Raw genomic sequence first — 226797 nt, 5'->3', positions numbered from 1 at the left:
CGCTGCTGGCCGGCATGCTCGTGCATCAGCTCGTCCATATGATCGCGCCGGTGATCGAGCGGCATATGTCGAGCCACCTGGCACGCCTCGTCGCGGTCGTCATCCTCGCAACAGTCGTCGTCGGCGGATTGACGAGTCTCGCGATCGGCATGATCGAGCACTTCGAGCAAACCGTGCCGAACATCCAGAATCTGCTCGGGCAGGTCATGCAGATGATCGAGCAGGCGCGCTTGCGCACGCCCGACTGGATTTCGACGATGCTTCCCGTCGACGCCGAGCAGATGAAAGCGAAGGCCGGCATGCTCGTCCATTCTCACATGGACCAGCTGCAGCAAGGCGGCAAAAACGTCGCGCGCGCGTTCGGACACGTGCTCATCGGCATGATCCTCGGCGCCTTGATCGCGATCACGGCCGATCGGCACGCGCAGCGACTGCCGCTCGGTCGGGCACTGGCGACGCGAGTCGGGCGTTTCTCCGATGCGTTCAGACGCATCGTCTTCGCTCAGATCAAGATTTCGGCGATCAATGCGGTATTCACCGCGCTCTATCTGCTCGTCGCCCTGCCCATTTTCCACGAGCGGCTGCCGCTCTCGAAGACGCTCGTCCTCATTACTTTCATCGCGGGGCTCCTGCCCGTCATCGGCAACCTCGTCTCGAACACGCTCATCGTCGCGATATCGCTATCGGTCAGCCTGCCGACGGCCGTTGCCTCGCTCGGCTTTCTCATCGCGATTCACAAACTCGAATACTTTCTGAATGCGCGTATCGTCGGCGGCCAGATCGAGGCGCGCGTGTGGGAGCTGCTGCTCGCCATGCTCATCATGGAAGCGGCATTCGGCGTCGCCGGCATCATTGCCGCGCCTGTCTTTTACGCTTATATCAAGCGCGAGCTCATCTACCTGCGGCTCGTTTGAATGCCCGCGGCACCGCCGAACGTGCCACGGGATATTGCCTGGCGGCGCTTATCGGAAAACGACTGTCTTCGTCCCGTTGAGCACGATCCGATGCTCGGTGTGCCACTTGACGGCGCGCGCGAGCGTCACGCATTCGACGTCGCGCCCGATCGCCGTCAGCTGCTCCGGCGTCATGCTGTGATCGACGCGCTCGACCTCCTGCTCGATGATCGGACCTTCGTCCAGATCGGTCGTGACGTAGTGCGCCGTGGCGCCGATCAGCTTCACGCCGCGATCGAAGGCCTGGTAGTAAGGCTTCGCGCCCTTGAAGCTCGGCAGGAACGAATGGTGGATGTTGATCGCGCGGCCCGCCAGGCGCTCGCAAAGCGTCGGCGAGAGAATCTGCATGTAGCGCGCGAGCACGACGAGATCGGCCTGGCTTTGCTCGATGACCTCGTAGACGCGCGCTTCGTGCGCGGTCTTCGCATCGGCCGTCCCTTCCGTCAGCGGAAAGTGATGGAACGGAATATCGTAGCTCGCGGCGAGCTGATAGAAATCCTTGTGGTTCGAGATGATCGCCGGAATCTCGATCGGCAGCTGACCCGTGCGATAGCGGAACAGCAGATCGTTCAGGCAGTGGCCGAACTTCGACACGAGAATGACGACGCGCGGCTTCACCAAGGCGTCATACGCCTCCCAGCGCATCGAAAAACGCTCGGCGAGCGGCGTAAATGCCGCGCGCAGCGCGTCGAGCCCCGGGTCGCCGCCGACTTGCTGAAAATGCACGCGCATGAAGAACTCGCCGGTGCGGCTGTCGCCGAATTGGGCCGAGTCGAGAATGTTGCCGCCACGCTCGTAAAGAAAGCCCGAGACGGCGTGCACGATGCCGGGCCGGTCTGGGCACGACAGTTTCAGGATGAAGCTGTGTTCGGTCGACATGACCAGCGAAAACTCCTTTCGTTTCTTAGCGATTGCTGTCGGCGAGCCGCGCCGCCTTCAGATCGACGGCGGCACGCTCGGCGCGGGCGGCGCGAAGAGCGCCTCGATGCCGGCGCACGCCTCTTCGTCGATCCATCGATGCCGCAGCATGCAATCGAGCGTCGCGAGGCTCGCGTCGACCGTCAACGCGCCTTCCTCGATCCAACGCGCCACCTCGTCGATGCGCGCGAGCCGGTGCTCGCCGACTTCGCCGTCCTGGTTGTGAGGCGTGAAATCGTCAGGCAGCGGAAGATCGTAGACAAATATCTGCTCAGCTTGCGTCCCTTCGGGAATCGACTGCAGCACATGAACGGTCCGGCCACGTGCAGCGCGCTCGGCCAGATGCACACCGATGCCCGCCTCTTCCCAGCATTCCTTCGCGATCGTCGCCTCGATCCCGAGACCCCAGGCGATGCCGCCCGCGACGACGTTGTCGAGCATGCCGGGATCGGTCGCCTTCGTCTCGCTGCGCCGCGCAATCCATAGCTGCGGCGCGCGATCCGCGTATTTTACGATGCCGTTCAAGTGAACCGCATACGTCATCGTGCCGAAAAAGCGCGCCGCCGCGCGTTCGATGTAGGCGAGCGGCTCATCGTCGAACGCATTGCGGATCGCGTAGATTTCGTCGCGCCAGCCGACGATGCTGCCGGCGGCGGCCAGCGCGCCGATCACGGCGCCGAGCGCGGAGGACCGACTGTCGGGGGTTCCGTCAAAGCGCGAGGCGAGCACGACGCGGGCCGGCTCGATATCGAACACGTCGGGCCAGCGCTCGAGCTGCGGCAGATCGCTCTCGCGGATCCAGCCGACTTGGCGTCCGGCGAGCCAGAACGAACGGTGGGCGCGGGGATCGAACTGGCGCGCCGCGACGATGCAAGGCAGAGTCATCGGGGCCTCCCCGCGCGAGCGGGCAAGGGGCGAAGTGAGCATGGACTTCGCTTCATGTTCAGTGCCCGCCGAACTCGGTAACCGTAAACAGCGGCAGCCCGTTCTCGCGCAGCAGCTTCGAGCCGCCGAGATCGGGCAGATCGATGATCGCCGCGCCTTCGACGACGACGGCGCCAAGCCGTTCGAGGAGCCTCTTGCCGGCCATCATCGTGCCGCCCGTCGCGATCAGATCGTCGAGGATGACGACTCGATCGCCGGCGCCGCATGCGTCCTCGTGGATCTCGACCGTCGCCGTGCCGTACTCCAGCGCATACGATTCGGACACGGTCTTGTACGGCAGCTTGCCGATCTTGCGGATGGGAATGAAGCCGATATTGAGCTCGTAGGCGACGATTGGCGCGATGATGAAACCGCGTGCATCGAGCCCCGCCACATAGTCAAGCTTCGCTTCAACATAGCGCTCGATGAAAAGGTCGATGAGGATCCGCAGCGTCTTCGGCCGCTGCAAGAGCGGTGTGATGTCGCGAAACTGCACGCCGGCCATCGGCCAGTCGGGAATCGTGCGAACCTGGCTCTTGATGAACGCGGCGGCGTCGTGCGGCGTGTCCGCGGGCGCGTGGGGCATGGACTTCTCCGAACAAAGGCGGTCCGCCCTCGGTTTGGCGGACCTGATCGATCAAAAACGGTGAGTGGGCGACGGGCCCGAGCGCATGGCGAGCCCGGCGGCGTCCGGCGCCGCTCAAACGGCCGTGGCACCCGCGCGGCGGCTCCTCGTCAAGCGTTCCTCGGCCTGCGCGAGCGCTTCGGGCTGGCCGCGCAGCACGACGATGTCGGCGGCGCGCAGCTTCGTCTCGGGCCCCGGCTCGACACCGCGAATGCCGTGGCGTCTGATCGCGGTGACCTCGACCCCGAGTCCGGCGAGCCCGAGTTCCTCGAGCGTGCGTCCGACGGCTTCGGCATTGTCGTCGACAGGCACCGATTGTAGCCGCACCTGCTCGTGCCCGTCGTCGTCGCCGAGATCGTCGGCGCCGCGGAAATACCCGCGCAACAGGCTGTAGCGCTCATCGCGCATCTCCTCGACGCGGCGCACGACGCGCCGCATCGGCACGCCCATCACCACGAGCGTATGCGATGCGAGCATAAGGCTGCCTTCGACGATCTCGGGGATCACTTCCGTCGCGCCGGCGGCGAGCAATCTTTCGAGGTCGGCGTCGTCGACGGTGCGCACGATGACGGGCAGCGCGGGCTCGAGCTCATGCACGTTGTGCAGCACGCGCAGCGCGGACGGCGTATTGGCATAGGTGATCGCAAGCGCCGCGGCGCGATGAATGCCCGCGGCGACGAGCGATTCACGCCGGGCCGCATCGCCGAACACCACCGATTCGCCCGCTGCCGCAGCGGCCGAGACGCGATCGGGATCGAGGTCGAGCGCGACATAAGGAAGTCCCTCGTGCTCGAGCATGCGCGCGAGGTTCTGGCCCGCGCGACCATAGCCGCAAATGATCACGTGAGCCTGCTGACGCAGGCTCTGCGTCGCGATCCGCGTCATTTGCAGCGACTGCTGGAGCCATTCCGTCGACGATAGGCGCAGCACGATCCGATCGGCGTTCTGAATGATGAGCGGCGCCGCGAGCATCGAAAGCAGCATCGAGGCGAGAATCGCCTGCAGCAGCGTGGCATCGACGAGATGCTTGTCCTCGATCAGGTTCAAGAGCACGAATCCGAACTCGCCGGCTTGCGCGAGCCCGAGTCCCGTGCGCATCGCGACGCCGGGCATCGCGCCGAAAAGCCGCGCGAGAGTCGTGATCATGACGACCTTGAGCAGAACCGGCCCGATCAGGAATGCCAGCACCATCAACGGATGCGCGAGCAGCACGCGCGGGTCGAGCAGCATGCCCGTCGTGATGAAGAAAAGGCCGAGCAGCACGTCGCGAAACGGCTTGATGTCTTCTTCGACCTGATGCCGATACGGCGTCTCGGCGATGAGCATGCCCGCGATGAACGCGCCGAGCGCGAGCGAAAGTCCGAACTTGTCCGTGATGAAGGCCGCGCCGAGCGTGACGAGCAGCACGTTCAGCACGAAAAGCTCCTGCGAGCGCCGCCGCGCGACGACGTTGAACCAGCGCGTCATGAAGCGCTGCCCGACGAACAGCAGGAGCGAGAGCGCGACGACGATTTTCAGCGCCGCCACGGAAAGCGTCGCCGGCAGATCGTGCGTGTCGCCGCCCAACGCGGCGATGACGATGAGCAGGGGCACGACCGCGAGATCCTGGAACAACAGCACGCCGAAGATGTTGCGGCCGTGCTCGGTCTCGATCTCGAGGCGCTCGGCGAGCATCTTGCTGACGATGGCCGTCGACGACATCGCCAGCGCGCCGCCGAGCGCGACCGATCCCTGCCAGGTGACATGCACCCATCGCTCGAAGATCGCGCCCGTTAGGACCGCGACCCCGACTGTGCCGATCACCTGCAGCAGGCCCAGGCCGAACACGAGCCTTCTCATTGCGCGCAGCTTGGCGAGCGAGAATTCGAGGCCGATGGAAAACATCAGGAACACGACGCCGAACTCGGCAAGATGCTGCGCGCGCTCGGTATCCGGCGCGATGCCGAGCGCGTGGGGCCCGACGATGATGCCGACCGACAGGTAGCCGAGCATCGGCGGCAGGTTGAGAATCCGAAACAGCACGACGCCTGCCACCGAAGCGAGCAGCAGCAGCAGGGTCATCTCGAGCGGGGATATCACGTGCGAAGCGTCCTCGTTCGTCTCATCTGCGACAGCCGCGCCGCGCGTTGGAAGGAAAGCGCCGCCCCGGGCCGCCGCGCGCCTCTCTCGGCCCCGGCAGCGTCCGGCGCGGCAAACGCCTTTGTTATACTCGCCGAATGATAGCGAAAATCAATGGCGACCGGGCGGTGGCGCTCGCCCGGAACGTGCTCGACATCGAGGCCGATGCTGTGCGCGCCCTCGCCGAGCGCATCGACGGCGGCTTCGTCGCCGCCGTCGGTCTATTGCTAGGCTGCAGAGGACGCGTCGTCGTCTCGGGCATCGGCAAGTCGGGCCACGTCGCGCGCAAGCTCGCCGCGACGTTTGCAAGCACCGGCACTCCGGCCTTCTTCGTCCACCCGGCTGAAGCCAGTCACGGCGATCTCGGCATGGTTACGGCCGACGACGTCTTCGTTGCCGTGTCGAATTCCGGCGAATCCGAAGAGCTCATCGAGATCCTGCCGCTCGTCAAGCGCATCGGCGCCAAGCTGATCGCGATGACGGGCCGCCCGGAATCGACGCTCGCGAAGCTCGCGGACGTCCATCTGGACTCGGGCGTCGAGAAAGAGGCATGTCCGATGAATCTTGCGCCGACGGCCAGCACGACGGCGGCGCTCGCGCTCGGCGATGCGCTCGCCGTCGCGGTGCTCGACGCGCGGGGCTTCGGCCCCGACGATTTCGCACGCTCGCACCCGGGCGGCGCGCTGGGGCGGCGGCTGCTCACCTACGTGCGCGACGTGATGCGCACGGGCGACCAGCTTCCGAAGGTGCCGACCACGGCAACCGTCAGCGACGCCCTCTTCCAATTGACGGCGAAGCGCATGGGAATGACGGCGATCGTCGACGACGGCGATCGCGTGACGGGCATCTTCACCGACGGCGACCTGCGCCGCGTGCTCGAGCGCACAGGCGACTTTCGCGAACTGCCGATCGTCGAGGTGATGACGCGCGGGCCGCGCACGATCGTGGCCGATCACCTCGCCGTGGAGGCCGTCGAGTTGATGGAGCGCTACCGTATCAATCAGTTGCTCGTCGTCGACGACGCGGGCAAGCTGATTGGCGCGCTCAACATGCACGATCTGTTTTCGAAGAAGGTGATCTGATGGCCGCTGCGCCGCTCACGGCCGCCGAACGCGCGAGCCGCGTCAAGCTGATGATTTTCGACGTCGACGGAGTGCTGACCGACGGCAGCCTCATGTTCACGGCCGAAGGCGATTACATGAAACCGTTCAATTCCATGGACGGCTACGGCCTGAACCTGTTGCGCAAGGCCGGCATCGAAACCGCGATCATCACGGGCCGACACTCCGAGATCGTCGTGCGGCGCGCGCAGGAGCTGAAAATCTCGCATGTCCACCAAGGCGCCGCCAACAAGGCCGTTGTCTTCGCGGAACTGCTGCGCGCGACGGGCCACACGCCCGACGTATGCGGCTACATGGGCGACGACTGGCCCGACCTCGGGGTCATGGTGCAATGCGGCTTCGCGGCCGCGCCGGCCAATTCGCATCCCGAAGTCATCGCGCGCGCGCACTGGGTGTCGCAAGCACGCGGCGGCCACGGCGCCGCCCGCGAACTCTGCGACGTGATCCTGCGGGCCCAGCACCGCTACGACGAGATGCTTGCCGTTGCATTGGGAGCGCCCGGCGCATGAACGCTACGCGGCTCACTTCGCTGATCTCGTTAATCGCGATGACCGCCCTCGCGGGCGGGACCTACTGGTTGCTCCAGGCCACGCGGCCGCCCGCGAGCGAGGGCGCCGAGCGGGCGAAGACGCATTCGCCCGACTATTTCGCCGAAAACTTCTCGGTTTCGGAGCTCGATCAATCGGGCGCGACACAGTACCGGCTCACGGCGACGAAGATGATCCATTACGAGGACGACGACAACAGCGACCTCACGCACCCGGCCATCCGCGCATTCCAGCCCGGCAAGCCGATCGTGACGGCCACGGGCGAGCGCGGCACCGTGAATGCCGACGCGTCGATCGTCGATCTCTACGACCACGCGCGCATCCTGCGCGCGCCGGGCTACGGCGATCCCGAAATGCAGGCCGATTCCTCGCACTTTCGCGTGCTCGTGAACGACGACGTCATCGAGACCGAAAAGCCGGTTAAACTGCGGCGCGGCCTGTCGATCACGACGGCCAACGCAATGAACTACAACAATGTCGCCCGGGTCATGCAGCTATTCGGGAACGTCCGCGGAAACATTGCCGCATCGGACGCTTCCGGGGCCAAGGCGAAGTGACCCCGTCCTTACGTATGGACCGCATGAACGAAACGTCCTTTTTCCACGGGCCACATCGCACGCGCGCGTTTCTCGCGGCGATGCTCGCCGCGCTCGCCTGCGCGACGCTCTCGCCGCGCGCGCACGCCGAGCGGGCGGACCGCGACAAGCCGCTCAACATCGAAGCGGACAACATGACGTACGACGACCTGAAGCAGCTCACGATCTTTACGGGTCACGTCGTCGCGACGAAGGGCACGATCGTCATCAGAGCCGATCGCGTCGCGGTCCACCAGGATCCCGAGGGGTATCAATACGCGACGGGCACGATGAACAAGGGCAGTACCGATCTCGCCTATTTCCGGCAAAAACGCGACGGCGTCGACGAGTACATCGACGGCACCGCCGAGAAGATCGACTATGACGGCAAGCAGGACTTGACGACGCTCACGACGAATGCGACCGTGCGTCGATTGCAGGGCCTCTCGACGGTGATGGACACGGTCCACGGCAGCGTCATCACCTACGACGGGCAAACCGACTTCTATACGGCCAAGGCCGGCAAGGACGTGGCGAGCCCCGGCAACCCGACCGGCCGCGTGCGCGCCATGCTCGCACCGCGCAACGGCGCGCCGCCTCCGCTTGGCGGCGCTTCGGCGACGCTCGCGCCGGCCGCCGGAATTCAAGGAACACCGCAGCAGTGAACACGCTCTCCAGCACCGCCGCACAGGCTGTCGCCACTCCTCGGAGCGAGCCTGCCAAGGCGACGAGCTCGCTCGTCGTGCGCAATCTGAGGAAACGCTATGGCTCGCGCACCGTCGTCAAGGACGTGTCGCTCGACGTGAAGAGCGGCGAAGTCGTCGGCCTGCTCGGGCCGAACGGCGCGGGCAAGACGACGTCGTTCTACATGATCGTCGGGCTCGTGCCGCTCGACGCCGGCGAAATCGTGCTCGACGGCAATTCGATCAGCCTCATGCCGATTCACAAGCGCGCGGCGCTCGGGCTCTCCTACCTTCCCCAGGAGGCCTCGGTGTTCCGCAAACTGACGGTCGAGCAGAATATCCGTGCCGTGCTCGAGCTGCAAACCGATGAAAACGGCAAGCGGCTCTCGAAGTCTGCCATCGAGGCACGCACGGAAGCACTGCTCGACGAGCTGCAAATCGCGCATCTGCGCGAGAATCCGGCGCTTTCGCTGTCGGGCGGCGAGCGGCGCCGCGTCGAAATCGCGCGCGCGCTGGCGACGAATCCGAGCTTCATTCTGCTCGACGAGCCGTTCGCGGGTGTCGATCCCATCGCCGTGCTCGAAATCCAGAAAATCGTCAAATTCCTCAAGCAGCGCAATATCGGGGTGCTCATCACCGACCACAACGTGCGCGAAACGCTTGGCATCTGCGATCACGCCTACATCATCAGCGACGGCAGCGTACTCGCAGCGGGGGCCCCGCGCGAGATTATCGAGAACGAGAGCGTCCGGCGCGTCTACCTCGGCGAGCACTTCCGGATGTAACGGGACGCGCGGGGCCGACGCGAGGCGGCTCGGCCCTGACCCGACCTCCCCCCGCGCCGCGCCGCCGGCCGAGCCGCGCCAGCCTGCGGACCCGGGGCTTTCGGGGCCACATGGAGCCCGGCATTCCCCGTTCCGGGATAGTCGAGCACTGCGTCATCGAGGTTTCGCGCCGATGGCAAAGTCTCTACAATGAAAGCCAACCGCCATGAAAGCCAGCCTCCAACTCCGCCTATCGCAGCATCTTGCGCTCACGCCGCAGCTGCAGCAGTCTATCCGGCTGCTCCAGTTGTCGACGCTCGAACTCCAGCAGGAGGTCGCGACGGCGTGCGCGCAAAATCCGCTGCTCGAGACCGAGGACGAATGGATCGCGAGCCCGCTGCGGGTCGCCGCGGACGGCTCGGTCATCGCCCAGACCCCCGCGCCCGCCGCGGCTGAGCCGATGAGCGGCTCGGCGCCCGCGACCGAATCGGATCGCGCCGACGGCGCCGAGCCGGCCGCTACCGACGAATACAACGGACTGTCGTCATCCGACAACGCCGATGCGTCGCAGTGGAATCTCGACGATTACGGCCGCTCGGCCCCCTCGTCCGACGACGACGACTTGCCGCCGCTGCAGATCCACGAATCGACGACGACGCTGCGCGACCATCTGATGGCGCAACTGCGCGTCACGCAGGCGGGCCCCCGCGATCGGGCACTCGTCACCTTCCTCATCGAATCGCTCGACGACGACGGCTACCTGACGTCGTCGCTCGACGAAGTGCTCGCCGACATACCGGAAGAGCTGGAGGTGGATCTCGACGAGCTGTCCGCGGCGCTTGCGCTGCTGCAAAGCTTCGATCCGGCCGGCGTGGGCGCGCGCTCGGCCTCTGAATGCCTGAAGTTGCAGCTCTTGCGGCTGCCCGATAGCGCCACGCGCAAGCTTGCGCTCGAAATCGCCGCGCATCATCTCGAGCTGCTGGCCGCACGCGACTTCACGCGCCTGAAAAAGCAGCTGAAGGCAAGCGACGATGCATTGCGCGACGCGCACGCGCTGATCCGCTCGCTCGAGCCGTTCCCAGGGGCGGCCTATGGCAAGGCGGAAGCCGATTACGTGGTGCCCGACATCATCGTCAGAAGGACGACGCAGGGCTGGCAAGCCGAGTTGAATCCCGAGGTGGTGCCGCGCCTTCGAATCAACCATCTCTATGCGAACATCCTGCGCAACAACCGCGGCGATCCGGGCAGCGGCTCGTTGCGTCAGCAGTTGCAGGAGGCGCGCTGGCTCATCAAAAACATTCAACAGCGTTTCGAGACCATCCTGCGCGTCGCGCAGGCGATCGTCGAGCGCCAGAAGAACTTTTTCGCGCACGGCGAAATCGCCATGCGCCCCTTGGTTTTGCGGGAAATAGCTGATACGCTGGGCCTGCACGAGTCGACCGTCTCGCGTGTCACGACGGGGAAGTACATGCTTACCCCGTTCGGAACGCTCGAGTTCAAGTTCTTCTTTGGTTCACACGTGTCGACCGATACGGGGGGCGCGGCCTCGTCGACGGCCATTCGCGCGCTCATCAAGCAACTGATAGGAGCAGAAGACTCGAAGACGCCTCTTTCAGACAGCCGCATAGCCGAACTGCTGGCGGAACAGGGCTTCGTGGTGGCACGCCGGACAGTGGCGAAATACCGCGAAGCGCTCAAGATCCCGGCAGTGAATCTGCGTAAGTCTCTTTGAGCTCGCCGCACCGGATGTTCCGGGCGGATCGAGCGTTTCCGGCCGCGATGCTGTTGGCGCAAATGGCCGGCCGATACGACCCGCCGCTCGTCGATCACACGGGGTGATGATTCGAGCGGGCCGCTCCCGACCGGTTTTGCCGCACCAAAGGTGTCAGGCGGCCATTCGTTTGGAGAGCACTATGAATCTGAAGATCAGTGGACGCCATCTCGAAGTCACGCCCGCGCTGCGGGAATACGTGATCACCAAGCTCGACAAGGTGCTACGACACTTCGATCAGGTGATCGATGGCAATGTGGTCCTCTCGGTCGACAATCAGAAAGAAAAGGATAAGCGGCAAAAGGTTGAAATCAACCTCCACCTGAAGGGCAAGGACATCTTCATCGAAAGTGCCAACGGCGATCTCTACGCCGCCATCGATCTCATGGTCGATCGTCTCGATCGGCAGGTCGTCCGCCACAAGGGGCGCATTCAAGAGCACCAGCACGCGCCGATCAAGCATCAGGAGCTATCGGTCGGCGAGCAACCGCAGCAATAAGCCGGACGCGGCACGAGGCGCCCGCGTCGGCGCCCGCCGCTCTCCCGCGCAAAGCGCGGGTTTCCCGCGAAAACCGCCCGGATTCGGGCGGTTTTTTCGTTCCGGCCGCTGGAGCCGGCCGCCCCCGTGGCGGCCTCCCACCGATGCGCCGGCAGGGCCGATGCGCGCGGCATTGCGCGAAAAGCGCGCCACCCAGCATAATGCATGCAACATTGCGGTTGCCGCGATGCAACATCGAATGGGCCTGATCTATAATGTGACGGTAATTTTGATGGGGCAGCCGGCCGAGTTGCCATTCGCGAAGTCAGGGCCATGCGTCCATGATCCGCCGGGCAAGGCCGAAAATGGACAACCAGTCAGTTGCCGCGAGGAGCGCACAGGCGACGCATCAAGCCTGCCAACATGAATCGTTTAGCCAAATTCCTTCCCCTCGATAACGTCGTTATCGGACTTTCCGTCACCAGCAAGAAACGCGTCTTCGAGCAAGCAGGGCTTATCTTCGAAAACCAGAACGGCATCGCGCGCAGCGCGGTCACGGACAATCTGTTCGCGCGCGAGCGGCTCGGCTCGACAGGGCTCGGCGAAGGCGTCGCGATCCCGCACGGCCGGATCAAGGGGCTCAAGCATCCGCTCGCGGCCTTCGTGCGCCTCGAGCAGCCGATCCCGTTCGAATCGCCCGACGGACAACCGGTTTCGTTGCTGATTTTTCTGCTCGTGCCCGAACAGGCCACGCAGCAGCATCTCGAAATTCTTTCGGAAATCGCGCAACTGCTGTCCGATCGCGAAACACGCGAGCGGCTGCATAACGAAGCGAGCCGCGAGGAGTTGCATCGGCTGATCACTGAGTGGCACCCTTGACACTGTCACGGCCCGCGCGCCACGCACGCGGTGCAGGAGGCGCTTGCAGCCGGTGACTCGGCAAGGGCCCAGCCGCGCGCGTCCAGCGTGAGGCGGTCTCATGCGGCCCAACCAGGAGCCAGCGATACATGGATACATCCAGCATCAACGCCCAGAGCATCTTCGACGACAACGCCACCTCACTCAAGCTGAGCTGGCTGACCGGGCATGAGGGCTGGGAACGCGGTTTTTCGGCGGAGACGGTCGCGAATGCGACTTCGAGCGCCGACCTCGTCGGCCACCTGAACCTCATCCACCCAAACCGGATCCAGGTGCTCGGCGAAGCCGAAATCTACTACTACCAACGTCAGACCGACGAAGACCGCTCGCGCCACATGGCCGAGCTGATCGCGCTCGAGCCGCCGTTTCTCGTCGTGGCCGGGGGCGTGCCGGCACCGCCCGAGCTCGTGCTGCGATGTACGCGCTCGTCGACGCCGCTCTTCACGACGCCGATGTCAGCGGCGGCCGTCATCGACAATCTGCGGCTTTACATGTCGCGCATTCTCGCGCCGCGCGCGACGCTGCACGGCGTGTTCCTCGACATCCTGGGCATGGGCGTGCTGCTGACCGGCGATTCGGGCCTCGGCAAGAGCGAGCTCGGCCTCGAGCTGATCAGCCGCGGGCACGGGCTCGTCGCGGACGATGCCGTCGACTTCGTGCGCCTCGGCCCGGACTTCGTCGAGGGGCGCTGCCCGCCGCTTTTGCAAAACCTGCTGGAAGTTCGCGGCCTCGGCCTGCTCGACATCAAGACGATCTTCGGTGAGACCGCCGTGCGGCGGAAGATGAAGTTGAAGCTCATCGTCCAGCTCGTGCGTCGGCCCGATGGCGAGTTTCAGCGGCTGCCGCTCGAGAGCCAGACCGTCGACGTGCTCGGCCTGCCGATCAGCAAGGTCACGATCCAGGTGGCGGCGGGTCGCAACCTTGCCGTGCTCGTCGAGGCAGCCGTGCGCAACACGATTCTGCAGCTTCGCGGCATCGATACGCTGCGCGATTTCATGGACCGTCAGCGTCTCGCCATGCAGGATCCGGACAGTCAACTTCCCGGCAAGCTGATGTGACGCGCGCGAAGCGGCGGCGAGCGAAGCGGCGGCTCGCGATAGAGCCGGAACCAGGTGCTATGATGAAACGAACGGGTCATCCTCCATGCGCATTGTTCTGATCACCGGCATCTCCGGCTCCGGCAAATCCGTCGCATTGAACGCGCTCGCGGACGCGGGCTACTATTGCGTCGACAATCTGCCGCCGCGCTTTTTGCCCGAGCTCGCGCAATTCCTCGCGAACGGCGAGGAATGTCACGAACGGCTCGCCGTCGCCATCGACGCGCGCTCGAGCGCCTCACTCGACGAAATGCCCGGCATCATTCGCGATCTCGCGAGCGAGCACCATGTGCGCGTGCTGTTTCTCAACGCGAGCACTCAAGCACTGATTCAACGCTTCTCCGAAACGCGGCGGCGCCATCCTCTATCGGGACCTCCCGCGCGCGACGCCGACATCGGGCTCATGGCGTCGCTGGAGGAGGCGATCGAGCGTGAGCGCGAGCTCGTCGCGCCGCTTGCCGAGTTCGGCCACCAGATCGACACGAGCAACCTGCGCGCGAACGTGTTGCGCGCCTGGGTCAAGAGCTTCATCGAAGACGAGCGTGAAGGGCTGCTGCTGATGTTCGAATCGTTCGGCTTCAAGCGCGGCCTGCCGCTCGACGCCGATTTCGTCTTCGACGTGCGCGCGTTGCCGAATCCCTATTACGACCACCGGTTGCGTCCACTGACGGGGCGCGACGAGGCCGTCATCGAGTATCTCGATGCGTTGCCGATCGTGCATGAAATGATCGACGACATCCATTCGTTCGTCCTGAAATGGCTGCCGAGGTTTCGCGACGACAACCGCAGCTACCTGACGATCGCGATCGGTTGCACGGGGGGGCAGCACCGATCGGTATTCATCGCGGAGACGCTCGCCGCACGTCTCGCTCGCGAAGCAACGGTTATCGTGCGGCACCGTGACGCGCCGATGGAAGTCGGCGAATCGTCGAGATCAGTGGCCTCTGGCCACATGGCCTAACTTGCCGCGCACGCGCGGCCCCTCTGAAGCTCGCGCCATGTCCTCGAACCCAGCCGTCTGCGCCGATCTACCGCTCTTTCCGCTTCACTCCGTGCTCTTTCCCGATGGCCTCTTGCCACTCAAGATTTTCGAGGCACGGTACCTCGACATGACCCGGACCTGCCTGCGCGAAAGCAGCCCATTCGGCGTGTGCCTCATCAAGAGCGGCTCCGAGGTCGCGAATGCCGACGAGCCCTGCGTTCCCGAGCCAGTCGGATGCCTCGCCTCGATCGAGGAATGCGACGTCGACACGTTCGGCATGCTGCACGTGCGTGCGCGCGGAGGCAAGCGCTTTCGGCTGCGCTCGCATCGAGTGGAGCCGAGCGGCCTTCTCGTCGGCTCGGCCGAGCTGCTGCCCGACGACATTCCGCTCGAAGGCAGCGACGCGCTCGCCAAGTTCGGCGCCTGCGCCGAAGTGCTCGAGCGCATCATCGAGACGATCCGCGAGCGCGACGCCGACAGCCTGCCGTTCGCCGAGCCGTTCCGCTTCGACGATCCCGCCTGGGTGTCGAATCGGCTCGCGGAAGTGCTTCCGATTCCCCTGCGCACACGCCAGAAGCTCATGGAGATGACCGACGCGGGTGCGCGCATCGATTGCGTTCATCACTACATGCAGCACCGCCAGCTGCTTTGACGCCTCCGCCGTCTATCGAGCCCGCTAAAACCTGCGAAAGCCGGCTAAAGCAAGCTGCCCTGCAAGGCATCGAGCAGCTTACGAACGGGGGCCGGCACGCCGTAAGCCTCGATGTCGGCGAGCGGCACCCAGGCGCTGTCGTCGTCGCGCGCATCGAGACTCGCCCGCGTCGCGGCGACGTCGAGCCGGCCCACGCGCGGCTCGATATCGAGCCTGAAGTGCGTGAACGTATGCGTGAGCGGCGCGAGCGTATCTAGCGAGGCCGTCGCCCCCAGCGTGCGCGCGCGCTCGGCGAGCGACGATTCGTCGGCCGCTTCCGGCAAGCTCCAGAGCCCGCCCCAGATGCCCGCGGGCGGCCGCCGTTCGAGCAGCACGGAGCCGCCGTCGCGCAACACCAGCATCCATGTCCGGCGCGTCGGCACGGCTTTCTTCGGACGCGCCGCCGGCAATTCGCGCTGGCGGCCCGTCGTATGTGCGACGCAGTCCTCGGCGAACGGGCAGCGTGCGCAATCGGGCTTGCCGCGCACGCAGAGCGTTGCTCCGAGGTCCATCAAGCCTTGCGTGTAAGCCGAGAGATCGGCGTCGCTTGCATCGGCGGCCGGCATCAGCGTCTCCGCCAACGCCCACATGGCGTTTTCGACGCGCTTTTCTCCCGGAAAGCCGTCGACCCCGAACACGCGCGCGAGCACACGCTTCACGTTGCCATCGAGGATCGTTGCACGCGCACCGAATGCGAACGACGCGATGGCCGCAGCCGTCGAGCGGCCAATGCCGGGCAATTGCGCCAACGCATCGGGAGTCGCTGGAAAGGCGCCGCCAAACTGCTCGACGACGACTTGCGCGCAGCGATGCAGATTACGGGCTCGCGAGTAGTAGCCGAGACCAGCCCATGAGGCCATGACATCGTCGATCGGTGCCGCGGCGAGCGCGGCGACGTCGGGAAAGCGCGCAAGAAACTTCGCGTAATACGGGATGACCGTCGCAACCTGCGTCTGCTGGAGCATGATTTCCGAAAGCCAGATCCGGTATGGATCGCGCGTGTTCTGCCAGGGCAAGTCGTGGCGGCCGTGACGGCGCTGCCAGGCGATCAGGCGCTCGGCGAAAGCGAATTGCAGGGCGAAAGTGGGTGAAATCGAAGCGATCGCGGGTTCGGACATGGAAAGGTAAGGTATCGGCTTGAAGCCGCGGCCGGCTCAGCGCTGGCAGCGAGGGCAATGATAGGTCGACCGCTGCCCCTGCACGAGGTGGCGAATCGGTGTCCCGCATACGCGGCAGGGCTGTCCTGCTCGATCGTAGACGAAGCAGTCGAGTTGAAAGTAACCGCTCTCGCCGTCGCTGCCGACGAAGTCTTTCAATGTGCTGCCGCCACGCGCGATCGCGTCCGTTAGCGTCGCGCGGATCGCGTCGGCAAGCCTGTCGCAGCGCGCCGCCGAGAGGCGCCCCGCCGCCGTGGTCGGCCGCACCCCCGCGCGAAATAGGCTTTCGGAGGCGTAGATGTTGCCGACGCCCACGACGATTTCGCCGCCGAGCAGCGCCTGCTTGATCGACATCGTGCGTCCGCGCGTTCGCTCGTGGATCAGCCGGCCCGAGAACTCCGTCCCGAACGGCTCGACCCCGAGCCCCGCGAGCAACGGGTGCGTGTTCACGTCGCCCGCCGCGCGCGGGTGCCAGAGGACGGCGCCGAAACGGCGTGGGTCGCGGTAGCGCAGCACGAATTCGTCGAAGATCCAGTCGATATGATCGTGCTTGGCGGGCGCGGGCAGGCCGGCATGCGGAAGCACGCGCAGCGTGCCCGTCATGCCGAGGTGAACGATGAACCAGCCCTCGTCGACTTCGAAGAGCAGATACTTGCCGCGCCGCCCCACGCCGATGATCTTGCGGCGCGAGAGCGTCGCGCCGAGCTCGGGAGGCACGGGCCACCGCAAAGCGCCGGAGCGCACGTCGACGCGCTCGACAAGGCGGCCGCGGACGTACGGCTCGATGCCGCGCCGCGTCACCTCTACTTCTGGCAGTTCAGGCATGTCGGCGCGCCTCCCCGGGCAGCGAACGCGGTGAGCGTACGGGCGGTCTCATAAATGGCGGTTAATGGCGAGGAATGGGTGTGCAACTTGCATCGTCGAATCTGCGTGTATTGTAGCGAGCGCGTTACAATCGTCCGAAACCCTCGAACGGATCTCCATGATTTTGTCCCTGAAGCCGCAATCGCAGCGCGCAGGCAGCGTGCGCTCCGCCCGGTGCGCCGCGCCGCTCGGCCGCATCGCCGCCGCCGTCGTCTGTGCCTGGACGCTCGCCCTCGCCGCACCGGCGTTTGCGCAAGATCCCGCTCCTTCTGACGATTCGGCGTCGGCCGCGCCGGCGGACGCCTTCGCGCCGTCGCTCCCCGCCGAGACGCAGGACCTGCCGAACGTCGAGTTGTCGAGCCAAATCGTATTTCAGGTCCTCGCGGCCGAGATCGCGTTGCAGCGCAACGAACCGGCCCCGGCGTACCAAACCTATCTTTCGCTCGCGCGCGATACGCACGATCCGCGCATGGCTCAGCGCGCGGCCGAAATCGCGATTGCGGCGCAGAGCCCCGCCGACGCATTGACGGCCGCCCAGCTTTGGCGCCAGTACGCGCCCGATTCCGAGCGCGCCGCCCAACTCGACGCGTCGCTGCTCGTCCTGTCAGGCAAGCCCGAAGATGCCGAGCCGCTGCTCGCGGCCGAGCTCGCCAAGGTCCCGGAACAGGACCGCGGCAACGCGATCGTCGCGCTGCAGGTGCTGCTCGCGCGCGGACCGAATCACGTGGGCGGGCTGCAGGTTCTGAAAGATCTCGCCAAGAACGATCTCGGCCGGCCAGAGGCGCAGCTCGCGGTCGGCCGCCAGCAGCTGCTCGCCGACGACCAGCCGGGCGCGCGCTCGTCGTTCGAGCGCGCGCTGAAGCTGAAGCCCGATTACCTGCCTGCCGCGCTCTCGCTCGCGCAGATGGGTCCCGATGCGCGCAACGAGGCCATCTCGACGTTCGAGTCATACGTCAAGCAGAATCCGAAGTCGCACGACGCCAGGCTCGCGCTCGCGCAGCTCTACCTGTCGAGCGACCGCATCGACGATGCGCAAAAGCAGTTCGAGGCGATGCACAGCCTGGATTCGCACGATCCGACGCCGTTGATGGCGCTTGGCCTCATCAAGGTTCAGCAAAAGCAGTACGACAGCGCGCAGAAATACCTGCAGCAATATGCCGAGCTGACCGAGAAGACGCCGGGCGCGGACCCGGGGCAGGCTTACATCTTCCTCGCGCAGATCGCGCTCGAGCAGAAGAACGAGGGGGAGGCCGCGAAGTGGCTCGACAAGGTCTCGCCGGACAGCCCGCGCTATACCGCCGCGCGCGTGACGCGCGCGCAGTTGCTCGCGAAGGCGGGCAAGATCGATGAGGCGCGCAAGATGCTGGCCGATCTGCAGAGCCCGGACCCGCATGCGCAGGCGCTCATCGCGCGCACCGACGCGGCGATACTCTTCGATGCCAAGCGCTACCCCGAGGCGGAGAGCCGGCTCTCGGCCGCCGACGACGCGATGCCCAACGATCCCGAGATCATCTACGACTACGCAATGGCCGCGGAAAAGAACGGCCATTTCGATCTGATGGAGTCGAAGCTGCGCCAGCTCATCAAGGTTCAGCCCGACAATCCGCAGGGCTATAACGCGCTCGGCTACTCGCTCGCCGATCGCAACAAGAATCTCGACGAAGCCGAGAAGCTCATCGAGAAGGCCTCGGCCCTGGCGCCGAACGACGCCTTCATCATGGACAGTCTCGGCTGGGTCAAATACCGGCTCGGCGATACGACGGACGCGGCCAAGCTCTTGCGCCGCGCCTTCGATCTTCAGCCGAACGCCGAGATCGGTGCCCATCTCGGCGAAGTGCTCTGGAAGAGCGGAGACCAGGCCAAGGCGCTTGCCGCATGGCGCGACGCGCGCAAGCTCGAGCCCGACAACGATACGCTCGTGAAGACGCTCAAGCGCTTCCAGGTGAACAGCAACGATCTTTGATGCACGTGAACGTCAGCGATTTTCTGGCGCGCGTTGCGCGCTACTTCCGTTTTGCGCGTCCGATGCATGCCGCGCGGCTCATGGCTCTCGCGCCGCGCCGCACGCGTGGCATCGCTTTGCCGCTCGCGTCGGCGTCGGCAACGGCGATGGCCATCGCATTGCTCGCGGGCTGCTCGACCGCGCCAACGCGCGGACCGTCGACATCGAATGCCGCGACGGCGCTTTCGACACAAACGAGTCGCGCTTATCACGGCCGGTTCTCGGTGAGCTACACCGACCGCTACGGCCGGCCGCAAAACGCCTACGGCAATTTCGACTGGCAGGAACAAGGCGATACCGTCACGCTGCAGCTCTTGAACCCGTTCGGCCAGACACTGGCGATCGTCACGTCGTCGCCGTCCGCCGCGACGCTCGAGCTGCCCAATCGTCAACCGCTCACGGCCGACAATGTCGGCACGCTGATGCGTAATGCCCTCGGATTTGCATTGCCCGTCGAAGGCCTGCGGTACTGGCTGCAGCCGTCGCCGGCTCCGACCTCGCAAGCGAAAACGATCGTCGACCCGCAAGCCGGAACACGGCTCAAGGAGATCGATCAGGATGGCTGGACGATCCAGTATCTCGCCTACACGGATGCACCCGAGGTCGGCGTCAAGCGCGTCGATTTGACGCGCCGCGATCCGCCGCTCGCGATCAAGCTCGTGCTGGATCGCTGATCGCCGTGCCGGCCGACGAGAGCGCCGCGAACCAACCGGGCGGCGCACTGCCAGCAGCCACTGCTTTTCACGAAACGAAAGCATGATTGAAACGAAAGACTCGCTGCGGGATTGCCCCGCGCCCGCCAAGCTGAATCTCTTTTTGCACATCACGGGCCGCAGACCGGACGGCTATCACTCGCTGCAGACCGTATTTCAGCTGCTCGACTGGGGCGACAGGCTTCACTTCACGCTGCGCGCCGATGGAGAGATCCGAAGGCAGACCGAGGTGCCGGGCGTGCCCGAATCGGCGGATCTGGTCGTGCGCGCCGCATCGCTATTGAAAGGGCATACGGGCACGGGCTTCGGGGTCGACATCGAAATCGAGAAACGGGTGCCGATGGGCGGCGGCCTCGGCGGCGGGAGTTCCGACGCGGCAACGACGCTGCTCGCGCTCAATCGGCTCTGGAAGCTCGGATTGCCGCGGGACATCCTGCAGGCGCTCGGCCTCGAGCTGGGCGCCGACGTACCGTTTTTCGTGTACGGGAAAAATGCGTTCGCGCAGGGCGTCGGCGAGGCGTTGGCGGCCGTGTCGCTGCCGAGCCGCAGCTTTCTCGTCGTGACACCGAATGTGCACGTGCCGACCGCTGCGATTTTTTCCGACGAGTCGTTGACACGCGACTCGAAAGTCGTCACAATTACGGACTTTCTCGCACAGCAAAGTTGCGATGCACGATGGCCAGACAGCTTCGGCCGGAATGACATGCAACCCGTTGTCGTGGGAAAATACGCGGAAGTCGCGCAGGTGCTCGAATGGTTTGACGATACGTTCGGAGATAAGGCACCCGCGCGGATGACTGGTTCGGGTGCGAGCGTGTTCGCCGCCTTTTCCAGCATCGCCGAAGCGGAACAAGCGCAAGCCAAGCTGCTTGCGAGTGGTCGAGCGGATTGGAGGAGCGCTCTCGCGCCGAGTCTCGATACGCATCCGCTCTTCGCCTTCGCGGCGTGATAGTTTCGCATCGTCGGACTGCCTACAGGTCCGGCGAAGCGCTGAGTCAGTGTAGGGGAGTCGCCAAGTTGGTCAAGGCACCGGATTTTGATTCCGGCATGCGAGGGTTCGAGTCCTTCCTCCCCTGCCAAACATTCTCGTAGTTCCCGCCTCGAGCAGCAGGTGCATGATGAGCAGCCATGACGGCCTGATGGTGTTTACTGGCAACGCGAATCCAGCGCTTGCACAAGAAGTCGTCAAAATCCTCGGCATTCCCCTCGGCAAAGCGATGGTGAGCCGTTTCTCCGACGGCGAGATTCAGGTCGAGATTCAGGAAAACGTGCGCGGCAAGGACGTCTTCGTCCTGCAATCGACTTGCGCGCCGACGAACGACAACCTGATGGAGCTCATGATCATGGTCGATGCGCTGAAGCGCGCGTCGGCAGGGCGGATCACGGCGGCCATCCCCTACTTCGGCTACGCGCGTCAGGATCGCCGTCCGCGCTCGGCGCGCGTCGCGATTTCGGCGAAGGTCGTGGCGAACATGCTGGAGATTGCCGGCGTCGAGCGGATCATCACGATGGATCTGCACGCCGATCAAATCCAGGGCTTCTTCGATATCCCCGTGGATAACATCTACGCGACGCCCGTTTTGCTCGGCGATCTGCGCAAGCAGAACTACGAGGATCTGCTCGTCGTGTCGCCCGATGTCGGCGGCGTAGTGCGGGCGCGCGCGCTTGCCAAGCAGCTCAACTGCGATCTCGCCATCATCGACAAGCGCCGTCCGAAGGCGAACGTCGCCGAAGTGATGAACATCATCGGGGAAGTCGAGGGGCGCACGTGCGTGATCATGGACGATATGGTCGACACGGCGGGTACGCTCTGCAAGGCCGCGCAAGTGCTGAAGGAGCGCGCGGCGAAGCAGGTCGTCGCTTATGCCACGCACCCGGTGTTGTCGGGCGGCGCGGCCGAGCGCCTCGCGAACTCGGCGCTGGATGAGCTCGTCGTGACTGATACGATTCCGCTCAGCGACGAAGCGCGCGGATCGTCGAAGGTCCGGACGCTCTCGTGCGCGGGGCTGCTTGCCGAGACGTTCTCGCGGATCCGTCGCGGCGATTCGGTGATGTCGCTGTTCGCCGAGAGCTGAGCAAGCGGCAACAATGATAGTGCTTGCGGAGAAGGCGTTGCATGAAGCGGCGCCTTTTCCGTGTAATGGGCGCGGTGAGCCTCTGGTTGGTTGGGCAAGCGCGCCGTTTTCGCAGGGCGGTCATTTGGCGCCGTGTGCGATCGTTCGCATGCGAGCCGAAGCGCCCTTATTCACTGCCTGGTCGCGGGCAGTTCATGGAGATTGAACATGAAAGTCGTCGCTTTCGAGCGCAACCTGCAAGGTACGGGTGCGAGCCGCCGCCTGCGCAACTCCGGCAAGACGCCGGGGATCGTGTATGGCGCAGCAGAGCAACCGCAACTGATCGAGCTCGATCACAACGCCCTCTGGCACGCGCTGAAGAAGGAAGCCTTCCACTCGTCGATCCTCGACCTCGAAGTGGCCGGCAAGTCGCAGCAAGTGCTGCTGCGCGACGTGCAGTACCATCCGTTCCGTCAGCTGGTGCTGCACGTGGATTTTCAGCGCGTCGATGCGAAGAAGAAGCTGCACACGAAAGTGCCCGTGCACTTCATGAATCAGGAAACGAATCCGGCCGTGAAGCTCGGCGGCGCCGTGATCTCGCACGTCGTGACCGAGGTCGAAGTCGAGTGCCTGCCTGGTGATTTGCCCGAGTTCGTCGAGCTCGATCTCTCGAAGATCGAAGCCGGCCAATCGCTGCACGCCAAGGACATCACGCTGCCGAAGGGCGTTTCGCTCGCGGCTCGCGTCGAAGCCGAAAATCCCGTCGTCGCGGCTGCCGCCGTGCCGGCCGCCGCGGTTTCGAGCGAGGCTGCCGAGGGCGAAGCCGGCGAGACGCCTGCCGCCTAAGGATTTCGTCGATCGATATCCTCTCGATCCGTTTCGCTGAAACGGACGACGTGACCCGCCGCGGCTCGCCCCGGCGGGTTTTTTTTCGAGGGTAGCAAGAACGTCATGATCAAACTGATCGTCGGGCTCGGCAATCCGGGCGCCGAATACACGGCCACACGTCATAACGCGGGCTTTTGGTTCGTGGATCAACTCGCGCGCGAGGCCAGCGTCGCCTTGCGCGACGAGCGGCGCTTTCACGGCCTATACGCGAAGGCCAGGCTTTTCGGCGATGAAGTCCATCTGCTCGAGCCGCAGACGTTCATGAACCGATCGGGGCAATCAGTCGTTGCGCTCGCGCATTTCTTCAAGATCCTGCCGGATCAGATTCTCGTCGCACATGACGAACTGGACCTGCCGCCCGGCGCCGTCAAGCTCAAGCTCGGTGGCGGAAGCGGCGGCCATAATGGACTCAAGGATATTTCGGCGCATCTTTCGTCGCAGCAGTACTGGCGGTTGCGCATCGGCATCGGACATCCGCGCGATCTGATTCCCGAAGCCGCTCGTGCGGGTGCGAAGCCTGACGTCGCCAACTTCGTGCTGAAGCCGCCGCGCAAGGAAGAGCAAGAAGTGATCGACGCGGCTATCGAGCGGGCGCTCGCCGTCATGCCGCACTTCGTCAAAGGGGAAACCGAGCGCGCAGTGATGCAGCTGCATCGCGGCGCGTAGTGATAAGCGGGGCACGGTTGCGAGACGCAATGGCGTGCTGCGAATGGCGCCGCAGCCACCCAATTACAACATCAGCGTTTCGCCGCTGACGCTCCAGCGCTCAGCCAACCATCACCGGCTAGGCGTCCTCTCCCTTTTTAGCCTGCTGGAGCGAGCCATACTTCGCGAGTAGCTGCTCCCGCGTTTCGACATGCTCGGGGTTGATCGGGATGCAATCGACCGGGCACACCTGCCGGCATTGCGGTTCATCGAAGTGACCGACGCATTCGGTGCACTTCGAAGGGTCGATCACGTAGATATCCTGCCCCATCGAGATTGCGTCGTTCGGGCATTCGGGCTCACAGACGTCGCAGTTGATGCACTCGTCGGTAATCATCAGGGCCATGCTTTTCACCAAAAACTTCAACGGGCGAGCCGCCGGCCGCCCGCAGAGGCGGTATCGGCGCGAAGTCCTCGCCATTGCTCTTCCAGAGCCCACATTCTACGCCTTACGCGCAAACCGGCCCTGCAGGCGTCGACAACTCGCGCATGTCCTCCCGCGCCCCGCTGTGGCCGCCTGCCGGGGCTAATGGAACCTCGGAATGCCGGAAGAAAAGCGCGATTTTCGGAAGAAATCGCGCCGTCGCCCACGTATCCTGGCCTCACTCAATTTATCAGGAGCATTTACGCATGCGCGCATCTTCCATGCAGAACTCGCCTCCTACGGATCCTGGGCTCGGCAAACGCGAGGCAATTCAAGTAGGCATCTCTGCTCATCTCCACGACCGGTATGCAGCGCTCATCGAGGAGCACGGCAATCTCGCCGATGCCTTCGGCATTGCCGAACAAGAGATCCACGATTGCTACGAGGAAGCGCTACAAGCCTATCGCCGTGGCGACTACCTTCTCGCGTCCCAAGATTTTTCGCTGCTGACATTCGTGAACCCGAAAGAAGGTCAGCTGCATTTGGCGACGGGCAATGCACTCCAGCAGCTCGGCGAATATGCCGAAGCACTGCAGTACTTTTCGGCTGCGGTAAAGCTTATGCCCGCGGACCCTGGCGCATGGTTTCGCGTCGCTGAATGCCAAGCGGCACTATCGCAGCGGGGGGAGGCATGCGACACCCTGCGTCAATGCTTGAACTTGTGCACGGCTGGCAATGTGCGTCCGGACCTGTACCCGCACGCCAAGGCGTTACTCGATCAGTTGCTCTGAATCCAAACCACGTACAGCAGGAGGTAGTCATGCCCGACATTCCGATCGCTTCATTCCCGCGTGTTGATCTTACGCATATCGACACTACTGGTCCGATCGGACCGGCGTCGCACGCCGATGCTCCAACGCTAAGAGCGGATAGCAACACGGTATCGCCATCCGACACAATAACGCTGTATGCCGTCAAAGACAGGGCACACAAAAATCCGATTGCCCTGATCGAGGGACAAGGTGAATTAAAGAAGGGCGACTTCGCGAAGTTCGAAGATAAAAGCGGCGCTCGGTATCTTTATAAGGTGGATGGCCCCAACACGTTCATCGACAAGAAGGGCAGAAAAAACTATGTCATCGGCACTCCTCAGCACTGGGAGGCGAGCCAAAGGGTAAAAACCGAGACGGACATGAAAATCACCGATCTCAGGAATGCGCCATTACCCAAATACGTCGAAAGCGCAAGAAAATACGGTGGCTTGATCGGGGCAGGATTAGCGGGTTCGTCCGCGGCCGCCGCGGCGGGGGCAGGAACCGTGGTCGCCACGGCGAATCCGGCAGTCGCTGGGATGGCCGGGTTCGCCGCCGGAACGGCTGCGGGTATCGTCGGGAAGAGATTAGGAAGGACGTTCGCTGGAGCGGCCGCAACTTCCATTGCCAATGGTGTGATCGCGCTGGACCAGAGTGCGCTCAGGCGAAAATCCGAAACGCTCGTCAAGCAAGGCGTCGAGGTCCGAGCGGAGACTTGGCAGGACGCCGTAATCAATGGTCACCGTGGGACGACACAGTCGATCGTCGGTTGGGGGGTGAACACCATCGAAGATACCGGCAGGATTGTCGCAGACGAGATGGCTGCCGGGCTAGACGAGCTAGCCGAAAAGGGTACCGCTGCAGCCGCGTCCGTCCAACGCGAAACCGGCGTGCCGATCGGTGCCGCGGAAAGCGGCACCTCGGCCGGCTGAGTCGCGATCGTTGGCGATCATCGTGGGGCCGGCCTGGCGCCGGCGCCCGCCCGCCAATTCATCGGGTCAAGGTTGTACCCCGGAACCTTGCCCCATTGCAGCGACTTTATCCGTCAGCCACTTCTCGACCGACGGAAACACGAATTTGCTGACGTCGCCGCCGAGTTGAGCGATTTCGCGCACGATCGTGCCTGAAATGAATTGATACTGGTCCGACGGGGTCATGAACATCGTCTCGACATCGGGCAACAAATAGCGGTTCATGCCCGCCATCTGGAATTCGTACTCGAAGTCGGACACCGCACGAAGCCCTCGGACGATCACGCGCGCGTTATGGGCACGCACGAAATCCTTCAACAGCCCCTGGAAGCTCATCACATGCACGTTCGAGTAGTGGCCGAGCACTTCCTGTGCGATGTCGAGGCGTTCCTGCAACGTGAAGAACGGCTTCTTGGCGCGACTGTCGGCCACGCCGACCACGAGGGTGTCGAATATGCTCGCCGCACGGCGCACGAGGTCCTCGTGACCGCGTGTGAGCGGGTCGAATGTACCCGGGTACACGGCGACTACCATCGGCATCTCCTCTGATCGTTTATTCCCCGGCGGTCCGAAACCGCGAGCCGTCACGCGTCTCGCTGGCCGTCCCGCGCCTCTCGGCACCGGGCGGCGCTTTCGGAACGCGCATTATTCACCATTTTCGCGCTGCAGCAAATGGTAGTGGACCGCGCCCGCCTTATCGTGGCGGACGATGGTCCAGCCGGCCAAAAGCGGGGCGTCGTCATCGAGGGGCTCTCCGGACTCGATATACAAAAACCCGTCGGCGCTGACGAGCGGCATCGCCAGCTCGAGCGCGCGCTCGAGCATTCCGCTTTCGAACGGCGGGTCGAGAAAAACGACGTCGAACGAGCCGGGCGCAAGGCCTGCCGCGAGCCGCAGGCCGTCAGCCTCGACGACCTCGATCATGCGAGCGGAAAGCCGCGCTTGATTGTCGCGCAGTTGCCTTGCGGCGCGCGCGTTGCGCTCGACCATGACGACGCGTGCCGCGCCGCGCGAAGCGGCCTCGAAGCCGAGCGCCCCGCTGCCCGCGAAGAGATCGAGGCACCGTTGACCGTCGAGCCGTTGCCCGAGCCAGTTGAAGAGCGTCTCGCGCACGCGGTCGGGCGTCGGCCGCAGGCCCTCGAGGTCGAGCACCGGCAGCGGCGTGCGCTTCCAGTCGCCGCCGATGATGCGCACGGTGTGCGGCTTGCCGCTGCGGTCCGGCGTTACCGCCTTGCCCCGCGTTGCCGAGGAACGCCTTGCCTCGGAAGAAGACGGAGAAGGCGAAGAGGAAAAGGTAGACGAAGACCGGCGCATGCGAAAAGTCGAAAAATCCTTCAAGGGAAGCCGCTGCCTCACGCTCCAGTCATTCGACAAGGTGTTGAAGCGCAAAACCGACGGCCAACGTTACCACAGCGCACTGGCCCACGCCTCTCGGCGACGCCCCGCCTAAAGAGTCGCCCCTGATAAAATACCCCCCTTCCCGCGCATCGTGGAACGCTTGCCGCCGCTCGATGCCGCGGCATCCGGCCCTTGCGCGCCGGCGTGAAGCCGCGCGAGGCCCATGAAGGCCTCTGTACCGCCGCTGCGCGACATCCATTACTCATACCCATGTTCAGTTTTTTCAAACGCTTCAAGGGCTCGAAAACGCCCGAAAACGGCCAGGAGAGCGACGAGCGACCGGCCGAGCCCGCCGCCCCGGAGCCATCGTCGCCGGCTGCGGCGACGCCCGCGTCGAGCGCTGCGGCCCCGTCCGCGGCCCGTTCGGCTCAGGTCCCGTCCGCGGCGCCGTCGACGCCGACACCGTCGCCGCCGGCACCCCCGAGCAACGGAGCGGGCAAGTCGGGCGGCTCATCGGCCGGCCCGGCCGCGGACACGGCCACCGAAACAATCGAAATCGTGCCCCCGCCGCCCATCGAGCCGGCCGCCAGGCAGTCCTGGCTAGCCAAGCTCAGGTCGGGGCTCGCCAAAACGAGCGCCGGCCTCACGGGCATCTTCGTCGGCACGAAGATCGACGACGTGCTCTACGAAGAACTGGAAACGGCGCTGCTGATGTCCGATGCGGGCGTCGAAGCGACCAATTACCTGCTCGATGCATTGCACGAAAAGGTCCGAGCGGAACGATTGACCGATCCGCTGCAAGTGAAGGCGGCCCTGCGTACGCTGCTCGTCGATCTCCTGAAGCCGCTCGAAAAGTCTCTGGTGCTCGGCCGCGCCGAGCCGCTCGTCATGATGATCGCGGGCGTGAACGGCGCCGGCAAGACGACGACGATCGGCAAGCTCGCCAAGCATCTGCAGCGTTTCCAGCAGTCGGTGCTGCTCGCGGCCGGCGACACGTTCCGCGCCGCGGCGCGCGAGCAGCTCGCGATCTGGGGTCAGCGCAACAACGTGACTGTCGTCTCGCAGGAAAGCGGGGACCCGGCCGCCGTCATCTTCGACGCCGTGAGCGCCGCGCGTGCGCGCGGAATTGACGTCGTGATGGCCGATACGGCCGGCCGCCTGCCCACGCAGCTGCATCTGATGGAAGAGTTGCGCAAAGTGAAGCGCGTGATCGGCAAGGCGTACGAGGGCGCGCCGCACGAGGTGCTGCTCGTCATCGATGCAAACACGGGCCAGAACGCGCTCGCGCAGGTGAAGGCGTTCGACGATGCGCTCTCGCTGACGGGGCTCATCGTCACGAAGCTGGACGGCACGGCGAAGGGCGGCATTCTCGCCGCGATCGCACGCCAGCGGCCCGTGCCGGTCTATTTCATCGGCGTCGGCGAGAAAGTCGAAGACCTGCAGCCCTTCAGCGCCGAAGAGTTCACGGACGCGCTGCTCGGTTGATCGGGCCTCGTCGATTCGGCCTTCATTCGGCGTCGGGTTGCACGCCCGGCGCCGCGCGCGCAAACGCATCGAGCCCGCAGGCATAGTCGTAGATGCGCTGGATCGTCGGATAGCGCGCGGTATCCACCTTGAAGCGTTGCGCGTTGAAGACCTGCGGCACGAGGCAGAGATCGGCAACCGTCGGCTCGTCGCCGAACACGAGCTTGCCCACGCGGCGCTCGGTCGACAATCGCGATTCCAGCGTTTCGAATCCCGCCTCGATCCAATGCCGGTACCAGCCGTTTTTCGCCTCATCCGAAAGACCAAGCTCGTGGACGAGATATCTCAGCACGCGCAGGTTGTCGAGCGGATGAATCTCGCAGGCGATTTGCTGCGCCACGGCTCTCACGTAGGCGCGATCGACAGGATCGCGCGGCAATAGCGGCGGCTCGGGGCGCGTTTCCTCGAGATACTCGACGATCGCGAGCGACTGCTGCACCGTGACATCGCCGTCGACGAGCGTCGGCACGAGCCCGTCGGGATTGACCTTGCGGTATTGCGCCGTCAACTGCTCGCCGCCCGATCGCAGCAGATGCACGGGCACGTACTCGTAGGGCAGCCCCTTCAGGTTCAGCGCGATACGCACGCGGTACGACGCCGAGCTGCGGAAATAGCTGTAGAGCTTCATACGGACCTCCCTCGTCTCTCGTCGTCCCGTCTCGCCTCATGCGGGTGTTCAGACCACCCGCACGCTGAATTCGCCGAGTCCGTCGACGCCGCCCTTCATCAGATCGCCCTTCACCACCGCTCCCACGCCCTCGGGCGTGCCCGTGAAGATGAGATCGCCGGGCTGCAATTCAAAGAGCTTCGAGAGATGCGTAAGGGTTTCGGGAATCGACCAGATCAGCTGCGAAACATCCGAGCGTTGCTTCTCCACGCCGTTGACGCTGAGCCAGATCGCGCCGCGGTCGATATGGCCGACCTCGGCAACGGGATGGATCGGCCCGAGCGGCGCCGAATGGTCGAATCCTTTGGCGGGCTCCCAGGGCCGGCCGAGCTTCTTCGCTTCGGCCTGTAAATCGCGGCGTGTCATGTCGAGCCCTAGCGCATAGCCGTAGACATGATCGAGCGCGTGCTCGACAGCGATGTCTCGCCCGCCTTTGCCGATCGCGACGACGAGCTCCATCTCGAAATGGACGTTGCTCGACAGCGTGGGATACGGAAATTCGCCCGTCGCTCCCGGTGCCACGTAGAGCACCGCGTCGGCGGGCTTCGAGAAAAAGAACGGCGGTTCCCGGTCCGGGTCGTGCCCCATCTCGCGCGCATGCGCTTCGTAGTTGCGCCCCACGCAATAGATGCGGCGCACCGGAAAATGCCGGCGCGCGCCGGCGGATCCTGCGGTCTCGACGATCGGCACAGCAACCGCGGGCGCGGGGGCAAACGCGTAATCCATTCGATTCTCCATGTTGTTGGAACGCATCAGCGACGAGCGCCGCCGCGTTCGGCGAAGAATTCGAGTTTAGCGCGGCGGCTTAGGACGTGCCTCGAACCGGCAACGGCGCTCGCTACAGCCCACTACAGCCCCTGGTCCGCTTGCCGGATGCCGTCGCATGCGATACTGAGCATCGTTACACGCGTCCCAAAGGAAAGGCTCGCCCGCCGCTGCTTCGATGACAGAATCCGCTGCTACCGTCCCTGCCGCATCGTTTTCGTGCGCCCGCTTCATCAAGGAGATCGGGCGCGGTCCGAACGGCGCGCGAGCGCTGTCGCCCGAAGATACGCAGGCGCTATACAGCGCCATGCTCGACGGTCGCGTCTCCGACGTCGAGCTCGGCGCCGTGCTGCTCGCCTATCGGCTGAAGGGCGAGACAGCGCCCGAGCTGGCCGCCATGCTCACGGCTGCCCAGGCTTCGTTCGAGCCCATCCGGGTTGCCGCCGATGCCTACCGGCCCGTCTCGATTCCAAGCTACAACGGAGCGCGCAAGCAGCCCAATCTCGTGCCGCTGCTCGCGCTGCTGCTCGCCCGCGAAGGCGTGCCGACGCTCGTGCACGGGGTGACGTCCGATCCGGGCCGCGTGACGAGCGCCGAAATCTTCGTCGCACTGGGGATCGAGCCGTGCGAATCCAATACGTCGATCGGAGCGGCCCTCGCCGAGCGGCGTCTCGCGTTCGCCCCGATCGACGTGCTCGCGCCGAAGCTCGCGCGCCTGCTGGCGCTCCGTCGAATCATGGGCGTACGCAACTCCACGCACACGCTCGTCAAGGTTTTGCAGCCGTTCGCGCCGGCCGGCCTGCGGCTCGTCAACTACACACATCCTGACTATCGCGAGAGCCTCGCCGAGCTTTTTCTGTCTCACCCCGACGCCGCCGCGGGCGGAGTGCTACTCGCGCGCGGGACCGAAGGCGAAGCCGTCGCCGATACACGCCGGCAAGTCCGCATCGAGTGGCTTCACGACGGCGCCGCCGACATACTCGTCGAAGCCGAGCGCTCCTCTCCGGAAACAGAACCCGTGGAGTTGCCCGAGTCGCGCGACGCGGCGGACACCGCGACCTGGATCAGGTCGGTGCTCGCCGGCGATACGCCTGTTCCGCCCACACTCGCGCGTCAGGTCGAATCGATCGTCCGGCTCGTCAGCGTGGCGTGAATCGATCGAGGGCCGGCCGCGCGACCGTCTTCGTGCACGAGGCCCCTCGACGCGCACGCGTGCTGTTGACATGGCCCCGATCGCTGTCATAAAGTGCATGCCATGCGTTCCTTTCCGAACACCCTCCGAATTACTTCCGGCCGTCTAGCGCGGTCCCTATCGCTACGACTAGCGTAAGCAAGCCGTAGCGCCGCGAGCCGTTTGCGCGGTCCTCCAGCAGTTCGCAGCACTCCGTTTCACCCCAAACCGCAGTTCCTTTTACAACCCGTAGTCGTCAGCATTCGGCCGAATACCGTTCGGACGATTCGCGAAAGCCTCGGCCACCGTTGGACGTCGCAACGATCGGCACGACGACGAGCTGGCAGCTTGCACTGTGCGTAGCTTTCGCAGACGACCGAACGAACGAGGTTCACCATGCTCCGCAACCCTGCCGAGAAATACCGATCATTCGAGCCCGTGCGTCTTGCCGCCCGCAAATGGCCGAGCCGGACGATCGAGCGCGCGCCGATCTGGATGAGCACCGATCTCCGAGACGGCAATCAATCGCTGATCGAACCGATGACCATCGCGCAAAAACTGGAGTTCTTCGAGACGCTCGTCGCGATCGGCTTCAAGGAAATCGAGGTCGGTTTCCCCTCCGCCTCCCAGACCGATTTCGATTTCGTGCGCAAGCTCATCGTCGAAGGCAGGATTCCCGAAGACGTGACGATCGAGGTGCTCGTGCAGTCGCGTGCTGATCTCATCGCAAGAACGTTCGAAGCGCTCGAAGGGGTCCCGCGCGCCATCGTGCATCTTTACAACGCGATCTGCCCGTCGTTCAGGCGGATCGTATTCAATGCATCGAAGGCCGACGTGAAGGCGCTGGCCGTCGAAGGGACGCGACTCATCAAGGAAGAGGCCGAGCGCAGGCCCGGCACGCATTGGACCTACCAGTACTCGCCCGAGACGTTCAGCATGACCGAGCTCGCGTTCTCGCGCGAAGTGTGCGACGCGGTCGCGCAAGTCTGGCGCCCAACGCGCGATCACAAGATGATCGTGAATCTGCCGGCGACCGTCGAAGCCGCCACGCCGAATGTGTTCGCCGATCAGATCGAATGGATGGACCGCAATCTCGCCTATCGCGACAGCATCGTGCTGTCGGTGCATCCGCACAACGATCGCGGCACGGCCGTCGCCGCAGCCGAGTTGGCGCTGCTCGCGGGCGCGGACCGTATTGAGGGCTGCCTTTTCGGCAACGGTGAGCGCACCGGCAACGTCGATCTCGTCACGCTCGCGCTCAACCTCTACACGCAAGGCATCGACCCGAAGCTCGACTTCTCCGATATCGACGCGGTACGGCGCGTGGTGGAGCGCTGCAACGCGATTCCCGTACACCCGCGCCATCCTTACGCGGGCGACCTGGTCTTCACGGCGTTCTCGGGCTCGCACCAGGACGCCATTCGCAAGGGATTCGCGCAGCAGCAGAGCGACGCGCCGTGGGAAGTGCCCTATTTGCCGATCGATCCTGAAGACTTAGGCCGCAGCTACGACGCGGTAATTCGCGTCAACAGCCAGTCCGGCAAGGGCGGCGCGACCTATCTCATCGAACGCGGACTCGGTTTCGCGCCTCCGCGCAGGCTGCAGATCGAGTTCAGTCACGCGGTGCAGAAGATCGCCGACGAATCGGGAGCCGAGGTGACAGGTGAAGCGGTTTGCGAGCGCTTCAAGCATGAATACGTTGCTGTAGAGGGGCCTTGCTCGCGCATGGACGCGACGGTGCGTTGGCACCGGCGCGAGGTGGCACGGATCGCGCAAGGCGAGAACGATGTCCAAGCCACCGTCGAAGCGCTTGCGCGGGCGCTTGGGAGCGCTGCGCCGCGCGCGGTCGAGCTTTGCTCGTTCGAGGCGACGCCGAGGGCCGGCGGCGGCTGGGCCGCGTTTGTCGGCTGCAGGGTCGCGGGCGAGCCGTTGCGCCACGGCGTGGGCATCCACGCCGATGCGGCAACGGCCGCGGCCGACGCGCTCATCAGCGCCATGAATCGATTCGATTGGGATAGCGACGAGCGACAGGCAGCGGCATAAGGCTGACGCGCGACGAGCTCATGCAAGCGAGCCGGCAGGGAAGAGGAAGACGAAGACCGGAGGGACGATAGCGTAGGCGAGCCCGCCGGTCTCACTCGAGCGCGCAGCGTGTCGCGTGCCATGCGACAAGACGCCACTGGCCGCCTTCCTGAGTCTGGATGGCCGTATAGGCGATCGGATAGAGCAGCGCCCCGCTGTTCGCCTCCATCTCGAAGAGCGCGCGCCCCGTGACGACACAGGTCTCGCTGCCGACTGGCAGGACCTCCTGCGATTGAACTTCGATCTGCCGATAGCGGCGATGGCCGGCCGAGATTGCATCGATGAACTGCTGCTTCGTCTCGCGCTTGCCGTTCGTATGCACGAAGCTCGCATTATCCGAGAGCAACTCGTTCAACAACGGAACGTCGCCGTCGACCATCGCGCGAAAGCGGTCGCGCTCCAGCACGCGAATCGCCTCGATTACCTTTGCCGCCATCGCTCAGCCCCCATGCGCATGGACGCCCGCGGGGAGCATCCTTGTCGGGGCTCCGGGAGGAAGCCCCTTTGGAGGCGCCGCATGGGTATCCGCGTCAGAAGTTGTACTGCAAATATAGCTGGCTGAAATTTATACCAGGATTCGGCTCTTTGATACCGGCATTCGAGATATGTTGAAAACGCAGCCCGGCCTGGTATTGCTGATGGCTGCCGAACTGCGCGCCCACGCCGACGATCTCGGTGAACTGGAAGGCCGTCCCGAGTCGATAGTCGTCGTTGACGGTGGGATGCGTGAGCCCACGCACGCCCGCGCCCGCTTCGATGTATGGTCTGATGGCGCCCGAGTCCTTGATGAAGCGCACGAGCGGATTGACGCCCAGTTCATAGACGTCGTTGCGTGAAGTGCCTTCGCCCGAGTGCCAGTAGGCGACGTGTGCTTCGCCGATCAGCGCGAAATGCCAACCGCCGATGTACCACCAGCTGATGCCCGGGTCCCAGACCAACCCGAGATCCACTTTGTCGACTTTGTGCTCCCCCAGCCCTCCGGCTACCTGCACGCCGAACGAGTCGGCCCGGGCTGCCGCCGAGCAAAGGAAGAGGACCGCTGCCGCGCCGGCCAGCAGTGCGTGGGGGCGCGAGTACCGGTTCTTGTTGTCGAGCATGTGTCAGTCTCCGAAAGACTCCGTTGAAGGTCGCGGGGCCCCGGAAAAAGGATACGGGGACGAATCGCCACGCCGCGAAATATTACGGTACTTGAGATCTCGCAATCATTCAGCGCCACGCAAAACAGCATCTCGCAAAACGACGGTTGCCAGCCGGCGCCGCAACGCGATTGCGCCCTTTTTGCGTTCCTTTTGCGCGCTGCAGGGCCCCGAGGAGAAGAGTATCATCACTATTGAAACAGTAGATTTGATAGCTACAAGGGAACTTAGGCCGAATGAGCTACTCCAATACTTAGCAGTCGGCTCCCTGGAGTGCTAATATCCCCGAGGAGTCGCATTCGTGACTGAGCAGTCCGCAGTCTGATTTCAAGGAGTTTGCTACGTGAGCAATGCACTGACCCTTCCGAGCCCGCTCGCCCAGGCGTCCGCCACGGCCGCTTCGGCAGGTGCTCTGACGCTCGCGCCTTCTTCGATGCTGCCCGGCCAGCTTGGCAACATCGACGCCTACATTCAGGCGGTCAATCGGATTCCGATGCTGACGGCAGCGGAAGAGCGCCAGTACGCCAACGAGTACCGCGAGCACAACAACCTCGAGGCGGCGCGCCGCCTCGTGCTCTCGCACTTGCGTCTCGTCGTATCGATTGCGCGCAACTACCTCGGCTATGGTCTTCCGCATGCGGACCTGATCCAGGAAGGGAACATCGGCCTCATGAAGGCCGTGAAGCGCTTCGACCCGGAGCAAAACGTACGCCTGGTGTCGTATGCGATCCATTGGATCAAGGCAGAAATCCACGAGTACATCCTGCGCAACTGGCGCATGGTGAAGGTGGCCACGACCAAGGCGCAGCGCAAGCTCTTCTTCAACCTGCGCAGCCATAAGCAGGATCTGCACGCGTTCACGCCCGAGGAGATCGACGGCCTCGCCAAAGAGTTGAACGTGAAGCGCGAAGAGGTCAGCGAGATGGAAACGCGCCTCTCCGGCGGCGACGTCGCGCTCGAGAGCCAGGTCGAGGATGGCGAAGAAACGTATGCGCCGATCGCCTACCTGACGGATCCGCACAGCGAGCCGACGGCCGTCTTGGCTGCGCGTCAGCGCGACAAACTGCAGACGGACGGGATCGCGCAGGCGCTCGATTCGCTCGACGCGCGCAGCCGCCGCATCATCGAAGCGCGCTGGCTCAACGTCGAGGACGATGGGTCCGGCGGCTCGACGCTGCACGAACTCGCAGACGAGTTCGGCGTCTCCGCCGAGCGCATTCGCCAGATCGAGGCAAGCGCGATGAAGAAGATGCGCAATGCGCTGACCGCCTACAAGTAATCGAGCCATCGCGCGGATGCCGATCGCGATCGATCGGCATCGTGTTGCGGATCGCATCCCGCCGCCTTTCGAAGCGGCGGGATTTTTTTAGGCGGGCTGCGGCGCCGGTCCGCCCGGCGCAGCCAGGCGCGTCGACAATACCGAAGCGTAGCGTTGGGCCGCCGGCCCGCAAACGAGATGGAACGTGTCGCCCGAGACCCACGCGACGTCGAGCAAGCCTAGCCGCTGCCGGTCGACGGCGGATGCGTCGCGCACGACGACACGCAGCCGCGTTTGAGCGATCGCGTCGAGCGAAACGACGTTCGTCGCACCGCCGAACACGGCCAGCCAGCGCATCGGATCGGGATCGAGCGGACCCGCTGCGCCCGCGCCGGAGGCCGTAGCGGCTGCCGCCGCCGTCGCTTGCGCCCCCGCCACTGCACCGGCGGCCGAATCGCTGCCGAGCGCGGCCCGGATTTCGTCGGCGATGAGATCGGCTTCCGGTCCGATCACGACCTGCACGTTGTGCGCGTCGCGCTTGAGCACACCGCGCACGCCGATCTGCTTCAGCTGAGACTCGGAAATCTTTTCGGTGTCGACGACAGAAAGGCGCAGACGTGTGGTGCAGGCATCGACGAGCGTCAGGTTCGAGGAACCGCCGAGCGCCGCGATATAACGGGCCGCGCGCGGTGCGCTTGCACCGGCCGTCGGTGCGACGAAGCCGCCCGACGCATACGAGTCGACTTGCGCGTCCACGGTAGCCGGCTCTCGGCCCGGCGTCGCCATGTTGAACTTGCGGATAAAGAAGCGGAAGAGCCCGTAGTAGACGACACCGTACGCCAGGCCGATCGGGATCGCGAGCCAGCCTTTCGTCGACAGTCCGTAGTTGAGCACGTAGTCGATCGCGCCGGCCGAGAAGGTGAAGCCGAGATGAACGCCGAGCGCTTGGCAGATCGCAAGCGAGAGACCCGTCAGCACCGCGTGGATCACATAAAGCACGGGCGCGAGGAACATGAAGCTGAATTCGACCGGTTCCGTGACGCCGGTCAGGAACGATGTGAGCGCCATCGAAAACAGCAGCCCGCCGACCATCGCGCGGCGCTCCTTCGGCGCTTCGTGAAACATCGCGAGACACGCGGCCGGGAGCCCGAACATCATGATCGGAAAGAAGCCCGTCATGAAGCCGCCCGCGGTGGGATCGCCGGCGAAGAAGCGATGCAGATCGCCGGTGACGGGCGCGCCGCCGCCCGCAGGCGTGAACGTGCCGAACACGAACCATGCCAGCGAGTTGATGATGTGGTGCAGTCCCGTCACGAGCAGGAGCCGGTTCAACGTACCGTAGACGAACACGCCGATCGCGCCGGCCGTCGTGAGCCAGTGGCCCGTCGCATCGATGGCCGCCTGGACCGGTTGCCAGACGTAGCCGAAGACGACGCCGAGCACCACACAGGCAAGCCCCGTGACGATCGGCACGAACCGCTTGCCGCCGAAGAACGCCAGGTAATCGGGCAGCTTGATGTCCTTGTAGCGGTTATAGAGCATCCCCGCGACGATGCCGGCGATGATCCCCGACAACACGCCCATGTTGAGCTTGTCGTTGATGTCCTTCATCACCGCGATTTCGATGAGGTAGCCGATGCCGCCGGCGAGAGCGGCCACGCCGTTGTTGTCCTTCGCGAAACCCACGGCCACGCCGATGGCGAAAAGGAGCGGCAGGTTGTCGAAGATCGTGCCGCCCGCGTCGGCAATGAGCTTGATGTTGAGCACGTCGGCCTGACCGAGCCGAAGCAGGATGCCGGCCACCGGCAGCACCGCGATCGGCAGCATCAGCGCCCGCCCTAGGCGCTGTATTTTCAAGAATGGATTCCCGTCCATGTGATCCTCCTGGTGGTTTCTCGTCGTCGTGCTTGTGTCAATGTCGAGGGAAGCGACCTCCGGTCCCGCGGCGAGTCGGCAGCGGAGCGGCACCTGCGAGCCGCTCCGGCGACGTCACTCGAGCGGCCAGATTTCGCGGCTTGCTGCTCTTACCGCCTGCGCCGATTCGAGCGCCAAAAGATCCCCGGCGCGCTGGCGGCACAGTTGATAATCGAGGCGGCGCACACGCGCCTTGATGCCCGGCACGGCCACCGGGTCCACGGAAAGCTCGGTCACGCCGAGGCCGACGAGCAACGGCACGGCGAGCGGATCGCCCGCCAGCGCGCCGCAGACGCCCACCCACTTGCCGTATTTCGCCGCGCCGCGTGTCGTCGCTTCGATGAGCCGCAGCACGGCCGGATGGAGGCCGTCGGCCTGCGCCGCGAGGTCGGGCTGGCAGCGGTCCATCGCGAGCGTGTATTGCGTGAGATCGTTGGTGCCGATCGAAAGGAAATCGGCGTGGCGCGCGAGTTGATCGGCCAGCAACGCCGCCGAAGGCACTTCGATCATCACGCCTACCTCGATCGGGTCGTTTCGGCCCATCGCGCGCGCCAGGTCGTCGATTCGCTCGCGCAGCCGCGCGAGTTCGTTGGCGTCGGTCACCATCGGCAACAGAATGCGCACCGCGCCGTGCGGCGTCACGCCGATGAGACCGCGTAATTGATCGTCGAGCAGATCGGGGCGCACTTGCGCGAGCCGCACGCCGCGCAGACCGAGCGCCGGGTTCGCTTCGGGGGGCAGCGTCAGATAAGGCACTTCCTTGTCCGCGCCGACGTCGAGCGTCCGGATGATCGCCGTGCGGCCTTCGAGCGCGTCGACGATCGACTGATAGCTCGCGCGATGCTCGTCCGTGCTGGGCGCCGTCGCACGATGAATGAAAAGCAGCTCCGTGCGCAGCAGACCGACCGCATCGGCACCGTTCTCGACGGCCGTGTGCGCGTCGTCGAGCGTCGCGATGTTCGCGGCGACTTCGATCGCGCGGCCATCCGTCGTCACGGCCGCCTCCTGCGACAAGCGGCGGTTCGCCTCGCGCACGCCCGCGAGGCGCTGGCGCTCGACGCGCGCACGCTCGACGTCGAGCGCCGTCGGCGCGTACTCGAGACGGCCCGCGCTCGCGTCGACGACGACTTGCGTGCCCTCCGGGATCGCATGGAGCGCATCGCCAACGGCAACGAGCGCCGGAATGCCGAGCTGACGCGCAATGATCGCCGCATGCGACGTCGCGCCGCCGCCGGCCATGACGATCGCCGCCACGCGTGTCCGATCGAGCGACGACAAATCCGAAGGCGTGAATTCGGCCGCGGTCAGCACGGCGTCGGGGGGCAGCGTGCGAGCCGTCTGCCGCGCGTAGCCGAGCTCACGCAGCACGCGCTTTTCGATATCGCGCAAATCGGCGGCGCGCTCCGCGAGCAGCATATTTTCGACGTTGTCGAGAACCGCTATCTGCGCGCGGATCGCCTCGCGCCATGCGAAACCCGCGCTCTTGCCGAGGCTGATGAGATCGCGCGCCGTATCGATCAGCGTCGGATCCTCGAGCAGCACGCGATGCACCGCGAAGATGCCCGCCTCGCCGACGGCTCCGCGCTGCGACGCGTCGCGCACCGTCGAATCGAGCTCGGCATCGATGGCCGCGAGCGCACGATCGAGCTTGCGGCTTTCGGCAGCCGACGGTCCGCTCGCGGCCTCGGGCAGGTCCAGCTCCGCATCGTCCCAGCGCACGAGCGGGCCGACGGCGATACCGGGCGCGGCGCATACGCCCGCGAGCGTATTCGGATCGAGCGGCGTGGCGGACGCGCGCGGCGCCTGCCGAGGCGCGGGCGACGCAAAGCGCGCGGGCGTTTCCTCGAGCTCGCCATGCACTTCGCGCAGCAGCTCGTGTGCGACAGCCTCGACGGCCTTCGATGCATCGGGCCCGACGCCATGGATTTCGACTGTGGCGCCCTCCCCGGCCCCGAGGCCCATCAGCGCGACCACGCTCTCGACGTTAGCGACGCGCGCCTCGTGCCTCACTTCGACGCGCGCTTCGAGGCCGCGCACCGCTTCGCGCGCACGCGCCGCCGGCCGTGCGTGCAGACCACCCGCCACCGAGAGCGTAATGACGCGCGACGCGTGCGAGCCGGCGCTCGCGGTCTGCCCGCCGGCGGCAGAGGCAGAGGCAGAGGCAGCGGCAGCGGCCGTTGCGCCCTTGCGCCGCAAGACGAGCAGCTTGTCGCCGCTCTTCACCATCGCATGCCCCGCGCCGCCCGCGCGCTCGACGATCTCGAATGCATCCGAGTTCGCGACGGCCACGACGGACACCAGGCTCGGCGCCTTCGTCGCCACCGAATCCTGATCGAACTCGATCAGCAGATCTCCCGCTTTCACGTGTGCGCCTTGCTGCACCTTTGCCGTAAAGCCCTGCCCGTTCAGCTCCACCGTGTCGATGCCGATGTGAAGCAAAATCTCGGCGCCTTGCGGTGTTTGCAGCGTGAGCGCATGACCCGTGCGCGCGAGATGCGTGACGACACCGTCGCATGGCGCGACGAGCCGCCCGTCGAGCGGGTCGATGCCGATGCCGTCGCCGAACATGCCGCCCGCGAAGACGGGGTCGGGCACGTCGGCAAGCGGCACGACGGGACCGGTCAGTGGTGCGAGCAAGACGATTCGTTCCTCTGTCTGGCTCATCAATCGTGACTCCTCAGCTAGTTCCATCAGGATTTCTCGCTCAGTGTGTTTCGGTGATCTTATTCAGGTAGCGCGGCTGGTCGGGATCGCGCCCGCGCGCGGACGCCAGCTCGGCGGCCATGACGTAGAACGACTGGATCGCGGCGATCGGATCGAGTGCCGCGTGCTTCGTCGGCTCGAGCCGCAGCTCGGCGTCGCTCACGTCGTGAGGCGCCGCAAGCAGAACCCGCGCGCCGCGCGCTCGCATATCGGCCGCGAGGCGCACGAGCCCTGCCTGCTCGGGTCCGCGCGGCGCAAAGACAATGAGCGGGTAGTCGCGATCGATGAGCTCCATCGGCCCGTGCCGGACCTCCGCGCTCGAAAACGCTTCGGCCTGGATGCCGGACGTCTCCTTCAATTTCAACGCCGCTTCCTGCGCGATCGCGAGGCCGAGGCCTCGACCGATGACGAACATCCGCTCGACGCCGACGAGCGCCTCGACGGCCGGCGCCCAATCGAGCCGCGCCGCCGCGCCCAGCGCTTCCGGCAGCGCGCGCAACGCTTCGAGCAGCGGCTCGTCGTTCTGCCAGAACGCGACGAGCTGCGCCGAGAGCGAGAGCATCGCGATGTAGCTCTTCGTGGCCGCGACCGAGCGCTCGGGGCCCGCCTGCAACGGCAGCTCCCATTCGCAGGCACCTCCGAGGGGAGAATCAGGCGCATTGACGGCCGCGACAGTCAGCGCGCCGGCCTCGCGCAGGTTCGTCATGGTGTCGATGAGATCGGGGCTCCTGCCCGACTGGGAAAACGCGATCGCCAGCTCGCCGGCCACGCGCAAAGGCGCGGCCTGCAGCGTCGCGATCGACATCGGCAGCGAGGCGACGGGCACGCCGATACGGCTCATCGCGAGGCTCGCGAAGAAGCTCGCCGCATGATCCGAACTGCCGCGCGCGACGGTCAGCGCGACGTGGCAAGGCCTCGCGGCGAGCGCGGCCGCGAGCGCCGCGACGCGCGCGGTGTCGGCGCATTGCGCCGCGACGGCGGCACCCGCGGCGAGCGCCTCGTCAAGCATATTCGACAATCTCTTCTCCTTCGACGTAGGTCGCCGCAAGCGTGAGGTCCCGCTCGAATACGACGATGTCCGCCCAGGCGCCGCGCGAGAGCCTGCCTCTGTCCTCGATCCCGAGATAGTCGGCCGCATAGCGCGACATGCGGTTCGAGACGTCCGCAAGCGGAAGACCCAGCGAAACCAGATTGCGCAGCGCTTCATCCATCGTCAGCGTGCTGCCGGCCAGCGTGCCGTCGGCAAGACGCACCCCGCCGAGACACTTCGTGACTTGCTGGCTGCCAAGGCGATACTCGCCATCGGGCATGCCCGTCGCGGAGGTGCTGTCGGTGACGACGTAAAGGCGCGGAATCGCGCGCAGCGCGGCACGGATCGCACCCGGGTGTACGTGCAGCAGGTCCGGGATGATCTCGGCGAACTCGGCATGCGCGAAGGCGGCGCCGACCAGGCCAGGATTGCGGTGATGCATCGGCGACATCGCATTGAACAAATGCGTGAAACCGCAAGCGCCATGTTTGAGCGCGGCGACCGCATCGTCGTACGTGGCGAGCGAATGCCCGAGCTGCACACGCACGCCCCGCGCGGCCATCTCCGAAATGATGTCCATGTGGCCGGCAATTTCCGGCGCGAGCGTGACGACGCGAATCGGCGCGATCGACAGATACTTGAGCACCTCGTCGAGCGCGGCCGAGACAGCCGCGTCGGGCTGGGCGCCGAGCTTGCCGGGGTTGATGTAGGGTCCTTCGAGATGCACGCCGAGCACGCGCGACGCGCCAGTCGGACGGCGGCGCGAGGCATCGCCGAGACCGGCGACGACGGCCATCAGCTCGTCGCGCGGCGCGGTCATCGTCGTCGCGAGCAGGCTCGTCGTGCCGTGGCTCGCATGCGTGCGGGCGATCGTCTCGATCGCCGCGCCGCCCTCCATCACGTCGGCTCCACCGCCGCCGTGCACATGCAGATCGATGAAGCCCGGAAGGATGTAGGGGCTCTCGTTCGTCGAGGGGTCCGCGGGCGTGCCCTCGATCGAAGCGATACGTCCGTTTTCGAATTCGAGCGTGCCGTGGATCCAACCGTCGGGCGTCAGGATGTTTCCGTTGAGCATGGGTGTCCAGTCTCGGGTGATGCGGGGTGCCGCGGTCTTGCTGCGAGGAGCGTGCGAGTGGGCGAGCCACCGGCCTTCATGCGGCCGGCGATGCATCGGCCTCGTCGTGAGCCGGGCTGCAAATTGGAGCCCATTATATAACCAGCTTAGTACCAGTCAATCGCTGATCAAAAATAGGCGAATGCGCCGGAAATCCTTACTGGATAAGGCTTCTACCGTAAATCGGGCGGACCGACCGGTATTGAAGTGGAGTCAGTGATTACCCGTAGCGCATGGGAAGGCGGCGCAGGTTTCGTCAGCGGAAAACCCGCACCTGCCATCTGTCATTCGCTTGACCGCGCGAGCATATCGGCTCGAATGGGCGACGAATATGACGTGCCCACCGATAAAAAAAACGCGCCGCGGCAACATCGCCGCAGCGCGCTTTTTTATCAGCTCGAATTGAGCTGAGAACGATGGTCCGATCAGAACGACGGAACGACGGCGCCCTTGAATTGCGTGTCGATGAAGTGCCGCACGTCTTCCGATTGATAGGCGGCGACGAGCTTCTTGACCCAGGGCTTGTCCTTATCCTGCGCGCGCACGGCGATCAGGTTCGCATAAGGGCTATGCACGTCTTCGCGCGCGATCGCGTCCTTCGACGGTTGGAGCCCCGCTGCGAGCGCGTAGTTGGTATTGATCGCGGCGGCGTCGACGTCGCCCAGCGAGCGCGGCAGTTGCGCGGCGTCGAGCTCGACGAGCTTGACCTTCTTCGGATTCGATTCGATATCGAGCGGCGTCGCGTTGTTGCCGTTCGTACCGGCGCCAGCCTTCAGTTTGATCACGCCTTGTGCCTGCAGCAGGAGCAGCGCTCGGTTCTCGTTCGATGGATCGTTGGGCAGCGCGACCTTCGCGCCCTGCGGCAGCTCGTTCAGCGACTTTACTTTCTTCGAATAGATGCCGAGCGGCGAAATATAAGTGAGCCCGACACTGACGATCTTATAGCCGCGCTGCTTGATCTGACTGTCGAGATACGGCTTGTGCTGGAAGCTGTTGGCGTCGAGATCGCCGGCGTCGAGCGCCGCGTTCGGCTGAACATAGTCGTTGAATTCGACGACCTTCACATCGAGGCCTTCGCGCTTCGCAACCTTCGTGACGACGCTCCAGATTTGCGCATCGGGACCGGATATGACGCCCACCTTGATCGCTTTGTCGTCGGCGTGCGCGCCGGCGCTCATGACGAGTGCGGTCGTCGCGGCGGCTGCGAAGAGGACTTTGGAAACGGCTTGGGGAAGCGTTTTGAACAGCATGAATACTCGCTTTCTCATTGGAGATGACTTTGAAAGACGGCCATCGTCTCACAAGCAGGATCCGAGAGGAAATACAGTGATCGCATATCCATATGAGCATCGATCCCGGCCGCGATGAAGGGCGCGGCACAGCGGCTCGTGCTTCGAATAGCGGGCAATGAGCGATGCCGGATGCGTCAGCTCAGCAGCAGCTTCAGATCATGCACCCACGACTGCGCGCCCTGTCCATCGCGCGCGAAGAGCCGCAGCTTGCCCGACGGATCGAACACATAGCTCGCCGCCGTGTGGTCCATCGTGTAGCTATCAGGCGACTTGCCGGGCACCTTCGCGTAGTAGACGCGAAAATCCTTCGCGACTTTGGCGAGCTCGGCGTCGTCCGGACGCAGGCCGATGAAGGTTGGATTGAATGCCGACACATACTGCGAGAGCACGTTCGGGGTATCGCGAGCAGGATCGATCGTGACGAAGAGCACCTGCACGCGCGCCGCATTGGTCCCGAGCTGCTGCAGCGCCTGCGACAGCTCGGCCATCGTCGTCGGGCACACATCGGGGCAATGCGTGTAGCCGAAGAAGAGCACAACTGCCTTGCCCTTGAAATCGGCGAGCGTGCGCATCTTGCCGCTCGTATCGGGCAAGGCGAAGTTCGAGCCGAACTGCGTGTTGCCGGTGATGTCGAGATTCTGGAAAGCGGGAGCATCGTTGCCGCAGCCCGCCAGCAGCAGTGCGCCGCCGACGACGCAGGCGGCGAGCAGCGCGCGCATGCGCCGCGTGACCGAGGAGATGCGCACGCCGTTCATCACGCGCCGATCAGCCCGCGCGCATAGTGATCGACGAGCAGCGCGCCGAAGAGCAGCGAGAGATAGACGATCGAGTAACGGAAGGTCTTGCGCGCGAGCGCGTCGGAGTATTCGCGGTGGATCTTCCAGGCGTAAGCGAGAAAAACCGCGCCGAGCAGAACGGCCGATACGAGGTAGACGATGCCGCTCATCCGCGAAATGAACGGCATCAGCGACACCGCGAAAAGAATGATCGTGTAGAGCAGAATGTGGAGCCGCGTGTACTGCTCGCCGTGCGTGTTCGGCAGCATGGGCAGGCCGGCATTCTCGTAATCCTGACGCCGATAAAGCGCGAGCGCCCAAAAATGCGGCGGCGTCCAGACGAAGATGATGAGCACGAGAATCCAGGCATCGCCGGGCACATGACCCGTCACGGCCGCCCAGCCCAGTGCCGGCGGCATGGCGCCCGAGGCGCCGCCGATGACGATGTTCTGCGGCGTGGCCGGCTTCAGCAGCAGCGTATAGACGACGGCATAGCCGACGAACGTCGCGAGCGTGAGCCACATCGTCAGCGCATTCGTGAACATATAGAGCGTCCACATGCCGAGCCCGCCGAGCACGGCTGAGAACGCCAGAATTTGCGCCGTCGTGATTTCGCCGCGCGCGGACGGCCGCCATGCCGTGCGACGCATCATCGCGTCGACCTTTTGCTCGACGAGGCAGTTGATCGCGAACGCGGCGCCGGCGAGCAGCCAGATGCCGACCGTTCCACCGACGAGGACCGTCCACGGCACCATCCCCGGCGTCGACAGGAACATGCCGATCACGGAGCAAAAAACGGCAAGCTGCGTGACGCGCGGCTTCGTCAGCGCGAAGTACTGCGAGAACCGGGAGCCGAAGCTGTGGGGAAGTGTCGTGCTGTTGTTCATATCAGTCACGCTCAGTCATGCGGGAGCGGCGTCGCGCGTCGGGACGGCAGCGCGGCCGGGACGGCTGGAGGCGGTCCGAAAGTTTAGCATAACGACCAAAAGCAGCAGGACCGCGGCGCCGCCGTTGTGCGCGACCGCGATCGGCAACGGCCATTGCAGCACGATATTCGAAAGGCCGGTGGCAAATTGAATCGCCAGAACGAGCAGCACGCCGTTCGCCGGCCGCCGCAGCGACTCGAATCCGCGCAACCGGAGTGCCAGCGCGACGAGGTACGCGATGACCGCGAACGCGAACGTGCGATGCGTCCAGTGGATGGCGACGAGCGCATCCTGCGTGATGACGTCGCCATCGGCCGTCATGCCGAGCGCGCGCCAAAGATGAAAGCCGTGTGCGAAGTCCATCGGCGGAATCCACTGCCCGTTGCAGGTCGGAAAGTCGGTGCAGGCCAGCACAGCATAATTCGTGCTGACCCACCCGCCGAGCGCGATCTGGACGATCAGCAGCGCAAGGCCCACCGCCGCGGCGAAACGGTAACGCGCTATCTGGGGCTCGTAGACGGGGATCGGCGTCAGGCGGGCCGCGAGCCAGCCGAGCGTGCCGAGGAGCGCCAGGCCCAGCAAGAGGTGCGTGGTGACGATGATCGGCTGCAGCTTCATCGTCACCGTCCAGGCGCCGAATGCCCCTTGCACGCCGATCAGCATCAGCAGCGCCGTCGGCCACCACGGCGAAACGTGAAGCGGCAGGCGCTTGAAGCGAGCCCGCCAGGCAATCGCGGTCTGCGCGATGATGAGCACGCCGATCGCCATCGCGAAGTAGCGGTGGATCATTTCGATCCATGCCTTCGTCATGCTGACCGGGCCGCTCGGCAGCGCCGCGTGGGCAGCCGCGATCTGCGCATGCGCGACGAACGGCGACGCCGTGCCATAACAGCCAGGCCAATCGGGGCAGCCGAGCCCCGAATCGGTGAGGCGCGTGAAGCCGCCGAACATGACGAGGTCGAGGGTCAGGAACGTCGTCATCCAGACGAGCTTGCGAAATTTGTCGTCGCTCGCTTTCACCCAGACGTAGCTGAGCGGCAGCAAGGCAACGCAAAGTCCGATCAGCCCCAGTTCCAACACGAACATGTCATCTCTCTCAAGAAAGCGGCGAGCCGCTGCGAAACGCCGCAAAACGCCGCAACGACCGATACCACGCGGATTAACCGATGCTCGACCACTTCAACAGCTTCGTCACGTCGCCCTTGATCTTGCTCGGATTCGGATCCTTCGGAAAACGCATCATCAAATTCCCGTTGGGATCCACGAGATAGATGTGATCGGTATCGCGCGAGTCCGACTCGGCGGGCAGCCACGCGGCGATGGCGGCCGGATCCGCGACGAGCATCCGCGTGTCCGGATAAGCGCCCTTGATCACGTCGGGCACCGCGCCGGCATCGGTGCGCAACCAGACCATCGCGATCCGCTCGCGCTCGCCCGCCTGCGTCGCGCGCACCTGCCTCATGAAATAGAGCTTCCTCGCGCAGGCTTTGTCGCAGGCGCTCGCGTCGACGGCGATCATCAACCAGCGCCCGCGCAGCGTGGCAAGCTTCATCGGCTTGCCCGCCTCGTCGGTGACGACGAGCGTGTCGGGAATCGGCCGCTGCGGCTCGATCAACGCCCCATAATTCGTCGCACCGCCGCTCGGCTTGAACACGTAGTAGGCGAGATACGATGCGATCACGGGCGCAGCGGCCACTAGCGCGAGCAGGACGAGGACCCAGCGGCCGCGCCGCCCGGGGCCGCGTGTGGAAGCGGGCGCCTGAGACGATGCGCCCGGCGAGCGGCGCCCGCCGGCAGACGGCCGGGTACGGCTCGGACGATCAGAATCGGAAGATGGCATCAAAAAACCTTTTACCTCATGAAACGGTCTTTTTCGCGGCGCGGCGAGCCGCGTAAAGACCGAATGCGAGCGCCGCCGCGGCCATCGCCCACCATTGGACCATGTAGCCGTAATTGCGCTCGACGCCGGTCGTCGGCGCCGGCCAGTCGCGCACGAGTCCGTCGTCGAGATCGCTCGTTTGCTGAACCACGAACGGCTGCAACGGCAAGCCCGTCTCTGCGGCATAAGCCGAGACATCGACGTTTTGCCGAATCGCCTGATGTGGCGCCGATCCACCGTGACCCAGCTCGAACGCGCGCGATGCATCTGCGCGCGCAATGCCCTCTATCGTGACGTCGCCGGACGGCGTCTTGTAAGGCGCGATGGCCGTCCGCACGTCCGCGTTGCGCGGCAGCCAACCGCGGTTGACGAGCACGTAGCCGCCGTCGGCGAGCTGGAGCGGCATCACGACGTAGAAACCGGGCTCATCGTGATACGGGCGATTGTCGAGATAAACGACGTAGCGCGGCAGAAAGCGCCCCGTCGCCCGCATCCGATGGAACTCTACCGCCTTCAGAGAGACCGGTGCGGAACTCACCGTGGCGGGCGGTGCATGTTCGTAGCGAGCGATCCGTGCCGCGAGTGCTTCGCGCTGGTGGGCGCGATCGAGCTGCCAGAAACCGAGCCTGATCGTGATGGCCATCACCACGAGGACGGCCAGCGCGGGAATCAGACGAATCTTCACGCGGCCGTCCTTGGATACCTTGCGCCGCCGCATAGACGGCCGCGCGCCCGAAACACCACGGGTGCGATAATTGCGGCTATCGTTTTGCCTTTTCGATCATTCGTTGATTCCATGCACATCATTGTCGCTATCGCATTCGTCATCATCATCGGCAGCATGGCATCGGCACTCTACTTCATGATGCACGACCGGGGCAGAACGAAGCGGATGGTCTGGTCGCTCGCCACGCGCGTCGGCTTCTCCATTTCGCTCTTTCTCTTCCTTCTCGTCGCACATTGGCTGGGCTGGATTCACTACAGCCAGGTGCCGATCGGCCGCTGAGCGTCGCAGCGCTCGCCAACACCGACGATTCGCGCAGCGCGGGCCATCCACCTCGCTTCGGCCCGCGTCGTTTCGCCGCACTCCACCACGCAGAAAACGCAAACGCCGCCTCGACGAAATCGAAGGCGGCGCGTGGCCGATGCATTTTCCGTTCGAGCGCGCGCTCTTTCTCGAAGAGGCGCGCGGCCCGCCCGGCGACCGCATCCCGCAATCGCGGTCGCCGTACCGCTCGCTCGATCGTTACAGCCAGTAGACCACGACGTAGAGGCCGAGCCACACGACGTCGACAAAGTGCCAGTACCACGCGGCGCCTTCGAACGCGAAGTGATGATCAGGGTTGAAGTGGCCGCGAATCAGGCGGACGAGGACGACCGACAGCATCGTGCCGCCGAGGAACACGTGGAAACCGTGGAAGCCCGTCAGCAAGAAGAACGTCGAACCGTAAATGCCCGAAGCGAGCGTCAGGTTCAATTCGTTGTAGGCGTGGATGTATTCGAACGCCTGCATGCAGAGGAACGCGAACCCGAGCACGACCGTCGCGGCAAGCCAGGCAATCGCCTTGTTGCGGTGATCGTCGCGCAGCGCGTGGTGCGCGACCGTTAGCGTCGCACCGGAGCTCAGGAGCAATGCCGTGTTGATCGTTGGCACCGGGAACGGCACCATCGCCTTGAAGTGACCGGCCAGCGCCGCGGGCCCTTCGTTCGGCCAGACCGCCGAGAAATCCGGCCAGATCAGCTTGTAGTCGAGGCTGCCGAGTTGGTGCATCGCGATCTCGCGTGCATAGAACAACGCGCCGAAGAAAGCGCCGAAGAACATCACTTCGGAGAAGATGAACCAGCTCATGCTCCAGCGGAACGAGAGATCGACGCGCTTGCCGTACATCCCGCCTTCCGATTCGGAGATCGCATCGCCGAACCAGTGCCAGAGCACGAAGAGCAGCCAGAGCAGCCCGGCGAACATCGTATAGGGCGCCCACGGCGTATCGTTGAGCCAGAGCCCGAACGACCCGAGCATGATCAGGAGCCCGATGGACGCAGTGACCGGATGCCGGGACGGATTCGGCACGAAGTAATACGGGCTATCGTTTTGGCCACTCATCGTTGATTCTCCACTTCAGTCCAGTTTGTTTATTTGCCCACCACGAGGTGCACGATCGCGATCAAGACCGCAATGAAAAGCGCGGCCGTGATCACGGCGGCGATGATCACGTGCAGCGGGTTCAGCTGCGAGGCATCGGCCGCGTGATCGCGCCCCTTGCGCACGCCGAAGAACGACCAGAGCACGGCCTTCATCGTCCGAGCGAAGCTCCCCTTGCCGTCGGCCATACCGCCTCCCCGCCTTTTCTCGCCTGCCCGTCGAACTCAGCGGAACAACCACTGTTTGAGGACGGCACCCAAAAAGAAGACGGCGACGATCGACAGCAATATCAAGCCTAGTCGCAAATTGCCGGCTCGGATCTGCGCCGGGGTTCGTCTTTTTTCTGGATCCCGCGTCATGCTCAACATCTCTTTATAGCGAGGCGGCAACCATGCCGCCTCTTCGCATCTCGTCCGGGCCGGCTCCGCGAAAAGCTGGCTATCGCCACCAGCACGAACGCACAGCCCGGCTCGACTCTTTACTCGACCGTCGGCGGGGTCTCGAACGTATGGAACGGAGCCGGGCTCGGCACCGTCCACTCGAGGCCCGTCGCGCCGTCCCAGGGCTTGTCGCTGGCCTTCTGCTGCTCACCGCCGCCGCGATAGGCGGGCAGCACGACGGCGAACAGGAAGTAGACCTGCGCCAGGCCGAAGCCGAACGCACCGATCGTCGCGACCTGGTTCCAGTCCGTGAACTGGGCCGGGTAGTCCGCATAGCGGCGCGGCATGCCGGCGAGGCCGAGGAAGTGCATCGGGAAGAACGTCAGATTGAAGAAGATCTGCGACGCCCAAAAGTGAATTTTCCCGCGCGTTTCGTTGTAGACCCAGCCCGTCCACTTCGGCGACCAGTAGTACCAGCCCGAGAAGAGCGCGAACAGCGACCCGGCGACAAGCACATAGTGGAAGTGCGCGACGACGAAGTAGGTGCCGTGATACTGGATATCGAGCGGCGCCATCGCGAGCATCAAGCCGCTGAGGCCGCCGAACGTGAAGACGAGGAGGAATCCGATCGCGAACAGCATCGGCGTCTCGAACGACATCGAGCCGCGCCACATCGTCGCGACCCAGTTGAACACCTTCACGCCCGTCGGCACGGCGATCAGCATCGTCGCGTACATGAAGAAGAGCTGGCCCGTCACGGGCATGCCCGTCGCGAACATGTGGTGCGCCCAGACCATGAACGAAAGGATCGCGATCGAGGCCGTCGCATACACCATCGAGCTGTAGCCGAAGAGCGGCTTGCGCGCGAATGCCGGAATCACCTGCGAGACGATGCCGAACGCCGGCAGAATCATGATGTAGACCTCGGGGTGCCCGAAGAACCAGAAGATGTGCTGGTACATCACCGGGTCACCGCCGCCGGCCGCGTTGAAGAACGACGTGCCGAAGTGGCGATCGAACAGCACCATCGTGATCGCACCCGCGAGCACCGGCATCACCGCGATCAGCAGGTAAGCCGTGATGAGCCACGTCCAGACGAACATCGGCATCTTCATCAGCGTCATGCCCGGCGCGCGCATGTTGAGGATCGTCACGATGATGTTGATGCTGCCCATGATCGACGACGCGCCCATGATGTGCAGCGCGAAGATGGCGAAGTCCATCCCCGGGCCCATCTGCGTGGAGAGCGGCGTATAGAGCGTCCAGCCCGCGGCCGTCGCGCCGCCCGGCGCGAAGAAGGAGCCGACGAGCAGCACGGCCGCCGCCGGCAGCAGCCAGAACGAGAGGTTGTTCATCCGCGCGAAGGCCATGTCGGCCGCGCCGATCTGCAGCGGAATCATCCAGTTCGCGAAGCCGACGAAGGCCGGCATGATGGCGCCGAACACCATCGTGAGCCCGTGCATCGTCGTTAGCTGATTGAAGAACTCGGGGCGCATGATCTGCAGGCCCGGCTCGAACAGCTCACTGCGAAGCATCAGCGCTTCGACGCCGCCCACGAGGAACATGGTGAACGAAAACACCAGGTACATCGTTCCGATGTCCTTGTGGTTCGTGGCGAAGAGCCAACGGCGCCAGCCGTGCGGCGTCGCATGCGCATGATCATCGTGGCCGTGACCCGCGACTACATCGTGTCCGATGCTAGACATGAGAATCTCCTAAAGCGAATGGTGCAGCACCGACTGTGACGAACATGCGCACGTCAAGCGGCCGAACCGGTACGAGCGTGCGCGGCTTGGACTCGCGCGCGGCCCGTGCCCGGCTCCGACTGGTTCTTTTGAGCGGCATCGGCCGTCCGGACCGTTGCCGGCGCGGCGATCGACGCTTGCGGCCCGCTCGCGGCCGCGGCCCCGCTCGCGCCGCCGGCGGGCTCGCCGCCTCCTGCCGGAGCACCCGTCAGATGATCTCCGCCCTCGGGAAGCTTCCCGTTGCGGGCATCGGCCACCTGGCGCGGCTGCAGAATGTCGCCTGTATGGTTGCCCCACGAGTTGCGCTCGAACGTGATCACCGAAGCGATCTCGACATCGTTGAGCGTCTTGCCCCAGGTCGGCATCGCATTCTTGCCGTTCAGCACGATGCTGACGTGCTGCGCGATCGGGCCGTTCGCGATCTTGCTGCCGTCGAGCGCCGGGAAGGCGCCCGCACCTTTGCCGGTCGGCTGATGGCAGACCGCGCAGTTCGACGAGTAGACCTGCTGCCCGCGCTGCATCAGCTCGGCCATCGTATAGGTCTTGTTCGGGTCGTCGTTCGCGGACGACATTTTCTTCTTCTCGTCGTCGACCCACTTCGCGTAGTCGTCGTCGGACAGTACCTTCACGACGACGGGCATGTACGCGTGCTCCTTGCCGCAGAGCTCGGTACAGAAGCCGCGATAGACGCCGACTTTCTCTGCCTTGAACCAGGTGTCGCGCACGAAGCCGGGAATCGCATCCTGCTTCACGCCGAACGCGGGCACGTACCACGAATGAACGACGTCGGCGGCCGTCGTGATGATGCGGATCTTCTTGCCGACGGGCACGACGAGCGGATTGTCGACTTCCTGCAGATACGTATCGGTGATCGGCGCCTGCCCGTTCACTTCCGTGCGCGGCGTGGTCAGCGTCGAAAAGTAACTGATGCCTTCGCCGGGACCTTTGACGTAGTCGTAGCCCCACTTCCACTGGTAGCCCGTGACCTTGACCGTCACGTCCGCGTTGCTCGTGTCTTTCATCGCCACGACCGTACGCGTGGCCGGCAGCGCCATCAACACGACGATGATGAACGGCACGATCGTCCAGATGATTTCGACGGTCGTGCTTTCGTGGAAGTTGGCGGCCTTGTGGCCTTTGGACTTGCGGTGCGCGAAGACCGAATAGAACATGACCCCGAACACGCCGACGAAGATCACCGTGCAAAGGATGAGCATCATCGTGTGGAGGTGATAGAGCTCCTCGGCGAGGGCGGTGACGGGCGGCTGGAGGTTGATCTCGTTCACGGCCGGACCGCCGGGGCTGTCGCCGACTGCCCATGCGGCCGAGGCGCCGGCAAGCGCACTCGCCGCCAGCACGCCCGTGAGGGCTCGCTTGATTGTTTTCATAGCTTCCTTACCCAAAATTTCCATTCAAACCTCGCCCCCTTTTGCCGTCGCCCTTTGCTTTCGCCGCCGCCCGCATCCGCCGGGCGCATCGCTCAGCCGCATCGCCGCAGCGACACACGCAGCTCGTTGGCGAACTGCGCGCGCCGGTAGTGCGCGAGATGATGCCCGAGCGCAACCGTCTGGCCGCGCGATACGAGCTTGATCGGCTCGCGGGGCGTTGCCCCCGGCTCCACCCGCACCCAGCGCGGATTGAACTCGAACCGCACCACCCGGTCCGCACTCACCTGCTCGACGACGAGCCGGTTCGGATAGAGCCGGATGCGCTCGTAATCGACCGCGTGGCGCGCGTACATCACGAACGCGACGCCGACCACCAGAAGCTCGACGCCGGTGAACGGCGCGATCGGCCAGGCGCCCCGCGCGGTCAGCAGCACCGCAATCGCCGACGAGCACAACGCCAGCGACAGATAGAACAATACGAACTGCCGCGGCGACACGGAGCAGTTTCGCTTCATCAGCCAGTCCTCGAGGACCGGCTCCGCATCGGTCAGCAAGGTTGCCGTGTCCATCGCCACCTCCCGCGCATGCCGTCGCACACCGCGCCGCACTGCGCATTCGGCGCCGCGCCGCCTTGTATCGTGGGGTTCCCAAGGCGACAAACTGACGCATTATAGTCGTCACACCGCAAGCAGCCAATCGCCCGATGCAGCCCGCCGCGTCATGTCGGACGCCGCCGTCCGATGTCCTCGAGGCGGACGACGCCATACCCTTCGGCCGTTTTGCGCGGGACTGCCTTCCATGCGTGTCCGTAGATGACTTCGAACGTGAGGGCAATCGTGCCGTCCTCGCGTCGACGCGCCTCGAGCGCCGCGATCAGTGCCGCATGCAGCCTTCTCGCGAGCGCACCCGCGAGACCGCCGGCGCCTGCGGCTCGCGAGCCGCCGGCTGGCCCGGCCAGCGTTCGCGCAAACGGATACGCGCCCCAGCGGCGCACGTCGGCGAGCAGCGATTCGGGCGATTGATAAGTGATCGTCAACGTTTCCTGATCCATTACCGGGATCTCGAATCCGCTCTCGACGAGCATGTCGCCGAGGTCGTGCATATCGACGAAATCGATCACGTGCGGACGGCTTGCGACGCCATGCGCCGCCTCGACTTCCGCATAAGCGCCGCGCAGCTCGCGCAGCGTGTCGGGCCCGAGGGTGCTGAACATCAGCAGCCCGCCGACCTTCAGCGCGCGTTGCCACTCGGGAAAGACGAGGTCGGGGCGCGGATGCCATTGCAGCGCGAGATTCGACCAGATGAAATCGAATGCGCCCGCCGCGAACGGCAGCGCCGCGAAATCGGCTTGCGCGAGCCGCGGGCCGTGCGCGCCTAGCGCGCGCTGCAGCGCCGCCGGCAAGAGGCGCCGCCAGCTCGCGTCGCCGCCCGCTCGGGCAGTCGCGCGCACCAGCATCGCGTGAGAAAGGTCCGTGCCGAAGACCGGCGCCTCGGGAAAGCGCTCGCGCAGCGCGGAAAAATCGTCCCCAGCGCCGCAACCCGCATCCAGAATACGGGCGGGCTCGACCTTGATGAAGTCGAGCCGCTCGCGCATGCGCTGAGCAATCTCACGCGGAAGAAACGAGACTTCGCCGAATGCCGCCGCGCGGCGATCGAAGATTCGCCTCAAGAACCCGGCATCATAGGCCGGACGGCCGGATTTCGCGGAATTGGAGGACATGACGGTCGAACGGGCGAGGAGCCCGAAGTATACTCGCTCGCTCCGTTCCGTTCACTAAACGAAGCTCATGGAACCGCATCGCAACGCGCCTTCCACGATGTCCCCGAAATGGCGTGCGCGTTGGCTCGGCCGCAGCGACGCGAGCCGCGTGCAAGCCCTCACTGTCCGCGCGCTGACACGGATTGGCCGTCTGGCGCTCTCGCAGACCTGCGTGTTGTGCGGAGCATCATGCGGCGCGCATGGCCGCACGAATGCCGCTGCGTGCGTCAATATGTCGCAACGCCCGCTCTGCCCGGGGTGCGATGTCGCCTATTGGAACGAGCCGCGTTTGCGCTGCGTCCTCTGCGCATTGCCGCTTTCGTTGCGAAGCGGTGGGCCGCGCGGCGAGGCGCGCTATCTGTGCGGCACCTGCCGCGGCGCTCGGCCGCCGTTCGACAGGACGCTCGCGCTCGCCGATTATCGCGCGCCGCTCGAGCGCCTTGCGCTCGGGCTCAAGTTTCGCGCGCGGCTCGTCGTTGCGAGAGAATTCGCGCAGGGGCTCGCGCGCCTCGCCAGCGATAGCCTCCCCGCCGACGATTGGCCCGACGTCGTCGCGCCCGTGCCGCTCGCGCATGCTCGCCTCGTCGAGCGCGGTTTCAATCAGGCTTGGGAGATCGCGAGACCGTTCGCCCGGGCGATCGGCGTACCGGCCGATGCAACGCTCGTCACGCGCCTCGTGCATACGTCGCCGCAGTCGCGCCTCGATCTCGATACGAGACGGCGAAACGTCGGAGCCGCGTTCAGCGTCTCACGGCGCGTCGCCGGCTTGCATGTCGCGCTCGTCGACGACGTGATGACCTCGGGCGCGACGCTCGAAGCAATCGCGCGCGTGCTGAAGGCCGCGGGCGCGCGCAAAGTCACCAACTTCGTCGCGCTGCGCACGGCGAAAGATTGACCCAGGTTCAAGTCACCATGTTCAACGTCGTCCTCGTCGAACCCGAAATTCCGCCGAATACCGGCAACATCATCCGGCTTTGCGCCAACACGGGCGCGAGGCTCCACCTCATCGAGCCGCTCGGGTTTCCGCTCGACGACGCGAAGATGCGCCGCGCGGGTCTCGACTATCACGAGTATGCGCAAATGCGCGTGCATCGCGATTGGGATGCATTCATCGCCAGCGAAACGCCCGATCGCTCACGCATGTTCGCGTTCACGACGCGTGGCTCGAGCCGCTTTCACTCGCACGTCTTCGCCCCCGGCGATTGGTTCGTGTTCGGCGCCGAAACGCGCGGCCTGCCCGATGCGCTGCTCGCGCAGTTTTCGAACGAGCGCCGTGTGCGTCTGCCGATGCGCCCCGGCAACCGCAGCCTCAATCTCTCGAATACCGTGGCCGTCGTCGTATTCGAAGCCTGGCGTCAAGCCGGCTTCGAAGGTGGCGATTGAGATGGCGGGCAAAGCGGACGAACGTCTGATCGACGCCCGATGAGCGTCGCGGCCGCGAAGACCGCGAACCGTCAATCGAACCGTCAATGCTTGGACTCGGCGCGCGCATCGCGGCGCAGCAGCGCGCTCACCGCGTCGCGCGGCGCGACGCCTTCGAAGAGCACCGCACAGACCGCTTGCGTGATCGGCATGTCGACGCCATGCGCATGCGCAATCGCGAGCACGGCCTGGGCGCAGCGCACGCCCTCGGCCACATGCCCGAGCGCGGCGAGGATATCGTCGAGCGTGCGCCCCTCAGCCAGTCGAAGGCCGACGGTACGATTGCGGGAAAGGTCGCCCGTGGCCGTCAGAATGAGATCGCCGAGGCCCGTCAGTCCGGTAAATGTCCCGGGTTGTCCGCCGAGCGCCACGCCCAGGCGCGACATTTCGGCGAGCCCGCGCGTGATGAGCGCGGCGCGTGCATTGAGCCCCAGCGCGAGGCCATCCGCGATGCCGGTCGCGATGGCGAGCACGTTTTTCACGGCGCCGCCGACTTCGACGCCAACGACGTCATCGCCGGTATAGATCCGCATCGCGCCATGGTGAAACGCGCCGAGCGTCCGCTCGCGGCAAACGGAGGACGCGCTCGCGACAGTCAAGGCGACCGGCAGGCCGAGCGCCACCTCGCGCGCGAAGCTCGGCCCGGACAGCACGCCGTTGCTCGCATGGCCGGCCAGCTCCGCCGCGACGACTTGATGCGGCAGCAACTGCGTATCGGCCTCGAACCCTTTGCAGACCCAGACGATATGCGCGGGCACCCGCCGGGCATCGCGCATCGCCCCGAAAAGCGCGCGCAAACCCGCGACGGGCGTCGCCACCACGCAAAGCGCGTCGTCTTCGGCGCAGTGCGCGAGCGCCGCCGCGAGATCGGCTTCGCAGCGAAGCTCGGCCGGCAGCGTGACACCGCCGAGGTAGCGCTTGTTCTCGCGTGTCGCGCGCAGCTCGTCGACGAGCGAGCCGTCGCGCGCCCACAGCAGCGCGTCGTGACGCCGCGCCAGATGCGCGGCCAGCGCCGTGCCCCAGGCACCGGCGCCAAGAACGGCGACCTTCATCGTCGGCACCTCGATGCGCGTCTAAAGCCGCTCGGCTTCAATGCTGCGTCGGGGTTGACGACGCGTCGTTCTGCGCATTGAGTTGGGCGAGGCGCTGCTCGTAGAGCGCCTGGAAGTTGATTTCGGCGAGGTGAATCGGCGGAAAGCCCGCGCGCGTGATCGCATCGGCGATGTTCGAGCGCAGGTACGGGAAGATGATCGTCGGACACGCGATGCCGACGAGCGGATCCACCTGCTCAGCGGGAATGTTGCGAATGTCGAAGATACCGGCCTGCTTCGCCTCGATGAGAAAGGCGACTTTTTCCGAGATCTTCGCCGTGACGGTACCGGTGACGATCACTTCGAAGATACCCTCGGCGAGACGCTCCGCCTTCACGTCGACCTCCACTTCCACCGAAGGCATTTCCTGCTCGAGGAAGATCGCCGGCGAATTGGGCTGCTCGAGCGAGAGGTCCTTCAGATAAATGCGCTGAATGTTGAAGAACGGCTGGTTGTTCTGGTCCGACATGATGACTCCGGTGGATTGATTTTTGTGGACGGGTTCGACGGTGCACGCGCCGAACCCGCCGCCGACATGCGTTTCAGGCGCGGGCGCGGGGCGGCAAGGCACCCACGTCGCAAGCGCGCGGCCCTGGCTGCGCCGCGCGCGAAGAACTGACGGATCGGGCGTCAGACCGCCGTCGCGGCGTCAGGCCGCCTCGAGCAACGGCGTGAGACCGCCCGCGCGATCGAGCGCGGAAAGGTCGTCGTAGCCGCCCACGTGCGTCTCGCCGATGAAAACCTGCGGCACCGTGCGACGCCCCGTTCGGCTCATCATTTCCTGGCGACGCGACGGGTCTCTGTCGATCAGGATTTTCTCGATATGCTGCACGCCGCGCGACTTCAACAGGCGTTCGGCCATCTGGCAGTACGGGCAAACCTGCGTGCTGTACATGACGACGGTATTCACGCTTGCGACTCCTCTACTTGACGACCGGCATGCCGGCCTGCTGCCAGGCGTTCAGGCCGCCTTGCAGAACATGGACTTCGGTGTAGCCGGCCTCCCTGACGATACGCGAAGCCTTGTTCGACTGCAGACCGTTCTGACAGACGAGCAACACCGGGCTAGCCTTATTCTTCGCGATCTGGCCGATTTTTGCTTGGAGCTCCGAAAAATCCAGATGGCGTGCCGACGGCAGATGGCCGCTCGTGTAGTCGGCCGCGGGGCGCAGATCGACGACGACGGCGTTGCGCCGGTTGATGAGCTGCGTCGCCTCGGCCGCGGAAAGGCCGCCGCGCCCGCCGCCGGTCAACATCGGCCAGAGCAGAAACCCGCCCGAAACGAGGAGCGCGACGAGGAGCACGAGGTTCGTGTAATCGGTAAAGAACGTCACGGAAGATCCGCCAAGAAGGAAGAAAACCAAAAGGGCAATCCCGCCATTATAAAATAACCGTTCGACGCGATGGCGACGCCCCCTTTCTCGCGCGTCCTGCAGCCGGCGGCCGCGGACGGAACGCAGGCGGAACGCGGGCGCCGACGTCCGAGGCTTCCTTACTACCGACCGACACACCATGCACAAGCTCGTCCTCATCCGCCACGGCGAATCGACGTGGAACAAGGAAAACCGATTCACCGGCTGGGTCGACGTCGACCTCACCGAGCAAGGCATCCGTGAAGCCGAGCAGGCGGGCCGCCTGCTCAAGGACGCCGGCTACACTTTCGACATCGCCTACACCTCGGTCTTGAAGCGCGCGATCCGCACGCTTTGGCTCGTGCAGGACCAGATGGACCTCATGTACATCCCCGTCGTCCACTCCTGGCGGCTCAACGAGCGCCACTACGGCGCGCTCGCGGGCCTCGACAAGGGCGAGACGGCGGCCAAGTACGGCGACGAGCAGGTGCTGATCTGGCGCCGCAGCTACGATACGCCGCCGCCCGCGCTCGAGCCGTCCGATCCGCGCGCATCCTACGAAGATCCTCGCTACGCGAAGGTGCCGCGCGAGCAGCTGCCGCTCACCGAATGCCTGAAGGACACCGTCGCGCGAGTATTGCCGATCTGGAACGAATCGATCGGTCCGGCCATCAAAGCCGGTAAAAAAGTACTCATCGCCGCGCACGGGAATTCGATGCGCGCGCTCGTGAAGTATCTCGATCAGATCTCGGACGCCGATATCGTCGGCCTCAACATTCCGAACGGAGTACCGCTCGTGTACGAGCTCGACGAGGACTTGAAGCCGATTCGTCACTACTACCTCGGCGATCAGGAGGCGATCGCCAAGGCGCAGGCCGCCGTCGCCAACCAGGGCAAGGCGCGTTGACCGGCATGGCGCCGCTCTTGGGGCGGGCGCCATGTGACAACCATCCCGCACCATCAAGGTCGAACAGTTATACTTGACCGTCCTCCGCTTTTCGGCGCTCCCGCCGTTTCCAGACCGCACCAGACTCTATGCGCACGAAACTCAAGAACATCGGCCTGATCGCCGCGGGCCTCGCAACCGGCGTGTTCGCGACGCTGCAGTTTTCCGCCGCGGCGCAGCAACAGGTTGCCACTGCGCCATTGCCGCTCGATCAGCTCAGGCTTTTCGCCGAGGTGTTCGGCCAGATCAAGCACGACTATGTCGTGCCGGTCGACGACAAGAAGCTCCTGACGGAAGCGATCAAGGGCATGGTTTCGAGCCTCGATCCGCACTCGTCGTACCTCGACAAGACCGACTACGAAGAGCTGCAGGAACAGACGAAGGGGCGGTTCGCGGGTCTCGGCATCGAGATCTCGCAGGAGGACGGCCTGATCAAGGTCATCTCCCCGATCGAGGATACGCCCGCCTTCCGCGCCGGCATCCGGCCGGGAGACCTCATCACGCGCATCAACGACAAGCCCGTGCGTGGCATGACGCTCGACCAGGCCGTCAAGCAGATGCGCGGCGACCCGGGCACGAAGGTCACGCTGACGCTCTTCCGCAAGAGCGAGGACCGCACGTTCCCCGTCACGGTCACGCGCGCGATCATCCGCGTGCAGAGCGTGAAGACGAAGGTGCTGTCGCCCGGCTATGCCTACGTGCGGGTCACGAGCTTCCAGGAGCGCACGGTGCCGGATCTCGCGGCCAAGCTTGCGGACATCGCGCGCGAGCAGCCGAACCTGAAGGGGCTCGTGCTCGATTTGCGCAACAACGGCGGCGGCCTGCTGCAAAGCGCGGTCGGCGTGGCCGGCGCGTTCCTGCCGCCGGACTCGGTCGTCGTGTCGACGAACGGCCAGATCCCCGATTCGAAACAGGTTTATCGCGATACCTATTCGAACTACCGGCTCCCGTCGTTCGATTCGGACCCGCTCAAGAGCCTGCCGGCCATCTATCGAACGGTGCCGATGGTCGTGCTGACGAACGCTTATTCGGCGTCGGCATCGGAGATCGTGGCCGGTGCGCTGCAAGACCAGCACCGCGCGCTGATCCTCGGCAAGACGACCTTCGGCAAGGGCTCGGTGCAGACAGTGCGGCCGCTCACGGCCGATACGGCGCTGCGGTTGACGACGGCCTACTACTACACGCCGAGCGGCCGCTCGATTCAGAACAAGGGCATTCGGCCGGACATCCCGGTCGATCAGTACGCCGACGGCGATCCTGACGATGCCTTCGTGACGCGCGAGGTCGATTACACGAACCACCTCGCAAACACGCAGGATCCGAACGAGAAGAAAGAGCAGGAGCAGCGCGAGCAGGACCGCCTGCAGCAGCTGCAGCAGCTCGAGCAGCAAGAAGACAAGATGACGCCCGAGCAAAAGGCCAAGGAGCGCGATCGCAAGCCGGTGGATTTCGGCTCGCCCGACGATTTCATGCTGCAGCAGGCCGTGAACAAGCTCGAAGGCAAACCGGTGCAGGAATCCAAGTCGGTCGCCGAGCGCAAGCTTGCGCAGCGCAAGGTCGAGCAGTCCGCTTCCGCGCCTGTCGCCGTCAAGCCGCAGTCGTCGACACCGCTGCCTGCTTCGAGCCCCGCGCCGAGCAAGTAATCTGGCGTAATACTTGAACGACGATCAGCTTCTTCGCTACTCGCGGCACATCCTGGTCGACGAGCTCGGCATCGAGGCGCAGCAGCGGTTCCTTGATGCCCATGCGATCGTCGTCGGCGCGGGCGGGCTCGGCTCGCCCGCCGCCATGTATCTGGCCGCCGCGGGGATCGGCAAGCTGACGCTCGTCGACGCCGACACCGTCGATCTCACGAATCTTCAGCGGCAGATCCTGCACGTCACGGCCTCGATTGGCCGTAAGAAGGTCGAGTCGGGGCGCGATGCCATCGCCCGCTTGAATCCTGAGGTGATCGTCGAAGCCGTCGACGAGCGCGTGAGCGACGCGTGGCTCGAGGCCGCCGTGCCGCACGCGAGCGTCGTCCTCGATTGCACGGACAACTTTGCTACCCGGCATGCGATCAACCGCGCGTGCGTGGCGCACGGTGTGCCGCTCGTCTCCGGCGCGGCGTTGCGTTTCGACGGCCAGATCAGCACGTTCGATTTCCGCAACCCTGCTTCGCCCTGCTACGCATGCATCTTTCCCGAGGATCAACCGTTCGAGGAAGTGGCGTGTTCGCAGATGGGGGTGTTCGCGCCGACGGTCGGGATCATCGGCGCCATGCAGGCCGCCGAAGCCCTGCGCGTTATCGCGGGCATCGGGGAATCCCTGACGGGGCGGCTCATGATGCTCGATTCGCTGCGGATGGAATGGACGACGATGAGCATCGCGCGCCAGCCCGACTGCCCAGTGTGCCGCGGCAGAGCTTAGCGCTTCAGCGCTTACCTATGCCCATGCAAAGCTCTGCGGCAGAGGTTAGCGCTTAAGCGCCCTAAGCCTCCGCGACACACTTGAGCGCCGCCTGCACCTCCTCGGGCTCGAATGCCGCGAGCACGTCCGCGACAGGCTTCTCGAGCTTTCTGAGATCAGCGCGCAAGATTTCCTGCTTCACCACGAGGAGCTGGCTCGGATGCATCGAAAACTCGGTCAGCCCCATGCCGAGCAAAAGGCGCGTGAGCTGCGGATCGCCAGCCATTTCCCCACAGACAGACACAGGCATGCCGGCGCGCTTTGCTTCGCGCAGCGTAAAGGCGATCAAATGCAGGACGGCCGGATGAAGCGGGTCGTACAGATGCGCGACTGAGTTGTCGGCGCGATCGATCGCGAGCGTGTACTGGATCAAGTCGTTCGTGCCGATCGAAAGGAAATCGACGCGCTTCAAAAACAGCGGTAAGGCGATGGCCGCCGCCGGAATTTCGATCATCGCGCCGACCTGCACGCCAGGATCGTAAGCAAGGCCGGCGTCGTCCAACTGCCGTTTCGCTTCGCAGATGAGATCGAGCGTCTGATCGATCTCCTGCGCATGCGCGAGCATCGGAACCAGGATCTTCACCTTGCCGAACGCCGATGCGCGCAGGATCGCACGCAACTGCGTCAGGAACATCTGCGGCTCGGACAGGCTCCAGCGAATCGCTCGCAAGCCCAACGCCGGATTCTGCGCCGACTCGAAACCGTCGCCGCCCGCCAGCGTCTCGAGCGGCTTGTCGGCTCCCACATCGATCGTGCGGATCGTCACCGGCAACCCGCCCATCAGCTCGACCGCGCGCCGGTAGGCTTCGAATTGCTCCTCTTCCTCCGGAAGGCGATCCTTGTGGTTCATGAAGAGGAACTCGGTGCGAAAGAGCCCCACCCCGACGGCGCCTGCCTCGATCGCCGCGCGGGCGTCGTCCGGCAGCTCGATGTTGGCGCAAAGCGAAATCTTGTTGCCGCATAGCGTCTGCGTCGGCGAGAACTTGAGCCGCTGCAGCTTCTTCTGCTCGAGCGCTTTCTCGGTTTGCCGATAGGTGTACTCCTCGAGCACGATCGGCGCCGGATCGACGATCACGATACCGTGATCGCCGTCGACGATGATGAGATCGTCCTGTCGGATCAGCGCGCTCGCATGCTGCACGCCGACCGCGGCGGGGATGCCGAGGCTGCGCGCGACGATCGCCGTATGCGAAGTGCGTCCGCCGAGATCGGTGACGAAGCCTTGGAACGTTTGCGTCTTGAACTGCAGCATGTCCGCGGGGGAGATATCGTGCGCCACCACGATCATTTCCGCGCGCGCATCGCCGTTCGCTCCGTCCACGAGCGCCGCGGCCGAAGGCGCGCCCGCCAGCGCCTTCAAGATTCGCTCGACCACTTGCTGGATGTCGGCCTTGCGCTCGCGCAGATACTCGTCTTCGATGTCGTCGAAATGGCGTGAAAGGCGCTCGAGTTGCTCAGTCAACGCCCACTCGACGTTGTATTTGCGCGTGCGGATCAGATCGATCGTTTCCTGAACGAGCATCGCATCGTTCAGGATCATCGTATGGACGTGAATGAAGGCGCCGACTTCGCTCGGCGCGTCGGCCGCCAGATCCTCCGAGAGGCGCTCGAGTTCGTTCTGCACGGTTTTCAGCGCCGCGCGGAAGCGCTCGATCTCGCCCTCGATCCGCGGCGCATCGACCAGATAGTGGTCGACGTCGAGCGCAGCCGGCGCGATCAGGTAAGCCCGCCCGATCGCGATGCCGCGTGACACTGGGATTCCATGCAGCGAAAACGACACGCGCACCTCCTCGAGTTATGTGATGCCGCGGGAGTAATACCGCTGCAATGGGCGTTTGACCCTGATCGGCAATTATAGATTCCGTCGACGATGGCTGACAGCGTGCGGCGCAGCAATGCATGCTTCGACACGAGACGTCGCGGGGCAGCGCTCGCGTCGCCATTGCCATTGCGATTGCCCAACGGCCTTGAGCGGCCGCACGGCTTGCGTTTTAGCGCGCATAGAAAAAGCCGCGAAAAATCGCGGCTTTTGTCATTACCCGATGCGCCGGCCGGCGCCGCTCCTGACGTTCATTGTCCTTCACCGAATTTATCGGCGATGAGCTTCAAGAGTGCGTCCATTGCCTCCTTTTCATCGGGCCCCTCGGTCTCGATCGTGACGGTGCTTCCGATTCCGGCCGCGAGCATCATCACGCCCATGATGCTTTTCGCGTTGATGCGGCGCCCGTTTCGCGTCATCCAGATTTCCGCCTGGAAGTTGCCGGCCAGTTGGGTCAGCTTGGCCGATGCGCGCGCATGCAAGCCCAGTTTATTGACGATCGTCGTTTCTTGTTGGAGCATCGGTTGTCCTGGTGGGGCAAAGGATTGGAGAAAAGCGGAGCCGTTACGCCTGGGCCGGGCCTTCGTCCGCGCAAGGCGGCGCGCCGACCACGGAGGCGGCGGCGGGCATGGCGCCACCGGCCGCCGAAGCGTTGGACGGCAGACAAGTGGTGGCGTTGGCTGACTCGCACGGCGACATTTGCGGCCCCACCGCATGGACTCCCTTCGCGGCCCCCATCAACGCTTTTTCGACGAGCTGATCGAGTGGCGCGGCCCGGTAGCAGACGGCACGCACGAGCATCGGCAAATTGACTCCCGCGAGCACGCGCACGTCCGACGAACCGGCGAGCCGGCACGCGATGTTCGCCGGTGTCGCACCGTACATATCCGTCAGAACGAGCGCGCCGTTTTCTTCTCGCAGCCGATCGATTTCCGCTTCAGCATCGCGAATGACCTGGGCCGGATCGCAGTCGGGAAGGACATCGATTCCGCCGATGCGTGCCGGAAGCCCGCCGTAGATATGCGCGATGCACTCTTTGAGAGCCGTGGCGAGCGGCGCATGCGCGATGATCAGGATGCCTGCCATATCTGTCTTGCCAACCAAAAACGGCGCGGTGCGCGCGATAACGAGCGGCCGGCCGCGCCCTGTCCAGGCCCGCCACCGATGGTGGCGGACGCCGCCATGCCGTCCCGCACCCGCGAGACCGGCATTGTAGCAGGGTCATTTTCGCGCGATTCCTCGCGCCGCGCTGTCGGCCTGTGAACGATTCGACTGTCGGCGCAAACCGGCGGCGCGACCCTTTCGAGCGGTGCGCGTCTAGGCGGCCGCGCGCTCCAATGCGTCAATGAACATCGCCGCCACATCGAACCCCGTCTGGTCCATGATTTCGCGAAAGCATGTCGGGCTGGTGACGTTGACTTCCGTCAGCCAGTCCCCGATTACGTCGAGCCCGACGAGCAGCAGCCCGCGCGATGCGAGCACAGGTCCGAGCGTCTCCGCGATCTCGCGGTCGCGCGCCGAGAGCGGCTGCGCGACGCCAAGCCCACCCGCGGCCAGATTGCCGCGCACCTCGTTGCCCTGCGGAATGCGCGCAAGCGAATAGGGCACCGGCTCGCCGCCGATCAACAGAATGCGCTTGTCGCCCGCCGTGATTTCCGGGATGAACTTCTGCGCCATGACGGAACGCACGCCGTCGTGGCTCAGCATTTCGATGATCGAGCCGAGATTCATGCCGTCGCGCTTCACGCGAAAGACGCCCATGCCTCCCATTCCGTCGAGCGGCTTGAAGATGGCATCGCCGTGCTCGGCATGAAACGCCCGCAGCCGTGCGGCATCCCGCGTGACGATCGTCGGCGCGACGAACTGCGGAAATTCGCCGATCGCGAGCTTCTCGGAATGATCGCGGATCGCCTGCGGTTTATTGAAGACATGCGCGCCGGCGCGCTCGGCGAGCTCGAGCAGCCAGGTCGAAGTCACGTACTCCATATCGAACGGCGGGTCCTTGCGCATCAGCACCGCGCCGAACGACGCAAGCGATCGATTCTCATGCGGAGCGCTCTCGTGCCACGGTTGGCGATGCGGATCGGACTCGTCGCCGACAAGCGTCACGCGCCGCACAGTCGCTTCGACGTCACCGGACGCCCACGCGAGATGCTTCGGCTCGCAGGCGAAGAGCGTATGTCCGCGCCGGGCCGCTTCGGCCATCATCGTGTAGGTCGAGTCCTTGTAGATCTTGAACTTGGCGAGCGGGTCGGCGATGAAAAGAATGTCCATGAAGGGGCGGGCTCTGTCGTTGGTGGGATGCCGCGAAAGATCGAAGACGCCGCGCCGCGGCCACGCGGCCGCGCCCAGGCGCCGGCGTTCAAACCTGGATGGCCTCCGGGTCGGTTTTCTCGAGCTCGACCGAGGCCGCGAGCAGCCCGAGCCGCGCAACGACGCCGTACATATAGAACCGGTTCGGCGGCGCGGCGCCGGGCTTGGCATGCGCATCGGGCAACGCCGTATGCTCGAAGCCGAGCGGCACATAGTGCATTCCCGGCGCGTGCAGGTTCTGATCGCGCTCGCGGCTGCCGTGCACGCGGTAAAAGCCGCCGACGACATACCGGTCGATCATGTAGACGACGGGCTCGGCCACTTCGTCGCCGATGCGCTCGAATGTATAGACGCCTTCCTGCACGATCACGTCGTGCACTTGCAAGCCGCTCTTCGTCGTCGACATGCGCGCGCGCTCGCCCTTGGTCAGGCTCGTCACCTCGCTCGCGTCGTGCACCGTCATGACGCCGCGGCCGTCGGTTCCCGCATCGGACTTGATGACGACGTAAGGCTTTTCGCTGATGCCGTACTCGCGGTACTTGCGCGCGATCTTCTTCATGACCGCGTCGATGGCGCCGGCGAGCGCTTCGTCGCCCGCGCGCGCTTCGAAATCGACGCCTTCGACATGCGCGAAGTACGGATTCACCATCCACGGATCGATGTCGACAATCTTCGCGAACTTCTTCGCCACGTCGTCGTAGCAGGAGAAGTGCGTCGATTTACGCCGCACGGCCCAGCCTGCATGGATCGGCGGCAGCACGTACTGTTCGTGCAGATTCTCCAGCACGGGCGGCACACCGGCCGAGAGGTCGTTGTTGAGCAGGATGGAGCAGGGGTCGAAGTTCTTCAAGCCGAGTCGGCGCGGTGTGCGCTCGAGCGGCTCGAGGACGATCTTCTGCCCGTCGGCGAGGGAGATCGTGACCGGTCCCGCGATGGATTCGTCGAGCGTGCCGAAACGCACGTTGAGGCCCGCCTGCCGCATGATCGTCGCAAGTCGCGCCACGTTCTCGAGATAGAACGCGTTGCGCGTCTCGCGCTCGGGAATGATCAGAAGATTCTTCGCGTCCGGGCAAATCTTTTCGATGGACGCCATGGCGGCCTGGACGGCGAGCGGCAGCACTTCATTGGGTAGATTGTTGAAGGCGCCCGGAAAAAGGTTCGTGTCGACGGGCGCAAGCTTGAAGCCCGCATTGCGCAGGTCGACCGAGCAGTAAAACGCCGGCGTGTGTTCCTGCCACTCGAGGCGGAACCACCGCTCGATCGCCGGCGTGGCATCGAGGATCTTCCGCTCGAGATCGAGCAGCGGACCGTTTAACGCCGTAACTAGGTGCGGAACCATTGAGCACTCGCGGAACAGGGGAGAAAAAGATTGTAGAGCATGTGGAGCAATTGCCCTGCCGATTTGGGGGCGGCGCGTTCTTTCGCAAGGGCTCGGGCGCAATCGCTTTTTCTATTGACCCGATAGACGGTGGGGTGAAAGGCGGACTCCCAACAGATGCCCGCACATAAAAAAAGCCCGCCATGAAGGCGGGCTGAATCGCTGTGCTCAGTACCAGCGGTTTCTGGAGAGAGGAGTTGCTCGTTATTCGACGTGCTCGCCGTGCAGCACGACGTCGAGACCTTCACGCTCTTCTTCTTCGGCCACGCGCAGGCCGATGACGAGGTCGATGATCTTCAGCAGGACGAAGCTGATGACACCGCTGTAGACGACCGTGGTCAGCACGCCCTTCAGTTGCAGGATCACGCTGCCGTCGGCGCCGCCGATGTCCTTGACCGCGAAGACGCCGGTCAGAATCGCGCCGACGATCCCGCCGACACCATGCACGCCGAAGCAGTCGAGCGAATCGTCATAGCCGAGCTTGGACTTGAGCCAGGTAGCCGACCAGAAGCAGATCACGCCCGCCGCGATGCCGATGACGAACGCACCGGTCACCCCGACGTAGCCGGAAGCCGGCGTGATCGCCACGAGACCTGCCACGGCGCCCGATGCGATGCCGAGCGCGGACGGCTTGCCCTTGGCCACCCATTCGGCAAACATCCACGCGAGCGCCGCCAGGGCCGTCGCGACTTGCGTCGTTAGCATCGCAAAGCCCGCGCGACCGTCAGCCGCCACCGCCGAGCCCGCGTTGAAGCCGAACCAGCCCACCCACAGCATCGCCGCGCCCATCAGCGTCAGCACGAGGTTGTGCGGCGCCATCGCTTCGCGGCCATAGCCCACGCGCTTGCCCAGCACGAGGGCGCACACGAGACCCGCGATACCGGCGTTGATGTGCACGACGGTGCCGCCCGCGAAGTCGAGGATGCCCGCCGCCGAAAGCCAGCCGGTCGGCTCCCACACCATGTGCGCGATCGGCGAGTAGACGATGATCGACCAGAGGCTCATGAACACGATCATCGCCGAGAACTTCATGCGGTCCGCGAACGCGCCCGTGATCAGCGCCGGCGTGATGATCGCGAACGTCATCTGATAGACGAAGTAGACCGTTTCCGGAATCGTCGTCGCCAGATGGCTCACCGTCAGCGTCGTCGCCTTGTCGCCCTTGATGTAGTTCATGCCGGCAAGGAAGAAGCGCGACAAGCCGCCGATGAACGCGTTGCCGGGCGTGAACGCGAGGCTGTAGCCGATGACGGTCCAGAGGACGGTCACGATGCAGGTGATCGCAAAGCTCTGCATGACCGTCGCAAGCACGTTCTTCTTGCGGACCATGCCGCCGTAAAAGAGCGCGAGGCCCGGAATCGTCATGAACAGAACGAGTGCCGTCGAGGTCAACATCCAGGCCGTGTCGCCCGAATTGATCTTCGACGAATCGACCGAGATCGGAGCGGTCGGCGCGGCGGGGGCGGCGTCGGAAGCCGCGGCGGCCGACGCGGGCGCCGCGGCGGAAGCAGCCGCCGCACCCGACGCATCAGCGCTCGGTGCGGAGGCGGTCGCGGCGGGTGCCGACGCGGCGGCGGCACTTGCCGCATCGTCCGCCAAGGCGGCGCTGACGCCGCCCGCAAGCAGCGTGGCGGCCATCGCCACGGACATCAGGAATTTGCGCATCTTTCGGTTTCCTCTTATCGCTAACTTTTTCGACTTACAGGGCGTCCGCGCCCGTTTCCCCAGTACGGATCCGAATCACCTGCTCGATCGGCGTCACGAAGATCTTTCCGTCGCCGATCTTGCCCGTGCGGGCAGCCCGTTCGATGGCTTCGATTGCCTGGTCGACGATGTCGTCGGACACGGCCGCCTCGATCTTCACCTTGGGCAGGAAGTCGACGACGTATTCGGCGCCGCGATAAAGCTCGGTGTGCCCCTTCTGACGCCCGAACCCCTTCACTTCCGTCACGGTGATGCCCGAGACGCCGATCGCCGACAACGCTTCGCGCGCCTCATCCAGCTTGAACGGCTTGATGATTGCGGTAATGAGCTTCATGAAATCCTCTTTTCGTTGCGTGAACCCCGTTGCCATGCGGCGGAAAGTCTCGCAGGCGACGCCGTACGCCCGCCGACATCCGCGCGCCGCCGGTGCGGGCCGGATAGAGCAACTAGCGTGCCATCGGGCGCTACGGGCGACGGGACGCAGGTCTCGACAAGGCGGCCGCGGCGTCGGCCGAACGGCCAACGCCGGGCCGCCGCGCTGGCGCCGCCCATCGATCATTGCTAGAGTGTTCACACGGCCCGCGACATGAATCGCGCACCAGCAGCGCTCATGTTCGCGAAGACGGCGCGGCGCGCGCACCAAAACCGATCATCGGTGCGTTGGATCGCGCCCTTTGACGACTAAATGCACGTTTTTTGTGCAATCAAGAGGAACCATCATGAAGCAACCGAACGATTTCTTTCAGGACTTCCAGGCGCGCATGAGCGATCTGCTCAAGCATTCGCCCGCGAAAGACGTCGAGCGCAACGTGAAGGCGATGCTGTCGCAGGGTTTCTCGAAGCTCGATCTCGTCACGCGCGAGGAATTCGACACGCAGACTCAGGTGCTCTTGCGCACGCGCACGCGCCTCGAAGAACTCGAGCGGCGCGTCGCCGAGCTCGAGCAGAAGCTCGCCACGGCGCAGGAATCTTGAGGCTCGTCGAACCGGCATCTTTGCGAAGCGAACCCTAAAGCACGTAAAGCCAGACCCGCGCTCGGCAAGCGAGCCATACAGTCAGTTCCGCCAGGGCCGTCCCGGCCCTCGTCATCGAAAAGGGCGGCGCGTTCCGCTGCCGCCCTCCCCCAGGAGAATCCATGTCGCTTGCCGTGGTGCGTTCGCGCGCGCCGGCTGCCGGCCGTGCGCCTGAAGTGACCGTCGAAGTTCATCTCGCCAACGGGCTGCCGTCGTTTTCGATCGTCGGCTTGCCCGACCTCGAAGTGCGCGAGAGCCGCGAGCGCGTGCGAGCCGCGCTGCAGAACTGCGGCTTCGATTTCCCCGTGCGGCGCATCACCGTCAACCTGGCGCCCGCCGATCTCCCCAAGGAATCGGGGCGGTTCGACTTGCCGATCGCGCTCGGCATTCTTGCCGCGAGCGGGCAGATCCCCGAGTCGTCGCTCGGCGAGCGCGAGTTCGCGGGCGAGCTGTCGCTGACGGGTGCGCTGCGCCCGATGCGCGGCGCGTTCGCGATGGCTTGCGGAACGGCGCGCCGCCATGGCTCAGGGCAAGTATGGAGCGGTACGCGGGAGCGCGGCCATGACGGCGACGCGCAGCCCGACGAGCCGCCAAGCGATCATGCGCCGGAGCTCTACCTGCCGCTCGAGAGCGCCTACGAGGCCGCGCTGGTGCCCGGTGTCGACGTTTACGGCGCGGCCGATCTGCCGTCGCTTTGCGGGCACCTCGCGGGCGCATCCGATGGCAGGCTGAAACCGCTCGCCGTCCCGAAGATCGATCGATCGGCGATGGCCGTCGCACCGGACATGGCCGACGTCATCGGCCAGCCTGGCGCGCGACGGGCGCTGGAAGTGGCCGCTGCCGGCGGGCATCACATGCTGATGGTCGGTCCGCCCGGAGCCGGCAAATCGATGTTGGCGGCGCGTCTGCCGAGCTTGTTGCCGCCGATGAGCGACGAAGAGGCGTTGACTTCCGCGGCGCTGCTCTCAGCCAGCGTGCTCGGCTTTTCGCCCGCCCAATGGCGGCAACGGCCGTTTCGCGCGCCGCATCACTCGTCGAGCGCGGCGGCGCTCGTCGGCGGCCGAAATCCGCCGCAACCGGGCGAGATCACGCTCGCGCATCTCGGCGTGCTGTTTCTCGACGAATTGCCCGAATTCGACCGTCACGTGCTCGAAACGCTGCGCGAGCCGCTCGAAGCGGGTCGCATCACCATCTCGCGCGCGGCATTGCAGGCGGACTTTCCGGCGGCCTGTCAGCTCGTCGCCGCGATGAACCCGTGTCCGTGCGGCTGGCGCGGCGATCCTGCCGGCCGATGCCGCTGCACGCCCGAAATCGCCGCCCGCTATCTGCGCAAGCTCTCCGGTCCACTGCTCGATCGGATCGACATACAGATCGAGCTACCCGCCTTGACGGCAGCGGAGCTGTCGTCGCGCGCGACCGCGCAAGGCGAATCGAGCGCGACGGTAGCGCGCCGCGTCGCGGCCGCGCGCACGCGGCAACAGGCGCGGCAAGGCAAGATGAACCGCGAATTGAGCGGTCGCGAAGTCGATGAAGTCTGCCGCCCCGACGCCTCGGGCGAGTTGTTGCTGCGCGAAGCGAGCGAGCGGTTCGGCTGGTCGGCCCGCGCCTACTATCGCGTCCTCAAAGTGGCGCGATCGATCGCGGATCTGGCCGGCGACGAAGCGCCGAACGCGGCACACGTCGCCGAGGCGATTCAGTACCGGAGGGTGTTTGGCACGCCTTGATTAAAAAGCGCGCGGGAAGACTTATGCACAGCTCCGCGCTTGCGAATACCGGACAGTCGTTTGAAGACGTCGCGTTATCCGTCATGCTGCCCGGGGACGTCTGTGAACTTCAGTCGTACGCCGCCACGACAAGCGCCTCGCCTGCCGAAATGCGAATGACGCCTGCTTCCAATGTTTGACCGTCGCGATCCGCAAACGTCGATAGCAAGACCACGCCTGCCGGCGAAAGCACGGCGGCATTTTCGCTACCCATGTTCAGCGCGATGAAAAGCCGTTGATCGCGGTAGCACCGTTCATAAGTCAGCACATCGCCGTGCGCCGCGACGTTCTCGATCGTGCCCGCCAAGAGCGCGGCATTGCCGCGCCGCAACGCCAACAGCCGACGATAGAGCGACAGCATGCTGGATGCGTCACGCTCCTGTTCCCTCACGCTCCTGGTCGTGCCAATAGGTAACCAGGGCCGGCCAGTGGTAAAACCGCCATTGGGCAATGAGCTGTCCCATCGCATCGGAGTGCGCTCCGGATCACGCCCCTGGCCGAGGCCGGGTTGTCGAAGCTCCGCCGGGTCCCGAATCTCATCGGACGCGATATCCCCGTCTGTCATGCCGACTTCATCCCCGTAATACAGCGTCGGCGTACCGCGCAATGTCAGCAGCAGAACCGCGGCCACTCGCGCCTGCACCGTGCCGACGCGCGAAGCGACGCGCCGATTGTCGTGATTTCCCAGCACCCAGTTGGGCCACGCGTGCTCCGGTAAGGCGCGATCGTAATCCTTGATCACGCGAGCGATCTCGCTCGCCTTCCACGGCGTATTGAGCAGCTGAAAATTGAACGGCATGTCCGCGCCATCGCCGTTGATGCCGTAGTACTTCACGAGTTGCGGGACGGGCAGGTAGATTTCGCCGATCAGCACACGCTCGCCATACTCGCTAAGCGTGGCGCGCATCGAGCGTACGATGTCATGCACTTCCGGCTGATCCTCGGTGTAAGTCTGCAATTGCCGGTGATGCTGCGGCTCCCCGGGCCGATAGGCTGGGTTCGGCGGATTGTCGCGAAACTGCGCGTCTTTGATCAGCAACCAGAGCACATCCACGCGAAAACCGTCGACACCGCGATCCAGCCAGAAACGCAGCACGTCATCCATTGCGCGGCGCACTTCCTGGTTGCGCCAGTTCAGGTCCGGTTGTTCCCGTAAAAACGCATGGTAGTAGTACTGCCCCGTGAGCTTGTCCCGCTCCCACGCTGAGCCCCCCATCCTGCTCAGCCAGTTGTTTGGCGGCCCGCCATCGGGCGCCGGATCGCGCCACAGGTACCAGTCGCGCTTCGGATTGTCACGCGACGACCGGCTTTCCTCGAACCAAGGATGCCGATCCGATGTGTGATTCGGCACGAAGTCCAGCAGCACCTTGAGCCCAAGCCGGTGGGCGTGGTCCACCAATTGCTCGAACTCGGCAAGCGTGCCGAACATCGGATCGATGTCACAGTAATTCGCGACGTCGTAACCAAAGTCGGCCATCGGCGATGGATAGATGGGTGCAATCCAGACCGCAGTGACGCCCAGGGCGGCGACATATTCCAGGCGTGTGAGGATCCCCGTCAGGTCGCCGACGCCGTCGCCGTTGCTATCCTGAAACGAGCGGGGATAAATCTCATAGATGACGGCACTTTTCCACCAAGCTCGCTCAGACATCGTTATTCCTCTCCACGCTTGATTGTTTGGCACCCATGCTCAATGACCTTTGGTACAAGAACGCCATCATCTATTGCCTTTCGGTAGGTACGTTCCTGGACGCCAACGGTGACGGCGTCGGCGATTTCCAGGGGCTATTGCGCCGGCTCGACTACCTGCAGGGCCTGGGGGTGACGACGATCTGGCTGATGCCCTTCCAGCCGTCGCCCGGGCGCGACAACGGCTACGACATTTCGGACTATTACAACGTCGATCCGAAGTACGGCACGCTCGGCGACTTCACGGAATTCACGCACGCGTGCGACGAGCGTGGCTTGCGCGTGATCATCGATCTTGTGGTGAATCACACTTCAGACGAGCATCCATGGTTCAAGTCAGCACGTAGCGATCCCGGTTCGAAATACCGCGACTGGTACGTCTGGTCTGACAGGAAGCCGTCAAATGTGGATGACGGCGTGGTGTTTCCGGGTGTGCAGAAGTCGACCTGGACTTTCGACAAGCGCGCAAGGCGCTGGTACTTCCATCGCTTCTACGAGTTCCAACCGGACTTGGATACGGCCAATCCCTACGTTCATGCCGAGTTGCTGAAGATCATGGGCTTCTGGGTCCAGCTGGGCGTATCGGGGTTCCGCATGGATGCCGTGCCGTTCGTGATTGCGGCGAAGGGTGCGAAGGTGCGCGGGCATGTCGAGCAGTACACGATGCTGCGCGCGTTTCGCGAGTTTTTGCAATGGCGCGAGGGCAATGTGATCGTCCTCGGGGAAGCGAATGTGCTCCCCGATACAGACTTCGAATACTTCGGCGACGCAGGCGAGCGGTTGCCGATGATGTTCAACTTCCAGCTCAATCAGAATACGTTTTACACGCTAGCAACGGGCGACACCAAGCCGCTGAAGAAAGCGCTGCTGGCGACGAAGCCAAGGCCGGCAACGGCCCAATGGGGCGTGTTTCTGCGCAATCACGACGAGCTCGATCTAGGCCGCCTGACACCCGAAGCGCGCGAGGCAGTATTCGCCGCGTTCGCCCCGGAGCCGGACATGCAGCTATACGGGCGCGGCATTCGCCGCAGACTCGCGCCGATGCTGTCGGGCGACAGGCGCCGGCTCGAACTCGCCTACAGCCTAATGCTGACCTTGCCGGGCACGCCCGTCATCCGTTACGGCGATGAGATAGGCATGGGCGATGATCTTCGCCGCCCCGAGCGCGAAAGCACGCGCACGCCGATGCAGTGGTCGGCGGAGCCCCACGGCGGGTTCACCAAACATCCTAAGCCGCCCGTCCCCGCGATCTCCGGCGGTGCCTATGGTTTCGAGCGCGTCAACGTGGCTAACCAGCGGCGCGATCCGGATTCGTTTCTCAACTGGACGGAACGGGTCATCCGCATGCGCCGCGAAATGCCGGAAATCAGTTGGGGCGATTTCGAAGCGCTGCGCACATCGCGAAACGATGTGCTTGCACTGCGTTACGACTGGCGTAACAGCTCGGTTCTGTGCGTGCATAACTTTGGCGCCAAGACGTGCACAGTCAAATTCCACTCCGGCTGCAATGGGCCGGGCGACGAGCGGCTCATCAACGTTTTGTCGGACGACCACAGTCAGGCTGGCGGTGACGGCCGGCATACGGTCGTGCTCGAGCCTTACGGATACAGGTGGTACCGAGTCGGCGGTCTCGATTATCTGCTGAGGCGCGCTGAGATTTAGCGTTTTACCCATTCCCAACCGTGCCGCACTGCGGTCTGAAGCGTTCCCATGCTCGAAGCGGTCGCATCACCATCTCGCGCGCGGCATTGCAGGTGTTTGGCACGCCTTGATTAAAAAGCGCGCGGGAAGACTTATGCACAACTCCGCGCTTGCGAATACCGGACAGTCGTTTGAAGACGTCGCCTTAGAAAGACACAGCAAGTCATTGAATTTAGATATATTTTCCTGCCGAGAGAGAAATCGACGATCGAGCGCCAGCCACGTTGGGGGCCACCACCTGAGAAGATCCCCGATCTTTTCAACAAAGTTATCCACATCATCTGTGGATAGGCATGAAAAGCGCCAAAGAATCGCCGCGTTAGCGTTCCTTGTTACGAAGGAACTTTGAATTGGCAAAATTGTCTTCGCCGTTCGCCCTCCACCGGTGAGCATGGCCCGCATGCTTCGCGCGAGCCGCGCGAACCGCCGCTCAGAATACCTTGAACGATCCGAAAAACTGGTCCGACTGTTCCGGCGGCGGCGCCCTGTCGGCCGCAATGACAGCCTGATAGACGTGCCTGCCGCGCGCCACGAGCCACGCGTGCAGCATCTTGTGCTCATGCTCGTCGCCGGCCGTGCCGCTCAAAGCGATTTCGAGCGCCGGCACCTGCCCACCCGCGGCCAGCGGCACGCCAATGGCACGCGAGCTGGGCGCCGCGCCGAGATTGCGCGCAAGCCCAGTGCGAAGGTAGTCGAGCACCGTGCGCTGCAGCTGCGGATCGTCGCTCGGCAAGACGATTGTCCCCACGGCGAACACGGCCCCCTTCAAGTGCGCCGCTCGCATGTGCATCGGCAGCGATTGGCCCGCGATATCGACTGAGCGTTCATCTTCCGTCGGCTTAGCCGGAAGATCGATCGCGTAGCCGTCCGAGTTGTCGGTGATCGTCCGCCAATCGTAAGTGGGGGAGCAGCCCGCCAGCACGGCGGCAGTCAGCGCCGCGCCGGCGGCTAGACGCCACCATGGCAAGCCCGGCCCGCGCGCCGCGCTCGAGGATCGGGCGGATTCGTTGGATTCCAGTCGGAGCTGAATCGTTCGGCGCGGCGAGCGGGGCGCCGATCGGAGGGCGAAGCGCATGCGGAACATCGAAGCCAGAAGAAGAAGAAGAAGAAGCGGAGGGCGAGCCGGCGACGGATACCTATCGCCGTGCCGGATAAACTTCGATTATCCGCCATCGCGAGGCGCGGCCGGGCGGAACAGCCGATCCCCGAAGCGGTGCGCGGAACACCGGACGCAAAACCAAAGTCCTCGCATCGACCGCGGATCCGCGCGGCACCGGACATAACGGCATGATTCACGCCGGGCGCAGCACCCGCCCCGGCCCCACCGATTCCCGAATGGCGCTAAAATTGCAGCGCTGTTTTCGCACCGTCTGCCTTCGAGGTCGCCATGAGCCAGACCCCCGCTTCTCCCGCGCGCCGCGGGAGCCCGCTCCGCTCTCTCGCGCTGGCGCTCGGCGCATGCGCAATCGCCGTAGCCGGCTATTTCACGTTCGGTACGTCGCAGCACGTGCCCGACGCCACGTTCACGTTGTTGTCGGGCAAGAAGGTCTCGACGGCCGATTTGAAGGGCAAGGTCTACCTCGTCAACTTCTGGGCGACGAGTTGCACCACGTGCATGCACGAAATGCCGCAGATGGTCGAGACCTACAATCGATTCAAGGATAAAGGGCTGGAGTTCGTCGCGGTCGCCATGAACTACGATGCGCCGATGTACGTGGCGAACTACGCGCAGACGCGCCAGTTGCCATTCAAAGTCGCCATGGACGACGGCAGCGCGGCGAAGGAATTCGGCAATGTGCAGTTGACGCCCACGACGTTCGTCATCGACAAGAACGGCACGATCCTCAAGCGCTATGTCGGCGAGCCGCAGTTCGCCGAGCTCGACAAACTGTTGCAAAAGGCGCTCGGCGCCTGAGTTGGCGCGGCGCGCGACGCGCCAGCCGCAGAAATTCGGCGACGCCGCGCCGCCTCGCGCTTTCGCTGCGCGGCCGTGCTTGCCGGCCCTCCCCCCTCGTTTGCCGGCCACCGCGCCGAGCGAAGCCGCTTTATTCAGGTCTCCTTTCCGCCGCCGTCGCTGCGCTCAGCCAAGCCGTATCGCTTGATCTTCTCGTAGAGCGTCGCCTTGCCGATTTGCAGCCGGTCCGCGGCGATCGCCACGGCACCGCTCGTCTGCTCGAGCGCATCCGCAATCGCCGCGCGCTCGAATCGCTCGACGCGCTCTTTCAGCGACAGCGCCGCTCCCGCGTCTTCTTCTACGAGACTCCCGCCGATCGGCGCTTGCGGATCGGCAATGCCGAGCACGAATCGCTCGGCCGCATTACGCAGCTCCCGCACGTTGCCCGGCCAGTCGCGCTCCATGAGGCGTTGCCGCTGGCGTTCCGTCAGCACGGGCGCGGGCCTTTCATAGCGCACGGCGGCATCGAGCACGAAATGCTCGAAGAGCGGCACGATATCCTCTCGCCGTTCCGAGATCGGCGGCAGCGCGATCGTCACCACGTTGAGCCGATAGAGCAGGTCGCGCCGGAACGTGCCGGCGGCGACATGCTCGGCCATATCGCCCTTCGCGGCGGCCACGACGCGGCAGTCGACGCGGATCGGCTGATTGGAGCCGAGCCGTTCGAGCACGCCGTCTTGCAGCACACGCAGCAGCTTCACTTGAAGCGAGAGCGGCATGCTCTCGATTTCGTCGAGAAACAGTGTGCCGCCCGATGCGTACTCGAGCTTGCCGATGCGGCGTTTCGCCGCACCCGTGAATGCGCCCGGCTCGTAGCCGAACATCTCCGATTCGAACATCGGCTCGGGCAGCGCCGCGCAATTGACCGCGACGAACGGTTTTGCGCGGCGCAGCGAAAGCTCGTGCAGGCTGCGCGCGATCAACTCCTTCCCTGCCCCCGTATCGCCGTTGATGAGCACCGATGCGTCGGTCGGCGCGACTTTGGCGATGAGTCCGCGGACCTGCTCGATCGCGGCGCTGCGGCCGATGATGCGCGGCACGAGCGCATCGCGCTCGGCAAGCTCTCGCCGCAACGCGACGTTTTCGAGCACGAGGCGCCGCCGCTCGAGTGCGCGGCGCACCGTCTCGATGAGCCGCTCCGAGGCAAACGGTTTTTCGACGAAGTCGTACGCGCCGTCGCGCATCGCCTGAACGGCCATCGAAATGTCGCCGTGTCCCGTCACGAGAATGACCGGCACATCGGGCACGCGCTCGCGGCAAAACTCGAGCAGATCGAGGCCGCTCGCCCCGGGCAATCGGATGTCGCTGACGATCACGCCAGGCGGCGTCGCCGCCGCGTCGAGCGCGGGTCGAGCCGCCTCGACGGACGCGTAGCCCGCAACCTCGAAACCGGCAAGCTGCAGACTCTGGACGCTCGCGCGCCGAACGAGCTCGTCGTCCTCGATGAAGATCACTTGAAGGCTGTCGGTCGCCGTTGCTGAGGCTTTCATGGCCGGTTCCGCGTCGGGAAATGAGGGATATCGAATCGTCGAACGTGGCATGCGCTACTGCGACGAAGTCTCCGACGGCGCGCTCGCCACGATGGCGCGCCGCAACGTGAGCACGAACGCCGCGCCGCCTTCGGGCACATTGCGCGCGACGAGCGAGCCGCCGCAGTCGCGCGCAATCGACGATGCGATCGCCAGCCCCAGACCCAGGCCCTGCCCCATGCCCTTCGTCGTGAAGAAGGGCTCGAAGAGCCGCGGCAGGACATCGTCCGGAATGCCCGGCCCATTGTCGCGCACCGTGATCGAGAACGTCGCAAGCGTTGCGTCGACGTCGATCCCGATGCGCGGGTCGGCCGCGCCCGCGACCGCGTCGAGCGCATTGCCGATCAGGTTGATGAGCGCCTGCTCGAGACGCAGATCGTCGCAATAGGCGACGAGCGTAGGATAGTCGGAATCGAGTTCCAGCCGCTTGCGCGGCGCGTCGGCCGAGCCGTCGGCCTCACGCAGGGTGAGATCGAGCGCGACGCCCTGAAATCGCTTTTGCAGCAGGTTCAGCGCATTGCGAACCGCGCGCGCCACGGGCGCTTTCGCCGTGCGCGGCTGCGCGCGTCCGACGAAAAGCTTGAGCTGGTTCGTGATCTTGCCCATGCGCTCGGTGAGCGCCGAGATCGCCTCGAGGTTTTCGCGCGCCGCTGTCTGGTCGCCGCGCTCGAGCAGCACGCGCGTGTTGTCCGAGAACGCGCGCAGCGCGGCGAGCGGCTGGTTGAGCTCGTGTGTGATGCCGGCCGCCATCTGACCGAGCGCGGCGAGCTTACTCGTCTGCACGAGCTCGTCGTGCGCCGCGCGTAACTCGTTTTCGGCGCGCGTGCGCTCGCTGACTTCCGTTTGCAGACGCGCATTGGCCGCCGAAAGATCGGCGGTCCGCTCGGCCACGCGCTCGTTCAGCTCGGCATAGGCGGCCTGCAGCATGGCGCGGCTGCGCATCATTTCGCGCACGCGCGCACGCCGCGTCCGCCAGTAAAACGCGAGCAGGCAGAGCGAGACGAATCCGAAGCCCGCGGCGGCCGTCGCATTGCGTGCGTCGTCGAGGACAGGTGTGACCGAGGAAAGCGTGATCAGCTGCCAGTCCGGCGTGCCGAGCGTGCGCCGCGTCACCAAGTAGTGCGGCCCGAACCGCTCGTCGCCGATGCGGACGATCTGGGCGTCGTCGACCCGCCGCACGGTCGAGAATGGCAACTGGGTCATCGGCTGGCTCGCATACTGGCGCGTTTTCTCGATCGCCGCCGCAAGCGAAGCCGGCAGCGGCGCGAGGGCGCGATATTTCCAGGCCGGCACCGACGACAGGAAAACCACGCCGTGGTTGTCCGCGACGATGAGCGGCTCGCTCGCGTCGGTACCCGGAAACCATTCGAGGTTCAGCTTGATGACAGCCGCGCCGACTATCCGCCCATCGCGGTGGACCGGCTCCGACAGGTAGTAGCCGGGCTCGCGTGAAACGGTGCCGATACCGAAGAAACGGCCGACCTCGCCTTTCATCGCATCGACGAAATACGGCCGAAACAGATAGTTGGAGCCGACGAAGCTATCGCTCTGGTCCCAGTTGCTGGCGGCGACGCACAGACCGTCGGCGCGGATCACATAGGTGACGTTGGCCTGCGCGTGACGGTTGGCATCCTGGAGATAGCGGTTGGCGCGCGTGGCGTTGTCGGGCGTCGAGTGCTCGAGCGCGTCCTTCACGAGCGGATGATTCGCGAGCAGATAGGCCAGCGATTCGTAGCGATCGAGCGTGTCCTTGAGCGCGCTCGCCGTGCGGTCCGCGCGCACGGCCGCTTGCTGTCGCAGCGCGTCGACGCCGCGCTCCCAGGCGATGCGCCAGGTCAGCGCGCAAACCGCCGACAGCGCCACGGCGAGCAGGAAGACGACGGTGAAGCGACGCGTCACGGTGGCCGATTCCAGCAATGACAAAGGCTCATTGTGGCATAGCGGCGCGATGGCGCCGCCGTCCACGCCTGCCGAGCGTTGCCCGCCGACCTGCTCGTTCGATGCGGGCGTGGCGCCGCTGCCGCGAACGATCCGTGAAGGCAAGCGCCCCGGCAGCGACTCGGCAGCCAACGTCAGACGCGTGCCGCTTCCGTTTCCGCGACCGCCGCCTCGCCACGCAGCGTGCGCGTGAGCTTGGCGCGATCGAGCTCCTTCTCCCACGCCGAGACGACCACGGCGGCAACGCCGTTGCCGACGATGTTCGTGAGGGCGCGGCATTCGCTCATGAAGCGGTCGATACCCAGGATGAGGACCATGCCGGCGAGCGGGATCGTCGGCACGACGGCGAGCGTGGCGGCGAGCGTGATGAAACCCGCGCCCGTCACGCCGCTGGCGCCCTTCGAGGTCAGCATCGCCACGGCGATCAGCGTCAGCTGCTGCGTGAGCGTGAGGTCCGTGTTCGTCGCTTGCGCAATGAAGAGCACGGCCATCGTCATATAGATGTTGGTGCCGTCGAGGTTGAACGAGTAGCCGGTCGGCACGACGAGCCCGACGACCGAGCGCGAACAGCCGAGCTTCTCGAGCTTTTCCATCAGTTGCGGCAAAGCGGCCTCCGACGAGCTCGTGCCGAGCACGATCAACATCTCTTCCTTGATGTAGCCGACGAAGCGCACGATGTTGAAGCCGACGAGGCGGGCAATCGTGCCGAGCACGACCAGCACGAACACGATCGACGTCAGATAGAACGTGCCGATCAGCTTCAGCAGCGGCAGGAGCGAGCCGATGCCGTACTTGCCGATCGTGAACGCCATCGCGCCGAAGGCGCCGATCGGGGCGAGCTTCGTGACGATGCGCACGATGCCGAAGAGGACATGCGAGAGGCTCTCGATGAAGTTCGTCACGGGCTTGCCGCGCTCGCCGATCGTCGCGAGCACGCTGCCGAAGAGCAACGCGATGACGAGGATCTGCAGGATCTCGCCTTGAGCGAACGCGTCGACGAACGTCTTCGGTATCAGGTGCATGAAGAAGTCGACGACGCTTTGGCCGTGCGCCTTCTCCGCGTACGAGGCGACGGCTTTGCCGTCGAGCGACGCGACATCGACGTTGAAACCTGCGCCCGGCTTCAGCAAGTGCGTGGCGATGAGGCCAAGCAAGAGCGCGAACGTCGATACGATTTCGAAGTAAAGCAGCGCCTTGCCGCCCACCCGCCCTACCTTCTTCATGTCCTCCATGCCTGCGATGCCGGTGACCACGGTACAGAAGATGATCGGGCCGATCACCATCTTGACGAGGTTGATGAACGCGTCGCCGAGCGGCTTCATGTCGATCGCGAGATTCTTCGCGTAGTGACCGAGCACGACGCCGGCGATGATCGCGGCGATCACCTGCACATAAAGGATTCGATAGAACGGTTTCTTGAGGCGGGGCATTGGATGTCTCCTTGCTCTTGACTAATGGTCCGAGCGGAAGGGGAGCCGCTCGGCTGTGGGGTCGTCAATTGCAAGGTCGATGCCAAGGCGAGGCACGCCTCAAGCTGCTGATTATTAAGGAAAAGAAATCGCGGGCACAAGCGCGCCATCCGGTTTCCTGGATTTCACCGCAAAACAGAATCCGGCAATCCGGAAACCCTCGAGCCCACGAGCGCTATCAGACAACGCCTGCTTCGTGCGCCTGCACATCGGCGTGGTAGCTCGAACGCACCATCGCGCCGACGGCCGCGTGCGTGAAGCCCATCTTGTACGCTTCCGCCTCGTACATCTTGAACGTATCGGGGTGGACGTAGGCCCGCACCGGCAGGTGATGCTCGGACGGTTGCAGGTACTGGCCGATCGTCAGCATGTCGACATCGTGCGCGCGCAGATCGCGCATCACCTGCAAGATCTCTTCTTCGGTTTCGCCGAGGCCCACCATCAGCCCCGATTTCGTCGCCACCTCCGGATGCAGCGCTTTGAAGTCCTTCAAGAGCTTCAGCGAATGAGCGTAGTCCGAACCCGGCCGCGCTTCCTTGTAAAGGCGCGGCACGGTTTCGAGGTTGTGGTTCATCACGTCGGGCGGTGCACTCGTCAAAATCGACAGCGCGCGATCGAGCCGGCCGCGGAAGTCGGGCGTCAGGATTTCGATGCGCGTTGCGGGAGAAAGCTCGCGCACCTTGCGAATGCATTCGACGAAGTGCGCGGCACCGCCGTCGCGCAGATCGTCTCGATCGACGCTCGTGATCACCACGTACTTGAGCTTGAGCGCGGCAATCGTTCGCGCGAGGTTCAGCGGCTCTTCCTGATCGAGCGGATCGGGACGGCCGTGGCCCACGTCGCAAAACGGGCAGCGCCGGGTGCACTTGTCGCCCATGATCATGAACGTCGCGGTGCCCTTGCCGAAGCACTCGCCGATGTTCGGACAACTCGCCTCTTCGCAGACGGTATGCAGGTTGTGCTCGCGCAGAATCTGCTTGATTTCGGAGAAGCGCGAGCTGCCCGTCGCCGCCTTCACGCGAATCCACTCGGGCTTCTTGAGCTTCTCGATCGGCACGATCTTGATCGGAATCCGCGCCGTCTTGGCCTGTGACTTCTGCTTGGCCGTCGCGTCGTAGGCGGTCTGGGGCGCGTCGGCGCTCGAAGCGGCCGGGCCGTTCGGGTGGGCGGTAACGTCAGTCATTCCGTAGGTCCATTCTTTGGGCGATGCGCGACGGCGCTATCGAGGTTCGCGGCAAGACGCGCCGCCAGGGTTCGGGCCGCATCGTCCCAGCCGGCAGCGGCGCCGAGCGTCGCCATATCGACTGTTTCGAGCCCTGCATAGCCGCATGGATTGATCGCGAGAAACGGCTGCAAATCCATCTTCACGTTCAGACTCACGCCGTGGTAGCTGCATCCGTTGCGAATCTTGAGGCCGAGCGCCGCGATCTTCGCGCCCGCGTGCGCACCGGCCGTGGGCCCGGGCGCGACATAGATGCCGGGAGCGCCATCACGGCGCTCGCCGGCGAGATTATACGCCGCCAACGTCTCGATCACGGCCTCCTCGATCAGCGTAACGAGTTGGCGCACGAGCAGACCGCGCCGCCGCAGGCTCACGAGCAAATAGGCGACGACCTGACCGGGACCGTGATAGGTGATCTGGCCGCCCCGGTCGACTTTGACGAGCGGAATCGAGGAATCGGCCGCGAGCAGATGCGCGGGGTTGCCGGCCTGGCCGAGCGTGAAAACGGGCGGATGCTCGACGAGCCAGATCTCGTCCACGGTATCCGCGGTGCGCGCCTCGGTGAATTCGCGCATCGCGGCGAAGCTCACTTCGTACGATTCGACGCCGCGCCAGACCAGTTCGAGGTCCGGCGCGAGCCGCTCGCGCAAAGGGAGGGCGGAAAGCCCTGAGACGGGCACCTGCGCGTCGGACGGTGCGAGTGGCGCGGCGAGCGGTTCGGAGAGCGGAACGGCAGACATGGTGCCGGCAGTTTACCGGAATCGGACGCGCGGCGCCGATGCCGGGCGGGGCCGGCCCGCCGCTCCACTGCGCCGACTACCGACGGCAACACTCACTACCACCCGCCGCAACGCCTCGAACGGCGGGCCTGTCGAGCGTCCGTTAAACCGTCCGCCAGCCGCCGCGCCAGCGCATGCCGAACAGCTCCCCCAGCGCGGCAAGCGCGCTGCGCAGGCGCTCGCCGGCCATGAGCGGGCCGTGGAACGCAACACGCGCCGGCCCGTCGCCGTCGACGCTCAGCCAAAGCCGCTCGCCACGCCGCAAAGTCAGCGACGACCCCGGCAGTACCCAATAATCCTCGACATCGTTGCTGCGCGAGACCCAGACCGATGCGCCTTCGACATTGAGGCGTGTGCTGTGCGCAATCATCACAGGTATCGTCTCACCCCGTTCGATCTCGAACGTGACGCTTGAAGAAATCTCTCTCATGACCGCCTCCAACCAAAGTGTCTTCCATGGCTAGAATCCTAGGCGTGGTAACGTTTGGCGTAAAACGATCAATTCTCACGCGTATGTGAGGCGAATTCACAATGGATCTGAGGAAGCTGCCCGCGCTCAACGCCCTGCGCACGTTCGAGGCCGCCGCCCGGCACGAGAGCTTTTCGCGCGCCGCCGATGAGCTCTTCGTCACGCACGGCGCGGTCAGTCATCAAATGCGCGCGCTCGAGGAGGAGCTCGGCGTTGCGCTTTTCGTGCGTACTGGTAAGCGCGTCCGGCTGACGGACGCCGGCAACCGTTATGCGAAGTCGGTGCGCGCCGCGCTGATGACGCTCGCGGACGCGACGCGCGATGTCCGAAGCGGCGAGCGCACGCGGCGTCTCGTCGTCTCCTCGTCGCCGTCGTTTTCGGCCCGCTGGATCACGCCCCGCATCGGCAGCTTCATGGACCGCCATCCCGAGGTCGATCTCGATTTGCTCTCGACGAATGCGCTCGCCGATTTTTCGCGCGACGACGTCGACGTGGCGATCCGCTATGGCCGCGGCAACTATCCGGACCTGCATGTCGAGCTGTTGCTCGATGAAGTGGCGTTCCCCGTCTGCTCACCGACGTTCAACGGCGGCCAACTGCCGAAGACGCCCGCGGAGCTCCTGCATGTCCCGCTTTTGCGCTCCGACACCGATCTCTGGCGGCCCTGGTTCGAAGCCGCCGGGTTGCCCGATGCGACCGAACCGCGGCGCGGCGTGCTCTTCGACGATTCGTCGAATCTTTTGCTTGCGGCAGGAGACGGCCAGGGCGTCGCGCTCGCGCGTAGCTCGATCGTCATGCAGGAACTCGTGGCGGGACGCCTCGTGCGCCTGTTCGATGTCGAAGCGGCGTCCCCGTGGAGCTATTACTTCGTCTGCCCGCCACCGCTCTTGACGAGCGCGCGCGTGCAGGCGTTCCGCGCGTGGATCTTCGAAGAGGTGAAGCGCTTTCGCGCCGTCTACGAGCAAACGTGCGGCGGCGTGAGAAGCGGCGTGAACGAAAGCGGTCCGCTCGCGCCAGCCGCCGTCAAAGGACGACCTTGACCATCGGATGTCCGGTGAGCGCCCGATAGATGTCGTCGAGCTGCTCGCGACTGACGGCGCGCACGGTCACCGTCAGGCCGACATAGTTGCCGCCGCTCGACGGCCGCGTCTCGACCCGCGTCGCGTCGAAGCTCGCGTCGAACTGACGCACGACGGACGCGACCGTGTCGGCGAAATCCGGGTGCGCCTTGCCCATCACCTTGATCGGAAAGTCGCACGGAAATTCGAACAGCGATTCGTTGACCGGGCTCATCGGCTTCACTCCCACCCTTGCACCATCACTTCTTCTTGCTGAACATCAGCATCAGCGAGTCCCAGATCCGTCCGCCGATGCCGGCTTGCGGCACCGGCTGCAGCGCGACGATCGGAACCTGCGCAAGCGTCTTCCCATCCGCCGCGATCTGTACCGCCCCCACTTGCTGACCATCGGCGATCGGCGCGATCAGCGGCGAATTCAGCGTGACTTGCGGCTTCACTTTGTCGCCCATGCCGCGCGGCACGGTAACGTACTGGTCGCTCTTCACGCCGACGGGCACGCTGTCGGCCACGCCCTTGTAGACACGCGGAGTCTGCACCGGCTGATTCGCCTTGAAGAGGCGCACCGTGTCGTAGGCGCTGTAGCCGTAGTTCAGCAGCTTCATGCTGTCCTGTACGCGCTCGTGCTCTTTCTGCTCGCCCATGACCACGGCGACGATGCGGCGCGATGCATCGGCCACGCCCGGCAGCGGGCGCTTCGCCGTCGCGATCAGGCAGTAGCCGGCCGCCTCGGTATGCCCCGTCTTCAGGCCGTCGACGGTCGGATCGAGCCAGAGCAGGCGGTTGCGGTTCGGCTGCTTGATCTTGTTATAGGTGAATTCCTTGACCGAGAAGATGCTGTAGTACTCGGGGAAGTCGCGAATGAGGCGAGCCGAAAGCGTGGCGAGATCGCCCGCCGTCGTGTAGTGCTGCGCATCGGGCATGCCGTTCACGTCGGCATAGTGCGTCCCTTTCATGCCGAGCTTCTGGGCTTCGGCATTCATCATCTCGACGAAATGCGATTCACTGCCGCCCACGAGCTCCGCGAGCGCGATTGCCGCGTCGTTGCCCGACTGCACGATCATGCCGTAGACGAGATCGTGCACGGTCACGGGCTTCTCGGCCTCGATGAACATCCGCGATTCGTCGTTGCGCACGCGGCGCACGGCCAGGCTCGGCGTCACGACCTGATCCATCGAGATCTTCTTGGTCTGCAGCGCCTCGAAGACGAGATAGGCCGTCATCAGCTTCGTCAGCGAGGCGGGCTCCACGCGTTCGTCGGCATTGCCGGAAGCCAGCACCTGATTGGCCGTCGCGTCGATCAGCACCCACGAGCGCGCCGTTACGGCCGGTGGGGGCACCTGGGCCGACGCGCGCGGCGCGTACGCCGCGGCACCGGCCGCGAGCGTCGCGGCGACGAGAAGGCTCACGGGCGCGCCGCGCGCAATCGATTGCGGGATGAACGACGAAGCGAACGACGAGAACGACGAGATCGGCGGAATCGAAGGCACCGACGAAGGGCCGAAGAAGGAAGAGCGCATAGGGTCAGTTCGTGCGAAAGAGAGCATGCGCGCATGGCGCGCGGCGGAAAGAGGCGGCCGGGCCAACGCGAGCGGCGCCGCGACTCGCGGAAAACGATCGGAATGCGGTGGCGGCGAAGCAGCGATTGGACACAGGCGAATGCGACCGGTTCGCGCAAGCGGCCTCGATGGGACGACGCTCGCGCAAAAAAATTGCGCCCATTATACGCGGCGCGGTGCTTCGAAATCGCGTTTTATGAGGACCTGTATGCGCAAATCGATGCATCCGCGCGAGAGGAGCCGCCGCGATCGTGCGCTTTTTTCGCGCACGGCGCCGCGACTCACCTCCAGGCGTCGACGATGATGCGCTTCAACAGATGCAGCTTGCGATGCAGAAAATGCTCGGCGCCCGGAATAACGACGACGGGCAACTCCTGCGGCCGCGCCCACTCGAGGGCCGCCCCGAGCGGGACTGTGTCGTCGATTTCGCCATGAATGACGAGCGTATTGTCGGGCACGGGCGCCACGTCCCAGCGGCTCGCCGCCGTGCCCACGAAGACCATGCGCTCGATCTCCTCGCCCGCCTCGCGCAATGCCGCCGCGACGTGCGACAGCACGACGGTGCCGAACGAAAAGCCCGCGAGCACGAGCGGAGCATCGCTTTGCCCCGGCTGCGCGCGCATGTGAGCGATCACGGCGCGCAGGTCGTCGCGCTCGCCGATGCCGTTGTCGTGTTCGCCTTCGGTCTGCCCCACGCCGCGGAAGTTCGAGCGATACGTGACGTAGCCGAGCTGCACGAGCGTACGCGCGAGCGTGACCGCGACCTTGTTGTCCATCGTGCCGCCAAAGAGCGGATGCGGATGCGCGACGAGGGCGATGCCGCGCGGCGCGCCATCGGGCCGATCGAGCGCGACCTCGATCTTGCCGACGGGCCCGTCGATGAGGAATCGTTGCGTTTGGGCGTTCATGCCGGAGGATTTCTCTCGATGCTCGCGGTCGATCAGCGATCGATCAGCAGACGCTCGACGATTTTGCCGTTGGCAAGATGCGAATCGACGATTTCGTCGATGTCCGATTCGTCGATGTACGTGTACCACGTGCCTTCGGGATAGACGACGACGGTCGGGCCCTGCTCGCAGCGATCGAGGCAGCCGGACTTGTTGATGCGAACCTTGCCGGGACCGGCGAGACCGAGCTGCTTCACGCGTTTTTTCGCGTATTCCTGCATCGCCTCGGCGTTGCAGTTCGCGCAACTCGGACGATCGGCGCCGGGGGCGCGTTTGTTCAGGCAGAAAAAGACGTGGTATTTGAAGAAGGGATCCATGATCTCGTGGCAATGAAAGGGGCGCCGATGAGCCGGCCGATTATAGCGAGCGGCAGGCACTGGCGCTCGCGAGCCGCACAGGGCGCCCCGCCGTCGACAAGCTCGTTGAAGCGATGGACGCAACGCGCGCGCCCGCGCTCGGCCCCCGCCGTCAGCCGTCAGCCGTCAGCGGGACGCGACGGGCGCCTGCATGCCGAGCCAGGCGACGAGCTGTGCAACGAAGTCGTCGCTCGCCGCCGAGAGCGCGCCTACACCGGCCGCCGCGTTCGGCATCATGGCCGGCGCGCGCGCAATGAACGTGTGCTGGGCGAGGACTTGTCCATCGCGCATCAGCGTCGCGCGAGCCGTAATCGCACCGTGGCTCTCGCCCTCCGAATCGAATACCTGCTCGAACTGCTCGAGGTCGACCGTCAAGAGCGGCGCGGCGATATCGCCGCCCGCGAGCACGACGCCTTGCGCCGATAGCGCGGCACGCACACGCTGCGTCAGCAAAAGCGCCGGCGGCATCGTCCAGTGGCTGTGCGCGTAGACAGCCGTGCGGTGCGGATCGGCATAGCTCAACCGGTAGAGGATGTCGTCACTCTCGAGCGAGCGCGGCGCCCGCACGTCGAAGACCCTCACCGCCGGCAACGGCTGACTTTGGGTGGAAGCGCTCGGCGCCGGCCCGAGGTCGTAACGGAGGTCCGACACGGCGGCGGGCGTAGCGAGCGAGCAGCCGCTCACGATGAGCATCGCAACGAATCCGGGCAGCAGCGCTCGCGCGGCCGGCGAAAAAAGACGGTCGATCGAATATGGCATTTGTCGATTTCCCCTGCTTGGCTTGATCGTTCAGTTCATCCGGGCCCTCGGCCCGCGTGGTTCAGCGCGCGGCGGGCGGCGCCGCGGGCCATCGGAATCCGGCCTCGCCCGGGCCGGGCTCCGCGGGTGCGACGCCGAACAGCACGCTTCTCGGGCTCGAGCCGAACACGGCGGCGGCGTGGTCGATCGAGCGCGCCGCGCCGCCGACGTCGGCGGCCAACTCGTTCACGCGCGGCAGCGTGTCGTACTGGACACGCGTCGACATGTTCTCCAGCGAAGCGTCCATCTGCGTGATCGCGGCACTCGCGCGATCGGCCGCGGAGCCGAGCCTCTCGAGGTTCGAGTAGAGCGGCCCGCGCGGCGCGTTGAGATTCGTGACGAGCGCGTTGGCCGAAGCGAGCGTGCGCTGCAGTTGCGTCAGCGTGGCCGGCAGTTGCGTCGCCGCGGGGCCGGCCGCGTGCGCGAGTTCGGTCACGGCGTCGGCCGCGTGCTGAATGCTTGCCGCACTCGCGAGAAGCTGCGTCTGCACCTCGGGCGAAAGCATGGCATCGGCGCGCGTCGCGACGCTCTCGAGCTCGTGCAGCAATACATCGCCGCGTTCCTGCAATTGCTCGAGCAGGCCGGCGTGCATCGGCAGCTGCGCGACATGCTTCGGCGAAGAAGCGATCGGCCTCGGGTCGGCCCCCGTATCGTCGAGCTGCACGAACGCCAGGCCGGTCACGCCTTGCAACGCCAGCGTGCCGAACGTGGAGTGCGTCATCGGCGCGTGCTTGTCGACGAGAATGCGAATGATGATCTGCCCCGGATGCGCCGGATCGAAGCGCAGCGACTGCACCTTGCCGACGTCGAGCCCGCGATATCGGACCGCGGCATCGGTCGTGAGGCCGGTCACGGCCGAGCGCGAGACGAGGTCGTATGGCACACGCACCGTCCGATCCAGATTGAACCAGAAAACCGCGAGCCCGATCGCGACCGACAACCCGATCGCGAATAGCCCGGCCAAGAATGCATGCGACTTGTTTTCCATGCGCGGATTCCCCTGCTCTCCTGTCTGTCGTTACAGCGACACTTCCGCCGATGCGGATGCCAGCGCGGCCGGCGGCAGCTTCGCGCGACGCTCGGGCGGCAACGCCTGCAGGGCGCGCCTTCCGCGCCGCCCGAGAAAGAATTCGCGGATGAACGGATGCTCGACGCCGCAGGCCTCCTCGATCGGCGCCGCGACGAGCACTTTGCGGTCGGCGATGACCGCCACGCGCGTCGAGAGCGACGTCATGGTATCGAGATCGTGCGTCACCATGACGACGGTGAGGCCGAGCGCGCGATGCAGCGTCGCCACGAGCTCGACGAATTCTTCGGACGATTGCGGATCGAGCCCGGCCGTCGGCTCGTCGAGAAAGAGCAACTCGGGCTCGAGCGCGAGCGCGCGCGCGATGCCGACGCGTTTCACCATGCCGCCCGAGAGCGCGGCCGGCATCTTCGACGCATGCTTGCAGGGCAGCCCGACCATTTCGAGCTTGAGCATGACGATGTCGTGAAGCAGCGCGCGCGGCACGCGGCCGAGCTCGCGCAACGGCTGCGCGATATTGTCGAAGACGGACAGCGACGAAAAGAGCGCGCCCTGCTGGAACAGCATGCCGACACGGCTGCGCATGAGACGCGCGGCATGCGGATCGATCGTCGACATGTTCTCGCCGAAAAGCGAGATATCGCCCGAGGTCGGCTGCTCGAGGCCGAGGATCTGCCGCACGAGCGTCGTCTTGCCCGAGCCCGAGCCGCCGACGATCGAGACGATCTCGCCGCGCCGCACGTCGAAATCGAGATGCTCGTGCACGACATTGCCGCCGTAGCGCTTCGTGAGGTCGCGCACCTCGATCACCTTCTCGGCGATGGCGGGCGGCGGACGGTCGCGTACGGCGGCGGAAAGCGGTGCAGTCATGCGAACCTCAGAATCCGACGTTCTGGAACATGATGGCGAACACGGCGTCGGCCAGAATGACGACCGTGATCGAGGTCACCACCGACGACGTCGTGCCCGTGCCCAGGCTTTGCGAGTTCGGCTTGATCCTGAAGCCGAAGTGGCAGGCGACGAGCGCGATGAGGATGCCGAAGGCGGCCCCCTTGCCCAAGCCGATATAGAGGTTCGCGATCGGCACGACCGCGGGCAGCGCCCGCGCGAAGTACGCCACATCGATGCCGAGCACGAGCTGCGCGGCGAGCGCGCCGCCCACGAGCGCGACGATGTCGGTCCACATCACGAGCAGCGGCATGGCGACGGCGAGCGCGAGCACCCGCGGCAAGATGATGCGCAGCCCGTGCGGAATGCCCATGACGCGCATCGCATCGAGCTCCTCCGTCACGCGCATGACGCCGATCTGCGCCGTGATCGCCGAACCCGAGCGGCCCGCGACGAGAATTGCCGCGAGCACGGGCCCGAGCTCGCGGATGACCGCGAGCCCGAGAATGTTGACGATGAACTGGTTCGCCCCGAAGAGCCGCAGCTGCTGAGCCGACAGGTAGCTGAGCACGATGCCGATCAGGAACGCGACGAGTGCGGTGATCGGCAGCGCCTTCGTGCCGGCACTGTAGACGTTGGCCGAGATTTCCGTCCAGGGCGCGCTGGCCGGCCGGCGGACGATGGTGAGCGCGTCGAGCACCACGCGCCCGAACATGGCGACGCCGCCGTAGACGTGATCGGCGAAGCCGAACATCGCATAGCCGAGCCTCGTCACCGGACTGATCCGCTCGACGGGCTCGGGGTCTTCGCGATGCGTCTCCAGCAACGCGATGCGGGCGAAGATGTCGCGCTGCGTCTCGGTGAGCGTGATCCGCTCGGGCATTTGGCGTCCCCAGACACGCCAAAGCGCCTGGCCGCCGACATGGTCCATGCGCTCGACCGCTGAGAGATCCCACTGCGCGGCCGTGTTCCCGATCAGCGACGAGAGCCGCATCGTCGCGCCGGCGCGGGCGCGGTCGCGCGCGAGCGCGAGCGCCGTCCACTGCCCCGACAGCCGGACGAGCGGGCCCGGGCTGCCGGCGCCGATCTGCAGGCCGGGTGGCGTATCGAAGTCCAAGGGAGCGGTGCTCATCCGTTGTGAACAGCGGCCATTGTAGCCAGCGAAGCGTCGATCGTATGCGTCGTTGGCGGCACGTGTCGCCGACATCGCGTCCGAACCGGCGGCGGGGGTACGCGCAGCGCCACTACAATAGCGCCTATGACCGATACCACCCATCCCGCACGGCCTGTCGCGCCGGCGCCTGTCGCGCGCGGTGCGCTCGCGTCCGCCTGCGACGATTGGCGCATCGACCCGGCGCGCGTCCTCTCGGCCACTCGGGCTGCCATTCCCGCCGAGCGGCTCGAAATCGTCGACGAAACGGGCTCGACGAATACCGACCTCATGCAGCGCATGCGGAATCTGCCGCGCGATGCGGCCGAGCCCGGCGTGCACGCCGTTCGCGTCGCCTACCGGCAAACGGCGGGCCGAGGACGCCAGGGGCGCAGTTGGCATGCTGAACGCGGCCGCGCTTTGACGTTCTCGCTCGCCTGCGTGCTGCCGCGCCCGCTGGCGGGCCTGGCCGGTTTGAGCCTCGCGGTCGGCACGATGCTCGTCGAAGCATTGCGCGCCCTGCCGGCGCTCCCCCCCGGCGACGCCGCCCGCATCAGGCTCAAGTGGCCCAACGACATTCTGCTCGACGACGACAAGCTCGCCGGCATCCTTGTCGAGACGGCGTGGAGTACGCCAATCGCAACGGCCGCTGTCATCGGCGTCGGCATCAATGTGCGCGACGACGTCGCGCTCGCGGCCGAACAGGCTACCGCCGGCGCCGGAATGGAGCTGCAGGGAGCCGCGCTCACACGCGCGATGACGCCCGCGGCGCTCGCTCGCGTGTATCCGAACGCTAACCTGACCGAAACGCTCGCGGCCGCGCTCGACGCACTCCTCGGTACGATCGATCGCTTCGCGGCCGAAGGTTTCGCGCCGTTCCGGCCGCGCTGGAACGCCTTCCACGCCTATGCAGGCCGCGAGGTCGCGCTGATGGAGCAAGGCATGGAGGTGATGCGCGGCACGGCCATCGACGTCGATGAGTCGGGGCAACTGCTCGTCGCCACACAACACGGGGTCATGCCGATCGCAACGGGCGACGTGTCTTTGCGCCCCGTGCCCGTCCCGGGACAATCGAACCATCCATGAAGCGCGCGTCCTCTCCGCCCTTTTTGCTGATCGACGCGGGCAACAGCCGTATCAAGTGGGCGCTCGCCGACGCGCCCGGGCTGTTCTTGAGCGAAGGTGTCTTCTCGCACGGGAACGGGAACGGAAACGGAAACGGGAACGACAGCGTGCCCCCACCGGGCGCTGCGACGAGCCTGACCGCCGAGCCCGACTGGTCGTCGTTGCCGCCTCCGGGCGGCGCATGGATCTCGAACGTTGCGGGCGCCGAAGCGGCCGCTCGGATCGACGCGCTGATCGAGCGCCATTGGCCGGCGCTGCCGCGCACGACGATTCGCGCGCGTGACCGTCAATGTGGTGTGACGAACGGCTACGCGGAACCCGCGCGCCTCGGCAGCGATCGCTGGGCGGGGCTCGTCGGCGCTCACGCGGCGTTTCCGGGCGAAGATCTGCTCATCGCGACGCTCGGCACCGCGACGACGCTCGAGGCGCTCCACGCCAACGGCACGTTCGAAGGCGGGCTCATCGCACCGGGCTGGACGCTGATGATGCGCTCGCTCGGCGAGCATACGGCACAATTGCCGACACTCGCCGCCGATTCGGCGCGCGAGCTGGCCGGCGACGCGCTCGCGCGCCGCTGGCTCGCGACGGACACGCGGCAGGCCATTTCGGCGGGCTCGCTGCTGGCACAAGTCGGGCTCATCGAACAGGCGTGGCGCGAGTTTTCGCGGGCGCGCCAGGCGCCCACGCGGCTTGTGCTCGGAGGCGGGGCCGCCGAGGCGGTAGCGCGCGCCCTGAGCGTGCCGTGCACGCGTCACGACGGGCTCGTGATCTCGGGGCTTGCGCTCATCGCGGCCGACGACGCTCGATTGCTTTGAATCAAAGAGGGGGAAGTCAACGATGTTGCGCTGGCTGATCGCCATTCTCGTACTCGCCAACCTGGTCGCCTTCGGGCTCGCGAGCGGCGTGTTGGGGCCGCTGCCCGCATCGGGGCCGCGGGAGCCGAATCATTTGAATCGCCAGGTTCATCCGGAATGGCTGAAGACGCGCCCGATCTCGGCGGCGGAAGCCAACGATCAGGCGATCGTCGGTAAGGCTGCGCCCGAGCCGGCCGTAAAGGCTTCGGCGCTCACGCAATAGGGTCGGGCAACCGTACGGGTGCGCGAGAAGTCGCTCACGCGCCGTGCGCGCGCACCTTCTTCAAGAGCGCTGTCGTCGACCGTTCGTGCTCGAACGGAATCGCAAGCGCGCGCCCACCCCAGCCGCGCACGAGCGACGATTCCGGCAAGGCGTCCATATCGTAGTCGCCGCCCTTCACGAGGATGTCCGGCCGCAGTGCGGCGATCAGATCGATGGGCGTCTTCTCCTCGAAGCCAACGACCCAATCGACGCTTTCGAGGGCCGCAAGCAGCGCCATCCGGTCCTCGTCGCGGTTGATCGGGCGATCGTCGCCCTTACCAAGCATGCGCACCGATGTGTCGCTGTTGACGCCTACGATGAGGCACGCGCCGAGCGCGCGCGCCTCGGCAAGGTAACTGACATGCCCGCGGTGGAGAATGTCGAAGACACCGTTCGTGAAAACGAGGGGCGCGGGCAGCTCGGCACGGCGGGCAGCGAGGGCTTCGCGCGTGACGATCTTGCGTTCGAAGGGGCTCGGCACAGGCTTGTCTGATCCGAAGCGAATGCGTCAGGCAGGCTGATGCTGAGAATCGGACGAGCCCTGCGACTGCAGCCGCGTCGTGACTTCCTTCCGGTAGCGGTTGAGCTCCTGCGCCGTCGTGAAGGTCCGCTCGAAGAGCACCGACAGGTTATGCAGGATGCGCTCGACGACCTTCTTCTCCCAGCCGTCGTCAAAACGGATCTGCTCGTCGAGCCAGCGCTCGAGCCATTCGGGATCGGGCAGGCGCGATTGCACCGTGTCGCGCGGGAACAGCGCCTGGTTCACGTGCAGGTTCGTCGGATGCAGCGGCTTCTCGGTGCGCCGCGCCGACGCCATCAACACGCCGATCTTCGCGAACGCCGCGCGCGCCACGTCGCCGCAGTTCGTCAGCGCCTTCTTCATATAGCGCAGGTAGGCGCCGCCGTGTCGCGCCTCGTCGCGCGAAATCGTCTCGTAGATGTGCTTGATGACGGGTTCCGTGTGCCATTCGGCCGCACGGCGGTACCAGTGATTGAGGCGGATTTCGCCGCAAAAATGCAGCATCAGCGTCTCGAGCGGGGGCGCCGGATCGAACTCGAAGCGCACCGCGTGCAGCTCTTCCTCGCTCGGCACGAGCTCGGGCCGGAAACGACGCAAGTATTCCATGAGCACGAGCGAATGCTTCTGTTCCTCGAAGAACCAGACGCTCATGAAGGCCGAGAAATCGCTGTCGTGGTGGTTATCGCGCAGGAACATTTCCGTGGCGGGCAATGCCGACCATTCGGTAATCGCGTTCATTTTGATCGTCGTCGCCTGCTCGTCGGTGAGCAAGGAGCCGTCGAACTTGTCCCAGGGAATGTCCTTCTCCATGTCCCATCGAACGGACTCGAGCGATTTGTAAAGTTCCGGATAAAGCATGGTGTTCATCGTCCCACCCCTAGTCTGCCCATTGCGACTCGTGTGTCTTCAACTATTGCGGCAGCCGCACCAATAGGCGCACACGAAAAACCGAATTTGCAATTGTACGCGGTAACAGCCGCCGCAAATCGACCGAGCTCAACGGTGTCGGTCCGGCAATCTGCCCGCTCTAGCGGCACGTTTCGTCGCTGGCGATGTCGGTCGCAATGAGTTCGAGCGGGTTTCGCTCAAGGCAACCGAGCCTTTCCTTTCGTGTTCCGGCGGACGGCGGCGCGACGGACTGCCGCGATCTTGGTTTTTGATGTGCGCCCACAGATCGAAAGCTTCGAGATTATATCATGCGCAGGCTGTTCGCCGACGCGATCCAGCCCGCGAGCCGCTCAGGCGCCCGTCGGCGCAGGGCGGCGCCGACGGGCGGCATCATTTCTCGGTCGAAGACGCAGGCGACGAGCCCGCTGGCTTGTCTCCCGGCTTGCGCGCCGCGGAGCGCTTCGCCGCGGGTTTGTCCGTGCCGGCCGGATCCGCCGCGCGCTTGCCCGTCGATCCGCTCTTTGCCGCGTTGCCGCCTTTTTTCGCCGGCGGATCGTTCGTCGCTTCACCCGCGCCGGGGGATGCCGCCGCGCCTGACTGCGCCACGGCGAACGAGGCGAGCTGATTGAATTGCGACTGCAACAGATTCCACCAGGCCGCCGGGTCGAACGCCGCCCCCGCAGGCGCGGCGCCTTGCGGCCCGCTGGCGTTTTCGCCCGTCGATTCGCCCGACTCCGCTTCCTCTCGCGCCGCGCTTTCGCGCGGCTTGGCGCCCCACGCGGACGCGGCCGGAGCGTCTTGCGACTTGGCCGCGCCCTGCGCGGGCTCCGTCATCGATGCCTGCGCGAACGCGCCGAATGCGCGCAACGTGGAGAGGGTCGCGCGCTGCACTTCGAGCGCCTGCGTCGCCGATTGCAGCATGCTCAAATTGAGCTTCAGCCATTGCTCGACCGCTCGCATATCGGTGATGCGCTTATCGAGCTCCTCGACGCTCATGAGCGGCGTCATCATGTCCGACATCGCCGCGAGCGGCGAACCGAGCCCCTGCGCCGTGCCCGGCTGCATGCCTGGGAAGGCGGCACCAAACGGCGTGAGCCGCATCATGTCCCACATCTTGTCGAGCATCTCGGCGGGCGGAAAACCCGGGAAGCCGGGGAACGGCTTGTTATCGCCGGTGGTATCGGTCATCGTCTAGCCTCCGTTGCTGCGTTCGTGGGACATGCGTCGAGCCTTCCTTCAAGCGTGCGTCATTCTTCTGAAAAACCAGTGTAGGCCGGCGGGCGCGCCGAGGCATCGGGCGAAACCCGGCGCGCGAGCGGCGCTTCAGTCCACTTGCGCGAGTCGCGCGGCGGACTGGGCGGAGTCGTCGAGCGGTGCGACGGATTGCTCGATCGCTCCGAAGATCGACTTGCCGGCCTCGTCGAACATCTCGATCTTCACGGTGTCGCCATACTTCATGAATTCCGTCTTCGCCGCGCCGTCGGCTATCGTCTCGAGGCAGCGCTTCTCGGCGATGCAGCAATAACCGCGCGTGGCGTCCTTGTTCGAGACCGTTCCCGAGCCGACGATCGAGCCGGCTCGCAGGTTGCGCGTCTTCGCCGCATGCGCGATCAGTTGGCCGAAGTGAAACACCATGTCGACGCCCGCGTCCGGCTGGCCGACCTTACGGCCATTCCAATGCACCATCATCGGGCGATGCACGCGCCCTTCACGCCAATGATCGCCGAGCTCGTCGGGCGTGACCGCGACGGGCCCGAATGCCGTCGCCGGCTTACTTTGAAAAAAGCCGAAGCCCTTCGCGAGCTCGGCCGGAATCAGATTGCGCAGCGAGACGTCGTTGACCAGCATCACGAGCCGCACGCTGCGCAGCGCGGCGTCAGGCGTGACGCCCATCGGCACGTCGCCCGTCACGACGGCGACTTCGGCTTCGAAGTCGATGCCGAATGCCTCCGACGCGCAGACGATGTCGTCGCAAGGGCCGAGGAAATCGTCACTGCCGCCTTGATAGATGAGCGGATCGCTCCAGAACTCAGGCGGCATTTCGGCGCCGCGCGCGCGGCGTACGAGCTCGACGTGGTTCACGTATGCCGAGCCGTCCGCCCATTGGAACGCGCGCGGCAGCGGCGCCATGCAGTGCTTGGGCTCGAACGCGAATGTGTGGCGGGCCCGGCCCTGATTCAGCGTGTCGTAGAGCTCGTCGAGCTGCGGCCCGTAAAAAGCCCAATCGTCGAGCGCGCGCTGAAGTGTCGGTGCGATCGCGTTCGCGATGACGGCCGTCTGCAGATCGCGCGACACGACGATGAGCTGACCATCGCGCGAGCCGTCCTTGAGCGTGGCAAGTTTCATAGAAGATGGAGGCAGTGTGAGTGGCGTGACGATGAATGCGATCTATTTTACGATGGTGCGAGGCGGCGACCGTTCAGGCTGCCTTGGCTTGGCGCTTGCGCGCTTACGATTACCGCATACACGCCGCGATGCTCCGGCGCGTCCAGGTGACGACGGGCGTTGAGCACGTCGCTTTACTTTCGCTTCCCTTTCTCTTGACGCCGCATCCGCTGTCGCCATGCCACCCGCTTTCACCGCCGCCGACCCTCGCACCACACCCGTCGCTCGTTCAGCCGGTTCACGCGCGGCGCGCTGGTGCGTAGTCCTGGCGGTCGTGCTGATCGTGCACAGCGTAGTCGGTATCTGGTTTTCCCGCGAGCGCGAGACCGCGACGCCTTCCGCCGAAAAGCCGCCTGTCGAAATCGAGCTGCTGCGGCCGCAGCGAATCTCGCGCGAGCCCGCGCACGAAGCGGCGAATCCCTCGCGCCCGGCCGTACCGGCGGCGAAAAAACCGGCCAGCGCGTCTTCCGCCGAGCATGTCCTGCGGGCGATCGCGCCGCATGCGCCGCCCGCGCCGCCGTCGGCTCCCGCTGAAGCGTCCGCGCCGCCGGCCGCATCGGCCGCGCTTGCCGCGAACGGCACGGGGACCGCCGCGAGCGGCAGTGCAACGGCGGGCGAGGCCACATCGGCCGCCAGGAACGCGAACGGCGCGGCGGGTCAGGGCATCAAGTTTTCGACGCCGCCATCGGGCGAGCTGCGCTACGACACGTTCTACAACGGCGTGCGCAACGCGCCCGGCACGATTCATTGGGCGAGCGACGGCAGCGGCTATACGATGGTCGTCTCCGTGCCGTTGCCGTTCGTCGGCACCTACACCTATGCAAGCGAGGGGCGCATCGATGCGTTCGGCCTCGCCCCCCAGCGTTATATCGAGACGCGCGGCCGCCGCGGCCAGGACGTGACGACGTTCGATCGCGCAGCCGGACACATCGCCTTTACGCGAACGCCGTCGACGCTGCCGCTTGCGAACGGCGCCCAGGATCGGTTCAGCGTGATCATGCAACTCGCGAGTCTCGTGAAAGGCGATCCCGACGCTTACAAGCCCGGGGTCACGCGCGAGTTCTATGTGGCGGACAACGACAGCGGCGAACTCTGGCCGATCGAGATGATCGGCGACGAAACGGTGCGCACGCCGGCAGGCTTCGTCGAGGCGCGGCATTTCATGCGCTTGCCGCGGCGCGCGGGCGACGCGCGGCGCATCGACGTGTGGCTGGCCCCGGCGCTCGGCTGGTTGCCGGCGCGCATCATGCAAACGGAGCCGAACGGCGCGCAGATCGAGCTGGTCTGGGGCGGCGCCCTTGCTCCTCCGGGCGCGGAAAATGCGGCCTCTTCGGTGAGACCCGACAATTCGTCCGATAATGGCTTCACAACGCAGCCGTCACGCGTCGAGCCATAGGTCGAAGAGACCCTAAACCAACGGATCCGAGTGCCGTTATAAAAGGTGTCGAGGCGCACGGACGAGCCTCGATATCTGGCCGTCGCGCGCGAACGTTTGGCGCGGGCGAGGTCTAACTTTCAAGGACTCCGAAGTCGGAGGTTTGTTTTTTGCAACGGTCTGACGGGAGGTTTAAGCGTCGTTTAAGACCCACCCCTTGAAATTCCATGCATACGCTCCACCTTCAGGGCGGAAAACGGCCAAAGGCCATCGGAATAAGGAGTGTCGCCATGCAAATGATCTACAACAGCCCCAACTACTGTGTCGTCGAGTTTGCGCCCCAGGCCGGCCATCTTGCGATGAACGCCGGCGGCTATGAAATCGTGGACAAGAATACGCAGCGCGAAATCTTCATCGACGGCGCAATGGCGGCACGCTTTCGCGAACATGTTCGAAAGCTGATCGAGGAAGAGCCGACGCTCGATGAAGTCGACGAATTTCTCGGCCAGTTCGACAGCCTCATGAACCAGCCCGTCGTGCTCCACTGAGCCGGCGACCCGCGGCGACACTGCCCGCAGATAGACTCAACCCCGTCGATGCAAACGCGGCGGGGTTTTCCATTTTTCTCTCCTCTTTCCTCTTTTTACCGGCCCGGCGCACGGGAATAGCCCTTTGGGGAGAGTCCCCTTGCCGGGCGAGCCCGGGCCGCAACGGCTACAATGTGGGACTTCCCACTGTATCGAAGGCGTAGAGCCCGCTCGCCATGACTTCTTCTGCCGCCTTTTCCGCCGCGCCCCATTCCGATGCATCGGCTGCAACCGCCAAATCCTATACGCGCGGCGCAATGCTGCCCGAACTGCTCGCGTCGCGCATCCTGATCCTCGATGGCGCGATGGGCACGATGATTCAGCGCTACAAGCTCGATGAAGCGCGCTATCGCGGCGAGCGGTTCAAGGACTTCGCGCGCGACGTGAAGGGCAACAATGAGCTGCTCTCGCTCACGCAGCCGAGCATCATCAGCGAGATTCACGAGCAGTATCTGGCCGCCGGCGCCGACATCGTCGAGACGAATACCTTCGGCGCGACGGTCGTGGCCCAGGCCGATTACGGAATGGAAGCGCTCGCCGCGGAAATGAACCTCGAGTCGGCGAAGCTTGCGCGCGCCGCATGCGACAAGTATTCGACGCCCGAAAAGCCTCGCTTCGTCGCCGGCGCGATCGGGCCGACGCCGAAGACAGCGAGCATCTCGCCCGACGTGAACGACCCGGGTGCGCGCAACATCACGTTCGACGAGCTGCGCCAGGCGTATTACGAGCAGGCCAAGGCGCTGCTCGAAGGCGGCGTCGACCTTTTCCTCGTCGAAACGATCTTCGACACATTGAACGCGAAGGCGGCGCTCTTTGCGCTGGACGAGCTTTTCGAAGATACCGGTGAGCTGTTGCCGATCATGATCTCGGGCACCGTGACCGACGCGTCGGGACGCATTCTGTCGGGGCAAACGGTGGAAGCGTTCTGGAATTCGCTTCGCCACGCAAAGCCGCTCACGTTCGGCCTCAACTGCGCGCTCGGCGCCGCGCTCATGCGGCCGTATATCGCCGAGCTCGCGAAGCTTTGCGACACCTACGTTTCGTGCTATCCGAACGCGGGCCTGCCGAATCCGATGAGCGAAACGGGCTTCGACGAAACGCCCGCAGATACGTCAGGACTCCTGAAGGAATTCGCGCAGGCGGGCCTCGTCAACATCGCGGGCGGCTGCTGCGGGACGACGCCCGAGCATATCGGCGCGATCGCGCAAGCGCTGGCCGCGGTGAAGCCGCGGCGCTGGCCGGGCCAATACCGCGACGCGGCTTGATCACCCATCCCCAAGACTTTCCCATCGCATTCGCCATGACCGATCACACGATGCGCCTCGCCGGCCTCGAGCCGTTCAACGTCACGCCGGGCTCGCTTTTCATCAACGTCGGCGAACGCACGAACGTCACCGGTTCGAAAGCGTTCGCGCGCATGATCCTGAACGGGCAGTTCGACGAGGCGCTCGCCGTTGCGCGCCAGCAAGTCGAGAACGGCGCGCAGGTCATCGACGTGAACATGGACGAGGCGATGCTCGACTCGAAAGCCGCGATGGTGCGCTTTCTGAATCTCATCGCGTCCGAGCCCGATATCGCGCGCGTGCCGATCATGATCGACTCCTCGAAGTGGGAGGTGATCGAAGCGGGTCTGAAGTGCGTGCAAGGCAAGGCGATCGTGAACTCCATCTCGCTGAAGGAAGGCGAGGAGGCGTTCCGCCATCACGCGCGGCTCATTCGCCGTTACGGCGCGGCGGCCGTCGTCATGGCGTTCGACGAGCAAGGACAAGCCGACACGTTCGAGCGCAAGACCGAGATTTGCCGGCGCTCGTATCGGTTCCTCGTCGACGAAGTCGGATTCGCTCCCGAAGACATCATCTTCGATCCGAACATCTTCGCGATCGCGACCGGCATCGAGGAGCACAACAACTACGCGGTCGACTTCATCGAAGCGACGCGCTGGATCAAGCAGAACCTGCCGTATGCGAAGGTGAGCGGCGGCGTCTCGAACGTGTCGTTTTCGTTTCGCGGCAACGACCCGGTGCGCGAAGCCATTCATACGGTGTTCCTCTATCACGCGATTCAAGCCGGCATGGATATGGGCATCGTCAACGCCGGCCAGCTCGGCGTATACGCCGATCTCGACCCCGAGCTGCGCGAGCGCGTGGAAGACGTGATTCTCAACCGCCGGCCCGATGCGACCGATCGCCTGCTCGAGATCGCGGACAAGTTCAAGACCGGCGCTGCCAAGAAGGAAGAAAACCTCGAATGGCGCAACGGGCCCGTCGAGGCGCGGCTCGCGCATGCCCTCGTGCACGGCATCACGACGTTCATCGTCGAGGACACGGAGGAAGCGCGCCAGAAGATCGCGGCGGCGGGCGGGCGGCCCATCAACGTGATCGAAGGGCCGCTCATGGACGGCATGAACATCGTCGGCGACCTCTTCGGGCAGGGCAAGATGTTCCTGCCGCAGGTCGTCAAATCGGCCCGCGTCATGAAGCAGGCCGTCGCGCATCTGATTCCGTTCATCGAGGAAGAGAAGCGGCTGCTCGCCGAGGCCGGCGGCGACGTGCGCGCGAAAGGCAAGATCGTCATCGCGACCGTCAAGGGCGATGTGCACGACATCGGCAAGAACATCGTGTCGGTCGTGCTTCAGTGCAACAACTTCGAAGTCGTCAACATGGGCGTGATGGTCCCCTGCAACGAGATTCTCGCAAAGGCGAAGGTCGAGGGCGCGGACATCGTCGGCCTCTCGGGCCTCATCACGCCGAGCCTCGAGGAAATGGCCTACGTGGCCTCCGAAATGCAGCGCGACGACTACTTCCGCGTGAAGAAGATCCCGCTCCTGATCGGCGGGGCGACGACGTCGCGTGTGCATACCGCAGTCAAGATCGCGCCGAACTACGAAGGCCCCGTTGTCTATGTGCCGGACGCCTCGCGCTCGGTTTCGGTCGCATCGAGCCTGCTCTCCGACGAAGGCGCCGCGAAGTACCTCGACGACCTGAAAACCGAATACGCGCGCATCCGCGAGCAGCACGCGAAGAAGAAAGCGCTGCCGATGGTCACGCTCGAAGCCGCGCGCGCGAACAGGACGAAGATCGACTGGGCCGCGTACCGGCCCGTCAAGCCCAAGTTCGTCGGCCGCCGCGTCTTCAGCAACTACGACCTTGCCGAGCTCGCCCACTATATCGATTGGGGCCCGCTCTTCCAGACGTGGGATCTCGCCGGCGCCTATCCGGCGATCCTCAACGACGAGATCGTCGGCGAATCGGCGCGGCGCGTCTTCTCCGATGCCAAAGCGATGCTCGCGCGACTCATTCAGGGCCGCTGGCTGTCGGCCAATGGCGTCATCGCGCTTTTGCCGGCCAACACGGTCGGCGATGACGACATCGAGATCTACACCGACGAATCACGCTCGGAAGTGGCGCTGACGTGGCGCAATCTGCGGCAGCAAAGCGTGCGGCCTGTCGTCGACGGCGTCATGCGGCCGAATCGATCGCTCGCCGATTTCATCGCGCCGAAGGAATCGGGCGTCCCCGACTACATCGGGCTATTCGCGGTGACGGCCGGCCTCGGCGTGGAAGTGAAAGAAAAGCAGTTCCTCGCCGATTACGACGACTACAGCGCGATCATGCTCAAAGCGCTCGCCGATCGCCTCGCCGAAGCATTCGCCGAGGCAATGCATGCCCGTGTGCGGCGCGAGCTCTGGGGCTACGCCCCCGACGAGTCGCTCGACAACGACGCGCTCATCGCCGAGCGCTATGTCGGAATCCGGCCCGCGCCCGGCTATCCCGCGTGCCCCGACCATCTCGTGAAGCGCGACCTTTTCGCAACCCTCAAAGCCGACGAAGTCGGAATGAGCGTGACCGATTCGCTCGCGATGCTGCCGGCCGCCAGTGTGTCGGGCTTCTATATCGCTCACCCGGAAAGCCGCTATTTCTCGGTCGGCAAGATCGATCGCGATCAGCTCGAAGACTACGCGCGCCGCATGGGTCTCTCGATGTCCGATGCGCAGCGGGCACTGGCCCCGCAGCTTTGAGCGTCGAGGCTCGCGGCCTCTCTCGCGGGCCCCCGCGTGGCCTCGCGCGGAAGCACAAGAGCCCGCCTCAGCCGATCGGCTTTCGCGGGCTCTCGCGTTTTTGTCTTAGCAATGGAGTAGGCGGTTCAAACGCCCCAAAGCACGTCGGTGTTCTCGCGCTTGGCCGTGCGCAACATGTCGAGGAACGGATAGGCGCGCTGCGCAAGTCCGATCGGCAACTCGTGCGGCTCGTGTCCTTCCTCTCCTTCATGGAAGTGGCCGTCTTTCTCCGCGATCTCCTTCTTATCGAAGACGATCGCCTCTTCGAGCCGCCTGATGGCCTCGTCGAGTTCGTCATGCGTGATGACGCCGCGCTGACCCAGGTGCTTGCCGATGATTCCCACCAGATACTGGGCCAAGTTTTCCAGCATCATGACATCGGGCGTCGAGCGGCATTTGAAAGTGATGAGCATAACGCGTTCCCCACGTTTTTCTGTCGAATCCAGGAGGCTCCTCGCGCCGTGCCGAATGCGCGCCAGCCCTGAGCTGCCGCGACTCGCGACGGGAGCTGCTGATTGGACATATTAGCACCTGCTAAAATCCGTCTGGACTGCCGCGATGCGCCGCCGCGATGCAATAGCCCGCGGCCCGCGCCGGCTGCGCAATCGCCTTGATGGGTCGCGCCCGAGCGACAGATCGCTCGCCCACCCTCATCCGGCCGCGCCACCCCGCGGCCGCCCCCATTCGATCGCCTGAACCAGCATGCTGCCCGTACAAAAAGAGACTCTCGAAAAATTGCTCGCCGCGAGTGTCGAGCAAGTCGCCGCCAAGCTCGAAGGCGCGGCGCCGCCCGCGCTGCCCTCGATCACGCTCGAGCGGCCGAAGGTCGCCGCCCACGGCGACGTTGCCTGCAACGCCGCCATGCAGCTCGCGAAGCCGCTCAAGAAGAATCCGCGCGAGCTCGCGCAATCGATCGTCGATGCGCTGATGGCGCAGGCGCGCGCGCGCGGCCTCGTCGAGAGCGCCGAAATCGCCGGCCCGGGGTTCATCAACGTGCGCCTGACCACGGGCGCGAAACAAGCCGTCGTCGCCGCCGTGCTCGATGAAGGCGCGGCGTTCGGCCGCAGCGCGCGCGCGGCCAAGCACGTGATGATCGAGTTCGTCTCCGCCAACCCGACGGGCCCGCTGCACGTCGGGCATGGCCGTCAGGCGGCGCTCGGCGACGCGCTCTCGAACGTGCTCGCGAGCCAAGGATGCGACGTGCACCGCGAGTTCTACTACAACGACGCGGGCGTGCAGATCCAGAATTTGACCATCTCGACACAGGCCCGCGCGCGCGGCCTCGCGCCCGGCGACGCCGGGTGGCCCGAAGCGGCTTACAACGGCGAGTACATCGCCGAGATCGCGCAAAGCTATATGAAGCGCGAGACCGTCGCGGCGATGGACGGCGAGCCGGTCGTCGGCAAGGGCGACATCGACGATCTCGAAGCGATCCGCAAATTCGCGGTCGCCTACTTGCGCCACGAACAGGACATGGACCTGCAGGCGTTCGGCGTGAAGTTCGACCGGTACTACCTCGAATCGTCGCTCTACACCGAGGGACGCGTCGAGAAAACGGTCGAAGCGCTCGTCAAGGCGGGCAAGACATTCGAAGAGGACGGCGCGCTCTGGCTGCGCACGACGGAATACGGCGACGACAAGGACCGCGTCATGCGCAAGTCCGACGGCACCTACACGTACTTCGTGCCCGACGTCGCCTACCACGTCGCGAAATGGGAACGCGGTTTCACGAAGGTCATCAACGTGCAGGGCTCCGACCATCACGGCACGATCGCGCGCGTACGCGCCGGCCTTCAGGCGCTCGACATCGGCATTCCCGCGGGCTATCCCGATTACGTGCTGCACAAGATGGTCACGGTCATGCGCAACGGCCAGGAGGTCAAGATCTCGAAGCGGGCGGGCAGCTACGTCACCGTGCGCGATCTGATCGAGTGGTCGGGCGGCGCGGCGCCGGGCGCCGAGACCTCGCCCGAGCTGCTCGACGAGGAGACGATCCGGCGCGGGCGCGACGCGGTCCGCTTCTTCCTCATCTCGCGCAAGGCCGATACCGAATTCGTCTTCGATATCGACCTCGCGCTCAAGCAAAACGACGAGAACCCGGTCTACTACGTTCAATATGCGCACGCGCGGATTTCGTCGGTGCTCGGCGAATGGAAGACCCGATTCGGCGGCGATGAAATGACGCTGCGCGGCACCGACGTCACGCCGCTTTCGAGCACGCGCGCGATGGCACTCTGCGCCAAGCTCGCCGAGTACCCCGACGTGCTCGCGCACGCGGCCGCCGAGCTTGCGCCGCATGCGGTCGCCTTCTATCTGCGCGAGCTCGCGGGCGAATTCCACTCGTTCTACAATGCCGAGCGCGTCCTCGTCGACGAACGCGCCGAGCGCGAAGCGCGCATCGCGCTGATCGCGGCGACGCGCCAGGTGCTGGCCAACGGTCTCGCGATGCTCGGCGTATCGGCGCCAGCCAAAATGTAGCCGCCCATGGTGCCATGCCGTCCTCGGCCGTCGCTATAATCGATGGCCGCATCCATGACGTTCGCCGTGTTCGCGGTCCATTCGCCCCACCCGCGCGGCTTTCGCGCCGCGCCCCGCTCGTTTTTCGTGTTCCCGAGTTCTTTTGCAGGTAATTGAGACAATGGCAAAACCGAGCAGCAGTTCGCCACGCAACACCTCCCCCAAGGGGAGTTCCTCGCGCTCGCCGAAGCCGAGGAAGCAGTCGGGGGGCACGTTCCTCGGCGTCGTGCTGGGCCTGATTGTCGGGCTCGCGATCGCCGTGGTGGTAGCGCTCTACATCACGCGCTCGCCCACGCCGTTCGTCGAAAAAGTCGTGCCGCCGGCGGCCTCGGGAACCGGCGCGGTCGAGCAGCAATTCGATCCGAACCGCTCGCTGCAAGGCAAGTCGCCGGGTCAGCCGGTGCCGCAATCGGCGCAGAACGCGCCGCCGAACACGGCACCGGGGCAATCGAGCCCCGCGACGAACCAGAACGCGCCGACCGGAATGCTGCAGGAGCCGCAGATCGTCGAGGTGCCGCCAGGCGCATCGGCGCCGAACGGGGCCACGCAAGCGCCGCCGAACATGCCGGCAACCAAGCCGCCCATCATCGCGAACGTGCCGCAGCCCGGCAGCGCGCCGGCGCCGCACGCGAACAATGCGCCGGCGGCGCCAGCGTCGAACGGATCGAACGTGCAGGCGAACGCCGCTTACTTCCTCCAGGCGGGCTCGTACGGCAGCGCGTCGGCCGCCGAGCAGCAACGCGCGCGGCTCGCGTTTCAGGGCATCGAGTCGAAGGTGACGCAGCGCGCCGAGCGCGGCGCGTCGTACTACCGCGTCCGGATCGGCCCGTTCGCCAAGTTCGAGGACATGAACGGGGTCCGGCAGCGGCTTTCGGAAGCGGGCATCGACACGGTCGTGATCCCGCCTGCACCCAAGCAATAGTCGATGCGGGCACGGCGGGAGTTGGCGTTTCAGCGCCTCCCCCTGTGCAAAGCCATGGCCGGCGTTGGCGCGAGCGCTTACGCCCGGTTTTTGCGAAGCCACAGTAAGATTGAGCTTCCGCCGGCCGCTCGTCGCTTCGCCGGTTCGGACCTGAACCAACGAGCGGCCGCGGCAGTCTCAGGACGGCAGCCGTCTCTTTGCGCGGCACATCGTCCCGCGACGGCGCACGTTGATCGATCACCGAGACCAAGACCTTATGAATAAGCTGATCCGCACACTGTTCTTCTCCGTCGGCCTCGCCATGTTCGGCGTCGCTCAGGCCTCGCCATCCGCGCCCGTCGCGGGCACGGACTACACCGTGCTCGCGTCGCAGCAGCCTGTCGATGTGCCGGCCGGCAAGGTCGAGGTGATCGAATTCATGTGGTACGGCTGCCCGCACTGCAACGAGTTCGATCCGTACATCGAGAAGTGGAAGGCCAAGCAAGGGCCTGACGTCGTCTTCAAGCGCGTGCCCGTCGCGTTCCGCGACGACTTCATCCCGCACTCGAAGATGCTGCTTGCGCTCGACGCGCTCGGGCTCACCGACAAGCTGACGCCGACGATCTTCAACGAGATCCATAAAAACAAGGACTATCTGCTGACGCCCGAGGCCCAGGCCGACTTCCTCGCGAAGCAAGGCGTCGACAAGCAGAAATATCTCGCCGCCTATAACTCGTTCTCGGTGCAAAGCAATCTCAAGCGCGCACAGCAGTTGATCGCCGACTACAAGATCGACGGCGTGCCGACGCTCGCTGTGCAGGGCAAGTATGAGACCGGCCCCGCGCAAACCAACAGCCTCGACGGCACGCTGCAAGTGCTCGACTACCTCGTCGCGCAGGTGCGCGCGAAAAAAGGCTGAAGTCCGATTGCCGACCGGCGGCCCGAGCTGAGGCTGCCGGCCGGGCGCGAAGCGCCAGGGCGAGACCGCCATGCCGGCCGAAAACGTCGATGCGAACGGCACCGCTCACGCACCCGCCGGGCCCGATGCCCGCATCGTCTCCCTCGTGCCGAGCGTCACCGAGTTGCTCTTTGCGCTGGGGCTCGACAGGTTCGTCGTCGGCCGCACCGGTTTTTGCATCCATCCGCGCGAGCGCGTGCGCGCCGTGCCGAAAGTAGGGGGCACGAAAGCGGTCAAGCTCGACGCGGTCCGTGCACTGCGCCCCACCCACCTGATCGTCAATGTCGACGAAAACGAAAAGGCGACGATCGATGCGCTCGCCGAGTCCGTCCCGCACATCGTCGTCACCCATCCCCTTACGCCTCGCGACAACCTGGCACTCTATGCGCTGATCGGCGCGATCTTTGGCTGCGAAGACGCGGCTCGCCAGCTCGGTGAAGCCTTGCGCGCCCGCCTCGACGCACTGTCGGCCACGCAATGGCCCGAGCGGCGCGTGCTCTACGTCATCTGGCGCGATCCTTGGATGACCGTCGCGCGAGATACGTACATTTCCTCCATGTTGCGGCTTGTCAACTGGCAGACGTTACCGGCCGTGTCGGGCGGCCGCGCCGGGTCCGCACGATATCCGTCGTTCGAGCTCTCGGCCGCTTGGATGGCCGATGTCGACGATGTTCTGCTGTCGAGCGAGCCCTATCGGTTCACCGAGCGGCACCGCGAAGCACTCGCGGCCGATCCTCTGCTCACCGGCAAGACCGTGCGCCTCATCGATGGCGAAATGGTTTCGTGGTACGGCTCACGTGCGATCGACGGGCTCGACTACCTGCGGCGGCTCGCGCTCGAAGGATAACGCCCCCCCGCCATGCCGACGACCGCCAGCCCGAGCTCCTCTGCAGCGAAGCCTTCGACAACGTAATATTCGTCGAGCGATTCCCGCGCCGCTTGCCTGTGGGAACCCCAAAACCCACGCGCTTCAAGGAGAACCAGAACCTATGCGCCTCAAACTGCTTGCCGCCTTGTTCGCCATCGCGCCCGCCGTCCTGCCGGCGCTCGCCGCCGCCAAGCCGCTGACCGTCTGCACGGAATCGAGCCCGGACGGCTTCGACGTCGTCGAATACAACTCGCTCGTGACGACGAACGCGTCGGCCGACGTGATCTTCAACACGCTCGTGTCCTATGACGAGGCGGACAAGAAAGTCGCGCCCGCGCTCGCCGACAAATGGGAGGTGAGCAGCGACGGCCTGACTTACACGTTCCACTTGCGTCCGAACGTGCAGTTCCAGCAAACCGATTACTTCACGCCGACCCGCCCCCTCACGGCCGACGACGTCGTCTTCACGTTCTCACGCATGCTCGACGCCTCGAATCCGTGGCACAAGGTCAGCGGACCGAACGGGTTTCCGCACGCGCAGTCGATGGGGCTCGTGAAGCTGGTGAAAGCGGTGACCAAAGTCGACGACAGCACGGTGAAATTCGAGTTGAACGAGCCGAATGCAACCTTCCTGCCGATTCTGACGATGGGCTTCGCTTCGATCTATTCGGCCGAGTATGCGGACAAGCTCGAAAAAGCCGGCAAGGAGGCCGATCTCAACGCGAAGCCGATCGGCACGGGCCCGTTCGTGCTGAAGAGCTACACGAAGGACGCCGTGATCCGCTACGACGTCAATGCGCGGTACTGGGGGCCGAAACCGAAGATCGATCGGCTCATCTACGCGATCACGCCCGATGCGACGGTGCGCGCGCAGAAGGTGCGGGCCGGCGAATGCGACATTGCGCTCTCGCCGAAGCCGCAGGACGTTGCCGCCGCGAAAGGCGACAAGGCGTTGAAGGTCGTGGAGACGCCCGCGTTCATGACGGCGTTCGTTGCGCTCAATACGCAGCACAAACCGCTCGACAACGAGAAAGTGCGGCAGGCGCTGAACCTCGCGTTCGATCGGACGACGTATCTGAAGACCGTATTCGACAACACGGCGCAGCCGGCCACGAACCCGTATCCGCCGAACACCTGGAGCTACGACAAGTCGATCGCCGCGTATCCGCACGATATCGCGAAGGCGAAGCAACTGCTGGCCGAAGCCGGCCTGCCGAACGGCTTTGCAACGACGATCTGGGTGCGCCCGAGCGGCAGCGTCCTGAACCCGAACCCGAAGGCCGGCGCGGAGCTGCTGCAGGCCGATCTCGCGAAGATCGGGGTCAAGGCCGACGTCAAGGTCATCGAATGGGGCGAGCTCATCAAGGAAGCGAAGCAAGGGCAGCACGATCTGCTCTTCATGGGATGGGCGGGCGACAACGGCGACCCCGACAACTACCTCACGCCGCTTTTCAGCTGCAACGCCGTCAAATCGGGCATCAACTTCGCCCGGTACTGCGATCCGAAGCTCGACAAGCTCATCGCCGAGGGCAAGGAGACGGCCGATCAGACCAAGCGCGCACAGGCTTATGAAGCGGCGCAGAAGATCATCCACGACGAGGCGCTGTGGATCCCGCTCGGCTATCCGACCGCGGCCGCGCTCACGCGCGCGAACGTGAGCGGGTATCAGGTGAGCCCGTTCGGGCGACAGAACTTCGGCGCGGTCGCCGTGCAGTAACGCCCATCGGCAGAACCCGGCCCCGTCGGGCGGCCGCTCGTCCGCCGCTTGGCGGGCGCCCGTCCCTTCGCGAGGCAGGCCGCACGATGGCGCTCGTTACCGCTTGCTCCAGTCGAGACGAAAGCTGGCAGCGGTAACGGCGGTGCCTTATCCTTTGGATTCGCCGATTCAACATGCCGTCCATCGCCCCACCGAAGGAGCTGTCATGTCCTACCTGCTACTGATCGTCGAGCCGCTCGAACAGCGCCGCGCGCGCACGCCGGAAGAAGGACGCGCAGCCTACGACGTCATGCTTCGTTTCGCCGACGAGCTGCGTGCGCGCGGCCTGCTCGTCGCGGCGCAATCGCTTGCGTCGACGGACGAAGCCGTGCGCGTCGAGGTTCGCGGCGGCGAGCGCCGCATCGTCGACGGCCCGTTCGCCGAAGCAAAGGAAATGGTCGGCGGCTTCTACCTCCTCAATTGCGATCGCGAGGACGAGGCCGTCGCGATCGCGGCCGAATGCCCGGCCGCTGAGTGGTGCACCGTCGAGGTCCGCCGTCTCGCGCCTTGCTACGAATAGGGGTTTGTACCTACTCGACCCGCGCCCATGTCGATGAGGTCCCGGTTCGTTCGTCGTATCGACAGGAGCCCGTTAAAGATTCGGGCATTCCATCAATCCGCGCTGAACAAGGAGCGAACGATGCGATTCATGATCATGGTGCGAGCGAACGCGCAGACCGAAGCAGGTGTCTTGCCGGGCCCAGGCGACAAGATCCTCGCCGATATGACGGCCTACCACGAAGAGCTGGCGAAAGCCGGCGTGCTGCTCGATGCGACCGGGCTCAGGCCGAGCGCGCAGGGCTGGCGTATTCGCTATTCAGGCGGCAAGGGCACCGTCATCGATGGCCCGTTTGCCGACACCAAGGAGCTCATCGCGGGCTATACGCTGATTCAGGTGCGCTCGCGCGAAGAGGCGATGGAATGGGCGCGGCGCTTTCCCGCCCCGTTCGGCGAATCGGCCGATGGGGAGATCGAGGTTCGGCAGCTTTACGAGCTCGACGATTTCGAGCCGAGCGCCGATATCGAGCGCTTCCGCGAGCTGCAAACGTCGAAGCGATAACGGACCGTGAACGGCAACGATGCGGCTGACGCGGTGACAAACGCGACCCACCGGGCGATCGAAGCCGTCTGGCGGATCGAATCGGCGCGCGTCGTTGCGCATGCGGCGCGTTACGTGCGCGATATCGGCGTCGCCGAAGAACTCGCGCAAGACGCGCTCGTTGCCGCGCTCGAGCACTGGCCGCGACAAGGCGTGCCCGACAACCCCGGCGCATGGCTCATGGCCACCGTGAAAAACCGCGCGCTCGACAAGCTGCGGCTCGACGCGCTTCATGCGAAAAAGCACGAAGCGATGGGCCACGATCTCGACGCGCTCGAGGCGCACGTCGTGCCCGACTTCGTCGATTCGCTGGATGCGAAACGCGCCGACGACATCGGCGACGATCTCCTGCGGCTCGTCTTCACCGCCTGCCACCCCGTTTTGTCGACCGACGCGCGAGTGGCGCTGACGCTGCGTCTTCTCGGCGGCCTCACGACGCACGAGATCGCGCGCGCATTTCTCGTTTCCGAGCCGACGATCGCGCAGCGCATCGTGCGGGCGAAGCGCACGCTGAGCGCGGCAAAAGTGCCGTTCGAAGTGCCGAGCGCGCAAGAGCGCGGTTCCCGCATGGCATCCGTGCTGGAAGTCATCTATCTCGTCTTCAACGAGGGATACGCGGCGACAGCCGGCGACGACTGGATGCGTCCCGCGCTTTGCGACGAGGCGCTGCGTCTTGGGCGGATCCTCGCGGAGCTCGCGCGCGACGAAAGCGAGGTGCATGGGCTCGTCGCCCTGATGGAGCTCCAGGCGTCGCGGCTTCACGCTCGGACCGATGCGCGCGGCCGGCCCATTCTGCTTGCCGACCAGGACCGCTCGCGCTGGGATCCGCTCTTGATCCGACGCGGGCTCGCCGCGCTCGCGCGAGCCGAATCGCTCGGCGGCTCGCTCGGCCCGTACGCGCTGCAAGCGGCGCTCGCCGCCTGTCATGCGCGCGCGCATACAGCCGAAGAGACCGATTGGGAGCAGATCGTCGCGCTCTACGACGCGCTCGTGCAAATCAGCCCGTCGCCCGTCGTCGAGCTCAATCGCGCAGTCGCCGTCGGGATGGCATTCGGGCCCGAAGCCGGTTTCGCGCTCGTCGAGGCGCTGGCCGCCGAGCCCGCGCTCGCCCGCTATCACTGGCTGCCGAGCGTGCGCGGCGACCTGCTCGCAAAACTCGGCCGTTATGACGAAGCGCGCGCCGAATTCGAGCGGGCCGCGGCGATGACGCAAAACGGACGGGAACGGGAGTTGCTGCTCGAGCGCGTGCGCGAGATGTCACGGGCCGGTGGCGGTGCCGCGAGCTAGCGGGTGAGCGTCACGTCGCTCGTCAGCGTGCGTGCCGCGACTCGATCGTGAGCGATCCACCGGGCGAGATCGTCTCGTCGCCCGCTGGGCTTCGGACGCGCACGGCAGCGCGGTTGGCGCCGTCCGACGCGATGATGCAGTTTCGCGCCGACGTCTCGATCGAAAACCGATCGCAGCGATAGAGAAACGAAAAGTGGAGCGGCGGCAACGCTCGCGGCAGTGCGGGGAAGATTCGAATGGCGTCGAAGTCGAAGTCGAGTCCGACGTAGCGGCGCTGCAGCACGTCGAGCACGGCCGCGAACGCGCCGAGGTGCAGGCCCTCCTGCGGCGAGGATCCCGCTTGTGGATCCACGTCGACGCGCAACGCATCGACGAAGTACTGCCACGAGCGGTCGGAGTCGATGCGCGCCAGCGCGCCGGCGCAGCTTATCCGTGAAAGCGTCGATTCGTGCGTCATTCTGTCGATGTAGTAGCCGACCGTGCGGCGTGCCGCATCGTCGTCGAACGCGTAGCCGAGGCGCTGCAAAAGCGCCTGCAGCGTATCGTCGCCGAGCAGGTAGTTCAGCATCAGCACGTCAGGCTGCTTCGCAACCTGATAGCGGTTCGTGCTGTCGCCGCGCGCATCGAGCGCCCAGTCGAGACGCGTATCCGCTTGCCGCGCTTCGATCGCCTGCTCGTAGGGCAGCAGCCGATCGAAGCCTTCGAACTGCGCGATCACGTTTTCATGCGTAAACGGCACGAACATGCGGCGCGCAATGTCTTCCCATCGGGCGAGCTCGTCGTTCGTCAGCGCGAGTGTCACGCAGAGGGCATCGCGGCGACCGGCGGGCAGCCGTGCGAGCACCTCGAGCGCGCACAGCAACGACCATACGGCCATGACGTTCACGTAGGCGTTGTCGTCGAGCCCCGGCGTGTCTCGCCATGGATACCCATCGTGGTATTCGTCCGGGCCGACGACGCCGCCGATCGTGTAACGCTTACGCGTGTCGTCGAACGAGGCAAGCGAGGACCAGAAGCGCGCGATCTCCACGACGAGCGGTGCGCCATAGCGCGACAGAAACGCCCAATCGCCCGTCGCGCAGAAGTAGGTCCAGACATTCCAGCAAATCGCGGCGCCGACGTGCCGCTCAAGCCGCGTCTCGTCGCGCATCCATTGGCCGCTGACGAGGTTCATTTGATAGGGCGGCGTCTCTTCGTAGCCGGTCGTCGCGCTGCGCCATGGAAACATCGCGCCGGTCAGCCCGGCTTCTCTTGCCATCTGCCTCGCCGCGTCGAGACGCCGGAAGCGATAGAGCAGAGGTGTCTTGGCCGTCTCCGGTTGCCGCACGGCAAATATCGGCGCCGCGAAAATCTCGTCCCAGAAGATGTGCCCGTGATAGGCCTCCTGCCAGCCGCGAGCCGGTATGCCGGCATCTTGCAGCGCCGCGAACGGCGACAGCGCCTGCAGCAAATGGAAGAAGCGGATGTCGAGCTGATGCGTCAAATCACGATCGTCGGCGACGATTCGACATCTCGACCAGTCGGCGTGCCACGCACGCTGATGCGCGTCGATGAGCGCATCGACGTCCGCAACATGCTCGAGTGTCGCGAGCGCCGCGTTGGAGACGCCCATGACCGTATGGTCGCGCGATGTCTGCACCGCGATCAGCTTGTCGATCGTGAGTGTCCGACCCGCCTCGACCGACGCCTCATGCATTTCGGCGATCGCTTCGGCGGCGTGTTCGACGCGTCTCTCGGCGCTAGACCGAGCGCCGGCCGTTTCGATCTCGAGGCGCGTCGCCACGGCGATCTCGACGCTCGACCCGCTGAGGCGCGCGGTCAGCAAGAGACGATCGTCGCCGCACGCCTCGCATTCGATGCCGGCCACGTGCTGGCCGACATAGGCCGCATGACGCTTGACGTTGGTGTTGCGCACGCGACCTTCGATGCCCGCGCCGATTTCGAGCGTACCGGACCAATCGAGCGGCACCACCTGCCAGCGCACGAGCACGAAGTAAGGATGGGCCGCGCTGACGAGGCGCGTTTCGACGATGCGCGTCGTGCGGCCGCCCGCACTGAGCACCAAGGTCCGGTAGGCGAGCGCATGTTCGAGGTCGAGCTCGTGCCGGTATTCCAGCACCTTCGCGAAGTCAGGCGACAGCCATTGGCCGCCACGCGGGCGCACCGCCAGCGGCGTCGCGTCGGGCAGACGCGGCATGAAGCTCATTCGTACGGGGGTCGACTGCGCATCGATCTTGTTTTCCAGCTCGTTGTAGACGCCCGCGCGGTAAGTGCCCGCATAGTGGCGCGCCGCGTATTCCCGCGCGCCGGGCTGCGCCGCGACGGTCCCGTCTTCGGCGAGCAGAGAGAGCAGCCCGGCCTCCGGCGCGCTCGCGCGCACGAACAGCATGCCGTTGCCGAGCCCGAGCAACGATTCGCGCCGCCGCTCGTCGGCGCGGTCGTAACGACTGAAGCGGACGCCTTGTTCTGACACGTTCACGTTTCCGGCTTAACGATGGCCGCCCTGACCGCGCGGCACGCGACGCACTCCGCCACGCAGACGCTCGATCATCGGCTGCAGTTCGTCCGGGCCGGGGTAGGCCGCCTGCGAACCATAGCGCGTGACGCTCCAATGCGAGACGGCGGCGGCATACAACACCGCCTCTTCGGGCGGCGCGCCGCGCGCGAGTGCGATCGACAGCGCGCCTGTAAAGCCGTCGCCCGCACCGGTCGTATCGACGACCGCAACAGGGGTCGCCGCGACGAACAGCGTCGAATCGTCGAATGCGGCAACGCAGCCGCCATCGGCAAGCTTCACGCACGCGAGCGCAATGCCGCGCGCATGAAGCGCCTCGGCGGCGCGCGCCGCGCTTTCGTCGTCTTTGATCTCGATGTCGGTCAGTACGGTGGCCTCCTCATTGTTCGGGGTGATGGCATGAAGCTCAGGGAGCAGATCGGCAATCGGCGAAACCGATGTTCGCTCCGTTGGCGATGGATCGAGTACGACGCGTAAGCCTCGGCGCGTTGCGGTCCGGATCGCGAGCGCCGCAGCATCGGTCGCAATTTCCGCGTCGACCGCCACGACGGCCGAGCTCGGGGCCGCGTCGACCTCGCGCTCGAGCGCGGCGAGGGCCGCTTCGTCCCAGACGTCGTTCGCGTTGTAGACATGCACGATCCGCTTCTTGCCGTCGGGCGGAACGAGAATGACGGCGACGGACGTGGCGTGGCCAGTCGCGACGCGCACGCGCGAGACATCGACACCGGCCCGGCGCAATGGGTCGAGCGCCTGCGTAGCGAGATCGTCGTCGCCGACCATGCCGATGAGCCGGCTCTCGATGCCGAGCAGCCGCGCGAGATAAGCGACGTTCGCCGCCTTGCCGCCCGAGGGGCGGATGAGCTCGCGGCCGGCAAGCGTCTCTTTGCCGCCGGGCGGCTCATCCACGCGCATCTGGAAGTCTGCGTTGATGCTGCCGATGCTGATGACGGTTTCCATATCCACGGCGTGTGAGGATTTGTCTGATTGCGGCGCAAGACGCATGCCGTGCGCCGTCATGGAGCGCCGCATCGACGTTGCCCGAGCCGCAAAGGCCACCGCTTGCCGAGCCGTTCATCGGCCAAACGCGCGCTTCGCCTGCTTGCCCTTATTTTTTTTCGCGCGCAATAATGGCCTTCGATTGGTTCTAACGGCGCGGTAAAGCACGTCCAGCTCTTCCCTGTCCCTTGGCTTCACACGCGGGAGCATCTCCACCCCAAAAGGAGTATCCGGCGGTGTTTCCTTGATCCACCTATTCAAAGGAGATGACAGATGGAAATCCGCAATCCTTCGCCGGGCCTCTACAACGAAGACCTGGCGCCAGCGCGGGAGCGCAAGTGGGGGGCCTTCAGCATCTTCAACGTCTGGACTTCGGACGTACACAGCCTGTGGGGCTACTACCTCGCCGCGAGCCTCTTTCTGCTGTGCGGCAACTTCGTCAACTTCTTGCTCGCGATCGGGCTCAGCTCGCTCGTGATCTTCGCCCTCATGAACCTGATCGGCTACGCCGGAGAGAAGACGGGCGTTCCCTACCCGGTCTTGGCGCGCGCGTCGTTCGGCGTATGGGGCGCCAACCTCGCGGCGTTGGTGCGCGCCGTGGTCGCCTGCTTCTGGTACGGCGCGCAGACGGCGGCGGCTTCGGGTGCGGTCGTCGCGCTGCTCGTGCGCAACGACAGCCTGATGGTGTTCGAGAAGAGCTCGCAGCTGCTCGGCCACTCCACGCTGGAGGTGATTTGCTATGTGGTCATATGGGCGCTGCAGTTGCTCATCATCCAAAAGGGCATGGAGACGGTGCGCAGGTTCCAGGACTGGGCCGGACCGGCGGTGTGGGTCGCGATGCTGATCCTGGCGATCGGCCTCTGTATCAAGGCTGGCGGCTTCTCGTTCTCCCACGGCATTCCGATGAACGTGCTGCTCGATAAAACGAAGGATGCCGGCATCAGCGGCGAACCGGGTTCGTTCTGGGCGCTGATGGCGGTAGGGGCAACCTGGATCACCTACTTCGCGGCGCTATACCTGAACTTTTGCGATTTCTCGCGCTACGCGAAAGACCGCGATGCGGTGAAGAAAGGCAATCTGTGGGGGCTGCCCGTCAACCTGATTGCGTTCTCGCTGGTAGCGGGCATCACGACTATCGCCGCCTTCAAGGTCTACGGCGAAGCGCTGCTCCATCCCGAGCAGATCTCGGCCAAATTCGACAGCTGGGTGCTGGCGCTCATCGCGGCGTTGACGTTCGCCGTGGCCACGCTCGGCATCAACGTGGTGGCCAACTTCGTGTCCGCGGCGTTTGATATTTCGAACGTGTTCCCGAAACAGATCAGCTTCAAGAGGGGCGGCTACATCGCCGCGCTGATTGCGCTCGTGCTCTATCCGTTCGCGCCATGGGAAGGCAATGCGGCGCACTTCGTCAACGCGATCGGCGCGACGATGGGCCCGCTGTTGGGGGTCATTCTCGCGGATTACTACCTGGTGGCCAAAGGCAACATCAACGTCGGGGCGCTTTACGAGGAGCACGGCGAGTACCGCTATGAAGGCGGCTGGAACGTCAACGCGATCGTCTCCGCTGGCGTCGGCAGTGTGTTTTCGACTTTTTTGCCCAACCTGACCTCCCTGCTGCCCGCCTGGTGGAACACCTACGGATGGTTCTTCGGCGTACTGATCGGCGGTTGCATGTACCTGATCATGGCGGCGCTGCGGCCGCGCACCGCGATCGTGCCGACGGCCCGCGTTTGAGCTGGAGCGATCCGGGCGACCGAGCGGTACGCGTGTTCACGCGGCCGCTTTGTCGCGGCCCTGGGGGTGCTGCGGCAACCCGTCCGAAATCGGCAGCCAAGGGAGACGTTGCGACGCCCAAGTGTGGTCGTCAGGCGGGACTGCCTCGGGTGCATCTAGGCTGCAGGTCGTCACGTCGATTTCGTCGGGGAAATCGTCGTGTTGGTACGTTAGCGGAGTGCCGCAGTCCGCGCAAAACGTGCGCAAGACCGGCTTGCTCGACGCAAAGCGCGCGATCGTGCCCCGGACGACGCGAAACTCGGAGCGTTTCACGCTGAACCACGCAACCAAGGGAGCCGCCGCGCATCGGCGGCAGTCCACACAGTGGCAAATCGTCGAGTGAAATGGCGCGCCCGTTACCTCGTAACGAACCTTTCCGCATAAACAGCCGCCTGTCAGCATTTTGTCCGCCTCGTCGTTCAAGCAGAGGTCATCAATGCGCAAGCCGCATGCCTTGGCGTGTGGCAGTTCCAATCCGCCCCGGCCCACGCGGCGGCAGCTCGCCGCAATAGCGAGGTAATTCGGTCTGAGCCCCCGGTGCAGGCGCGTCATCGCCTGAAGTCTTCTTTAAAGTTTGCGGCCGTGACTAGATCAACGCATTTATGCCGCGCTTATCCACGGACCAAATAGCCACCACTCGGGATCGCGTCGCGCAAGCGTGCCGGCAGCTCAGTATCGCAATTGGAGACTACAACTGATGACTATCGAAAAGATGTTCGCGTTCGGCCTGACTTGCATCGGCTTCGGCTTTATCCCGGGCCCTGCCCTGTTGCAAACTGTATCGCTGACGCTGCAGCACGGCCGCCGGGCGGGGCTGTTATCGGCTTTGGGAATTCACGTTGGCGCGTTCTTCCAGATCTGTCTGGTCGCGTTCGGAGCGGTTGTCGTTTTGCAAACGACCCCGTGGCTATACCACGCCTTGAGGATATTCGGGGGGGCCTATCTGGTGTGGCTTGGAATTGAGCGCTTGCGGACCAAGCCTGCTGACAAAGTGCAGACGGGATTGCCGACCAGGATCGTCTTTTCAAGCGCATTCATCGAAGCATCGAACCCGAAGTCGGCGCTCTTTTACATGTCCTTTCTGCTCCAATTCGCCGACCCCGCCGCATCGATCAATGTAGGGTGGCAACTATTCCTCCTCGGCGCGGCAGCGAACGCTTTCTTTACGATTGCCGACCTGGTCTGCATCCTTCTCGCACATCCGCTTCGCCGTAACGTTAGCTCGGAAGGGACGGCGCTTACTGTCGGCCGGTATCTCTCGGGCGCGCTCTTCATAGCCCTCGGGGTCGTTGCGATCGTCGATAGATAACGCGCTACAGGCGGAATCGCATCACCCCGTCCGCGCCCTCGATGCGCACGAGCTCCCCCTCATGCCAGAGCAAATGCAAATGCGCGAGCGCTTCGCCCATCGCGAAGGTCATCTGGTGTATATCGAGCTGCCGGCGGAACATGATCGGCACGATGTCAGCCGCGCTTTGCGGGCTGCGAGCGCAAGCTTCCCGCACCTCGGCAAGCCGCGCGTCATGGTGCGCACGCAGTTGCGCGATGCGCGTATGCAAGCCGCGAAACGGCCGGCCATGGGAAGGCAGCACGAGCGTATCGGCGGGCATCGGTTCGTACCGGCCGAGCGATTCAAGGTAAAGCGCGAGCGGGTCGCCCTCGGGCTCGATGTCGAAGACGGAAACGTTCGTCGAGATACGTGGCAGCACCATGTCGCCGGAAATCAGCACACCGGCGCTTTGGCTGTAAAGCGCGCAGTGCTCCGGCGAATGTCCGTAGCCGGTGACGATGCGCCATTCGTGAGCGCCGATCGTCACCTTGTCGCCTTCACGCAGGCGCCGGTATTGCGAGGGCATCGACGGAACCAGATTCGAATAGTAGTCCTTACGATTGCGCAGCTTCTCGAGCGCCTCCGGATCGGTCACCCCGTGCCGCGCGAAATGGCGCGCCGCGCCCTCGCCGCCCGCGTTCGACCCGTCGCCGGCAGCCATCACGCGCCCCAGCATGTAATCGCCGAGCGAAATCCAAAGCCGCACGTTCCAGCGCTCGCGGGCGCCGCCGTTGCAGATCCAGTCCGCGAGCCCCAGGTGATCGGGATGGCAATGCGTAACCAGCGTGCGAAGGACCGGCAAGCCTTCGAGCCGGGTATCGAAGATCGATTCCCAATGTCCCTTGATGACGTCGCTCGCGATGCCGCAATCGATGACGGTCCACCCTTGGCGGCCATCGATCTCGTCGCGCAGCAACCAGAGATTGATATGGTCGAGCGCAAACGGCAGCGGCATGCGCACCCAGTAAATGCCCGGCGCCACCTCAAGCGTGGCGGCCGGCTCGACGAGCGTGTCGCCAAGCGGATAGTCGAGTTGATGTTCGAGCGGATTCATCGGACCTATCGGATTCGCGCAGTTGCGCTTTGTCGAAGTTGACGATAACGTAAACGTCGACCGATTCTACCCGATCCGGCCGGAAAGCCGCAGCCGCCCCGCGAGCGCCGCACGAATGCCCGAGCGCGTGAGCCGCGCGGGCACATGCCGGCCGAGCCGAAGCGAACACCATGAGCCAGCATTTCACGATCACCGAGCTCGCGCGCGAATTCGACGTCACGCCCCGAGCCATCCGCTTCTACGAAGACCAGGGACTGCTCGCGCCGAAGCGGGAGGGCTCGGGTGGCTTGCGGCGCGTCTACTCGAGCCGCGATCGCACGCGGCTCAAGCTGACGCTGCGCGGCAAGCGCCTCGGGTTTACGCTCTCGGAGATTCGCCGGCTGCTCGATCTGTATGACTCGCCGACCGACACGGTACCGCAGTTGCGGGCGTTTCTCGCCACGATCGCGCAGCATCGCGAGGTGCTCGAGCGCCAGCTCGACGATCTGAACGCGACGCTCGGAGACCTCGCGCGATACGAAGCCCAGTGCCGAGCCATGCTCGCCGAAAACGGGGCGGCCGAGGCCGTGCGCGCATGAAGCATTTTCCGAAGCTCCTCTCCTCCCAGATCGGCTTCGACATGGCGCAGTCGATCCTCGAAGGCTTCAACGGCCACTACGGCGCGTTTCGCGAGGCCGGCGCGCGCGCGAAGACGCTCTTCGAAACGGCCGATTGGCTCGGACTGCAAAAGCTCGCGCGCGACCGGATCGCGTCCTACGACAACCGCGTCCAAGCCTGCGTCGAGCTGCTTCAGGATGAATACGACGCCGAGAGAATCGATGACGATGTCTGGCAGCAGATCAGGCTCCATTACATAGGACTGCTGACGAACCACCTGCAGCCCGAGTGCGCCGAGACGTTCTTCAATTCAGTCTGCTGCAAGATTCTGCACCGGTCGTACTTCAACAACGACTTCATCTTCGTGCGCCCTGTCATCTCGACCGAATATCTCGAGAACGAAGAGCCTGCCGCGAAGCCTACGTATCGCGCCTACTACCCCGGTAAGGACGGCCTCGCGGCGACGCTCGAGCGAATCGTCACGAACTTTCAGCTCGAGGTGCCGTTCGAAAATCTTTCACGCGACGTCGCCTGCATCATCGACACCCTCCACGAGACCTACGGACCGTTCCAGGAAGCGTTCAACTTCCAGGTACACGTGCTCTCGTCGCTGTTCTATCGCAACAAGGCCGCGTACGTCATCGGCCGGATCATCAACGGCGAGCTGCTGTTGCCGTTCGCCGTGCCCATCCGCCATGTGCGCCCGAGTCTGCTCGCGCTCGATACCGTGCTGCTCAGACGCGAGCAGTTGCAGATCATCTTCAGCTTCTCGCACTCGTATTTCCTCGTCGACATGGCCGTGCCTTCCGCCTACGTCGACTTTCTCGAGACGATCATGCCGGGCAAGCCGAAGGCGGAAATCTACACGTCGGTCGGCCTGCAGAAGCAAGGCAAGAACCTCTTTTATCGCGACCTGCTGAAGCACCTCTCGCATTCGAGCGATCAGTTCATCATCGCGCCCGGCATCAAGGGACTCGTGATGATCGTCTTCACGCTGCCGTCGTTCCCTTACGTGTTCAAGCTGATCAAGGACAGCTTCCCGGCGCCGAAGGAAACGACGCGCGAGAAGATCCAGGAAAAATACCTGCTCGTGAAGCGACACGACCGCCTCGGCCGCATGGCCGATACGCTCGAATATTCGAGTGTCGCATTGCCGCTCGCGCGGCTCGACGATGCGCTCTTGCGCGAACTCGAAAGGGAAGCGCCTTCGATGATCGAATACGAAGGCGATTGCGTCATCATCCGGCACGTCTACATCGAGCGCCGCATGGTGCCGCTCAACATGTTCCTGCAAAATGGCACGGAAGCCGATATCGAGCATGCGGTCAAGGAGTACGGCGATGCGGTGAAGGAGCTCATCCAGGCGAACATCTTCCCTGGCGATTTGCTCTACAAGAACTTCGGCGTGACCCGCCACGGGCGCGTTGTCTTCTACGATTACGACGAGATCGAATACCTGACCGACTGCAATGTTCGCCACGTGCCGCAGGCGCAAAGCGAGGAAGACGAGCTATCGGCCGAGACCTGGTACGCCGTCGGCCCCAACGACATCTTTCCCGAAACCTACGGCACGTTCCTGCTCGGCGATCCGACCGTGCGCCGCTACTTCATGCGCCACCATGCGGATATTTTCGATCCCGCGCTTTGGCAAAGACACAAGGAGCAGCTACTCAAAGGCGAATTGCCGGACTTCTTTCCCTACGACAGGAACGCACGTTTTTGCAATCGCTATCCCGAGCGCTTTCACGAGACTTCGTCCGGCGCCGAACCGCAGGCGAAGGACAAGCCGAGCCACGGCAAGCGAGCGGCTTGAACGGCCGCCGTTTCGCTCGCGGCATTCATTCGAGGACGCCAGTGTCCGGATCCGTATCAATCAGAGCCACCGTCACGACGCATCATGAACGATCAAAACCATCCGCTCGCACACCTCTTCGTCAACAACCAGGCCTGGGTCAAGCGCAAGCTTGCCGAAGACCCGCACTACTTCTCGCGGCTCGCCGATCAGCAAACCCCTGAGTACCTCTGGATTGGCTGCTCCGACTCGCGCGTGCCCGCCAATCAGATCATCGGGCTGCCGCCCGGTGAAGTGTTCGTCCACCGCAACATCGCGAACGTCGTCGTCCATACGGACCTGAACTGCCTGTCCGTCATCCAGTTCGCCGTCGATTTGCTCAAGGTCAAGCACATCATGGTGGTCGGCCATTACGGCTGCTCGGGCGTCGGCGCCGCCCTGTTCGACAGGCGCGTGGGGCTCGCCGACAACTGGCTTCATCACATTCACGATGTGCGCGCGAAGCACGCGGCGCTGCTCGACGAGTGGCCGATGGGCGAGGCCCGGCATCGGCGTCTCGTCGAATTGAACACGATCGAGCAAGTGGTCAACGTCTGCCGCACGACGATCGTGAACGACGCGTGGGCGCGCAGCCAGCCGCTCATGGTGCACGGCTGGACCTACGGCGTGCACGACGGCCGCATGCGCAATCTCGGCATGACGATTTCGAGCGCCGAGATGCTCGGCAGTACTTACGAACGCTGCGTGGCCGCGCTTTCCGCCAAGCGGGCGAGCGCGGCCGATATCGACATCGTCGCTGCCGACGCCGCCGAGCTGACGAAGATCGAGGCGGTCGTCGAAGGCGTAATCAAGGAGATCAAGCATGAGTGATGCAAGAGAGAGGTCCAGCGATCCCGTCGTCATCGTCGCCGTGGCGCGCACGCCGATGGGCGGGTTCCAAGGCGAGCTCGCCGCGCTCGCGGCGCCGCGGCTCGGCGCCATTGCAATCGAAGCGGCGCTCGCGCGCTCGGGACTGAAGCCGGAGCAGGTCGACGAGGCACTGATGGGCTGCGTGCTGCCGGCCGGTCTGGGCCAGGCACCGGCGCGCCAGGCCGCGCTCGGTGCCGGCTTGCCGCTTTCCACGGGCTGCACGACCGTCAACAAGATGTGCGGCTCGGGCATGCGCGCCGCCATGTTCGCGCACGACATGCTCGCCGCGGGCTCGTCCGATGTGATCGTCGCGGGCGGAATGGAAAGCATGACGAATGCGCCGTACCTGCTGCCGAAGGCGCGCGCCGGTATGCGCATGGGGCACGGCCAGGTGATCGACCACATGTTCTACGACGGGCTCGAAGACGCCTACGAGAAAGGCCGCCTGATGGGCACGTTTGCCGAGGAATGCGCCGGCTCGTTCGGTTTCACGCGCGAAGCGCAGGACGCGTTCGCCGTCGAATCGCTCATGAGAGCACGGCGGGCAAACGAGGACGGTTCATTCTCGTGGGAAATCGCCCCCGCGAAGATCGAAGGCCGCAAGGGCGACGAGGTCCTGATCGCGCGCGACGAGCAGCCGTTCAAGGCGAACATCGAGAAAATCCCGACGCTCAAGCCCGCATTCAGCAAAACCGGAACGGTCACGGCGGCGAACTCGTCTTCGATTTCGGACGGCGCGGCGGCACTCGTGATGATGCGCGCGTCCACGGCCGAGCGGCTCGGCATCGTGCCGCTCGCACGCGTCGTCGGCCACTCCACGTTCGCCCAGGAACCGGCGAAGTTCACGACGGCACCCGTCGGCGCAATCCGCAAGCTCTTCGAGAAAAACGGCTGGCGTGCCAGCGACGTCGATCTGTATGAAATCAACGAGGCGTTCGCCGTCGTCACGATGGCGGCGATGAAGGAGCACGGCCTGCCGCACGAGATCGTCAACGTGAACGGCGGCGCCTGCGCACTTGGGCATCCGATCGGCGCCTCAGGCGCGCGCATTCTCGTCACGCTCATTGGCGCATTGAGGAAGCGCGGCGGCAAGCGCGGCGTGGCGAGCCTTTGCATCGGCGGCGGCGAAGCGACGGCCATGGGAATCGAGATCGTCTCGTGACCCGCATCGGGCGATCCGGCGCCCTGGGGCATCAGGCGGCGCTCGACCGGCTGAGGGCAAGATGCGGCGCGCCTGCCACGTAAATTCCGCGGTCCGTTGGGAGTCCGAAGGATGAAGACAGCACTGATCGTGGGCGCGTCGCGCGGCATCGGGCGCGAGTTCGTGCGGCAATACCGTGGCGCGGGCTGGCGCGTCATCGCGACCGCGCGGGACGGCGAGGCGCTCGACGCGATCGAGGCCGACTTTGAAGCGGAGCCGATTCTGCTCGACGTGACCGAGCCCGATGACATCGACGGGTTGGCCGCCGTGATCGCAGACGAAGAGCTCGATGTGGCCATCATCTGCGCGGGTGTCTACGGGCCGCAGACGGAAGGCGTCGAGTCGTTCTCAGCCGACGATTTCGACCACGTGATGTCCACCAACGTCCGCGGCCCGATGCTGTTGCTGCCCGTGTTGCTGCCGCTCGTCGAATCGGTGGATGGGGTCCTGGCCGTGCTGTCGAGCAGAATGGGCAGCATCAGCGAGGCGACGGGAACGACGGGCTGGCTTTACCGCGCGAGCAAGGCCGCGCTCAACAGTGCGCTGCGCGTGGCGTCGCTGCAAACGCGCCGGGCGACTTGCATCGCGCTCAATCCCGGTTGGGTGCGCACCGATATGGGCGGGGCCAACGCGGCGATCGATCCTGAGCGCAGCGTGTCCGGCATGCGTCAGGTCATTGCACAGGCGGGCGCCGCGCGGGCCGCTTTCAACGGCCGGTTCGTCCAGTATGACGGGACGCCGGTCGAGTGGTAGCACGAGACGGATCACACCTTCTCGCATCATGCGTTCGATCGCGGCTCTGATCAGCGACTCGAACGCAAGGCCTCACAAGGGCCGCCAATTCTGCAGACATAGCAATCCAAGGCAACCAGCCAGGAGACGAACGAATATGGTGCTCGACCAGGATCACACGATGATCCGCGATGCGGTGCGTACTTTCGTGCGCGATGCCGTCACGCCTTTCGCGGCGCAATGGGACCGGGAACGGACATTTCCTAAGCACGTCCATCGGCAGCTCGCCGAGCTTGGCGCATATGGCGTGCTCGTACCGCACGAATACGGCGGCGCGGGCCTCGACGCGCTAGCACTCGCATTGATTCTCGAGGAAGTCGCCGCGGGCGACGGTGGGACCTCGACGGCGATCTCCGTCAACAATTGCCCCGTGTGCAGCATCCTGCTCGCCTACGGCGACGACGCGCAAAAGCGCGACTGGCTCACGCCGCTCGCACGCGGCGAGATGCTCGGCGCGTTCTGCCTCACCGAGCCTCAGGCCGGCTCCGACGCCTCGGCGCTGCGGACCACGGCCGTGCGGGATGGGGACGCGTATGTCATCAACGGCGTCAAGCAGTTCATCACGAGCGGCAAGCATGGCGATGTCGCGATCGTCATGGCCGTGACGGATAAAACCGCCGGCAAGCGTGGCATCAGCGCCTTCATCGTGCCGACGAATACCCCCGGCTACGTCGTGGCGCGCGTCGAAGACAAGCTCGGGCAGCATTCGTCCGACACGGCGCAGATCGTGTTCGAAAATTGCCGCGTGCCGGCCGCCCAGCGCATCGGCGCCGAAGGCGAAGGTTATCGGATCGCGCTGTCGGGGCTCGAAGGCGGGCGCATCGGCATCGCCGCGCAAAGCGTCGGCATGGCGCGCGCGGCGTTCGAGGCCGCGCTCGCCTATGCCAAGGAGCGCGAAAGTTTCGGAGAACTGATTTTCGGCCACCAGGCCGTGCAGTTCCGGCTCGCCGAAATGGCGACGCAGCTCGAAGCCGCAAGGCAACTGGTCTGGCACGCGGCCTCACTGAAGGATGCCGGTCAGCCGTGCCTCAAGGAAGCGGCGATGGCGAAGCTTTTCGCGTCGGAGGCGGCCGAACGGATCTGCTCCGCGGCATTGCAGACGTTCGGCGGCTACGGATACGTCACCGACTTTCCGGTCGAGCGCATTTATCGCGACGTGCGCGTGTGCCAGATTTATGAGGGCACGAGCGATATTCAAAAGATCTTGATTGCAAGGCAGTTCGAGTAAGATTCGGCGTTTTCGTCCCCCCACAGCGCCGACGCCGGATGAACGCAAAGCAACCGACCGCGCCCGCCGCGGGCGCCTGCCCCTGCGGCGGCGCGGCACCGAACCGCCGGGCCGCGGCCGCCGCACCGCGCTTTGCCGAGTGCTGCGGCCGCTATCTGAGCGGCGCGGCCGTGCCGCCGACGGCGCTCGAGGTGATGCGCTCCCGCTATACGGCCTATGTGGTCGGCGACACAGACTACCTCCGCGCGACATGGGATCCTTCGACCTGCCCCGCCGATCTCGCGGCCGACGTCGACGCGCCCGATGCGCCGCGCTGGTTGGGGCTTCAGATCAAACGTTTCGAAGCGCTCGACGATAGACACGCCATCGTGGAATTCGTCGCTCGATTTAAAACGGGGGGTCGCGGACACCGGCTGCAAGAAGTCAGTCGTTTCACGCGCGGCGACGATGGACGCTGGCGCTACGTGGACGGCGACGTAAGCGAGCGCTAACCTCGCTTCTCTGCCGTCGGTCTTTCCATCGCTTTTCACCCGGTACGCCGGACGTCTATGTCCGGCAAGCCCGGGTTCTCCTTTATTGCGCAGGCGAATATCGGCGGGCTACGATGAGGCTCGCTTGTGACGTGCATCGTTCAGACGAATCGTTGCTGGCCGAAGGCGTTCGCCGCCGGCTGGAACTGCGCTTGGGCGATGGATAGGACTCCCTATCGATTTTTCGAGCGCAACGGGTGCGCGTCACATTCCCGCGCTTTTTCGCCACCGATTGCCGGCGACGCCTCGTCGCACGACCAATGGGACGAATTGTGACCATTGCCGGCCTTTTTTCGAGCAACGGCCCAGCGAAGTGAGCGCGGATACTGATCCGGGATGGACGAGAGAGGGACCATCGCCGTGACAACCGATTTTCTGAGCAGGCGCGCATGAGTTGGAAAAAAGTTTGGGTTGGATTGGCATGTGCGTGCGCATGGATGAGCGTCCATGCGGGCTCGAGCTCAACAAAGCAAGACGTCGCACTCGCCACTAGCCCCGGTGGGCCGCTTTCGGCCTCGAACGTGGCACGCCTGGAGTTCGGCGAGTCGGACATGCCGGTCCTCGCCGCCGATCTCAATGAGCGCGTCGTCCGCGTTCCGGTCGACAGCGCGGGCTCGATCACGCTCGAAACCACGATCTTCAAGCCCAACGGTCCAGGACCGTTTCCGATGATCGTCTTCAATCACGGCAAGATGGCGGGCGACCCCCGCGCGCAGGCGCGCAGCCGTCCGCTCGCGTTCGCGCGAGAGTTCGTGCGCCGCGGCTATGTCGTCGTCGCCCCCAATCGCGAAGGCTTCGGCAATTCCGGCGGCACCTACCGCCAGGAAGGTTGCGACGTCGAAAAGAACGGCGACGCGCAAGCCGACGACGTCGCCGCCACGATTGCCTATATGTCGAAGGAACCGTACGTCGATGCTTCGCGGATCGTCGTGGCCGGCACGTCGCACGGCGGGCTGACGGCGATCGCTTATGGCATGCGGGCGGCGCCGGGCGTGCGCGGCCTCATCAATTTCTCCGGCGGACTGCGGCAAGACGCCTGCTCGGGGTGGCAGGACAACCTCACGAACGCGTTCGAAGCCTACGGCGAGAAGGCTCGCGTGCCGTCGCTCTGGCTCTACGGCGACAACGACTCGATCTGGACGCACGAACTGACCGAGCGCATGTATGCCGCCTACGTCGGTCACGGCGCGAGCGCCAAGATGATCGACTTCGGATCGTACAAGAACGACGCTCACCGGCTCGTCGTCGATCGCGATGGCGTATCGATCTGGTGGCCCGCCGTCGACGCGTTCCTCGCGCGCATCGGCATGCCGACGCGGCCCGAATACCAAGTCGAAACGCGCCCGATGCCGCAAGCGACGGGTTACGCGGCCGTCGATTCGGTCAACGCCGTCCCCTACCTCGATTCGGCGGGCCGCGCGGCGTACGGCAAGTTCCTGCATCAATTCCCGAGCCGCGCCTTCGCGGTCGCGAGCTCCGGTGCCTGGTCGTGGGCGGAGGGCGGCGACGATCCGATGTCGGTGGCGCTCGCCAATTGCAGCAAGGAGAACCACGGCGAGCCATGCCAGCTCTATGCGGTCAACGACTCGGTGGTCTGGAACGACGGCACGCAAACAGCCTCGTCATCGCCATCCAGCGGCAACGACACGAGCGGCGTCGGCGGTACCGGCACCGTTGCCCATCCCTCGCTTGCCAGCCGCTGGTAAGTCTGCCATTGCGATTCGCTCACCGGCGCGCGGCTGACCGCCCGCGCCGCTCACGTTTTTCATGAATTTTTGCCGGCGCGCGGCGTCATTCTGCCGTCGTCAACGTCATCCAACGTTTGCGATCTGCTCCGAAGCGCCCTGAGCTGCGCCGAACGGCCGCCAAAACACGCCGTTCGCGGCGGCACGGAATGCGTGCATCGTCGAACGGAACGCGCTACTCTCACGTCCGCCTTGGCTCGCATGTCGCGACGAACGCGCGGCTGGCGAGCTCGCAAAGCGATGGACAGGTCCGCGTTTTCCTCGCGCGGACGCAACGGACGAGATTTCGAAGCGTATGAACGTCGACGCTCCCAAGCAAGTAACGACTACGAGTCCCACGACGCACGGACGCGCGAGCAGCCGGACGGACGAAAGGGGCGCACAGGAATGGGTTGCACGTAGCCTCGCGGCGGTCTGGCACCCCTGCACGCAGATGAAGCACCACGAGCGGCTGCCGCTCGTCGCCGTGGCGCGCGGCGAAGGTGCATGGCTCTTCGATCACGACGGGCGCCGATATCTCGACGCGATCAGCTCATGGTGGGTCAATCTGTTCGGTCACGCGAATCCGCGTATCAATGACGCGTTGAAGGCGCAGCTCGACACGCTCGAACACGCGATGCTCGCGGGCTGCACGCATACGGCCGCCGTCGAGCTCGCGGAGCGGCTCTCGCGGCTCACGCAGGGTACGCTCGGCCATGCGTTCTTCGCGTCGGACGGCGCATCGGCCGTCGAAATCGCGCTGAAAATGAGCTTCCACTATTGGCGCAACAGCGGCATGGATGAGAAGTGCGAATTCGTCTGCATCGCGAACGGCTATCACGGCGAAACGATCGGCGCGCTCGGCGTCACGGACGTCGCGTTGTTCAAGGACGCCTACGACCCGCTGATCCGTTGTGCGCACGTTGCGGCATCGCCCGATGCGCGCCTCGCGCAGCCCGGTGAGACAGCAGCCGATGTGGCCCGGCGCGCGCTCGAAGACGTCCGCGCACTTTTCGAATCTCGGGCAGAACGGATCGCGGCACTGATCGTCGAGCCGCTCGTGCAATGCGCGACCGGCATGGCGATGCACGACCCGTCTTATGTCGCCGGCCTGCGCGCCTTGTGCGACGAATATCGCGTGCATCTGATCGCCGACGAGATCGCCGTCGGCTGTGGACGCACCGGTACGTTTTTCGCCTGCGAGCAGGCTGGCGTCTGGCCCGATTTCCTCTGCTTGTCCAAGGGAATCAGCGGCGGCTATCTGCCCTTGTCGATCGTGCTGTCGCGCGACGAGGTGTTCGCCGCGTTCTACGACGACGATACGACACGCGGCTTCCTGCATTCGCATTCGTACACGGGCAATCCGCTCGCTTGCCGCGCGGCGCTCGCGACGCTCGATCTGTTCGAAGCCGACGACGTGCTGGCCACGAACGAGGCGAAATCGTCGGCACTGTTCGCGGCGCTTGGCTCGCTCGCCTCGCACGAGAAGGTGCGTCATCTGCGCCGTCGCGGAACGCTGATCGCTTTCGATGTCGCCCTCGAAGGCGATGCCGCGCGCACGTTCTCGCGACGCTTCTTCGCCAACGCGCTTGCGCGCGAGCTGCTGATGCGTCCGATCGGCACGACGGTCTACCTGATGCCGCCATATATTTTGGACAACGAACAAATCGCATGGCTTGCCGCGCGAACGCGCGAGACGTTCGACGCGACGCTTGCGGGCGAGGAGCGCTGATGCATTTGCTCGACTCGCTCCGAGAAGGCCTCGCCGATCTCGATGCACGCGGCCTGACACGCCGCCGGCGCACCGCCGGGACGCCCTGCGGCGCGCATATGAGCGTGGACGGACGCGAGATAGTAGGCTTCGCGAGCAACGACTACCTCGGCCTCGCCGCGCACCCGAAGTTGACGGCCGCGCTCGCCGAGGGCGCCAAATGCTACGGCGCGGGCAGCGGCGGCTCGCACCTGCTCGGCGGCCACTCGCAAGCGCACGCGCAACTGGAAGACGATCTCGCGGCGTTTTGCGGCGGCTTCGTCGATGCGCCGCGCGCTCTCTCGTTCAGCACCGGCTATATGGCGAATCTCGCGGCGCTGACGACGCTTGCCGGCCGCGACACGGCCCTTTTCTCGGACGCGCTCAACCATGCCTCGCTGATCGATGGCGCACGGCTCTCGCGCGCCAACGTGCAGATCTATCCGCACAGCGATACGGCTGCGCTCGCGGCCATGCTCGAGGCCTCCGATTCGAGCGCCAAGCTCATCGTGACGGACGGCGTGTTCAGCATGGACGGTGACATCGCACCGCTCGGCCGTTTGCTGGCGCTCGCCGAACGGTATGGCGCGTGGCTCGTCGTCGACGACGCGCACGGCTTCGGCGTGCTCGGGCCGCAAGGGCGCGGCGTGCTCGCCGAGCACGCGCTGCGCTCGCCGCATCTCGTCTACGTCTGCACGCTCGGCAAGGCGGCCGGTGTGGCGGGAGCGGCCATCGTCGCGCACGAGACCGTGATCGAATGGCTCATACAGCGCGCGCGGCCCTATATCTTCACGACGGCCGCGCCGCCCGCGGTCGCTCATGCCGTTTCCGCAAGCCTCGAACTGATCGCGGGCGACGAAGGCGACGCTCGCCGCGCGCATCTCGCGACGCTGATCGAGCGCACACGCGCCATGCTTCGCCGAACGCGCTGGCAGCCCGTCGATTCGCAAACGGCGATTCAGCCGCTCGTGATCGGCGACAACGAAGCCACGCTTGCGCTCGCCGCGCGCTTCGACGCCGAGGGGCTCTGGGTGCCGGCGATTCGGCCGCCGACGGTGCCAGCCGGTACGTCGCGGCTGCGCATTTCGCTTTCAGCCGCGCATTCGCTCGACGATCTGGCCAGGCTCGAAGCAGCGCTCTGTCGAATCGACGAGGGAGGCCAGGCATGAGCGCGCCGCTCTCGCTCTTCGTCACGGGTACCGATACCGAGATCGGCAAGACCTTCATCTCTTGCGCCCTGCTGCACGGCTTCAAGCGCGCGGGCCTACGCGCCGCGGCGATGAAACCGATCGCGGCCGGAGCCGTCGAGCGCGACGGGCAATGGCACAACGAGGACGCGGATCAGCTCGACGCCGCCGCCGGCGTTATGCTGCCGCCCGAACTGCGCACCCCGTATCTCTTGAAAGCGCCGGCGGCACCGCACATCGTCGCAGCGCACGAAGGCGTCGCGCTCGATATCGCCCACATCGTCCAGTGCCACGCGCAAGCCGCGAAGCTCGCCGATATCGTCGTCGTCGAAGGCGTCGGCGGTTTTCGCGTGCCGCTCGACGACGAACACGACACGGCCGACCTCGCCCGCGCATTGGCACTGCCCGTTGTGCTTGTCGTGGGCGTGCGCCTCGGCTGCATCAGCCATACGCTGCTGACGGCGCAAGCGATCGCCGCGCGAGGACTGCGCATCGCCGGCTGGGTGGCGAATGTCGTCGACCCCGCGATGCTCTACCGCGACGAAAATATCGATACGGTGCGCAAATGGCTCGCTCGCGAGCACGATGCACCGCTCCTCGGCATCGTGCCGCATCTGGCACCCGCTTCGCCCGAGCAAGCCGTGCAGGCGATCGATATCGCAGGACTCCTGAACATTTTGCGCACTCAGCCGCCGCCGAGTTAGCGCCAGTTCCTCCCAGCACCGCTTACGCGAATTTTGACGAATTCGGAACGACGACCCCACAGCGTTCCCAAGCCTCGAAGGATCGACGATATGACTCAAGCCCAAACCGAAAGCGCGTCGCCGATGGCCGCACCGCAAACACCGAATACCGTTCGCTGGCGCGTCGGCGACGTTGCGGCACTTTACGAGCTGCCGTTCAACGATCTCCTCTTTCGCGCGCAGCAAGTGCACCGCGAGCATTTCGACGCGAACGCCGTGCAGCTTTCGACATTGCTGTCGATCAAGACGGGCGGCTGCGAGGAGGACTGCAAATACTGCTCGCAGTCGTCGCACTATGAAACGGGCCTCAAAGCCGAGAAGCTCATGGACATCGGCGAGGTCCTCGCCGCGGCACGCACGGCGAAGGACAACGGCGCGACGCGCTTTTGCATGGGCGCCGCATGGCGCAGCCCGAAAGACCGCCACCTCGAGCCGATCAAGGAAATGATCCGCGGCGTGAAGGCGATGGGACTCGAAACCTGCGTGACGCTCGGCATGCTCGAGGACCATCAGGCGAAGGCGCTGCGCGAAGCGGGCCTCGACTACTACAACCACAACCTCGATACGTCGCCCGAGTTCTATGGGCAGATCATCTCGACACGCACTTACCAGGACCGGCTCGAGACGCTCGAACGCGTGCGCGACGCAGGCATCAACGTCTGCTGCGGCGGCATCGTCGGCATGGGCGAGTCGCGCCGCGAGCGCGCGGGGCTCATCGCGCAACTCGCGAACATGGACCCCTATCCCGAATCCGTGCCGATCAATCATCTCGTCGCGATCGAAGGCACGCCGCTCGGCGAAGTCGAGCCTCTCGATCCGTTCGAGTTCGTGCGCACGATCGCCGTGGCGCGCATCACGATGCCGCGAGCGATGGTGCGACTCTCGGCCGGCCGCCAGCAAATGAACGATGCCATTCAGGCACTTTGCTTCATGGCCGGAGCCAACTCGATCTTCTACGGCGACGCATTGTTGACGACGGGCAATCCGCAGGCGGACGCCGATCGGAAACTTTTCGACCGCCTCGGCATACGCGCGCAGAGCGCGGCGCATCTGCCGGCGGCGCAAGACGTATGCAAAGAGGCATGCCGCAACGACTAAGGTCCGTTGTGCGGGTTCGCGAGCGCGGGGGTGAGCAAGTAGAATGAGAGGGTTCGCCCCTTCGTTCAGAGACTCGTCGTCCTACCCTACGCAGCACGCATGAAGATTCTCTTCCACACGCCGCAGGCAAACGAGGCCGACCATTGGCTGCCGTCGCTCGCACGCGCGCTACCTGGGGCGCATGTACGCGCGTGGGAGCCCGGCGATGCGGCCGATGCCGACTACGCGCTCGTCTGGCGTCCCCCGCGCGAGCTGTTCGCGCGGCGCGCCGGGCTCAAAGCGATCTTCAATCTCGGTGCGGGCGTGGACGCTTTGCTGTCGCTCGAGCGCGAAGCGCCGGGAACGCTGCCGCATGGCGTGCCGATCATCCGGCTCGAAGATACGGGCATGGCGGCACAAATGGCCGAGTACACGACTTACGCGGTGTTACGCTACATGCGCCGCTTCGACGAATACGAACTCGCGCAGCGGCAAGCCGATCCGAGCTGGCGCGAACTCGCGCCGCATGCGCGCGACACCTTTACGGTCGGCGTGCTCGGGCTGGGCGCGCTCGGCGCGCATGTCGCGCAGGCCCTTGCATCGCTCGGCTTGCCCGTGCGCGGCTATAGCCGGAGCGAGAAAACATTGGAGGGTGTCGAAACGTTCTGGGGCAAAGCGAATTTCGACGCGTTTCTCGATGGCCTCAAAGTGCTCGTCAATTTACTGCCGAGCACGCCCGATACCGACGGTATCCTGAACCGTCGGACTTTCGCGAAGGTCGCGCGCGGCGCCTATCTCGTGAACCTCGCGCGCGGCGCCCATGTCGTCGAGGCGGACTTGCTGGATGCGCTTGCGCAGGGACAGATCGCCGCGGCCACGCTGGACGTGTTCGCGACGGAGCCGCTGCCGCCCGATCACCGCTTGTGGCGGGAGCCGCGCGTGACGGTCACACCGCATATCGCGGCCTTGACGCTGCGCGAGCCGGCCATCGCGCAGATCGCGCAAAAGATCGCCGCGCTCGAGCGCGGCGAGCCGATCGGCGGCATCGTCGATCCGGTGCGGGGGTACTGAGAGAACAACATCGCGAATATCGATCGGCAGTCCTTACGAATCGACTGGAGAATGACATGTCCTTGCCTCGCGCAGTGAAGATCGTCGAAGTCGGCCCGCGCGACGGGCTGCAGAACGAGAAGCAGCAGGTGCCGGCCGCGGTGAAGATCGAGCTCGTCGATCGGCTCTCGGCGGCAGGGTTTCGCAACGTCGAGTCGGCGTCGTTCGTGTCGCCGAAGTGGGTGCCCCAAATGGCCGACGCCGCCGAGGTGATGGCGGGCATCGCGCGCCGCCCCGGCACGATCTATTCGGTGCTCACGCCGAACCTCAAGGGCTTCGAAGGCGCGCTGGCTGCGCAGGCCGACGAAGTGGTCATCTTCGGGGCCGCGAGCGAGGCTTTCTCGCAGCGAAACATCAATTGCAGTATCGCGGAGAGCGTTGCGCGCTTCGAGCCCGTCGCGCGAGCCGCGAAAGACAATGGTCTGCGGCTGCGCGGCAGCATCTCGTGCGCGCTCGGATGCCCCTATCAGGGAGATGTGCCGGTGCCCGCGGTCGTCGACGTGGTGCAGCGTTTCGCCGAACTCGGCTGCGACGAAATAGACATCGCGGACACCATCGGAGTCGGCACGCCGAAGCGCACGCATGAGGTGTTCGCGGCCGTGACGAAGGTTTTTCCGCGCGAACGGCTCTCGGGGCACTTTCATGACACTTACGGTCAGGCGCTCGCCAACATCTACGCCTCGCTGCTCGAAGGCATCGAGATCTTTCACGCGTCGGTGGCGGGTCTCGGCGGTTGTCCCTACGCGAAGGGCGCGACAGGAAACGTCGCGACGGAGGATGTGCTCTATCTGATGAACGGCCTTGGAATCGAAACCGGCGTCGATCTCGATCAAGTCGTCGACATCGGCCACTTCATCTCTTCGGCGATCGGCCGACCCAACGCGTCGCGCGCCGGCCGTGCATTGCTCGCAAAGCGAAATGCGGCGCAATGCAGCGAAGCAAGCGAGCAGGCGTGACGCCACGCGGCCTGCGAGGATGTCAAAAGAATCGACAATAAGCGGACAACACCGATCAATATGGACAACGAACGATTGACCCCCACGAACGCGCCCGAAGTGGCGGATGCCTCGGAACCACTCGCCGCATTGCCCGAATCGGCGCGGCGCGTTGCTCTGCTGCTGCGCGAGCGTGGGCATGAGAAGCCTGTTGTGATGTTGCCTCAGACGGGCAAGACCTCGGCGGAAGCAGCGGCAGGGCTCGGCTGCACCGTCGCGCAAATCGCGAAGTCGATCCTCTTTCGACGCCGCGACGACGATATGCCCGTGCTCGTCATCGCAAGCGGCGCCAATCGCGTCGATGAGGAAAAGGTCGCCGCGCGAGTCGGTCCGGTCGCGCGAGCGGACGCGAAGTTCGTGCGCGAGAAGACGGGCTATGCGATAGGCGGCGTCTGCCCGATCGGGCACGTCACGCCGCCCGTTACGCTGATCGATGCGGACCTGTTGCAGTTGGACAGCCTCTGGGCGGCGGCCGGCCATCCTCACGCCGTCTTCAATCTGTCGCCGCAGGAACTGATCGGACTGACGGACGCCCCCGTGGCCGATGTGGCTTTGCGCGATTGAGAGGCCAAAAAAGAAAAGCCGCTCGTCAAGAATGGCGAACGGCGCAATGTACGACGTGATCAGCGTCACCGTCATCATACCGATGCGCCTTGATCGAGCGCATCGGTGATTTCCCTGCGAATACTCTACAACCCGCTTTCACTCAAATTTCACTTGCGTGCGAAGAGCCGCGCGCCAGCGATGCCCGGCGCGGCACCACACGCCAACCGAGATTGACGCCTGCGGCGGCGACCAGAATCAGCGCGGCACCGAGCAGTTGGACCCAGGCCAGCGTTTGCCCGAACGCGACATGGTCGACGACGATCGCGACTACCGGATAAATAAACGAGAGCGCGCCCGTCATCGCGGTCGGCAATCTTTGAATCGCGCCGTACAGCAGCACGTACATGAGACCTGTGTTGACGATGCCGAGCGTGAAGAGGTCCGCCCAGGGGCCCGCGCTTTTCGGCAACGCATGAAAATCGATGAACGGCGCGAGCGCGAGCGCACCGAGCGTCACCTGGATCAGCGCGATCAGATGCGGCGCCGTGCCCTTGAGCCGCTTCGTCACGATCGACGCGATGGCGTAAAAAAATGCCGCGCCGAGCGCATAGGCGATCCCTTCGAGATATTGACCGGGCACGGCAAGGACGGCCGGCTCCACCCGCACGACGAAGACGAGCCCGACGAAGGCGACGGCGAGCCAGACTGCGATCGACGCAGTGATGCGCTCGCGAAAGACGAGCGCGCCCAACGCAACGAGCATGAACGGCTGCGTATTGTAGGCGGCCGTCGCCATCGAGATCGACGCGCGCGAGTAGGCGGCGAAGAGCAGAATCCAGTTGGCGACGACGGCCGCGCCGCCGGCGACCGCCAGGCCCGCGATGCGCCATGACAAGGCGTCCCGCCGGAGAAGGCCCAGCCACGCGCAGATGAGCGCAAGCGTGATGGCGCCGAAGATGCAACGAACGAATACGACGGCGACAGGCGGCTCACCCGACTTCACGACGAGCCAGCCCACCGTGCCCGATATCAACATTGCGACGGTCATCTCCAACGCGCCACGTCGGATTTCCTGGTTAGCCACGGATGCCTCGACAAAAGATGCTTTCGATACGATGCAGTCTAGCGGTTACGTGAGGCGTAAGACATGGCTAAACTAAGGCGAAGAAAGCTTTATGTCTTTTTATCGAAGGCAAGACATGCCGAAACGCCTTTATGAAGCTGGCGCGGGATCGGGGCCCTCCGCCGGCGCCGCCACGCTCGACGAAATCGATCGCACGTTGCTGATGCTGCTGGCCGAAAACGGCCGTGCGGCCGTGGCCGATCTTGCGCGCGAGGTCGGCTTGTCGGCGCCGAGCACGGCCGAACGTCTGCGCCGCCTCGAAACGCAGGGCGTCATCGAGCGCTTCACAGTGCAAATCGACCCGCGCGCGTTGGGCTATACGATGCAGGCCATCGTGCGCGTACGGCCATTGCCTGGCCAACTGCATCTCGTGGAGGAGGCGATCCGGCGGATTCCGGAGTTCGTCGAATGCGACAAGGTGACGGGGGAGGATTGCTTCGTCTGCCGCCTTTACCTGCGTTCGATCGATGAGCTCGACGATATCCTCGCGAAGGTGACCGATCGCGCCGAGACCAACACGGCCATCATCAAATCGACACCGGTCGCGCGCCGCCTGCCGCCGCTCCAGGCGCCGGCGACCACGCCGCGGGCCGGCAAGCGCGGCATGCGTTAGCGTCGACGCAAGAGACGTCTTGGAAGCCGCTCTCGCACGGTTGGCGGCCGGCGGCACCATCGCGCGAGGCTCGGATCCCGTGAGCGCCTAATGCCTCATCCGAGTTTCGCCGGATTCACCGGACTCTCGCGCCTCGAAGAAGTCCAACATTTCAGCGACGAGCGCATCGGCCGCTTCCTCGGGAATGAGACTGCCGCAATCGAGCGCGTGACCGCTTGCGTCGCGTGCCATGCGCTGCCATGCGCCGATGGGATCGGCGCATTGACCGACGGCACTTCGGGCGCCCCACAGAACGCGCAGCGGACACGCCACGCGACGACCGCGCTCGACGTCCGCGCGATCGTGTTCGAGATCGATCGAATCAGCCGCCGCCAGCTCGGCCGCGCCGTCGTAGTCGGTCATCGAGGGGGCCGTACCCAGCAACATCAATCGATCGACTGCATCGGGATGATCGAGCGCCATCCGGTGCGCGACACCCGCGCCCCACTCGTGCGCGCAGACGAGGAAATGCTCGAAGCCGAGCCGGCGCATGACGTCCACCTGATCCTGCGCCAAGGCACGCTTCGATACGCGGCTCGCCGCACCTTCGCGCTCGGGGTCGATTGACGATCCGTAGCCGCGCAGGTCCGTCGCGATCACCGTGAAATGCTGCGCGAGCGGTTGCGCGCACCGATGCCAGATTTCGTGCGTTCGCGCATGCCCATGCAGCAGCAACAACGGCGCCCCCGAACCGCCCTTGAGACCGAATATCGCTGATCCCCCGGTGGCCACGCGAAACGGAGTAAAGTCGGCGAAAGTCATTGCGTCCGCTCCATTGTTCTGCAGGTAGCTTCGCATTCTACGGACGTCTAAGCTGCGCGCCCGTTCGCTGCGCCACGAAACGTAGAGCCTGAGTACTCCCTCCAATGACCGATGCCACGGCGAACTCACCCCTCCGTATAATCGAACGAACGTTCTCTTCATCGCCTACCTCTCCCCGCTCTTTCGAAGGAGACTCGCCTCATGGCCCTTCCCGCCGTCCTGCAAAACCTGACGCTGCCTGTCGTCGCATCGCCGATGTTCATCGTCAGCTATCCGGAACTCGTGCTCGCGCAATGCAAGGCCGGTATCGTCGGATCGTTTCCAGCGCTCAACGCGCGCCCGGCCGAGTTGCTCGACGAGTGGCTCACGCAGATCGGCGAGGCGCTTGCCGCCCACAAGGCGGCGAACCCAAACGCGAAGGTCGGGCCCGTCGCGGTCAACCAGATCGTCCATCAGTCGAATGCGCGTCTCGAGCACGACGTGCGCGTTTGCGTCGAGCACAAGGTGCCCATCTTCATTACGAGCCTGCGCGCGCCCGTCAAGGAGATGATCGATGCCGTGCATAGCTATGGCGGTATCGTGCTGCACGACGTCATCAATTTACGCCACGCGCAAAAGGCGCTCGAAGCCGGAGTCGATGGCTTGATTCTCGTGGCGGCGGGAGCCGGCGGACATGCGGGCACGATCTCGCCGTTCGCGCTCGTCGGCGAAGTACGGCGCATCTTCGATGGACCCATCGTGCTCTCGGGTGCGATCGCGAATGGCGGCTCGATCCTTGCCGCGCAGGCGATGGGCGCGGACCTCGCGTACATGGGCACGCGCTTCATCGCCACGCGGGAGGCGCATGCCGTCGATAGCTACAAGCATGCGATCGTGAACGCGAGCGCGGCCGACATCGTCTACACGAACCTCTTCACAGGCGTGCACGGGAACTACATACGCGAGAGCATCGTCAACGCTGGGCTCGATCCCGAGGACCTTCCCCTGTCGGACAAGTCGGCGATGAATTTCGCCGGCGACAAAGCAAAAGCGTGGAAGGATATCTGGGGCGCCGGCCAAGGCGTCGGCCTCATGGACGATATTCCGAGCGTCGCCGAACTCGTCGCGCGGCTCGAGCGCGAGTACGACGAAGCACGGGCAAAGCTATCGATACGATAACGCCGCCGCCTGGGGCTACGTCGTTCGACCGGGATGCAAACAGACGTTCGCAACCTCACATCGTTCGCCGATACTGACCTCCCACCTCGAATAGCGCGTGTGTGATCTGACCGAGCGAGCAGACGCGCACCGCATCCATCAATACGGCGAATACGTTCTCGTCGCCGATCGCTGCTTGCTGCAGGCGACGCAACATCGGCCCCGCTTCGTCGCGGTGCCGCTCGTGAAAAGCGGCGAGACGCGAGAGCTGGCTCTGCTTTTGCTCCCGCGTCGAGCGCGCGAGCGAAATCGGCGGCGCCTCGGACTCGTCGGCATCCTTTCCAACGAACGTATTCACCCCGACGATCGGATACGACCCGTCGTGTTTGCGGTGCTCGTAGCGCATGGACTCGTCCTGGATGCGGCCTCGCTGGTAGCCTGTCTCCATGGCGCCCAGCACTCCGCCTCGCTCGGTCAGTCGGTCGAACTCGGCGAGGACGGCAGCCTCGACGAGATCGGTGAGCTCCTCGATCGCGAAGCTGCCCTGGTTCGGATTCTGGTTCTTGGCGAGCCCCCACTCGCGATTGATGATGAGCTGAATCGCGACTGCCCGACGGACCGATTCTTCGGTAGGCGTCGTGATCGCTTCGTCGTAGGCGTTCGTATGCAGCGAGTTGCAGTTGTCGTAAATGGCGATTAACGCCTGCAGCGTCGTACGAATATCGTTGAACGCGATCTCCTGCGCATGCAGGCTGCGCCCAGAAGTCTGCACGTGGTATTTGAGCTTCTGGCTGCGCTCGTTCGCACCATAGCGATCGCGCAGCGCCACGGCCCAGATACGCCGCGCGACGCGGCCGAGCACCGTGTATTCCGGCTCCATGCCGTTCGAGAAGAAGAACGACAGATTGGGAGCGAAATCGTCGATCGCCATGCCGCGCGCCAGATAGGCTTCGACATAGGTGAACCCGTTCGCGAGCGTATAGGCCAGCTGCGTGATCGGATTCGCGCCTGCCTCGGCGATGTGATAGCCCGATATCGACGCCGAGTAAAAGTTGCGGACGTCGTGCTCGACGAAGTACTGCTGGATATCGCCCATCATCTTCAGACTGAACTCGGTCGAGAAGATGCAGGTGTTCTGCCCTTGATCCTCTTTGAGGATATCCGCCTGCACGGTCCCGCGAACGTTTTGCAGCGCGCTCGCACGCGCCACCTCCATCTCGTCGGCACGCGGCTGTCTGCCCTCTCGCGCACAGCGCGCGGCGAGCTTTTCGAGCTGCTGATCGATGGCCACGTTGAAGAACATCGCGAGGACGGTCGGGGCGGGTCCATTGATCGTCATCGACACTGAGGTGCTCGGCTCGCACAAATCGAAGCCGTCGTAGAGGACTTTCATATCGTCGAGCGTCGCCACGGAAACGCCCGAGTTGCCGATCTTGCCGTAGATGTCGGGCCGCTCGTCCGGGTCCTCGCCGTATAGCGTGACCGAATCGAACGCCGTCGAAAGTCGCGCGGCCGGCATGCCCTCCGACAATAGCTTGAAGCGGCGATTGGTCCGTGCCGGATCGCCTTCACCCGCGAACATGCGCGTCGGGTCCTCGTTTTCGCGCTTGAATGGGAAGACGCCAGCCGTATAAGGGAAGTAGCCCGGCAGGTTTTCGAGCGCGAGCCAGCGCAGCGTTTCGCCCGGATCCGCGAATTGTGGCAACGAGACCTTGCGCATCGTCGTGCCGGAAAGCGTCGTGATCGTCAGCGCCGTGTGGATCTCGCTACCGCGAACGGTGACGACGCGCTCGTCGCCCGAGTACGCCTCGACGGTTCTGGGCCACGCCTCGAGCATCGCCTTTTCCGCCGAGCCGAGTTGCGCGTCGCGCGCCGCGATAAGCGCATCGAGCCGCGCCAGAGGGATTTCGCTTGCGGCATCGTGCTCGCCGCTTGCGGCGTCCATCAGCATGCGCCTCGCCTCGACGAGCTGCCAGCGCTCGCGCGCAAGCCTTGCCTGCGCCTCCGCGCGCATCCGATAGCCGCGCACCGTCTCGGCGATTTCCGAAAGATAGCGCACGCGCCCCGGAGGAACGATCGCGCGGCGCGCGCTCGAAAATCGCACATCGGCGGGCGGCAGACGCGGGCCCTGCACCGGCCGCGACAACCCCATTTCATGGAGCGACGCCGCAATCCGCTGATAGAGCGCCGTCACGCCATCGTCGTTGAAATGCGAGGCGACGGTGCCGAAGACCGGCATCGCGTCGGCCGGCTCGCTCCACGCTTCGCGATTTCGCTGCACCTGCTTCGCCACGTCGCGCAGCGCATCGGCCGCACCGCTGCGGTCGAACTTGTTGATGGCGACGAAGTCGGCGAAATCGAGCATGTCGATTTTTTCGAGCTGCGTGGCGGCGCCGAACTCGGGTGTCATCACATAAAGCGAGCGATCGGCATGCCGAGCGATCGCCGCATCGCCCTGTCCAATGCCCGAAGTCTCGACGACGACGAGCTGAAAGCCCGCCGCCTTGCAGGCCGCAACGGCGTCAGGCAGGACATCGGGCAGCTCGTTGGCCGCCTCGCGCGTCGCGAGAGAGCGCATGAACACGCGTGGACCATGCCCCCAGTCGCCGATCGCGTTCATGCGGATGCGGTCGCCGAGCAGTGCACCGCCGGTCTTTCGCCGCGAAGGATCGACAGCGAGGACGGCGATGGTGAGGGAGTCGCCATAGTCGAGCCGAAAGCGCCGCACGAGCTCGTCGGTGAGCGACGACTTACCCGCGCCGCCCGTTCCGGTCACGCCGAGCACGGGGACCTGCCGCGCCTGCGCACGGGCCGCGAGCGCCGCACGCGTGGTCGCGTCGGCCTTGCCGTTTTCGAGCGCCGTGATCAGTTGCGCGAGCCCGCGCCAGCGCCGCGCGCCTGTGGCTTCGAGACCGGCGAGCGCTGCCTCGCCCGCCGACCCGCCGGGCGCGCCGGCCGGGTGAGCAGCCCGCGACGCCGCCGCGCAGCGCGCGATCATGTCGTCGATCATGCCCTGCAGCCCGAGCTGCTGACCGTCGTGCGGCGAATAGATTCGCTCGACGCCATAGCGCTGCAGCTCGTCGATCTCGTCGGCGACGATCACGCCGCCGCCGCCGCCGAACACCTTGATGCGCTCTCCCCCGCGCTCGCGCAGGCGGTCGACGAGGTACTTGAAATATTCGACGTGGCCGCCTTGATAACTCGATACGGCGACGCCATCCGCGTCCTCGTCGAGGGCGGCATCGGCCACTTCATCGACCGAGCGGTTGTGACCGAGGTGAATGACTTCCACGCCGCTCGATTGCAGAATGCGCCGCACGATGTTGATCGCGGCGTCATGGCCATCGAAAAGCGCGGCCGCGGTGACGAAGCGCAGCCGCGGTGAAGCACTCGGCTTGATCTCGCCAAGGGATTGCGGCGCCGACAGGTCGGTCATGTCTCCCCCATCTCGATCCGGGTCTCACCGTATTATCGCAACACGGCGGCTCTTGCGAGTATAGGCAACGGCGAAAAAGGGAGCTGACCGCAATCGAAAAGCATAGGGACGCGCGCGCATCAGCCAGCAGCCTCGCCATGTCCGGCGGAGCGCATGATCGCGCGAGCTGTGTCGATGCGACTTTCGAGCTGAAACACCTGGTAAGCACAGCGGACGGGGTGGTCTTTTTCGCCCGATCGCACGCGCTCGCCGCTCCCTACACTAGGTCCGCATTTCTTTCTTTAGCGGCGATGCGGGCTCCCGAGGTACCACGAGCGCGTCGCACTCCTCGGACCCATATCATGCGGCGATTCATCGCGATTATTCTTTTGCTTGTCGGCGTGCTGGATCTGCAAGGATGCGCGACGAGCACGGAGACGTTCGCGCTCGGCGGACTGTTCGGCTTTTTTGCGGGCGTCGGCGCTGTGACTTGCGCCGTTACGTGCCAGTAAGCGCCCGCGAACGGCAGGGCTCGCTCGCGCTGCTGCGAAATCGCGCTCAGGCCACGAGCGCGATCAGACCGCCGAGCGTGATGCCGGCCGCCAGCCACCGGCCGGCCGTGTAGTACCCGTTCGTTTCCTCTTCCGGCTTGTCAGGGCGCTCGAGGCCGAGCGTACCGTAGGTAAACGACTTCACCGGCGAAGCATCGGGCTGCGACGACGCATCCAGCGTCGCGTCGGACGTCGCAGCCCCATCGCGCGCGGCGGCCGCCGCTCCTTCGGCAGAGATGGAGACGGCCGCATCCTGTGTCGGCACGGCCGTTTCAGCGAGCTGCAGAATTTGCGGGTCCTGGCTCGCTCCGTTGGCGCCGCGGTTTTGCCAGCCAGAATCGGGGCTCGTTCCGTTTCCCTGCTGCGCGTAGGACGTGAGCGCGCTCCCGATTTGCATGATCGATCTCCCGTGGTATGCGAGAGCCCGCCCGACTGTGGCGTCTACAGGCTCCTTGCCGCGCCGGCATCGCGACTCTCATGCGATTTGGCACATCTAGACCGGGCTAACGACCGCGCCGTCGACAGGCTTGAGCATGCGTAAGCAACGGTAAGCCGATCCCGTTGCGAGCGAGGCGCCCAGCACCGGCAACGGGCAATGGGCGCCGTGCGCGGGGTGGCAAGTCCGACGGCGCTCAGAACTTCGCGCGTACGCCGGCGCCGACGGTCTGCCCCGTCGAAAGTCCGTTGAACTGGTCGTTCATATAGGCCGCGTAGACATCGGTGCGCTTCGAGAGCGGATAGTCGTAACCCACGGCCCACGTTCGGCGAGTCTGGTCGAGCCCGCCGCCATCACGCGAATAGGCGTACGAAGCCATGATGGTGCCGGGGCCGGCAGGCACCGTCACGCCGCCTTGCCCTGTGTTGACGTGCCAGCTCCCGCCGCCAATCTCGTCGTTCTTCGTGTACATGTACTGCCCGTAGAACTTGACGAACTTCATGTCGTAGCTGGCTCCGAGTTGCGCCACGCTTTGGCTCTTGAACGGCACGATCGAGCCGAACGCGGGCGGGGAGACGAGGTCGCCGGGGCTGTTGTTGAAGTTGACGTATTGGAATACGCCCGTCGCCGCGAACGGTCCGTGAAAATAGAGAAACTGCGCGCTCCACTTCTTGGCGCCGTTATTGCCGGCTTGATTGCCGAGCCCGTACATGACGCTGCCCGACAGACCGTGAAAATCGGGCGTCGAATACTGCACCGCGTTGTTCCAGCCGGAATCGCCGACGACGCCCGTGTCCGTCGTATAAGTCGCGCCGGTCGGAATCGCCGTGTTGCCGAGGAACACGTGATACACCATTGGCGAGAACGTGTACGAATCGATGAACGGATTGAAAAGAATCGTCGAGATGAAAAGCTGCGTCGTAAGCCGGCCAGCCGTGAACGTGCCGTATGGCGATTCGATACCGACGTAGGCGTTGCGCGAGAAGAACGAATCGCCGGTGAAGCGACCGTAATTGCCGTTTTGCGGCAGGAAGAAGTCTTCCAGCGTAAAGATCGCCTTGTAGCCGCCGCCGAGATCTTCGGCGCCCTTCAAGCCCCAGTACGACGTCGACATGCCGCCGCCCCCGACGACCCACGAGCGTTGCTCGCCCGGGAATTGCTGCATGCCGACCCAGCTGTCGACTTGCCCGTACAACTGGACGCTCGATTGCGCGTAGGCGGCCGAGCCGGCCGCCATGAGGCCCGCCGCGGCGGCCGTTCGGAAACTCTTCTTCAGCGCACGGCTGACGGTGCTTTTCATTGGATCTCCTGTCTTTGTCGAAAAAATCGAAGCTTGGCGAACCGCTCGCGCGCCCCGTTCGCGTTCTCCGGATCGCCGGCGCTGCTCGGACCGGGATCATCGTTGCGGACCATTTTTCCGAACAAAAAACGATTTGGTTATTGCCGGTATAGCGGCACCGATAATCGAGCGAACGCCGCATTCTTTTGGGGCACGGCGCACCGCCATTGCCATCGCGAGCGACGTTTGCGGACGCGCTTGAGGCAGCTTTGGGCCGCCGCGGGTCGCCAAGCCGCAATAGTGGCGCATCACAAATCTCATGACAAAATCATTTCGCGCGCGAGCGCGCTGCGAGGCGAGAACTAGGGCGGCTCAGGCGAAAAAGTGTGGCGCGTTTGCATCAGCAACCGGCTCGGCTGCCATGCAAGGACCAGGGAGGAGCGACGGAGCGCGCTGCGGCGCGAGTCAGATCAGTTGCGGTAAAGCCAGGGATCGGGCGCACGCGTCCCGGGGCTCGGGGGCCGCGGCGCGACGCGCCCGGATTCGCGCTCTTCGTTGTAGCGCGTGACCGCGTCGCGAATTGAACCGGCTCTTACATAGGCCGAATTATCGGGTGGGCGAGGCACGTTTCGGCCGTTCTCGCTGACAGGCCGGTACGGTATGCCTCCCGGGGCGGCGCGCGGCAACAAGCGTTCGTGACGTGAAGACGCGGGGGCCCGCGAGCGCGGTGAACGGTCCGTTTCCGGATAGGTGCTGCGCGCGATCTGTAGGTAGTCCGCGCCGGGCTGCCGGACGAATGCCGGATGCGTCGAGAACGCGCCGAAGCCGAAGCTCGCCGGTTGCCGGAAGCTGACCGCACCGGCATGCGCCGGCATAGGCGGCGCGGCTTGCGCGAGCGACATCGCAGCCGCGCAAATCGCGGCCGTCATCCAACGCCCGATGGTTTGAAAACCCGCATCCGCCATGATTGATCCACTCGCCCGCGGCTACGCCTCTTACTCTATTGCAGCAACATCGTCTTTACCGAAGCTTGATCGGAGGAAAGGCTGGAGGGGCGCGCCGCAAGGGTAATTTATGGGCCACCCTCGGGTGTGTCGAGGCAAAAAGTGTTATGCGCTCGACGCCGTTGTAACCTGGTGTTACCGACATCTCTTTTTTCCGCCAAGCGTGCCGCAAATGCAGTAATCGGCGTATTCGAGTTCGGTCCGTGAGATCATCGAGGGTCTGTTTTCGCCCTGGCTTGCCCTGGTTTTTATTCATCGCTTCTTTGCCGTTTTTCCGCTCGACGCCGACATGCCCCGTCTGCCGTTTTTGATTCCCGATCGTTTCACGCTTTCGCTCGTGGGCACTGTCGTCCTCGCGAGCGTCATGCCGTGCCGCGGAGAAGCGGCCGTTGCAGTCAACGCGTTGACGAACGTCGCCGTCGGTCTGCTCTTTTTCCTGCATGGCGCCAAGCTGTCGCGCGAGGCGGTGCTCGCGGGCGCCACGCATTGGCGTCTGCATGCGCTCGTGCTGGCCAGCACGTTCATTCTGTTTCCGTTGCTCGGCCTCGCGTTCAAGCCGCTATTCTCGCCCCTCGTGTCGCCCGCCCTTTACGCGGGCGTGCTCTTTCTTTGCACGCTGCCATCGACCGTTCAATCATCGATCGCCTTTACATCGATCGCCCGAGGCAACGTGCCGGCGGCCGTCTGCGCGGCGTCGGCGTCGAGCCTCATCGGCATATTCGTGACGCCGGCGCTCGTCGGCATCGTCGTCGACAGCCAGTCCGCCGCGGTGCGCTCGCCCTGGCACACAGTCGGCAACATCGTGGCCCAACTGCTCGTTCCGTTCGTCGCGGGACAACTGCTGCGACCGGTCGTCGCGCCGTGGCTCGATCGCCACCGTCGCGCACTGCGTTTCGTCGATCAAGGCTCCATCCTCCTCGTCGTGTACATGGCATTCAGCGAAGCGATCAACGAAGGGCTGTGGCAGCACCTGGGACTGAGGACGCTCGCCGGCCTGGTGGTCGCGGATGGCACATTGCTCGGCGCGGCACTCTTGATTACGGGATGGGTCGGCAAGCGGCTTAGCTTCGATCGCGCCGATCGCATCACGATCGTTTTTTGCGGATCCAAGAAGAGCCTCGCCTCGGGCATTCCGATGGCCAAGGTCATTTTCTCGTCCCAGGCAATCGGCATCGCGGTGCTGCCCCTGATGCTGTTTCATCAAATGCAGCTGATGGTCTGCGCCGCCCTCGCGCAGCGCTGGGGCGACCGCGCGGCGCGCGCCGAAACGCTGCCCGTCGACGCGCGCTGAACCGCGATCAAGGCTCTTGCAGCATTAATATGATGAATAGTCCGACACGCCCGGCAACCCATTAATCGAGGCGTTCTATAAAGGCGATAGTCTTGGCATCGCCGACATTCACAATTGCAATTAACGATCGGCTCGACTCGCAAACGTTTGCTATTTGATTCTTGCTCGGAATCTCACTACCTGTTTGAAACGAACGTCCGCCGCACACCGTCTTTCGAACAATAGAAGAACGTGGAAGAAACCGCTATAGACGATACTGCCCCGGCTATGGACCATAGGATTACTAAATATCGTTAAACGTATCCCAACCGGGAATCCGCACATTAGAATGGCGCGACGGAACGAGCTGTCGGTTCCGTAATGCTTAGTTGCGCATCCAAAAGAGAGAAAAATGAGCAGCGAGGACCGATCTGAAGAGGATCGTCTCGACGGGGGGAATCGGCTCCGTCGTAAGCGGCGCTGGCCGGGGCAGCGCGCCAAGACGATCGATACTCCGCAAGAAAGCCAGTCATTCGAGGATTACGCCGCCGAAAGGCTCTCGTCGTTCCTCAGCGCGCAGTTGCTGACCTTGCTCGTGGGCTATGTCGTGCTCGTCGCCGGCGATATCTGGTTCAGGCACGGCCTCGCCACCGTGGCAGCGGTCCTTGGCGCATTGCCCGCAATGCCGATGGGGGCGGCGCTCGTCGTCGCGTGGGCGCCGCGCAGCGGCTTGCGCGCGAGCCTCGCCGCGCTCGCGTTCATTGCGGCGCTTGAGGCCGGCATTGTCCTCCATGCCGTGCACTGGGGGGAGGACCCGGCGATCGTTCTGCCCGCCTTCGTCCTCGTTCCGCTCACGTTCAGCCCGGTCCTGCTGCGCGGCTGGGATTTCGCGGCGGCGGCGGCGTTTGCGGCGGCCGGACCGGTAGCGCTGCTCGCATTCAGCGCACCGCCGGCTCCCGAGCGGTTCGGCGTGGCGCTCTCGATCGTCGCCGCCATTTCGGCGAGTCTCGTGACGAACCTGTTCGCCCTGCGCTCGCAAAAGAAGAACTTTCGCCTCGAAGTGCAGCTGCGCGCTTTCGCGGATATCGACGAGCTCACTCAGCTGCCGCGCCGGCGCCGCGTGTTCGAGCTCGGCCGGCGCCTCATCCACCGCGCCGAGCGCACAGGTCAGCCGCTCTCGGCGCTTTACATCGACGCGGATTACTTCAAGTCGGTCAACGATCGGTTCGGCCACGACGCGGGCGACCGCGCGCTGCGGCTCATCGCGCGCGGAATTCAGGACAGTCTGCGTCCCACGGACGTCTGTGGCCGCTTCGGCGGCGAGGAGTTCGTCGCGCTGTTGCCGGGCAGCGATCAGATCGACGCCGCGCGCGCCGCCGAGAGGCTGCGCAAGCGGATCGAGGAGATGCGACAGTTCGAAGTGACGCTGACGATCAGCGTCGGCGTCGCTCAGCATGTGCGCGGCGAGCAGATCGATCGAGTGATTCGCCGCGCCGACGCCGCGCTCCTCGACGCCAAAGGGAGCGGCCGCAATCGCGTTGTGATCGCACCGCGTCCGCCCGAGCACGGGCTGCCCGCAACCGATGCGGGACCGCGCCCGGAGCCAGGCCCGAGCGCCCAGGGCGCCGCGCCGGGCTCCGCGACAAAGGAGTCCGCCACTCATGGCGACGCGCCGTGTTCGCGCGAGCCGATCACCGACTGAAGCATCGGAGGGCCGGCGGCAGGCATGGCGCGCACCAAAGCGGTGCAACGCTTCACGAAAAATTCATTCAACTCTCAAGCATTCCGGTCGTTAAGCCGAGAGTCGTACTGGTACGCCCAATTGCCCGCCATTGCCCTTCATGTCATCACATCTTTCGCCGCCGAATGAGCCGAAGATCGCCGAGCTCATCGAGGGGCGCGCGCTGTCCGCGGTCTTCCAGCCGATCGTCGACTTCGGCGGCGGCACGATTCTCGGCTATGAGGGCCTCATACGCGGGCCGGCCGGGACCTTCCTCGAATCGCCCGGGGCGCTCTTCGCGCAAGCGGCGCGCGAAGGCCTGTCCGTCGAACTCGAGCATGCGGCCGCCGCCGCTTGCGTCGCCGCATTCGCCGAACTCGGCTGCGAAGGCAAGCTGTTCCTGAATTTCAGCGCCGAAGCGATCGCCACGCTCGGCCGCACGCGTGAGCACGCCGCCGATTGGCTCGGTCGGCAAGGCATGCCGATCGAGCGCATCGTGCTCGAGCTCACCGAGCAATGTGCGATCGACAACGTGGCGGGCTTCGAACCGATCGTCGCCGCGTTGCGCGAAACGGGCGCGCAGTTCGCGCTCGACGACTACGGCACGGCCAACGCGAGCATGAACCTCTGGGTCAGGCTGCAGCCCGACGTCGTCAAAATCGACCGCTTTTTCATCGACGACATCGCGAAGGACCCGCTCAAGTTCGAGGCCGTGCGCGCGATGCAGCACTTCGCGGGAGCGAGCGGCGCGCGGCTCGTCGCGGAGGGGATCGAAAAGGAAGCGGACCTCATCGTCGTGCGCGACATGGGTATCTCGTTCGGACAGGGCTACTTCTTCGGGCGCCCGCAGGCGCGCGCGCCGCGGGCCGTCTCGGATGCGGCCAAGGAGGCGCTCGGCGCCGGACACATCGCCGTGTTTCCGGGCGCGCGGCGCAGCGCGATCCCCGGGTCGCCGTCCGGCGGCATGGCGGCGGCGAAAATGCTCGTGCAGGCGCCCGCGCTCGATCGCAGCGCGAGCAACAACGACGTGCTCGATCTCTTCAATCGCTTGCCGGCGCTGCATGCGCTCGCGGTCGTCGAACAGGGGGAGCCGGTCGCGCTCATCAACCGCCGCAGCTTCATGGACCGCTATGCCCTGCCCTATCATCGCGAACTGTTCGGCAAGCGTCCCTGCATGCTGTTCGCGAACGCATCGCCCGTCATCATCGAAAAATCGATGACGGTCGAGCAGATGGCGAAGCTGCTCGCGAGCGACGATCAACGCTACCTTGCCGACGGCTTCGTCATTACGGATCAGGGCAAGTACCTCGGCCTCGGCACGGGCGAAAGCCTCGTGCGCGCCGTCACGGAAGTGCGCATCGAAGCGGCCCGCTATGCGAACCCCCTCACGTTCCTGCCCGGCAACATCCCGATCAGCTCGCACATCGCGCGGCTCGTCGAGCATCACGTCGAGTTTCACGCATGCTACGTCGATCTCAACCATTTCAAGCCGTTCAACGACCGCTACGGCTATTGGCAGGGCGACGAAGTTCTCAAGTTCTCCGCGGCCGTGCTTGCGCAAGCCTGCGACCCGACGCGCGATTTCCTCGGGCACGTCGGCGGAGACGACTTCCTGATTCTTTTCCAGAGCGAGGATTGGAGAGAACGGGCCTCGTCGGCGATCGCGACGTTCAACTCCGGCGCGCTTCGCTTTTACGCCGACGAGGACCGTGAAGCGGGCGGCATTCATGGCGAGGATCGGCGCGGCAATCCGTCCTTCTTCGGCTTCGTGACGATGGCCATCGGCTGCGTGCGCGTGAAGCCAGCACCCGAGAGCCGCGCCCGCTACGGCAGCGAAGAAATCGCGTCGGTCGCGGCGCTCGCGAAGCACCGCGCCAAGCAAGAAGCGAGCGGTTTCTACCTGATCGACATCGATGAGGGCGCGACGGTCCTGCATCAGCACGACAACGCATCGCCGACACCGCGCGCCGCCTTGGCGCTCGACTAGTGCGGTCGAGGCGCTGCCCGCCTCTGCCCCGCCTCTGCCCCGCCTTCGCCCCGCCTTCGCCCCGCCTCTGCCCCGGCCCCGGCCCCTCTGACTAGATCGCCCCCGGCAAGAGCCGGGGCATGCCGCTTCTGGCGTGTTTAGTTCTATTTACTAAACAAGACAAAGTTCTATCTCACGCGCTACACCAAGGTTTCCAGGGAATTCCCCAACCGATCAGCGACTGTTTCCGGAAGTTTTTACTATACAATCGGCGCGATTCGCAGCGACGGACGAAAGATGCACGATGGCGACGACCATTCGCGACATTGCCCGCGCGGCTAACGTGTCGATCGGCACGGTATCTCGCGCGCTCAAGAACCAGCCGGGCCTCTCCGAGGCCACGCGCGTGCGCGTCGTCGAAACGGCTCGGCGCCTAGGCTACGACGCGGCGCAATTGCGCCCGCGCATCCGTCGTCTTACGTTCCTTTTGCACCGTCAGCACAACAACTTCGCCGCGAGCCCGTTCTTCTCGCACGTGCTGCACGGCGTCGAGAACGCGTGCCGCGCGCACGGCATCGTTCCCTCGCTGCTGACGGCGGGCCCGACCGAGGACATCGCCGAGCAGCTGCGCCTGCATGCGCCCGACGCGATCGCCGTCGCGGGCTTCGTCGAGCCGGAGACACTGGCCGCGCTCGTCGCCATGGGCCGGCCGCTCGTGCTCATCGATTTATGGGCGCCGAATCTGCGCTCCGTCAATCTCGACAACAGCGCCGGCGCCGCGCTCGCCATGCGGCATCTGTTCGCGCTGAACCGCACGCGCGTGGCGTTCATCGGTGGCTCTCTCGCGCACTACAGCATCGCGCAGCGCGCGCTCGGCTATCGGCGCGCGTTTTTCGAAGCGGGATTGCTTTTCGATCCCTCGCTCGAAACGACGATCGACGCCAATCTGCCGCCCGATGCCGGCGCCGCCCTCGCGATGCAGCGCCTGCTCGACGCGCGCGCGGGCGACGAGGCGCCGAACGCAGTCTTTGCTTACAACGACGTCGCGGCACTCGCCGCGATGCGCGTTTGCCTCGCACGTGGCTTGCGCGTGCCGGAGGACATTGCCATCGTCGGTTTCGACGACATACCCGCCGCCACGCAGGCCGCGCCGCCGCTCACGACGATCGCGGCCGACAAGGAAGCGCTCGGCTCGCGCGGCGTCGAACTATTGCTCGACGATTCGCCGGCCGAGTTCCAGGTACGCCTGCCGGTAAGACTCGTCGTGCGCGCGAGCTCGGCCCACGCCTCGTACACGGGAAGGGCGGGCACGCCCCGCGCGCTCGACATGACGAGCAGCCATTCGGAAACAACACCATGACGAAACTACCGAACGCCAACAAATCGATGAAAGCGACGACGTCAGCGATAGCGGAACCGGGCGTCATTCATACGAACACCACGGTGCCGCCGGTCGAGAACTTCCGCGATCGCGAATTCCTGCTCGGGCACGTGGCCGACACGCTCGCGTTCTACGGGCCGGCGGTGCACGACCAGACGGGCGGGTTCTTTCACTACTTCAAAGACGACGGGACGGTCTATGACCGGACCCGCCGCCACTTGGTCAGCAGCTGCCGCTTCGTCTTCAACTATGCGATGGCCTATCGCCATTTCGGCGATCCGCAATACCTCGAATACGCACGTCACGGCCTCGCATTCCTGCGCAGCGGGCATTGGGACGCCGAGCACCTCGGTTACGATTGGGAGATCGAATGGCGCAATCGTGAAAAGCGCGCGCTCGATGCGACGCGGCATTGCTACGGGCTCGCGTTCGTGCTGCTCGCGCAGTCCCATGCGGCGATGGCGGGCATCGACGAAGCGAAAATGCAGATCGCCGAGACTTTCGAGTTGATGGAGCACCGCTTCTGGGATCCCGCCGCGGGCCTCTATGCGGACGAGGCAACGCCCGACTGGCGCGTCTCGACCTACCGCGGTCAGAACGCGAACATGCACACGACGGAAGCGCTGCTCGCCGCTTACGAAGCCACCGGCCATCTCGTCTATCTCGATCGCGCCGAGCGAATCGCGACGAATATCACGCAACGGCAGGCCAAGCTCTCGCACGGCCTCGTCTGGGAGCATTTTCATGCCGACTGGTCCGTCGACTGGCATTACAACGAAGAGGACAGCTCGAACATTTTTCGCCCCTGGGGCTTTCAGCCGGGGCACCAGACGGAGTGGGCGAAGCTGCTGCTGATCCTCGAGCGGCACCGGCCGCTGCCATGGCTGTTGCCGCGCGCGATCGAGCTTTTCGACGCGGCGCTCACGCATGCCTGGGACGACGAGCATGGCGGGCTCTGCTACGGCTTCGCCCCAGACGGCACGGTTTGCGACCACGACAAGTACTTCTGGGTCCAAGCCGAGACGCTGGCCGCGGCCGCGCTGCTCGGACGGCGCACGGGCAGCGAACGGTTCTGGGACTGGTACGACGAAATCTGGCGCTATAGCTGGACGCATTTCGTCGATCATCGATACGGTGCCTGGTACCGCATCCTCACCTGCGACAACCGCAAGTACAGCGACGAGAAGAGCCCGGCCGGAAAGACCGACTATCACACGATGGGCGCTTGCTACGAAGTGCTCAATGCACTCGACGAAAGCGAAAGCGCCTGCGCGCCCACCCTGGAACCACGCTCATGAGCACGAAATTTTCCGCCGACTTCCCGCTCTTCGTGAGCGCGGGCGACATTCTCACCGACCTGGTACGCATGCGCGACGCGCAATGGGTCTCGCACGCGGGCGGCGCGGGATGGAACGTCGCGCGCGCCGTCGCGCGCCTCGGCGTGCCGAGCGCCTGCGCGGGTGCGCTCGGGCTCGATTGCTTTTCCGACGTGCTCTGGAACGCGAGCGCGGCAGCCGGGCTCGACATGCGGTTTTTGCAGCGCGTCGAGCGGGCGCCGCTGCTCGCGATCGTTCATGAAACGCAGCCGCCAGCCTATTTCTTCATCGGCGAAGCGAGCGCCGATCTGGCGTTCGATCCTGAGCTGCTGCCCGAAGGCTGGGAAAAAGCCGTGCAATGGGCGCATTTCGGCGGCATCAGCCTCGCCCGGCAGCCGCTCGGCGCCACGCTCGCGACGCTCGCGGCCGAGCTTCGCGCGCGCGGCGTGAAGATCAGCTTCGATCCCAACTACCGCAATCTGATGGAGCACGGCTATCGCCCGATGCTCGAAACGATGGCCGCGCTGGCCGACCTCATCAAGGTGTCCGACGAGGACCTGCGGTGTCTCTTCGGCACCGACGAGGCAAGCGCCATCGAAGCGCTGCGCGCGATGAACCCCGATGCGGCGCTCCTCGTCACGCGCGGCGCAAGCGCGGCGACGCTCTTCGTCGGCGGCGAAACGATCGAGGCCTCGCCGCCGCGCGTCGAAGTCGTCGATACGGTCGGCGCGGGCGATGCTTCGATCGGCGGACTGCTGTTCAGCCTCATGCGGCGCCCGCATGAGGGATGGCGTCAGCATCTGTCGTTCGCGCTCGCGGCCGGCGCCGCCGCGTGCCGCTACGCGGGCGCGCATTCGCCGACGGTCGACGAGGTAGCCGCGCTGTTGCTGGACGCCTGAGTCGTCCCGGCGGGCGGTGAGGCACGCCAGTCTGCCGACGTCGGGCGTTCGACATGTAGGCTTCTCGAACCGGTGCTACGATGCAATGCATCCACTCGATTGAGAGGAGCGGCATCATGGACGACGTCACCTACACCAAGGGAATCTATACGGCGACCGTGACGGTACGCCAGCTCGCCAACGGCCGATTCCAGGGCGTGGTGTCGCTCGCCCGGGACGACGCGACCGAACGCGAGACGACGGCCTACGAAGTCGAGGCGCCGAATACGACGGCAACGGAAGCTTTGGAGGAAGGCAAGGCGCTCGCTCACCGGATTCTCGGCGAGCTGGAGTTATAGGCGCATCGACCGGACGCCAGTCGCGAAAAGCCCTCCCTCCCCGCAACGGTTCCCGCCTGAATCCCGAACGCTCGCCGCGGCAAGCAAAGGAAGGTGCATATGGCCGAGCAACTTTATCTCTACGGTGTCTATTCGATTCACGTTCGTCCGATTCCGCTCGAGCGCGCGCATTGGGATGCCGAGTACGAAATCCGCCATCAGGACAAGCCGGTGCAAACGTGGACGACCGTCGGCGGCGACGTCGGCTACGAGCACGAGGCCGATGCTATCGAGGCGGCCCATCAGCAGGCGATCGCCGATATCGAGCGCGGCGCCGGCGTGCCAAAGCCGAGAGCGTTTCCCTGAAGCGCGCGTGGTTGCCGCTCGGGAAAACGAACGAAGCGAGAAGGCACGTGGTACGCTCAGGCCCGATCCGAACCCAGGGCCTGCGCCATGCGATCGAGTACGCAACAGCAAATTGAACGAGACGCCCCAACGGGTGCGAACATGAGCCGTGCGCGCGGCGAGCGGCGGCGCGCGCGCACGAGCCGCACATTGCGCACGCAGACCGGCAACGTCGTGACGCACAACATGCCGCAGCCGCTCTTCCTCGATGTCTATCACCGGGCGCTGACGGCCAGCTGGCCTCACTTCTTCGCGGCGCTCGCCGCGCTTTTTCTGCTGCTGAACACCGGGTTCGCGTTGCTTTATCTCTGCGGATCGGCATCGATCGCCAATCAATCGCCACCCGGCTTTCTCGGCGCGTTCTTCTTCAGCGTGGAGACGCTGGCGACCGTCGGCTACGGGGACATGCATCCGCAGACCGTCTACGCGCATATCGTCGCTACGCTCGAAATCTTCATAGGCATGTCGAGCATCGCTCTGGCGACCGGCCTGATCTTCGTGCGGTTCTCGCGTCCGCGCGCGCGCATCATTTTTTCGCGCTACGCCATCGTGCGTCCGCTCGACGGCCGCTCGACGCTGATGGTACGCGCCGCGAACGCGCGCCAGAACGTGATCGTCGAAGCGCAGGCGAAGCTGCGGCTCATGCGCCGCGAATCGACGCCGGAGGGCTATTCGCTTTGGCGCATCACCGACCTCACGCTCGTGCGCGATCGGCACCCGATCTTCCTGCTCGGATGGAATCTGATGCACGTCATCGACGAAACGAGCCCCCTCTATGGCGAAACTCCGGCGAGCCTCGCCGCCAGCAAAGCTTCACTGATGATCTATCTCGAAGGGGCGGACGAAACGACGACACAGCTCATGGAAGCGCGCTACACGTGGTCGCACGAGGCCATTCGCTGGCGGCATCGGTTCATCGACCTGCTCTATGACGACGAAGATGGCGTGCGGCATATTGACTACGAGCACTTCCACGACGTCGTCGCGCTTACGCCCGAGGAGGAAAATTCCTCTCCACAAGAGCTCGAATCGCGTACAAAGCACCACGACGCGACGGACAAGCAGTCGATATAGCAAAAAACCTCCGCTATTGGCGGGAAAGAATGAAGGTTTCCGGCGTTCGCGAGATCCGCAAGCGCACGAGATAAGGAGACCCGCCATGACAGCCCGCCTTCCGATCGACGGCATACCCGCCCTTTCGGACTACCAGCTCACCGATAATCTGGCCGCCACACGCGGACGCATCTTTCTGACGGGCACTCAGGCGCTCGTGCGCATCCTGCTGACGCAGCGGCGGCTCGACCGCGCGCGCGGGCTGAATACGGCCGGCTTCGTGAGCGGCTACCGCGGCTCCCCGCTCGGCATGGTCGACCAGCAACTCTGGAAAGCGAAGAAGCTGCTCGAGGCGCACGACATCCGCTTTCTGCCCGCGATCAACGAAGAGCTCGGCGGCACGGCGGTGCTCGGCACGCAGCGCGTGGAAGCCGACGAAGCGCGCACCGTCGACGGCGTATTCGCGATGTGGTACGGGAAAGGGCCGGGCGTCGACCGCGCGGGCGACGCGCTCAAGCACGGCAACGCCTACGGGTCGTCCCCGCACGGCGGCGTGCTCGTCGTGGCGGGCGACGATCACGGGTGTGTCTCTTCGTCGATGCCGCATCAAAGCGACTTCGCGATGATCGCCTGGCAGATGCCGGTCGTGAATCCGGCAAACGTCGCCGAGATGCTCGAGTTCGGCGCTTACGGTTACGCGCTCTCGCGGTTCTCGGGTGCCTGGGTCGGCTTCAAGGCGATTTCGGAAACGGTCGAATCGGGCTCGACGGTCGACCTCGATGCATTGACGACGGAGTGGACCGCGCCCGTCGAGTTGGCGCCGTTTGCCGGCGGCCTGCACAACCGCTGGCCTGATTTGCCGAGCCTCACGATCGAGGCGCGCCTTGCGGCCAAGCTCGATGCCGTGCGCGCCTTCGCCCGCGCGAACTCCATCGATAAATGGGTTGCGGCGAGCCCGAAGGCGAACGTCGGCATCGTCACCTGCGGCAAGGCGCACCTGGACCTGATGGAAGCGTTGCGCCGGCTCGATGTTTCCGTCGCCGACCTCGATGCCGCGGGAGTGCGGATCTACAAGGTCGGAATGTCGTTTCCGCTCGAAACGTCGCGTCTGGACGCGTTCGTCGAGGGCCTCGACGAAGTGCTCGTCATCGAGGAGAAAGGCCCGGTCGTCGAGCAGCAGATCAAGGATCATCTCTACAACCGTATCGCCGGCTCGCGCCCGCGCATCATTGGCAAGCACGATGCGAACGGCGCGCCGCTTCTCTCCGCGCTCGGTGAATTGCGCCCCTCGCGCGTGCTGCCCGTATTCGCCGAATGGCTCGCACGGCACAAGCCCTCGCTCGACAGGCGCGAGCGTGTGGTCGACCTCGTCGCGCCGGAAATCCTCTCGAATGCGGCCGACGCGGTGAAGCGTACGCCTTATTTTTGCTCGGGCTGCCCACACAATACCTCGACCAAGGTGCCCGAAGGCTCCATCGCGCAGGCCGGCATCGGCTGCCACTTCATGGCCTCGTGGATGGATCGCGGCACGACCGGGCTCATCCAGATGGGCGGCGAAGGCGTCGATTGGGTATCGCACTCCATGTTCACGAAGACACGCCACGTTTTTCAGAACCTCGGCGACGGAACGTACTTTCACTCGGGCATTCTCGCGATCCGCCAGGCCGTTGCGGCGCGCACCAACGTCACCTACAAGATTCTTTACAACGATGCGGTTGCGATGACGGGCGGACAACCCGTCGACGGCAGCATCTCCGTGCCGCAAATCGCCCGCCAGGTCGAGGCCGAAGGGGTCTCGCGCTTCGTCGTGGTGTCCGACGAGCCCGAGAAGTACGACGGCCATCACGGACTGTTTCCGAAGGGAACGACGTTCCATGATCGCAGCGAGCTCGATGCCGTGCAGCGCGAGTTGCGCGAGGTGGAGGGCGTGAGCGTGCTGATCTACGATCAGACGTGCGCGGCCGAAAAACGTCGCCGCCGCAAGAAGGGGCAGTTCCCCGATCCGGACAAGCGTCTTTTCATCAACGAGGAAGTCTGCGAAGGCTGCGGCGACTGCGGAGTGCAGTCGAATTGCCTCTCGGTCGAACCCGTGGAAACGCCGCTCGGGCGCAAGCGTCGCATCGACCAGTCATCGTGCAACAAGGATTTCTCGTGCGTGAACGGCTTTTGCCCGAGCTTCGTGACGATCGAGGGCGGCAAGCTGAAAAAGGCGGCGGGCGCGGCATTCGACGAAGCAGCCCTCGATGCGCGCGTCGAGGCACTGCCGTTGCCGACGATGTCGCTCGACGCCGCGCCCTACGACATTCTCGTGACCGGTGTCGGCGGCACGGGCGTGGTGACGGTGGGCGCGCTGATCAGCATGGCCGCTCATCTCGAAGGCAAGAGCGCTTCCGTGCTCGACTTCATGGGCTTCGCGCAAAAAGGCGGCTCGGTGCTGTCGTTCGTGCGTTTCGCCGCGCGCGACGAGTGGTTGAACCAGGTCCGCATCGATACGCAGCAAGCCGACCTGCTGCTTGCCTGCGATATGGTCGTCGGAGCAAGCGCGGACGCGTTGCAAACCGTGCGCCATGGTCGCTCGCGAATCGTCGTCAACACGCATGCGATTCCGAACGCAACCTTCGTGCGGAACCCGGACGCGAACCTGCATGCCGATGCGCTCATCGACAAAATGCGCCATGCGGCCGGCGCTGAATTCTTGTCGACCTGCGATGCACAGTCGCTCGCGTCGAAGTTCCTCGGCGATACGATCGGCGCGAATATTCTGATGCTCGGCTTCGCCTGGCAACTGGGCCTCGTTCCCGTGTCGCTGGCGGCGCTCTCACGCGCGATCGAGCTCAACGGCGTTGCCGTGGCGATGAACAAGCTCGCCTTCTCGATCGGCCGCCTCGCGGCGGGCGATCCGCGTGCACTCGACGCGCTGTGGGCCGAGCGGCACGGCGCCGCCCGAGCGGCCTCGGCGCCGGCCGGGGACGGCTCGACGGCGAGCATTGACTTCGGCGCGCTCGTGGCCGACCGCGAAGCACGGCTCGCCGCCTACGGCGGCCGACGCTACCTCCAACGCTATCGCGCGCTCGTCGAAGCGGCCCGTCTTGCCGGCAAACGGGTCTCGGCATCGGACGGCGATCGACTTGCCGCCGCCGTCGCGACGACGTTCTATCGACTGCTCGCGGTCAAGGACGAGTACGAGGTGGCGCGCCTGCACACCGCCTCCGCATTCCGCGCGGCACTCGAGGCGCAATTCGAAGGCACGGCCGGCAAAGACTTTCGCGTGAAGTTCAACCTCGCCCCGCCCGCGCTTGCCAAACCAGGGCCCGGCGGCATCCCGCGCAAGATGACGTTTGGGCAATGGCTGTGGCCCGTGCTCGGGCTGCTGGCGAAGTGCCGCGCGTTGCGCGCAACGGCACTCGATCCGTTCGGGCGCACGCTCGAACGCAGGATGGAGCGCGCGCTTGCAAATGACTACGAGCTGACGATGGCACGAGCATTCGACGCGCTCGATCCGTCGAACGCCGAGACGGTCGTGCAACTTGCTCAGTTGCCTGCGCGGGTGCGCGGCTATGGTCACGTCAAACTGGCGAACCTCGCGGCCGTCAAGCGTACCGAGCGCGCGCTGGCCGCGCAGTTGCCGCTCGAGGCGGCCACCAGTACCGCCGTGCAGCAAGCGCTCGATCAAGCGAAAGGCGTCGGGACGCTGCGGGGCATTCCAGTCGTCGCGGCGAAATAGAAGGTGACCAAGCAATCGACCATTGACGAGACCTGTAAAACTACCTAATATCAGGCCACCGTCCAGGTCATCTTCTGCTCGTTAGCCGATCGGTCTAATTGGCGGAAAGACCTGGGATGCCCATACTCGTCACCGTAGGCATCGGGGCGCCGCAACGAGCCCCGATGAAATGAACCATGGAAAGCATTCTTGCCCGCGCCTCGATTGGAATCAGCGAATTGAAGCTCAACCCGACAGCAGCCATCGAACGTGCCCACGGCCCGGTCGCCATTCTGAACCGCAACAAGCCGGTCGCTTATCTCGTTCCGGCCAGCGCTTGGGAGGCGATTTGCGAGCGGCTCGAAGACCTGGAACTGGCGGAAATCGTCAAGGCGCGCAGCGGCGAGACACCGGTGAGCGTCAAGTTTGAAGACCTATGACCTGAAATTTCTGCCGTCAGCGTTAAAGGAGTGGCATCGTCTCGACAAGACTGTTCGCGATCAGTTCAAGAACAAGCTTGCCGAGCGGCTGACGAGTCCGAGGATCGAATCCGCACGCCTTTGCGGCATGCCGCACTGCTACAAAATCAAGCTGGCAGCGCTGGGCTACCGGCTCGTGTATCAGGTGGACGACGGCACCGTCACCGTCGTAGTCGTTGCCGTCGGCAAGCGCGAGCGCAGCGTCGCTTATCGTGCCGCGCTCGTGCGAATTCACTGAGCCTTCAGGCTTCGACGGCTTCGATCCAGTCGATGTCTCCGCACAGCACACGAAGCTGCTCGCCGACGCGTATCGCCAACGATAGCGTGACGCAAGGCAGCGCCTCGTTGATCGACAAATAGGGCTTCGTCACTTGCACGCGCTCGGGCGCTTCCATTGCCGCCCGGAAATACGGCCTGCGCACCCAGTTGGCGCCCTGCGCGTCGGCCACGGGCATGAAGCGCGCCTCGTTGCCGGGACGATCGGCGCGCAGCACGATGTTGCGGCCCGCCTGCCGGCCTTGCGCGTCGAGCAGAAAGCAGCGCGCAGCATGATCGAGTGCAAGGAAATTCCAGCAAACCTCTTCGAGCGGCTCGCCGGCGGCCAGTCGTTCCCCGGCTCGCATGAGCGCGCGGATGTACGGCGCGAGGCGCGCCGCATTGCGCCGCTCGCGCGCCTCGCTCTCCGAGCGATGATGCTCGGCCAGCTCGCCGATGCGCGCGGCCGCGTAGCCGCTATCGGCCGGGCCCGGGCCCGGGCGTCCGAAATGGAAACCCTGCACGAAGTCGGCATCGCAGGCAAAAGCAAGCTGCGCCTCGTGCTCCGTCTCGACGCCTTCGATGAGGACCAGCTTGCCGGCCTCGTGCAACAAGGAGACGAAGCCGGGCAGGATGGCCGCGGCCTGCGTGCGATGCGCCGCATGGGACAGCATCATCCTATCGATTTTGACGATGTCGGGATCGAGCTGCCAGATGCGCTCGAGATTCGAGTCACCCGCGCCGAAATCGTCGAGCGCAATCAGGAATCCCTGCTCGCGAAAGATCCGCACCTCGTCGGCGATCCGATCGAGGTCATGGATGCGCGCCTCTTGCATTTCGAGCACGATCCGGCGCGGCGGCAAATCGAGTCGCGAGAGGCTCGCCGCGAATGCGGCGGCATGATATGAGTCGGTCAACGCGCCCGCATGCACGTTGAGAAAAAGCCACTCGCGCTCGGCGCCGAGCATCTTGAAGTTTTCGAGATGCAGCGTCAGCGCAAGGCGATCGACGTGAAGGAGCTCGCCGCGCCGCGCCGCATCGCCGAAAACGTCGAGCGGCGGGACGGGGCAATCGAACGCGTCATGCGCCCGGAGCAAGCCTTCATAGCCGACGGCCCGCATATGCGCGAGGCTGAAAACAGGCTGAAAGACACTTGTGAGCGTCAGATCGTGGTGACGAAGCGCGTAACGCCGCAGCCCCGAAACGACATCTTGCTCGAACCCGGCGGGCGGTGCGATCGCCGCGTCTTGCAACGACGTGGCCATGGCGATCGCTCGATCATTGCGTATTCCATCTTGAAGGGGGGGAATCAACGACTGCTCCTCGGACTCTCGTTTGATCGTTGAGGCCGTCTAAGCAAGCTCCGTGCAACCCCCACGCGGACGCCCTGTCCGCGCTCTCCTGGCATGTCGGGATGGACCTCGATGCACCGGCGATCGCACCGCTTCGCACCAGGGCGGTGCGCGCCGCTTCGTTCTCGGATGCACCTCTTCGAGGCATGGCTACAGTACCGGCCCACGCACCGCTTCGCGGCGCAAGAACGCGTAGAGCAAAATCGCACCGAACGTCGCGGTGCCGATCCCGCCGAGCGCAAACCCGCCGAACTTCAACGAGAAATCGCCCGCACCAAGAACGAGCGTGACCGCCGCAACGATCAGATTTCGATTGTCGGAAAAGTCGACGCCGTTCGTGACCCAGATCCTCGCGCCCGTCACGGCAATGAGGCCGAAGACGACGATCGATACGCCGCCCAGCACGGGCCCTGGAATCGTCTCGATGAGCGCGCCGAATTTCGGCGAGAAGCCGAGAACGATCGCGATCACCGCGGCGACGACGAACACCAGCGTCGAATAGATCTTGGTCACCGCCATCACGCCGATGTTTTCCGCATAGGTGGTGACGCCCGTGCCGCCGGCGAAGCCCGAGACGATCGTCGCGAGACCGTCGCCGACGAAGGCCCGGCCGATAAAGCGGTCGAGGTTTTGACCTGTCATGGCACTGACCGCCTTGATATGGCCGAGGTTCTCGGCGACGAGGATCACCGCGACAGGCGCGAGCATCGTCATCGCGTGGGGATCGAAGACGGGCGAGCGGAAATTCGGCAGTCCGAACCATGCTGCGTTGGCGACGATCGAAAAGTCGATCGGCCGGCCGAGGCCCATTCCGTTGGCAACGATCGCGTAGATCGCGTAAGCGATAAGGAGCCCCACGAGAATCAGCAACCGTTGAACCATGCCGCGCGCGAAGACGGCCACGGTGCCGACGCAAAGCACGGTCACGAGCGCCATCCATGCATCGAATGTCGAGGTGCTGACACCCTTGACGGCAATCGGCGCCAGATTGAGGCCGATCACCGCGACGATCGAGCCCGTAACGACGGGCGGCATCAACGTCTCTATCCAGCGTGTGCCGACTGCCGCGACGATGAATCCGATGATCGCGTAGACGATTCCGCAGGCGATGATGCCGCCGAGCGCGACGGCGACGTTGGGATTCGGGCCATGCCCGCTATAGGCGGTGACCGTAATGACGAGGCCGATGAACGAAAAGCTCGAGCCCAGATAGCTCGGTACGCGCCCGCCGACGAGCAAGAAAAAGAGCAGCGTGCCGATGCCCGACATGAAGATGCAGAGATTCGGATCGAAACCCATGAGCAACGGCGCGAGCACCGTCGAACCAAACATGGCCACGACGTGCTGAATGCCCATCGCGATCGTCTGCGGCCATGCGAGACGCTCTTCAGGACCGACGACACGGCCCTCGATGGCGCCGGGCGCGAGGCGCCAGCGCGGGAAATAGGAATCGGCCATGTTCGTTGCGCTCCTTTGTCGACGTGTTGCCTTCTTATCGTGGAGACGCGCCGCGACGGTGCGGCGCAGCGGTCAACGCGCGAGTGTACGGAGGGCAACTGGCGCTGGCAAGCGATCAGAATTGCGTCTTGAGCGGCGCATGCGTGGACCCGGGGTGCCGGGAGCCGACCCGGAAGACGGCGACAGCCGCCTTGAGCTCGCGCGCCTGATCGGCCATCGAGCCGGCCGCCGCCGCCGCTTGTTCGACGAGCGCCGCGTTTTGCTGCGTGACCTGGTCCATTTGCACGACCGCACGGTTGACCTGCTCGATGCCCGTGCTCTGCTCGGCCGAGGCGGCCGAGATTTCGCCCATGATGTCAGTCACACGCTGGACGGCCTGCATGACTTCGGCCATCGTTTTCCCCGCGCGCTCGGCGACTTGGGCACCGGAATCGACGCGCGACGTCGAGCCTTCGATCAGCTCCTTGATCTCTTTCGCCGAGACGGCGCTGCGCTGGGCGAGCGCGCGCACTTCGCCGGCGACGACCGCGAAGCCGCGGCCCTGCTCCCCCGCGCGCGCTGCTTCCACCGCGGCATTGAGCGCAAGAATGTTGGTCTGGAAGGCAATGCTTTCGATGACGGCGATGATGTCGGTCATGCGCTTGGAGCCGTCCGCAAGCTCGCGCATCGTCTCGACGACTTGCTTCACGTAACCGCTGCTCGTCTCAGCAACCTCCGATGCGCCGCCCGCGAGCCCGCTCGCCTGCCGCGCATTGTCGGCGTTGTTGCGCACGGTCGAGGTCAGTTCTTCCATGCTTGATGCCGTTTCCTCGAGAGACGCCGCCTGCTCTTCCGTGCGCTGGGACAAATCCGTGTTGCCGCGAGCCAGCTCCTGCGCCGCCGTCGCGATGGAATCGCTCGACGTGCCGATGCTCGAAACGATCTGCACGAGTCTTTCCCGCATATTCTTCAGGGCCCAAAGCAGGCTTTCGGTATCGCCGGCCCGGGTGTCGATCGGGACCGACAGGTCCCCCTGCGCGATTCGATTCGCGATTTCCACCGCATCGGCCGGCTCGCCGCCGAGCTGACGCGACAGCTGCCGCGCGATGAACCATGCGAGCAGCACGCCCATGGTGATCGAGGCGAAGATGAAGGCAAGCATCGTCAGCCGCACGGATTCATAGGTCGCTTGAGAGCCGCGCACCGCGGTCTGAGCGAGGTCGTACTTGCGCTTGATCAGCGCCTCGAATGTGTCGCGCAACGCGCTGCTCGCCGCGCTCGCGCGCGACAATTTTGCCTCGTCGCTCGCGCCCATTTCGGCGCGCAGCGCATCTTCCCACTCTTGTTCCTTTTTCATCGCGTCGGCGAACAGTACGCGCCCTTGCTCGGTATGGATCGTTTCGGGGAAGCGCTCCAACGATTCATGAAGTCGGGCGAGCGACTGTGTCAGCCGCTCCTTCAGCTGTTGCTTCACCGCTTCATCAGTCGCGTAGCGCAGTTGTGCCTCGGCAAGGTCCGCGTTGAGCCGCTGCCGGTTGCCTTCCTCGACGTAGTAAAGCCCGTTCATCTCCTTGGTACTGATCTGTTCGGCGACGTCGCGCATGGCGGACACGCCCCACAGGCCCGCCCCGCCGACGAGCGCCCCCAATCCCACGACGAATGAAAATGCCAGGAGAAGCTTGTTGAAGACGGTCATGCGGGCAAGCCAAATCATTTCGGAATCCTCAGTAAATTGCGCGGAAAGCACCCGAACGGATGCGGCGTTGGCGGGTGCACCGCCTCGCCTGTGTTACGGCTCCGACGCAATCTTCTTGAGATCCGGTCATGCCCGGGGTTGACTAATCTCCCGTCTGTCGAGGCTCGACCCTGCCGTACGATTAGTAGTACGAAACAGTAAACGCGCCGCGCTCGTCGATGTCGAGCGAGAGTGTGTCGAGATCAGCTGCGTCGCCCATCCGCGCCAGGATTTCTTGCGAGAGCATCGGCATCACCGCGCCGCGCAAAATGAAATCGATGTTGCGCGCCCCCGTCTCGACTTCGGTGCAACGTGCCGCGATGGTGTCGACGACAGCGTCGGAATAGGCTAGCCGAAGCTTGTTGCCGCGTGCGAGACGCTGCGCCAGCTTGTCGAGTTTCAGCCTGACGATCGCGGCCATTGCGTCGGCCGCCAACGCATGGAACGGGACGACGGTCATCCGCGCGAGCAGCGCGGGCTTGAAGTGAGCTGACAGGATCGGCCGCACGGCCGCCAGTATCGCGTCGGCGTCGGGCCGTGCGCCGTTCGCCGTCAGCTCGGTGATGACGTCGCTCGCCAGGTTGGACGTCAGAAAGACGACCGTATTGGAGAAGTCGATCGTCTTCCCCTCTCCGTCCGACAGTACGCCCTTGTCGAATACCTGATAGAAGAGGTTCATGACGTCGAGGTGGGCCTTTTCCACTTCATCGAGCAGGACGACGGAGTACGGCCGTTGGCGCACCGCTTCGGTCAGCAAGCCACCTTCGCCATAACCGACGTAACCGGGCGGCGATCCGATCAGGCGGCTCACGTTATGGCGTTCTTGAAACTCGCTCATGTTGACGGTGATCGTCGATTTCTCGTCGCCGAAAAGCATATCGGCGACGGTCAGCGCGGTCTCCGTCTTACCTACACCCGACGGCCCCACGAGCAGGAACACGCCCATCGGCTGCTGCGGGTCCTTCAGGCCGGCGGCCGATGACTTCAGGATCTCCGCAATCTGATCCATCGCAGAGTCCTGTCCGCGCACGCGCCGCTTGAGCGTCTCGGCCATGTGCAGGATCACCTGGGCCTGGTCGCGCTGGAGCTTGCCGAGCGGAATGCCGGTCCAATCGCTGACCACCTTGGCCACCACGTCCGGATCGACGTCGACGCGCACCAGCGGCGCTTCGCCCTGAGCGTCGCCGAGTGCCGCCTGCGCGTCGGCCACGGCCTGGCGCAGCCGTTCGAGCTCGGATTGCGGCTTGGCCGCGGCGCCCGCCTCGGCCAACGCCGCGCGTGCGGCGAGCAACGCCTGGGCCGTCGATTTCTGCGCAAGCCAGTGCGCGGACAACGATTCTCTGGTTGCGTCCAGCTCGGCCAATTCGGCGGCGATCTCGTCGAGTCGGCTCTCGTCGACGGCCTGCAGATTGTCGCGATCGCGTTCGAGCCCGGCCCGCTCGCGCTTGAGCGCCTGGATCGCGCGCTCCGCATCTTCGAGCACGTCGGGCTTTGCGCTTTGCAACACCTTGACGCGAGCGCACGCGGTATCGAGCAGGTCAATCGCCTTGTCCGGCAACTGTCGGCCCGTGATATAGCGGCTCGACAATTCCGCCGCGGCGACGATAGCGTCGTCGCGCATGACGACGCGATGCTCCGCTTCGTAGCGCTCCTTCAATCCGCGCAGAATCAGCACCGCGGTGCGAACGTCCGGCTCATCGAGCTTGACGAGCTGGAAGCGCCGCGCGAGCGCCGCATCTTTCTCGAAGTACTTCTTGTATTCGGACCACGTCGTCGCGGCGATCGTGCGCAGCTCGCCGCGAGCGAGCGCGGGCTTCAACAGATTGGCCGCGTCCGACGAGCCGGCCTGCCCCCCGGCGCCGATCAGCGTATGGGCTTCGTCGATGAAGAGGATGATCGGCTTCGCGGACGCCTTGATCTCGTTGATGATCCGCTTCAAGCGATTCTCGAACTCACCCTTGACGCTCGCACCTGCCTGCAGTAGGCCCATATCGAGCCCCAGAAGCGTTACGCCGCACAGCGACTCGGGGACATCGCCTTCGACGACGCGCAACGCAAGGCCCTCCACCACCGCCGTCTTGCCGACGCCGGGGTCGCCGACGCAAATCGGGTTGTTTTTGCGTCGGCGAGCGAGGATATCGACCATCTGCCGAATCTCGGGGTCGCGGCCGAACACAGGGTCGATCTGTCCTGCTCGAGCCTTCTCCGTGAAGTTTTCGCAGTACTTGGCGATAGCGCTGCCCTCGCCGCCCGCGCTTGCGCTTGGCCGTCCCCCCGCTGCCTGAGCCGGCTCATCGGCGCTCGTCGCCGTTTCGAGCGAGGTGGCGCAGACCCGGCCGAAGCTTTCGAGCAAGGCGTCGCGATTCACGCGTCGCAGCATGTCCGCGTAGCTTCCCGCTGCAAGAAACGTGGCGCGCGCAATCAGCGCGACGAGGATGGCGCCTGACCGTACACGCGTTTCGGCGAGATCGACGGATGCGATGAGCCACGCATCCTGCAACAGCTCGAGCAGCAACGGCGAAAACACTGGACGACCCGCATTGCCGGTCCGGAAATCTTCGGTGGCCCGGGTAAGTGAGCGCTTCAGCGCTGCTGCGTCGATGCCATGCTGACGCAGCAGCAGCGGGATGTCCGCCTGGTCGTCGTCGAAGAGCTCGAGCAGCAAGTGTTCGACAGTGACTTCGTAGTGCCCTTGCGATACGCAGCGCCCCGCGCTATCCGCCAGCGCTTGCCTGCAATAGTCATTGAGGCGGTCCACCAACGGCTTCATGTCGACTAACAGCATGGCCATGCTCTCCTTTGTTCGAGTCTTCGTTCGTTGCCCGCATCGGTGCGGCGGCGCGTCTCTCAGCGCGCCGTGCAATGTCATGCCGCCATCGCAAAGGCGAATTCTACGAAAAATCGAGCCGGCCAGAAAAAAAGCCGGCTGCGTGTTGCGGCAGCCGGCACGGGGCCACGCCGTCGATCACCGGACTCGAAGCTCGAACGGTGAAGCGACGGCGGATGGCGATAGGGTCAATAACGATGCGGCTCGTCTTCGCGAGGATGCGGACGGCGATCGTCATCGCGATGCCAAGGATCGCGATCGTGCGGGTGACGGTGCGCCCACTCGTCATGCTCCCAGTAGCGATGACCATCCCAATAGCGATCGCCGTGCATGCCGATGCTGACGTTGACGTCCACCGGTATCAGATGCGCCTCGCCATATGGGACACGCTGCGGGCGTTCTTGTGCGGATGCCGTTTCCGCGGCGATAAACGAACCGCCTACCAGCGCGACCGCGAGAGCCGTGCGAGCAAAAATCGAACGGACCTTCATACTTACCTCCTACATTCGGTTCATATTCGATGGCGGCAGGACCGATCGTGGAAGACGTTCCCGCCTCCGCCTGAGAACCAATGTATCGAGGACCGGCGCGCGAACGTGTGCCGACTTGTAAGCGCTCATTTCATCGGATGCAGGCATGGGCGGCCAAAGCCTGCGACGCCACGACCGCGCCGTCGCGGGGATGAGGGGCAGAATCGCGCCCGCGATGCAAGCGGCGGCGCCTGTCAGCGGCCGTTACATTTTCGCGTCGCCAGAGGCCGGCTCGATCATCGCCCATTCGGCGCTCGCGTCATCGTCGTCGGAGATGGCCGCCGTTTCCCTTTGGAGCGGATGGTCTCGTCAATCCTTCTGCAACGATATGTAAGCCCTATGGGTCGCGGTGACATCGCGTAACACGTGCTCACGCCGTCGTAATCGAAACCGCGATCGGCGCACCTACACTGGGCTTGCCTGCACGGTCAGGCCTTTCTTACCCACTCCAGCTCGGCCCTCCTCGCAACGCGCAAGGGGGGCGCTTTTTTGACGTTGGCGATTCGACGACGGAGAGAAAATCGTGATCAGGCTGCTCGCAGTCATTGTCCTGGCCGGCGGCCTAGCCGGCTGTGTCGTCGCGCCCCCGTACGGATACGCGCCGGCCTATCCCGCATACGGCTATTACGCCGCACCCGCTTACTACGCGCCGAGCGTTTCGGTAGGCGTCGGCTTCGGGGGCGGCTGGCACGGAAGGTAGCCCGATGCGTCGGCGCATCGGCAGGCGGCCTCGGTCACGCGATGCGCCGACACTTTCGCCTGAGGGAAAGCAAGGCGAAAGCAAATAGAAAGGTGGCTTGCCGAACCGCCGCCTATGACGCTACGTCGATCTCCTCCACGACTCTGATCTGCGGCGGCTCGGCGATCCAGTCTCCCATCTTCGCCTTCAACGCCTGAAAGTGCTCGCTCGCGAGATGCGCGTCGAACGCGGCCCGGTCGACGTAGATCTCATAGAGATGCAACGCCGGCCCTTTGCCCTCGCGCGTCTCGCGAAAGAGGTCATACCGACGGTTGCCGGGCTCTTTGCGCGTCACGGGTACCATTTGCCGCAGTGCAGCTTCGAGGTCCGCGGCATGCTCGGCTTTGGGAACGATCGTGGCGATTACGTAGGTGCTCATTCCAACTCCTCCTTTCCTGGAAGAAGACATCGCTTCGGGAACAACGGTAGTCGGGGAACGCGTATCATCGCTTCAGTGGTGTGCGAGGTAGCGATTCTGCCACCGAACACCGCGCCGCGCCCATCGCGGCGCGAGCGCCCCCGAACCCCATCAGTCGAGCCGCCGCGCTCGGACGACTCGCAACGTTGGAGTAGTCGTAACGATTCGTAATCGTTTCCCGCCCGACGATTCGTCATTGTGGCGGGGAGGAATTCACTTTTTTCACCGCGTTCGACTACATTCCACCTTCTCCTCTGCAACATTTCGGCGTGTTTTCGCATGTGGATCGTCAACGTTGCCCTCAAGCGGCCCTACACGTTCATCGTGATGGCCATCCTCATCGTGCTGGCGACCCCGTTCTCGTTGATGACGACGCCGATCGATATCCTGCCGAACATCGATATCCCGGTCATCAGCATCATCTGGAATTACCAGGGCCTTTCCGCTCAGGAGATGGCCAACCGCATGACGTCAGTGAACGAGCGCAGCCTCACCACCACCGTCAACGACATCGAGCATATCGAGTCGCAGTCGTTGGCCGGCATCGCAATCATCAAGCTGTTTCTGCAACCTGACGCGAGCATCCAGACGGCGATCGCGCAAACGGTCGCGGTCGAGCAGACGCAGTTGAGGCAAATGCCGCCGGGCGCGACGCCGCCGCTCATCATCAGCTACTCGGCCTCGTCGATTCCCGTGATCCAGCTCGGGCTTTCGAGCGACACGCTGTCCGAGCAGGATCTCAACGACACCGCGCTGAACTTCCTGCGCCCGCAGATCATCACGATTCCCGGGGCGCAGGTGCCGTATCCCTATGGAGGCAAGTCGCGGCTCGTTTCCGTCGATATCGATCCGCGCGCTCTGCTAGCGAAGGGGCTGACACCGCTCGACGTCGTCAACGCCGTCAATGCACAGAACCTGATTCTCCCGACGGGCACCGCAAAAATCGGCCCGCGCGAATACACGGTCGACATGAACGGCTCGCCGACGACGATCGCCGGGCTCAACGATCTGCCCGTGCGCACGGTCAACGGCGCAACGACGTACCTGCGCGAGGTGGCGCACGTGCGTGACGGCTACTCGCCGCAGACCAATATCGTGCGGCAGGATGGCCGGCGCGGCGTGCTGCTTTCGATTCTGAAAGCGGGCAATGCTTCCACGCTGTCGGTCGTCAACGCCGTTCACCGGCTGCTGCCCATCGCCGAGACGACGCTGCCGCGCGAGCTGACGATCAGGGCGTTGTTCGATCAGTCTCTCTACGTCAAAGCGGCGATCACGGGCGTCGCCCGCGAAGCGCTGATTGCGGCCGCGCTCACGGCCGCGATGATCCTGCTCTTTCTCGGCAATTGGCGCAGCACCTGCATCATCGCGATTTCGATTCCGTTGTCGATTCTTTCGTCGCTGCTTGCACTGCACGCGCTGGGCCAAACGATCAACATCATGACGCTCGGCGGCCTCGCGCTCGCCGTCGGGATTCTCGTCGACGACGCGACCGTGACGATCGAGAACATCGAGCGGCATTTGCGCCTGGGTACGAATCTGCATGACGCGATCCTCGACGGTGCCGGCGAGATCGCCGTGCCGGCGTTCGTCTCGACGCTCTGTATCTGTATCGTGTTCGTGCCGATGTTCTTCCTGACGGGCGTGGCGCGGTATCTGTTCGTCCCGCTGGCGGAGGCCGTCGTCTTCGCGATGCTCGCGTCGTACATTCTTTCGCGCACGCTCGTGCCGACGATGGCCATGCTGCTGATGGGTCACGCCCACAAGCCCAAGAGCGGCGCACGACCGAATCTGTTCATGCGATCGCATCACGCCTTCGAGGGCGCGTTCGAGCGCATGCGCGCCGCCTATATCGTCCTTCTGAGTACGTTGCTGGTGAGGCGGCGCCTGTTCGTCATATCGTTCCTCGCCTTTTGCGTGGCATCGCTCGGCCTTGCGTTCGTGCTCGGCGCCGATTTCTTCCCGAGTGTGGATGCGGGCGACATCCGGCTGCACATGCGCGCGCCGACCGGCACGCGGATCGAGGAAACGGCTCGGCTCGCCGACGATGTGGAAAAGGTGATTCGCACCGTCGTGCCGCCACGCGACCTTGGCACGATCCTCGACAACCTCGGCTTGCCTTATAGCGGCATCAACCTCTCCTATAGCAACGCAGGGACGATCGGGACGCTCGACGGCGATATTCAGATCGCGCTGAGGCCCGATCACGAGCGGACACAAACCTATATCGACAAGCTGCGCGCGGTCCTGCCGCAGCGCTTCCCAGGCGTCGAGTTCTATTTTCAGCCCGCCGACATCGTCACGCAGATTCTGAACTTCGGCTTGCCCGCGGCAATCGACGTCCAGATCGCCGGCGCCAACCAGACCGCGAACTTCGATGCCGCGAGCAAGCTGATGAAACAGATCCGCATGATTCGCGGCACGGTCGATACGCACATTCAGCAGAAGTTCGACGAGCCGACGATTCATTTGCAAATGGATCGCACGCGGCTGCAGCAACTGAATCTGAGCGCGAACGACGTTGCGCAGAATGTGCTCATCTCGCTGGCCGGCAGCACGCAGACGTCACCCGGTTTTTGGTTCAACCCGCGAAACGGCGTGGAGTACCAGCTTTCCGTGCGGACGCCGCAATACGACGTGACGTCCGTGGACGCGTTGCTGCGCACGCCCGTCGCCGCACGCGGAGCGTCGCCCGCCGCCTCCGGCACGCCGCAACTGCTCGGCAACCTCGTTCAGGTGCAGCCCGGCAATCAATTCGCCCTGGTCACGCACTACAACATCCGGCCCGTCGTCGATTTGCTCGTGAGCGTCGAGGGCCGCGATCTCGGCAGCGTCGCCAGGCAAATCGACACGCTCGTCGAGCAAGCGAGGGCCACGCTGCCGCGCGGAAGCCAGATCGTCGTGCGCGGCCAAGTCGAGACGATGCAGCGGTCCTACCTCGGGCTCGGCGTTGGCGTCGCGATGGCGATCGTGCTCGTTTATCTGCTGATCGTCGTCAATTTCCAGTCCTGGCTCGATCCGCTCATCATCGTGAGCGCGTTGCCGGCGGCGCTCGCGGGCATCGTCTGGATGCTGTTCCTGACGGGCACACATATGTCCGTACCCGCATTGACGGGCGCCATCATGACGATGGGGGTCGCCACGGCGAACAGTATCCTGATGGTCTCCTTCGCGCGCCAGCGACTCACGGCCGGTGCGCCGCCGCTCACCGCCGCGCTGGAGGCCGGAGCCAGCCGTATTCGTCCCGTGTTGATGACGGCCTGCGCGATGATCATCGGCATGGTGCCGATGGCGCTGGGTCTTGGCGAAGGCGCCGAGCAGAACGCGCCGCTCGGCCGCGCCGTCATCGGCGGCTTATTGTTCGCGACCGTTTCGACGCTCCTGTTCGTTCCGCTTCTCTTCGCGGGCATTCACGGCCGTCTCGCGCGGCGCCACGCACGACGGGCCGCGGCCGAAGAGGATGCCGATTGATCGATGAAATACGTGAAGCCCCCATCCAGGTCCAGCTGACATGACTGAAGAAACTCACGCCCCCTTGGCCATTCCGGCACGAGAAGACGGAAGCGGTCACATGCTGCCGCCGCGTGATCGCATCTGGCGGCGCGCAAAAATCGCGACCGTCGTCGTGCTGCTCCTGCTCGCCGTGGGTGCGCTGCGTACCGTCGTCGCCAACATCGTGAACGAGCGCGCCACGGCGAACGCCACCGCGCAGAATGCGAAGCAGTATGTCAACGTCGTCACGCCGAAAATCGCGGACGGTGCCGGCGACATGCTTTTGCCGGGCACGCTGCGCGGCTTTGTCGAATCGCCGATTTATGCGCGAGCGACGGGCTATTTGCTGCATTGGTATGTCGACATCGGCGCGCACGTCAAGCAAGGGCAGTTGCTCGCCGATCTCGACACGCCCGAGATCGATCAAGAACTGGCCCAGGCCATCGCGCAACGCCAGCAGGCGAGCGCGAGCCTCGCATTGGCGAAGACGTCGTTCGAGCGCTGGCAGCAATTGCGCCAACGCGATGCTGTCTCGCAGCAGGAGCTCGACGACCGGCAAGGCACCTACCACCAGGATCTCGCGAATCTGGCCGCCGCCGAGGCGAACGTGAAGCGCCTCCAACAGCTCGAATCGTTCAAGCGCATCGTGGCACCGTTCGACGGTGTCGTCACACAGCGCAATGTCGATGTCGGCGATCTCATCGATGCGGGCAGCGGCAGCAGTCGTGCCCTTTTCGCGCTTGCCCAATCCAAGACGCTGCGCGTGTACGTGCAGTTGCCGCAGGCCTACTCGCAAAACGTGAAGGTCGGCATGCCCGTCGCCGTCACGCAGGCCGAGTTGCCCGGCCAGTCGTTCCGCGGAACGATCACGCATATCTCGGGCGCCATCGACGTGCCGACGCGGTCGCTGCAACTCGAAGTCACGCTACCGAATGCCGACGACAAACTGCGGCCCGGCGCTTACGTGCAAGTTGCGTTACCCCAGGCACTGCATTCGCATCTGCTCGTGCCCGACAACGCACTGCTGTTTCGCGCGGAGGGGCCGCGTCTTGCCGTCGTCGACGCCAACGGCGTCGTCCATTTGCACGCGGTCACGATCGCGCAGGATCTCGGTCAGTCGCTCGAAATCGAAAGCGGCATCGAGCCGAACGACCGGATCATCGTCAATCCGAGCGATTCGATCGCCGACGGCGATCACGTGCAGGTCATGTCGAAGACCGCGGACAAGGGGCTCTCCTGATGCGCTCGCGCCGTCTCGCTTGCGCTTGGCCCGCGGCCGCCGTTGCTGTTTTATTGTCGGCCTGCACCGTGGGGCCTGATTACAGGCGCCCCGAAGTCGAAGCGCCCGCGGCGTGGCAAACCGATTCGAATTGGCGACTGGCGGTGCCCTCGCATGCGCCGCTCACGCTCGACTGGTGGAGACAGTTCGACGACGCGAAGCTCGACGCGCTCGAACAACAGGCGCTTGCGCAAAACCAGACGCTCGCCGCGGCGAGCGCGCACTACGAGCAGGCGAAGGCGACGCTTGCCTTCAACTCGGCGCAACGCCTGCCCGAGCTCGAGCTTTCCGGCGCGCTCGCTCGCCAGAAGGTGTCGAAGGACCGGCCCAGGCTCAGCTACACGACACCGAACCAGTCCACGGTGCAAAACGAAGTCCTCGTGCAGCCGACAGTCAGTTACGACACGGACCTCTTCGGCCGCATCCGCCGCGAAGTGGAAAGCGCGAAAGCCTCGGCGCAACAAGCGGCCGACGACCTGGCCAATGCACGCCTCGTTCTGACGACAGAGCTTGCCACCGACTACTACGCCTTGCGCGAGCTCGACGCCGAGATCGACGTATTGAACCAATCGGTCCGACTGCAAGCGAGGGCGCTCGATTTCGTGAAAGCCGAGCATGAGCTCGGCTCCGTGTCCGGACTCGATCTCTATCAGCAACAGGCGCAACTCGACGCGACACGGACGCAGGCAACGCTGCTGCTCAATCAACGCGCGCAGGACGAGCACGCGATCGCCGCGCTGATCGGTACGCCGGCGCCCGAGTTTTCGATCGCGCCCGAGGTCGTCGAAACGAAGGTGCCGTCGATTTCCGTCGGCGTTCCGAGCGAACTGTTGCAGCGGCGGCCCGACATCGCTTCGGCCGAACGCGCGATGGCCGCGGCCAATGCGCAAATCGGCGTCGCGAAGGCGGCGTTCTTTCCGAGCCTCGTTCTGTCGCCGAGCATCGGCTGGGAATCGACGGCGTTCGCGAGCCTCTTTACCGCGCCGAGTCTCATGTGGACGCTCGGTGCCTCGTTGAGTCAGGTCGTCTTCGACGGCGGCCGGCGCAGCGCGAATCTGAACTTCGCCAGCGAGGGGTATCGCGCGGCCGAAGCCACCTATCGACAGACGGTGCTCAACGCGTTCCAACAGGTCCAGGACGGCGTCACGGGTCTTTCGGTCCTCGATGTCGCGTCGAAGCAGGCCCATGCGGCCGTCGTCGATGCGCAAAGACTGCTGTCGCTCGCGAACGATCGCTACTCGGGCGGACTCGTCGCTTATCTCAACGTGATCGATGCACAGCAGTCTCTGCTGACGAGCCAGCGCCAGGAAGTGCAGATTCATGGCCAACAGATGGCGTTTTCGGTTGCGCTCGTGAAAGCGCTCGGCGGAGGGTGGGATGAGAAGCTGCCCGCCGACGCCGGCATGGCTTCGAGCGGGCAGCCCGGACGCGCAGCGGGCGGAACGTCGTCAGCGCAGGCTATTCATTAAAAGCGCTTCACCACCACCATCACGACCCAAGCGATTCCGTCGTCCGCTTGACGACGTGGTGATGATGCGCCTTGATGGCCTTGTGCGCGTGCGACTTCGTCGTCCCCGGCTCGGCATCATCGCGATCGGCCTGCTTCGTCGACCGGTCCTCGGCCCGCGCCAATCCCTTATCGCGATCGCCTGTTGCGCTCGAGAGCGAAAGCGCGCCACCGAGCAAAAGCACGGTGCCCCAGATCGTGCGCGCCTGCACCTCTTTCCAGCTGAAGCCGAGCAAGCCTGGCGCGAACAGCACAATCACGCCAATCAGAGCGACATTTTCGGAGGCGATGTGGTGCAGCGATTCGGTCGCCCACAAGGCGGCCACGCCTGCGAACACGGCGAGGATCGCCGCGTCATGGCGATTCAAGGATGTTTGCTCGCGACGCTGACGGATGATCGATTCGAGGCCGCCGGGAATTTCGACGTTGCGCGAGCGGAAATAGAACTGCACCCACAACTGCGTGATCGCGAACATACCGAGGTAGGGCCACTGGAGCTTGAACCATTCGGTGTACGAAATATGGATGCCGAGCTGCTTGCCGAGCAGACCGACGATGACCATATTCGGCAGATGCGCGGTCAGGATGCACATCCCGCTGATCATCGATCCGTAGACGATCGTCTGAATGACGATCGCCTTTCTCGCGTCGCGCTCGCGTTTGCTCTCGCCGAACAGATCGACGATGCCGTTCGTGACCGGCAGCAAAGCCGCCGCGCGTGCGTTGGCCGCCGGCACGACGAACGAGAGCGCGAAGTTCGCCAGGAACATGGCCCAGATGACGCCGTTGGCGGTCTTTGCGCGCAAACGATCGAGCAGCGCGAGAGCGATACGGCGATCGAGGCCGGCCGCCTGCATGACCGCCGAGAACAAGAATGCCGACAAGCAAAGGAAAACCACGGGCGTCGCGAAGCCGCCCGCCGCCTTGGCAAATTCAGGCGCGGAATGTGAGAGCACGAGCAGCAGCGGAATCGCGAGTCCGCTCACGCCGACCGGAATCGCTTCCGTCATCCAGACGATTGCCGCCCAGGCCACGACGGCGAGTGTCGCATGCGCGGGCGCCGAAACGCCTTGCGGCTTGGGAAAGATGAAGAGGATGCAGCCGAAGGCCAGCCATGCGGCCGCGAAGCCCAGTCGCCCGCGCCATAAGTGCCGGCGCTCGCGCTCGTCACGATTTGCCGCGGCCGTTTCGATCCGGCGTTTTCGCTCGCCATCGAGCTTCAACTGCTCCGATGGAACCGCCATCACCGTTACGCCTCCCCGAAAAAGCGATGGCCTCCACCTCGGAGGCCGTCCGGCGATGATACGGATCGGTATGCGCCGGCCAACCAATCGTTTGTTCTAACTAAATGACCATAGCGGGAAAGTGCAGTCGAGGCACCCGGCCAGCCTCGACGAACGAACCGCTGCTAGCTGTTGCGCAAGCGCGCGGCAAGCCGCGGCGGCGACAACGGCAACTCGCGAATCCGCTGCCCCGTCGCATCGGCCACGGCGTTGGCAAGCGCAGCCGCCATCGGCCCCTGCGACGCCTCGCCCACGCCGAGAAACGGTTGCCCTGGCCTGTCGATCAGATCGACTTCGATCGATTGCGGCACCGAATCGAAGCGCAGGATCGGGTAGGTGCTCCAGTCGTAGCTCGTGATCGTGCGCCGGTCGAACGTCGTCTCCTCGAACAACGTCCAACTCGCCGACTGAACGATCCCGCCTTCGACCTGATTGCGCACGCCGTCGGGATTGACGATCTGACCGCAATCGATGGCGCTCGCCACGCGGCCGATCTTCACCGCACCGGTATCGGGCTCGACCATCACCTCGAGCGCAATCGCACAGTAGGCCATCAGGTTCTTGTATTTCGCGAACGCGAACCCCCGCCCGTGCCATCGCTCGCGCGTCCCCACCCTCGACCAGCCGAAACGCTTCGCCGCTTCCCGGATCACGTCTTGCGCGCGCGCATCGTCGAGATGACGCAGCCTGAACTCGACGGGATCGACGCGGGCAGCCGCGGCGAGTTCATCGACGAAACTCTCGATCGAAAAAATGTTGTGATACGCGCCGAGCGAGCGCATCGCCGATACGCGGATCGGCATATCGGGCAGGAAGTGGTGCTGCACGTGTAGGTTCGGAATCCGGTAGAGCGGAATGCTGTTGCGATCGCCACCGCCCTCGGGCATCGGTATCGGCTTCGGCGGTGCCGGCACGAACGGCTTCTCGAGAAACCACGTCGGCATCAACCGTCCCGCGTTTTCGATGCGGTTGTTATGGCTGTTGCTCCAGATTTCGAAGCGCCAATCGACGATCTGCCCTGAAGCGTCGAGCGAAGCCGTCACGTCCGTCACCATCGCGGGCCCGAACGGCTCCCATGCATGCTCCTGCTCTCGCATCCATTGCACGCGCACGGGCCGTCCCGGCACGGCATGCGCGATCAACGCGGCGTCGGCCGCGACATCGTCGGCGCCGTTGTGGCCGTAACAGCCGGAGCCCTCGACATGCACGCAACGCACCTGTTCCCGCGGCATCGACAGCATCTCGGCGAGCCCGTTGCGCAACGGGAAAACGCCTTGCGTATGCGTCCATACGGTCAGCCGCGTCCCATCGAATTCAGCGATCGCGCAAGAGGGGCCGATCGAACCGTGCGTCATATAGGGCTTTCCGAAGCGTGCGTGCAACGTCTTCGCCGCGGGCGGCGTCTCGGCTTTCGTGTCCGCAACGGCGATCTCCTGCGCCGGCAGCTTCATCAGCGTCTCGTGGATCGTCGCCTGCTCAGGCAAGGCCGGCCCGTTGTTCCATTTCGCGCTCGCGGCGAGCTCGCGCATCGCGACGATTGCGCGCCATTCGTCGTCGGCAACCACGGCCAGATAGCTGCCGTTCCTGACGACGGCGATGACGCCCGGCATCTTGCCGACCAGCGCCGTATCGACCGAGGCGAGCGTCGCCCCGTACGACGGCGGTCGGACGACGCGCGCGTGCACCATCCCTGGCAGCCGCATGTCCTGCACATAGCTCGGCCCGCCCGTCACTTTGCCCGGAATGTCCACGCGCGGAAATGAACGTCCGATGACGGTGAATGCGCGAGGGTCCTTCGTCGCTTGCCCCGCCTCGGCGTTCCGATGCAGATTCACGCCGCTCACGGCGTCGCCGAACGAAATCCGTCGGCCGTCGGCGGAGACAATCTCGCCGCCCTTGACGTCGAGCGTTGCCGCATCGACCTGAAGCTTCGACGCAGCCGATTGCAACAGCAACGCGCGCACCTGCGCGGCGGCATTCTCGATCGCCGTGCCGCTATCGGCCATTGAATGACTCCCCGCGGTGTAGCCTTCGTTCGGCGTCGCGGCCGTATCGGCCGTGATCAGCGTAATGCGCTCGGGCGGGACGCCGAGCTCGTCGGCGGCGATCTGAATGAATGCGGTTCGGATTCCCGTGCCGAGCTCAGCCTTGCCCGTAAAGACGGTAATGCCGCTCTTCTCGTCGATTTTGATCCACGCATCGAGCGACGGCGTCGACTTCAAGCTGCCCGGCAATTGCGGCGCGCTCGCGGTGAACGTGCCGGCTTCCGTCGTCGTCTGCGCCAGCGCGCGGGCCAGCGGCAACAGCGCGAAGCCAACCGTCACGCCGCCCGCCACCAGAAAATCCCGGCGGCTCGCGTTCTCGAGCGAAGAGCGATTCGTCATGTCCCGCGCCCCGCTTCGCGTATCGCCGCGAGAATGCGCATATGCGTGCCGCAGCGACAAAGATTGGCCATCATGTGCTCACGGATCTGCTCGTCGGTAGGAGACGGCACGCGTTCGAGCAATGCCTGCGCGCGCATCACCATGCCCGCTATGCAATAGCCGCATTGCGCCGCTTGCTTGTCGATGAATGCCTTTTGCAGCTTGCTCGGACGGCTCGCGCTGCCGAGGCCTTCGATCGTCCGGACACGGCGATCGCCGACGGCCGCCACGGGCAGCAAGCATGAGAACACCGGCTCGTCGCCGACGATCACCGTACATGCGCCGCACTGGCCCAGGCCGCATCCGAACTTGGCGCCGTTCAAGCCGAGCGAATTGCGCAGCGCATAAAGCAGCGGCATCGAAGGGTCGACGTCGAGCGCGCGGCGTTCACCATTCACTGTCAGTTCGATCATGGTTTGGCGGTCTCCTTGCGAAGCTTGGCGACGTCCGCGCGATCGAGATCCCACGGCGACTCGGCGCTGAAACGCGAACGCATGTACATCGCGACATCGGCGATCTGAGCGTCGTCGAGCATCTTGGCGAACGCAGGCATGAATGGGCCCTGCGTTCCATTGCCGCCCGGAATGCCATCGAGGATCACGCGAATCGCGTTGCGCGGAGTCTGCGCATTGACAGCCGTACCGAGCGAGAGCGAGGGCCGGTCGCCGAGTGTCGACATCGGAGCGGCAGCGCCATGACACGATGCGCATGCGCCGTCGAAAAGCGTCGCGCCTTTTTCCAATCGAGCGCGATTGCCCGATGAGCTCGAGAAAGCCGATGCCGTTGACTGCGTGCGCGATAGCGTCGGGCTCTCGCCGGCTTGCAGCGTCATCAAATAGGCGACCATCGCGCGGATATCGTCCGCGGAAGCGGCGCCAAGCGAATCCGTCACGGGCCGCATTGGTCCCGCCGCCGCGCCGTGCTCGCTCGCAACGCCGGTGCGCAGATACGCTTCGAGCTGATCGACGGTCCACGGCTTCGGCCGCCGCAGCAGCGTCGTCAGCGCAGGCGCTTCCCAGCCCTCGATCACACCGCCTTCGAAGGCATATCCGGATTTCTCGGCGCCGAGCACATTCAGCGGCGTATGGCAGGCGGCGCAGTGACCCACGCTGTCGACGAGATACTTGCCGCGTCTCGCCAGCGCGTCGGCCGGAACGAGCGACGGCTCGGCGGCGCGATGGGCGAAGAGCCGATTCCAGCCCGCGAGCAATGGCCGGAACTCGAAAGGAAACGCGAGGTGGTTCTGCGGCGCGACAGCGTGAAGCGCCGGGCGTGACATGACGAAGCGATAGACCGATGCAATGTCGGCATCGGTCATGTGCATGAAATGCGGGTAGGGGAACGCCGGATAGAGCAAATGACCATCGGGTGCGACGCCCTCTCGCATTGCCCGTTCGAATTGGCCCAGCGACCAGCGGCCGATGCCAGTTTGCGCGTCCGGCGTGATGTTCGTCGAGTAGAGCGTGCCGAACGGCGTGGCGAAAGCGCGGCCTCCAGCGAAGGGCGCCCCTCCGGGCGCCGTATGACACGTCGCGCAATCGCCGAGCGCGGCCAGTTGGGCGCCGCGCCGGATCGAAGCGTCATCGGCGGCGCCGCGCGTCGGTTTCTGTTCCGATGCGAACGACGCGAGCCACGATGCGCGCAACGTGAAGACCGTTGCGGCCAGCGCAAGTAGAAAGACCGCCGCGGCGATGAATCTCCTCCTCATCGTCCCTCCGCGCGAAGCTCGACAGAGAAACGCTATCACGGATCGAGGTTTCGGTCTCCGCAGGACTCCTGATCATTCGATCTGCTTTCAAATTCCATGCAACGATGCCGCGATGAAGGCCGGATGTGAGCGTTTGCGCCAGCGCCGCCCATTCAGGCGCCACCATTCAGACACCGCTATTCGGGCGCGGCCGCTCGCTGCGTCGATCGCTGCAAAGTCTCGACCGCCGCGGGATTGAGCCCCGCGATCGATACCGTGAGGCCAAGCCCGTCTTCGTTGTTGCGCAGCGCGAGCGACGCGTGGTGACGCTGCACGATCCGCGCAACGATGGCAAGACCAAGACCACTGCCTTGCCCCTCGGCCCCTGGGCTCCGATAAAACCGATCGCAAACGCGCGGCAGCTCTTCTGCGGGAATGCCCGGCCCGTTATCGCGCACGGAAAGGCCGATACCGTTCGCGTCACGCTGCAACACGACATCGACCTTGCCGCCTGCCGGCGTATGGCGAATCGCATTGTCGAGCAGGTTGTTCAGCACCGCGGTCAGCGCGTGCGGCTCGCCCATCACGGCAAATTCGCCGTTGGCCGCCGCAGCATCGTCGACTTCGAGGCCGAGGTCGATCGATTTCGTCTCGGCAACGAGCGAGAGATCGCCGACGGCCTGCTCGGCGAGCCTGCGAAGATCGACTGGCTGCATCTGGGCCACGCCGAGCGCGTCTTCGCGCGCCAACGCCAGCAACTGCTGCACGAGCCGGATGAGGCGGTTGAGCCTCTCCTCGATTTGCGCAAGCGTCCGCCCTTCACCCTTCAACGAGCCGTCGCGCTCGGCGGCCTGAAGCTGAAGGCGCAGCGCGGTCAGCGGTGAGCGCAGTTCGTGCGCGGCATCGGCAACGAACGTGCGTTGCGCCTGTGATGCAGTGCCGAGGCGCGCCAACAAATCGTTGAGCGCGTGCACGAGCGGCCGGATCTCGACGGGCATGGCGGAGTCGAATCGCAGCGGCTCGAGCGCTTCGAACGAACGCGTCGACAACGCACGCGTCACTCCCCTGATCGGAGCGAGCGCCCGCCCGACGACGACGAGCACGAGTACGATCGTGGCCGGCAACAGCAACGCGAACGGCCAGAGCGTGCGCAACGCGAGCCGCGCGGCAAGCGCGTCGCGCACCGAGACCGGCTGAGCCACCTGAACAAACCGCTCGCCGACTTGGGCGCTGAACACACGCCAATGCTTTTCATCAACCTCTATCGTGCGAAAGCCCTCCGCTCCCCGCTCGAATGGCGGTGTGTCCTCCGACCGATAGACGACCCGGCCTTGCTGATTGCGGACCTCAATCGCGATGCGGTCTTCCGAGAGCCCTTCCAGTTGCGGACTCGGCCCGACCGCCACGCCTACCGTGGCGACGTCCGGCGGCAGCGAGAGTGCCACTGTCCGCAGCTCGTAGTCGAAGAGTTCGCCCGCTTCTCCGCGGGCCTTCAGATAGACGCCATAGCCGGCAATGGCAGACACGGCGACGAAGCCGAAGATGAGCCAGCCGAGCAGGCGGCCCTTGATCGAGCGCATCAGACTCGCCTCAAGCGATATCCGACCCCGCGCACGGTGACGATCTCCTCCGCGCCGATCTTCCTCCGCAAGCTGTGCACGTGGACTTCGACGGCATTGCTGCCGATCTCTTGTTGCCAACCGTAGATCTTCTCTTCGAGTTCGGATTTCGTATAGACGCGCGAGGGCATCTCGATCAGCGCCCGCAGCAACGCGAACTCGCGCGGCATGAGCGGAATGGACTCGCCGTCCTTCGTGACCTCGCGCGATGCGGGATCGAGTGTCAGCACGCCGTGCGTGTAGACAGGCTGCTTTTGCCCCGTGCGCCGGCGCAGCAGCGCGCGGATTCGCGCCGCGAGCTCATGCAGATCGAATGGCTTGACGAGATAATCGTCCGCGCCCGTATCGAGCCCGCGCACGCGCTCGTCGACGGCGTCACGTGCCGTGACGATGATCACGGGCGCGGCGCCTCCGGCCTTGCGATACGCATTCAGGACTTCGATCCCCTCAGTCTTCGGCAACCCGAGATCGAGCAGTACAAGGTCATACACGCCGTTTGCGAGCGACAGTTGCGCCTCCCGACCGTCGCGGGCCCAATCGATTGCATAGCCCTCGCGCCGCATCGCACCGAGCACGGGTTCCGCAATCATCTGATCGTCTTCGACCAAAAGCAGTCGCATGGCCTTCGCTTCCTCTCTTTTGTACGCCGCCAGCATAGCGCAGTGCGCTGGCGGCGATGCAGGCAAATATGGACCTGTAGTGGCTCGGCAGCGTGCACGAGCTTTGCTTAAGCGTCGCTTAAGGAAATGTTCGGGACAATGCACGCTCGCAGACACGAAGGATCGATCTTGTCCGTTTTTCACGCTGTCACGAGCGCGCTTGCGCGGGCTGCACGGCGTCTGATCGCGCCCGGCTTCACCCTCGCGCTCGCCGCTTGCACGTGGTACCACGGAGAGCCGTTGGGCCGACAGCAAACGCTGATGTCGCCTGACGCGCTTGGCCGAGTCCGCATCGATCCTTCGACGATGCCGCTGCCCGCGCTCGCCGCCCATCGGTTCGATCCCTCCGATGGACTCGACATCGAAGAAGTCGCGATGCTCGCCGTTGCCGACAATCCCGATCTGAAGCTCGCGCGAGACGACCTCGGCATCGCGCGCGCACAGGCCTTTTCGGCAGGCCTGCTGCCCGACCCGCAGCTAAGTGTCGCGAGCGACTATCCCGGTGCGGCCGGATACTCGCGCGCGTTCACGTACGGGCTGAGCATGGACGTGATGGCTATCGTCACGCGCGGTGCAAACAAGCGGTCGGAGCAAGCCAACGTCACGAAGATCGATCTGGGCCTGCTATGGCAGGAATGGCAAGTCGTTGCGCAAGCCAAGCAATTATTCCTGAAGGCGCGGCTGTCGGACGAGATTCTGCCTCTTCTTCGGAAACAACTTGATATCGCCAAGGCCCGCTATGAGAGCGCGGCCGCAGCCGAGCGCTCTCGCGCCGTCACCGAAGACATATCGACGGCGTCGCTCATTGCGTACACCGACGCTCGCAAGCAATACGGCGATGCCGAGCGCGAAGCCGAGCAAACGCATCACGACTTGAACGCGCTGCTCGGTCTTGCACCGGATATCCGGTTGCGGCTGACCGGCGACGACGATAGCGTCCCGGTATCCGACACGCAGATCGATACCGCTCTCGCCGACCTACCGAAGCGCCGCCCCGATCTGCTCGCACTGCAAGCGGGCTACGAGGCTCAGGAGCAGAAATACCGCGCCGCTATCCTCAATCAGTTTCCGAGCCTTTCGGTCGGCTTCGTGCGGGCGCGCGACACGTCAGAGATTTATACGAGCGGCTTTCAGATCAACCTGAGCCTGCCGATCTTCAATCGCAACCGCGGCAATGTCGCGATCGAGCAGGCAACGCGGCAGCGGCTGCATGACGAGTACCAGATCCGGCTGAATCAGGCCTATGCCGATGCAGCGCATCTGCGTGCCGATACCGCGATCTTGACGCAAGCCCTCGAGCGCGCCGACGCCGCGTTGCCGGGCGCGGAGCGCGCCGCCGACGATGCCGAGCGCGCCTATGACGCGCGGGATCTCGTGCTGGGCGCGTATTCCGACGCATTGAGCGCAGCCCTCACCAAACGAATCGAAGTCGCGCGACTGCGCGAATCGCTCGCCGAACAACGCATCGCGCTGCAGACGGTTCTCGGCAGCGCGATCCCCGATACGTTCTCTCACGACGAACACCTCATCAACGCCCATGCGAAATAACCTCATGTCGACGCGCACGGCCCGGGCCGCGATCAGCGTCGCCGCCGCGACAGCGCTGCTGACCGGTTTCGCTCGACACGCATGCGCCGACGAGGCGCAGGCCGGTGTCGTAGCCGTCCAGACCGTGCGTGCCGAACGCGGAACGATCTCCGAGCCTGTGCGCGCTTACGGCATCGTCGCCGCGTCTCAATCGAACGTCACGACGCTGTCGTTACCCTACGTGGTTCAGGTCGCACGGCTTCTCGTTCAGCCCGGGCAGACCGTCAAACGCGGAACGCCGCTCGTGCTCGTGAAAGCCGATGCCGCAGCGCTGCTCGCCGCCGACCAGGCGCAAACCGCACTCTCGTTCGCTCGCGGCGAGCTTGCCAGGACGCAGTCGCTTTACGATCAGCATCTCGCGACGGCCTCTCAAGTCGCGGCCGCGCAAAAGAGCGTGGAGGACGCACGGCAGGCGCTCGCGGCGCAGCGACAGATGGGCGTGGGAAGCGGCGCGCGCACCATCGCGGCACCCGCGGACGGAGTCGTCCTTCAAGTATCCGTCTCGCAAGGCGATCAAGTAGCGGCAGGTTCCGCGATCGCGCAGATCGCAACGACGAGCGGCGGCACGGGCGGCCGAGCGAATGTGATGCTCGGCGTGGAGCCCGACGATGCGGGCGCGGTCCACGAGGGCGATACCGTCACGCTGCATGGACTCTCCGCCTTGCTTTCGAAGCAAACCGTAACGGGCCGCATCACGACGGTCGGCGCCGCTATCGATGCGCAAAGCCATCTCGTCGACGTCGGCGCAAATGTGCCGCTCCGGAACTCCGCATTCATTCCGGGCACGCATGTCAGCGCGGATATTGCGACGCGCAGCGGTACTCACTGGATCGTTCCGCGGTCAGCGGTGCTGACTGACGGTCACGGCACTTATCTCTTTCAGGTGACGCAAGAACACAAGGCGCATCGTGTACCCGTCGCCGTCGCCATCGAAAACGGCGAGCGCTATGGCGTGGACGGCGCGCTGGATGCGACGCTGCCCGTAGTGACGGTCGGCAACTATGAGCTCGAAGACGGCGCGGCAGTCCGCGGCGCTGGAGAGTCGGCTCGATGAACTTCAGTCAATGGATGCAGACGCATCGGCGCTCGCTGCTTTTCGTGCTGGCGCTGCTCGCCGTTGCCGGTACACTCGCAGCCTTTCGCCTGCCGATTTCACTGTTTCCCAACGTCTCGTTTCCGCGCGTCGTGGTCTCGCTCGACGCCGGCGATCGACCGGCCGAACAGATGGCGACACTCGTCACCACGCCGGTCGAAGAGGCGCTGCGCCGCGTGCCGAACGTCATCGACGTCCAATCGAAAACGAGTCGGGGCTCCGCTGAGATCTCGATCAATTTCAACTGGGGCACCGACATGCCGCAGGCCACCCTGCAGGCACAGTCGGCAATCAGCGAAATCCTTGGCACCCTTCCGCCCGGCACCTCGATGCTCGTGCGACGCATGGATCCCACCGTCTTTCCGGTACTCGCGTACAGCCTGACCTCCGATCGGCAGACACTGTCGGCGCTACGCGATCTCGCGCAGTTTCAATTGCGTCCGCTGCTTTCATCGATCGACGGCGTCGCGCGCGTAGACGTGACCGGCGGCGCGCAGGACGAGCTCGAAGTCGAAATCGACCCGGCGCGCCTCGCCGCGTACAAGCTTTCGCTCGCCGACGTCTCGAAGGCGATCGGCGCGACCAACGTGCTGATGGCCACGGGCCGCATCGAAGACCACGACAAACTTTATCTCGTCATCGCGAATACTCCTGTCACACAGCTAACCGAGCTCAAGCGCGTGGTCGTCGCGGACAACGGCGCGATGCAGGTCCGCCTCGGCGACATCGCCAATGTCCATCTCGGCGTCATGCCGCAGTGGATCCGGGTCACCGCCGACGGTCACGACGCCGTTCTGGTCAACATCTATCAGCAACCCGGCGCAAACAGCGTCGCGATGGCCGCGGCCGTGCGTGCGCGACTTGCCTCGTTCAGTCGCCAGATGCCTTCCGGCGTGCATTTGGCGAACTGGTACGACCAGAGCCAATTGGTGGTTGCCTCGGCCAAGAGCGTACGCGATGCGATCATCATCGGCGTCGTGCTCGCGGCGATTACATTGTTCGTATTCCTGCGCAATGGGAAGATCACGGCGATTGCCGTCGCACTCGTGCCGGTCGTCATGGCGTCGACGATCTTGCTCCTCGACGTGTTCGGCATGGGATTCAACATCATGACGCTCGGCGGCATGGCCGCCGCGGTAGGCCTGGTCATCGACGACGCGATCGTCATGATCGAGCATATCGTGCGGCGCATTCGGGAGACAGGGGAGAAAGCATTCCACGGGCGCGTGATGTCGGCCGCGCTCGAGTTCACGCGACCGCTCTCGGGATCGTCGGCCGCCACGCTCATTATCTTCGTGCCGCTCGCGTTTCTTTCCGGCGTGACGGGCGCCTTTTTCAAGGCACTTTCGATCACGATGGCAAGCGCACTCTTCATTTCGTTTCTCGTCACATGGCTCGCCGTCCCGATCCTCTGTGATCACTGGCTCAAACCCGCCGATGCCGAAGAGCATCGCGAGTCGCGGCTCGGCGCCTGGCTCAATCAGCACTACACAGGACTCGTCGATCGGTTGATCGCGCGGCCGGCGCTGGTCCTGCTCGCCCTCGTGCCATTGGCGGTAGTCGCGGCCTTCGCCTTCACGCGGGTGGGCAGCGGTTTTATGCCCGCGATGGACGAAGGCGGTTTCGTGCTGGATTACCACACCGAACCGGGCACCTCGGTGACCGAAACCGACCGGCTGATGCGGCAGGTGGAGGCAATCTTGCGCGCGAACCCGAACGTCGAGACCTATTCCCGCCGCACGGGCGCCGGCCTAGGCGGCGACCTCAACGAGCCGAATCGCGGTGACTTCTTCGTGCGGCTGAAGTCCGCTAACCGCGAGCCGATCGAGACAGTGATGGAGGAAGTCCGGACGCAAATCGCCCATGACGTGCCCGGCGTCAGCGTGGAACTCGCGCAGCTGATGGAAGACCTCATCGGCGATCTGACGGCCGTTCCGCAGCCCGTGCAGATCAAGATTTACTCCGACGACCAGAACTTACTCGATGCCACCGCGCGCAACGTCGCGATGCGTATCGGCAAGATCTCCGGCGTCGTCGATATCGACGACGGCATCCACCCCGCCGGCGACGCGCTCGAACTCCATATCCGGCCCGGTGCCGCCGCGGCCGAAGGCATGGATCCCCAGTCGATCGCACAAGCTGTCGCTCAGATGGTCGACGGGGACGTCGCCACGCAGTTTCAGCGTGGACCCAAGACCATTGGCGTGCGTGTCCGCGTGGCCGATGCATTGAAGCTCACCGATACGGAACTGGGCCGCCTGCGCGTCCGTGCGCCGGACGGTCATCTATTCGCGCTCGATCGCGTCATGGACCGTGTGGTTATCTCGGGGCAGCCTGAAATCACCCGCGACAATCTGAAGCGGATGGTCGCCGTGACCGCTCGCATCGAAGGCCGCGATCTCGGTTCGACGATAGCCGACGTGCAACGCGTGCTCGGGCAGCCGGGGCTGCTTCCGGCCGGCATCTATTATGAGCTCGGAGGACTTTATCAGCAGCAGCAGATCGCATTCCGAGGTCTCCTCACGGTATTCGGCGCCGCCATCGCGCTCGTATTCGGGCTGCTGCTCTTTCTATACGAGCGCCTGCGCGTCGCATGCGCGGTCATGATCATGCCGCTAGTCGCGGCGGGCGCCGTATTCATCGGACTGTGGGTGACCGGTATCGAGCTCAACATCTCGGCGATGATGGGAATGACGATGATCATCGGCATCGTGACCGAAGTAGCGATCTTCTATGTTTCCGAGTTGCAGGGCCTCGTTCGCGACGAAGGGATGCCGTTGCGGCAGGCGTTGATCGAGGCGGGCCGCAACCGGATGCGACCGATCGCCATGACCACGATCGCGGCCATCCTGGCGCTTACGCCGCTCGCCCTCGCGCTCGGCCAGGGCTCCGCGATGCAGCAGCCGCTCGCGGTGGCGATCATCTCGGGACTGATCGCTCAACTGCCACTCGTTCTGTTGTTGCTGCCGATTCTGCTGCATCTGTTGCTGCGTAGGGATGTCGAAGGGGTCTAGAGCAGCCAGCCGGCTGCGGCCCCAGCGAAACCCGCCACGCAGACGATGGCGGCCAGCGCGCCGACGAGACCGAGATACCAACGGCTCGGCCGATGCGCGACGGGCAGCGCGACCGCGGCGAGCGCAATCAGCAGCCCGACGATGAGCGGCAGCATCAACGCATTGAGAACCTGCGCGCCGACGTTCAACGACACGAGATCGGGCTCGACCCCGACGATGAGCGCGCTGACGCCGACCGCCCCGGCATAGACGCCAAAAAACCATGGCGCGCGCGTCGGCCCGCCTTCGAGGCTTCTGCTGTAGCCGGACACTTCGCCGATTCCCCAAGCGAGCGCCAGCGAGCAGACGATAGCCGCGACGAGCGATGCGCCGAGCACGCCCGCGCCGAACAACAACCGCCCTGCTTCGGGACCGACGACGCTCGAGAGCGCCGCGCCGATTTCGCCGACGCTTTGCAGGCCGTGCGGATCTCCCGCGTTCGATAGTGTCGCGGCGGTCGCGACGAGAACGGCCCCAGTCAGCAACTGCGTGAGCACCGAACCGAGCGCGGTCTCGACTCTCGCGTTGTGATAATCGAGCGACGTGAACTTCTTGTCCGCAACGGCGGCCTGCTGATAGAAGATCATCCACGGATTGAAGGTCGCGCCTATCAGCGCCGCCGCCAGGTAGGAAAATTCGGCATGCCGGAACGGCATATCTTGCAGCTGCCTCGCCAACGTGCTGAAGTCGGGCCGCGCATGCCAGACGACCGCGAAGAACGAGAGTTCGAACATCCCGATCAGCATCGCGACGCGGTCGACGCGCTTATGCGAGCCGGTCGCGACGACGGCCAGCAGAACGCATACGGCAAGCGGCAACGTGACATACCGCGGCACCCCATACATCTCGCCCACGCCGGCGACACCGGTAAATTCGGTCACGAGGGAGCCCATCACCGCCACGAAGAGCCCGGCTGCGGCAAGGCCGGCCCACAGTGCGCCGAAACGTCGACGCACGAGTTCGCCGAATCCTCGGCCGTTGAAGATGCCGAGCCGCACACAGAGCTCCTGAATCATATAGAGCAGCGGAATCAGCGCGAGCAGCACGGGTAGCAGTCTCACGCCCCATCTCGCTCCGCTTTGAGCGGCGGTGACGACGTTGCCCGCATCGCAATCGGCAAGCATGACGAGCAGGCCCGGCCCCCAGCCGGCCGTCGCTCGCAAAGCGTCGCCGCTTCGCCTCATCAATGCTTGGAAGTCGGCCATGATCGCCGCGGGGCAAGTAGGTGTAGAGAGGTAAGGCTAAAACGATAGCCGAAATTCCGAGTCCCGGACACCCTGTACATCCGGTCATGCAGCGACGATGCTTGCATCCGATCCGTCACGAAAAGGAGAGAGAGAGCCCGAGCAGTGCGGCGATGAGCGCGGGGAGCATCACCACGGCGCCCACTTTCAGAAAATCCACGCCCCGCACGTCGAGCCCGCCCTTACGGAGCGCGGCGAGCCAGAGAATCGTCGCGAGGGAGCCGGTGATCGACAAGTTAGGGCCGAGATCCACGCCGACGAGTACGGCGCCGGCAACCGTTGCCGGCGCCTTCGTCGCAGCGATCGCCGTGCCCGCAAGCAAGCCGGCGGGCAGATTGTTGACGAGACTGCAAACGAGCGCGATCGTAAGCCCGGACAGCCAGGCCGTCAGCGTCACCGAATAGCGCGTGAGCGCATCGAGCAGATGAGCCAGCATGCGGATCGCGCCGGTCCGGTCCAACCCTTCCACGATCACGAAGAGCCCCGCGACGAGCGGCAGCACGGACCAAGACATCTGAGCAAGATGGGACCCGAGCAGTCGGCGCTTTTGCAGACAGACCGCCACGAAGACCGCTGCTCCGGCCGCGAAAGTCGGGAGTCCTAAGGAGATCCCTCTGGCGGAAGAGGCCATCATCACGGCAGCCATCATGACGATGCCGCAGCCCGTCGTCTTGCCGGAGGCGTCCAACGGCGGCACATCGACTTTTCGTTCGATGTGTCCGGAAAGTGCGCGGCGCTGAGCAAACCGCAGCGCGACATAGGTGACGACGATCGAAAGCGCCGACGGCGCCGCGAAGCGCGCGAGCCATGCGGCGAGACCCGGCAGCCGATCGTGGAAGACGACAAGATTTGCCGGATTCGAGATCGGAAGCACGAAGCTCGCCGCGTTCGCAACGAACGCGCAGATATAAAGAAAAGGCAGCGGCTTTTCGGCTTTGACGGCACGCGCAACGGCTACCACGGCGGGCGTCAGCACGACGGCCGTCGCATCGTTCGACATCGTGATCGTGACGACGGTACCCACGCCATACAACAGGAAGAAAAGACGCTTGGCCGACCCCGCCGCGCGCCTCGCCGCGAGTGCGGCCATGTAATCGAAGAGCCCCTCTCTGCCCGCCAATTCAGCCACGATCATCATGCCCGTGAGGAACAGATAGACGTCGGTTCCTTTGCCGGCCGCGCGCAGTGCATCGGCCCACGGCAATGCCCCCGATAAACAAAGCGTCAATGCGCCAAGGAGCGCCCAGATCGCCTCGGGCAATTTGAATGGCCGCATGACGACGCCGAACGTGGCCGCGACGGCGATAGCCCAGACGGAAAACGGGGAAGCGAAGAGTGCATTCATCGGCGGTGGCCCTCGCAGGCATCGGCAGCCGCAACCGCCGGTGAAATGGGGATGATCGTGGACGCACGCGAGGACCGGATGTTCCCAAGCGTTTCCGGCATCGCAACCGCAAACAGGAGGAGCGCGATCAGCGCCATGAAGGCGAGCAGGCAAAAAGCGGCCCCGAAGCCGAATCGGTCGACGATGAAGCCGCTCGTCAGATTGCTGAGCGCCGCGCCGATGCCCACCGCCAGCGCGATCGTCCCTTGGGCAAAGCTGAACCGCCCTGTCCCACGCATCAAATCCGACGCAATAATCGTCGCCACGACGCCAAAAATGCCGGCGGATATTCCGTCCAGAATCTGAATGCCGATCACCGCATAGGCGTTGTCGGTCGCGGCGAAGAGCAGCCCTCGGATCGGCAGCACGACAAGCGCGACGAGGAAAATCTTCTTCCGTCCGATGCCGGCTCGCATGGCGCGGCCCACTGCCGATGCCGTCACCATCATCACGAGCTGGGCGGCGATCACGCATGCGCTGAGGCCGATCAAGTCCTGACCCGGGTGGGTTTTGGCGATCATCTGCCCCGCGAGCGGCAGCATCGCCGCATTCCCGAAATGGAAGAAAACGACCGTGGCGAGGAACACCCAGACGTCGCGGCGCGTGACGATACGGGCTAGCGGCAACGGCTGCGCCTTGCCATCCCGGACGGTCTCTCCGCCACGCGCCAGTTCGTGATCGATCTCCGAAGGGCGGATGAGCATCACGGCGAGCGAACTCGCGAATGCGAAGAAGCAGACGAGGTAGAACAACCAGATCGCACCTTGGTACTGCCCGACAAGGCCGGCCATCGCCGCGGCCGTGAAGTTGCCAGCATGATTGAGGCTTTCATTGCGGCTCACGCGCGCCGGCAACGCGCCATGGCCGACGATGCCGAGACTGAGCGCGGCAAGACACGGCGGAATGACGGCCGCAACGAGCGCGAGCATGACCTGTATCGCGAGCACGACGAGCAACGTCGAACTGTGTGCGATCGCCAGACATCCGAGCCCGATCGTCAATGACGAGACCGCGATGACGGCTCGCTTGGCCCGCGCCGCGTCCACGAGCATTCCCGCGGGGATCTGGCTCAGCGCGGCCGCGATGCCGCTTGCGCCCATGACGAGTCCGATGTCGCCCGAGGACCAATGCTGCGATCCCTTGAGGAACACCGCGAGAAACGGGCCGATGCCGTCGCGCACATCGGCCATGAGAAACGTCAGCGCATCGAGCGCGCCGAGGCTTCGCCTCGACGGCGAGCGGGATGCCGCCGCGCCATCATCGGTCTCGTCGACAGACCGCTTCGCCGCCGCGCCCATGGCCTCAGGCGTCCGTTTCGGCGCCGGCCACATGCGCGATCTCGTCGACATCGAGCGTGCGCCCGATACCGGTCTCGACGAGTTCGCCCCAAGCCTCGACGCAGGCGCCTGGCGTCAGGTGCGAAGCCAGCTCGGCGGCGGATTCGCGGGACATCCGCAACGATGTGCCATCATCGAGCAGCGCGCCGCGCAGCTCGCCTTTCGGCCCATGCAGCGACAGCACGACGGCACCCGACACCTTCTGCGCGCATCGCGCCGGGCCGGGATCTCCTTCGTCCAGGTCAGCTGCGTGCTTCTTACGCTTCTTCTCGCCGCCATGCGGTCCATCGTCGATGACGACGTCGCCATCCGAAGTAACGATCGATACGGCCGAAACCATGTTGACGCCACGCGGCTTGACTCCTCGCACGCTCACGATATCGCCGGGCGCGACGCGCTCGACGAGCGTCGACGAGAGATGCGGCGGCAGATGAACCTGCAGATGTCCGTCGAGAATCAAACCGTCCGCATCGCCATGTGGGTCGAGCAATAGGCGCGTGACGGTACCTTTCGTTTCGGGCAGGCTTTCGGGATCTATCCAATGCATGTTGAGTTCTCCTTGGCGATTGAGATACGCATCGACGGTTGGCCGTCGTGCGCGGAGGAGAACAAGGCAATGAGCATGCCATCGGCGCGACCGCCTGACGACAAGGGAAAGACCAACGATGAGCCGCAACCGGGCATCGATAAGTGTCCGGTTGTCGGACAGGGGGTGTCCGATTCATTGACAGCATCGGCGCCAACCGGCGCGCCGCACTCGAGGCGCAGCGCGACTTTATTCGAGCCCGAGACTGGCCATCTTCGTATAAAGCGACTGGCGACTGATGCCCAGTCTGCGCGCGGCATCGGCGCGATTGCCTCCTGCGAGCTCGAGCGCGCGCGCAATCAGCGCGCGCTCGACCCGCTCGATCGCCTCCGCGAGCGGCAGCTCGGCGAGCGCGGCCAACACCGCGTCGTCGGCCGCCCCCGCTCGCGCGCCGAGAAACGAAAGGTCGTCGCCGGTGATCGCCGGGCCCGGCGCAAGCGAGGCGACACGTTCGATCGCATTCTTGAGCTCGCGCACGTTGCCGGGCCACGCGTGTTCGACGAGGCGCCGCTCGGCCTCGGGCGAAAAATGCATGGCGCGCCCCGTCGATATCCGGGCGGACGAGAGGAAGTGCTCCGCGAGCGGAAGGATGTCGGCGATCCGTTCGCGCAGCGGCGGCAAGTGCAGCGGCACGACATTGAGCCGGTAGAGGAGGTCCTGACGGAAATCGCCGGCCGCCACCATCGAGTCGAGGTCGCGATGCGTCGCCGCCACGACGCGAACGTTCACGGAAATCGGCTTGCTCGTTCCGAGCGGCATCACCTGCCGCTCTTGCAGCACGCGCAGCAGCTTCGCCTGCATGGCGGCCGGCATGTCGCCGATCTCGTCGAGAAAGAGCGTGCCGCCGTCGGCCTCGGCGATCCGGCCGACACGCTCGGCCGCCGCACCGGTAAAGGCCCCCTTCGCGTGACCGAACATCTCGCTTTCGAGCAGCTCATGCGGGATCGCCGCGCAGTTGATGGCGACGAACGCCGCACCGCGCCGCATCGACGATTCATGCAGCACGCGCGCGGCCACCTCTTTGCCCGTTCCGGTTTCGCCCGTGATCAGGACGCTTGCGTCCGTGGAGGCGGCGCGTCCCAGTTGTTTCTGGACACGGCGCATGGCCTCGCTGATGCCCAACAGCCTCGCCTCGCTGCCCGACGGAGGCTCGTGCTCGAACGGCGCATCGGCTTGCACTGCGTTTGGTGGCGGCTCGTTGGCGGTAAAGACGCGCAGCAATAGCGACGCGATGTCGTCGCGACCGACCGGCTTCGTCAAGTGCTCGAACGCGCCGAGCCTCATTGCGCCGATGGTGTTGTCGCTCGTTGCGTACGCCGTCAGCATGACGACCGGTACTGCCTTGAACCTGCTGTCGTTACGCAGCTTCTCGAGCATGGCGAGCCCGTCCATGTCGGGCAGACGGAAATCGAGAAAGATGCAGTCCGCTGGCTCGCCGCCGTGCAATCGGTCGAGCGCGGCGGCGGCCGAGTCGGCTTCGACGACGCGATGACCGAGGTCTTCCAGCGTTTCCGCGAGACCCTCGCGAAACGCGTCGTCATCATCGATTACGAGGATGGTTGCCACGGTATCTCCATGACGAAACGCGCGCCCGCCTCGGCATCGTCGAGCCGGACGAGTCCGCCGTGCGCGGACGCGACTTCGCGCACCACGGCGAGGCCCAACCCTGTGCCGTCCGGGCGGCCGGTCACGAATGGCTCGAAAATTCGCTGCCGTTGATCGGGCGGCACGCCGGGGCCATCGTCGGCCACTTCGATCGCGAGCAACGATTCGCCGCCGCGGCACAAGCGTCGAGCCGATACGATAACGGTCCCTTCCTCGCCGACATGGCGCAGCGCATTGATGAGCAGATTGTCGAGCGCGCGGCGCAGTTGCTCGGGGTCGAGCCGCAAGACCGGAGAAGCCGCGCCCGCCGATGCGTCGGCATCGATTCGCAGTTCGAGAGCGAGCGTCACGCGCCGCTTCTCCGCACGCTCTCGATAGGCCTCGACGATCGCCTGGAGCCAGCGGGCGATATCCACTTCGACGGGCCGAACGACGATCGGTTGCGTCAACGCGAGCAAGCTCGCGAGCTGCGTCTCGATGCGCCCGATCTGCTCGAGGATCACACGCAGCGCATCGCGTTGCCGCGCACTGTCCGCCGCCAGCGCGTTCTCCGCCTTGAGCCGCATCGCGCCCGCCGGGTTTCGAATTTCGTGGGCGATCTCGGCCGCGAGCCTGCCCAGCACGCCGAATCGCTCCGCCTCGCCGAGCCTTTTGGCGAGATCGGCAGCTTGCTGCTGTAAGGCCGCGGTGCGTTCGACGTAACGATTCAGCGCCGCCACGATCTTGTCGAGATCGGGCTCGCCCAGAGGCTCGAAGCGCGTCGTCCCCGGATGTTCGCTCCCCGGCGAAAGCGCGGCCTCGAGCGCGACGAGGTTGCGCTTCCAGCGGCGCAATGCCAGCGCGAGCACGACGGCGATGACGAGTATGACGGCGAGCACGATGGCGAGGCTCGCGCTCAGCGCCTCGCCGTGCGGGCCGAGCGGCGGGCGCGCACGCGTAAGCATCCACGCGAGCAGCGTGCCTTCGCCGCGCACGGGGCACGCCGCCGCGACGACGGCATCCTGTCCGCTCTCGATGACGGATTGCGCACTTGCGTGCTGCGCGGCGGCCGCTTGCAACGTACGCAAAATCAATGGCGTCTCGGCTTCCGGGATGTCGCGCTTGACGCCGCTGCCCTGATAGGTCGGAAATGCGTAGGCGAGGAAACCGCTTCGGGCAGCACCGTCTTGCGCGGTGCCAGTCGGTGACGGCGTGTTCGTCCAGAAGCCACCCTCGACACCGTCGAACCTGAGCAGCACGACATCGAGGACGGCCCGCATCAGATCACGATTGGACGTTGCACGCGAGGAAGCGTCCGAGAGGCTGTAGCGCGAAGCCACGGCCTCACAGGCCGCGGCCGCCCGCTCTTTGGCACCCGCGACCTGCTCGCTTCCCACCGAGCTTGCGATGAACGCGATGACCGCGGCCAGCATCGCGCAGATCGCGGCGACGAGACCCCACGAGATCATGAGTTGCGTCGAGAACGATGGCCGCTTCATCGATATGACGGGCGAGTGAGATGGCGCAAGGATAGCGCAAAGCGAACGTGGGCCGGCTCATGAGCCGCGACGAGGCGCTCGCGGCGACCAGAATGGATCAGAATCGATAGCCGACGCCCGCGAGGTAGATGTCGCTGTCTTTATCGTATCCGGTCAATACACGGTTCCACGAAGCACGCACGAGCCAGTGCCGCGTCATCTGATAGCTCGCGCTCATCGTCACTAGCACCGAAACCTTGTCGCCCGTTTGCGTCGCGCCTTGCACACGGTAAGTATCGACGGCCACGTACGGCCCGGCGCCGACGGCAAGCCTCAGCGTGTTGCCGAAGAAAGAGCGGCCGAGCCAAGCCTGGACGGCCGCGCCGTTACGGCGCGTGAGAACGGTCCTGCCTTCGTCGAGCCAGCTCACCGTCGCGTCCACGTAGGGGCCAAAGCCGTGCCGATACTCGACACCTCTGGCCCAACTGCCCGGCGACGTGAGGCTGTTGACTTCCGTCCTGCCGTAAAAGACCGTCAACTCGTCGCCGCTACCGGGGCCCGGGCGTGTGCCGTCAAACGACGTATGCGTAGCCGGTAGCGCGTCGAGCCGATAGCCGATGCCGGCGAGCGCCGTCGTCGTGTTGATGCTGTTCCGTGAGTAAGTTCGATTGACGGAGAGCTGATAAAACCAGCGCGGATTCGGATAATAGGTGGCCGACACGCTGTAGATGAGCGCGATACCGTGGACATCCGAATAGCGTCGTGGCGCGTCCGCCGCCGTCGTGTCGAAAAAGAAATAGCCGCCAATGCCAGCCCCGAGCGCGAGCTTGCGATCGAAGAACCACGCGCGCCGCCAATACTGGAGCGCGAAGCCATCGCGATGGTGGCCCGGAAAATGCCCTTCGTTGAGCCACGAATACGAAAGCGAGTTATAGGCGTCGAGCGACTGGAGATAAGAAAAGCCCCAGGCGTAACTCGATTCGCTCGGGCCGTTGAAACGCGAACCTCCGGCAAGCGCCGAAAACTCCTGCGCGCATGCAGCGCCGCTGGCCACTGAAAGAATGATTGCGAATGCTTGTGACGCCCGTTGACGTCTGCCGCCGACTGCCATACTCGTGCGCCTCTTCGGATCCACGGTTGCGTCGCCCGGCGGCAGGCCGGCTCGCGCCGGCTCCGACACCCGGGGCCAGATCGGCTTAGTTTAACGGTCGCGAACCGAAACGTCGCGCAAGGACGAGGAAGCGACGATTACATTTGTTTAAACAGTGCGCCGGCTGCGCGACTGACTGGCAGCACGTCGCCGTGCCGAGGCGGCTCGATCGCCATCCTTCGTTCGACCTTTATTCGACGACCGGCGGCGTTTCGAACGTGTGATACGGCGCCGGGCTCGGCACAGTCCATTCGAGGCCTTGCGCGCCGTCCCATGGCGATGCACCCGCGGGCTCGCGATGCGCGTGCTTGCCGAAGTAAAGCGGCAGCGCGACGGCGAACAAGAAATAAACCTGTGCGAGCCCGAACACGAATGCGCCAACGGTTGCGACGCGGTTCCAGTCCGTGAACTGCGCGGCGTAGTCCGCATAGCGACGCGGCATGCCGGCGAGCCCCAGAAAGTGCATCGGGAAGAAGGTGACGTTGAACGAAATCATCGTCAGCCAGAAGTGGATCTTCCCTCTCAACTCGTCGTACTTCCAACCGGTCCACTTCGGCGACCAGTAGTACCAACCCGAAAAGAGCCCGAATAGCGACCCCGCGACGAGCACGTAGTGGAAGTGCGCGACGACGAAATAAGTACCGTGATACTGAATGTCCGTCGGCGCCATCGCAAGCATGAGCCCCGTCAGGCCGCCCATCGTGAAGACGAAGATGAAGCCGATCGCGAACAGCATCGGCGTTTCGAACGTGAGCGAGCCGCGCCACATCGTGGCGAGCCAGTTGAAGACCTTCACCCCCGTCGGCACCGCGATCAGCATCGTCGCGTACATGAAGAAGAGCTGGCTCGTGACGGGCATGCCGACCGTAAACATATGATGCGCCCAGACGAGAAACGAGAGGATCGCGATCGAGGCGCCCGCGTAGACCATGGAACTGTAGCCGAAGAGCGGCTTGCGCGAGAAGGCCGGGACGACCTGCGAAATGATTCCGAATGCGGGCAATATCATCACGTAGACCTCGGGGTGGCCGAAGAACCAGAACACGTGCTGATACATGACCGGGTCACCGCCGCCGGCCGCGCTGAAAAAGCTCGTGCCGAAATGGCGATCGAACAGCAGCATCGTGACGGCGCCCGCCAGCACCGGCATGATCGCGATGAGCAAATAAGCCGTGATCAGCCACATCCAGACGAAGAGCGGCAGCTTCATCAGCGTCATCCCCGGCGCGCGCAGGTTGATGATCGTCACGATGATATTGATGGCGCCCATGATCGACGACGCCCCCATGATGTGCACGGCGAAAATCGTGAAGTCCATGCCGGGGCCCATCTGCGTCGAGAGCGGCGCATACATCGTCCAGCCGGCCGCCTGCGCGCCGGCGGGCGCGAAGAACGACCCGATCAGCAGCACGCCGCCCGCGGGCAGCAACCAGAAAGACAAATTGTTGAGCCGCGCGAACGCCATGTCGGGTGCGCCGATTTGCAGCGGGATCATCCAGTTCGCGAAACCGACGAACGCCGGCATGATCGCCCCGAAGATCATGACGAGGCCGTGAAGGCCTGTGAGCTGATTGAAAAACTCTGGGCGAAAAAACTGCAGCCCCGGCGAGAAAAGCTCGGCACGTATCGCGAGCGCGAATACCCCGCCGACGATAAACATCGTGAACGAAAAAATCAGGTAGAGCGTGCCGATGTCCTTGTGGTTCGTCGTGCGCAGCCAGCGCATGAGGCCCGCCGGGGGGGCCGCGTGACCGTGCTCATGTTCATGGTGGCGATCGGCCGGTGTCGTCGCGGTTGTCATGCGGAGCCCTCCTACCCTCGATCAGCGGTGAAGCGCGCAACGAGCGTGCCGCGCCGCGATCGCGCGCCCGTCGCCCAATCTACCGATATGGAACTTCGGCTAGCACGCGCGCATGGCCGGCGGCACCGCGGCACGGAGGTTGCATGTCAGTCGGCGCTTCCACCAGTCGGACATCGGCGATGTACGCATCCTTTCGGCAGACAGTGGGGCCATTCGGCTCGTCCGGGGGCGAAGAAGGCCCCCCGATTTGCGAATGGCGCATCAAGCGCAATTGCTCGCTGACGCCGCGCCAGTCGCTCGCCGCGACCACGTTTCTGATCGCGCTGGTCGCCCTGATTGGCCTCGGTTCCGCCGTGTCGTTCGGGGTATGGCTGGCGCTGCCGTTCTCGTTCCTCTACGTGCTCGCCATCGGTATCGCCTTCGTCGCCTATTCGAGGCACGCAACGGACGGCGAGACACTTCGGCTCGTTCCGCCTTTCATGATCGTCGAAGTGGACGAAGGCGGCCGGCGCACCGTCCATCGCATGAATGCAGCCCGGCTGACCGTGCTCCTCGACAGCGGCGACCAAGCGCAGGTCTATCTTTCCGACGGCTGGCAGCGCATCAACGTCGGGCGGCAATTGCCCCTCGCGGCGCGCGAGGAATTCGTCCGACAGTTGCGACGGTTCATCGTCGTTGGCCGTTGAGATCCACGAGGCTGCCGCGGCCGCTCAAACATCGAAGTAAAGATGAAACTCCCACGGATGCGGGCGTAGCTTGACCGCATCGATCTCGCGCTTGCGCTTGTAATCGAGCCAGGTCGTGATGACGTCGTCGGTAAAGACGCCGCCTTTGCAAAGAAACGCATGATCGCTTTCGAGCGCCGCCAGCGCGGCATCGAGCGAAGCCGGCACCTGGCGCACCGCCGCCGCCTCCTCCGGGGGCAGGTCGTAGATGTTGCGATCGAGCGGTTCGCCCGGATCGAGCTTTTGCTCGATGCCGTCGAGCCCGGCCATCAGCATGGCCGCGAAGGCGAGGTAGGCGTTCGCCGACGGATCGGGGCAGCGGAACTCCACCCGGCGTGCGCTCGGCGAATCGGAATACATCGGAATGCGCGCCGCCGCCGACCGGTTGCGCTGCGACATCGCGAGATTGACGGGCGCTTCGTAGCCCGGCACGAGACGCTTGTATGAATTCGTCGATGGCGCGCAAAACGCCATCAACGCGCCCGCGTGGTGAAGCAGCCCGCCGATGTACCAGCGACAGACATCGGAGGTGAGCGCCCATCCGCTCGCGTCGTAAAAGAGATTGCGCTCTTCTTGCCAGAGACTTTGGTGGCAGTGCATCCCGCTCGCGTTGTCGGCGAAGAGCGGCTTCGGCATGAACGTCGCCACCTTGCCGTGCTTGCGGGCGACGTTCTTGCAGATGTACTTGTAGAGCATCACGTTGTCGGCCATGCGCGTGAGCGTCGAGAACCGCATGTCGATTTCGTTCTGGCCGCCGGTCGCCACTTCGTGATGATGGACCTCCACCTGCACGCCGATGCTCTGGAGCGTGAGTACGATTTCCGAGCGGATGTCTTGCAGCGTGTCGTGCGGGGGAACGGGAAAATACCCTTCCTTGTAGCGCATCTGATAGCCGAGATTGCCGCCGCCGTAAGCGCCTTCGTCGCTGCCGGTGTTCCATTCCCCTTCCGACGAATCGACGAAGTAGTAACCGCTATGCGCGTCCTGGCCGAACCGGACCGAGTCGAAGATGAAGAATTCGACCTCCGGTCCGAAGTAGCAGGTCGTGGCGAGGCCCGTCTCGCGCAGATATCTTTCGGCCTTCTTCGCGATGTAGCGCGGATCGCGCGAGTACGGCTCATGCGTGACGGGATCGACCACGTCGCAGATGATCGCGAGCGTCGGCGTTGCGCAGACGGGATCGACGAAGGCCGTCGTCGCGTCGGGCACGAGCAGCATGTCCGATTCGTGGATTTCCTGGAAGCCGCGGATCGACGAACCGTCGAAGCCGATTCCGTTCTGAAAGAGGCTCTCGCTGACTTCGGGCAGCGTAATCGAGAAGTGCTGCCAGAGCCCGGGCAGATCCGTGAATTTCAAGTCGACGATCTGAACGCCATGCCGGTTGATGAGATCGACCACTCCCTCGGCATTCGTCGGACGCACGACGCGGTAGCTGCCCGGCTCGGCGAAGACTTCGAACCGCGATGCCCCCGTAGATAACGTTGACGACATGGCTCGCCTCCTTCGCTTCGCTGCTCATGTTCGACCTTAGTACGTCCTGCCACAAAAACAAGGGCCGCAAGCGAAGGAGAACGAACCTCGGATCGATCAAGCGTCGGCAGCCATTCCTTTCAGGCACGCCTCGCCGGCGTCTTGCGCCGCTGCCCGCGTCGTATAGTTTTCATCCGAAACCAGCGAACGCTTCACTTGCCTCGCGGCAAAATCGACGAGCGAAATGACCCACACATAGCCGCCCGCACGTTCAGCCGTTTGAACGAAAGCCTGAACATCGCCTCTTTGCTCCGTATTCATCTGACCTCCTTTTCTTGCTGGGATCGATGCGGCGCGCGGCGGTCGAAAGCCGTTGATGCGTCTACCGAGGATTGCGTCGGCAAGCCGCGGCCGCCACTAAACCGCAGACGCGAAATCATCTTGATTGTAGGCCGCGCGCTCCAGATTGCGAGCCGGACCGAGCGGCCGTTCACGTGCCATGGGGTACGTGCCGCAGTTCCGTAAAATTACCGCGGGCAAGCCACCGTGGAGAAACCTTAAATGAAGATTGCAGTGATGGGAGCAGGTGCTGTCGGGTGCTACTACGGCGGCATGCTGGCGCGCGCCGGGCACGACGTCGTGCTGATCGGCCGCGCGCAACATGTCGAAGCGATCAACCGCGACGGGCTGCGCTTCACGAAGCATGACGTCGAAGAGCGGATCGAGCTTGCCGCGAGCACCGAGGCGAGTGCGGCACAAGACGCCAAGCTCGTGCTCTTCTGCGTGAAATCCACCGATACCGAGCGCGCGGCCGCGGAACTGCAGCCCCATCTGCTCGCCGACGCCGTGCTGCTGACGTTGCAGAACGGCGTCGACAACGCGGACCGGCTGCGCGCACGATTGCCGCACGAAATCGCGGCGGCGGTCGTCTACGTCGCGACCGAGATGGCCGGTCCGGGACACGTCCGCCATCACGGACGCGGCGAGCTCGTCATCGAGCCGTTCCCGTCCGCCGCGGAAATGGCGCAAACGTTGATCGACGCCGGCATTCCGACCGAAATCTCGGACAACGTCCGTGGCGCCCTTTGGGCGAAGCTGATTCTCAACTGCGCGTACAACGCGATGTCGGCGATCGCGCAACTGCCCTACGGCGAGCTCGTGAAATGCGAGGGCGTGAACGAAGTCATGCGCGACGTCGTCGCCGAGTGCCTGGCTGTCGCGCAGGCGGATGGCGTCACCGTTCCGGGCGACATCGATGCCGCCGTGCGAAGGATCGCCGAGACGATGCCGAATCAGTATTCGTCGACCGCGCAGGATGTCGCGCGCCGCAAGCGCAGCGAAATCGATCATCTGAACGGGTACGTGACGCGGCGCGGCGAGGCACGCAGCATCGCGACGCCGGCCAATCGTGTTCTGCATACGCTCGTCAAGGCGATCCAGCTAAGGCAGTCGACATAGCGAGCGGAGTCGTCGGCGCCGAAATGCCTGTTCTTTTGCAGTTTCGTTGCCATCGGTGCCGGCTCATTGCGATCTTGAGTTCGCGCGGCCACGAACGATACTAATAAGCGTGCGCAGAATCGATCGGGAGGAGTGCCATGCCGACCTACCAATACCGTTGCGAAAAGTGCGGCGAGACGTTCGAGCACGTCGAGCACCTTGCCGAGCATGAAAAAGCGCAACCGCAGTGCCCCAAGTGCGGAAGCGACGCGGTGCAGCACGTTCCGACGCCGTTCGTCGCGAAGACGGCGAGAAAGAGCTGAGCTGGCGGGCGATCGGTTCTCGATAGCTGCCTCGTGGCAAGGATGGCCGCCAAACCCCAAATCGAACTAAGTAACCGGCGAAATAATTCGAACGATGAGCCCGCGTCCCGCTCCGTCAACGAAGCAGCGACCGCTTCGCCGCGCGGAGCACATGGCGCGTCATGAGCCAGCATTCGTTCGCTCGCGCTTCGCGGCGCTGTGGGGCTCGTGCGTCATTGCTGGGGTGATCGCCGCCTGCGGGCAGCGCAGCGCCGATATCGCGACGTATCAAGGCTACGTCGAAGGCGAGTTCGTTTATCTGTCATCGTCGCAATCGGGCACGCTCGCTCAGCTCTCCGTGCAACGCGGCCAGAGCGTCGCGGCCGGCGCGCCACTTTTCGCGCTCGAGTCCACCGACGAAACGGCCGCGCTCCAGCAGGCCCAGCACCAGCTCGCCGCGGCCCGGGCCCAGCTGGCGGACCTGCAGACGGGCAAGCGGCCGCCCGAGGTCGATGTGACGAAAGCGCAGCTCGCACAAGCGATCGCGCAAGCGCGGATGGCCGCGCAGCAATTGGCACGCGACGAAGCGCAGTTTCGCGCGGGCGGCATTTCCCGACAGCAGCTCGACAACTCGCGCACATCGGCCGCCACGACCGCCGCGCAGGTCCGCGAAGTGCGAAGCCAGTTGACCGTCGCGCGCTTGCCGAGCCGCGGAAGCCAAGTCCACGCGCAGAGCGAACAGGTGGAAGCGGCGCAAGCCGCGCTTGCCCAGGCGCAATGGCGCCTCGATCAGAAGCGCGTAGCGGCGCCGCGCGCGGGTCTCGTCTACGACACCCTCTATCGCATTGGCGAATGGGTGCAAGCGGGAAGCCCCGTCATTCAGCTGCTGCCGCCGCCGAACATCAAAGTGCGCTTCTTCGTGCCTGAGACCGTCGTCGGAATGCTCGCCGTGGGGCGTCATGTCGTTATTCACTGCGACGGCTGTGCGGCGGATATTCCCGCCACTGTCACCTACATCGCGACCGAGGCCGAATACACGCCCCCCGTCATCTACAGCAACGAAACACGCTCGAAGCTGGTATTCATGATCGAGGCCCATCCCTCGGCCGCTGACGCACCGAAACTGCATCCGGGCCAACCCGTTACCGTGAGGCTGCAATGAACGGCCCGGCCGAGCGTTCAGATGCCGCCGCCGACTATGCGATCGACGTGCGGCAGCTCAACAAGCACTTCGGCTCGAAGCACGTCGTGAAGAACCTCTCTCTGCGCGTGGCTCGGGGCGAGATTTTTGGCTTTCTCGGGCCGAACGGCAGCGGCAAGACGACGTCGATCCGCATGATGTGCGGACTCCTCACGCCCGACTCCGGCAGCGGCGCATGCCTCGGCTACGACATCGTGCGTGAGAGTGCTCAGATCAAACGCCGCGTCGGCTACATGACGCAACGCTTCTCCTACTGGGAAGACCTCTCGATCCGCGAGAACCTCGATTTCGTCGCGCGCATGTACCAGATGCCGCGCCGCAAGCAGGTGGTCGAGCAGGCGCTCGAATCGCTCGGACTCGTTAGTCGTGCGAATCAATTGGCGGGCTCGCTTTCGGGCGGCTGGAAGCAGCGTCTCGCGCTCGCCGCCTGCATGCTGCACGAGCCGCAATTGTTGCTGCTCGACGAGCCGACGGCCGGCGTCGATCCCGCCGCGCGCCGCGACTTCTGGGAAGAGTTGCACCGGCTCGCCGCGCGAGGCATCTCCGTGCTCGTCAGCACCCACTATATGGATGAAGCGGAGCGCTGCCACAAGCTAGCGTACATCGCATACGGCGAACTGCTCGCCGAAGGCACGGCGCAAGAGGTCGTCGCCGCGCAAGGCCTCTCGACATGGACGATATCGGGTGCCCGTCTCACCGAGCTATCCGATCGCCTGCTCGCGATGCCGGGCGTCGAGCAGACCGTCGTGTTCGGCCCATTGCTGCATGTGAGCGGCCGGGACCGCGCAACGCTCGCCGCGACGGTCGCTGAACTCGGCAAAGAGCCATCGCTGGAAATCCGAGAAATCGCGACCGGACTCGAGGATGTGTTCGTTTATCTGATGAGCCGGACGCCCGACAGCTACGTCGACAAGGGGTGATCATGAGCACGCGAGCCTCCTTCCCGTCGCGGCGCTTCCCGTTCTCGCTCTCGCGCTGGTGGAGCATCGTGCTCAAGGAGTTCTTGCAGTTGCGCCGCGACACAGTCACGTTCGCGATGATCGTCGGGGTGCCGATCATTCAGCTCGCTTTGTTCGGATTCGCCATCAACACCGATCCGAAGCACTTGCCTTCCGGTGTCATCGTCGCCGACGACAGCGTGTTTTCGCGCAGCTTTATCGCCGCCATGCGGAACTCGACGTACTTCGATGTCGTGCGGATACTGCCGAACGAGGAGGCCGGCCGCCGTGCGCTCGCGCGCGGCGATGTCCAGTTCGTGCTCACCGTCCCCGCCGATTTTTCGCGGCGACTGCTGCGCGGCGAGCGGCCGTCCCTGCTCGTCGAAGCGGACGCGACCGATCCGCTCGCGACGAGCACCGCGCTCAATGCGCTGCCAGCGCTCGTGCAGCCCGTCGTCGCCAAGGACATCACTGGACCGCTCGCCCGTCTGAACGGACGCGCGGCCGCATTCGACGTCGAAGTCCATCGCCTCTACAACCCCGAGGGAATCACACAGTACAACGTCGTACCCGGATTGATGGGCGTGATTCTGACGATGACGATGGTGATGATGACAGGCCTCGCGATCACACGCGAGCGCGAGCGCGGAACGATGGAGAATTTGCTGGCGACGCCGGTGCTGCCGATCGAAGTCATTACCGGAAAGATCGTGCCCTATGTCTTCATCGGATTCATCCAGGTTTCGATCATCCTCGCGGCCGCGCGCTGGGTTTTTCATGTGCCTTTCGTCGGGGGCGTGCTTGCCATTTATGGCGCGTCGCTGCTCTTCATCGCCGCGAACCTGACCGTCGGTATCACGCTCTCGTCCCTTGCACAAAACCAGCTGCAAGGCATGCAATTGACCGTGTTCTATTTCTTGCCGAACATTCTCCTCTCGGGATTCATGTTTCCGTTCGCGGGCATGCCGGCTTGGGCGCAGATCATCGGCAACGTGCTGCCGCTCACTTACTTCAACCGGCTCGTGCGCGGGATTCTTCTCAAGGGCAACGGCTGGGCCGACCTTTGGCCTTCCGTGTGGCCGATTGCCGTCTTTACACTGGTCTTGATGGCGGTGGCCGTGCGGTTCTATCGGCGTACCCTCGATTAGCCAGGTTCACGTATGAACGCGCTGCTTCGTCGACAGCTTGGCTGCTTCGGGCTCATACCGGTGGTGCCGATACTCTGCGCGTGCACGGTCGGCCCCGACTTCCATGCTCCGCCGATGCCGACGACACAACGCTACATGCGCGAGGAAACGCCGGCGACGACCGCAGCCGCAAGCGGCACTCTCGGCGCCGCGCAGGCCTTCGTCCCCGCGGCGCATGCTCCGCGGCAATGGTGGACACAGTTCGGATCGGGCGAGCTCGATCGACTGATCGACACCGCTTTCCGTCAGAGTCCAACACTCGACAGTGCGCGCGCGAAGCTCATCGAAGCACGGGAAAACTACATCGCCGAAGCCGGTGGGACCGAGTGGCCGAAAATCGACGCGAATCTGTCCGCTACGCGAGAGAAGATCGATATCGCGGCGTTCGGCATCACGGCGTTTCCGCCGCCCTCGCCGTTTTCGCTCTACAACGCGTCGGTCGGCGTGTCTTATATGCTCGACTTCTTCGGCGCGAATCGCCGCGCGCTCGAAGCGTTGCGGGCGCGGATCGATTACGAGGCCTACGAACTCGAGGCGGCAAGGCTCACGCTGGCAGGCAACATCGTTGCGGCGGCTATCCGGCGAGCCTCGCTTCAACGACAGATCGGGCTGACCCGTGCGCTCGTCGACGACGAGGCGCAACAGCTTTCAGTGATCGAATCGCGATACGCCGCTGGCGGTATCGCGCTGGCTGACGTGCACAGTCAACGCACGCTGCTTGCTCAAACGCGCGCGACGCTGCCGCCCCTTTCGACCCAGCTCGCGCAGATCGATCATCAACTGGCGATTCTGGTCGGCGTGCCGCCATCCGATGTGGATGGCGCAAATATCACGCTCGATTCTCTGCATCTGCCCGAAACGCTGCCGGTGACACTACCGTCGACGCTCGCTCGCGAACGTCCCGATATTCGGGCGGCACTGGCATTGCTGCATGAAGCGAGCGCTAATGTCGGCGTTGCAACGGCTAACCTCTTTCCGAAGTTTTCGATTTCCGCGAGCGCGGGCTCCGAACGCACGCATCTTGCTGAGGAGCTGAACAGTATCAATGTCTGGAACCTGGGCCTGAACGTGACGCAGCCGATTTTTCATGGCGGCGAGCTGCGCGCAAGGAAGCGCGCGTCGGAGGCGGCCTACGAGGCCGCGCTCGGCGATTATCGTCAGACTGTCCTGATGGCGCTCGGGCAGGTGGCCGATGCGCTGCAAGCCGTGCAGGACGATGCGCGCACGTTGCAGGGACGCGAGATAGCTGCGCGTGAAGCCGAGGCGACGAGCGCAATCACGCGCGAGCAATACGCAGCCGGCGGAGTCAGTCGATCCGCGCTGCTCGATGCCGAGCGCCAGGCACTGCAGACAGCGCTTGATCGGACGCGGGCACAGGCCGATCGGCTCGCCGATACAGCGGCTTTGTTTCAGGCGCTCGGGGGCGAGTGGACGACGACGGAGCCTTGAAGAGGGCACAACCACTTCACCCGACCCTCGCACGCTCGCGCAACGCTTCTGTCGTCTCGCCCGCGCCGTCATGGCGCCAACCCGGCGGCTGGAAAACATACTCGAGTGCCGTCCACCCATCAGGCGCCGACTTCATATCGCGTGCAAGACTCACCCAATGCTCGAGCTCAACGACGAGCGGGTTGCGCGAGCGCGTCGGCGTGGTCAACCCATAGCGGCAAGGCTCTTCATCCCGCTCTTCGACGTAGGTTCCAAAGAGCCGATCGAACACGATCAACACGCCGCCGTAGTTCGCGTCGAGGTAAGTCGCATTCGATGCGTGATGAACGCGATGCGCCGACGGCGTATTGAACACATATTCGAGCCATCCGAGTTTCGGGATCCAAGTGGTGTGCAGCCAGAACTGATAAAGAAGATTCAACGAGAGCGTAACGAGTACCACCTCCGGCCGCACGCCAAGCCATACGAGCGGGGCAAAAAACATCGCACTGCCCGTAATCTTGCCGGTCCAGCCGAGGCGATAGGCCGATGACAATGTCAATTGATTCGGCGAGTGATGGACCGCGTGCGTGGCCCAGAAAAAACGAATGCGGTGCGAGCAACGGTGATACCAGTAGTAGCAGAACTCCTGGCCGACAAATAACAGCATCACCATCAGTGCGCTGTCGAGCGTCACCGTGAAGATCCGGTGCTCCCACGCCAGCGCGAAGATCGGCGTCGCGAGCGACAGCGGCAAAAAGGCAAGCAGCTTGCGGCCAGCCAGATCGACAAGCGACAGCCAGACCTCATGCCACTGAAAGCGCGCATGGGTATTTCGGTTCTTCCAGGTCAGCCAGCACGCCTCGATCAGCGAAACGCCGACGACGAACGAAGACGCGATGAGCGAAATTAATGCGGTGGAGGTCATTTCGACTCCAGTGAATAAGGTTGAGAGGATTTCGTCGGCCGGCCCGCGATGCAATGACTTTAGCGAACGAGGTCCGAAAGCGCGATCGGAAAGATATGTCGAACAGTTTCAATCAACGTCGTGAGACCGGCGCTACCGGCCCGCTCGTCACCACAACACGCCGTTTTCCGGGGTTAGCGAAGACAAGCCGTGATCGCTGCCGAGGCCATCGAGCAAATCCATTTCGATCGCACGCGCGACAGCGGTCAACGGCACGTCGTGGACCGTGTTCGAGAACGGTTGCGCGATGTCGTCGCCGGTCCGCAGCAGCGCAAGTAGCAGAAAGCCGAGTCCCGTCGAGCCCAGAGGCGTGAAGACGCCGAGCGTCTGTACGAGCCCGAGCGGCAGCAACAGACAGAACGCATGGGTGAAGAGCGCGGGATACGTCGCATATTGCCGCGGAAACGGCGTGTTTCGTATCCGCTCCATCCCTCCCTGCGCATTCGACAGCTCGCGCATCGTTTGCGCGACGATTGCAAGCTGCATGCTGTCGAGCGACGCTTCCCGCCGAATCAGTCGCGCACTCTCGGAGAGGATCGCGTGGGGGACGTTGGCAACGCCGCGCAAACGCTCGACCTCCTCCGCGGGAAGGCGTCCATCCAATTCGTCCCACGGCGGCTCGCGGCGCAGGTGCAGCCGCAGCGCATGAACGTAGGCGATCTGGCGCACGATGAGCAGGTGCCGCAACGCACGCGCATGCTCGGGCAGCAGGATGCTCAGCTCGCGAGCGAAGCTGCGAGAGTAGTTGACCGTCGCGCCCAGAAGCGTTCGGGCCTCCCACCATCGCGCATACGCGGCGGAGTTGCGAAAGCTCAGGTAGACGACGATCGCCGAGCCGAACAGCGATAGCGGCAACGCCGGAAACGTGACACTTTCTGGCGCGTAAAGATAGGCAACCGTGACGACGATATCCCACAGGCACAGGAGCCCCAGCGGCCGCCCCACGTAGCGGATGATCTGGATCGCGCATGCACGCCCCGGTACGATCACGCCGCCACCCTGCGCGGGCGCTGCATGCGCTCGCGGGCCTCGTCTAGCGCTAAAAAGCGCCCGGTGTCCGCGTCGAGTACCGTGACCACTCCCGCGCCGATGTCGTAGAACCATCCCTGCAGCGCGATGCGTTGTTGCGCGAGCCGTGCGGCAACGGACGGATGGGTGCGCAGGTGCGAGACCTGCAGCCGAACGTTTTCTTCGGCGATTTCCTGAATCATCCGCGAGGGGCCCAAGCGGCGCGCCCGCACGACGCTGCGCGCAGCTTCGGCGTTGCGCAGCCACGCCTGAACGGTCGGCATCTGGCAGCAAGGCGCGGCCTCCACGGCCAAACTCTTCATCGCACCGCAGTCCGTATGACCGCAAACCACGATCTGCCGAACGCCGAGCAGCGTGACTGCGTATTCGATAATCGCCGAGACTCCGCCAAGCGTTTCCCCATAGGGCGGTACGATATTGCCGATGTTGCGGCAGACGAACAGCTCCCCGGGCTGGCTCTGCGTGATCGTTTGCGGACATACGCGCGAGTCGGCACAGGTGATGAATAACGTATGCGGCGCCTGTCCATGAGCAAGGTCCTCGAACAACGCCCGGCTGGACGGAAACACTTCACGACTAAATCGCTCCACGCCCGACAGCAGTCCGGCCAGATCGCGCCTGACGTGCCCGCCCAGCGCCAATGCAGTCAAATTCCCTTCCACTTTCATTTAGAACTCCTAACAAATCGAAGCAGTCTCATGATCGAATTGACAGTCACCACAGGTGCCCCTACATCAGACGCACGTCCGACTTTCCGTTAACCGCGCCCACGTACCGGCCAATTGTTGGCAGTGCCGGCCGCCTGCACCTGATCGGCAATCTTGTCGGCCAGCTTCTTGGCGTCGGTGTCCGTCGTGTGCCGACGCTCCGATGCCACATGCAGTGCAGCCCCCGCGGCAAGCGCGATCGGCAGATGGTGAGTGATCGCGCCCATTGCACCCGTTTCGGCCATGCCCGGTGCCTTGCCACTGTCCGCCTTTGCCGTGAAGCTTTGGACCGGCACCGCAGCGCCGGTCGCCGGCTGATACATGAGCCGCACTGCGGCCGCGAGCTCACGCTTTCCCGCGCCGAGGCCGACGACGACGCGACGGCGTGCGTTGCCGGCATCGACCGTTTCGAAGTTGCCCTCGACGAGCAGCGCCTTCGTGCCGGCCGGCACGGAAGAATCCGAGCGCATGGCGCGCCAGCCTTGGGACTGCAGGCGGCTGACGATTTGGTCCGCAACGCTGTCACGCAGTTCGGCCGCGCAGGCCGCTTGACTCACTCGCGCCGAACCGCCCGACATCAAGCGAAGGCCCTGACGTTGTCCTTGTCCGCTCGCGGGCAGGCACTGGTCCGGCGCAACGTCGAACGACCTGACATAAACGATATCGGGCGCTTCGCGAGCGTCTACCGGGTAATGCGCGACGCCCGTCACTGGCGCGGCGCAACCGGTCAGTAAAACGAAACTCGCTGACAGCGCCGCGACGGCGGCGCCTTTCCAATGACGTGCCGCAAGCTGGGATAGGTTCTGCATACTCATTCGGACCTCGATTCGCCTATGCGTTGGTTCGTTCGACCGGTCGACCAGGCGTCTTCCGGAACATGGAGGCAAGTATCGAGGGAGCACCGCGTAAACACTATCGATGAGTTATGTCGAGAAATGTCGTCCGCGCCTGATCACGCGTGAGGCGCTTTCAGCGGCAGCGCAACGCGCACCTCGAGGCCGCCCCCCTCACGCGCGTGAAAGCTGACGGAGCCGCAGTGAGATCGCGCAATTCTTTCGACAATGGCGAGCCCGAGCCCGGTGCCGCGCGCCTGTCGGCTCGCGTTCGCGCCGCGCGCGAACGGCGCCTTGAGACGTTCGATCTCGTCGGCGCTGATTCCTTTGCCTCGATCGCAAACCGCGGCGTAGGCATAGCCGCCTTCGCACCAGGTGCGGACGGCCAAGCCGGTGCGTCCGTAAGCCACCGCGTTCTGCATAAGGTTCATCAGCAAGCGCATCGTGTTCGTCGGACGAAACGGAAACGGCGGCACATCGCCGAGCGACAGCTCAAATTCGTGCCCAAGCCCCGCGAAATCGCCCGCGATCTGATCGACGAGGGCATTCAGCTCGCCGACTTTCGGTGCTTCGCGCTCGCCGCTGCCCGCGTAGTCCATGAATTGCTGAAGAATGGCATCGATCTGCTCGAGGTATCCCTCCGCCGATGCGGACAGCGCTGCGTCGCCGTTCGCCGGAATCGCGAGCGTGAGCGCGAGACGCAGCTTAGTGAGCGGCGTCCGAATGTCGTGCGAAATTCCGGCCAGCATCAGTGCGCGTGTCGCTTCGGCTTGGCGCAACGCATCCGTCATTTCGTTGAAGGCGCGGCTCACCTGCGCAATTTCGGTCGGGCCGTCGACAGGCAGCGCCTGTGGCGCATTGCCGGCGCTCACGTCACGCGCGGCATGCGCGAGCTGCCGTAACGGTCGATTGATGTAGCTTTGAATGACATAGCCCGTCAGGGCCGCGACGAGCACCAGACCGATCGATAGCGCGATCGCGGTCGTGACGGCATCGGTTTGCGCATCGGGTCCCATCGCCGGCGCGATCCAGTAAGGCGAGCCCGCGATATGAATGCGAATCCAGAGCCTTTCAGCCGCGGCGGGCTCCCAACGGATGAGCGTGTCGGGTGGAAGGCTACGATGCAGGGCCTGGGCGAACAGATCGCGTTGATACGTGCGAAAGAAGTGAATGAAACTCGGACGCGGCGCCTCCACAGCGTCGCGCGGCGGCTCCGGTTGTGCATCGAGTCGGGCGATCACCGCTCGGCCTTCGCCCGGCGGCAGCGAAGCGAGCGCGCGATCGAGCGTCCGCACGTATTGGGCGAAGGTAACCGCCGCTCGTTCTACGCGTGGGCGCTGGATGTAATAGACGATGACTGTCAGCGAGCACGCCTGCGTCAACACCACGAGCGTCACCAGCAGCGCGATGTTGCGCGCGAGCAGCGAGCGCGGCGGGCCGAAGCGCCTCATCGGTCGACATCCGCCACCAGCATGTAGCCCATGCCCCAGACCGTCTTGATGAATCTTGGCTTAGACGGATCGTCTTCGACGACTTGCCTGAGCCTCAGCACTTGCACATCGATGCTGCGATCGAGCGCTTCGTGCTCGCGCCCCCGCGCGCGGGCCAGAAGATTCTCGCGGCTGACCGGCCGGTTCGGCGACGAACCGAGCGCCTGCAAGAGCCGCATCTGCGCCGAGTTCAGCTCGACCGGCTGCCCGGCCCGCAGCAACGTCTGTTTCCTCAGATCGAAGTGGAACTCGCCGAACCGCACCTGCTCCGACGTAACCGTTGCTTCGCCCGATGCGATTTTCTGTCGGCGCAGCAACGCGCGGATTCTCGCAACGAGCTCGTTCGGCAGAAACGGCTTTGCCAGATAATCGTCCGCGCCCATTTCCAGCCCGACGACGCGGTCCACGGGATCGCCTTTGGCCGTCAGCATGAGGATCGGCAACGTGTGCCCCTCCGCGCGCAAGCGCCGGCAAACCGACAGCCCATCCTCGGGTTCCATCATCAGATCGAGCACGAGCAGGTCGAACGGCTCGCGCTGCAAATAGCGATCGAGCCGCCGGCTGTCGGCGACGCAACGCACGTGGAAACCCTGTCCCGTCAGGAAGCGCTGCTGCATGTTGCGCAGCTCCGCGTCGTCGTCGAGCACGATGATCTTGTCCGGCCGATCCATGACGTACCTCCGGCAATACCGCGTTGGCCCAATGCCGCGCGTCCACGCTGACATCATCATAGGCGGTATGGGCTCGTTCAACGTGACGCGCCGCTCGCGGCGCACGTCAGCGCGATCGCGCTCGTTGTGCGAAATACGCTTCGACCTGTGCGAGCGTGACATAACCCTGATGGCGCGTATCGATCTGAGCGAAGTGGCGTGCCACCATCGGCATTCCGGCAGCGGCCTGCTGCCGCGTCAGCTTGCCGTCGTGCGTAGTGTTGGCGTTGGCGAAGCGCTCGTGCAGCATCTCCAGCCCTTGCTCCATGCGCGCCGCGCCGCTCGCGGGCGGAGCGGCCGGTCCAGGTGAGAGCGTCTGCGCGGACGCAGCCGTCGAGGCGACACAGATGGCGATCGTGATAAGCATACGTTTCATTAAGTACTCCTCAAAGAATCATCACCGCCCGTCGGCGCACTGCGCTCCGACTCGAGCGACGGCAGGCGAATCTTAGAGGCGTACCTGGGAAGCAGGCGATCGAAAAACTGTGTCGCGGCATGTCATGCCGCCGAATGCGGACTCGGTCGCGGCAGGGCAAAAAGGCTTGAGCCGCGGCGCGCGAATCGGGCGCCCTGCGCCGGGTAATCGCTCGTTCGGCCGCGCACATTACGACGTGCGGCAGCGGGTTTCCAGGCGTACTATCGCTTCCATCATCCGATCGAGGATGACCTCACGGTAGAGATGCAAAGCGGGGGGAACCGGCCATGAGACGCCTCTATTTTCTCGTACCTGATACGGCGATGGCGAAGGCGATCGTCGACGACTTGCTCCGCGCGCGAATCACCTGGCGGCATATCCACGTTCTCGCTAACCACAACGTCGCGCTCGATCAGTTGCCCGAAGCATCCTTGCTCCAGAGCAGCGACCTTGTGCATGCGCTCGAGCGCGGGGTGGCGCTCGGGGGTGCGACGGGCGCGCTCGTCGGGCTCGCCGCACTTGTCTTTCCGCCCGCGGAACTCGTCATAGCGGGCGGCGCCGTGGTCGCATTGACGTTGGCGGGCGCGGGCTTCGGGGCGTGGACCGCCGCGATGATCGGCATCGCCGAACCGAACGCGCGACTCGAACGCTTTCAGGACGCCATCAAAGACGGCCAGATTCTGATCATGGCCGACGTGCCGGCGCTGAGAGAACAAGAAATCGAAGAGATGGTCGCCCAGCACTTCCCGACGGTGGACCGGGAAGGCGCCGAGCCTACGACGCCGATCTTCCCTTGAGGGACGACGCCCGTCTTCGCTGTGCGCTGCAATGCTCGCGTCGCCGAACGCGACATGATCGAACGCGGCAAGACCGAACGCGGCGGTCGGCCGCCGCATCGGCAAACTCCGGCCTCACTCGCGGTGCCTGGAGCAACTCATGTCAGTGATGCATGTCAGCCCCGTCGCGAACTATGAAGCCTGCCTGATCATCGGTGGCGAGCACGTCTTCGAAATCACCGTCGACGAAATGCCGCAACTGCGGGAGAAAGTCCGCAGTCCGGTGCGCATCCGGATCGCATTCGACGAACTGGAGGCCGAGGCGCCGCGGGGGACGTGGTCCGCTATTGCGAAGGACTTGTCGACCAGGGGCGCGGCGTTCTTCTATGAGCGCATCGACGAGAACGTCTTTCGCGTGACATGCGCTATCCCGCGTCAAGGTGCATGACGACGCCACGTTCAGCAATGGGGAACGCGTCACTAATAGCGCGGCGCAGCCGGCGCAGCTACCAATGCGGCGGCCGGATCGGCCAGCGCTGCTTCGCTCAACAGCGTTCGGACTTCCCTCATGAGCCGCGCGGCAGGCACCGGCTTCGTCAATAGCGTGTCCCACAGCTTCTCATCCACCGATGGCGGCGGGTAGAGCGCGGTAAGCATGACAATGGGTATTCGGACCGTCGCCAGATTGGACTTCAGACGCCGGCAAAGCTCGGCGCCGTCGATGCGCGGCATCATGTAATCCGTGACGATCACGTCCGGCCGATTGGCGATAGCCTTCGCGATCGCGGATTCGGCGTCGTTTGCAGTGACGACGCGATACCCTTCCTCCGCGAAAAGAGCCCCAAGGGCGCGCAGAAAGTTACGGTCGTCGTCGATGGCGAGGATTGTAACCAAGCGAAAATCCCGTATCAAAGAGCAAACAAGGGACAGCAATTGGCATGCCCAAGCGGGCTACTCGCTCCGACGGGGCAACGCCATAGCGGCTCTGAATGACATTGGTCGCAGCGGCAACCAGACCGCACTATCCAGCCACCTGTACTTTCTTCACTCGCTACGGGGTAAAAACGTCCGATTCGTCAGATCAGGCCCAGGCGGAAAACATGGGTTCGGAATCAATGTCCTAAATATCCGATATGAGCCGCCCCGTGTCGGCATGGTCTTCGGGACGCCGATCAAGCTGGGAGGCGTGGTCTCCCAGCGCGTCAGCCAAATTTCTTCGCATAGAGCTCGCCGACCCAGTCGACGAAAACGCGAACCCGCGGCGACAGATGTCGCCGATACGGATAGAGCGCCGACACGGGCATGTCAGGGCTTTGCCACTCGCTCAGCACTTCGACGAGGCGCCCCTCGCGCAATTCGTCCTCGATATGGTGGCGAGGGACCTGGATCAGCCCGCAGCCGCGCAGCGCACTGACGACATAGGTTTCGGCATCGTTGACGGCGATCCATCCCCCGAGCTCGTAAGTGCGTGCCAATCCGTCGACGATGAGCTCGAACGGATAGGCGATGTTCCCATTACTCGAAAAAAAACGCACGGCCTGGTGCGAAGGCAACTCATCGGGGTGATGGGGTGTGCCGAACGCAGCCAGATAATCGGGGCTCGCACAGATGACCTGCGGCATCATGGCGAGCCGCTTGGCCACCAGTGTCGAATCGCGCGGATGGCCGCCGCGAATGACGCAATCGACACCCTCCCTTACCAGATCGACCAGCCGGTCGCCACTACTGACGACGAGATCGATCGCCGGAAATCGACGACGAAATTCGTCGATCTTCGGCAATACGATGCGCGTCGCATGCGTGCCGTGCATGTCGATACGCAGCACGCCGCGCGGGTTCGCCGCAACGTGCCGCAGCGACGCCTCCGCGTCCTCGAGCTCGTTCAGCACCTGCACACAGCGCTCGTAGTAGGCCTGCCCATCGAGCGTCGGCCGCACCTGCCGCGTGGTCCGCTCGAGCAGCCGCGTGCTGAGGCTCGCTTCAAGCTGCTTGATCGCATGTGTCGCCGTCGCGCGTGGAATGTCGAGCATGTCGGCCGCGCGACTGAAGCTTCCCGTCTCCACGATGCGAGTAAAGAGCTGAAGCGTATCGAGCCGGTCCATCGTTATTTACCGTTCCCGAAATGGGGTCATGGATGATTGTTCAATTATAGGAGTCGCTTCGGCGGGATTGTTGAGCGCCATTGAATGCCGTTACCAACCTGCAGTCATTTATCGCTCGCATCGAAACGGCAAGAATGGGCTCCATCCAGACGGGCACATCGCCCCATCTCTCAAGGAGCGAACCATGAGCAATACAGTACGGAAGAGCGCCATCGTCACCGGTGGGTCGCGCGGAATTGGCCAGGCGATCTCACTGCGGCTGGCGGCGGACGGCTTCGCGGTCGCGGTGAACTATGCAGGCAATGCGGCGAAGGCCGAGGAAACGGTCGACGCGATCAAGGCCGCCGGCGGCACGGCTCTCGCGATCCAGGGCGACGTAAGCAGCCCTGACGATGTGGGGAAACTGTTTGCGTCCGCCAAGACGGCGTTCGGTGGCGTCGATGTCGTCGTGAACAGCGCCGGCGTGATGCCGATGGCAACGATCGACACGGCCCATCTCGAAGCGTTCGATCAAGTGATCGCGACGAATCTGCGCGGCGCTTTCCTCGTCATGGCTCAGGCAGCGAAGGACCTCGAGAAGGGCGGCCGGATCATTGCGCTGTCGACGAGCGTGATCGCAAAGTCCTTCCCGGGTTATGGCCCCTACATCGCGAGCAAGGCGGGTGTCGAAGGGCTCGTGCACGTGCTCGCGAACGAATTGCGCGGACGCGGCATCACGGTCAATGCGATCGCGCCCGGACCCGTCGCGACCGAACTCTTCCTGAAGGGCAAATCCGACGAGCTGATTGCTCAGATTGCCAAACAGGCGCCGTTGGAGCGCATCGGTCAGCCCGAAGATATTGCATCCGCTGTGTCGTTTCTCGCTGGCCCAGATGGCGCCTGGGTCAATTCGCAAGTCGTCCGCGTCAATGGCGGCTTCGCCTGATTATTCGCTCGATCGAACGCGAGCGGCCCGGCAACAACGGTCGCCGGGCCGCGTAACCACCCACGATGTTTGGTTCTCGAAAAACGAAGCGCTAACTCTTCAGCCTACGATCGATTACTGTGAACCGCTGCTCGGCTCCGGCTCACTCGCCGCCATGCCCTTGTTGTGCTTCATATGCCGCATGTGATGCTTATGCATGCCGCTCGACTTGTTCATGCCGTTTCCCATCGTGCTCGTCCCCGATGCGCCCGATGGTGACTCGGTCGTGCCTTCGGCATTCGGCGTCCCCATTCCTGTGCCGCCGCCACCAGCAGCGCCCCCGCCAGCTCCTCCGCCAGCGCCGGCCGCATACGCGGCACCAGATAACCCAAGCATCAAAGCGGAAACAACGATTCCCTTACCTGTAACTCGCATAACGGCCTCCCTCTTACGCAAAAGTGACGACTAACCCAAAAGGGCACAATGTCTAGCGTTCCTGCGCAAGGTACATGCCGCATTTGCACATCATCGACGGGCGCTTGCAGGCACATTCAATGCTGTCACCCTCGTCCATGAAACGAATCTTTAAAGTTACCGTCGTCCTTCTAGTCGCGGTGCTCGCGGGCAACCGTATCACCGACTTCCTGACCGCAGGCTCTCGGCGCCAGCGACCCCCTCTCTGAACCGAACGTCAAGTGCGGTTTTTGCCAATCTTTGCAATCGCCTGACCGTCTCTTATCCTACAGACGGCCAGATGCAAACAGCGGACCGAATTTTTGACTCTCTCGGTCACCACGCGACACGCTCCCAAAGGAGAATAGCGATGAGAAACGCGACACGGTGGGCCATTTTTTCGTACCGCGGTGCACAGGCTTCACATCGAAACGCAGCGGCATTTTGGCGATCTTGTCGACGTTTCTTAAGCGTTTGCCTCTATGGGCTCGGCGCACTCGCGCTGGCTGGCAGCTTTGCGCAGGCCGCGACGATCAAGAGCGGCGACATTCTCGTGGTCGATACCGGCAACGGCAAGCTCTTTCGCGTAGACCCGCAGACAGGTGTGCGCACCGTCATCACCGACTTTCGAAATTCTTCGCAAGGTCCCGTCGATCAATCGTTCCTCGGCGGCATCTCCATGGCAGGCGGGCGGATCTTCGTCACCGCCGCAACGACCGGCATCTACTCGGTCGATCCTGCCACCGGCACGCGCACGCTCGTCAGCAACTTCGCCCAGGGCACGTTTCAAGGGGACATCTTCGGCTCGGCCGTCGATTCATTCGGGCACGTCATCGTCAACTGGGCGAAACCGCAGTTCGGTGGCGCGCCGAGGGCCATCGTCAACGTCGATCCCCGCAGCGATGCACGTACTATCGTCACCGATTTGACGAACCCCGCTCAGGGAGATTCGTTCAACTGTTGTGTCGCATACTTTACGGACCTCGCGCTCGAACACTCCGGGTCGATCGTCGCGGGCGTGACATGGTTTGCGCCAGTCGGGCCCTCGCGAGATACAGGCGACCTCTATCGCGTCAATCCGGCATCGGGTCAACGAACGCTGCTTAGCGATTTCAGCAACGCGGCACAGGGTGTCACCCAGGTCGTGCCGTCAACGGGTATTGCGACCGACCCATCCGGTCAAATCCTGGTGAATACGCGAGGAACCTCGACCGCTTCTACAGCGCGGGATCTACTGGTACGGGTAGATCCCGCCACCGGAAGCCGTACCGTCGTCAGCGATTTCGACAATGCCGCGCAAGGGACTCCAGGACGGCGTCTTTCGGGCATCGCGTTGGAGCAGTCGGCGACCCATGTCGACTTCATCGTCGGCGCCAGCGTCGCGGCAAATGTCGCCGCGCAACCGTCGCTCCTCTTCCGAGTCAACCCGCAGACCGGACAGCGGACTTTGCTCAGCGATTCCAGTAATGCGCAGCAAGGGCCACCTTTCTCATGGATCGATGAGATTACCGTCGTGCCCTGACAGCCAGACTGCTTAGGTTCGATGCGCGTCCGGCACGCGCAGAGGTTCGGCGATCGATAGTGCGATGAGCGTTGGCGGCATTATTTGGTTCGATGCAATGTAAAAGGGGCGAAGATGTCTTCGCCCCTTTTACCATTCAGAGGAGCATCATCAGGCGGCTTTGAGCAACCCATGCGGGTCGATGACGAACTTGCGCGGCGCACCGCCGTCGAACTGCTTGTAGCCTTCCGGCGCTTCGTTGAGCGAAATCACCGTGACGTTGACGATGTCCGCGATGGGCAGCCGGTCGAACAGAATCGCCTGCATCAGGTTGCGGTTGTACTTCAACACGGGCGTCTGGCCCGTATGGAACGAGTGCGACTTCGCCCATCCGAGCCCGAAGCGAATGCTGAGGCTTCCGTGCTGCGCGGCGACGTCCTTCGCGCCCGGATCGTCAGTCACGTAGAGCCCGGGAATGCCGATCGCGCCGGCAGGCCGCGTGATTTCCATCAGCGAATTCAGCACCGTCGCGGGCGCTTCTTGCGAATGGCCCGACGCACCGTGCCCGTGCGCTTCGAAGCCGACACAGTCGACCGCGCAATCGATTTCCGGCTTACCGAGGATCTGCGCGATTTGCTCGCCGAGCGTCGCATCCTTCGACAGATCGACGACTTCGAAGCCCATCGCTTTCGCGTGTGCAAGACGCGCCGAGTTCATGTCGCCGACGATCGTACATGCCGCGCCCAGCAGGCGTGCCGATGCGGCCGCCGCCATGCCGACCGGTCCCGCGCCCGCGATGTAGACCGTCGAGCCGGGTTTCACGCCCGCTGTCACCGCGCCGTGATAGCCCGTGGGCAAAATGTCCGAAAGACACGTGAGATCGCGAATCTTCGCCATCGCCTGATCGCGGTCCGGGAACTTCAGCAGGTTGAAGTCCGCATACGGCACCAGGACGTACTCGGCTTGCCCTCCGATCCACCCACCCATATCGACGTAGCCATAGGCTCCGCCCGCCCGCGACGGGTTCACGTTCAAGCAAACCCCCGTATGCTGCTCCTTGCACATCGCACAACGTCCGCACGCAACGTTGAACGGGACGGACACGAGATCGCCGATCTTCAGCGTCTCGACGTCATGGCCGACCTCGACCACCTCGCCCGTGATCTCGTGCCCGAGCACGAGCCCGACCGGCGCGGTCGTGCGGCCGCGCACCATATGCTGGTCCGAGCCACAAATGTTCGTGCTGACCACCTTGAGAATCACACCATGGCCGATCGAGCGCCCGCTCGGGTCCACCATCTTCGGATAATCGATCTTTTGCACCTCGACCCTGCCCGGCCCGAGATACACGACACCTCGATTGCTACTCATCGCACTGTCTCCTTTCCGTTCTATGGCGCTGCCGCACGCCGGCTGCAAGCGTGGCTCGTCGAGAGTAGTCCGGAACGAAGGGGGAACGGGAGACAAAACCCGACAGACGTTTGAACGGTGCCGACATCGGGTTCGCGGCGCCGATGCATGCGCTTCAGGCATGCATTGCGAGGAACGAGGAACGAGGAACGTACCTCAGTGAAGTACAACTTCGCCGATTGCGGCCAGCGCGCAGAATGCGACGACGAGGAGCGGAGGGACTTTCCAGCGGGCCAGCAGGAAAAAGCCGATGACGGCGATGGCGAAATCGACTTTCGTGAGAATGGCGCTGGTCCAGACCGGTGTGTACAGTGCAGTCGCGAGCAAGCCGACGACGGCCGCGTTGATGCCGGCGAGCATGGCGGCCATCGAGGGGCGCGAACGCAACGCCTGCCAGTAGGGTAACGCCGCAATGACGAGCAGCAGCCCGGGCAGGAAGATGCCCGCAATGGCGATCAGCGCGCCCATGGCGTGGCTCGGCGTGCCTGCCAGCATCCAACCGAGGAAAGCGGCGAACGTAAAAAGAGGCCCAGGGGCGGCCTGTGCGGCACCGTAGCCAGCGAGAAAGACGTTCGGCGTCACCCAGCCCGTTGCGACGGTTTGCTGCTGCAACAGCGGCAGCACGACGTGCCCACCGCCGAAAACGAGCGCGCCGGAGCGGTAGAAAGCGTCGAAGACTTTGATCGCATGGCTTGCGTTTACCGTGGCTAAGGCAGGAAGCCCCGCGAGGAGCACGCAGAAGAGCATCAATGCAACGGCGCCGGTAGTGCGCGAGACCCGGAATTCGAGAGCGTGTTGTGGCGGCGTTGCGGCGATCCCCGATCCCGTCGTCTGACATAACGCAATCCCAAGCGCCGCGCCAATGACAATGACGATCAATTGAGAATAAACGGTCGTCATCACGCTGAGCAGTACCATGGCAATGAGCGCGATGGCCGCGCGGCGGTGGTCCGGACACAGACGTCGGGCCATGTCCCAGACAGCTTGCGCGACGACGGCGACAGCGACGATTTTCAGGCCGTGAATCAGGCCTGCGCCGAGCGGACCTGCGAGGCTCGGCGCAATCGCGGCGAAAGCGATCAGCAAGATGACCGAAGGCAGCGTGAACCCGCACCATGCGGCGAGTCCGCCGAGCCACCCGGCTCGCAACAGGCCTATCGAGAATCCGACCTGACTGCTGGCCGGACCCGGCAGGAATTGGCAAAGGCCGACGAGGTCCGTGAAAGTTTCGTCGTCGAGCCATCGGCGTCGCTCGACGAACTCGCGGCGGAAGTAGCCGATATGAGCAATCGGACCGCCAAAAGACGTCAGCCCCAACCTGAGAAACACTGCTAGAACCTCGGGCGCTGAGGCGACGCGAGTAGCGTGCGGTGATGTCGTAGGAGTTTCCATTTGCTCCGGCATAGTTAATGCATTTAATCCGCGAATCGGTATTGTCTACGAGAAGGGTCCTGCGCGCCGCCGCGCGCTCCCCTACGCCGCTCCGTCATGGCAACGCCGACTCATTCCATTCGAGACAGCAAGTGTCTATCGGGTAGTCGATATGCGAACCATCCTCAACCGGCTGCATCACTCGCGCTGGTGCGCCGCTCCTGTCATTGCAACGCTGCTTGCGGGAAGCGCCTACGCCGTGGGCGCTTGTCCGAAGTTTGTCGAGCTGAGCTCGGGCACCATATTCAGCGTGGCGGATCTCATTTCCGACACCGGCTCGCCCGAAGCCGCACTGCGTGAGGTGCGGGCAGCGCTTGCAGAGACGAACGCAGCCGGCGGTTGCCGTCGGGCTAACGATCGTAACGCCTGTGAGGAAACGCTGGCGGTCACGCGCAAGGCGATATCCGCGTTGGAGGAATGCACTGCACCGCATTTGCCCCGCCAAAAGGTCGAATAGCAGCGCTACGCCCGCGCGCAGATCGTCTTGAACGGCGACCATGCGTTAACCGTCCCTTAAGCTCGCGGTGCCATGCTCGTATCAACGGTTGCGGAGATCTCTCTTCGCAGCCGCAACTGATACGGAGGTACCTATCATGGACGGCAAGATCAAGGCCATCGCTATTGCGATCGCACTGGCCGTACCGGCCGTTTCATTCGGTCAGCCATCGAACGGGCCGCTGACGCGCGCGCAAGTGAGAGCTCAGTTGATCCAGCTCGAACGCGCCGGCTACAACCCGGCGGAGGGCAATAGAGGATCGCACTATCCACGAGATATCCAGGCGGCTGAAGCGCGCGTCGCGGCGCAGAACGGCACGAGCGGGACGAGCGGCATGGCAACGGGGATGGGTGGAACGACGACAAGCGCGTCGGAGTCGGGGCATCAAACCCACACCTCGAGTTGGATGGGTGGAACGACGACAAGCGCTTCGGAGTTGGGGCATCAAACCCACACCTCGAGTTGGAATCCAATGTACCGGCATCATTGAGGTCGTGGCGCCGGTGATCACACGCACTAATTTCTATCATCGGCGTCGCGCAAATCTCCGGGGGAGCGCACGGTTTGCACGCGCTCGCCCCGGTCGACGAAATCAAAGCAGCTACTGCCATCGGCGAGGCATGAGGGAATTTCCTGGCCATCGGCTCATTGGCCATTGCTCCTATTTATCTTTTCTTCCAATACCGGATTTGCCTGCTTCTCGCCGG

Annotated in this window: 210 protein-coding genes and 1 tRNA gene (1 of these 211 running past the window's edge); 105 read left to right on the top strand and 106 right to left on the bottom strand. The window is 64.6% G+C overall.

Translation table 11 applies throughout. The annotated features are described in order from the left end of the window. Window positions 1-914: the 3' portion of an AI-2E family transporter gene (locus tag AB4Y31_RS11300; RefSeq protein WP_368673983.1), read on the top strand. It extends 172 nt beyond the left edge of the window; the window shows 914 of its 1086 coding nt (coding positions 173-1086); the start codon falls outside the window, past its left edge; the stop codon is at window positions 912-914. A 48-nt stretch (window positions 915-962) separates the two neighbouring features. On the opposite strand, the gene purU is transcribed toward AB4Y31_RS11300, so the two are convergent. The 4 genes from purU to AB4Y31_RS11280 all read right to left on the bottom strand — a co-directional run bounded on the left by purU (window position 963) and on the right by AB4Y31_RS11280 (window position 5499). After that, window positions 963-1832: a formyltetrahydrofolate deformylase gene (gene purU / locus AB4Y31_RS11295; RefSeq protein WP_368673982.1), complete on the bottom strand. Its 870-nt coding sequence runs from the start codon at window positions 1830-1832 to the stop codon at window positions 963-965. A 57-nt stretch (window positions 1833-1889) separates the two neighbouring features. Beyond that, entirely contained in the window at window positions 1890-2756 is an 867-nt protein-coding gene (locus AB4Y31_RS11290) for a DUF4743 domain-containing protein (protein ID WP_368673981.1), read from the bottom strand. 58 nt (window positions 2757-2814) lie between these two features. Further along, window positions 2815-3381, bottom strand: a complete 567-nt coding sequence (locus AB4Y31_RS11285; RefSeq protein ID WP_368673980.1) for an adenine phosphoribosyltransferase — start codon at window positions 3379-3381, stop codon at window positions 2815-2817. Window positions 3382-3495: 114 nt separating this feature from the next. After that, window positions 3496-5499, bottom strand: coding sequence for a cation:proton antiporter (locus AB4Y31_RS11280; protein ID WP_368673979.1), 2004 nt, complete (start codon window positions 5497-5499; stop codon window positions 3496-3498). 137 nt (window positions 5500-5636) lie between these two features. On the opposite strand from AB4Y31_RS11280, the gene kdsD reads away from it, so the two are divergent. The 12 genes from kdsD (at window position 5637) to AB4Y31_RS11220 (ending at window position 15127) form a co-directional block, all read left to right on the top strand. Further along, window positions 5637-6620, top strand: a complete 984-nt coding sequence (gene kdsD / locus AB4Y31_RS11275; protein ID WP_368673978.1) for an arabinose 5-phosphate isomerase KdsD — start codon at window positions 5637-5639, stop codon at window positions 6618-6620. After that, the gene (locus tag AB4Y31_RS11270; RefSeq protein ID WP_368673977.1) at window positions 6620-7168 is read left to right on the top strand and encodes a KdsC family phosphatase; all 549 of its coding nucleotides are present in this window, start codon (window positions 6620-6622) and stop codon (window positions 7166-7168) included. The genes kdsD and AB4Y31_RS11270 overlap by 1 nt, the downstream gene beginning before the upstream one ends. Next, window positions 7165-7764, top strand: a complete 600-nt coding sequence (gene lptC, locus AB4Y31_RS11265) for an LPS export ABC transporter periplasmic protein LptC (RefSeq protein WP_368673976.1) — start codon at window positions 7165-7167, stop codon at window positions 7762-7764. Before AB4Y31_RS11270 ends, lptC begins: the two co-directional genes overlap by 4 nt. A gap of 23 nt (window positions 7765-7787) precedes the next feature. Next, window positions 7788-8447, top strand: coding sequence for a lipopolysaccharide transport periplasmic protein LptA (lptA, locus tag AB4Y31_RS11260; protein WP_026230226.1), 660 nt, complete (start codon window positions 7788-7790; stop codon window positions 8445-8447). Between the two features lie 77 nt (window positions 8448-8524). Further along, window positions 8525-9250 (top strand): LPS export ABC transporter ATP-binding protein, encoded by a 726-nt coding sequence (gene lptB, locus AB4Y31_RS11255; RefSeq protein WP_085952752.1) that lies wholly within the window; start codon window positions 8525-8527, stop codon window positions 9248-9250. Window positions 9251-9455: 205 nt separating this feature from the next. Beyond that, window positions 9456-10961, top strand: coding sequence for an RNA polymerase factor sigma-54 (locus tag AB4Y31_RS11250; RefSeq protein ID WP_018443659.1), 1506 nt, complete (start codon window positions 9456-9458; stop codon window positions 10959-10961). 181 nt (window positions 10962-11142) lie between these two features. Further along, window positions 11143-11499, top strand: coding sequence for a ribosome-associated translation inhibitor RaiA (gene raiA, locus AB4Y31_RS11245; RefSeq protein ID WP_018443657.1), 357 nt, complete (start codon window positions 11143-11145; stop codon window positions 11497-11499). Between the two features lie 160 nt (window positions 11500-11659). Then, entirely contained in the window at window positions 11660-11905 is a 246-nt protein-coding gene (locus AB4Y31_RS11240; RefSeq protein ID WP_368673975.1) for a hypothetical protein, read from the top strand. Continuing rightward, complete coding sequence (ptsN, locus tag AB4Y31_RS11235; RefSeq protein ID WP_018443656.1) at window positions 11902-12357, top strand: PTS IIA-like nitrogen regulatory protein PtsN; 456 nt, start codon at window positions 11902-11904, stop codon at window positions 12355-12357. The genes AB4Y31_RS11240 and ptsN overlap by 4 nt, the downstream gene beginning before the upstream one ends. A gap of 128 nt (window positions 12358-12485) precedes the next feature. Next, window positions 12486-13454: an HPr(Ser) kinase/phosphatase gene (gene hprK / locus AB4Y31_RS11230; protein WP_018443655.1), complete on the top strand. Its 969-nt coding sequence runs from the start codon at window positions 12486-12488 to the stop codon at window positions 13452-13454. An 85-nt stretch (window positions 13455-13539) separates the two neighbouring features. Beyond that, complete coding sequence (rapZ, locus tag AB4Y31_RS11225; protein ID WP_368673974.1) at window positions 13540-14454, top strand: RNase adapter RapZ; 915 nt, start codon at window positions 13540-13542, stop codon at window positions 14452-14454. A gap of 37 nt (window positions 14455-14491) precedes the next feature. Further along, window positions 14492-15127, top strand: coding sequence for an LON peptidase substrate-binding domain-containing protein (locus AB4Y31_RS11220; protein WP_368673973.1), 636 nt, complete (start codon window positions 14492-14494; stop codon window positions 15125-15127). Between the two features lie 44 nt (window positions 15128-15171). Here AB4Y31_RS11220 and mutY read toward each other — a convergent pair whose 3' ends face one another. Next, on the bottom strand, window positions 15172-16284 hold the full coding sequence (gene mutY, locus AB4Y31_RS11215; RefSeq protein ID WP_368673972.1) for an A/G-specific adenine glycosylase: 1113 nt from the start codon (window positions 16282-16284) through the stop codon (window positions 15172-15174). 36 nt (window positions 16285-16320) lie between these two features. Beyond that, window positions 16321-17148 (bottom strand): bifunctional DNA-formamidopyrimidine glycosylase/DNA-(apurinic or apyrimidinic site) lyase, encoded by an 828-nt coding sequence (gene mutM, locus AB4Y31_RS11210; protein ID WP_368673971.1) that lies wholly within the window; start codon window positions 17146-17148, stop codon window positions 16321-16323. 157 nt (window positions 17149-17305) lie between these two features. Here mutM and AB4Y31_RS11205 point away from each other — a divergent pair, with 157 nt between their 5' ends. From AB4Y31_RS11205 to pth, 7 genes are all read left to right on the top strand, one after another. Further along, complete coding sequence (locus AB4Y31_RS11205; protein WP_368673970.1) at window positions 17306-19150, top strand: tetratricopeptide repeat protein; 1845 nt, start codon at window positions 17306-17308, stop codon at window positions 19148-19150. 62 nt (window positions 19151-19212) lie between these two features. After that, window positions 19213-19863 carry a lipoprotein insertase outer membrane protein LolB gene (lolB, locus tag AB4Y31_RS11200; RefSeq protein ID WP_368674488.1) on the top strand — a complete coding sequence of 217 codons (651 nt, stop codon included), beginning with the start codon at window positions 19213-19215 and terminating at the stop codon, window positions 19861-19863. An 82-nt stretch (window positions 19864-19945) separates the two neighbouring features. Beyond that, complete coding sequence (ispE, locus tag AB4Y31_RS11195; RefSeq protein WP_368673969.1) at window positions 19946-20851, top strand: 4-(cytidine 5'-diphospho)-2-C-methyl-D-erythritol kinase; 906 nt, start codon at window positions 19946-19948, stop codon at window positions 20849-20851. 53 nt (window positions 20852-20904) lie between these two features. Next, window positions 20905-20981, top strand: a tRNA-Gln gene (locus AB4Y31_RS11190). A 39-nt stretch (window positions 20982-21020) separates the two neighbouring features. After that, entirely contained in the window at window positions 21021-21977 is a 957-nt protein-coding gene (locus AB4Y31_RS11185; RefSeq protein WP_026230222.1) for a ribose-phosphate pyrophosphokinase, read from the top strand. 207 nt (window positions 21978-22184) lie between these two features. Beyond that, complete coding sequence (locus AB4Y31_RS11180; RefSeq protein ID WP_368673968.1) at window positions 22185-22802, top strand: 50S ribosomal protein L25/general stress protein Ctc; 618 nt, start codon at window positions 22185-22187, stop codon at window positions 22800-22802. A gap of 105 nt (window positions 22803-22907) precedes the next feature. Continuing rightward, window positions 22908-23510 carry an aminoacyl-tRNA hydrolase gene (pth, locus tag AB4Y31_RS11175; RefSeq protein ID WP_368673967.1) on the top strand — a complete coding sequence of 201 codons (603 nt, stop codon included), beginning with the start codon at window positions 22908-22910 and terminating at the stop codon, window positions 23508-23510. Window positions 23511-23628: 118 nt separating this feature from the next. Here the strand turns inward: pth and AB4Y31_RS11170 are convergent, their stop codons facing one another. After that, the gene (locus tag AB4Y31_RS11170) at window positions 23629-23895 is read right to left on the bottom strand and encodes a YfhL family 4Fe-4S dicluster ferredoxin (protein ID WP_018443644.1); all 267 of its coding nucleotides are present in this window, start codon (window positions 23893-23895) and stop codon (window positions 23629-23631) included. 143 nt (window positions 23896-24038) lie between these two features. On the opposite strand from AB4Y31_RS11170, the gene AB4Y31_RS11165 reads away from it, so the two are divergent. Together AB4Y31_RS11165 and AB4Y31_RS11160 are read left to right on the top strand one after the other, a co-directional pair. After that, complete coding sequence (locus tag AB4Y31_RS11165) at window positions 24039-24704, top strand: tetratricopeptide repeat protein (protein ID WP_368673966.1); 666 nt, start codon at window positions 24039-24041, stop codon at window positions 24702-24704. A gap of 29 nt (window positions 24705-24733) precedes the next feature. After that, a complete protein-coding gene (locus AB4Y31_RS11160) occupies window positions 24734-25657 on the top strand; it encodes a hypothetical protein (RefSeq protein WP_368673965.1) in 924 nt (307 codons plus the stop codon). Between the two features lie 66 nt (window positions 25658-25723). On the opposite strand, the gene coaD is transcribed toward AB4Y31_RS11160, so the two are convergent. Together coaD and rsmD are read right to left on the bottom strand one after the other, a co-directional pair. After that, complete coding sequence (gene coaD, locus AB4Y31_RS11155; RefSeq protein WP_368674487.1) at window positions 25724-26230, bottom strand: pantetheine-phosphate adenylyltransferase; 507 nt, start codon at window positions 26228-26230, stop codon at window positions 25724-25726. 111 nt (window positions 26231-26341) lie between these two features. Continuing rightward, the gene (gene rsmD, locus AB4Y31_RS11150) at window positions 26342-26890 is read right to left on the bottom strand and encodes a 16S rRNA (guanine(966)-N(2))-methyltransferase RsmD (RefSeq protein ID WP_368673964.1); all 549 of its coding nucleotides are present in this window, start codon (window positions 26888-26890) and stop codon (window positions 26342-26344) included. Here rsmD and AB4Y31_RS11145 point away from each other — a divergent pair. Further along, complete coding sequence (locus tag AB4Y31_RS11145) at window positions 26880-27146, top strand: hypothetical protein (RefSeq protein ID WP_368673963.1); 267 nt, start codon at window positions 26880-26882, stop codon at window positions 27144-27146. The two genes, rsmD and AB4Y31_RS11145, sit on opposite strands and share 11 nt — an antisense overlap. A 158-nt stretch (window positions 27147-27304) precedes the next feature. After that, complete coding sequence (gene ftsY / locus AB4Y31_RS11140) at window positions 27305-28519, top strand: signal recognition particle-docking protein FtsY (protein ID WP_368673962.1); 1215 nt, start codon at window positions 27305-27307, stop codon at window positions 28517-28519. A 22-nt stretch (window positions 28520-28541) separates the two neighbouring features. On the opposite strand, the gene maiA is transcribed toward ftsY, so the two are convergent. Both maiA and AB4Y31_RS11130 read right to left on the bottom strand, forming a co-directional pair. Next, window positions 28542-29186 carry a maleylacetoacetate isomerase gene (gene maiA / locus AB4Y31_RS11135; protein ID WP_368673961.1) on the bottom strand — a complete coding sequence of 215 codons (645 nt, stop codon included), beginning with the start codon at window positions 29184-29186 and terminating at the stop codon, window positions 28542-28544. 48 nt (window positions 29187-29234) lie between these two features. Next, entirely contained in the window at window positions 29235-29951 is a 717-nt protein-coding gene (locus AB4Y31_RS11130) for a fumarylacetoacetate hydrolase family protein (RefSeq protein ID WP_368673960.1), read from the bottom strand. A gap of 217 nt (window positions 29952-30168) precedes the next feature. Here AB4Y31_RS11130 and ybiB point away from each other — a divergent pair, with 217 nt between their 5' ends. Both ybiB and leuA read left to right on the top strand, forming a co-directional pair. Beyond that, window positions 30169-31143 (top strand): DNA-binding protein YbiB, encoded by a 975-nt coding sequence (gene ybiB / locus AB4Y31_RS11125; protein WP_368673959.1) that lies wholly within the window; start codon window positions 30169-30171, stop codon window positions 31141-31143. 414 nt (window positions 31144-31557) lie between these two features. After that, complete coding sequence (gene leuA, locus AB4Y31_RS11120) at window positions 31558-33204, top strand: 2-isopropylmalate synthase (RefSeq protein WP_368673958.1); 1647 nt, start codon at window positions 31558-31560, stop codon at window positions 33202-33204. Window positions 33205-33295: 91 nt separating this feature from the next. Here the strand turns inward: leuA and AB4Y31_RS11115 are convergent, their stop codons facing one another. Together AB4Y31_RS11115 and AB4Y31_RS11110 are read right to left on the bottom strand one after the other, a co-directional pair. Beyond that, the gene (locus AB4Y31_RS11115) at window positions 33296-33679 is read right to left on the bottom strand and encodes a nuclear transport factor 2 family protein (RefSeq protein ID WP_018443634.1); all 384 of its coding nucleotides are present in this window, start codon (window positions 33677-33679) and stop codon (window positions 33296-33298) included. 94 nt (window positions 33680-33773) lie between these two features. Next, window positions 33774-34340 (bottom strand): acyloxyacyl hydrolase, encoded by a 567-nt coding sequence (locus AB4Y31_RS11110; RefSeq protein ID WP_368673957.1) that lies wholly within the window; start codon window positions 34338-34340, stop codon window positions 33774-33776. Window positions 34341-34722: 382 nt separating this feature from the next. Between AB4Y31_RS11110 and rpoH the strand changes: the two genes are divergently transcribed. Continuing rightward, window positions 34723-35658 (top strand): RNA polymerase sigma factor RpoH, encoded by a 936-nt coding sequence (gene rpoH / locus AB4Y31_RS11105; protein ID WP_368673956.1) that lies wholly within the window; start codon window positions 34723-34725, stop codon window positions 35656-35658. An 87-nt stretch (window positions 35659-35745) separates the two neighbouring features. Here the strand turns inward: rpoH and nagE are convergent, their stop codons facing one another. From nagE to AB4Y31_RS11055, 10 genes are all read right to left on the bottom strand, one after another. Then, window positions 35746-37512: an N-acetylglucosamine-specific PTS transporter subunit IIBC gene (nagE, locus tag AB4Y31_RS11100; protein WP_368673955.1), complete on the bottom strand. Its 1767-nt coding sequence runs from the start codon at window positions 37510-37512 to the stop codon at window positions 35746-35748. Between the two features lie 114 nt (window positions 37513-37626). Next, window positions 37627-40215, bottom strand: a complete 2589-nt coding sequence (ptsP, locus tag AB4Y31_RS11095) for a phosphoenolpyruvate--protein phosphotransferase (protein ID WP_368673954.1) — start codon at window positions 40213-40215, stop codon at window positions 37627-37629. Window positions 40216-40255: 40 nt separating this feature from the next. Next, a complete protein-coding gene (locus AB4Y31_RS11090; RefSeq protein ID WP_368674486.1) occupies window positions 40256-41263 on the bottom strand; it encodes an SIS domain-containing protein in 1008 nt (335 codons plus the stop codon). Continuing rightward, on the bottom strand, window positions 41256-42359 hold the full coding sequence (gene nagA / locus AB4Y31_RS11085) for an N-acetylglucosamine-6-phosphate deacetylase (RefSeq protein WP_368673953.1): 1104 nt from the start codon (window positions 42357-42359) through the stop codon (window positions 41256-41258). The genes AB4Y31_RS11090 and nagA overlap by 8 nt, the downstream gene beginning before the upstream one ends. A 464-nt stretch (window positions 42360-42823) precedes the next feature. Next, window positions 42824-43576: a MetQ/NlpA family ABC transporter substrate-binding protein gene (locus tag AB4Y31_RS11080; protein ID WP_368674485.1), complete on the bottom strand. Its 753-nt coding sequence runs from the start codon at window positions 43574-43576 to the stop codon at window positions 42824-42826. A 248-nt stretch (window positions 43577-43824) separates the two neighbouring features. Next, a complete protein-coding gene (locus tag AB4Y31_RS11075) occupies window positions 43825-44445 on the bottom strand; it encodes an SCO family protein (protein ID WP_368673952.1) in 621 nt (206 codons plus the stop codon). Continuing rightward, a complete protein-coding gene (cyoE, locus tag AB4Y31_RS11070; RefSeq protein ID WP_107149817.1) occupies window positions 44445-45353 on the bottom strand; it encodes a heme o synthase in 909 nt (302 codons plus the stop codon). Before cyoE ends, AB4Y31_RS11075 begins: the two co-directional genes overlap by 1 nt. Before the next feature lie 15 nt (window positions 45354-45368). Continuing rightward, window positions 45369-46478, bottom strand: a complete 1110-nt coding sequence (locus AB4Y31_RS11065; protein WP_368673951.1) for a heme A synthase — start codon at window positions 46476-46478, stop codon at window positions 45369-45371. Window positions 46479-46551: 73 nt separating this feature from the next. Continuing rightward, entirely contained in the window at window positions 46552-47232 is a 681-nt protein-coding gene (locus tag AB4Y31_RS11060) for an SCO family protein (protein WP_368673950.1), read from the bottom strand. A 16-nt stretch (window positions 47233-47248) separates the two neighbouring features. Continuing rightward, window positions 47249-47956 carry an SURF1 family protein gene (locus AB4Y31_RS11055; protein ID WP_368673949.1) on the bottom strand — a complete coding sequence of 236 codons (708 nt, stop codon included), beginning with the start codon at window positions 47954-47956 and terminating at the stop codon, window positions 47249-47251. A 111-nt stretch (window positions 47957-48067) separates the two neighbouring features. Here AB4Y31_RS11055 and AB4Y31_RS11050 point away from each other — a divergent pair, with 111 nt between their 5' ends. Further along, on the top strand, window positions 48068-48277 hold the full coding sequence (locus tag AB4Y31_RS11050; protein ID WP_018443620.1) for a twin transmembrane helix small protein: 210 nt from the start codon (window positions 48068-48070) through the stop codon (window positions 48275-48277). A gap of 240 nt (window positions 48278-48517) precedes the next feature. On the opposite strand, the gene AB4Y31_RS11045 is transcribed toward AB4Y31_RS11050, so the two are convergent. From AB4Y31_RS11045 to AB4Y31_RS11015, 7 genes are all read right to left on the bottom strand, one after another. After that, on the bottom strand, window positions 48518-49375 hold the full coding sequence (locus tag AB4Y31_RS11045; protein ID WP_018443618.1) for a cytochrome c oxidase subunit 3: 858 nt from the start codon (window positions 49373-49375) through the stop codon (window positions 48518-48520). A 29-nt stretch (window positions 49376-49404) separates the two neighbouring features. Beyond that, complete coding sequence (locus AB4Y31_RS11040) at window positions 49405-49602, bottom strand: DUF2970 domain-containing protein (protein WP_107149823.1); 198 nt, start codon at window positions 49600-49602, stop codon at window positions 49405-49407. A 36-nt stretch (window positions 49603-49638) separates the two neighbouring features. Further along, window positions 49639-49773, bottom strand: a complete 135-nt coding sequence (locus tag AB4Y31_RS11035; protein ID WP_107150159.1) for a cytochrome oxidase small assembly protein — start codon at window positions 49771-49773, stop codon at window positions 49639-49641. Window positions 49774-49892: 119 nt separating this feature from the next. Beyond that, the gene (ctaD, locus tag AB4Y31_RS11030) at window positions 49893-51500 is read right to left on the bottom strand and encodes a cytochrome c oxidase subunit I (protein ID WP_368673948.1); all 1608 of its coding nucleotides are present in this window, start codon (window positions 51498-51500) and stop codon (window positions 49893-49895) included. A 53-nt stretch (window positions 51501-51553) separates the two neighbouring features. Next, window positions 51554-52951, bottom strand: coding sequence for a cytochrome c oxidase subunit II (gene coxB, locus AB4Y31_RS11025; RefSeq protein ID WP_368673947.1), 1398 nt, complete (start codon window positions 52949-52951; stop codon window positions 51554-51556). A 68-nt stretch (window positions 52952-53019) separates the two neighbouring features. After that, window positions 53020-53496, bottom strand: coding sequence for a DUF2244 domain-containing protein (locus AB4Y31_RS11020; RefSeq protein WP_368674484.1), 477 nt, complete (start codon window positions 53494-53496; stop codon window positions 53020-53022). A gap of 149 nt (window positions 53497-53645) precedes the next feature. Beyond that, window positions 53646-54647 (bottom strand): methyltransferase domain-containing protein, encoded by a 1002-nt coding sequence (locus AB4Y31_RS11015; protein ID WP_368673946.1) that lies wholly within the window; start codon window positions 54645-54647, stop codon window positions 53646-53648. A gap of 97 nt (window positions 54648-54744) precedes the next feature. On the opposite strand from AB4Y31_RS11015, the gene AB4Y31_RS11010 reads away from it, so the two are divergent. Continuing rightward, entirely contained in the window at window positions 54745-55581 is an 837-nt protein-coding gene (locus AB4Y31_RS11010) for a ComF family protein (protein ID WP_368673945.1), read from the top strand. Between the two features lie 17 nt (window positions 55582-55598). Further along, window positions 55599-56069, top strand: coding sequence for a tRNA (uridine(34)/cytosine(34)/5-carboxymethylaminomethyluridine(34)-2'-O)-methyltransferase TrmL (gene trmL / locus AB4Y31_RS11005; protein ID WP_107149828.1), 471 nt, complete (start codon window positions 55599-55601; stop codon window positions 56067-56069). 83 nt (window positions 56070-56152) lie between these two features. On the opposite strand, the gene AB4Y31_RS11000 is transcribed toward trmL, so the two are convergent. The 4 genes from AB4Y31_RS11000 to AB4Y31_RS10985 form a co-directional block, all read right to left on the bottom strand. Continuing rightward, window positions 56153-57160 carry an NAD(P)H-dependent glycerol-3-phosphate dehydrogenase gene (locus AB4Y31_RS11000; protein WP_368673944.1) on the bottom strand — a complete coding sequence of 336 codons (1008 nt, stop codon included), beginning with the start codon at window positions 57158-57160 and terminating at the stop codon, window positions 56153-56155. 37 nt (window positions 57161-57197) lie between these two features. Continuing rightward, window positions 57198-57668 (bottom strand): protein-export chaperone SecB, encoded by a 471-nt coding sequence (gene secB / locus AB4Y31_RS10995; RefSeq protein WP_026230215.1) that lies wholly within the window; start codon window positions 57666-57668, stop codon window positions 57198-57200. Between the two features lie 180 nt (window positions 57669-57848). Beyond that, window positions 57849-58109, bottom strand: a complete 261-nt coding sequence (grxC, locus tag AB4Y31_RS10990) for a glutaredoxin 3 (RefSeq protein WP_026230214.1) — start codon at window positions 58107-58109, stop codon at window positions 57849-57851. Window positions 58110-58122: 13 nt separating this feature from the next. After that, window positions 58123-58533: a rhodanese-like domain-containing protein gene (locus AB4Y31_RS10985; protein WP_368673943.1), complete on the bottom strand. Its 411-nt coding sequence runs from the start codon at window positions 58531-58533 to the stop codon at window positions 58123-58125. 178 nt (window positions 58534-58711) lie between these two features. Here AB4Y31_RS10985 and gpmA point away from each other — a divergent pair, with 178 nt between their 5' ends. The 3 genes from gpmA (at window position 58712) to AB4Y31_RS10970 (ending at window position 61906) form a co-directional block, all read left to right on the top strand. After that, the gene (gpmA, locus tag AB4Y31_RS10980; protein WP_107149831.1) at window positions 58712-59458 is read left to right on the top strand and encodes a 2,3-diphosphoglycerate-dependent phosphoglycerate mutase; all 747 of its coding nucleotides are present in this window, start codon (window positions 58712-58714) and stop codon (window positions 59456-59458) included. Window positions 59459-59586: 128 nt separating this feature from the next. Further along, window positions 59587-61140 carry a S41 family peptidase gene (locus AB4Y31_RS10975; RefSeq protein WP_368673942.1) on the top strand — a complete coding sequence of 518 codons (1554 nt, stop codon included), beginning with the start codon at window positions 59587-59589 and terminating at the stop codon, window positions 61138-61140. Between the two features lie 13 nt (window positions 61141-61153). Further along, a complete protein-coding gene (locus tag AB4Y31_RS10970; RefSeq protein WP_368673941.1) occupies window positions 61154-61906 on the top strand; it encodes a ThiF family adenylyltransferase in 753 nt (250 codons plus the stop codon). Window positions 61907-61967: 61 nt separating this feature from the next. Here AB4Y31_RS10970 and ptsP (AB4Y31_RS10965) read toward each other — a convergent pair whose 3' ends face one another. From ptsP (AB4Y31_RS10965) to AB4Y31_RS10935, 7 genes are all read right to left on the bottom strand, one after another. Beyond that, on the bottom strand, window positions 61968-63725 hold the full coding sequence (gene ptsP / locus AB4Y31_RS10965) for a phosphoenolpyruvate--protein phosphotransferase (protein ID WP_368673940.1): 1758 nt from the start codon (window positions 63723-63725) through the stop codon (window positions 61968-61970). Between the two features lie 290 nt (window positions 63726-64015). Then, the gene (locus AB4Y31_RS10960) at window positions 64016-64285 is read right to left on the bottom strand and encodes an HPr family phosphocarrier protein (RefSeq protein WP_018443602.1); all 270 of its coding nucleotides are present in this window, start codon (window positions 64283-64285) and stop codon (window positions 64016-64018) included. A gap of 43 nt (window positions 64286-64328) precedes the next feature. Then, a complete protein-coding gene (locus tag AB4Y31_RS10955; protein ID WP_368673939.1) occupies window positions 64329-64850 on the bottom strand; it encodes a PTS sugar transporter subunit IIA in 522 nt (173 codons plus the stop codon). A 231-nt stretch (window positions 64851-65081) separates the two neighbouring features. Beyond that, a complete protein-coding gene (gshB, locus tag AB4Y31_RS10950; protein WP_368673938.1) occupies window positions 65082-66038 on the bottom strand; it encodes a glutathione synthase in 957 nt (318 codons plus the stop codon). 88 nt (window positions 66039-66126) lie between these two features. After that, the gene (gene gshA / locus AB4Y31_RS10945; protein ID WP_368673937.1) at window positions 66127-67416 is read right to left on the bottom strand and encodes a glutamate--cysteine ligase; all 1290 of its coding nucleotides are present in this window, start codon (window positions 67414-67416) and stop codon (window positions 66127-66129) included. Between the two features lie 243 nt (window positions 67417-67659). Then, window positions 67660-69120: an ammonium transporter gene (locus tag AB4Y31_RS10940; RefSeq protein ID WP_368673936.1), complete on the bottom strand. Its 1461-nt coding sequence runs from the start codon at window positions 69118-69120 to the stop codon at window positions 67660-67662. A gap of 34 nt (window positions 69121-69154) precedes the next feature. Further along, window positions 69155-69493, bottom strand: coding sequence for a P-II family nitrogen regulator (locus tag AB4Y31_RS10935; protein ID WP_020566534.1), 339 nt, complete (start codon window positions 69491-69493; stop codon window positions 69155-69157). A 385-nt stretch (window positions 69494-69878) separates the two neighbouring features. On the opposite strand from AB4Y31_RS10935, the gene AB4Y31_RS10930 reads away from it, so the two are divergent. Both AB4Y31_RS10930 and AB4Y31_RS10925 read left to right on the top strand, forming a co-directional pair. After that, entirely contained in the window at window positions 69879-70133 is a 255-nt protein-coding gene (locus tag AB4Y31_RS10930) for an accessory factor UbiK family protein (RefSeq protein ID WP_107149839.1), read from the top strand. Window positions 70134-70294: 161 nt separating this feature from the next. Next, entirely contained in the window at window positions 70295-71896 is a 1602-nt protein-coding gene (locus AB4Y31_RS10925; protein ID WP_368673935.1) for a YifB family Mg chelatase-like AAA ATPase, read from the top strand. A gap of 109 nt (window positions 71897-72005) precedes the next feature. On the opposite strand, the gene AB4Y31_RS10920 is transcribed toward AB4Y31_RS10925, so the two are convergent. Continuing rightward, entirely contained in the window at window positions 72006-73586 is a 1581-nt protein-coding gene (locus AB4Y31_RS10920; protein WP_368673934.1) for an alpha-amylase family glycosyl hydrolase, read from the bottom strand. Between the two features lie 35 nt (window positions 73587-73621). On the opposite strand from AB4Y31_RS10920, the gene AB4Y31_RS10915 reads away from it, so the two are divergent. Then, on the top strand, window positions 73622-75286 hold the full coding sequence (locus tag AB4Y31_RS10915; RefSeq protein ID WP_368673933.1) for an alpha-amylase family protein: 1665 nt from the start codon (window positions 73622-73624) through the stop codon (window positions 75284-75286). 469 nt (window positions 75287-75755) lie between these two features. On the opposite strand, the gene AB4Y31_RS10910 is transcribed toward AB4Y31_RS10915, so the two are convergent. Then, complete coding sequence (locus AB4Y31_RS10910) at window positions 75756-76400, bottom strand: hypothetical protein (RefSeq protein ID WP_368673932.1); 645 nt, start codon at window positions 76398-76400, stop codon at window positions 75756-75758. Between the two features lie 312 nt (window positions 76401-76712). On the opposite strand from AB4Y31_RS10910, the gene AB4Y31_RS10905 reads away from it, so the two are divergent. After that, the gene (locus AB4Y31_RS10905; protein ID WP_368673931.1) at window positions 76713-77240 is read left to right on the top strand and encodes a TlpA disulfide reductase family protein; all 528 of its coding nucleotides are present in this window, start codon (window positions 76713-76715) and stop codon (window positions 77238-77240) included. A 134-nt stretch (window positions 77241-77374) separates the two neighbouring features. Here AB4Y31_RS10905 and AB4Y31_RS10900 read toward each other — a convergent pair whose 3' ends face one another. The 6 genes from AB4Y31_RS10900 to AB4Y31_RS10875 form a co-directional block, all read right to left on the bottom strand. Beyond that, window positions 77375-78769: a sigma-54-dependent transcriptional regulator gene (locus AB4Y31_RS10900; protein WP_368673930.1), complete on the bottom strand. Its 1395-nt coding sequence runs from the start codon at window positions 78767-78769 to the stop codon at window positions 77375-77377. Window positions 78770-78823: 54 nt separating this feature from the next. Further along, window positions 78824-80773: an ATP-binding protein gene (locus AB4Y31_RS10895; protein ID WP_368674483.1), complete on the bottom strand. Its 1950-nt coding sequence runs from the start codon at window positions 80771-80773 to the stop codon at window positions 78824-78826. Between the two features lie 107 nt (window positions 80774-80880). Next, window positions 80881-82176, bottom strand: coding sequence for a dicarboxylate/amino acid:cation symporter (locus tag AB4Y31_RS10890; protein ID WP_368673929.1), 1296 nt, complete (start codon window positions 82174-82176; stop codon window positions 80881-80883). Between the two features lie 217 nt (window positions 82177-82393). Next, window positions 82394-83398, bottom strand: coding sequence for a lipoyl synthase (gene lipA / locus AB4Y31_RS10885; protein ID WP_368673928.1), 1005 nt, complete (start codon window positions 83396-83398; stop codon window positions 82394-82396). Further along, window positions 83395-84177, bottom strand: coding sequence for a lipoyl(octanoyl) transferase LipB (lipB, locus tag AB4Y31_RS10880; protein ID WP_368673927.1), 783 nt, complete (start codon window positions 84175-84177; stop codon window positions 83395-83397). The genes lipA and lipB overlap by 4 nt, the downstream gene beginning before the upstream one ends. Window positions 84178-84319: 142 nt before the next feature. After that, window positions 84320-84646 carry a DUF2917 domain-containing protein gene (locus AB4Y31_RS10875; RefSeq protein WP_368673926.1) on the bottom strand — a complete coding sequence of 109 codons (327 nt, stop codon included), beginning with the start codon at window positions 84644-84646 and terminating at the stop codon, window positions 84320-84322. Window positions 84647-84747: 101 nt separating this feature from the next. Here AB4Y31_RS10875 and AB4Y31_RS10870 point away from each other — a divergent pair, with 101 nt between their 5' ends. Beyond that, the gene (locus AB4Y31_RS10870; protein ID WP_368673925.1) at window positions 84748-85725 is read left to right on the top strand and encodes a transcriptional regulator GcvA; all 978 of its coding nucleotides are present in this window, start codon (window positions 84748-84750) and stop codon (window positions 85723-85725) included. Here the strand turns inward: AB4Y31_RS10870 and AB4Y31_RS10865 are convergent. The 8 genes from AB4Y31_RS10865 to AB4Y31_RS10830 all read right to left on the bottom strand — a co-directional run bounded on the left by AB4Y31_RS10865 (window position 85709) and on the right by AB4Y31_RS10830 (window position 92453). After that, complete coding sequence (locus tag AB4Y31_RS10865) at window positions 85709-85978, bottom strand: DUF493 family protein (RefSeq protein ID WP_107149851.1); 270 nt, start codon at window positions 85976-85978, stop codon at window positions 85709-85711. The two genes, AB4Y31_RS10870 and AB4Y31_RS10865, sit on opposite strands and share 17 nt — an antisense overlap. A 25-nt stretch (window positions 85979-86003) precedes the next feature. After that, window positions 86004-87281, bottom strand: coding sequence for a D-alanyl-D-alanine carboxypeptidase family protein (locus AB4Y31_RS10860; protein WP_368673924.1), 1278 nt, complete (start codon window positions 87279-87281; stop codon window positions 86004-86006). A 320-nt stretch (window positions 87282-87601) separates the two neighbouring features. Next, a complete protein-coding gene (locus AB4Y31_RS10855) occupies window positions 87602-88228 on the bottom strand; it encodes an alpha/beta hydrolase (protein ID WP_368673923.1) in 627 nt (208 codons plus the stop codon). A 32-nt stretch (window positions 88229-88260) separates the two neighbouring features. Beyond that, the gene (locus tag AB4Y31_RS10850) at window positions 88261-88584 is read right to left on the bottom strand and encodes a ferredoxin (RefSeq protein ID WP_018443249.1); all 324 of its coding nucleotides are present in this window, start codon (window positions 88582-88584) and stop codon (window positions 88261-88263) included. Between the two features lie 165 nt (window positions 88585-88749). Next, window positions 88750-89382: an ABC-type transport auxiliary lipoprotein family protein gene (locus tag AB4Y31_RS10845; RefSeq protein ID WP_018443250.1), complete on the bottom strand. Its 633-nt coding sequence runs from the start codon at window positions 89380-89382 to the stop codon at window positions 88750-88752. A gap of 61 nt (window positions 89383-89443) precedes the next feature. Next, the gene (locus AB4Y31_RS10840) at window positions 89444-90409 is read right to left on the bottom strand and encodes an MlaD family protein (RefSeq protein ID WP_368673922.1); all 966 of its coding nucleotides are present in this window, start codon (window positions 90407-90409) and stop codon (window positions 89444-89446) included. Window positions 90410-90439: 30 nt separating this feature from the next. Continuing rightward, window positions 90440-91318, bottom strand: a complete 879-nt coding sequence (locus AB4Y31_RS10835) for an ABC transporter ATP-binding protein (protein WP_018443252.1) — start codon at window positions 91316-91318, stop codon at window positions 90440-90442. 7 nt (window positions 91319-91325) lie between these two features. Then, window positions 91326-92453 (bottom strand): MlaE family ABC transporter permease, encoded by a 1128-nt coding sequence (locus AB4Y31_RS10830; RefSeq protein WP_368674482.1) that lies wholly within the window; start codon window positions 92451-92453, stop codon window positions 91326-91328. Window positions 92454-92594: 141 nt separating this feature from the next. Here AB4Y31_RS10830 and AB4Y31_RS10825 point away from each other — a divergent pair, with 141 nt between their 5' ends. Genes AB4Y31_RS10825 through AB4Y31_RS10815 form a run of 3 tightly spaced genes read left to right on the top strand, consistent with a single transcriptional unit; the run spans window position 92595 to window position 94688 of the window. Continuing rightward, the gene (locus AB4Y31_RS10825) at window positions 92595-93572 is read left to right on the top strand and encodes a biotin--[acetyl-CoA-carboxylase] ligase (protein WP_368673921.1); all 978 of its coding nucleotides are present in this window, start codon (window positions 92595-92597) and stop codon (window positions 93570-93572) included. Beyond that, on the top strand, window positions 93569-94426 hold the full coding sequence (locus AB4Y31_RS10820) for a type III pantothenate kinase (protein WP_368673920.1): 858 nt from the start codon (window positions 93569-93571) through the stop codon (window positions 94424-94426). Before AB4Y31_RS10825 ends, AB4Y31_RS10820 begins: the two co-directional genes overlap by 4 nt. Window positions 94427-94448: 22 nt before the next feature. Next, complete coding sequence (locus AB4Y31_RS10815; protein WP_368673919.1) at window positions 94449-94688, top strand: hypothetical protein; 240 nt, start codon at window positions 94449-94451, stop codon at window positions 94686-94688. A 34-nt stretch (window positions 94689-94722) separates the two neighbouring features. On the opposite strand, the gene rfaE2 is transcribed toward AB4Y31_RS10815, so the two are convergent. The 4 genes from rfaE2 to AB4Y31_RS10795 form a co-directional block, all read right to left on the bottom strand. Continuing rightward, on the bottom strand, window positions 94723-95208 hold the full coding sequence (gene rfaE2 / locus AB4Y31_RS10810; protein WP_368673918.1) for a D-glycero-beta-D-manno-heptose 1-phosphate adenylyltransferase: 486 nt from the start codon (window positions 95206-95208) through the stop codon (window positions 94723-94725). 27 nt (window positions 95209-95235) lie between these two features. After that, window positions 95236-96105 carry a ferritin-like domain-containing protein gene (locus AB4Y31_RS10805; RefSeq protein ID WP_368674481.1) on the bottom strand — a complete coding sequence of 290 codons (870 nt, stop codon included), beginning with the start codon at window positions 96103-96105 and terminating at the stop codon, window positions 95236-95238. 420 nt (window positions 96106-96525) lie between these two features. Then, on the bottom strand, window positions 96526-97323 hold the full coding sequence (locus AB4Y31_RS10800) for a PhaM family polyhydroxyalkanoate granule multifunctional regulatory protein (protein WP_368673917.1): 798 nt from the start codon (window positions 97321-97323) through the stop codon (window positions 96526-96528). Between the two features lie 135 nt (window positions 97324-97458). Further along, complete coding sequence (locus AB4Y31_RS10795) at window positions 97459-98481, bottom strand: fumarylacetoacetate hydrolase family protein (protein ID WP_368673916.1); 1023 nt, start codon at window positions 98479-98481, stop codon at window positions 97459-97461. Window positions 98482-98698: 217 nt separating this feature from the next. Here AB4Y31_RS10795 and AB4Y31_RS10790 point away from each other — a divergent pair, with 217 nt between their 5' ends. The 4 genes from AB4Y31_RS10790 to metH all read left to right on the top strand — a co-directional run bounded on the left by AB4Y31_RS10790 (window position 98699) and on the right by metH (window position 104500). Continuing rightward, window positions 98699-99916: a DUF3108 domain-containing protein gene (locus tag AB4Y31_RS10790; RefSeq protein ID WP_368673915.1), complete on the top strand. Its 1218-nt coding sequence runs from the start codon at window positions 98699-98701 to the stop codon at window positions 99914-99916. 269 nt (window positions 99917-100185) lie between these two features. Further along, a complete protein-coding gene (locus AB4Y31_RS10785) occupies window positions 100186-100443 on the top strand; it encodes a DUF3567 domain-containing protein (protein WP_018441084.1) in 258 nt (85 codons plus the stop codon). A gap of 296 nt (window positions 100444-100739) precedes the next feature. Beyond that, window positions 100740-101747: a homocysteine S-methyltransferase family protein gene (locus AB4Y31_RS10780; protein WP_368674480.1), complete on the top strand. Its 1008-nt coding sequence runs from the start codon at window positions 100740-100742 to the stop codon at window positions 101745-101747. A 35-nt stretch (window positions 101748-101782) separates the two neighbouring features. Then, complete coding sequence (gene metH / locus AB4Y31_RS10775) at window positions 101783-104500, top strand: methionine synthase (protein ID WP_368673914.1); 2718 nt, start codon at window positions 101783-101785, stop codon at window positions 104498-104500. 125 nt (window positions 104501-104625) lie between these two features. Here the strand turns inward: metH and AB4Y31_RS10770 are convergent, their stop codons facing one another. Then, complete coding sequence (locus AB4Y31_RS10770; RefSeq protein ID WP_018441087.1) at window positions 104626-104952, bottom strand: DUF1840 domain-containing protein; 327 nt, start codon at window positions 104950-104952, stop codon at window positions 104626-104628. 289 nt (window positions 104953-105241) lie between these two features. Between AB4Y31_RS10770 and argS the strand changes: the two genes are divergently transcribed. From argS to AB4Y31_RS10730, 8 genes are all read left to right on the top strand, one after another. Then, window positions 105242-107017 (top strand): arginine--tRNA ligase, encoded by a 1776-nt coding sequence (gene argS, locus AB4Y31_RS10765; protein WP_368673913.1) that lies wholly within the window; start codon window positions 105242-105244, stop codon window positions 107015-107017. A 160-nt stretch (window positions 107018-107177) separates the two neighbouring features. Beyond that, the gene (locus AB4Y31_RS10760; RefSeq protein ID WP_368673912.1) at window positions 107178-107978 is read left to right on the top strand and encodes an SPOR domain-containing protein; all 801 of its coding nucleotides are present in this window, start codon (window positions 107178-107180) and stop codon (window positions 107976-107978) included. A gap of 256 nt (window positions 107979-108234) precedes the next feature. Beyond that, a complete protein-coding gene (locus tag AB4Y31_RS10755; protein WP_368673911.1) occupies window positions 108235-108876 on the top strand; it encodes a thiol:disulfide interchange protein DsbA/DsbL in 642 nt (213 codons plus the stop codon). Between the two features lie 70 nt (window positions 108877-108946). After that, window positions 108947-109762: a helical backbone metal receptor gene (locus AB4Y31_RS10750; RefSeq protein WP_368673910.1), complete on the top strand. Its 816-nt coding sequence runs from the start codon at window positions 108947-108949 to the stop codon at window positions 109760-109762. A gap of 142 nt (window positions 109763-109904) precedes the next feature. Then, window positions 109905-111500, top strand: a complete 1596-nt coding sequence (locus tag AB4Y31_RS10745; RefSeq protein ID WP_368673909.1) for an ABC transporter substrate-binding protein — start codon at window positions 109905-109907, stop codon at window positions 111498-111500. Between the two features lie 205 nt (window positions 111501-111705). Continuing rightward, window positions 111706-112059, top strand: a complete 354-nt coding sequence (locus tag AB4Y31_RS10740; protein ID WP_368673908.1) for a YciI family protein — start codon at window positions 111706-111708, stop codon at window positions 112057-112059. A gap of 120 nt (window positions 112060-112179) precedes the next feature. Continuing rightward, window positions 112180-112599, top strand: a complete 420-nt coding sequence (locus AB4Y31_RS10735; RefSeq protein ID WP_107149874.1) for a YciI family protein — start codon at window positions 112180-112182, stop codon at window positions 112597-112599. 6 nt (window positions 112600-112605) lie between these two features. Next, on the top strand, window positions 112606-113925 hold the full coding sequence (locus AB4Y31_RS10730) for an RNA polymerase sigma factor (protein WP_368673907.1): 1320 nt from the start codon (window positions 112606-112608) through the stop codon (window positions 113923-113925). A gap of 22 nt (window positions 113926-113947) precedes the next feature. On the opposite strand, the gene AB4Y31_RS10725 is transcribed toward AB4Y31_RS10730, so the two are convergent. Beyond that, entirely contained in the window at window positions 113948-116398 is a 2451-nt protein-coding gene (locus tag AB4Y31_RS10725) for a glycoside hydrolase family 65 protein (protein ID WP_368673906.1), read from the bottom strand. 15 nt (window positions 116399-116413) lie between these two features. Beyond that, a complete protein-coding gene (locus AB4Y31_RS10720; RefSeq protein WP_368673905.1) occupies window positions 116414-117397 on the bottom strand; it encodes a PfkB family carbohydrate kinase in 984 nt (327 codons plus the stop codon). Window positions 117398-117709: 312 nt separating this feature from the next. On the opposite strand from AB4Y31_RS10720, the gene AB4Y31_RS10715 reads away from it, so the two are divergent. After that, on the top strand, window positions 117710-119170 hold the full coding sequence (locus AB4Y31_RS10715; protein WP_368673904.1) for an NCS1 family nucleobase:cation symporter-1: 1461 nt from the start codon (window positions 117710-117712) through the stop codon (window positions 119168-119170). 36 nt (window positions 119171-119206) lie between these two features. On the opposite strand, the gene AB4Y31_RS10710 is transcribed toward AB4Y31_RS10715, so the two are convergent. Then, entirely contained in the window at window positions 119207-119611 is a 405-nt protein-coding gene (locus AB4Y31_RS10710) for a GFA family protein (RefSeq protein ID WP_368674479.1), read from the bottom strand. Window positions 119612-119906: 295 nt separating this feature from the next. Between AB4Y31_RS10710 and AB4Y31_RS10705 the strand changes: the two genes are divergently transcribed. Next, on the top strand, window positions 119907-120518 hold the full coding sequence (locus AB4Y31_RS10705) for a LysE family translocator (protein WP_368674478.1): 612 nt from the start codon (window positions 119907-119909) through the stop codon (window positions 120516-120518). A 4-nt stretch (window positions 120519-120522) separates the two neighbouring features. On the opposite strand, the gene AB4Y31_RS10700 is transcribed toward AB4Y31_RS10705, so the two are convergent. Next, window positions 120523-121593 (bottom strand): MBL fold metallo-hydrolase, encoded by a 1071-nt coding sequence (locus AB4Y31_RS10700; protein ID WP_368673903.1) that lies wholly within the window; start codon window positions 121591-121593, stop codon window positions 120523-120525. A gap of 170 nt (window positions 121594-121763) precedes the next feature. On the opposite strand from AB4Y31_RS10700, the gene AB4Y31_RS10695 reads away from it, so the two are divergent. From AB4Y31_RS10695 to AB4Y31_RS10625, 15 genes are all read left to right on the top strand, one after another. Continuing rightward, window positions 121764-122171 (top strand): MerR family DNA-binding transcriptional regulator, encoded by a 408-nt coding sequence (locus AB4Y31_RS10695; protein WP_018441105.1) that lies wholly within the window; start codon window positions 121764-121766, stop codon window positions 122169-122171. Continuing rightward, entirely contained in the window at window positions 122168-124003 is a 1836-nt protein-coding gene (aceK, locus tag AB4Y31_RS10690; RefSeq protein WP_368673902.1) for a bifunctional isocitrate dehydrogenase kinase/phosphatase, read from the top strand. Before AB4Y31_RS10695 ends, aceK begins: the two co-directional genes overlap by 4 nt. 84 nt (window positions 124004-124087) lie before the next feature. Continuing rightward, on the top strand, window positions 124088-124852 hold the full coding sequence (can, locus tag AB4Y31_RS10685) for a carbonate dehydratase (protein WP_368673901.1): 765 nt from the start codon (window positions 124088-124090) through the stop codon (window positions 124850-124852). Continuing rightward, the gene (locus AB4Y31_RS10680) at window positions 124845-126053 is read left to right on the top strand and encodes an acetyl-CoA C-acetyltransferase (RefSeq protein WP_368673900.1); all 1209 of its coding nucleotides are present in this window, start codon (window positions 124845-124847) and stop codon (window positions 126051-126053) included. Before can ends, AB4Y31_RS10680 begins: the two co-directional genes overlap by 8 nt. Window positions 126054-126164: 111 nt before the next feature. After that, window positions 126165-126845 (top strand): SDR family oxidoreductase, encoded by a 681-nt coding sequence (locus tag AB4Y31_RS10675; protein ID WP_018441109.1) that lies wholly within the window; start codon window positions 126165-126167, stop codon window positions 126843-126845. A gap of 136 nt (window positions 126846-126981) precedes the next feature. Next, window positions 126982-128112 (top strand): acyl-CoA dehydrogenase family protein, encoded by a 1131-nt coding sequence (locus AB4Y31_RS10670; RefSeq protein ID WP_368673899.1) that lies wholly within the window; start codon window positions 126982-126984, stop codon window positions 128110-128112. A 38-nt stretch (window positions 128113-128150) separates the two neighbouring features. Next, complete coding sequence (locus tag AB4Y31_RS10665; RefSeq protein ID WP_368673898.1) at window positions 128151-128603, top strand: YchJ family protein; 453 nt, start codon at window positions 128151-128153, stop codon at window positions 128601-128603. A gap of 428 nt (window positions 128604-129031) precedes the next feature. After that, window positions 129032-130348, top strand: a complete 1317-nt coding sequence (locus tag AB4Y31_RS10660) for a dienelactone hydrolase family protein (protein WP_368673897.1) — start codon at window positions 129032-129034, stop codon at window positions 130346-130348. Window positions 130349-130682: 334 nt separating this feature from the next. Further along, window positions 130683-132098 (top strand): adenosylmethionine--8-amino-7-oxononanoate transaminase, encoded by a 1416-nt coding sequence (bioA, locus tag AB4Y31_RS10655; RefSeq protein WP_368673896.1) that lies wholly within the window; start codon window positions 130683-130685, stop codon window positions 132096-132098. Beyond that, complete coding sequence (gene bioF / locus AB4Y31_RS10650; protein WP_368673895.1) at window positions 132098-133285, top strand: 8-amino-7-oxononanoate synthase; 1188 nt, start codon at window positions 132098-132100, stop codon at window positions 133283-133285. Before bioA ends, bioF begins: the two co-directional genes overlap by 1 nt. Next, on the top strand, window positions 133282-134007 hold the full coding sequence (gene bioD / locus AB4Y31_RS10645; protein WP_368673894.1) for a dethiobiotin synthase: 726 nt from the start codon (window positions 133282-133284) through the stop codon (window positions 134005-134007). Before bioF ends, bioD begins: the two co-directional genes overlap by 4 nt. A 90-nt stretch (window positions 134008-134097) precedes the next feature. Beyond that, a complete protein-coding gene (bioB, locus tag AB4Y31_RS10640) occupies window positions 134098-135144 on the top strand; it encodes a biotin synthase BioB (RefSeq protein WP_368673893.1) in 1047 nt (348 codons plus the stop codon). A 99-nt stretch (window positions 135145-135243) separates the two neighbouring features. Beyond that, window positions 135244-136194: a 2-hydroxyacid dehydrogenase gene (locus AB4Y31_RS10635; protein ID WP_368673892.1), complete on the top strand. Its 951-nt coding sequence runs from the start codon at window positions 135244-135246 to the stop codon at window positions 136192-136194. Window positions 136195-136250: 56 nt separating this feature from the next. Beyond that, a complete protein-coding gene (locus tag AB4Y31_RS10630; RefSeq protein WP_018441118.1) occupies window positions 136251-137189 on the top strand; it encodes a hydroxymethylglutaryl-CoA lyase in 939 nt (312 codons plus the stop codon). 60 nt (window positions 137190-137249) lie between these two features. Next, window positions 137250-137792, top strand: coding sequence for a YbaK/EbsC family protein (locus AB4Y31_RS10625; RefSeq protein WP_368673891.1), 543 nt, complete (start codon window positions 137250-137252; stop codon window positions 137790-137792). Between the two features lie 142 nt (window positions 137793-137934). Here the strand turns inward: AB4Y31_RS10625 and AB4Y31_RS10620 are convergent, their stop codons facing one another. Further along, window positions 137935-138858: a DMT family transporter gene (locus AB4Y31_RS10620; RefSeq protein ID WP_368673890.1), complete on the bottom strand. Its 924-nt coding sequence runs from the start codon at window positions 138856-138858 to the stop codon at window positions 137935-137937. A gap of 115 nt (window positions 138859-138973) precedes the next feature. Between AB4Y31_RS10620 and AB4Y31_RS10615 the strand changes: the two genes are divergently transcribed. Further along, a complete protein-coding gene (locus AB4Y31_RS10615) occupies window positions 138974-139510 on the top strand; it encodes an Lrp/AsnC family transcriptional regulator (RefSeq protein WP_368673889.1) in 537 nt (178 codons plus the stop codon). 87 nt (window positions 139511-139597) lie between these two features. Here AB4Y31_RS10615 and AB4Y31_RS10610 read toward each other — a convergent pair whose 3' ends face one another. Next, window positions 139598-140311, bottom strand: coding sequence for an alpha/beta fold hydrolase (locus AB4Y31_RS10610; RefSeq protein WP_368673888.1), 714 nt, complete (start codon window positions 140309-140311; stop codon window positions 139598-139600). Between the two features lie 201 nt (window positions 140312-140512). Between AB4Y31_RS10610 and AB4Y31_RS10605 the strand changes: the two genes are divergently transcribed. Next, on the top strand, window positions 140513-141469 hold the full coding sequence (locus AB4Y31_RS10605; RefSeq protein ID WP_018441121.1) for a nitronate monooxygenase family protein: 957 nt from the start codon (window positions 140513-140515) through the stop codon (window positions 141467-141469). 55 nt (window positions 141470-141524) lie between these two features. Here AB4Y31_RS10605 and icmF read toward each other — a convergent pair whose 3' ends face one another. Beyond that, a complete protein-coding gene (gene icmF / locus AB4Y31_RS10600) occupies window positions 141525-144884 on the bottom strand; it encodes a fused isobutyryl-CoA mutase/GTPase IcmF (RefSeq protein ID WP_368673887.1) in 3360 nt (1119 codons plus the stop codon). Between the two features lie 341 nt (window positions 144885-145225). On the opposite strand from icmF, the gene AB4Y31_RS10595 reads away from it, so the two are divergent. Continuing rightward, a complete protein-coding gene (locus AB4Y31_RS10595) occupies window positions 145226-145375 on the top strand; it encodes a hypothetical protein (RefSeq protein ID WP_018441123.1) in 150 nt (49 codons plus the stop codon). A 46-nt stretch (window positions 145376-145421) separates the two neighbouring features. Here the strand turns inward: AB4Y31_RS10595 and AB4Y31_RS10590 are convergent, their stop codons facing one another. From AB4Y31_RS10590 to AB4Y31_RS10580, 3 genes are all read right to left on the bottom strand, one after another. Continuing rightward, on the bottom strand, window positions 145422-145811 hold the full coding sequence (locus AB4Y31_RS10590; protein WP_368673886.1) for a hypothetical protein: 390 nt from the start codon (window positions 145809-145811) through the stop codon (window positions 145422-145424). A gap of 235 nt (window positions 145812-146046) precedes the next feature. Further along, window positions 146047-147150, bottom strand: a complete 1104-nt coding sequence (locus AB4Y31_RS10585; protein WP_018441125.1) for a porin — start codon at window positions 147148-147150, stop codon at window positions 146047-146049. Window positions 147151-147599: 449 nt separating this feature from the next. Beyond that, window positions 147600-148094 carry a hypothetical protein gene (locus tag AB4Y31_RS10580; RefSeq protein ID WP_368673885.1) on the bottom strand — a complete coding sequence of 165 codons (495 nt, stop codon included), beginning with the start codon at window positions 148092-148094 and terminating at the stop codon, window positions 147600-147602. Window positions 148095-148422: 328 nt separating this feature from the next. On the opposite strand from AB4Y31_RS10580, the gene AB4Y31_RS10575 reads away from it, so the two are divergent. From AB4Y31_RS10575 to AB4Y31_RS10520, 12 genes are all read left to right on the top strand, one after another. Further along, window positions 148423-149424 carry a bile acid:sodium symporter family protein gene (locus AB4Y31_RS10575; protein WP_368673884.1) on the top strand — a complete coding sequence of 334 codons (1002 nt, stop codon included), beginning with the start codon at window positions 148423-148425 and terminating at the stop codon, window positions 149422-149424. Window positions 149425-149815: 391 nt separating this feature from the next. Next, a complete protein-coding gene (locus AB4Y31_RS10570; RefSeq protein ID WP_368673883.1) occupies window positions 149816-151105 on the top strand; it encodes a GGDEF domain-containing protein in 1290 nt (429 codons plus the stop codon). A gap of 139 nt (window positions 151106-151244) precedes the next feature. Then, the gene (locus AB4Y31_RS10565; protein ID WP_368673882.1) at window positions 151245-153110 is read left to right on the top strand and encodes an EAL domain-containing protein; all 1866 of its coding nucleotides are present in this window, start codon (window positions 151245-151247) and stop codon (window positions 153108-153110) included. A gap of 283 nt (window positions 153111-153393) precedes the next feature. Continuing rightward, window positions 153394-154449 carry a LacI family DNA-binding transcriptional regulator gene (locus AB4Y31_RS10560; RefSeq protein WP_368673881.1) on the top strand — a complete coding sequence of 352 codons (1056 nt, stop codon included), beginning with the start codon at window positions 153394-153396 and terminating at the stop codon, window positions 154447-154449. Window positions 154450-154475: 26 nt separating this feature from the next. Next, entirely contained in the window at window positions 154476-155768 is a 1293-nt protein-coding gene (locus AB4Y31_RS10555; RefSeq protein ID WP_368674477.1) for an AGE family epimerase/isomerase, read from the top strand. Then, the gene (locus AB4Y31_RS10550; RefSeq protein ID WP_368673880.1) at window positions 155765-156685 is read left to right on the top strand and encodes a carbohydrate kinase; all 921 of its coding nucleotides are present in this window, start codon (window positions 155765-155767) and stop codon (window positions 156683-156685) included. The genes AB4Y31_RS10555 and AB4Y31_RS10550 overlap by 4 nt, the downstream gene beginning before the upstream one ends. 116 nt (window positions 156686-156801) lie before the next feature. Continuing rightward, window positions 156802-157023, top strand: a complete 222-nt coding sequence (locus AB4Y31_RS10545; RefSeq protein WP_018441134.1) for a hypothetical protein — start codon at window positions 156802-156804, stop codon at window positions 157021-157023. A gap of 99 nt (window positions 157024-157122) precedes the next feature. Further along, window positions 157123-157368 (top strand): hypothetical protein, encoded by a 246-nt coding sequence (locus AB4Y31_RS10540; protein ID WP_368673879.1) that lies wholly within the window; start codon window positions 157123-157125, stop codon window positions 157366-157368. A gap of 225 nt (window positions 157369-157593) precedes the next feature. Further along, complete coding sequence (locus tag AB4Y31_RS10535; RefSeq protein ID WP_368674476.1) at window positions 157594-158481, top strand: ion channel; 888 nt, start codon at window positions 157594-157596, stop codon at window positions 158479-158481. An 85-nt stretch (window positions 158482-158566) separates the two neighbouring features. Beyond that, the gene (locus AB4Y31_RS10530) at window positions 158567-162184 is read left to right on the top strand and encodes an indolepyruvate ferredoxin oxidoreductase family protein (RefSeq protein ID WP_368673878.1); all 3618 of its coding nucleotides are present in this window, start codon (window positions 158567-158569) and stop codon (window positions 162182-162184) included. Window positions 162185-162360: 176 nt separating this feature from the next. Next, on the top strand, window positions 162361-162603 hold the full coding sequence (locus AB4Y31_RS10525; RefSeq protein WP_018441138.1) for a type II toxin-antitoxin system Phd/YefM family antitoxin: 243 nt from the start codon (window positions 162361-162363) through the stop codon (window positions 162601-162603). Further along, window positions 162590-162880: a type II toxin-antitoxin system RelE/ParE family toxin gene (locus AB4Y31_RS10520; RefSeq protein WP_018441139.1), complete on the top strand. Its 291-nt coding sequence runs from the start codon at window positions 162590-162592 to the stop codon at window positions 162878-162880. Before AB4Y31_RS10525 ends, AB4Y31_RS10520 begins: the two co-directional genes overlap by 14 nt. A gap of 4 nt (window positions 162881-162884) precedes the next feature. Here AB4Y31_RS10520 and AB4Y31_RS10515 read toward each other — a convergent pair whose 3' ends face one another. The 5 genes from AB4Y31_RS10515 to AB4Y31_RS10495 form a co-directional block, all read right to left on the bottom strand. Beyond that, the gene (locus AB4Y31_RS10515) at window positions 162885-164162 is read right to left on the bottom strand and encodes an EAL domain-containing protein (RefSeq protein ID WP_368673877.1); all 1278 of its coding nucleotides are present in this window, start codon (window positions 164160-164162) and stop codon (window positions 162885-162887) included. Between the two features lie 237 nt (window positions 164163-164399). After that, window positions 164400-165707: a solute carrier family 23 protein gene (locus tag AB4Y31_RS10510; RefSeq protein WP_368673876.1), complete on the bottom strand. Its 1308-nt coding sequence runs from the start codon at window positions 165705-165707 to the stop codon at window positions 164400-164402. Window positions 165708-165822: 115 nt separating this feature from the next. Continuing rightward, window positions 165823-167400, bottom strand: a complete 1578-nt coding sequence (locus AB4Y31_RS10505; protein WP_368673875.1) for a methyl-accepting chemotaxis protein — start codon at window positions 167398-167400, stop codon at window positions 165823-165825. A gap of 163 nt (window positions 167401-167563) precedes the next feature. Next, complete coding sequence (gene tssH / locus AB4Y31_RS10500; protein WP_368673874.1) at window positions 167564-170206, bottom strand: type VI secretion system ATPase TssH; 2643 nt, start codon at window positions 170204-170206, stop codon at window positions 167564-167566. Between the two features lie 230 nt (window positions 170207-170436). Continuing rightward, on the bottom strand, window positions 170437-170739 hold the full coding sequence (locus AB4Y31_RS10495) for a hypothetical protein (protein ID WP_368673873.1): 303 nt from the start codon (window positions 170737-170739) through the stop codon (window positions 170437-170439). A gap of 562 nt (window positions 170740-171301) precedes the next feature. Here AB4Y31_RS10495 and AB4Y31_RS10490 point away from each other — a divergent pair. Continuing rightward, window positions 171302-171478, top strand: a complete 177-nt coding sequence (locus tag AB4Y31_RS10490; protein WP_368673872.1) for a hypothetical protein — start codon at window positions 171302-171304, stop codon at window positions 171476-171478. Window positions 171479-171590: 112 nt separating this feature from the next. Here AB4Y31_RS10490 and AB4Y31_RS10485 read toward each other — a convergent pair whose 3' ends face one another. Continuing rightward, window positions 171591-171896, bottom strand: a complete 306-nt coding sequence (locus AB4Y31_RS10485; RefSeq protein ID WP_018441145.1) for a putative quinol monooxygenase — start codon at window positions 171894-171896, stop codon at window positions 171591-171593. 318 nt (window positions 171897-172214) lie between these two features. On the opposite strand from AB4Y31_RS10485, the gene AB4Y31_RS10480 reads away from it, so the two are divergent. From AB4Y31_RS10480 to AB4Y31_RS10470, 3 genes are read left to right on the top strand one after another with little or no spacing between them, the layout of a single operon-like run. Then, on the top strand, window positions 172215-175403 hold the full coding sequence (locus AB4Y31_RS10480) for an efflux RND transporter permease subunit (RefSeq protein ID WP_368673871.1): 3189 nt from the start codon (window positions 172215-172217) through the stop codon (window positions 175401-175403). A gap of 40 nt (window positions 175404-175443) precedes the next feature. Then, window positions 175444-176664: an efflux RND transporter periplasmic adaptor subunit gene (locus tag AB4Y31_RS10475; RefSeq protein ID WP_368673870.1), complete on the top strand. Its 1221-nt coding sequence runs from the start codon at window positions 175444-175446 to the stop codon at window positions 176662-176664. Continuing rightward, on the top strand, window positions 176664-178172 hold the full coding sequence (locus AB4Y31_RS10470) for an efflux transporter outer membrane subunit (protein WP_368673869.1): 1509 nt from the start codon (window positions 176664-176666) through the stop codon (window positions 178170-178172). The genes AB4Y31_RS10475 and AB4Y31_RS10470 overlap by 1 nt, the downstream gene beginning before the upstream one ends. Before the next feature lie 19 nt (window positions 178173-178191). Here the strand turns inward: AB4Y31_RS10470 and AB4Y31_RS10465 are convergent, their stop codons facing one another. From AB4Y31_RS10465 to AB4Y31_RS10440, 6 genes are all read right to left on the bottom strand, one after another. Next, window positions 178192-179454, bottom strand: coding sequence for an SLC13 family permease (locus AB4Y31_RS10465; RefSeq protein WP_368673868.1), 1263 nt, complete (start codon window positions 179452-179454; stop codon window positions 178192-178194). Between the two features lie 164 nt (window positions 179455-179618). Next, complete coding sequence (locus AB4Y31_RS10460; protein ID WP_368673867.1) at window positions 179619-181877, bottom strand: molybdopterin cofactor-binding domain-containing protein; 2259 nt, start codon at window positions 181875-181877, stop codon at window positions 179619-179621. Then, window positions 181874-182329 (bottom strand): (2Fe-2S)-binding protein, encoded by a 456-nt coding sequence (locus AB4Y31_RS10455; RefSeq protein WP_368673866.1) that lies wholly within the window; start codon window positions 182327-182329, stop codon window positions 181874-181876. The genes AB4Y31_RS10460 and AB4Y31_RS10455 overlap by 4 nt, the downstream gene beginning before the upstream one ends. Beyond that, a complete protein-coding gene (locus AB4Y31_RS10450) occupies window positions 182326-183624 on the bottom strand; it encodes a cytochrome c (RefSeq protein ID WP_368673865.1) in 1299 nt (432 codons plus the stop codon). Before AB4Y31_RS10450 ends, AB4Y31_RS10455 begins: the two co-directional genes overlap by 4 nt. Window positions 183625-183800: 176 nt before the next feature. After that, complete coding sequence (locus AB4Y31_RS10445; RefSeq protein WP_368673864.1) at window positions 183801-185183, bottom strand: ATP-binding protein; 1383 nt, start codon at window positions 185181-185183, stop codon at window positions 183801-183803. Beyond that, window positions 185183-185842, bottom strand: coding sequence for a response regulator (locus AB4Y31_RS10440; RefSeq protein ID WP_026229759.1), 660 nt, complete (start codon window positions 185840-185842; stop codon window positions 185183-185185). The genes AB4Y31_RS10445 and AB4Y31_RS10440 overlap by 1 nt, the downstream gene beginning before the upstream one ends. Before the next feature lie 168 nt (window positions 185843-186010). Between AB4Y31_RS10440 and AB4Y31_RS10435 the strand changes: the two genes are divergently transcribed. From AB4Y31_RS10435 to AB4Y31_RS10425, 3 genes are read left to right on the top strand one after another with little or no spacing between them, the layout of a single operon-like run. Further along, window positions 186011-187429 carry a TolC family protein gene (locus AB4Y31_RS10435; RefSeq protein ID WP_368673863.1) on the top strand — a complete coding sequence of 473 codons (1419 nt, stop codon included), beginning with the start codon at window positions 186011-186013 and terminating at the stop codon, window positions 187427-187429. Window positions 187430-187433: 4 nt separating this feature from the next. Beyond that, complete coding sequence (locus tag AB4Y31_RS10430; protein WP_368673862.1) at window positions 187434-188522, top strand: efflux RND transporter periplasmic adaptor subunit; 1089 nt, start codon at window positions 187434-187436, stop codon at window positions 188520-188522. Then, window positions 188519-191575, top strand: coding sequence for an efflux RND transporter permease subunit (locus AB4Y31_RS10425; RefSeq protein WP_018441165.1), 3057 nt, complete (start codon window positions 188519-188521; stop codon window positions 191573-191575). The genes AB4Y31_RS10430 and AB4Y31_RS10425 overlap by 4 nt, the downstream gene beginning before the upstream one ends. On the opposite strand, the gene AB4Y31_RS10420 is transcribed toward AB4Y31_RS10425, so the two are convergent. The 8 genes from AB4Y31_RS10420 to ctaD (AB4Y31_RS10385) all read right to left on the bottom strand — a co-directional run bounded on the left by AB4Y31_RS10420 (window position 191572) and on the right by ctaD (AB4Y31_RS10385) (window position 202103). Further along, window positions 191572-192819, bottom strand: coding sequence for an NRAMP family divalent metal transporter (locus AB4Y31_RS10420; RefSeq protein ID WP_368673861.1), 1248 nt, complete (start codon window positions 192817-192819; stop codon window positions 191572-191574). The genes AB4Y31_RS10425 and AB4Y31_RS10420 overlap by 4 nt on opposite strands. A 115-nt stretch (window positions 192820-192934) precedes the next feature. After that, complete coding sequence (locus AB4Y31_RS10415; protein WP_368673860.1) at window positions 192935-194203, bottom strand: SLC13 family permease; 1269 nt, start codon at window positions 194201-194203, stop codon at window positions 192935-192937. Beyond that, window positions 194200-195573: an MFS transporter gene (locus AB4Y31_RS10410; RefSeq protein ID WP_368673859.1), complete on the bottom strand. Its 1374-nt coding sequence runs from the start codon at window positions 195571-195573 to the stop codon at window positions 194200-194202. Before AB4Y31_RS10410 ends, AB4Y31_RS10415 begins: the two co-directional genes overlap by 4 nt. Further along, window positions 195545-196126: a hypothetical protein gene (locus AB4Y31_RS10405; protein ID WP_368673858.1), complete on the bottom strand. Its 582-nt coding sequence runs from the start codon at window positions 196124-196126 to the stop codon at window positions 195545-195547. The genes AB4Y31_RS10410 and AB4Y31_RS10405 overlap by 29 nt, the downstream gene beginning before the upstream one ends. A gap of 228 nt (window positions 196127-196354) precedes the next feature. Then, entirely contained in the window at window positions 196355-197731 is a 1377-nt protein-coding gene (locus AB4Y31_RS10400; protein WP_368673857.1) for a sigma-54-dependent transcriptional regulator, read from the bottom strand. After that, window positions 197713-199248: a PAS domain-containing sensor histidine kinase gene (locus tag AB4Y31_RS10395; protein WP_368673856.1), complete on the bottom strand. Its 1536-nt coding sequence runs from the start codon at window positions 199246-199248 to the stop codon at window positions 197713-197715. Before AB4Y31_RS10395 ends, AB4Y31_RS10400 begins: the two co-directional genes overlap by 19 nt. Window positions 199249-199345: 97 nt before the next feature. Beyond that, complete coding sequence (locus AB4Y31_RS10390; RefSeq protein ID WP_368673855.1) at window positions 199346-200338, bottom strand: hypothetical protein; 993 nt, start codon at window positions 200336-200338, stop codon at window positions 199346-199348. Between the two features lie 229 nt (window positions 200339-200567). Then, on the bottom strand, window positions 200568-202103 hold the full coding sequence (ctaD, locus tag AB4Y31_RS10385) for a cytochrome c oxidase subunit I (protein ID WP_368674475.1): 1536 nt from the start codon (window positions 202101-202103) through the stop codon (window positions 200568-200570). Window positions 202104-202357: 254 nt separating this feature from the next. On the opposite strand from ctaD (AB4Y31_RS10385), the gene AB4Y31_RS10380 reads away from it, so the two are divergent. Beyond that, on the top strand, window positions 202358-202864 hold the full coding sequence (locus AB4Y31_RS10380; protein ID WP_368673854.1) for a DUF2244 domain-containing protein: 507 nt from the start codon (window positions 202358-202360) through the stop codon (window positions 202862-202864). A 24-nt stretch (window positions 202865-202888) separates the two neighbouring features. Here AB4Y31_RS10380 and glnA read toward each other — a convergent pair whose 3' ends face one another. After that, window positions 202889-204394, bottom strand: coding sequence for a type I glutamate--ammonia ligase (glnA, locus tag AB4Y31_RS10375; RefSeq protein WP_368673853.1), 1506 nt, complete (start codon window positions 204392-204394; stop codon window positions 202889-202891). 96 nt (window positions 204395-204490) lie between these two features. Further along, window positions 204491-204694 carry a hypothetical protein gene (locus AB4Y31_RS10370; RefSeq protein WP_018441177.1) on the bottom strand — a complete coding sequence of 68 codons (204 nt, stop codon included), beginning with the start codon at window positions 204692-204694 and terminating at the stop codon, window positions 204491-204493. A 240-nt stretch (window positions 204695-204934) separates the two neighbouring features. On the opposite strand from AB4Y31_RS10370, the gene AB4Y31_RS10365 reads away from it, so the two are divergent. The 6 genes from AB4Y31_RS10365 (at window position 204935) to AB4Y31_RS10340 (ending at window position 210887) form a co-directional block, all read left to right on the top strand. Beyond that, the gene (locus tag AB4Y31_RS10365) at window positions 204935-205831 is read left to right on the top strand and encodes a ketopantoate reductase family protein (RefSeq protein ID WP_368673852.1); all 897 of its coding nucleotides are present in this window, start codon (window positions 204935-204937) and stop codon (window positions 205829-205831) included. Window positions 205832-205968: 137 nt separating this feature from the next. Then, window positions 205969-206133, top strand: a complete 165-nt coding sequence (locus AB4Y31_RS10360; protein ID WP_018441179.1) for a zinc ribbon domain-containing protein — start codon at window positions 205969-205971, stop codon at window positions 206131-206133. 151 nt (window positions 206134-206284) lie between these two features. Then, complete coding sequence (locus AB4Y31_RS10355; RefSeq protein ID WP_368673851.1) at window positions 206285-207274, top strand: HlyD family secretion protein; 990 nt, start codon at window positions 206285-206287, stop codon at window positions 207272-207274. Next, complete coding sequence (locus AB4Y31_RS10350; RefSeq protein ID WP_368673850.1) at window positions 207271-208233, top strand: ABC transporter ATP-binding protein; 963 nt, start codon at window positions 207271-207273, stop codon at window positions 208231-208233. Before AB4Y31_RS10355 ends, AB4Y31_RS10350 begins: the two co-directional genes overlap by 4 nt. 2 nt (window positions 208234-208235) lie before the next feature. Further along, a complete protein-coding gene (locus AB4Y31_RS10345) occupies window positions 208236-209399 on the top strand; it encodes an ABC transporter permease (protein ID WP_368673849.1) in 1164 nt (387 codons plus the stop codon). A 12-nt stretch (window positions 209400-209411) separates the two neighbouring features. After that, window positions 209412-210887, top strand: coding sequence for an efflux transporter outer membrane subunit (locus AB4Y31_RS10340; RefSeq protein ID WP_368673848.1), 1476 nt, complete (start codon window positions 209412-209414; stop codon window positions 210885-210887). 16 nt (window positions 210888-210903) lie between these two features. Here AB4Y31_RS10340 and AB4Y31_RS10335 read toward each other — a convergent pair whose 3' ends face one another. The 7 genes from AB4Y31_RS10335 to AB4Y31_RS10305 form a co-directional block, all read right to left on the bottom strand. Next, a complete protein-coding gene (locus tag AB4Y31_RS10335; protein WP_368673847.1) occupies window positions 210904-211794 on the bottom strand; it encodes a sterol desaturase family protein in 891 nt (296 codons plus the stop codon). 147 nt (window positions 211795-211941) lie between these two features. Continuing rightward, complete coding sequence (locus tag AB4Y31_RS10330; RefSeq protein ID WP_368673846.1) at window positions 211942-212823, bottom strand: bestrophin family protein; 882 nt, start codon at window positions 212821-212823, stop codon at window positions 211942-211944. Continuing rightward, complete coding sequence (locus AB4Y31_RS10325; protein ID WP_368673845.1) at window positions 212820-213530, bottom strand: carbonic anhydrase; 711 nt, start codon at window positions 213528-213530, stop codon at window positions 212820-212822. The genes AB4Y31_RS10330 and AB4Y31_RS10325 overlap by 4 nt, the downstream gene beginning before the upstream one ends. A gap of 89 nt (window positions 213531-213619) precedes the next feature. Beyond that, window positions 213620-214384, bottom strand: coding sequence for a DUF4410 domain-containing protein (locus AB4Y31_RS10320; protein WP_368673844.1), 765 nt, complete (start codon window positions 214382-214384; stop codon window positions 213620-213622). Between the two features lie 137 nt (window positions 214385-214521). Then, a complete protein-coding gene (locus AB4Y31_RS10315) occupies window positions 214522-215853 on the bottom strand; it encodes an ATP-binding protein (protein ID WP_368673843.1) in 1332 nt (443 codons plus the stop codon). Beyond that, window positions 215850-216563 carry a response regulator gene (locus tag AB4Y31_RS10310; protein WP_368673842.1) on the bottom strand — a complete coding sequence of 238 codons (714 nt, stop codon included), beginning with the start codon at window positions 216561-216563 and terminating at the stop codon, window positions 215850-215852. Before AB4Y31_RS10310 ends, AB4Y31_RS10315 begins: the two co-directional genes overlap by 4 nt. Window positions 216564-216669: 106 nt before the next feature. Beyond that, window positions 216670-216978, bottom strand: a complete 309-nt coding sequence (locus AB4Y31_RS10305) for an EF-hand domain-containing protein (RefSeq protein WP_368673841.1) — start codon at window positions 216976-216978, stop codon at window positions 216670-216672. A gap of 326 nt (window positions 216979-217304) precedes the next feature. Between AB4Y31_RS10305 and AB4Y31_RS10300 the strand changes: the two genes are divergently transcribed. Together AB4Y31_RS10300 and AB4Y31_RS10295 are read left to right on the top strand one after the other, a co-directional pair. Beyond that, window positions 217305-217814: a DUF1269 domain-containing protein gene (locus AB4Y31_RS10300; protein WP_368673840.1), complete on the top strand. Its 510-nt coding sequence runs from the start codon at window positions 217305-217307 to the stop codon at window positions 217812-217814. Between the two features lie 139 nt (window positions 217815-217953). Beyond that, complete coding sequence (locus tag AB4Y31_RS10295; RefSeq protein ID WP_368673839.1) at window positions 217954-218241, top strand: hypothetical protein; 288 nt, start codon at window positions 217954-217956, stop codon at window positions 218239-218241. A 32-nt stretch (window positions 218242-218273) separates the two neighbouring features. On the opposite strand, the gene AB4Y31_RS10290 is transcribed toward AB4Y31_RS10295, so the two are convergent. Both AB4Y31_RS10290 and AB4Y31_RS10285 read right to left on the bottom strand, forming a co-directional pair. Next, window positions 218274-218687 carry a two-component system response regulator gene (locus AB4Y31_RS10290; RefSeq protein WP_368673838.1) on the bottom strand — a complete coding sequence of 138 codons (414 nt, stop codon included), beginning with the start codon at window positions 218685-218687 and terminating at the stop codon, window positions 218274-218276. A gap of 308 nt (window positions 218688-218995) precedes the next feature. Further along, on the bottom strand, window positions 218996-219895 hold the full coding sequence (locus tag AB4Y31_RS10285) for a LysR substrate-binding domain-containing protein (protein WP_368673837.1): 900 nt from the start codon (window positions 219893-219895) through the stop codon (window positions 218996-218998). Window positions 219896-220079: 184 nt separating this feature from the next. Between AB4Y31_RS10285 and AB4Y31_RS10280 the strand changes: the two genes are divergently transcribed. Then, window positions 220080-220820 (top strand): SDR family oxidoreductase, encoded by a 741-nt coding sequence (locus AB4Y31_RS10280; RefSeq protein WP_368673836.1) that lies wholly within the window; start codon window positions 220080-220082, stop codon window positions 220818-220820. Window positions 220821-220934: 114 nt separating this feature from the next. Here the strand turns inward: AB4Y31_RS10280 and AB4Y31_RS10275 are convergent, their stop codons facing one another. Then, window positions 220935-221111, bottom strand: a complete 177-nt coding sequence (locus AB4Y31_RS10275; RefSeq protein WP_368673835.1) for a hypothetical protein — start codon at window positions 221109-221111, stop codon at window positions 220935-220937. Window positions 221112-221622: 511 nt separating this feature from the next. On the opposite strand from AB4Y31_RS10275, the gene AB4Y31_RS10270 reads away from it, so the two are divergent. Continuing rightward, window positions 221623-222774 carry a PQQ-binding-like beta-propeller repeat protein gene (locus tag AB4Y31_RS10270; protein ID WP_368673834.1) on the top strand — a complete coding sequence of 384 codons (1152 nt, stop codon included), beginning with the start codon at window positions 221623-221625 and terminating at the stop codon, window positions 222772-222774. Window positions 222775-222924: 150 nt separating this feature from the next. On the opposite strand, the gene fdhA is transcribed toward AB4Y31_RS10270, so the two are convergent. Both fdhA and chrA read right to left on the bottom strand, forming a co-directional pair. Continuing rightward, window positions 222925-224124 carry a formaldehyde dehydrogenase, glutathione-independent gene (gene fdhA / locus AB4Y31_RS10265; protein ID WP_368673833.1) on the bottom strand — a complete coding sequence of 400 codons (1200 nt, stop codon included), beginning with the start codon at window positions 224122-224124 and terminating at the stop codon, window positions 222925-222927. 195 nt (window positions 224125-224319) lie between these two features. Further along, the gene (gene chrA / locus AB4Y31_RS10260; RefSeq protein WP_368673832.1) at window positions 224320-225555 is read right to left on the bottom strand and encodes a chromate efflux transporter; all 1236 of its coding nucleotides are present in this window, start codon (window positions 225553-225555) and stop codon (window positions 224320-224322) included. A 151-nt stretch (window positions 225556-225706) separates the two neighbouring features. Here chrA and AB4Y31_RS10255 point away from each other — a divergent pair, with 151 nt between their 5' ends. After that, a complete protein-coding gene (locus tag AB4Y31_RS10255; RefSeq protein WP_018441199.1) occupies window positions 225707-226051 on the top strand; it encodes a hypothetical protein in 345 nt (114 codons plus the stop codon). A 136-nt stretch (window positions 226052-226187) separates the two neighbouring features. Beyond that, the gene (locus tag AB4Y31_RS10250; RefSeq protein ID WP_368673831.1) at window positions 226188-226580 is read left to right on the top strand and encodes a DUF4148 domain-containing protein; all 393 of its coding nucleotides are present in this window, start codon (window positions 226188-226190) and stop codon (window positions 226578-226580) included. Window positions 226581-226797: the final 217 nt, after the last annotated feature.

It is taken from the genome of Trinickia sp. EG282A, from assembly GCF_040965455.1.
Taxonomy (GTDB): Bacteria; Pseudomonadota; Gammaproteobacteria; order Burkholderiales; family Burkholderiaceae; genus Trinickia; species Trinickia symbiotica.
The sequence above is the reverse complement of the archived record's forward strand: the minus strand, read 5'-3'. Positions and strand labels throughout refer to the sequence as shown.

Bases quoted from the DNA above. Each gene is read 5' to 3' on its own strand.
- AB4Y31_RS10560 (WP_368673881.1), top strand. From the start codon at position 153,394: ATGGCGACGACCATTCGCGACATTGCCCGCGCGGCTAACGTGTCGATC.
- AB4Y31_RS10430 (WP_368673862.1), top strand. From the start codon at position 187,434: ATGTCGACGCGCACGGCCCGGGCCGCGATCAGCGTCGCCGCCGCGACA.
- AB4Y31_RS10255 (WP_018441199.1), top strand. From the start codon at position 225,707: ATGCGAACCATCCTCAACCGGCTGCATCACTCGCGCTGGTGCGCCGCT.
- AB4Y31_RS10900 (WP_368673930.1), bottom strand. From the start codon at position 78,769: ATGAAAGCCTCAGCAACGGCGACCGACAGCCTTCAAGTGATCTTCATC.
- AB4Y31_RS10295 (WP_368673839.1), top strand. From the start codon at position 217,954: ATGTCAGTGATGCATGTCAGCCCCGTCGCGAACTATGAAGCCTGCCTG.
- AB4Y31_RS10440 (WP_026229759.1), bottom strand. From the start codon at position 185,842: ATGCGACTGCTTTTGGTCGAAGACGATCAGATGATTGCGGAACCCGTG.
- AB4Y31_RS11165 (WP_368673966.1), top strand. From the start codon at position 24,039: ATGTCCTCCCGCGCCCCGCTGTGGCCGCCTGCCGGGGCTAATGGAACC.
- AB4Y31_RS10485 (WP_018441145.1), bottom strand. From the start codon at position 171,896: ATGAGCACCTACGTAATCGCCACGATCGTTCCCAAAGCCGAGCATGCC.
- AB4Y31_RS11285 (WP_368673980.1), bottom strand. From the start codon at position 3,381: ATGCCCCACGCGCCCGCGGACACGCCGCACGACGCCGCCGCGTTCATC.
- tssH (WP_368673874.1), bottom strand. From the start codon at position 170,206: ATGCTGTTAGTCGACATGAAGCCGTTGGTGGACCGCCTCAATGACTAT.
- AB4Y31_RS11065 (WP_368673951.1), bottom strand. From the start codon at position 46,478: ATGTTCGTGTTGGAACTGGGGCTGATCGGACTTTGCGTTGCCTTGCTG.
- AB4Y31_RS10955 (WP_368673939.1), bottom strand. From the start codon at position 64,850: ATGGCAGGCATCCTGATCATCGCGCATGCGCCGCTCGCCACGGCTCTC.
- AB4Y31_RS10280 (WP_368673836.1), top strand. From the start codon at position 220,080: ATGAGCAATACAGTACGGAAGAGCGCCATCGTCACCGGTGGGTCGCGC.
- AB4Y31_RS11290 (WP_368673981.1), bottom strand. From the start codon at position 2,756: ATGACTCTGCCTTGCATCGTCGCGGCGCGCCAGTTCGATCCCCGCGCC.
- lipB (WP_368673927.1), bottom strand. From the start codon at position 84,177: ATGTCTGCCGTTCCGCTCTCCGAACCGCTCGCCGCGCCACTCGCACCG.
- AB4Y31_RS10315 (WP_368673843.1), bottom strand. From the start codon at position 215,853: ATGAGGCGCTTCGGCCCGCCGCGCTCGCTGCTCGCGCGCAACATCGCG.
- AB4Y31_RS10465 (WP_368673868.1), bottom strand. From the start codon at position 179,454: ATGGCGGTTCCATCGGAGCAGTTGAAGCTCGATGGCGAGCGAAAACGC.
- AB4Y31_RS10960 (WP_018443602.1), bottom strand. From the start codon at position 64,285: ATGCTCCAACAAGAAACGACGATCGTCAATAAACTGGGCTTGCATGCG.
- AB4Y31_RS10675 (WP_018441109.1), top strand. From the start codon at position 126,165: ATGAAGACAGCACTGATCGTGGGCGCGTCGCGCGGCATCGGGCGCGAG.
- AB4Y31_RS10705 (WP_368674478.1), top strand. From the start codon at position 119,907: ATGACTATCGAAAAGATGTTCGCGTTCGGCCTGACTTGCATCGGCTTC.
- mutY (WP_368673972.1), bottom strand. From the start codon at position 16,284: ATGTCCGAACCCGCGATCGCTTCGATTTCACCCACTTTCGCCCTGCAA.
- rapZ (WP_368673974.1), top strand. From the start codon at position 13,540: ATGCGCATTGTTCTGATCACCGGCATCTCCGGCTCCGGCAAATCCGTC.
- metH (WP_368673914.1), top strand. From the start codon at position 101,783: ATGACCGATCACACGATGCGCCTCGCCGGCCTCGAGCCGTTCAACGTC.
- AB4Y31_RS11240 (WP_368673975.1), top strand. From the start codon at position 11,660: ATGCGCGCGGCATTGCGCGAAAAGCGCGCCACCCAGCATAATGCATGC.
- AB4Y31_RS10540 (WP_368673879.1), top strand. From the start codon at position 157,123: ATGGCCGAGCAACTTTATCTCTACGGTGTCTATTCGATTCACGTTCGT.
- AB4Y31_RS11010 (WP_368673945.1), top strand. From the start codon at position 54,745: ATGTCCCCGAAATGGCGTGCGCGTTGGCTCGGCCGCAGCGACGCGAGC.
- AB4Y31_RS10855 (WP_368673923.1), bottom strand. From the start codon at position 88,228: ATGAACGCCCAAACGCAACGATTCCTCATCGACGGGCCCGTCGGCAAG.
- AB4Y31_RS11035 (WP_107150159.1), bottom strand. From the start codon at position 49,773: ATGACGCGGGATCCAGAAAAAAGACGAACCCCGGCGCAGATCCGAGCC.
- AB4Y31_RS10770 (WP_018441087.1), bottom strand. From the start codon at position 104,952: ATGCTCATCACTTTCAAATGCCGCTCGACGCCCGATGTCATGATGCTG.
- AB4Y31_RS10615 (WP_368673889.1), top strand. From the start codon at position 138,974: ATGCCGAAACGCCTTTATGAAGCTGGCGCGGGATCGGGGCCCTCCGCC.
- AB4Y31_RS10905 (WP_368673931.1), top strand. From the start codon at position 76,713: ATGAGCCAGACCCCCGCTTCTCCCGCGCGCCGCGGGAGCCCGCTCCGC.
- bioD (WP_368673894.1), top strand. From the start codon at position 133,282: ATGAGCGCGCCGCTCTCGCTCTTCGTCACGGGTACCGATACCGAGATC.
- AB4Y31_RS10535 (WP_368674476.1), top strand. From the start codon at position 157,594: ATGCCGCAGCCGCTCTTCCTCGATGTCTATCACCGGGCGCTGACGGCC.
- AB4Y31_RS10785 (WP_018441084.1), top strand. From the start codon at position 100,186: ATGCAAATGATCTACAACAGCCCCAACTACTGTGTCGTCGAGTTTGCG.
- AB4Y31_RS10850 (WP_018443249.1), bottom strand. From the start codon at position 88,584: ATGGATCCCTTCTTCAAATACCACGTCTTTTTCTGCCTGAACAAACGC.
- AB4Y31_RS10530 (WP_368673878.1), top strand. From the start codon at position 158,567: ATGACAGCCCGCCTTCCGATCGACGGCATACCCGCCCTTTCGGACTAC.
- lolB (WP_368674488.1), top strand. From the start codon at position 19,213: ATGCATGCCGCGCGGCTCATGGCTCTCGCGCCGCGCCGCACGCGTGGC.
- AB4Y31_RS10745 (WP_368673909.1), top strand. From the start codon at position 109,905: ATGCGCCTCAAACTGCTTGCCGCCTTGTTCGCCATCGCGCCCGCCGTC.
- AB4Y31_RS10460 (WP_368673867.1), bottom strand. From the start codon at position 181,877: ATGACGAATCGCTCTTCGCTCGAGAACGCGAGCCGCCGGGATTTTCTG.
- AB4Y31_RS11050 (WP_018443620.1), top strand. From the start codon at position 48,068: ATGCACATCATTGTCGCTATCGCATTCGTCATCATCATCGGCAGCATG.
- AB4Y31_RS10405 (WP_368673858.1), bottom strand. From the start codon at position 196,126: ATGCATTGGATAGATCCCGAAAGCCTGCCCGAAACGAAAGGTACCGTC.
- argS (WP_368673913.1), top strand. From the start codon at position 105,242: ATGCTGCCCGTACAAAAAGAGACTCTCGAAAAATTGCTCGCCGCGAGT.
- fdhA (WP_368673833.1), bottom strand. From the start codon at position 224,124: ATGAGTAGCAATCGAGGTGTCGTGTATCTCGGGCCGGGCAGGGTCGAG.
- AB4Y31_RS10270 (WP_368673834.1), top strand. From the start codon at position 221,623: ATGAGAAACGCGACACGGTGGGCCATTTTTTCGTACCGCGGTGCACAG.
- AB4Y31_RS10590 (WP_368673886.1), bottom strand. From the start codon at position 145,811: ATGCAAATCGGGAGCGCGCTCACGTCCTACGCGCAGCAGGGAAACGGA.
- AB4Y31_RS10920 (WP_368673934.1), bottom strand. From the start codon at position 73,586: ATGTCTGAGCGAGCTTGGTGGAAAAGTGCCGTCATCTATGAGATTTAT.
- secB (WP_026230215.1), bottom strand. From the start codon at position 57,668: ATGTCGGACCAGAACAACCAGCCGTTCTTCAACATTCAGCGCATTTAT.
- AB4Y31_RS10845 (WP_018443250.1), bottom strand. From the start codon at position 89,382: ATGCCATATTCGATCGACCGTCTTTTTTCGCCGGCCGCGCGAGCGCTG.
- AB4Y31_RS11205 (WP_368673970.1), top strand. From the start codon at position 17,306: ATGATTTTGTCCCTGAAGCCGCAATCGCAGCGCGCAGGCAGCGTGCGC.
- aceK (WP_368673902.1), top strand. From the start codon at position 122,168: ATGAAGCATTTTCCGAAGCTCCTCTCCTCCCAGATCGGCTTCGACATG.
- ftsY (WP_368673962.1), top strand. From the start codon at position 27,305: ATGTTCAGTTTTTTCAAACGCTTCAAGGGCTCGAAAACGCCCGAAAAC.
- AB4Y31_RS10790 (WP_368673915.1), top strand. From the start codon at position 98,699: ATGCCACCCGCTTTCACCGCCGCCGACCCTCGCACCACACCCGTCGCT.
- AB4Y31_RS10825 (WP_368673921.1), top strand. From the start codon at position 92,595: ATGACCGATACCACCCATCCCGCACGGCCTGTCGCGCCGGCGCCTGTC.
- icmF (WP_368673887.1), bottom strand. From the start codon at position 144,884: ATGACCGACCTGTCGGCGCCGCAATCCCTTGGCGAGATCAAGCCGAGT.
- ybiB (WP_368673959.1), top strand. From the start codon at position 30,169: ATGACAGAATCCGCTGCTACCGTCCCTGCCGCATCGTTTTCGTGCGCC.
- maiA (WP_368673961.1), bottom strand. From the start codon at position 29,186: ATGAAGCTCTACAGCTATTTCCGCAGCTCGGCGTCGTACCGCGTGCGT.
- AB4Y31_RS11115 (WP_018443634.1), bottom strand. From the start codon at position 33,679: ATGGCGGCAAAGGTAATCGAGGCGATTCGCGTGCTGGAGCGCGACCGC.
- AB4Y31_RS11145 (WP_368673963.1), top strand. From the start codon at position 26,880: ATGATGCGCACGGTGTGCGGCTTGCCGCTGCGGTCCGGCGTTACCGCC.
- AB4Y31_RS10780 (WP_368674480.1), top strand. From the start codon at position 100,740: ATGCTGCCCGAACTGCTCGCGTCGCGCATCCTGATCCTCGATGGCGCG.
- AB4Y31_RS10305 (WP_368673841.1), bottom strand. From the start codon at position 216,978: ATGAAACGTATGCTTATCACGATCGCCATCTGTGTCGCCTCGACGGCT.
- AB4Y31_RS10915 (WP_368673933.1), top strand. From the start codon at position 73,622: ATGCTCAATGACCTTTGGTACAAGAACGCCATCATCTATTGCCTTTCG.
- AB4Y31_RS11090 (WP_368674486.1), bottom strand. From the start codon at position 41,263: ATGCTTGACGAGGCGCTCGCCGCGGGTGCCGCCGTCGCGGCGCAATGC.
- AB4Y31_RS10835 (WP_018443252.1), bottom strand. From the start codon at position 91,318: ATGACTGCACCGCTTTCCGCCGCCGTACGCGACCGTCCGCCGCCCGCC.
- AB4Y31_RS11110 (WP_368673957.1), bottom strand. From the start codon at position 34,340: ATGCTCGACAACAAGAACCGGTACTCGCGCCCCCACGCACTGCTGGCC.
- trmL (WP_107149828.1), top strand. From the start codon at position 55,599: ATGTTCAACGTCGTCCTCGTCGAACCCGAAATTCCGCCGAATACCGGC.
- AB4Y31_RS10925 (WP_368673935.1), top strand. From the start codon at position 70,295: ATGTCGCTTGCCGTGGTGCGTTCGCGCGCGCCGGCTGCCGGCCGTGCG.
- gpmA (WP_107149831.1), top strand. From the start codon at position 58,712: ATGCACAAGCTCGTCCTCATCCGCCACGGCGAATCGACGTGGAACAAG.
- glnA (WP_368673853.1), bottom strand. From the start codon at position 204,394: ATGTCGTCAACGTTATCTACGGGGGCATCGCGGTTCGAAGTCTTCGCC.
- AB4Y31_RS10275 (WP_368673835.1), bottom strand. From the start codon at position 221,111: ATGGGGACGCCGAATGCCGAAGGCACGACCGAGTCACCATCGGGCGCA.
- AB4Y31_RS10715 (WP_368673904.1), top strand. From the start codon at position 117,710: ATGGAAATCCGCAATCCTTCGCCGGGCCTCTACAACGAAGACCTGGCG.
- AB4Y31_RS10565 (WP_368673882.1), top strand. From the start codon at position 151,245: ATGTCATCACATCTTTCGCCGCCGAATGAGCCGAAGATCGCCGAGCTC.
- AB4Y31_RS11170 (WP_018443644.1), bottom strand. From the start codon at position 23,895: ATGGCCCTGATGATTACCGACGAGTGCATCAACTGCGACGTCTGTGAG.
- ispE (WP_368673969.1), top strand. From the start codon at position 19,946: ATGATTGAAACGAAAGACTCGCTGCGGGATTGCCCCGCGCCCGCCAAG.
- AB4Y31_RS10325 (WP_368673845.1), bottom strand. From the start codon at position 213,530: ATGAAAGTGGAAGGGAATTTGACTGCATTGGCGCTGGGCGGGCACGTC.
- AB4Y31_RS11185 (WP_026230222.1), top strand. From the start codon at position 21,021: ATGAGCAGCCATGACGGCCTGATGGTGTTTACTGGCAACGCGAATCCA.
- AB4Y31_RS10390 (WP_368673855.1), bottom strand. From the start codon at position 200,338: ATGGCAGTCGGCGGCAGACGTCAACGGGCGTCACAAGCATTCGCAATC.
- AB4Y31_RS10605 (WP_018441121.1), top strand. From the start codon at position 140,513: ATGGCCCTTCCCGCCGTCCTGCAAAACCTGACGCTGCCTGTCGTCGCA.
- AB4Y31_RS10410 (WP_368673859.1), bottom strand. From the start codon at position 195,573: ATGTGGCCGGCGCCGAAACGGACGCCTGAGGCCATGGGCGCGGCGGCG.
- AB4Y31_RS10335 (WP_368673847.1), bottom strand. From the start codon at position 211,794: ATGACCTCCACCGCATTAATTTCGCTCATCGCGTCTTCGTTCGTCGTC.
- cyoE (WP_107149817.1), bottom strand. From the start codon at position 45,353: ATGAACAACAGCACGACACTTCCCCACAGCTTCGGCTCCCGGTTCTCG.
- AB4Y31_RS10310 (WP_368673842.1), bottom strand. From the start codon at position 216,563: ATGGATCGGCCGGACAAGATCATCGTGCTCGACGACGACGCGGAGCTG.
- nagA (WP_368673953.1), bottom strand. From the start codon at position 42,359: ATGCTCAACGGAAACATCCTGACGCCCGACGGTTGGATCCACGGCACG.
- AB4Y31_RS11270 (WP_368673977.1), top strand. From the start codon at position 6,620: ATGGCCGCTGCGCCGCTCACGGCCGCCGAACGCGCGAGCCGCGTCAAG.
- AB4Y31_RS10750 (WP_368673910.1), top strand. From the start codon at position 108,947: ATGCCGGCCGAAAACGTCGATGCGAACGGCACCGCTCACGCACCCGCC.
- AB4Y31_RS10660 (WP_368673897.1), top strand. From the start codon at position 129,032: ATGAGTTGGAAAAAAGTTTGGGTTGGATTGGCATGTGCGTGCGCATGG.
- AB4Y31_RS10630 (WP_018441118.1), top strand. From the start codon at position 136,251: ATGTCCTTGCCTCGCGCAGTGAAGATCGTCGAAGTCGGCCCGCGCGAC.
- AB4Y31_RS10415 (WP_368673860.1), bottom strand. From the start codon at position 194,203: ATGAATGCACTCTTCGCTTCCCCGTTTTCCGTCTGGGCTATCGCCGTC.
- AB4Y31_RS11020 (WP_368674484.1), bottom strand. From the start codon at position 53,496: ATGGACACGGCAACCTTGCTGACCGATGCGGAGCCGGTCCTCGAGGAC.
- AB4Y31_RS11160 (WP_368673965.1), top strand. From the start codon at position 24,734: ATGCCCGACATTCCGATCGCTTCATTCCCGCGTGTTGATCTTACGCAT.
- AB4Y31_RS10445 (WP_368673864.1), bottom strand. From the start codon at position 185,183: ATGCGCTCGATCAAGGGCCGCCTGCTCGGCTGGCTCATCTTCGGCTTC.
- lptA (WP_026230226.1), top strand. From the start codon at position 7,788: ATGAACGAAACGTCCTTTTTCCACGGGCCACATCGCACGCGCGCGTTT.
- AB4Y31_RS11075 (WP_368673952.1), bottom strand. From the start codon at position 44,445: ATGAACGGCGTGCGCATCTCCTCGGTCACGCGGCGCATGCGCGCGCTG.
- AB4Y31_RS10510 (WP_368673876.1), bottom strand. From the start codon at position 165,707: ATGGCCGATTCCTATTTCCCGCGCTGGCGCCTCGCGCCCGGCGCCATC.
- AB4Y31_RS10635 (WP_368673892.1), top strand. From the start codon at position 135,244: ATGAAGATTCTCTTCCACACGCCGCAGGCAAACGAGGCCGACCATTGG.
- ctaD (WP_368674475.1), bottom strand. From the start codon at position 202,103: ATGCGCTGGCTGCGCACGACGAACCACAAGGACATCGGCACGCTCTAC.
- AB4Y31_RS10815 (WP_368673919.1), top strand. From the start codon at position 94,449: ATGTTGCGCTGGCTGATCGCCATTCTCGTACTCGCCAACCTGGTCGCC.
- AB4Y31_RS10735 (WP_107149874.1), top strand. From the start codon at position 112,180: ATGCGATTCATGATCATGGTGCGAGCGAACGCGCAGACCGAAGCAGGT.
- AB4Y31_RS10480 (WP_368673871.1), top strand. From the start codon at position 172,215: ATGTGGATCGTCAACGTTGCCCTCAAGCGGCCCTACACGTTCATCGTG.
- AB4Y31_RS10370 (WP_018441177.1), bottom strand. From the start codon at position 204,694: ATGAATACGGAGCAAAGAGGCGATGTTCAGGCTTTCGTTCAAACGGCT.
- AB4Y31_RS10875 (WP_368673926.1), bottom strand. From the start codon at position 84,646: ATGAGAGAGATTTCTTCAAGCGTCACGTTCGAGATCGAACGGGGTGAG.
- AB4Y31_RS10580 (WP_368673885.1), bottom strand. From the start codon at position 148,094: ATGGCGGATGCGGGTTTTCAAACCATCGGGCGTTGGATGACGGCCGCG.
- AB4Y31_RS11130 (WP_368673960.1), bottom strand. From the start codon at position 29,951: ATGGATTACGCGTTTGCCCCCGCGCCCGCGGTTGCTGTGCCGATCGTC.
- AB4Y31_RS10700 (WP_368673903.1), bottom strand. From the start codon at position 121,593: ATGAATCCGCTCGAACATCAACTCGACTATCCGCTTGGCGACACGCTC.
- gshB (WP_368673938.1), bottom strand. From the start codon at position 66,038: ATGGACATTCTTTTCATCGCCGACCCGCTCGCCAAGTTCAAGATCTAC.
- AB4Y31_RS11015 (WP_368673946.1), bottom strand. From the start codon at position 54,647: ATGTCCTCCAATTCCGCGAAATCCGGCCGTCCGGCCTATGATGCCGGG.
- chrA (WP_368673832.1), bottom strand. From the start codon at position 225,555: ATGGAAACTCCTACGACATCACCGCACGCTACTCGCGTCGCCTCAGCG.
- AB4Y31_RS10475 (WP_368673870.1), top strand. From the start codon at position 175,444: ATGACTGAAGAAACTCACGCCCCCTTGGCCATTCCGGCACGAGAAGAC.
- AB4Y31_RS11180 (WP_368673968.1), top strand. From the start codon at position 22,185: ATGAAAGTCGTCGCTTTCGAGCGCAACCTGCAAGGTACGGGTGCGAGC.
- bioA (WP_368673896.1), top strand. From the start codon at position 130,683: ATGAACGTCGACGCTCCCAAGCAAGTAACGACTACGAGTCCCACGACG.
- AB4Y31_RS10570 (WP_368673883.1), top strand. From the start codon at position 149,816: ATGAGCAGCGAGGACCGATCTGAAGAGGATCGTCTCGACGGGGGGAAT.
- AB4Y31_RS10300 (WP_368673840.1), top strand. From the start codon at position 217,305: ATGAGACGCCTCTATTTTCTCGTACCTGATACGGCGATGGCGAAGGCG.
- AB4Y31_RS10470 (WP_368673869.1), top strand. From the start codon at position 176,664: ATGCGCTCGCGCCGTCTCGCTTGCGCTTGGCCCGCGGCCGCCGTTGCT.
- pth (WP_368673967.1), top strand. From the start codon at position 22,908: ATGATCAAACTGATCGTCGGGCTCGGCAATCCGGGCGCCGAATACACG.
- AB4Y31_RS11045 (WP_018443618.1), bottom strand. From the start codon at position 49,375: ATGAGTGGCCAAAACGATAGCCCGTATTACTTCGTGCCGAATCCGTCC.
- AB4Y31_RS10805 (WP_368674481.1), bottom strand. From the start codon at position 96,105: ATGCTTTATCCGGAACTTTACAAATCGCTCGAGTCCGTTCGATGGGAC.
- AB4Y31_RS10800 (WP_368673917.1), bottom strand. From the start codon at position 97,323: ATGACCGATACCACCGGCGATAACAAGCCGTTCCCCGGCTTCCCGGGT.
- bioF (WP_368673895.1), top strand. From the start codon at position 132,098: ATGCATTTGCTCGACTCGCTCCGAGAAGGCCTCGCCGATCTCGATGCA.
- AB4Y31_RS10795 (WP_368673916.1), bottom strand. From the start codon at position 98,481: ATGAAACTTGCCACGCTCAAGGACGGCTCGCGCGATGGTCAGCTCATC.
- AB4Y31_RS10695 (WP_018441105.1), top strand. From the start codon at position 121,764: ATGAGCCAGCATTTCACGATCACCGAGCTCGCGCGCGAATTCGACGTC.
- ptsP (WP_368673954.1), bottom strand. From the start codon at position 40,215: ATGAGCCAGACAGAGGAACGAATCGTCTTGCTCGCACCACTGACCGGT.
- ptsN (WP_018443656.1), top strand. From the start codon at position 11,902: ATGAATCGTTTAGCCAAATTCCTTCCCCTCGATAACGTCGTTATCGGA.
- AB4Y31_RS10820 (WP_368673920.1), top strand. From the start codon at position 93,569: ATGAAGCGCGCGTCCTCTCCGCCCTTTTTGCTGATCGACGCGGGCAAC.
- hprK (WP_018443655.1), top strand. From the start codon at position 12,486: ATGGATACATCCAGCATCAACGCCCAGAGCATCTTCGACGACAACGCC.
- AB4Y31_RS10595 (WP_018441123.1), top strand. From the start codon at position 145,226: ATGCGGCGATTCATCGCGATTATTCTTTTGCTTGTCGGCGTGCTGGAT.
- AB4Y31_RS10975 (WP_368673942.1), top strand. From the start codon at position 59,587: ATGCGCACGAAACTCAAGAACATCGGCCTGATCGCCGCGGGCCTCGCA.
- leuA (WP_368673958.1), top strand. From the start codon at position 31,558: ATGCTCCGCAACCCTGCCGAGAAATACCGATCATTCGAGCCCGTGCGT.
- AB4Y31_RS10545 (WP_018441134.1), top strand. From the start codon at position 156,802: ATGGACGACGTCACCTACACCAAGGGAATCTATACGGCGACCGTGACG.
- AB4Y31_RS10940 (WP_368673936.1), bottom strand. From the start codon at position 69,120: ATGCGCAAATTCCTGATGTCCGTGGCGATGGCCGCCACGCTGCTTGCG.
- AB4Y31_RS11220 (WP_368673973.1), top strand. From the start codon at position 14,492: ATGTCCTCGAACCCAGCCGTCTGCGCCGATCTACCGCTCTTTCCGCTT.
- kdsD (WP_368673978.1), top strand. From the start codon at position 5,637: ATGATAGCGAAAATCAATGGCGACCGGGCGGTGGCGCTCGCCCGGAAC.
- AB4Y31_RS10525 (WP_018441138.1), top strand. From the start codon at position 162,361: ATGGAAAGCATTCTTGCCCGCGCCTCGATTGGAATCAGCGAATTGAAG.
- AB4Y31_RS10380 (WP_368673854.1), top strand. From the start codon at position 202,358: ATGTACGCATCCTTTCGGCAGACAGTGGGGCCATTCGGCTCGTCCGGG.
- AB4Y31_RS10355 (WP_368673851.1), top strand. From the start codon at position 206,285: ATGGCGCGTCATGAGCCAGCATTCGTTCGCTCGCGCTTCGCGGCGCTG.
- AB4Y31_RS10575 (WP_368673884.1), top strand. From the start codon at position 148,423: ATGCCCCGTCTGCCGTTTTTGATTCCCGATCGTTTCACGCTTTCGCTC.
- AB4Y31_RS10625 (WP_368673891.1), top strand. From the start codon at position 137,250: ATGGACAACGAACGATTGACCCCCACGAACGCGCCCGAAGTGGCGGAT.
- AB4Y31_RS10495 (WP_368673873.1), bottom strand. From the start codon at position 170,739: ATGAAGGTCCGTTCGATTTTTGCTCGCACGGCTCTCGCGGTCGCGCTG.
- AB4Y31_RS10665 (WP_368673898.1), top strand. From the start codon at position 128,151: ATGAACGCAAAGCAACCGACCGCGCCCGCCGCGGGCGCCTGCCCCTGC.
- raiA (WP_018443657.1), top strand. From the start codon at position 11,143: ATGAATCTGAAGATCAGTGGACGCCATCTCGAAGTCACGCCCGCGCTG.
- AB4Y31_RS10365 (WP_368673852.1), top strand. From the start codon at position 204,935: ATGAAGATTGCAGTGATGGGAGCAGGTGCTGTCGGGTGCTACTACGGC.
- AB4Y31_RS10360 (WP_018441179.1), top strand. From the start codon at position 205,969: ATGCCGACCTACCAATACCGTTGCGAAAAGTGCGGCGAGACGTTCGAG.
- AB4Y31_RS10680 (WP_368673900.1), top strand. From the start codon at position 124,845: ATGAGTGATGCAAGAGAGAGGTCCAGCGATCCCGTCGTCATCGTCGCC.
- AB4Y31_RS10670 (WP_368673899.1), top strand. From the start codon at position 126,982: ATGGTGCTCGACCAGGATCACACGATGATCCGCGATGCGGTGCGTACT.
- AB4Y31_RS10910 (WP_368673932.1), bottom strand. From the start codon at position 76,400: ATGCGCTTCGCCCTCCGATCGGCGCCCCGCTCGCCGCGCCGAACGATT.
- AB4Y31_RS10585 (WP_018441125.1), bottom strand. From the start codon at position 147,150: ATGAAAAGCACCGTCAGCCGTGCGCTGAAGAAGAGTTTCCGAACGGCC.
- AB4Y31_RS10425 (WP_018441165.1), top strand. From the start codon at position 188,519: ATGAACTTCAGTCAATGGATGCAGACGCATCGGCGCTCGCTGCTTTTC.
- AB4Y31_RS10935 (WP_020566534.1), bottom strand. From the start codon at position 69,493: ATGAAGCTCATTACCGCAATCATCAAGCCGTTCAAGCTGGATGAGGCG.
- AB4Y31_RS11080 (WP_368674485.1), bottom strand. From the start codon at position 43,576: ATGAGCGCCGGCGCGCACGCCGACGACAAAGCGATCAAGGTGGGCGTC.
- AB4Y31_RS11060 (WP_368673950.1), bottom strand. From the start codon at position 47,232: ATGCCATCTTCCGATTCTGATCGTCCGAGCCGTACCCGGCCGTCTGCC.
- gshA (WP_368673937.1), bottom strand. From the start codon at position 67,416: ATGGTTCCGCACCTAGTTACGGCGTTAAACGGTCCGCTGCTCGATCTC.
- AB4Y31_RS10420 (WP_368673861.1), bottom strand. From the start codon at position 192,819: ATGGCCGACTTCCAAGCATTGATGAGGCGAAGCGGCGACGCTTTGCGA.
- AB4Y31_RS10550 (WP_368673880.1), top strand. From the start codon at position 155,765: ATGAGCACGAAATTTTCCGCCGACTTCCCGCTCTTCGTGAGCGCGGGC.
- coaD (WP_368674487.1), bottom strand. From the start codon at position 26,230: ATGGTAGTCGCCGTGTACCCGGGTACATTCGACCCGCTCACACGCGGT.
- AB4Y31_RS10890 (WP_368673929.1), bottom strand. From the start codon at position 82,176: ATGCCCCGCCTCAAGAAACCGTTCTATCGAATCCTTTATGTGCAGGTG.
- AB4Y31_RS10505 (WP_368673875.1), bottom strand. From the start codon at position 167,400: ATGATTTGGCTTGCCCGCATGACCGTCTTCAACAAGCTTCTCCTGGCA.
- nagE (WP_368673955.1), bottom strand. From the start codon at position 37,512: ATGGACGGGAATCCATTCTTGAAAATACAGCGCCTAGGGCGGGCGCTG.
- AB4Y31_RS10760 (WP_368673912.1), top strand. From the start codon at position 107,178: ATGGCAAAACCGAGCAGCAGTTCGCCACGCAACACCTCCCCCAAGGGG.
- AB4Y31_RS10250 (WP_368673831.1), top strand. From the start codon at position 226,188: ATGGACGGCAAGATCAAGGCCATCGCTATTGCGATCGCACTGGCCGTA.
- AB4Y31_RS10450 (WP_368673865.1), bottom strand. From the start codon at position 183,624: ATGAGGAGGAGATTCATCGCCGCGGCGGTCTTTCTACTTGCGCTGGCC.
- purU (WP_368673982.1), bottom strand. From the start codon at position 1,832: ATGTCGACCGAACACAGCTTCATCCTGAAACTGTCGTGCCCAGACCGG.
- AB4Y31_RS10860 (WP_368673924.1), bottom strand. From the start codon at position 87,281: ATGCGCTCTTCCTTCTTCGGCCCTTCGTCGGTGCCTTCGATTCCGCCG.
- AB4Y31_RS10870 (WP_368673925.1), top strand. From the start codon at position 84,748: ATGGATCTGAGGAAGCTGCCCGCGCTCAACGCCCTGCGCACGTTCGAG.
- AB4Y31_RS10395 (WP_368673856.1), bottom strand. From the start codon at position 199,248: ATGAAGCGGCCATCGTTCTCGACGCAACTCATGATCTCGTGGGGTCTC.
- coxB (WP_368673947.1), bottom strand. From the start codon at position 52,951: ATGGAAATTTTGGGTAAGGAAGCTATGAAAACAATCAAGCGAGCCCTC.
- AB4Y31_RS10840 (WP_368673922.1), bottom strand. From the start codon at position 90,409: ATGGAAAACAAGTCGCATGCATTCTTGGCCGGGCTATTCGCGATCGGG.
- AB4Y31_RS10610 (WP_368673888.1), bottom strand. From the start codon at position 140,311: ATGACTTTCGCCGACTTTACTCCGTTTCGCGTGGCCACCGGGGGATCA.
- AB4Y31_RS10740 (WP_368673908.1), top strand. From the start codon at position 111,706: ATGTCCTACCTGCTACTGATCGTCGAGCCGCTCGAACAGCGCCGCGCG.
- AB4Y31_RS10720 (WP_368673905.1), bottom strand. From the start codon at position 117,397: ATGGAAACCGTCATCAGCATCGGCAGCATCAACGCAGACTTCCAGATG.
- AB4Y31_RS10340 (WP_368673848.1), top strand. From the start codon at position 209,412: ATGAACGCGCTGCTTCGTCGACAGCTTGGCTGCTTCGGGCTCATACCG.
- AB4Y31_RS10755 (WP_368673911.1), top strand. From the start codon at position 108,235: ATGAATAAGCTGATCCGCACACTGTTCTTCTCCGTCGGCCTCGCCATG.
- AB4Y31_RS11250 (WP_018443659.1), top strand. From the start codon at position 9,456: ATGAAAGCCAGCCTCCAACTCCGCCTATCGCAGCATCTTGCGCTCACG.
- AB4Y31_RS10320 (WP_368673844.1), bottom strand. From the start codon at position 214,384: ATGAGTATGCAGAACCTATCCCAGCTTGCGGCACGTCATTGGAAAGGC.
- ctaD (WP_368673948.1), bottom strand. From the start codon at position 51,500: ATGTCTAGCATCGGACACGATGTAGTCGCGGGTCACGGCCACGATGAT.
- lptC (WP_368673976.1), top strand. From the start codon at position 7,165: ATGAACGCTACGCGGCTCACTTCGCTGATCTCGTTAATCGCGATGACC.
- AB4Y31_RS10515 (WP_368673877.1), bottom strand. From the start codon at position 164,162: ATGGCCACGTCGTTGCAAGACGCGGCGATCGCACCGCCCGCCGGGTTC.
- AB4Y31_RS10710 (WP_368674479.1), bottom strand. From the start codon at position 119,611: ATGCTGACAGGCGGCTGTTTATGCGGAAAGGTTCGTTACGAGGTAACG.
- AB4Y31_RS10345 (WP_368673849.1), top strand. From the start codon at position 208,236: ATGAGCACGCGAGCCTCCTTCCCGTCGCGGCGCTTCCCGTTCTCGCTC.
- AB4Y31_RS10930 (WP_107149839.1), top strand. From the start codon at position 69,879: ATGAAGCAACCGAACGATTTCTTTCAGGACTTCCAGGCGCGCATGAGC.
- bioB (WP_368673893.1), top strand. From the start codon at position 134,098: ATGACTCAAGCCCAAACCGAAAGCGCGTCGCCGATGGCCGCACCGCAA.
- lipA (WP_368673928.1), bottom strand. From the start codon at position 83,398: ATGACTGACGTTACCGCCCACCCGAACGGCCCGGCCGCTTCGAGCGCC.
- AB4Y31_RS10455 (WP_368673866.1), bottom strand. From the start codon at position 182,329: ATGATCGAACTGACAGTGAATGGTGAACGCCGCGCGCTCGACGTCGAC.
- AB4Y31_RS10555 (WP_368674477.1), top strand. From the start codon at position 154,476: ATGAAAGCGACGACGTCAGCGATAGCGGAACCGGGCGTCATTCATACG.
- mutM (WP_368673971.1), bottom strand. From the start codon at position 17,148: ATGCCTGAACTGCCAGAAGTAGAGGTGACGCGGCGCGGCATCGAGCCG.
- AB4Y31_RS10285 (WP_368673837.1), bottom strand. From the start codon at position 219,895: ATGGACCGGCTCGATACGCTTCAGCTCTTTACTCGCATCGTGGAGACG.
- AB4Y31_RS10865 (WP_107149851.1), bottom strand. From the start codon at position 85,978: ATGAGCCCGGTCAACGAATCGCTGTTCGAATTTCCGTGCGACTTTCCG.
- AB4Y31_RS11040 (WP_107149823.1), bottom strand. From the start codon at position 49,602: ATGGCCGACGGCAAGGGGAGCTTCGCTCGGACGATGAAGGCCGTGCTC.
- AB4Y31_RS10350 (WP_368673850.1), top strand. From the start codon at position 207,271: ATGAACGGCCCGGCCGAGCGTTCAGATGCCGCCGCCGACTATGCGATC.
- AB4Y31_RS11000 (WP_368673944.1), bottom strand. From the start codon at position 57,160: ATGAAGGTCGCCGTTCTTGGCGCCGGTGCCTGGGGCACGGCGCTGGCC.
- can (WP_368673901.1), top strand. From the start codon at position 124,088: ATGAACGATCAAAACCATCCGCTCGCACACCTCTTCGTCAACAACCAG.